At 57.6% G+C, this 227832-nt stretch carries 200 protein-coding genes and 31 pseudogenes; 116 read left to right on the top strand and 115 right to left on the bottom strand.

Annotation, left to right across the window (positions count from 1 at the left end):
- The 3 genes from AB6803_RS27140 to AB6803_RS27130 all read right to left on the bottom strand — a co-directional run.
- On the bottom strand, window positions 1-638 hold a 638-nt coding region (locus AB6803_RS27140; RefSeq protein ID WP_371111784.1), incomplete at its 3' end, for an IS701 family transposase.
- A 116-nt stretch (window positions 639-754) separates the two neighbouring features.
- Entirely contained in the window at window positions 755-1081 is a 327-nt protein-coding gene (locus AB6803_RS27135; RefSeq protein WP_080830938.1) for an XRE family transcriptional regulator, read from the bottom strand.
- On the bottom strand, window positions 1078-1437 hold the full coding sequence (locus AB6803_RS27130; RefSeq protein ID WP_371111783.1) for a type II toxin-antitoxin system RelE/ParE family toxin: 360 nt from the start codon (window positions 1435-1437) through the stop codon (window positions 1078-1080). The genes AB6803_RS27135 and AB6803_RS27130 overlap by 4 nt, the downstream gene beginning before the upstream one ends.
- Before the next feature lie 984 nt (window positions 1438-2421).
- Between AB6803_RS27130 and AB6803_RS27125 the strand changes: the two genes are divergently transcribed.
- The 5 genes from AB6803_RS27125 to AB6803_RS27105 all read left to right on the top strand — a co-directional run bounded on the left by AB6803_RS27125 (window position 2422) and on the right by AB6803_RS27105 (window position 5026).
- A complete protein-coding gene (locus AB6803_RS27125; protein WP_371111782.1) occupies window positions 2422-2808 on the top strand; it encodes a hypothetical protein in 387 nt (128 codons plus the stop codon).
- Complete coding sequence (locus AB6803_RS27120; RefSeq protein ID WP_371111781.1) at window positions 2805-4022, top strand: Nramp family divalent metal transporter; 1218 nt, start codon at window positions 2805-2807, stop codon at window positions 4020-4022. The genes AB6803_RS27125 and AB6803_RS27120 overlap by 4 nt, the downstream gene beginning before the upstream one ends.
- Before the next feature lie 2 nt (window positions 4023-4024).
- Window positions 4025-4345, top strand: a complete 321-nt coding sequence (locus AB6803_RS27115) for a hypothetical protein (protein WP_371111780.1) — start codon at window positions 4025-4027, stop codon at window positions 4343-4345.
- Window positions 4342-4671 carry a PRC-barrel domain containing protein gene (locus AB6803_RS27110; RefSeq protein WP_371111779.1) on the top strand — a complete coding sequence of 110 codons (330 nt, stop codon included), beginning with the start codon at window positions 4342-4344 and terminating at the stop codon, window positions 4669-4671. The genes AB6803_RS27115 and AB6803_RS27110 overlap by 4 nt, the downstream gene beginning before the upstream one ends.
- 163 nt (window positions 4672-4834) lie before the next feature.
- On the top strand, window positions 4835-5026 hold the full coding sequence (locus AB6803_RS27105) for a hypothetical protein (RefSeq protein ID WP_371111778.1): 192 nt from the start codon (window positions 4835-4837) through the stop codon (window positions 5024-5026).
- Between the two features lie 65 nt (window positions 5027-5091).
- Here the strand turns inward: AB6803_RS27105 and AB6803_RS27100 are convergent, their stop codons facing one another.
- From AB6803_RS27100 to AB6803_RS27090, 3 genes are all read right to left on the bottom strand, one after another.
- The gene (locus AB6803_RS27100) at window positions 5092-5385 is read right to left on the bottom strand and encodes a DUF982 domain-containing protein (protein WP_371111777.1); all 294 of its coding nucleotides are present in this window, start codon (window positions 5383-5385) and stop codon (window positions 5092-5094) included.
- A 267-nt stretch (window positions 5386-5652) separates the two neighbouring features.
- Window positions 5653-5856, bottom strand: a complete 204-nt coding sequence (locus AB6803_RS27095) for a hypothetical protein (protein ID WP_371111776.1) — start codon at window positions 5854-5856, stop codon at window positions 5653-5655.
- Window positions 5853-6566 (bottom strand): Crp/Fnr family transcriptional regulator, encoded by a 714-nt coding sequence (locus AB6803_RS27090; protein WP_371111775.1) that lies wholly within the window; start codon window positions 6564-6566, stop codon window positions 5853-5855. The genes AB6803_RS27095 and AB6803_RS27090 overlap by 4 nt, the downstream gene beginning before the upstream one ends.
- Window positions 6567-6729: 163 nt before the next feature.
- Between AB6803_RS27090 and AB6803_RS27085 the strand changes: the two genes are divergently transcribed.
- A complete protein-coding gene (locus tag AB6803_RS27085) occupies window positions 6730-7005 on the top strand; it encodes a hypothetical protein (RefSeq protein ID WP_371111774.1) in 276 nt (91 codons plus the stop codon).
- Window positions 7006-7040: 35 nt separating this feature from the next.
- Here the strand turns inward: AB6803_RS27085 and AB6803_RS27080 are convergent, their stop codons facing one another.
- From AB6803_RS27080 to AB6803_RS27065, 4 genes and pseudogenes are all read right to left on the bottom strand, one after another.
- Window positions 7041-7766 carry a Crp/Fnr family transcriptional regulator gene (locus AB6803_RS27080; RefSeq protein WP_371111773.1) on the bottom strand — a complete coding sequence of 242 codons (726 nt, stop codon included), beginning with the start codon at window positions 7764-7766 and terminating at the stop codon, window positions 7041-7043.
- 131 nt (window positions 7767-7897) lie between these two features.
- Window positions 7898-8170: a hypothetical protein gene (locus AB6803_RS27075; RefSeq protein WP_371111772.1), complete on the bottom strand. Its 273-nt coding sequence runs from the start codon at window positions 8168-8170 to the stop codon at window positions 7898-7900.
- 216 nt (window positions 8171-8386) lie between these two features.
- Window positions 8387-9116: pseudogene (locus AB6803_RS27070) on the bottom strand (Crp/Fnr family transcriptional regulator).
- Window positions 9117-9717: 601 nt separating this feature from the next.
- Window positions 9718-10416, bottom strand: a complete 699-nt coding sequence (locus AB6803_RS27065) for a Ku protein (RefSeq protein WP_371111771.1) — start codon at window positions 10414-10416, stop codon at window positions 9718-9720.
- A gap of 252 nt (window positions 10417-10668) precedes the next feature.
- Here AB6803_RS27065 and AB6803_RS27060 point away from each other — a divergent pair.
- The 5 genes and pseudogenes from AB6803_RS27060 to AB6803_RS27040 form a co-directional block, all read left to right on the top strand.
- Window positions 10669-12481 (top strand): annotated as a pseudogene (locus AB6803_RS27060) (putative bifunctional diguanylate cyclase/phosphodiesterase).
- A gap of 310 nt (window positions 12482-12791) precedes the next feature.
- Window positions 12792-13841, top strand: a complete 1050-nt coding sequence (locus tag AB6803_RS27055; protein ID WP_371111770.1) for a PAS domain-containing protein — start codon at window positions 12792-12794, stop codon at window positions 13839-13841.
- A 112-nt stretch (window positions 13842-13953) separates the two neighbouring features.
- Complete coding sequence (locus AB6803_RS27050) at window positions 13954-15507, top strand: ISL3 family transposase (RefSeq protein ID WP_371111769.1); 1554 nt, start codon at window positions 13954-13956, stop codon at window positions 15505-15507.
- 39 nt (window positions 15508-15546) lie between these two features.
- Window positions 15547-15935: pseudogene (locus tag AB6803_RS27045) on the top strand (SDR family oxidoreductase); the annotation flags it as partial.
- A gap of 94 nt (window positions 15936-16029) precedes the next feature.
- Window positions 16030-16755: pseudogene (locus tag AB6803_RS27040) on the top strand (IS3 family transposase); the annotation flags it as partial.
- A gap of 264 nt (window positions 16756-17019) precedes the next feature.
- Here the strand turns inward: AB6803_RS27040 and AB6803_RS27035 are convergent.
- Window positions 17020-18477, bottom strand: a pseudogene (locus tag AB6803_RS27035) (hypothetical protein); the annotation flags it as partial.
- Window positions 18478-18540: 63 nt separating this feature from the next.
- Between AB6803_RS27035 and AB6803_RS27030 the strand changes: the two are divergent.
- A pseudogene (locus AB6803_RS27030) lies at window positions 18541-18793 on the top strand (hypothetical protein); the annotation flags it as partial.
- Here the strand turns inward: AB6803_RS27030 and AB6803_RS27025 are convergent.
- Window positions 18777-19229, bottom strand: a complete 453-nt coding sequence (locus AB6803_RS27025) for a hypothetical protein (RefSeq protein WP_371111768.1) — start codon at window positions 19227-19229, stop codon at window positions 18777-18779. The pseudogene AB6803_RS27030 and the gene AB6803_RS27025 overlap by 17 nt on opposite strands.
- Before the next feature lie 205 nt (window positions 19230-19434).
- Between AB6803_RS27025 and AB6803_RS27020 the strand changes: the two genes are divergently transcribed.
- The 4 genes from AB6803_RS27020 (at window position 19435) to AB6803_RS27005 (ending at window position 21448) form a co-directional block, all read left to right on the top strand.
- Window positions 19435-19743 carry a type II toxin-antitoxin system RelB/DinJ family antitoxin gene (locus AB6803_RS27020; RefSeq protein WP_371111802.1) on the top strand — a complete coding sequence of 103 codons (309 nt, stop codon included), beginning with the start codon at window positions 19435-19437 and terminating at the stop codon, window positions 19741-19743.
- Entirely contained in the window at window positions 19740-20048 is a 309-nt protein-coding gene (locus AB6803_RS27015; protein ID WP_371111767.1) for a type II toxin-antitoxin system RelE/ParE family toxin, read from the top strand. The genes AB6803_RS27020 and AB6803_RS27015 overlap by 4 nt, the downstream gene beginning before the upstream one ends.
- Before the next feature lie 46 nt (window positions 20049-20094).
- Window positions 20095-20415, top strand: a complete 321-nt coding sequence (locus tag AB6803_RS27010; RefSeq protein WP_371111766.1) for a low affinity iron permease family protein — start codon at window positions 20095-20097, stop codon at window positions 20413-20415.
- 160 nt (window positions 20416-20575) lie between these two features.
- A complete protein-coding gene (locus AB6803_RS27005; RefSeq protein WP_371111801.1) occupies window positions 20576-21448 on the top strand; it encodes a cytochrome c in 873 nt (290 codons plus the stop codon).
- Here AB6803_RS27005 and AB6803_RS27000 read toward each other — a convergent pair whose 3' ends face one another.
- The 13 genes from AB6803_RS27000 to AB6803_RS26940 all read right to left on the bottom strand — a co-directional run bounded on the left by AB6803_RS27000 (window position 21449) and on the right by AB6803_RS26940 (window position 34052).
- Complete coding sequence (locus AB6803_RS27000; RefSeq protein WP_371111765.1) at window positions 21449-21859, bottom strand: cytochrome c family protein; 411 nt, start codon at window positions 21857-21859, stop codon at window positions 21449-21451. It abuts the gene before it with no gap.
- 333 nt (window positions 21860-22192) lie between these two features.
- Complete coding sequence (locus AB6803_RS26995) at window positions 22193-22795, bottom strand: heme-copper oxidase subunit III (protein WP_371111764.1); 603 nt, start codon at window positions 22793-22795, stop codon at window positions 22193-22195.
- The gene (ctaD, locus tag AB6803_RS26990; RefSeq protein WP_371111763.1) at window positions 22792-24699 is read right to left on the bottom strand and encodes a cytochrome c oxidase subunit I; all 1908 of its coding nucleotides are present in this window, start codon (window positions 24697-24699) and stop codon (window positions 22792-22794) included. The genes AB6803_RS26995 and ctaD overlap by 4 nt, the downstream gene beginning before the upstream one ends.
- Window positions 24696-25682, bottom strand: a complete 987-nt coding sequence (coxB, locus tag AB6803_RS26985) for a cytochrome c oxidase subunit II (RefSeq protein WP_371111762.1) — start codon at window positions 25680-25682, stop codon at window positions 24696-24698. Before coxB ends, ctaD begins: the two co-directional genes overlap by 4 nt.
- Window positions 25679-26281, bottom strand: a complete 603-nt coding sequence (locus AB6803_RS26980; RefSeq protein ID WP_371111761.1) for a cytochrome c — start codon at window positions 26279-26281, stop codon at window positions 25679-25681. Before AB6803_RS26980 ends, coxB begins: the two co-directional genes overlap by 4 nt.
- 20 nt (window positions 26282-26301) lie before the next feature.
- Window positions 26302-28704, bottom strand: coding sequence for an FdhF/YdeP family oxidoreductase (locus AB6803_RS26975; RefSeq protein WP_371111800.1), 2403 nt, complete (start codon window positions 28702-28704; stop codon window positions 26302-26304).
- 109 nt (window positions 28705-28813) lie between these two features.
- The gene (locus AB6803_RS26970) at window positions 28814-29776 is read right to left on the bottom strand and encodes an alpha/beta hydrolase (RefSeq protein WP_371111760.1); all 963 of its coding nucleotides are present in this window, start codon (window positions 29774-29776) and stop codon (window positions 28814-28816) included.
- Complete coding sequence (locus AB6803_RS26965) at window positions 29773-29997, bottom strand: permease (RefSeq protein WP_371111759.1); 225 nt, start codon at window positions 29995-29997, stop codon at window positions 29773-29775. The genes AB6803_RS26970 and AB6803_RS26965 overlap by 4 nt, the downstream gene beginning before the upstream one ends.
- Before the next feature lie 4 nt (window positions 29998-30001).
- The gene (locus tag AB6803_RS26960; RefSeq protein ID WP_371111758.1) at window positions 30002-31177 is read right to left on the bottom strand and encodes a zinc-dependent alcohol dehydrogenase; all 1176 of its coding nucleotides are present in this window, start codon (window positions 31175-31177) and stop codon (window positions 30002-30004) included.
- A 19-nt stretch (window positions 31178-31196) separates the two neighbouring features.
- Window positions 31197-31556: a hypothetical protein gene (locus tag AB6803_RS26955; RefSeq protein WP_371111757.1), complete on the bottom strand. Its 360-nt coding sequence runs from the start codon at window positions 31554-31556 to the stop codon at window positions 31197-31199.
- 123 nt (window positions 31557-31679) lie between these two features.
- A complete protein-coding gene (locus AB6803_RS26950) occupies window positions 31680-32207 on the bottom strand; it encodes a sigma-70 family RNA polymerase sigma factor (RefSeq protein ID WP_371111756.1) in 528 nt (175 codons plus the stop codon).
- Window positions 32208-32389: 182 nt separating this feature from the next.
- Complete coding sequence (sdhD, locus tag AB6803_RS26945; protein WP_371111755.1) at window positions 32390-32773, bottom strand: succinate dehydrogenase, hydrophobic membrane anchor protein; 384 nt, start codon at window positions 32771-32773, stop codon at window positions 32390-32392.
- A 379-nt stretch (window positions 32774-33152) separates the two neighbouring features.
- Window positions 33153-34052: an MBL fold metallo-hydrolase gene (locus AB6803_RS26940; RefSeq protein WP_371111799.1), complete on the bottom strand. Its 900-nt coding sequence runs from the start codon at window positions 34050-34052 to the stop codon at window positions 33153-33155.
- Between the two features lie 137 nt (window positions 34053-34189).
- On the opposite strand from AB6803_RS26940, the gene AB6803_RS26935 reads away from it, so the two are divergent.
- The 3 genes from AB6803_RS26935 to AB6803_RS26925 all read left to right on the top strand — a co-directional run bounded on the left by AB6803_RS26935 (window position 34190) and on the right by AB6803_RS26925 (window position 36115).
- On the top strand, window positions 34190-35017 hold the full coding sequence (locus tag AB6803_RS26935; protein WP_371111754.1) for a manganese catalase family protein: 828 nt from the start codon (window positions 34190-34192) through the stop codon (window positions 35015-35017).
- 365 nt (window positions 35018-35382) lie between these two features.
- Complete coding sequence (locus AB6803_RS26930; protein WP_371111753.1) at window positions 35383-35622, top strand: DUF982 domain-containing protein; 240 nt, start codon at window positions 35383-35385, stop codon at window positions 35620-35622.
- A 232-nt stretch (window positions 35623-35854) separates the two neighbouring features.
- A complete protein-coding gene (locus AB6803_RS26925; RefSeq protein WP_371111752.1) occupies window positions 35855-36115 on the top strand; it encodes a DUF982 domain-containing protein in 261 nt (86 codons plus the stop codon).
- A 181-nt stretch (window positions 36116-36296) separates the two neighbouring features.
- Here AB6803_RS26925 and AB6803_RS26920 read toward each other — a convergent pair.
- A pseudogene (locus tag AB6803_RS26920) lies at window positions 36297-36911 on the bottom strand (TCP-1/cpn60 chaperonin family protein); the annotation flags it as partial.
- A 217-nt stretch (window positions 36912-37128) separates the two neighbouring features.
- Between AB6803_RS26920 and AB6803_RS26915 the strand changes: the two are divergent.
- Window positions 37129-37459: pseudogene (locus tag AB6803_RS26915) on the top strand (IS21 family transposase); the annotation flags it as partial.
- Window positions 37460-39101: 1642 nt separating this feature from the next.
- Here the strand turns inward: AB6803_RS26915 and AB6803_RS26910 are convergent.
- Window positions 39102-39971, bottom strand: a pseudogene (locus AB6803_RS26910) (IS5 family transposase); the annotation flags it as partial.
- Between the two features lie 210 nt (window positions 39972-40181).
- Here AB6803_RS26910 and AB6803_RS26905 point away from each other — a divergent pair.
- The gene (locus AB6803_RS26905) at window positions 40182-41009 is read left to right on the top strand and encodes a manganese catalase family protein (RefSeq protein WP_371111751.1); all 828 of its coding nucleotides are present in this window, start codon (window positions 40182-40184) and stop codon (window positions 41007-41009) included.
- A gap of 143 nt (window positions 41010-41152) precedes the next feature.
- On the opposite strand, the gene AB6803_RS26900 is transcribed toward AB6803_RS26905, so the two are convergent.
- Both AB6803_RS26900 and malQ read right to left on the bottom strand, forming a co-directional pair.
- Window positions 41153-41371, bottom strand: a complete 219-nt coding sequence (locus AB6803_RS26900) for a hypothetical protein (RefSeq protein WP_371111803.1) — start codon at window positions 41369-41371, stop codon at window positions 41153-41155.
- 105 nt (window positions 41372-41476) lie between these two features.
- On the bottom strand, window positions 41477-43576 hold the full coding sequence (gene malQ / locus AB6803_RS26895) for a 4-alpha-glucanotransferase (protein WP_371111750.1): 2100 nt from the start codon (window positions 43574-43576) through the stop codon (window positions 41477-41479).
- A 1253-nt stretch (window positions 43577-44829) separates the two neighbouring features.
- Between malQ and AB6803_RS26890 the strand changes: the two genes are divergently transcribed.
- Complete coding sequence (locus AB6803_RS26890; RefSeq protein ID WP_371111798.1) at window positions 44830-45105, top strand: hypothetical protein; 276 nt, start codon at window positions 44830-44832, stop codon at window positions 45103-45105.
- A gap of 212 nt (window positions 45106-45317) precedes the next feature.
- Here AB6803_RS26890 and AB6803_RS26885 read toward each other — a convergent pair whose 3' ends face one another.
- From AB6803_RS26885 to AB6803_RS26860, 6 genes are all read right to left on the bottom strand, one after another.
- Window positions 45318-45845 carry a sigma-70 family RNA polymerase sigma factor gene (locus AB6803_RS26885; protein ID WP_371111749.1) on the bottom strand — a complete coding sequence of 176 codons (528 nt, stop codon included), beginning with the start codon at window positions 45843-45845 and terminating at the stop codon, window positions 45318-45320.
- Window positions 45846-47654: 1809 nt separating this feature from the next.
- Window positions 47655-48068 (bottom strand): cytochrome o ubiquinol oxidase subunit IV, encoded by a 414-nt coding sequence (gene cyoD, locus AB6803_RS26880; protein WP_371111748.1) that lies wholly within the window; start codon window positions 48066-48068, stop codon window positions 47655-47657.
- Window positions 48065-48760: a cytochrome c oxidase subunit 3 gene (locus AB6803_RS26875; RefSeq protein ID WP_371111747.1), complete on the bottom strand. Its 696-nt coding sequence runs from the start codon at window positions 48758-48760 to the stop codon at window positions 48065-48067. The genes cyoD and AB6803_RS26875 overlap by 4 nt, the downstream gene beginning before the upstream one ends.
- Window positions 48757-50769: a cbb3-type cytochrome c oxidase subunit I gene (locus tag AB6803_RS26870; protein ID WP_371111746.1), complete on the bottom strand. Its 2013-nt coding sequence runs from the start codon at window positions 50767-50769 to the stop codon at window positions 48757-48759. Before AB6803_RS26870 ends, AB6803_RS26875 begins: the two co-directional genes overlap by 4 nt.
- 2 nt (window positions 50770-50771) lie before the next feature.
- The gene (gene cyoA / locus AB6803_RS26865; RefSeq protein ID WP_371111745.1) at window positions 50772-51701 is read right to left on the bottom strand and encodes a ubiquinol oxidase subunit II; all 930 of its coding nucleotides are present in this window, start codon (window positions 51699-51701) and stop codon (window positions 50772-50774) included.
- Between the two features lie 380 nt (window positions 51702-52081).
- The gene (locus AB6803_RS26860) at window positions 52082-52354 is read right to left on the bottom strand and encodes a hypothetical protein (protein ID WP_371111744.1); all 273 of its coding nucleotides are present in this window, start codon (window positions 52352-52354) and stop codon (window positions 52082-52084) included.
- 369 nt (window positions 52355-52723) lie between these two features.
- Between AB6803_RS26860 and AB6803_RS26855 the strand changes: the two genes are divergently transcribed.
- The 8 genes from AB6803_RS26855 to AB6803_RS26820 all read left to right on the top strand — a co-directional run bounded on the left by AB6803_RS26855 (window position 52724) and on the right by AB6803_RS26820 (window position 63624).
- The gene (locus AB6803_RS26855) at window positions 52724-55927 is read left to right on the top strand and encodes a maltotransferase domain-containing protein (protein ID WP_371111743.1); all 3204 of its coding nucleotides are present in this window, start codon (window positions 52724-52726) and stop codon (window positions 55925-55927) included.
- Window position 55928: 1 nt separating this feature from the next.
- Window positions 55929-59222 carry a maltose alpha-D-glucosyltransferase gene (gene treS, locus AB6803_RS26850; protein ID WP_371111742.1) on the top strand — a complete coding sequence of 1098 codons (3294 nt, stop codon included), beginning with the start codon at window positions 55929-55931 and terminating at the stop codon, window positions 59220-59222.
- Window positions 59219-61438 carry a 1,4-alpha-glucan branching protein GlgB gene (gene glgB, locus AB6803_RS26845; RefSeq protein ID WP_371111741.1) on the top strand — a complete coding sequence of 740 codons (2220 nt, stop codon included), beginning with the start codon at window positions 59219-59221 and terminating at the stop codon, window positions 61436-61438. Before treS ends, glgB begins: the two co-directional genes overlap by 4 nt.
- A 45-nt stretch (window positions 61439-61483) precedes the next feature.
- Window positions 61484-61669, top strand: coding sequence for a hypothetical protein (locus AB6803_RS26840; RefSeq protein ID WP_371111740.1), 186 nt, complete (start codon window positions 61484-61486; stop codon window positions 61667-61669).
- 142 nt (window positions 61670-61811) lie between these two features.
- A complete protein-coding gene (locus AB6803_RS26835; protein WP_371111739.1) occupies window positions 61812-62105 on the top strand; it encodes a DUF982 domain-containing protein in 294 nt (97 codons plus the stop codon).
- Between the two features lie 531 nt (window positions 62106-62636).
- Window positions 62637-62846, top strand: coding sequence for a cold-shock protein (locus tag AB6803_RS26830; protein WP_003504088.1), 210 nt, complete (start codon window positions 62637-62639; stop codon window positions 62844-62846).
- A gap of 133 nt (window positions 62847-62979) precedes the next feature.
- Window positions 62980-63204 (top strand): hypothetical protein, encoded by a 225-nt coding sequence (locus tag AB6803_RS26825; protein WP_371111738.1) that lies wholly within the window; start codon window positions 62980-62982, stop codon window positions 63202-63204.
- A gap of 144 nt (window positions 63205-63348) precedes the next feature.
- Window positions 63349-63624, top strand: a complete 276-nt coding sequence (locus AB6803_RS26820; RefSeq protein WP_371111737.1) for a hypothetical protein — start codon at window positions 63349-63351, stop codon at window positions 63622-63624.
- Window positions 63625-64353: 729 nt separating this feature from the next.
- Here the strand turns inward: AB6803_RS26820 and AB6803_RS26815 are convergent.
- Window positions 64354-65463: an IS5 family transposase gene (locus AB6803_RS26815; protein WP_371111736.1), complete on the bottom strand. Its 1110-nt coding sequence runs from the start codon at window positions 65461-65463 to the stop codon at window positions 64354-64356.
- Between the two features lie 142 nt (window positions 65464-65605).
- Here AB6803_RS26815 and AB6803_RS26810 point away from each other — a divergent pair, with 142 nt between their 5' ends.
- From AB6803_RS26810 to AB6803_RS26800, 3 genes are read left to right on the top strand one after another with little or no spacing between them, the layout of a single operon-like run.
- Window positions 65606-66706, top strand: a complete 1101-nt coding sequence (locus tag AB6803_RS26810; protein ID WP_371111735.1) for a DNA topoisomerase IB — start codon at window positions 65606-65608, stop codon at window positions 66704-66706.
- Window positions 66703-66984 (top strand): hypothetical protein, encoded by a 282-nt coding sequence (locus AB6803_RS26805; RefSeq protein WP_371111734.1) that lies wholly within the window; start codon window positions 66703-66705, stop codon window positions 66982-66984. Before AB6803_RS26810 ends, AB6803_RS26805 begins: the two co-directional genes overlap by 4 nt.
- Window positions 66968-67576 carry a MarR family winged helix-turn-helix transcriptional regulator gene (locus tag AB6803_RS26800; RefSeq protein ID WP_371111733.1) on the top strand — a complete coding sequence of 203 codons (609 nt, stop codon included), beginning with the start codon at window positions 66968-66970 and terminating at the stop codon, window positions 67574-67576. Before AB6803_RS26805 ends, AB6803_RS26800 begins: the two co-directional genes overlap by 17 nt.
- 300 nt (window positions 67577-67876) lie before the next feature.
- On the opposite strand, the gene AB6803_RS26795 is transcribed toward AB6803_RS26800, so the two are convergent.
- On the bottom strand, window positions 67877-68773 hold the full coding sequence (locus tag AB6803_RS26795) for a hypothetical protein (RefSeq protein ID WP_371111732.1): 897 nt from the start codon (window positions 68771-68773) through the stop codon (window positions 67877-67879).
- Window positions 68774-69193: 420 nt separating this feature from the next.
- Window positions 69194-69390, bottom strand: a pseudogene (locus AB6803_RS26790) (hypothetical protein); the annotation flags it as partial.
- A 327-nt stretch (window positions 69391-69717) separates the two neighbouring features.
- Here AB6803_RS26790 and AB6803_RS26785 point away from each other — a divergent pair.
- Complete coding sequence (locus AB6803_RS26785) at window positions 69718-70170, top strand: hypothetical protein (RefSeq protein ID WP_371111731.1); 453 nt, start codon at window positions 69718-69720, stop codon at window positions 70168-70170.
- A gap of 182 nt (window positions 70171-70352) precedes the next feature.
- Here AB6803_RS26785 and AB6803_RS26780 read toward each other — a convergent pair whose 3' ends face one another.
- Window positions 70353-71693, bottom strand: a complete 1341-nt coding sequence (locus AB6803_RS26780; protein ID WP_371111730.1) for an Nramp family divalent metal transporter — start codon at window positions 71691-71693, stop codon at window positions 70353-70355.
- 373 nt (window positions 71694-72066) lie between these two features.
- Here AB6803_RS26780 and AB6803_RS26775 point away from each other — a divergent pair, with 373 nt between their 5' ends.
- Entirely contained in the window at window positions 72067-72285 is a 219-nt protein-coding gene (locus AB6803_RS26775) for a hypothetical protein (RefSeq protein WP_371111729.1), read from the top strand.
- Between the two features lie 281 nt (window positions 72286-72566).
- Here the strand turns inward: AB6803_RS26775 and AB6803_RS26770 are convergent, their stop codons facing one another.
- Both AB6803_RS26770 and AB6803_RS26765 read right to left on the bottom strand, forming a co-directional pair.
- Complete coding sequence (locus AB6803_RS26770) at window positions 72567-73394, bottom strand: DUF4142 domain-containing protein (protein ID WP_371111797.1); 828 nt, start codon at window positions 73392-73394, stop codon at window positions 72567-72569.
- 116 nt (window positions 73395-73510) lie between these two features.
- Window positions 73511-73669: pseudogene (locus tag AB6803_RS26765) on the bottom strand (cytochrome B6); the annotation flags it as partial.
- A 333-nt stretch (window positions 73670-74002) separates the two neighbouring features.
- Between AB6803_RS26765 and glgA the strand changes: the two are divergent.
- From glgA to AB6803_RS26730, 7 genes and pseudogenes are all read left to right on the top strand, one after another.
- The gene (gene glgA, locus AB6803_RS26760; protein ID WP_371111796.1) at window positions 74003-75475 is read left to right on the top strand and encodes a glycogen synthase GlgA; all 1473 of its coding nucleotides are present in this window, start codon (window positions 74003-74005) and stop codon (window positions 75473-75475) included.
- Between the two features lie 204 nt (window positions 75476-75679).
- Window positions 75680-75922, top strand: a complete 243-nt coding sequence (locus tag AB6803_RS26755) for a DUF982 domain-containing protein (protein WP_371111728.1) — start codon at window positions 75680-75682, stop codon at window positions 75920-75922.
- A gap of 170 nt (window positions 75923-76092) precedes the next feature.
- Window positions 76093-78771, top strand: a complete 2679-nt coding sequence (locus AB6803_RS26750; protein WP_371111727.1) for a PAS domain S-box protein — start codon at window positions 76093-76095, stop codon at window positions 78769-78771.
- A gap of 468 nt (window positions 78772-79239) precedes the next feature.
- Window positions 79240-79665 carry a response regulator gene (locus AB6803_RS26745; RefSeq protein WP_371111726.1) on the top strand — a complete coding sequence of 142 codons (426 nt, stop codon included), beginning with the start codon at window positions 79240-79242 and terminating at the stop codon, window positions 79663-79665.
- 236 nt (window positions 79666-79901) lie between these two features.
- Window positions 79902-80932 (top strand): annotated as a pseudogene (locus AB6803_RS26740) (zinc-dependent alcohol dehydrogenase); the annotation flags it as partial.
- Between the two features lie 572 nt (window positions 80933-81504).
- On the top strand, window positions 81505-81741 hold the full coding sequence (rpsU, locus tag AB6803_RS26735) for a 30S ribosomal protein S21 (RefSeq protein WP_371111725.1): 237 nt from the start codon (window positions 81505-81507) through the stop codon (window positions 81739-81741).
- Window positions 81742-81804: 63 nt separating this feature from the next.
- The gene (locus tag AB6803_RS26730) at window positions 81805-81999 is read left to right on the top strand and encodes a hypothetical protein (protein WP_371111724.1); all 195 of its coding nucleotides are present in this window, start codon (window positions 81805-81807) and stop codon (window positions 81997-81999) included.
- A 282-nt stretch (window positions 82000-82281) separates the two neighbouring features.
- On the opposite strand, the gene AB6803_RS26725 is transcribed toward AB6803_RS26730, so the two are convergent.
- On the bottom strand, window positions 82282-82812 hold the full coding sequence (locus AB6803_RS26725) for a DUF4142 domain-containing protein (protein WP_371111723.1): 531 nt from the start codon (window positions 82810-82812) through the stop codon (window positions 82282-82284).
- A gap of 110 nt (window positions 82813-82922) precedes the next feature.
- Between AB6803_RS26725 and AB6803_RS26720 the strand changes: the two genes are divergently transcribed.
- The 3 genes from AB6803_RS26720 to AB6803_RS26710 all read left to right on the top strand — a co-directional run bounded on the left by AB6803_RS26720 (window position 82923) and on the right by AB6803_RS26710 (window position 84105).
- A complete protein-coding gene (locus AB6803_RS26720) occupies window positions 82923-83168 on the top strand; it encodes a hypothetical protein (RefSeq protein ID WP_371111722.1) in 246 nt (81 codons plus the stop codon).
- Between the two features lie 43 nt (window positions 83169-83211).
- Window positions 83212-83478: a hypothetical protein gene (locus AB6803_RS26715; protein WP_371111721.1), complete on the top strand. Its 267-nt coding sequence runs from the start codon at window positions 83212-83214 to the stop codon at window positions 83476-83478.
- A gap of 195 nt (window positions 83479-83673) precedes the next feature.
- Window positions 83674-84105, top strand: a complete 432-nt coding sequence (locus AB6803_RS26710; protein ID WP_371111720.1) for a response regulator transcription factor — start codon at window positions 83674-83676, stop codon at window positions 84103-84105.
- On the opposite strand, the pseudogene AB6803_RS26705 reads toward AB6803_RS26710, so the two are convergent.
- Window positions 84084-85074 (bottom strand): annotated as a pseudogene (locus AB6803_RS26705) (IS630 family transposase). The gene AB6803_RS26710 and the pseudogene AB6803_RS26705 sit on opposite strands and share 22 nt — an antisense overlap.
- 134 nt (window positions 85075-85208) lie before the next feature.
- The gene (locus tag AB6803_RS26700; protein ID WP_371111795.1) at window positions 85209-85937 is read right to left on the bottom strand and encodes a Crp/Fnr family transcriptional regulator; all 729 of its coding nucleotides are present in this window, start codon (window positions 85935-85937) and stop codon (window positions 85209-85211) included.
- Between the two features lie 331 nt (window positions 85938-86268).
- Here AB6803_RS26700 and AB6803_RS26695 point away from each other — a divergent pair, with 331 nt between their 5' ends.
- Window positions 86269-86580: a DUF982 domain-containing protein gene (locus AB6803_RS26695; RefSeq protein WP_371111719.1), complete on the top strand. Its 312-nt coding sequence runs from the start codon at window positions 86269-86271 to the stop codon at window positions 86578-86580.
- Window positions 86581-86805: 225 nt separating this feature from the next.
- Here the strand turns inward: AB6803_RS26695 and AB6803_RS26690 are convergent, their stop codons facing one another.
- The 4 genes from AB6803_RS26690 to AB6803_RS26675 all read right to left on the bottom strand — a co-directional run bounded on the left by AB6803_RS26690 (window position 86806) and on the right by AB6803_RS26675 (window position 90000).
- Window positions 86806-88092, bottom strand: a complete 1287-nt coding sequence (locus AB6803_RS26690; protein WP_371111718.1) for a cation:proton antiporter — start codon at window positions 88090-88092, stop codon at window positions 86806-86808.
- 104 nt (window positions 88093-88196) lie between these two features.
- A complete protein-coding gene (locus tag AB6803_RS26685; RefSeq protein ID WP_371111717.1) occupies window positions 88197-88766 on the bottom strand; it encodes a type 1 glutamine amidotransferase domain-containing protein in 570 nt (189 codons plus the stop codon).
- 128 nt (window positions 88767-88894) lie between these two features.
- Window positions 88895-89758, bottom strand: a complete 864-nt coding sequence (locus AB6803_RS26680) for an alpha/beta fold hydrolase (protein ID WP_371111716.1) — start codon at window positions 89756-89758, stop codon at window positions 88895-88897.
- Window positions 89759-89859: 101 nt separating this feature from the next.
- The gene (locus AB6803_RS26675; protein WP_371111715.1) at window positions 89860-90000 is read right to left on the bottom strand and encodes a hypothetical protein; all 141 of its coding nucleotides are present in this window, start codon (window positions 89998-90000) and stop codon (window positions 89860-89862) included.
- Between the two features lie 517 nt (window positions 90001-90517).
- On the opposite strand from AB6803_RS26675, the gene AB6803_RS26670 reads away from it, so the two are divergent.
- Both AB6803_RS26670 and AB6803_RS26665 read left to right on the top strand, forming a co-directional pair.
- Window positions 90518-90715: a hypothetical protein gene (locus AB6803_RS26670; RefSeq protein ID WP_371111714.1), complete on the top strand. Its 198-nt coding sequence runs from the start codon at window positions 90518-90520 to the stop codon at window positions 90713-90715.
- 618 nt (window positions 90716-91333) lie between these two features.
- Complete coding sequence (locus tag AB6803_RS26665) at window positions 91334-91660, top strand: hypothetical protein (protein WP_371111713.1); 327 nt, start codon at window positions 91334-91336, stop codon at window positions 91658-91660.
- 601 nt (window positions 91661-92261) lie between these two features.
- Here AB6803_RS26665 and AB6803_RS26660 read toward each other — a convergent pair.
- From AB6803_RS26660 to AB6803_RS26630, 7 genes are all read right to left on the bottom strand, one after another.
- Window positions 92262-92750, bottom strand: coding sequence for a hypothetical protein (locus AB6803_RS26660; RefSeq protein WP_371111794.1), 489 nt, complete (start codon window positions 92748-92750; stop codon window positions 92262-92264).
- A 78-nt stretch (window positions 92751-92828) separates the two neighbouring features.
- The gene (locus AB6803_RS26655) at window positions 92829-93758 is read right to left on the bottom strand and encodes an NADP-dependent oxidoreductase (RefSeq protein ID WP_371111712.1); all 930 of its coding nucleotides are present in this window, start codon (window positions 93756-93758) and stop codon (window positions 92829-92831) included.
- Window positions 93759-94017: 259 nt separating this feature from the next.
- Window positions 94018-94698, bottom strand: a complete 681-nt coding sequence (locus tag AB6803_RS26650) for a BON domain-containing protein (protein WP_371111711.1) — start codon at window positions 94696-94698, stop codon at window positions 94018-94020.
- 347 nt (window positions 94699-95045) lie between these two features.
- Window positions 95046-95219: a hypothetical protein gene (locus AB6803_RS26645; protein WP_174042346.1), complete on the bottom strand. Its 174-nt coding sequence runs from the start codon at window positions 95217-95219 to the stop codon at window positions 95046-95048.
- A gap of 255 nt (window positions 95220-95474) precedes the next feature.
- Window positions 95475-96050, bottom strand: coding sequence for a cysteine hydrolase (locus AB6803_RS26640; protein ID WP_371111710.1), 576 nt, complete (start codon window positions 96048-96050; stop codon window positions 95475-95477).
- A 343-nt stretch (window positions 96051-96393) separates the two neighbouring features.
- Window positions 96394-96570, bottom strand: coding sequence for a hypothetical protein (locus AB6803_RS26635; RefSeq protein WP_371111709.1), 177 nt, complete (start codon window positions 96568-96570; stop codon window positions 96394-96396).
- Window positions 96571-96580: 10 nt separating this feature from the next.
- Window positions 96581-97477, bottom strand: a complete 897-nt coding sequence (locus tag AB6803_RS26630) for an NAD(P)/FAD-dependent oxidoreductase (protein WP_371111708.1) — start codon at window positions 97475-97477, stop codon at window positions 96581-96583.
- On the opposite strand from AB6803_RS26630, the gene AB6803_RS26625 reads away from it, so the two are divergent.
- From AB6803_RS26625 to AB6803_RS26610, 4 genes and pseudogenes are all read left to right on the top strand, one after another.
- On the top strand, window positions 97476-97664 hold the full coding sequence (locus AB6803_RS26625) for a hypothetical protein (RefSeq protein WP_371111707.1): 189 nt from the start codon (window positions 97476-97478) through the stop codon (window positions 97662-97664). The genes AB6803_RS26630 and AB6803_RS26625 overlap by 2 nt on opposite strands.
- Before the next feature lie 102 nt (window positions 97665-97766).
- Window positions 97767-98450, top strand: a complete 684-nt coding sequence (locus AB6803_RS26620; protein WP_371111706.1) for a TetR/AcrR family transcriptional regulator — start codon at window positions 97767-97769, stop codon at window positions 98448-98450.
- Window positions 98447-99310 (top strand): annotated as a pseudogene (locus tag AB6803_RS26615) (class I SAM-dependent methyltransferase). Before AB6803_RS26620 ends, AB6803_RS26615 begins: the two are co-directional and overlap by 4 nt.
- 92 nt (window positions 99311-99402) lie before the next feature.
- A pseudogene (locus AB6803_RS26610) lies at window positions 99403-99588 on the top strand (IS630 family transposase); the annotation flags it as partial.
- Between the two features lie 16 nt (window positions 99589-99604).
- On the opposite strand, the gene AB6803_RS26605 reads toward AB6803_RS26610, so the two are convergent.
- A complete protein-coding gene (locus AB6803_RS26605) occupies window positions 99605-100114 on the bottom strand; it encodes a metallophosphoesterase family protein (RefSeq protein WP_371111705.1) in 510 nt (169 codons plus the stop codon).
- A 696-nt stretch (window positions 100115-100810) separates the two neighbouring features.
- On the opposite strand from AB6803_RS26605, the gene AB6803_RS26600 reads away from it, so the two are divergent.
- The gene (locus tag AB6803_RS26600) at window positions 100811-101269 is read left to right on the top strand and encodes a helix-turn-helix domain-containing protein (protein ID WP_371111704.1); all 459 of its coding nucleotides are present in this window, start codon (window positions 100811-100813) and stop codon (window positions 101267-101269) included.
- Window positions 101270-101346: 77 nt separating this feature from the next.
- On the opposite strand, the gene AB6803_RS26595 is transcribed toward AB6803_RS26600, so the two are convergent.
- The 4 genes from AB6803_RS26595 to AB6803_RS26580 all read right to left on the bottom strand — a co-directional run bounded on the left by AB6803_RS26595 (window position 101347) and on the right by AB6803_RS26580 (window position 106233).
- Complete coding sequence (locus AB6803_RS26595; RefSeq protein ID WP_371111703.1) at window positions 101347-102351, bottom strand: DUF72 domain-containing protein; 1005 nt, start codon at window positions 102349-102351, stop codon at window positions 101347-101349.
- An 88-nt stretch (window positions 102352-102439) separates the two neighbouring features.
- Window positions 102440-104692, bottom strand: a complete 2253-nt coding sequence (locus tag AB6803_RS26590) for a xanthine dehydrogenase family protein molybdopterin-binding subunit (protein ID WP_371111702.1) — start codon at window positions 104690-104692, stop codon at window positions 102440-102442.
- Between the two features lie 12 nt (window positions 104693-104704).
- Entirely contained in the window at window positions 104705-105721 is a 1017-nt protein-coding gene (locus AB6803_RS26585) for a xanthine dehydrogenase family protein subunit M (RefSeq protein WP_371111700.1), read from the bottom strand.
- Entirely contained in the window at window positions 105718-106233 is a 516-nt protein-coding gene (locus tag AB6803_RS26580; RefSeq protein ID WP_371111793.1) for a (2Fe-2S)-binding protein, read from the bottom strand. The genes AB6803_RS26585 and AB6803_RS26580 overlap by 4 nt, the downstream gene beginning before the upstream one ends.
- A 256-nt stretch (window positions 106234-106489) precedes the next feature.
- Here AB6803_RS26580 and AB6803_RS26575 point away from each other — a divergent pair, with 256 nt between their 5' ends.
- The 4 genes and pseudogenes from AB6803_RS26575 to AB6803_RS26560 all read left to right on the top strand — a co-directional run bounded on the left by AB6803_RS26575 (window position 106490) and on the right by AB6803_RS26560 (window position 108837).
- Window positions 106490-106819 carry a four-helix bundle copper-binding protein gene (locus tag AB6803_RS26575; protein WP_371111699.1) on the top strand — a complete coding sequence of 110 codons (330 nt, stop codon included), beginning with the start codon at window positions 106490-106492 and terminating at the stop codon, window positions 106817-106819.
- A 55-nt stretch (window positions 106820-106874) separates the two neighbouring features.
- Window positions 106875-107165, top strand: coding sequence for a DUF2934 domain-containing protein (locus AB6803_RS26570; RefSeq protein ID WP_371111698.1), 291 nt, complete (start codon window positions 106875-106877; stop codon window positions 107163-107165).
- A 126-nt stretch (window positions 107166-107291) separates the two neighbouring features.
- Window positions 107292-108109: pseudogene (locus AB6803_RS26565) on the top strand (hypothetical protein).
- Window positions 108110-108111: 2 nt separating this feature from the next.
- A complete protein-coding gene (locus AB6803_RS26560; RefSeq protein WP_371111697.1) occupies window positions 108112-108837 on the top strand; it encodes a metallophosphoesterase in 726 nt (241 codons plus the stop codon).
- Window positions 108838-108856: 19 nt separating this feature from the next.
- On the opposite strand, the gene AB6803_RS26555 is transcribed toward AB6803_RS26560, so the two are convergent.
- From AB6803_RS26555 to AB6803_RS26525, 7 genes and pseudogenes are all read right to left on the bottom strand, one after another.
- The gene (locus tag AB6803_RS26555; RefSeq protein WP_371111696.1) at window positions 108857-109051 is read right to left on the bottom strand and encodes a hypothetical protein; all 195 of its coding nucleotides are present in this window, start codon (window positions 109049-109051) and stop codon (window positions 108857-108859) included.
- A gap of 47 nt (window positions 109052-109098) precedes the next feature.
- Window positions 109099-109328 (bottom strand): annotated as a pseudogene (gene rpsU, locus AB6803_RS26550) (30S ribosomal protein S21).
- 408 nt (window positions 109329-109736) lie between these two features.
- Complete coding sequence (locus AB6803_RS26545) at window positions 109737-110234, bottom strand: BON domain-containing protein (RefSeq protein ID WP_371111695.1); 498 nt, start codon at window positions 110232-110234, stop codon at window positions 109737-109739.
- 50 nt (window positions 110235-110284) lie between these two features.
- Complete coding sequence (locus AB6803_RS26540) at window positions 110285-110659, bottom strand: hypothetical protein (protein ID WP_371111792.1); 375 nt, start codon at window positions 110657-110659, stop codon at window positions 110285-110287.
- Window positions 110660-110806: 147 nt separating this feature from the next.
- Window positions 110807-111307, bottom strand: a complete 501-nt coding sequence (locus AB6803_RS26535; RefSeq protein ID WP_371111694.1) for a ferritin-like domain-containing protein — start codon at window positions 111305-111307, stop codon at window positions 110807-110809.
- Window positions 111308-111442: 135 nt separating this feature from the next.
- A complete protein-coding gene (locus tag AB6803_RS26530) occupies window positions 111443-112048 on the bottom strand; it encodes a hypothetical protein (RefSeq protein WP_371111693.1) in 606 nt (201 codons plus the stop codon).
- 58 nt (window positions 112049-112106) lie between these two features.
- Window positions 112107-112418 (bottom strand): hypothetical protein, encoded by a 312-nt coding sequence (locus tag AB6803_RS26525; RefSeq protein WP_371111692.1) that lies wholly within the window; start codon window positions 112416-112418, stop codon window positions 112107-112109.
- Window positions 112419-112617: 199 nt separating this feature from the next.
- Between AB6803_RS26525 and AB6803_RS26520 the strand changes: the two genes are divergently transcribed.
- Together AB6803_RS26520 and AB6803_RS26515 are read left to right on the top strand one after the other, a co-directional pair.
- Window positions 112618-113067, top strand: a complete 450-nt coding sequence (locus AB6803_RS26520) for a DUF2231 domain-containing protein (RefSeq protein WP_371111691.1) — start codon at window positions 112618-112620, stop codon at window positions 113065-113067.
- Window positions 113064-114410 (top strand): sorbosone dehydrogenase family protein, encoded by a 1347-nt coding sequence (locus AB6803_RS26515; RefSeq protein WP_371111690.1) that lies wholly within the window; start codon window positions 113064-113066, stop codon window positions 114408-114410. Before AB6803_RS26520 ends, AB6803_RS26515 begins: the two co-directional genes overlap by 4 nt.
- Window positions 114411-114482: 72 nt before the next feature.
- Here AB6803_RS26515 and AB6803_RS26510 read toward each other — a convergent pair whose 3' ends face one another.
- From AB6803_RS26510 to AB6803_RS26495, 4 genes are all read right to left on the bottom strand, one after another.
- Window positions 114483-115352 carry a DNA topoisomerase IB gene (locus AB6803_RS26510; RefSeq protein ID WP_371111791.1) on the bottom strand — a complete coding sequence of 290 codons (870 nt, stop codon included), beginning with the start codon at window positions 115350-115352 and terminating at the stop codon, window positions 114483-114485.
- Between the two features lie 309 nt (window positions 115353-115661).
- The gene (locus AB6803_RS26505; RefSeq protein ID WP_371111689.1) at window positions 115662-117755 is read right to left on the bottom strand and encodes a catalase; all 2094 of its coding nucleotides are present in this window, start codon (window positions 117753-117755) and stop codon (window positions 115662-115664) included.
- 87 nt (window positions 117756-117842) lie between these two features.
- The gene (locus tag AB6803_RS26500; protein WP_371111688.1) at window positions 117843-118280 is read right to left on the bottom strand and encodes a PPC domain-containing DNA-binding protein; all 438 of its coding nucleotides are present in this window, start codon (window positions 118278-118280) and stop codon (window positions 117843-117845) included.
- Window positions 118281-118359: 79 nt separating this feature from the next.
- Window positions 118360-118968 carry an SDR family NAD(P)-dependent oxidoreductase gene (locus AB6803_RS26495; protein WP_371111687.1) on the bottom strand — a complete coding sequence of 203 codons (609 nt, stop codon included), beginning with the start codon at window positions 118966-118968 and terminating at the stop codon, window positions 118360-118362.
- A 200-nt stretch (window positions 118969-119168) separates the two neighbouring features.
- Here AB6803_RS26495 and AB6803_RS26490 point away from each other — a divergent pair, with 200 nt between their 5' ends.
- Together AB6803_RS26490 and AB6803_RS26485 are read left to right on the top strand one after the other, a co-directional pair.
- Window positions 119169-120026 (top strand): SDR family oxidoreductase, encoded by an 858-nt coding sequence (locus AB6803_RS26490; RefSeq protein ID WP_371111686.1) that lies wholly within the window; start codon window positions 119169-119171, stop codon window positions 120024-120026.
- A 30-nt stretch (window positions 120027-120056) separates the two neighbouring features.
- Window positions 120057-120287: a hypothetical protein gene (locus tag AB6803_RS26485; RefSeq protein ID WP_371111685.1), complete on the top strand. Its 231-nt coding sequence runs from the start codon at window positions 120057-120059 to the stop codon at window positions 120285-120287.
- A gap of 130 nt (window positions 120288-120417) precedes the next feature.
- Here the strand turns inward: AB6803_RS26485 and AB6803_RS26480 are convergent, their stop codons facing one another.
- From AB6803_RS26480 to treY, 6 genes and pseudogenes are all read right to left on the bottom strand, one after another.
- Complete coding sequence (locus tag AB6803_RS26480) at window positions 120418-120582, bottom strand: DUF1328 domain-containing protein (protein WP_371111790.1); 165 nt, start codon at window positions 120580-120582, stop codon at window positions 120418-120420.
- Between the two features lie 122 nt (window positions 120583-120704).
- Window positions 120705-121229: a hypothetical protein gene (locus AB6803_RS26475; RefSeq protein ID WP_371111684.1), complete on the bottom strand. Its 525-nt coding sequence runs from the start codon at window positions 121227-121229 to the stop codon at window positions 120705-120707.
- 239 nt (window positions 121230-121468) lie between these two features.
- Window positions 121469-121939, bottom strand: a pseudogene (locus tag AB6803_RS26470) (helix-turn-helix domain-containing protein); the annotation flags it as partial.
- Window positions 121940-122401: 462 nt separating this feature from the next.
- A pseudogene (gene groEL, locus AB6803_RS26465) lies at window positions 122402-122575 on the bottom strand (chaperonin GroEL); the annotation flags it as partial.
- Between the two features lie 228 nt (window positions 122576-122803).
- Window positions 122804-124882 carry a glycogen debranching protein GlgX gene (gene glgX, locus AB6803_RS26460; protein ID WP_371111683.1) on the bottom strand — a complete coding sequence of 693 codons (2079 nt, stop codon included), beginning with the start codon at window positions 124880-124882 and terminating at the stop codon, window positions 122804-122806.
- Window positions 124883-124974: 92 nt separating this feature from the next.
- Entirely contained in the window at window positions 124975-127482 is a 2508-nt protein-coding gene (gene treY, locus AB6803_RS26455; protein WP_371111682.1) for a malto-oligosyltrehalose synthase, read from the bottom strand.
- Between the two features lie 129 nt (window positions 127483-127611).
- Here treY and treZ point away from each other — a divergent pair, with 129 nt between their 5' ends.
- A complete protein-coding gene (gene treZ, locus AB6803_RS26450) occupies window positions 127612-129381 on the top strand; it encodes a malto-oligosyltrehalose trehalohydrolase (RefSeq protein ID WP_371111681.1) in 1770 nt (589 codons plus the stop codon).
- A gap of 46 nt (window positions 129382-129427) precedes the next feature.
- On the opposite strand, the gene AB6803_RS26445 is transcribed toward treZ, so the two are convergent.
- Window positions 129428-129817 (bottom strand): response regulator, encoded by a 390-nt coding sequence (locus tag AB6803_RS26445; RefSeq protein ID WP_371111680.1) that lies wholly within the window; start codon window positions 129815-129817, stop codon window positions 129428-129430.
- 700 nt (window positions 129818-130517) lie between these two features.
- Here AB6803_RS26445 and AB6803_RS26440 point away from each other — a divergent pair.
- The 3 genes from AB6803_RS26440 to AB6803_RS26430 are packed head-to-tail and all read left to right on the top strand — an operon-like array spanning window position 130518 to window position 133405.
- Window positions 130518-131957 (top strand): ATPase domain-containing protein, encoded by a 1440-nt coding sequence (locus AB6803_RS26440; RefSeq protein WP_371111789.1) that lies wholly within the window; start codon window positions 130518-130520, stop codon window positions 131955-131957.
- A gap of 6 nt (window positions 131958-131963) precedes the next feature.
- Entirely contained in the window at window positions 131964-133004 is a 1041-nt protein-coding gene (locus AB6803_RS26435; RefSeq protein ID WP_371111679.1) for a sensor histidine kinase, read from the top strand.
- A gap of 14 nt (window positions 133005-133018) precedes the next feature.
- On the top strand, window positions 133019-133405 hold the full coding sequence (locus AB6803_RS26430) for a response regulator (protein WP_371111788.1): 387 nt from the start codon (window positions 133019-133021) through the stop codon (window positions 133403-133405).
- 301 nt (window positions 133406-133706) lie between these two features.
- On the opposite strand, the gene AB6803_RS26425 is transcribed toward AB6803_RS26430, so the two are convergent.
- Window positions 133707-134105: a DUF1236 domain-containing protein gene (locus tag AB6803_RS26425; RefSeq protein ID WP_371111678.1), complete on the bottom strand. Its 399-nt coding sequence runs from the start codon at window positions 134103-134105 to the stop codon at window positions 133707-133709.
- A gap of 403 nt (window positions 134106-134508) precedes the next feature.
- Between AB6803_RS26425 and AB6803_RS26420 the strand changes: the two genes are divergently transcribed.
- The gene (locus AB6803_RS26420) at window positions 134509-134991 is read left to right on the top strand and encodes an NUDIX hydrolase (protein ID WP_371111677.1); all 483 of its coding nucleotides are present in this window, start codon (window positions 134509-134511) and stop codon (window positions 134989-134991) included.
- Here the strand turns inward: AB6803_RS26420 and AB6803_RS26415 are convergent.
- Window positions 134894-135262 carry a hypothetical protein gene (locus AB6803_RS26415; RefSeq protein WP_371111676.1) on the bottom strand — a complete coding sequence of 123 codons (369 nt, stop codon included), beginning with the start codon at window positions 135260-135262 and terminating at the stop codon, window positions 134894-134896. The two genes, AB6803_RS26420 and AB6803_RS26415, sit on opposite strands and share 98 nt — an antisense overlap.
- A gap of 140 nt (window positions 135263-135402) precedes the next feature.
- On the opposite strand from AB6803_RS26415, the gene AB6803_RS26410 reads away from it, so the two are divergent.
- The 4 genes from AB6803_RS26410 to AB6803_RS26395 all read left to right on the top strand — a co-directional run bounded on the left by AB6803_RS26410 (window position 135403) and on the right by AB6803_RS26395 (window position 139774).
- Window positions 135403-136053 carry a UdgX family uracil-DNA binding protein gene (locus AB6803_RS26410; protein ID WP_371111787.1) on the top strand — a complete coding sequence of 217 codons (651 nt, stop codon included), beginning with the start codon at window positions 135403-135405 and terminating at the stop codon, window positions 136051-136053.
- A 111-nt stretch (window positions 136054-136164) separates the two neighbouring features.
- A complete protein-coding gene (locus AB6803_RS26405) occupies window positions 136165-137310 on the top strand; it encodes an HlyD family secretion protein (RefSeq protein ID WP_371111675.1) in 1146 nt (381 codons plus the stop codon).
- Window position 137311: 1 nt separating this feature from the next.
- Window positions 137312-138913, top strand: coding sequence for a DHA2 family efflux MFS transporter permease subunit (locus AB6803_RS26400; RefSeq protein ID WP_371111674.1), 1602 nt, complete (start codon window positions 137312-137314; stop codon window positions 138911-138913).
- A 57-nt stretch (window positions 138914-138970) separates the two neighbouring features.
- The gene (locus AB6803_RS26395; RefSeq protein ID WP_371111673.1) at window positions 138971-139774 is read left to right on the top strand and encodes a Ku protein; all 804 of its coding nucleotides are present in this window, start codon (window positions 138971-138973) and stop codon (window positions 139772-139774) included.
- 19 nt (window positions 139775-139793) lie between these two features.
- On the opposite strand, the gene ligD is transcribed toward AB6803_RS26395, so the two are convergent.
- The 3 genes from ligD to AB6803_RS26380 form a co-directional block, all read right to left on the bottom strand.
- The gene (gene ligD, locus AB6803_RS26390) at window positions 139794-142343 is read right to left on the bottom strand and encodes a DNA ligase D (RefSeq protein WP_371111672.1); all 2550 of its coding nucleotides are present in this window, start codon (window positions 142341-142343) and stop codon (window positions 139794-139796) included.
- A gap of 3 nt (window positions 142344-142346) precedes the next feature.
- Window positions 142347-143231 (bottom strand): Ku protein, encoded by an 885-nt coding sequence (locus AB6803_RS26385; protein ID WP_371111671.1) that lies wholly within the window; start codon window positions 143229-143231, stop codon window positions 142347-142349.
- Between the two features lie 83 nt (window positions 143232-143314).
- A complete protein-coding gene (locus tag AB6803_RS26380; protein WP_371111670.1) occupies window positions 143315-143542 on the bottom strand; it encodes a hypothetical protein in 228 nt (75 codons plus the stop codon).
- 129 nt (window positions 143543-143671) lie between these two features.
- On the opposite strand from AB6803_RS26380, the gene AB6803_RS26375 reads away from it, so the two are divergent.
- Entirely contained in the window at window positions 143672-144397 is a 726-nt protein-coding gene (locus tag AB6803_RS26375) for an MgtC/SapB family protein (protein WP_371111669.1), read from the top strand.
- 70 nt (window positions 144398-144467) lie between these two features.
- The gene (locus AB6803_RS26370; RefSeq protein ID WP_371111668.1) at window positions 144468-144815 is read left to right on the top strand and encodes a hypothetical protein; all 348 of its coding nucleotides are present in this window, start codon (window positions 144468-144470) and stop codon (window positions 144813-144815) included.
- Window positions 144816-144977: 162 nt separating this feature from the next.
- Here AB6803_RS26370 and AB6803_RS26365 read toward each other — a convergent pair whose 3' ends face one another.
- Entirely contained in the window at window positions 144978-145124 is a 147-nt protein-coding gene (locus AB6803_RS26365; RefSeq protein WP_371111667.1) for a hypothetical protein, read from the bottom strand.
- Between the two features lie 47 nt (window positions 145125-145171).
- On the opposite strand from AB6803_RS26365, the gene AB6803_RS26360 reads away from it, so the two are divergent.
- Complete coding sequence (locus AB6803_RS26360; RefSeq protein WP_371111666.1) at window positions 145172-145315, top strand: hypothetical protein; 144 nt, start codon at window positions 145172-145174, stop codon at window positions 145313-145315.
- Window positions 145316-145327: 12 nt separating this feature from the next.
- Here the strand turns inward: AB6803_RS26360 and AB6803_RS26355 are convergent, their stop codons facing one another.
- The 4 genes from AB6803_RS26355 to AB6803_RS26340 all read right to left on the bottom strand — a co-directional run bounded on the left by AB6803_RS26355 (window position 145328) and on the right by AB6803_RS26340 (window position 149786).
- The gene (locus tag AB6803_RS26355) at window positions 145328-145681 is read right to left on the bottom strand and encodes a hypothetical protein (protein ID WP_371111665.1); all 354 of its coding nucleotides are present in this window, start codon (window positions 145679-145681) and stop codon (window positions 145328-145330) included.
- A gap of 347 nt (window positions 145682-146028) precedes the next feature.
- Entirely contained in the window at window positions 146029-147075 is a 1047-nt protein-coding gene (locus AB6803_RS26350) for a glutathione synthase (RefSeq protein ID WP_371111664.1), read from the bottom strand.
- Window positions 147076-148971 carry a flavohemoglobin expression-modulating QEGLA motif protein gene (locus AB6803_RS26345; RefSeq protein ID WP_371111663.1) on the bottom strand — a complete coding sequence of 632 codons (1896 nt, stop codon included), beginning with the start codon at window positions 148969-148971 and terminating at the stop codon, window positions 147076-147078.
- A complete protein-coding gene (locus AB6803_RS26340) occupies window positions 148968-149786 on the bottom strand; it encodes an N-formylglutamate amidohydrolase (protein WP_371111662.1) in 819 nt (272 codons plus the stop codon). Before AB6803_RS26340 ends, AB6803_RS26345 begins: the two co-directional genes overlap by 4 nt.
- 496 nt (window positions 149787-150282) lie before the next feature.
- On the opposite strand from AB6803_RS26340, the pseudogene AB6803_RS26335 reads away from it, so the two are divergent.
- The 3 genes and pseudogenes from AB6803_RS26335 to AB6803_RS26325 form a co-directional block, all read left to right on the top strand.
- A pseudogene (locus AB6803_RS26335) lies at window positions 150283-150987 on the top strand (transposase); the annotation flags it as partial.
- 223 nt (window positions 150988-151210) lie between these two features.
- On the top strand, window positions 151211-151759 hold the full coding sequence (locus AB6803_RS26330) for an SDR family NAD(P)-dependent oxidoreductase (RefSeq protein ID WP_371111786.1): 549 nt from the start codon (window positions 151211-151213) through the stop codon (window positions 151757-151759).
- Window positions 151760-151767: 8 nt separating this feature from the next.
- Window positions 151768-151974 (top strand): annotated as a pseudogene (locus AB6803_RS26325) (DUF736 domain-containing protein); the annotation flags it as partial.
- Window positions 151975-152040: 66 nt separating this feature from the next.
- Here the strand turns inward: AB6803_RS26325 and AB6803_RS26320 are convergent.
- From AB6803_RS26320 to traC, 5 genes and pseudogenes are all read right to left on the bottom strand, one after another.
- A pseudogene (locus tag AB6803_RS26320) lies at window positions 152041-152227 on the bottom strand (HU family DNA-binding protein).
- Between the two features lie 38 nt (window positions 152228-152265).
- Window positions 152266-152577, bottom strand: coding sequence for a WGR domain-containing protein (locus AB6803_RS26315; protein WP_371111661.1), 312 nt, complete (start codon window positions 152575-152577; stop codon window positions 152266-152268).
- Between the two features lie 510 nt (window positions 152578-153087).
- Window positions 153088-155049: a Ti-type conjugative transfer system protein TraG gene (gene traG / locus AB6803_RS26310; RefSeq protein WP_371111660.1), complete on the bottom strand. Its 1962-nt coding sequence runs from the start codon at window positions 155047-155049 to the stop codon at window positions 153088-153090.
- Window positions 155036-155251 (bottom strand): type IV conjugative transfer system coupling protein TraD, encoded by a 216-nt coding sequence (gene traD / locus AB6803_RS26305; protein ID WP_371111659.1) that lies wholly within the window; start codon window positions 155249-155251, stop codon window positions 155036-155038. The genes traG and traD overlap by 14 nt, the downstream gene beginning before the upstream one ends.
- Window positions 155252-155255: 4 nt before the next feature.
- Window positions 155256-155552 (bottom strand): conjugal transfer protein TraC, encoded by a 297-nt coding sequence (gene traC / locus AB6803_RS26300; RefSeq protein WP_371111658.1) that lies wholly within the window; start codon window positions 155550-155552, stop codon window positions 155256-155258.
- A gap of 243 nt (window positions 155553-155795) precedes the next feature.
- On the opposite strand from traC, the gene traA reads away from it, so the two are divergent.
- The 10 genes from traA to AB6803_RS26250 all read left to right on the top strand — a co-directional run bounded on the left by traA (window position 155796) and on the right by AB6803_RS26250 (window position 167030).
- Window positions 155796-159098, top strand: a complete 3303-nt coding sequence (traA, locus tag AB6803_RS26295; protein WP_371111657.1) for a Ti-type conjugative transfer relaxase TraA — start codon at window positions 155796-155798, stop codon at window positions 159096-159098.
- Window positions 159095-159625: a conjugative transfer signal peptidase TraF gene (traF, locus tag AB6803_RS26290; RefSeq protein WP_371111656.1), complete on the top strand. Its 531-nt coding sequence runs from the start codon at window positions 159095-159097 to the stop codon at window positions 159623-159625. The genes traA and traF overlap by 4 nt, the downstream gene beginning before the upstream one ends.
- 4 nt (window positions 159626-159629) lie before the next feature.
- Window positions 159630-160769: a conjugal transfer protein TraB gene (locus AB6803_RS26285; protein WP_371111655.1), complete on the top strand. Its 1140-nt coding sequence runs from the start codon at window positions 159630-159632 to the stop codon at window positions 160767-160769.
- Window positions 160770-160774: 5 nt separating this feature from the next.
- Window positions 160775-161392, top strand: coding sequence for a TraH family protein (locus tag AB6803_RS26280; protein WP_371111654.1), 618 nt, complete (start codon window positions 160775-160777; stop codon window positions 161390-161392).
- 200 nt (window positions 161393-161592) lie between these two features.
- Window positions 161593-162258 carry a LuxR family transcriptional regulator gene (locus AB6803_RS26275; RefSeq protein ID WP_371111653.1) on the top strand — a complete coding sequence of 222 codons (666 nt, stop codon included), beginning with the start codon at window positions 161593-161595 and terminating at the stop codon, window positions 162256-162258.
- A 235-nt stretch (window positions 162259-162493) separates the two neighbouring features.
- Window positions 162494-163549, top strand: a complete 1056-nt coding sequence (locus AB6803_RS26270; protein WP_371111652.1) for a class I SAM-dependent methyltransferase — start codon at window positions 162494-162496, stop codon at window positions 163547-163549.
- A gap of 23 nt (window positions 163550-163572) precedes the next feature.
- Window positions 163573-164976 carry a hypothetical protein gene (locus tag AB6803_RS26265; RefSeq protein WP_371111651.1) on the top strand — a complete coding sequence of 468 codons (1404 nt, stop codon included), beginning with the start codon at window positions 163573-163575 and terminating at the stop codon, window positions 164974-164976.
- A 128-nt stretch (window positions 164977-165104) separates the two neighbouring features.
- Window positions 165105-165611, top strand: a complete 507-nt coding sequence (locus AB6803_RS26260; RefSeq protein ID WP_371111650.1) for an N-acetyltransferase family protein — start codon at window positions 165105-165107, stop codon at window positions 165609-165611.
- 136 nt (window positions 165612-165747) lie between these two features.
- Window positions 165748-166446 carry a hypothetical protein gene (locus AB6803_RS26255; protein ID WP_371111649.1) on the top strand — a complete coding sequence of 233 codons (699 nt, stop codon included), beginning with the start codon at window positions 165748-165750 and terminating at the stop codon, window positions 166444-166446.
- Window positions 166443-167030 (top strand): RES family NAD+ phosphorylase, encoded by a 588-nt coding sequence (locus AB6803_RS26250; RefSeq protein WP_371111648.1) that lies wholly within the window; start codon window positions 166443-166445, stop codon window positions 167028-167030. The genes AB6803_RS26255 and AB6803_RS26250 overlap by 4 nt, the downstream gene beginning before the upstream one ends.
- A 422-nt stretch (window positions 167031-167452) precedes the next feature.
- Here the strand turns inward: AB6803_RS26250 and AB6803_RS26245 are convergent, their stop codons facing one another.
- The 3 genes from AB6803_RS26245 to AB6803_RS26235 form a co-directional block, all read right to left on the bottom strand.
- The gene (locus AB6803_RS26245) at window positions 167453-167761 is read right to left on the bottom strand and encodes a helix-turn-helix transcriptional regulator (protein ID WP_371111647.1); all 309 of its coding nucleotides are present in this window, start codon (window positions 167759-167761) and stop codon (window positions 167453-167455) included.
- Window positions 167762-167782: 21 nt separating this feature from the next.
- Window positions 167783-169105: a type II toxin-antitoxin system HipA family toxin gene (locus tag AB6803_RS26240; RefSeq protein WP_371111646.1), complete on the bottom strand. Its 1323-nt coding sequence runs from the start codon at window positions 169103-169105 to the stop codon at window positions 167783-167785.
- Between the two features lie 544 nt (window positions 169106-169649).
- On the bottom strand, window positions 169650-170201 hold the full coding sequence (locus tag AB6803_RS26235; protein ID WP_371111645.1) for a hypothetical protein: 552 nt from the start codon (window positions 170199-170201) through the stop codon (window positions 169650-169652).
- Between the two features lie 341 nt (window positions 170202-170542).
- Here AB6803_RS26235 and AB6803_RS26230 point away from each other — a divergent pair, with 341 nt between their 5' ends.
- Complete coding sequence (locus tag AB6803_RS26230) at window positions 170543-171070, top strand: oxidoreductase (RefSeq protein WP_371111644.1); 528 nt, start codon at window positions 170543-170545, stop codon at window positions 171068-171070.
- Window positions 171071-171168: 98 nt separating this feature from the next.
- Window positions 171169-172764 (top strand): ATP-binding protein, encoded by a 1596-nt coding sequence (locus AB6803_RS26225; protein ID WP_371111643.1) that lies wholly within the window; start codon window positions 171169-171171, stop codon window positions 172762-172764.
- Here the strand turns inward: AB6803_RS26225 and AB6803_RS26220 are convergent.
- Window positions 172751-173617 (bottom strand): helix-turn-helix domain-containing protein, encoded by an 867-nt coding sequence (locus tag AB6803_RS26220; protein WP_371111642.1) that lies wholly within the window; start codon window positions 173615-173617, stop codon window positions 172751-172753. The genes AB6803_RS26225 and AB6803_RS26220 overlap by 14 nt on opposite strands.
- 283 nt (window positions 173618-173900) lie before the next feature.
- Here AB6803_RS26220 and AB6803_RS26215 point away from each other — a divergent pair, with 283 nt between their 5' ends.
- The 6 genes from AB6803_RS26215 to AB6803_RS26190 all read left to right on the top strand — a co-directional run bounded on the left by AB6803_RS26215 (window position 173901) and on the right by AB6803_RS26190 (window position 186831).
- Window positions 173901-174137, top strand: a complete 237-nt coding sequence (locus tag AB6803_RS26215) for a hypothetical protein (protein ID WP_371111641.1) — start codon at window positions 173901-173903, stop codon at window positions 174135-174137.
- A gap of 1119 nt (window positions 174138-175256) precedes the next feature.
- Window positions 175257-182093, top strand: a complete 6837-nt coding sequence (locus AB6803_RS26210; protein ID WP_371111640.1) for a DUF4214 domain-containing protein — start codon at window positions 175257-175259, stop codon at window positions 182091-182093.
- A 70-nt stretch (window positions 182094-182163) separates the two neighbouring features.
- Window positions 182164-182595: an Ig-like domain-containing protein gene (locus AB6803_RS26205; RefSeq protein ID WP_371111639.1), complete on the top strand. Its 432-nt coding sequence runs from the start codon at window positions 182164-182166 to the stop codon at window positions 182593-182595.
- Window positions 182596-182642: 47 nt separating this feature from the next.
- Window positions 182643-184820: a type I secretion system permease/ATPase gene (locus AB6803_RS26200; RefSeq protein ID WP_371111638.1), complete on the top strand. Its 2178-nt coding sequence runs from the start codon at window positions 182643-182645 to the stop codon at window positions 184818-184820.
- The gene (locus tag AB6803_RS26195; protein WP_371111637.1) at window positions 184817-186301 is read left to right on the top strand and encodes an HlyD family type I secretion periplasmic adaptor subunit; all 1485 of its coding nucleotides are present in this window, start codon (window positions 184817-184819) and stop codon (window positions 186299-186301) included. The genes AB6803_RS26200 and AB6803_RS26195 overlap by 4 nt, the downstream gene beginning before the upstream one ends.
- A 110-nt stretch (window positions 186302-186411) precedes the next feature.
- Window positions 186412-186831, top strand: coding sequence for a hypothetical protein (locus AB6803_RS26190; protein ID WP_371111636.1), 420 nt, complete (start codon window positions 186412-186414; stop codon window positions 186829-186831).
- A 1002-nt stretch (window positions 186832-187833) separates the two neighbouring features.
- Here the strand turns inward: AB6803_RS26190 and AB6803_RS26185 are convergent.
- Window positions 187834-188061, bottom strand: coding sequence for a helix-turn-helix transcriptional regulator (locus tag AB6803_RS26185; RefSeq protein ID WP_371111785.1), 228 nt, complete (start codon window positions 188059-188061; stop codon window positions 187834-187836).
- Window positions 188062-188199: 138 nt separating this feature from the next.
- On the opposite strand from AB6803_RS26185, the gene AB6803_RS26180 reads away from it, so the two are divergent.
- The 7 genes and pseudogenes from AB6803_RS26180 (at window position 188200) to AB6803_RS26150 (ending at window position 195379) form a co-directional block, all read left to right on the top strand.
- Window positions 188200-188739: a hypothetical protein gene (locus AB6803_RS26180; RefSeq protein ID WP_371111635.1), complete on the top strand. Its 540-nt coding sequence runs from the start codon at window positions 188200-188202 to the stop codon at window positions 188737-188739.
- Between the two features lie 160 nt (window positions 188740-188899).
- Window positions 188900-190492 (top strand): ABC transporter substrate-binding protein, encoded by a 1593-nt coding sequence (locus tag AB6803_RS26175; RefSeq protein ID WP_371111634.1) that lies wholly within the window; start codon window positions 188900-188902, stop codon window positions 190490-190492.
- A gap of 6 nt (window positions 190493-190498) precedes the next feature.
- A complete protein-coding gene (locus tag AB6803_RS26170; protein ID WP_371111633.1) occupies window positions 190499-191476 on the top strand; it encodes an ABC transporter permease in 978 nt (325 codons plus the stop codon).
- Window positions 191477-191488: 12 nt separating this feature from the next.
- Window positions 191489-192364, top strand: a complete 876-nt coding sequence (locus AB6803_RS26165) for an ABC transporter permease (RefSeq protein WP_371111632.1) — start codon at window positions 191489-191491, stop codon at window positions 192362-192364.
- A pseudogene (locus tag AB6803_RS26160) lies at window positions 192361-193068 on the top strand (ABC transporter ATP-binding protein); the annotation flags it as partial. The gene AB6803_RS26165 and the pseudogene AB6803_RS26160, both read left to right, overlap by 4 nt.
- A gap of 492 nt (window positions 193069-193560) precedes the next feature.
- Window positions 193561-194778, top strand: a pseudogene (gene pepT / locus AB6803_RS26155) (peptidase T); the annotation flags it as partial.
- Window positions 194779-195070: 292 nt separating this feature from the next.
- A complete protein-coding gene (locus AB6803_RS26150; protein WP_371111631.1) occupies window positions 195071-195379 on the top strand; it encodes a transcriptional repressor TraM in 309 nt (102 codons plus the stop codon).
- A gap of 9 nt (window positions 195380-195388) precedes the next feature.
- Here AB6803_RS26150 and traR read toward each other — a convergent pair whose 3' ends face one another.
- Both traR and AB6803_RS26140 read right to left on the bottom strand, forming a co-directional pair.
- Window positions 195389-196093 carry a transcriptional regulator TraR gene (gene traR, locus AB6803_RS26145; RefSeq protein WP_371111630.1) on the bottom strand — a complete coding sequence of 235 codons (705 nt, stop codon included), beginning with the start codon at window positions 196091-196093 and terminating at the stop codon, window positions 195389-195391.
- Window positions 196094-196205: 112 nt separating this feature from the next.
- Window positions 196206-197068 (bottom strand): annotated as a pseudogene (locus AB6803_RS26140) (IS30 family transposase).
- 152 nt (window positions 197069-197220) lie between these two features.
- Here AB6803_RS26140 and AB6803_RS26135 point away from each other — a divergent pair.
- On the top strand, window positions 197221-198129 hold the full coding sequence (locus AB6803_RS26135) for an IS5 family transposase (protein ID WP_371111629.1): 909 nt from the start codon (window positions 197221-197223) through the stop codon (window positions 198127-198129).
- Between the two features lie 80 nt (window positions 198130-198209).
- Window positions 198210-199086 (top strand): annotated as a pseudogene (locus AB6803_RS26130) (GyrI-like domain-containing protein).
- Between the two features lie 559 nt (window positions 199087-199645).
- Here AB6803_RS26130 and surE read toward each other — a convergent pair.
- Complete coding sequence (gene surE, locus AB6803_RS26125; RefSeq protein WP_371111628.1) at window positions 199646-200422, bottom strand: 5'/3'-nucleotidase SurE; 777 nt, start codon at window positions 200420-200422, stop codon at window positions 199646-199648.
- Window positions 200423-200681: 259 nt separating this feature from the next.
- On the opposite strand from surE, the gene AB6803_RS26120 reads away from it, so the two are divergent.
- Entirely contained in the window at window positions 200682-201008 is a 327-nt protein-coding gene (locus AB6803_RS26120; RefSeq protein ID WP_371111627.1) for a MarR family winged helix-turn-helix transcriptional regulator, read from the top strand.
- Window positions 201009-201139: 131 nt separating this feature from the next.
- Here the strand turns inward: AB6803_RS26120 and AB6803_RS26115 are convergent, their stop codons facing one another.
- A complete protein-coding gene (locus tag AB6803_RS26115) occupies window positions 201140-202453 on the bottom strand; it encodes an ATP-binding protein (protein WP_371111626.1) in 1314 nt (437 codons plus the stop codon).
- Complete coding sequence (locus AB6803_RS26110; RefSeq protein WP_371111625.1) at window positions 202446-203171, bottom strand: response regulator transcription factor; 726 nt, start codon at window positions 203169-203171, stop codon at window positions 202446-202448. The genes AB6803_RS26115 and AB6803_RS26110 overlap by 8 nt, the downstream gene beginning before the upstream one ends.
- Before the next feature lie 287 nt (window positions 203172-203458).
- On the opposite strand from AB6803_RS26110, the gene AB6803_RS26105 reads away from it, so the two are divergent.
- The 6 genes and pseudogenes from AB6803_RS26105 to AB6803_RS26080 all read left to right on the top strand — a co-directional run.
- Window positions 203459-204493 carry an efflux RND transporter periplasmic adaptor subunit gene (locus AB6803_RS26105; protein WP_371111624.1) on the top strand — a complete coding sequence of 345 codons (1035 nt, stop codon included), beginning with the start codon at window positions 203459-203461 and terminating at the stop codon, window positions 204491-204493.
- Entirely contained in the window at window positions 204490-207591 is a 3102-nt protein-coding gene (locus AB6803_RS26100; RefSeq protein WP_371111623.1) for an efflux RND transporter permease subunit, read from the top strand. Before AB6803_RS26105 ends, AB6803_RS26100 begins: the two co-directional genes overlap by 4 nt.
- A gap of 79 nt (window positions 207592-207670) precedes the next feature.
- Window positions 207671-208543: a DUF3313 domain-containing protein gene (locus tag AB6803_RS26095; RefSeq protein ID WP_371111622.1), complete on the top strand. Its 873-nt coding sequence runs from the start codon at window positions 207671-207673 to the stop codon at window positions 208541-208543.
- Window positions 208544-209387: 844 nt separating this feature from the next.
- Window positions 209388-210110: a haloacid dehalogenase type II gene (locus AB6803_RS26090; protein WP_371111621.1), complete on the top strand. Its 723-nt coding sequence runs from the start codon at window positions 209388-209390 to the stop codon at window positions 210108-210110.
- 20 nt (window positions 210111-210130) lie between these two features.
- Window positions 210131-210625: a winged helix-turn-helix transcriptional regulator gene (locus AB6803_RS26085; protein WP_371111620.1), complete on the top strand. Its 495-nt coding sequence runs from the start codon at window positions 210131-210133 to the stop codon at window positions 210623-210625.
- Window positions 210626-210898: 273 nt separating this feature from the next.
- Window positions 210899-211225, top strand: a pseudogene (locus tag AB6803_RS26080) (FAD-binding oxidoreductase); the annotation flags it as partial.
- A gap of 325 nt (window positions 211226-211550) precedes the next feature.
- Here the strand turns inward: AB6803_RS26080 and AB6803_RS26075 are convergent.
- The 5 genes and pseudogenes from AB6803_RS26075 to AB6803_RS26055 form a co-directional block, all read right to left on the bottom strand.
- Window positions 211551-211859, bottom strand: a pseudogene (locus tag AB6803_RS26075) (electron transfer flavoprotein subunit beta/FixA family protein); the annotation flags it as partial.
- A 50-nt stretch (window positions 211860-211909) separates the two neighbouring features.
- Complete coding sequence (locus AB6803_RS26070; RefSeq protein ID WP_371111619.1) at window positions 211910-212824, bottom strand: NAD(P)-dependent oxidoreductase; 915 nt, start codon at window positions 212822-212824, stop codon at window positions 211910-211912.
- 95 nt (window positions 212825-212919) lie between these two features.
- Window positions 212920-214218, bottom strand: a complete 1299-nt coding sequence (gene gabT / locus AB6803_RS26065; RefSeq protein ID WP_371111618.1) for a 4-aminobutyrate--2-oxoglutarate transaminase — start codon at window positions 214216-214218, stop codon at window positions 212920-212922.
- Window positions 214219-214321: 103 nt separating this feature from the next.
- Window positions 214322-215500 (bottom strand): NAD(P)/FAD-dependent oxidoreductase, encoded by a 1179-nt coding sequence (locus tag AB6803_RS26060; RefSeq protein ID WP_371111617.1) that lies wholly within the window; start codon window positions 215498-215500, stop codon window positions 214322-214324.
- A gap of 40 nt (window positions 215501-215540) precedes the next feature.
- On the bottom strand, window positions 215541-215879 hold the full coding sequence (locus AB6803_RS26055) for a tRNA-binding protein (RefSeq protein ID WP_371111616.1): 339 nt from the start codon (window positions 215877-215879) through the stop codon (window positions 215541-215543).
- 164 nt (window positions 215880-216043) lie between these two features.
- Here AB6803_RS26055 and AB6803_RS26050 point away from each other — a divergent pair, with 164 nt between their 5' ends.
- Window positions 216044-217501: an NAD-dependent succinate-semialdehyde dehydrogenase gene (locus AB6803_RS26050; protein ID WP_371111615.1), complete on the top strand. Its 1458-nt coding sequence runs from the start codon at window positions 216044-216046 to the stop codon at window positions 217499-217501.
- Window positions 217502-218278: 777 nt separating this feature from the next.
- Here AB6803_RS26050 and AB6803_RS26045 read toward each other — a convergent pair.
- The 3 genes and pseudogenes from AB6803_RS26045 to AB6803_RS26035 all read right to left on the bottom strand — a co-directional run.
- Window positions 218279-218857 (bottom strand): HD-GYP domain-containing protein, encoded by a 579-nt coding sequence (locus tag AB6803_RS26045; RefSeq protein WP_371111614.1) that lies wholly within the window; start codon window positions 218855-218857, stop codon window positions 218279-218281.
- Window positions 218858-219029: 172 nt separating this feature from the next.
- Window positions 219030-219824: an IS21-like element helper ATPase IstB gene (istB, locus tag AB6803_RS26040; protein WP_371111613.1), complete on the bottom strand. Its 795-nt coding sequence runs from the start codon at window positions 219822-219824 to the stop codon at window positions 219030-219032.
- A pseudogene (locus AB6803_RS26035) lies at window positions 219814-220755 on the bottom strand (IS21 family transposase); the annotation flags it as partial. The gene istB and the pseudogene AB6803_RS26035, both read right to left, overlap by 11 nt.
- A 134-nt stretch (window positions 220756-220889) precedes the next feature.
- Here AB6803_RS26035 and AB6803_RS26030 point away from each other — a divergent pair.
- Window positions 220890-221871 (top strand): annotated as a pseudogene (locus tag AB6803_RS26030) (IS110 family transposase).
- A gap of 175 nt (window positions 221872-222046) precedes the next feature.
- Here AB6803_RS26030 and istA read toward each other — a convergent pair.
- The 3 genes and pseudogenes from istA to AB6803_RS26015 all read right to left on the bottom strand — a co-directional run.
- Window positions 222047-222649 (bottom strand): annotated as a pseudogene (istA, locus tag AB6803_RS26025) (IS21 family transposase); the annotation flags it as partial.
- 134 nt (window positions 222650-222783) lie between these two features.
- Entirely contained in the window at window positions 222784-223131 is a 348-nt protein-coding gene (locus AB6803_RS26020) for a hypothetical protein (protein WP_371111612.1), read from the bottom strand.
- Complete coding sequence (locus AB6803_RS26015; protein WP_371111611.1) at window positions 223103-224332, bottom strand: acyltransferase family protein; 1230 nt, start codon at window positions 224330-224332, stop codon at window positions 223103-223105. The genes AB6803_RS26020 and AB6803_RS26015 overlap by 29 nt, the downstream gene beginning before the upstream one ends.
- Window positions 224333-224688: 356 nt before the next feature.
- Here AB6803_RS26015 and AB6803_RS26010 point away from each other — a divergent pair, with 356 nt between their 5' ends.
- Window positions 224689-224874 (top strand): hypothetical protein, encoded by a 186-nt coding sequence (locus AB6803_RS26010; RefSeq protein WP_371111610.1) that lies wholly within the window; start codon window positions 224689-224691, stop codon window positions 224872-224874.
- Between the two features lie 137 nt (window positions 224875-225011).
- On the opposite strand, the gene AB6803_RS26005 is transcribed toward AB6803_RS26010, so the two are convergent.
- The gene (locus tag AB6803_RS26005) at window positions 225012-225251 is read right to left on the bottom strand and encodes a helix-turn-helix domain-containing protein (protein ID WP_371111609.1); all 240 of its coding nucleotides are present in this window, start codon (window positions 225249-225251) and stop codon (window positions 225012-225014) included.
- 148 nt (window positions 225252-225399) lie between these two features.
- On the opposite strand from AB6803_RS26005, the gene AB6803_RS26000 reads away from it, so the two are divergent.
- From AB6803_RS26000 to AB6803_RS25990, 3 genes are all read left to right on the top strand, one after another.
- Window positions 225400-225651, top strand: a complete 252-nt coding sequence (locus AB6803_RS26000; protein WP_371111608.1) for a hypothetical protein — start codon at window positions 225400-225402, stop codon at window positions 225649-225651.
- A 428-nt stretch (window positions 225652-226079) separates the two neighbouring features.
- The gene (locus tag AB6803_RS25995) at window positions 226080-226421 is read left to right on the top strand and encodes a hypothetical protein (RefSeq protein ID WP_371111607.1); all 342 of its coding nucleotides are present in this window, start codon (window positions 226080-226082) and stop codon (window positions 226419-226421) included.
- A gap of 303 nt (window positions 226422-226724) precedes the next feature.
- Window positions 226725-227051, top strand: coding sequence for a metallophosphoesterase (locus tag AB6803_RS25990; protein ID WP_371111606.1), 327 nt, complete (start codon window positions 226725-226727; stop codon window positions 227049-227051).
- Window positions 227052-227832 lie beyond the last annotated feature (781 nt).

Genomic DNA, 227832 nt, shown 5'->3' with positions numbered 1-227832 from the left:
CCACCTGCGCTCAATCCCTGTCGAAACGCAGCCGATAGACCGTAACCGGCGTCGGCAAGCACAGTGCCAAACCGCACACCTGCGGCAATCAACCGATCGATCTCATCGAGCGCAATCTCCGGTTTGGTGCGGGATATGCGCATTGGCTCGGGAACGCCGGCCTTTACCATCCGATCCTGATCACTGGTCCAGCTTTCGGGCAGAAACAGCCGCAAGCCCACCGGGACGGGAACCTCGTCGCGTGCCAGCGTCAACGACACCAACGTCTGGCAATTGGCGCGTTTGCCCAGCATCGAGGCATATTGCGGCGCGACCCCAACCGAGTGATCACCCTTCTTGGGTAGGCCTGTGTCATCGATCACCAGAAAGGCATCCGAGGCTCCAACAATCTTGTCGGCCTGCACCGCTAATTCCGCCTCGAGCGGACCAGCGTCCCAAATGCCATCCGATATGAAATGATGCAGGCGGTCGTAGTGATCAGGCGCAAGCCGTTCCGCCATCGGCTCAATGCTCTTGCGATCGCCCGGCCCGATGAGCCCCGAAATATACACCGGGCACATCTGCCGCCGCTTCTTGTGACCAAGCTTCTCAACAAATGGCTTCAGCCAATCCGCCAGGACAACGTCCTGCTCCGCCATCTCGCGCACCCCTGTGAACGCACACAAGATGGCCCATCATCGTAAATGGCCGGTTAATCTGCCAAAGTAGTGCTAGGTAAGTGTACAGTCGGAGGCTCTATTGGTTCAAAGCGATGTTACTTCTCAGTGGCCAATTCGCTGAAATTCTTGATGTTGACCGAGGCGTCGGGAAACCTCGCCGTAATCTCCAACGTGCCACCTAATGCTTCGATATAGCGTCGCAGATTGCTGACATAAATATCGGCGCGCTGCTCCAGCTTTGCGACAGCCGGCTGCTTCACATGGAGCGCGCGTGCCACATCCTGCTGAGTTTTTTCACGGGCCACGCGCAGCTCGTGTAACGCCATGTCTTCGAGAATTGCCTTGGTCGCTTCATCGTTGCGGGCACGGCGTTCTGGCGACATTCTGTTGCGCAAGTCGTTAAAGGAGCGATGTCCAGTCATATCAACCCTTCCTTCCCGATCTCGATCAGGTAATTGTCATATAGTCGATCAGCGACCGGAATCATGATTTCATAAAAGCGGTCGTCGCCGGTTTTATTTCCACCGACGAGCAAAATAGCAGTGCGACGCGGATCGAAAGCGTAGAATACCCGGTAGGGTTCGCCGCCGCTCTGAATCCGCAGTTCCCGCATATGTTCGTGCTTTGAACCTTCGACGCCGGATGAGTAAGGGAAGGGAAGTTGCGGTCCTTTGGCTTCTAGAAGCCCGACTACCCTCACAATATCGTCCTGAACGGCCTCGATCAGCGTCGTGTACCACTCACCAAACTCATCGGTATATTCAACGCTCCAACTCATCGGTGCTCCAAATGTATTCCATCTGTGGAATATTTCAAGCGATATTCCACAGACGGAATAACTTGACCCCTCAAAGTTGACAAGTGGAGATGGCGCCGAGCTGTTGGTGCCCCATGACGATCGTTCCATCGAACTTGTGATCTGGAGCCTGCGTGAGAACGACGTCGGACCTCGATGCGGCTTCCGCAACCGTCCGGAATAATCCGCTTCCCGCTGCATGCGAGCCGTCTCCAGCAGTTATGCCCATCGACGCCGACCCGACGTCGGAGCGAGGGAACAACCGGCAAGGCAATCGGGGAAGGCGATAGATCCGTATCAGCACGATTATTGTGGATCTAAGGCAGGTCTATGGGGCATCCCAATCCCGCTCTTGATGGATGGTTTCCTGGTCCAGCCCCGGATCTCCGTCGATCAACCCGCTGACGGGGTCCGTTCACATGGGATGTTCGCTGTCAATGCTCCATGGCAATCTCCTAGGCTTCAGCTTGGGGTAGTTTGTCATCGGGAAATTCTTTCGTTTGCTGAGCTGACCGCAGCTGTACGCCGTGCGTCGGAGACCGTTGCCGCCGCAAGCACCACCTTTCGCGCCGCTTGATGTCGCTACGCTGACTGCGTGGCGGCTGGGCGTATCGCGGTCGACTCCGATAAGCGGCACAATGAACCTGAGGAGCCATCAAAAGTTCCACAGGATGCTTCCTCGTTCCCGTTTTTTTTGCGCAGCTGCATTTTTGGTAAGGGTTCAAAACGGATAGGTCCGTCGACCTCCGTCTTCGTTCTGGCAGCGCCAGTTCATCAATTTCGACTTGTCTCGCCGTGATCATCAGATATTCTTTCGGCTTCCGACGCGGGTGAAGCAGGTCGCTCAGTCCTTGCCGACCGGAATGGCCGCTTCGCTGGGGCAGACTGTCCCCGGGTTAGCAGCGTCATTGAAAGCGGCCAACTGCCCGCTAACTCTTGATTGGAAACCCGAGGACTGATCATCGCATGACTCACCGAACCATCAGCAGTTCTGCTATGTTTTTACTTTTTGCCCTTCTTTCTTCATGCACCAGCGAGCAGGACAAGCAGCAAAAGACACTGCAGAACATTCTGTCATGGACGGCCAGCGCGGAAATGATCGTTGACGCTCGTACGTCTGGGGTGGTTCCAGACACTTACAGCCGGTTGGCGATCGAACGTTGCCAGGACGAAGTCACGTCTCTTGTCAACGAATTGGGCGATGGAGCGTCAGAGACCGTAAGAGTCATTCAGCCACTGCTGCAGGAAGCAGCCGACGCGGCCGCGAAAAGGGACCGGCCCGCGGCTGAACGCGTAGTTGAAGCGCTTCGTCATGCGCGGTTCGAGATCAACCGCGAGATGACCGAGGCATGAAGAAGCTCTTCCAGATCTCGCTCGGCATCGTCACCAGCGTCGGCGGCTTTCTTGAGACGGGGCTGATCGCGACTTCGACCCAGGCCGGTGCAGCCTTCGGTTATCAGCTCATTTGGGCCGTCGTCCTCGGCACGATCTGCCTTATCTTCCTTGTCGAGATGTCCGGCCGCTTCGCCATCGCCAGCCACTACACCATCGCCGACGGCATCCGCGACCGCTTCGGATCCAACATGTTCATTGTCATGTTGGCAGTCACCTTCATTGTCAACCTCCTGGTGCTGGCGGCCGAGATCGGAGGCGTTTCGCTCGCCCTGCAGTTCCTGACCGGCTGGAGTTTCCAGTGGTGGGCAGTTCCAGTCGCATTCGCGGTATGGCTTCTGCTCTGGCGGGGCACGTTCGGGATGATCGAGAACGGTGTTTCCTTCCTCGGCCTGCTGGCGCTGAGTTTTGTCGTCGCCATGGTGACGATGGGTCCGCCATGGACGGAGGTCGCCAAAGGCGCTCTGCCAACTCTCCCCGAAAAGGATGTGCTGCACTATGCGTTCATTGCCGTCGGCATCCTTGGCGCGGTTATCTCGCCATATCTCTTCTTCTTCTATTCGTCAGGTGCGATCGAGGAGAAGTGGGACAAGTCCTATTTCGGGATCAACAGGGTCATCGCCGCGCTCGGGATGACATTCGGAGCGGTGATCTCAGTCGCGATCATTGTCCTGGCTGCTATGGTCTATCCATCACATGGAATAGAAGCTGTCGACGGATACGAACAGATCGCCATGATCTTGACGCCGGCCTTTGGCGGCTGGGGACTTTATCTATTCTGCGGATCGCTGATGATCACCTGCTTCGGGGCGGCGCTGGAGGTATCGCTGGCCCAGTCGTATCTCGCAGCCCAAGGTTTTGGATGGAACTGGTCAGAATCTGCCAAGCCGAAGAGCGATCCTGCATTCAGTCTGGTCTATACCGTGTCAATCGCGGTCGCCGTTATTCCGATCGCTCTTGGCCTCGACCCTCTGCAAGTGACGATCTTTTCGATGGCCGTTACAGCCATCAGCCTGCCGTTCGGCGTAGCCCCCTTCATCTTCCTTATGAACGACCGCAAATATGTCGGCGAGCACACCAATGGCTGGATCGGCAACATGGTGGTGCTCTTCGTTATTGGACTGGCATTCCTCTTTGCAGTCGTCACCATACCGCTTCAGATCTGGGGAGGATAACTGTGCATCTCGTAAGAGACCTACTCGACAAACAGCTTCTTGATCCTGATCAACACAAGATCGGCAAAGTCGATGGTGTTGTCATGGAATACCGGGACGATCAGCAGCCGCGCATCGCCGCGCTCGAAACAGGATCCGGCGTCGTGCTCGATAGGCTGGGCTGGCGTACCAAAAGCCGACGGTTCCGTGTCAATTTCGCGAAGGTGTGCGACGTGGGAGTCGCGGTAACCGTCCGTGTATCGCGTGAGGAGATGCCCGTGACGCAGTGGCAGGAGTGGCTCCGGCGCCATATTCTTCGCTGGATACCTGGAGGCCTTTCGTGACAGAAATCATGCTTCAGCATCTCATTGGAAAGCGGGTGTTCGATTTGGACGGAAAACCTGTCGGCCGCATCGAGGAGGTGGTCGCGGAAGCTTTTGGAGCGGAACTCCTCGTAAAGGAATACCACGTCGGTGCATTCGCGTTAATTGAGCGGCTCTCGGCGGGCGAAATCGGGAGGACCCTCTTGCGCCTGTTAGGTGCGGTGCGCGGGCAGGGACTTGCGGTTCCTTGGGACCGTATGGATCTGAGCTCGATGAAGAGGCCGCAGATTACCTGTCCGATCGAAGAATTGCGACCGCCGCGATCGGACGTTCCACACCAGTTCTAGGCGGCTCGGTTTGCTGGTGCCGTATTTATATCGCTCGTGAGGCTATCGTGCGTTCGACCCGTCCTATCGCCAGCGCAGGCCGCGGCTCGACCGTCCCGGCGATTGAACAAAATGCTGACTGAGACGTTTGGTCTGCATCTCGGGCGTCGTCGGAGTTCATGACATGAGCATCTCGGATCAGATTTCAAGATTAGCTTTAGATCCATCAGTACGTCGCGCCGTTCAGAGGCTTCCTCAGCACCAGCTTCCGAACATTGATGATCGCTTCAACCATCTGCTCGCTCGCCTCTCTTTGGCCGAATCCGTCATTCCCGCGCCCATGACAACCGGGCAAGAGCGTGTCACCCTGGCGTAAGGACACGTGTGCAGTCCTGCTTCAAATGTTTCGTTATTGGGAGGCCAAGGCCGTATGTTTAGTCCTTATGAGTTAATCCCGCAGTCGTTTGTGTGCTTGGAAACCAAGGTGGCTTCTTCAATGTTCGCGAGAATTCGTTCTTTAATCAGAAAGCGACGGATGTTTTCGCGAAGGGACGTCAGAGGGAAAACTCCCTGCGCGGCCATCCGGCAGGCTTTAGAGATCACATTGTAGGTCACGCCGCGCTTCTCCATCGGCCATTCCTCAAGAAGATCCAAAACATCTTCCAGGCTTGCGAGCTGTTCAATGTAGCGGTCCTTTTTCACGAACAGCGGTCTCTCAAACAATTTGCTTGTCATCAATACCTCCTTGCCTTCACACGCATGACGGGGAAAGATTTGGTTGGGTCGCCGTTTTCGTTCAAGGCTCTCCCTGGCTTTTTTCGCATAGACGTGGTGGATCACAGAAACTCGGGACATCAGATGCGCATCAGTGTTTGCGGTCGGTGGTCCAAATAATCGTCGGGCATCCGAACCCACTAAGGAAGTTACGCGCTATCTGAGTGTACATGTTTAACTGCGAATCGCCCGGCTTTGTCAAAAACCGCACGGAGCGGCTGGCCTATGCTACGCACTGAGGTAGGTTTTGCCGGCTGCAGTTAGGCGATACAATCTTGCTCTGAGATCCGTGCCTTTCGACTCGACCAAGCCAAGATCCTCGGCAATGAGTGCTGTTTTCAGGCCGACCTGGTTCGGCAGTTTGCGCCATCGGCCTTTTTGCAGATGATCAAGGAGCAGGTTGAGGCGGATCTGCTTCGCCCCTTTCGTCACTTGCTCCCGATCAGTCGGTCATATTCCCGTTCAGGCGCTCCGTAGCATCCCCCGGCAATCTCCTCCAGCTTTGCTCGATCCCGGATACGGATGCGACCTCGCGTGGCTTTGATCGCATGCATCCCTTCCAGGATATGTAAGTGATCGGTCACTCCAGAGCGGCGCACGCCGAGCATGAGGGAAAGAAATTCGTGCGTCAGCGCCATATCGTCGTCACGAATACGGTCGTGGCACATCAGCAGCCAGCGCGACAGTCGCTCCGCCATATTGTACCGGCCATTCGCAAGTGCCGAATGGGCGAGCTGCAACTCGCAGGTATGGATGTAGTGTAAAAGGAGATCTCGCGAAGCAGTATCTTCGTCGATCAGGCGATACACAAGTTCCACTGGGACCTTGATCGCGCTGCCGTCGATCTGCACGAAGGTCCGATTGGGAGTGGTGTCAAGCCTAAGAACGCGATGCGTTCCGCACAATCCTTCCCAACCGATATGCCCAACCTCGATGGCTTCGTCATCGGCTGTTCTTGCGACGATCGATGCCAGTCCGTTTTCGAGGAAGAAGATATGACTGCTTGGCTGATCGCTTTCCACCAGCACCGTTCGGATCGGAAGATCGACCCGTTCCATGCCGGCTTGCAGAACGTCGAAGGCCGCCGTACTCAACGCACGCAGCAGCCGGTTCTGCACATCGGTTCTTTGGATTTCAGCCATTTTCTTGGCTCCTTCCGGGGAGGAGCCCGTACTCGAACCCATCAAGTGACGAGAGAGGTGTGAGAAGGTTATGGCGTACAATCGTCGAATACTCTAGCTTAACAGACGCACTGTACGGTTTTGACAATCACTCACGCAATCTCGACGGGATTGCAGCACGGTCTTGACTGACGCCGACTGTTTCCGCGAAAGGCGGTTGATGCCGATATTCCACCTTAACATTGCCACCAGAACAACGGTGATCCAGGATGAGGAAGGCGCCGAGCTCGTGGATCTTGCCGAAGCGCGGCGCGAAGCGATCAAGGATGCCAGGGGATTGATGAGCGCCGCAATTCTGCAGGGGCGTGACATCTCCCACCGTCATATTGAAATCTGCGATGCAGGTGGCAACCTGCTGTTGAAGGTACCCTTTTCTGCGGCCTACGAGGGTGGCGATTGAGCTCGTGGCGAGTTGGAAAGATATCCGGGGCTCGTCTACCCTCTGCGGATCGGAAGCCCGATATATTGTTCGTATTCGCGTTCCGGTATGCCGTATGATCCGCCGGCGATGTCCTCTAGCTTCCGGCGGTCCGTTATCCTGACGTTGCCACGGGTCGCTTTGATCGCATGTAAACCTTCAAGAATATGGATTTCGTTGGTGACGCCTGAGCGGCGGACGCCCAGCATGATCGACAGAAACTCATGGGTGAGCGGCAGATCGTCGGATAGCAGCCGATCATGGCACATCAACAACCAGCGGGCCAACCTTTCCGGCATATTATAACGCGCATTGGCAAGAGCGGAATGCGCCAGCTGTAGCTCGCAACAGTGGACATATCGAAGGAGCAGGTCATGCGCCTCGGGTACCTGTTTCACCATAGCCAGAAAAACCGACGTGGGTACGGAAATGCCATTCCCTTCGGCCTGCATGAAAGCTCGATGAGGTGTCTTCGCTACCTTCAACAGGACATGCGTTCCCGCCATGCCCTCATAGCCGATATGGCCGACTTCGACACTTTCGTCATCGCGGCTTATGGCAACGAGCGATCCAAGGCCACGCTCCAGGAAATAAACACGATCATTCGCTACATCTGGCGTCACCAGCTCGTGTCGCAACGGCAGATCGATGCGCTGCATAGCGGGCTTCAAGATGTCGAACGCCTGAGGCGACAATGCGCGCAGCAACAAGTTGGAAACCGTCGATTGCGAAAAGTCGGACATAGTCCAGCCTCCGGCGGGAATGAGCCCGAACTCATGCCGACGTATGGCAAGGCGTCGGCAATGGATAGCTTATGCGTCAAACTGCTGTTCCGCGCCAAGAGCCTGAGCCGCTTTGTGCGGTTTTGACATTTCTATCCCGTGACCGAACTCATCGCGGCAACATCAGGTCGATCAATGATTTTGACGGCGGCCGTGAAAGACAGAACAATGACCGTGAAGCCACTCTCATCGACGACGTTCATTAGCCACGCGGAAACGTCAGCATTCGCCAGCATGGTTCCCCGGAGGCGCTCGGCAATTGTTTCGACTGCTTCGCTTCGCGCGCTGTCGACATCTGGATGTTCCGAGCCTACCGTGTCCGCTATGGAAACGCCGTCGTGAACGTTGAAGAAATAGCGGGGCATTGATATTGATGCTCCTGAACAGGCAAGAGCATAGAAACGATCTCTCAGCCACTCGCGCCTGCCACGCACGGCGAGTGATGACCTTTTATTTCAGATAATGGAGTTCTAAAGAAGGTGGGACCCGGTGCCCATGCAGCCTTCTCGCAGGACGTGGCCGCGCTGCCCTCGCTCGGAAGTAGAAACGTGATCGCGAACCGGCGTAATTAAACAAAAGGGCTAGCCTCTCGTCCTGAAAGGCAGACCAATCAGACGCTCATATTCCCTCTCTGCCACGCCATAACTTCCGCCAGCGATCTCTTCCAGTTTGTTTCGATCAAGAATGCGGATGTTGCCCCGGGTTGCTTTGATCGCACCGATACCTTCCAGAAGATGCAACTGGTCCGTTATGCCTGACCTGCGAACACCGAGCATGATGGACAGAAATTCATGTGTGAGGCCAAGGTCACTTCCCAGGCGATCGTGGCACATCAGCAACCAGCGCGCGAGACGCATCGTAGATGCTGAACCGGGCATTCGCGAGCGCCGTGTAGGAAACCTGTGTTTTGAACGAATGAATGCACATCAAAATCAGCGCACGGAATTCTGGCAAGTTGTCCAGTGCAGCACGAATGACCGGCACAGGAACCAGATACCCATGGCCCTCACCTTGCATAAATGTCTTTGTGGGTCCTTGATCAGCATATAGCGCTACATGCAGTCCTCTGGCCTCCTCCGATCCTATATGCCCGACCTCTACCATCTCTTCGTCGCCCTCTGTTATCGCTACAACCGATGCTAAACCCCTCTCGAGGAAGCAGACGAAGTGCGTTGGCTTGTCTTGTGCGACGAACGTAAAGTTCAGGGGAAGTTCGATGGTCCGCATATGTGGTGCGATCATTGCGAAAGCATCTGGACGCGCGGCACGGAGCAAAAGGTTTCGTACGTCATCCTGAATAGGAAGGTTCATCTGTCGTCCGTGCGTAAGGCGGTTTTTTCCAAAACATGATCAACGGCTTATGCTGCAACCGGGCTGGTTTTTCCATATGCTGCTGTGGTTCGTACGATTTCCGACAGAACCGCACCGGTTATTGTTGGTTGGCTGCCGTAGGACACTCAGTCTATTGTCGTAGGGTGCCTCGAGCTTCCGGCGCATGTGTTCCACTGGCGAGTCAGCTGGCGTAGCGAAGTGAGCCTACCGCTTAAGGCACCGTCGGTGGTTGGTGCAAAGAAGCGGGAGATGCCGCAGTTGCACCGGTAGCTAGAGCTCCTTCTGACTAGCCCCTAGCCAACGTCCGGCCTTCATCCTTCGATCTCAGGGGCCACTGCACGTGAATGGATGAAAGAAGCCGCGCTAACCTCTTGAGGGGAATCACTTGCTGATCTCGCGGAAGCGATAGCTGAGGCCATGCCGGCATCGAGGATGATGGCCCAGGGACAGCCTGAACCGGTCTTCGACTTCGTTCTGGGAGACGCGTAGATATCTGCGGGTGCTGATCGAGATTGTAGGCGCTCAGCAGAAGCCACTTAACGCTGCGATGGTGATCGTGGCACGGCCAAAGGCCAAGAGATCATCCAGCTTTGCGGGATTTCAGCTCCTTTGCAACCGACTTCTTCAACGCGTCCATAATGTTCACGACGTTGCTCCTTTTCTCGTCATCATTCTTCGTGGATTTCGAGGTCGTGGCCTTCGACGGCTTCATGGCTTTCTTCTTATCTGCTATCAGTTTCAGCAAGCTTTCCTGGATTGGGTCGGGCACCATATCCGGCGACCAGTCCGTCAGCCGTTTTTTGAAAACTGCCTCAAGTGCTGAAACGCCTTCAGCATCCGACTTCTTATCTATGTCTTTGAAGTATTCGCTTTCTGGCCGCACTTCATCTCCGAAGCGAAGGGTCCACACCACGATTCCTTCGCTGCGTGCCTCCAGCACAACCGCCCGTTCCCGACGGCCGAGGACCACGCGAGATATGCCGACGACATTCTCCGCCTCCATTGCTTGCCGGATGACTGCGAAGGCTTCGTCGCCGATCTTGTCGTTTGTGGTGAGGTAGTACGGGGTTTCGAGATAGACCCACTCGATGCTGCCACGCGGTACGAATTTTTCGATGTCAATTCTGCGGACCGTCTCCAGCTCGACGGACCGAGGAGCTTTCGTCTCTGTCTCATTCTCGCTCCGACCTCGACATCGATGAGTTGAGCCTCTTTGGATAGTGCCATTTCTGCCCCTCGATTGCGTGGAATTAAAACTTTGGGCAGGGTCGATACTCATCAAGCAACGAAGGTCGGAAAGAAGCTCCCCCGTCGCTGCGGCCGGCCAGTAAAGCGACTACTTTCTTAACGATGTGCCCGACTATCCTCAGCCATACGGAACATTTTCCCTTACCGGCCTGTTGAAGCCGACGGTTTGGGGTGCCGCTATGACACTGACTTTGTGTCGTCTAGATCGAATTGTAACGAGTTGAGCAATTTCACTTGAAAGCTATTTTGTTAGAGATGGCTTCCGCCCAGAGAAATGTCGCTAATGATCCTTGAGTTACAGAACGCCATTCTTGAAATGATCGCCAAAGCCGAACCGCTGGCGGCCACCGTCGAGCGGCTTTGCGTCGGTGTCGAGGCGGCCGTTCCTGGGATTTCCGCATCGGTCCTTTTGGTGCAGGGAAGTACACTTCATACGCTCGCGGCACCTTCGCTCGCCGCTCACTATTCGGCGGCAATTAATAATATGGAAATCGGCCCGCTCGCCGGGTCCTGCGGTACCGCTGCTCACTGCGGACATGAGATAGTCGTCACAGACATCGAAACTGATGCCCGATGGAACGACTTTAAGGCTTTGGTTCTCCCGCTCGGCTTCAAGGCATGCTGGTCGACGCCGATTAAGAGCGGCGAGCGCGTGGTCGGCACATTCACCTTTATTATCGCGAACACCGGGGTCCAAACCCCATTGAAAAGCAGATCGTCGAGGCGTGCGTCCATCTCTGCTCGATCGCCATCGAGAGAAACGAGCGTGTGCAGGAACGTCACCGCCTCACCTACACTGATGCTCTGACGGGATTGCCCAATCGTGCCCACTTCAGTCGGGCCCTGGCTTTGGAACTTGTGAATTCCGCTGAACCCTGGGGCATTCTGCTGGCGGACATCGACAATCTCAAGCTGGTCAACGACACTTTCGGACATGCCGCCGGCGACACTCTCATTCAGGTCGTAGCAAGCCGCATATCGGCTATCGTGTCGCCGCAAAGCGCTTATCGTCTGGGCGGAGATGAGTTCGCTGTAATCGTCCACGGAGAGAACACCACGGATCTTGGCGGAGTCGCTGAGCAAATTCGCGCGGCACTTTCGTCCTCTTCTCAATGCGATGGTCACGTCGTCTCCCCAGCTGCGACGATCGACGGCGCTCTTGCCGGCACCAATAGCAACCCGGAACAGATCCGACAGAACGCGGATCTCGCATTGTATCATGCAAAGGAACACAACCGCGGCCATTATGTCGAGTACCGTCCAAGCCTCGGCACGGCGATTACGAGACGCTTCCGGGCGATCCGTGACGTCAGCGTCGCCTTGGCTGAAGACCGGCTTGACGCCCATTATCACCGATTGTCCGCCTCGATATCCGCGAGGTCGTCGGGTTCGAGGCCCTTTGCCGCATGACGACAAGGTTTGGAGACATCATTGCAGCCGCCAACTTCCACGAAGCGACAAAGGACGCGCATGTCGCCGCAGAGTTGACGCAGCGGATGCTGTTACCCGTAGCGAGTAATATTCGTGTCTGGCTCGACATGGGCCTGCCGCTTCAGCACGTCGGCATCAACCTGTCAGCGGCAGACTTTCATTCCGGCGATCTGCGCAGTCGGCTTTGCGAGCTGTTCGGCAATGCGGGCGTCCCACTGGAGCATATCATTCTGGAAGTGACTGAATCGGTCTATCTCGGCCAGCGCGACCATGTCGTGGCCGACCAGATAAAAGCGCTGAGGTCTGAAGGCCTGAAGGTGGCTTTGGACGATTTCGGCACCGGTTTCGCGTCACTGACCCACCTCCTGACCGTACTGGTCGACATTATCAAAATTGATAAACCCTTCGCCGATCGCCTGGTGCCGGGAGACGCCGCAAAATTCATCGACGAAGGTCTAATCGGCATCGCCCGAAACCTTGGGATGCGCGTCGTCGCAGAAGGTATCGAAACGGAACCCCAGGCGGCGCAGCTGGTGGAACCTGGCTGTACGCTCGGCCAGGGATATCTGTTCTCCAAGGCAGTCGGCCGTGGTGCCGCTACCGATCTTCTGAAGCGGCGGGGCCAGCGAAAAGCTGGTGACAATCGTCTCTCGAAAGCCTCGTAGGCTCGGTCGCGTTCGCTGATTTAGACCGCCGCTACGATCTGTAAAGGCCGTTGTCCGGGGCCGCATGCCTCATATCGCGGGCCACCAATGTCGTTTTTTCGTCAGGCGCATGACTTTAGAAGTCCGCTGGTTGACACAGCAGCCGCTTCACAAGCTAACTCTATCGTTCGTCGCCAGTCGGTGGCAATGACTCAGACCGCAGAGGCCTCTTCGGTTCACCGCCTGATAACTTGGCATGTGTGGGTCGGAAATGCCGGGAAACTATTCGTCGCTGTATGCGTTTTAAACCTCTTCCAATACGGAGGTGAATGTGGTCGATCCAGTACAATCCGACATCCACGGAGATCTTCCCGCTGCCGCGACGAAACAAGGGATGGTTGACCGAAAAGAGCTTTCTGCTTTCGCGTTCCAGCGGACCAGAATGCCCATAGTCGTATCGGACGCGCGACAGCCTGATTTCCCGATCGTGCTTGCCAACGATGCCTTCCTTCATCTGACCGGCTACACCGCAGAGGAGGTTCTGGGCAGGAACTGCCGCTTCCTGCAGGGTGAAGCAACATCGAAAACGGCGATCGCCCAAATTCGAGCAGCCGTTGCTCAGGAGAGCGAGACGACAATCGAAATTCTGAACTACAAGAAGGATGGCACCCCGTTCTGGAACCAACTGCACATAAGCCCTATCGTCGACGAGCAGGGCGAGCTCGCATACTATTTCGCATCCCAGATCGACATGACCGAGTATCGACGTGTGCAGACGCTTGAAGAAGCCGAACATCGCCTGCTACTTGAAGTCGATCACAGGACCAAGAATGTGCTGGCCATCGTTGACAGCATCGTCCGCCTATCAAAGTCCGACAATGCCGCCAGCTATGCTGCTTCTGTCCAGCAGCGTGTCCAGGCACTGTCGCGCACGCATATGCTTCTGGCGGAACATGGCTGGCAGGAGGTCGAACTGGCCGACATCATTCGAGCGCAGGTTCAGATTTTCAACAGCGGCGGAATTGAGATTGAGGGCCCCCGCGTGATGATCTCCGCGCCCTCCGCCCAACCCATTGGGTTGGCGCTGCATGAGCTTGCCGCCAATGCCGCCGTCCACGGATCGCTTTCACAAAGAAAAGGTAGCTTGCGTATCAGCTGGATACAAACCGGATCCGGCCTGACGCTCACTTGGGAGGAGCGCAACGGTCCGCCTCCGAAACAGGAATTGGGCGGCGGTTTCGGGAAAGTACTCCTAGCGGCCGTGGTGGAAAAGCAGCTCGGAGGTAAAATTTCCCGCGACTGGCGCGAACACGGCCTGTCTTTGGTGATCGAACTGCCGTCGCTGGATCGGGTAGGGCATCGGTTGCAGGAGCGGCCTTAGGGGGACGTTTGGACGCCGATCACCCCAAATGCGGGTCCTTATTCGGCTCTGACTCACTTTTGATGAATTCTGGGCGTCGGCTGGCGTTGGTTTTGCAAAAGGAATCAGCGTCATGGTTCATTCGCTTCGCCCCTCCGCACTCGTGCCCCGAGGCTTTGTCATCGACGAGACAGCTTCTGCTGACGACCCGATAATACTCGCTGTCCGATCGGCGGATATGTTCAGCAGTTGTCCAGGCTGCGGAACAAGATCGGAGCGGATACACAGCCGTTATCATCGATGCCTGACGGATCTGCCCATCGCGGGAAAATCCCTGCGATTGGTTATTGCCGCGCGCCGGTTCTATTGCGATGCAGTGCTGTGTGGCAGAAGGATTTTTACCGAGCGCTTCGAGACAGATGTCCTGGCGCCGTGGGCGCGGCGTACGGCGCGGCTTGATCATATTGTCCATCATCTCGGGCTTGCTTTGGGTAGCCGGCCGGCGGCGGCTTTCGCCCGCAGACTGATGGTGCCGGTCAGCAACGACACCTTGCTGCGTGTCGTCCGACGGCGCGGCACGCCGCATTTCGTTCCGCCGCCGATGATTGGCATCGACGACTGGGCGTGGCGGCGCAACCAGCGCTATGGTGCGATCATCTGCGATCTCGAACGGCGCAAAACCATTGCACTTTTGCCGGACCGAGAGCCAGCAACCGCTCAGGCCTGGCTTTCGGATCAGCAGCAGATCAATATTGTCGCCCGCGACCGCAGCGGCGCCTACGTCCTTGCTGCGGCAAAGGCGCTGCCAGAGGCAACCCAAGTGGCCGATCGATGGCACTTGATGGAGAACGCCAGTCGGGCATTTCTCGACGCCATCCGCAAATCCATGCGACAGATCAGAACAGCGATCGGGTCAGCCACGATCAATCCGGACCTGCTGACGGCCGCTGAGCGGATCCAATATCAGGGCTATCTGCATCGAGAAGAAACTAATTCCGCCATTCTGGACTTGGCCAAGTCCGGTGTTGCAATCAAAGAGATTGTTCGTCGCACCGGGCACAGTCGTGGCCTCGTCAGACGGGTGCTACGTGGTCAACGATCCGACGTGCTCCGCGTGCGGGAGAACTCGCTCGAAGTTTATCTGCCATGGCTCGACGCCCAGTGGAGTGCCGGTCACCGCAATGGCACACAGTTGTGGCGCGAGTTAACGCGCCAGGGATTCCGGGGCTGCCTTCGTGTCGTGACCGAATGGGCGACGCGTCGGAGAATGGCGGAAAAGATGGATTGCGGGGCGCTGAGCCGTACGCCGTCGGCACGGGCTGTCGCACGCCTCATGACCATCGGGCGCGATGATCTTTCCAAGTCTCAGACCGTTACGGTTGCCGCGATTGAAGGCGGCGTGCCGCAACTCGTGGAAGCGCGGGAAGTCGTCGCCGCTTTCCAAGCCATGATCCGCAAGAAATCTCTCGCCGATCTCGAACCATGGCTGGAACGCGCCCGATCAAGCTTGGTCGCGGCCTTCGCCAATGGTGTCGCCAAAGACCGGGCAGCCGTGAGTGCCGCGATCAGTTCGCCCTGGTCAAATGGACAGACAGAGGGGCAGATTACCAAGCTCAAGCTTGTAAAACGCCAGATGTACGGCCGAGGGAAAATCGACCTCCTTCAGGCGCGCGTCATCGGTGGATAGGCCTCAGACCACCAAAATTGCGTCAGAGCCCTTATTCTCTGGTTGACCAAGGCAGCGCTCAAGCATCTGAAGCCCGGCTCGGCGATCATCCAGACGACGCCCGAGCAGGCTTATGACCCATCGGAGAACCTGGTGGACTATGCGATGACGAAGGCAGCGGCGACGAACTTCACCAAGTCGATGGCAAAGCAACTTGGCCCGAAGGGGATCCGGGTCAATGGCGTGGCGGCCGGTCCCATCTGGACACCGCTCCAGGTCAGTGGAGGTGCGACCATGGAGAAGCTCGTGAAGTTCGGCGACGACACGCCGCTTGGCCGCCCTGGCCAGCCGGCTGAACTGGCTTCCATCTACGTTCAGCTCGCCGACCGCAGGCTAGCTATGCCACCGGGCAAGTCTATGGCGCTGCCGGCGGTAGCGGCCAGCCATGACGCCGGATTTTCCAGTAAACTCTTCTCGACGACTCACCGATGATGTAGGGGCGACTACGAGTTAAGGTGTTCCTCCTGAAACCGGAGAGCATGAATGCAAAGACGAATATTCAGCCGCGAGTACAAGCTTGAGGCGGTGAAGCTGGTCAGGGAGCGTGGAATTGCCGTCGCGCAGGCTGCCTGTGATCTTGATGTCCACGAGAATGTGTTGCGCAAATGGGTTCGGGAATACGGCGACGATCCCAGCCAGACCTTTCCTGAAAAAGGGCAAATGAAGCGGAGCAGCTTGAGATCGAGCGGCTCCGTCGTGAAGTCGCAAAGCTGAAGGCAGAGCGCGATATCCTAAAAAAGGCTGCAGCCTACTTTGCCAGGGACGCGTTATGAAGTTCGCGTTCGTTGCAAAGCACCGCTCGATCTGGGGCCTTTCGTCGTTGCTTTGCAACGACTGCCGGGCAGAGGGTGGGCATGGCTCTGTGAAGCGCTGAGAGTTTCTCGCTCAGGTTTCCACGCCTGGTTCAAGCTTTCTCCGAGCGAACATGCACGCCATGACGAGGTCCTGCTGGAAAGGATCAAGCAGAGTTTCCAGTCCAGCGACCGCACCTATGGTGCCCGACGGGTCTGGCACGATGTGCTGGAGGAAGGGTTATCCTGCGGCCTCCATCGTACTGAGCGGCTGATGCGCTTGAATGCGCTCAGGGCAAGACCCAGGCGGCGTGGCTTGCCAAAGGACGCCGGTGACCGTGCCGTCATCATGCCTAACGTGCTGGACCGCCAGTTCGTGGCAGAGCGTCCGAACCAGAAATTGGTGGCTGACTTTACGCCACTTTCCTTTGGGGGCAGGCTGGTTTCTATTGCGTATTCAACGTGCTGCAAGCGGTTCCGTTACACGATTGTTAGAGGACACGATGTGTGAGCAGTGACGAAGGATAAGATCTTGAAAACATTGGTGGGCGATGCAGGAACTGAATCCGCTGCCCTAATTTCGATTCCCTTCAAGGCGAAGACGACTGACATCGTCCATGCAGATGCGGAGATTGTTTCCGCACCTGCATGGGCGGTTTGGATCAGCTATTCATCCAACCGGCTATGCAGCTTCCCAAACCTGATTGAGGATTTTCGCCGCAAGCGCCGCCTTATCCTGCGGCAGGAAACGGCCATAGTGCTGCTGAACGACATCCGGTGTATCCCGGATGGCATAACTGGCCTGCTCGTATGACCCGGTCTGCTTGAGGATATGCGTAGCCAGAATATCCCGAAGATTATGTGGTCCGTGCGGCAGTAATCCCTTGATGGCGCCGCGGCCGGTATAAGGGTTGTAGATGCCATAGCGTTGGATCACTGTTCGCCAAGCCTCATAAAATTTCGTCGAGTCGTATGCTGCGTCAAGGCTGGTCGTCTTCACTGTCTTGACGAATAGGGTGCCAGGATCCTTTGCCGGGCCGAGCAGCACTCCGCGATGGTGATCGATATAGGCCTCGAGGTAATTGTAGAGGTCGAGCAGGTCCGGCAGGATCAGCCGGAACGGCTTTGTCCGAAGAAGGATGATCCTGAGTTTTTGAAGGCAACCGACGGGATAAGGACCTCCCATCCGTTCTCTCGATCGCTCCAGCGCAGTTCGCCGCATTTCATGTCTTCCAGCCGTCGCTCTGATGTCGGAAAATGCCCGCGCGGGCACAAGCGAAGCTGTCGAAGGTTCTTTCGCCGGAGTCCCAGATGCAGGCCGAGGCGAAGCAGCAGAAACGAACGGACGGCCTCTGCGGCCGGCCGGGGATAACGGTATTCGTCCGGCATGTGCTTCAGGATCTCGTCTGTAATCTTGCGATATTCCGCGAGTGGGCTATCGGCTTCGAGGATCACCATTATCGGTTCGAACGGGTCGCGATGGACACGCATGACCCGTTGGATTTCCTTCGAGCGATTGGCGGCACGGCGGTGGAATGCATCGCATGCGCCGTGCCAGTCTCGCGTCGCAAACTCTATCTCCTCCGGCGCGATCAGCCCTTCGATCGGCTGAACCTTCTTCAATAGTTTCGGATGCTGACGGATCCAGCCGACTTCGGCACGGTTCAGCGCCATTGCCACCATCAGCATGTCTTCTTCCCACTTGGTATAGAAGCCACGCCGCTGCTCGCGCCATTGCAGCTACCAATCCTCCACATCTGGGAAGATTAGCAGGCCGAAGGTCAGTTGGCTGAGCGGCACGCCGCGCCCTTTGACAATGCCGGCGGGCGAGGCGGCGAGCGCCCCGAACATCAGCCCGAGATGCTCGGCCTTCTGCGATGCCGCTTCCTCGCCCCACACCCCGTTGCGTTGAAATCCGATCGCCGTCAGCGTCTTGAAGCGGATCAGATCCATTGCCAGCCGTGGCGGCGCATCGACGACGCCTGACAGGAGATCAGGATCTTCAAAGGTTTCCGTGTTGTGGCTGGTGCTGCCTGAAAGGCTTTGCGCCTGGGAACCGAATTGCATAGCGCTGTTTGATCGCCGCCGCCTGGTAGCGGCGATAGTCGGTCGAGCCCGAGATGATGACCCTGCGCCCTTTCCTGAGCCATTGTTCGAGGCGACCGATGATCCGGTCGGCTTTCAGGATGCGCTGGCTTATCAAATGCGCCGGTTCGGCGAGAGCTAACTGGCAACTGTATCGCGCCGTTATTCGCTTGGGCGAGACTTTCGATGAAAAAACTCTGCTGTCATGGGTTCAGGGCGAGCGGGTACCGCGATCTCTGACGAGCTTCGAGATCCTGTCCCGCATCGAACGGCGTTATCGACTGGTGCAGGGCTATTTCAAGGCGAAGTTGCCGCACCAATCCCGCTCCCTTTACGGCCATGATATGGGTGACATCAGTGCTGCGGAACGGGACTGATCGGTTTCGGTTGTAGTCCTCTGGGTACTGATGAAGATGGAGCCGGGGTCTTGTCGGGGATGATTTCCCGCGGCCTGGACCGCGTCGCAGTTTCCGACCTGCGCGGAACGGCTTTGTTCGATTTCGTCGACCGTATGTCTTCGGCGGCAGGCGGCTCTCCAAGCCAGCGGATAATCGCATCCAAACCTGGACGCAGCTGCTTCTTCAACTCTGCCGTCAATTCGCCTTCAATCCCACATGCCTGGCCAATGGCTGTCCAGTCCATTCGACCGTTTACGATCGGTGGTGCCTGGCGGTGGATGACGAGACCCATGAGATAGGGCCGAATGCTTTCCAGCATTCGCTTTGAGGCGATTGGCGCAATGCGCACTTCGCAGAAGTCCGAGATTTTTCGTTGGAAGTGATGAGTTGAAAGGTCGCGTTTTGCCATGTTCTTATTCCATTTTTCTCGGCACCAGTGCCGGGGGCGGGCCGGAATAGGAGCGGACATTTAACAAATGGTTTTGCGGCAGCTGCGATCATTCGGGCCAGGTGTCGAAAAGAAATCACAGGAGACGAAAACCGGCGAAGGCAGCCACAAGCTATGGCGTTTGTCATTCATTTGCATTATGATACCAGCCAAAGTGGAGATCGATGTGGCTGCAAATGCACTGGTACAAACTCGTATTGATGCCGAAGTTCGGGATCGTGCCTCGGTAGTGCTTGGAAATATGGGGCTGACCGTATCGGACGCGGTTCGTATCTTACTCACCCGGACCGCCAACGAGGGCGCGCTGCCGCTGGAGCTTCTTTCAGGCAGCGAGGCTCATGACGCTTGGTTTCGTGCCAAGGTACTCGAAGCGTTGAACGATACTCGACCGGACGTTTCAGACGAGGAAGTCGAGGTGCACTTCGCTGAACGCCGAGCGGCAGCCCGTATCAAAGCGGGTGAGCGCAAATCGTGAAGCTTACCTGGTCTGCGTTCGCGTTATCTGATCGCGACGCCATCTTTACGTATATAGAACTAGAAAATCCGTCAGTAGCCATTCTGGTCGATGAGCGGATCGTTGCTGCAGTCCGCCGGTTGATAGATTTCCCTGCGAGCGGTCGTGTTGGCAGAATTGCCGGCACCCGCGAATTGGTCATTAACGGCACGCCGTACGTCGCTTTAATGCCCGTTGACATCGTCACGTCCCGCCGTGGGGAACGTTATCTCGTTCTGAGGTCGAGGGCGAGGTTTCCAATGAATGTCCCGCCCGCAGGGAACTGACTGCCTGAAACATGGTTTTCGGACCTGTGATGTGGAGGTATCGGCTATGCGATGGCGTTCCTGGTTGACGGATTTGGGCGCGTGGACGGCCAGCCCCGCCGCTTTTGCCATCGTCGCTCTGTATGGAGTCTCCTGGCTCATCTTCAGCCCCGAGACGCTGGAATGGCACGGTCTTGCCACACTTATCACCTGGATGATGACACTGTTCATCCAGCGCGCAGAACATCGGGATACCCAAGCCATCCATGCCAAGCTCGACGAACTGTTGCATGTGCATGGCGATGCGAAAAACGAAATCACGCAGATCGACGAGAAGGAGCCGGAGCAGATCGAACGGTTTCGGGCATCGCAGACCGGATCGGATTAGCTGGCTCTAGCTGGAAGCGGGTTTCTCTGTGGCATGAGTTGACGGTCTGTCAATCCGAAGATGGCAAGGGCGGCAGGATGCGGCGTAATTCAGGAGCGAAGGACCAGCGGTGAAGACGCGAGTTCGGACAATTTTATTGGGGGCGGCTCTTACTGTTGCAATGTTCGCAGCCGCCGCTGCCTGGCTTATCACCAAACCAAATATCGCTTTCGAAGAGAATGATCCGGCGTTCATGAAGCCGGGCGATCCTGCTCGTGGCGAATTGATATTCGCCGCAGGAGATTGCTCATCGTGCCATGCGACCCCTGGGCAAAAGAATCGGTTGCAACTCGGCGGCGGCCTTGCGCTCGCCTCGCCGTTCGGCACGTTCCGGCCTCCCAATATCTCGCAAGATGCGAAGGACGGAATTGGTTCGTGGACCGCCGCTGATCTCGGCAACGCGCTGATCGGAGGCGTCTCTCCCAACGGGCAGCATTATTATCCGGTCTTTCCCTATCCAAGCTACACCGGAATGACCGTGGATGATGTTCGGGACCTGTTTGCCTATCTGAAGACGCTACCAGCAGTATCGGGCCGCGCGCCGCCCCACGACCTCGTCGCACTCTTCCGCATCCGGCGGTTCGTCGGCTTCTGGAAGCTGCTGTTTTTCGACGAGGGAAAGTCCGAAGCCGTGCTGAATGGCGATCCGGTTCACGATCGCGGCGCCTATCTCGCCGAGAGCGTTGCGCACTGCGCCGAGTGCCACTCGTCGCGCAATGTCTTTGGAGCGATCAAGCAGGCAATGCGATATGCCGGTGGTGAGAATCCTGAAGGAACAGGCTTCGTTCCGAACATTACGCCCGCCCGTATTGGCGATTGGTCTCAGGCCGACATTGTCGAGGTTTTGACCAGCGGCAATACCCCTGACCACGGGCGCGTCGGATCATCCATGGCCGACGTTGTCACCAACACCGCCAAACTCCCCGCAGGTGATCGAGATGCCATTGCGGCCTATATCAAATCTCTTCCGGCTCGGGCCACGCCCAAGCCGTAGTCACTGCTGGTAAAGGAAGGCAGCCAGATTCCGGGCCTCCGCCTCGGAAATGCCAGTGTCAGGCATCGCTGTTTTGGGATCGAACGCGCTTGGCGACACAATCCAGTGGACGAGTGTCTCCGCATCATTATTCGCGACACCGGCGATATAGACGCGCTCGCGCATGTTGATCAGTGGACCGCCGACCTGGCCGTCGGCCCCGGGGATTCCAGGGATAGTATGGCATCCCGTGCAGCCGTATCGCCGGAAAATATCAGGCGCCCGGGCTGGATCGCCGCGAGCAAGTAAACTTGCGACTTCTGTCCTCTGATTGCGATCTCTAGCCTGGTAGGTGAGGACCCCCGCCGCGAGCCCGAGCATCGTGACCAGTAACAGAACTACGATCTTGATGGGAAACCCTCCGCCGCTCATTTTCTATCTCCGGCACTGACTAGGATCAGTGTTGACAAGGGTTTATTAAAAGCGTGCCCGCAGCCTGCATCGCCAAGGCAAACGCAAATGCTGATCTCGCGAGAGCGCTGATCATTCTGATGAACGCATCTGTTCTTGATTGCGGGTTTCCACGCACCGTCAAAGGCGCCAGAGCACCGACAACCGCCAACAGTGCCAGAACCACCGTGGCCAGAACCGACCATGGCCTGCCCATCCGGCAGTCTGCGTAAGGCATGAACTGGCCAATCTGTGTACTGATGGCCCAAGCTAGCGGCGCGAAAACCAGTCCCCCAGCGACTGCGATCGAATATTTCATAGACGCGGCATCCAATAGAGACAAAGATAGAGCGGAACCCACGTTATGACGACGAAGTTCCAATACATGGCGTTGTCCTCGACGTCGCCATAGCGCCTGGGATTGTCGGCGTGCCGCGTGAACATCAGACACATCAGTACCAGGGTGTCGATCAGGTCGGTCAGGATGTGCGTGGTATGTAGTCCCAGCAAAACCCATGTGATCGAACCATAGGCATTAGTGTCCCACATCACGTGCATGGCCGGGAATTCGAAAATCCGCAGTAACAAAGGCGCAATGCCGAACAACGCCATCACGATCAGGCCGATCCGCACCTTTTTTAGCTCTCTGCGTTTAGCCCAGCCCGCCACCAGCACGTTTGGTATGACACTGACAGCGAGCAAAGCGGTCAGAAGAGTGCCAGGCAGCAGATCAGGCGCCGGCGCGTTGATCGGCCAGGCGCCGGCGATGCTCATCAGGTAAAGGTAGACGACAATTCCGAGAGCAAAGCCAGTCCCTTCGATCAACATGAACGCCAGTGTTCCCCACCAGGTCGGGCTGGCGGTGCCGGAGCCGTGCAATGGCAGGTGCGAGACATCGAGGACCAGTCGCTCTTTCATGACTCATCCTCCGGGTCGCCCTTGGGCCAAAACCAACCGGTCAGGGCGATGGCGATCGGTATTGAACCCCAAACGACCGCCCATGGCGAGAACATCGACCATATCAGCATAACCGACGTCGCGGTCGCTGCAATCAGTGGCCAGATCGAATTGGTCGGCGAAGACTCGCGCGCCTCGGGCTGCGCCTCAACGACGCTGCTAACGATCAGCTCCCGTCGGTCGAGCCGCATTCCACCCACCACAGGAAGATCTGACAATCCGGACCACAACGGTTCGCGGTCGCTGACGACCGGGATACGCCGAAAATTGTACGGGGGGGGAGGGGAGGTGGTTGCCCATTCCAGCGTGGATGCGTTCCAAGGGTTCTCTCCGGAAATAGCGCCGGAGCGGGCGCTGCGGATAACATCGATGAAAAACAGGAGAAAACCCGCGGCGAGAATAAGAGAGCTGATGCTGACGAACAGATTTAGGCCAGCCCAGGGCACCTCCGGCTGATACGTGTAAATTCTTCGCGGCATTCCGACGAGACCGAGAATATGCATGGGGAAGAACGTCAAGTGGAAACCGGTGAAAATCAGTCCGAATACCCAGCGCCCGACCCTCTCGCTCATCATCCGTCCAGAGAACTTTGGGAACCAGTAATAGATCGCCGCCAGCAGCGGAAACACTGCACCGCCGACGAGAACATAATGGAAGTGGGCGACGACGAAGTAGGTGTCGTGCACCTGCGTATCGAATGGCACCGATGCCACCATCACACCGGTCAGACCACCCAGAACGAAAGTAATGATGAAGCCGATGATAAAGAGCATTGGCGTTTTGAGGACCGGTTTTCCGTCCCAGAGTGTCGCAAGCCAGCAGAAAATCTGAATGCCGGCCGGCACCGCAATCGCCATGCTGGAAGCAGTAAAAAAGCTCTCGCCCAGTCGTGGTAAGCCGACGACGAACATGTGATGCACCCAGAGGCCAAAAGCGAGAACGCCGGTCGATATCAGTGCCATCACCAGAGCCAGGTAACCGAAGACAGGCCTGCGGGCAAAAGTCGAAATCATCGTCGACACCATTCCCACAGCCGGAAGGAAGATGATGTAAACCTCCGGATGGCCGAAAAACCAGAACAGGTGCTGCCACAAGAGGACATCACCCCCTTCGGCGGGATTGAAGAAGTGGGTGCCGACGAGGCGGTCAAGGATGAGGGTGCTGCTGGCAAACATGATTGCTGGCATCGCCATGATCACGAGAAAGGAGGTCACCAGCATCGACCAGACGAACAGCGGAATGCGATCGAGCGACATCCCGGGCGCACGCTGCTTAAAAACCGTCACCACGATCTCGACGGAGACAGCGAGAGCCGAAACCTCGGTGAACGTAATCATCTGCGCCCATATGTCGGCCCGCTTGCCCGCACCGTATTGGGGTCCGGCCAGCGGGACATAAGCAAACCAACCAACATCCGGGCCGACATCGAGCGCAAACGCAATCCATAACAGCAGGCCCCCAGCCAGAAACATCCAGTACGAAAACGCATTCAAGCGTGGAAAGGCGATGTTGCGCGTGCCGAGCATCAACGGCACCAGATAGACGCCCATCGCCTCCATGACCGGGACGGCGAACAGAAACATCATGTTTGTGCCGTGCATCGTGAAGATCTGGTTGTAGCGATCGGGGCTGATATAGCGCGCTTCGGGCGTCGCCAGCTGGAGGCGCATCGCCAAAGCCAGCACGCCCCCCAGGAGAAGAAAAACAAAAGCGGTTGCGATGTAACGCCGGCCGATGATCTTATGATCGACCGTTGAAAGCGCACCCCACAGGCCAGCCGGCGTTTTCCAGATGTGATCGAGCTTGAGGTCGATCGTCTCATCGCTCAAATTAAGATCGGTTTGTGAACGAGGACTGGCGCTCATTTGAGGCTTTCTAGATAGGCGGAGACCTGTTTCAGCTCTTCGGCGGAAAGCGGGACGACCGGCATGTTATTGCCCGGCTTGAGGGTCTGCGGGTCGGCTATCCAGGCAGCGAGGGACCCACGAGTGTTCGGCAACAGCCCTGCTCCGGTGGTTTCCCTACTGCCGACATGTGTTATGTCCGGCCCGGTTGTCCCGGCCGCCGATGTGCCGCGGACTGTATGATAGGCCGCACAGGGCTTGCTCAAGAACACCGCTTCGCCGGCTGCGATCTCCGTATCCGGCGGCGGCAACCGCTCGCGTTGCTGGCCCTGCAACCAACGCTTATAATTTTCTTCATCTTCGGCAACGACCAGCAGGGCCATATGGCTATGCTGCAGTCCGCAATATTCGGCGCACTGGCCCCGATAGACACCCGGGCGGTCAGCATGCAACGTCAGTTCATTCGTTCGACCCGGGATCAGATCCAGCTTTCCCGCCAGGCTGGGGACCCAGAAAGAATGATTGACGTCCACGCTTTCCAGCCGCAGCGTCACGTCTTTTCCGACAGGGATGTGGAGCTCGTTGGCCGTCTGGAACCCAGCCTCGGACCCACTGGCTGGATAGACGAACTGCCACCACCATTGCTGCCCACGGACAGTCACAGTCAGTGGCGCCTTGGAGGATGGACCGATCTGGCGCGTCGTATAAAAACTTGCGATCGTCAGACCAGCGATGATGAAAACGGTGGCCGCCACGGCTGCTGCGACAACCTTGCGCGCTTTCCGATCGTTGCCAGCAGTTCCGCGTCCGTCACGCGATCGTAGCAGGGACCATGCCAGCACCAGCATCACCAGAAGCCAGACAGCAGCGCACACAATGACAATGATGAGCTGTTTCAGGGCGGACGCCGATGCGCCGGCCGCGTCAAGCGCAGGCTGCGAGCCCATACAGCCTGAGAGGCAGATGGACACAAGAGACAGGCCGATGATCGGAGGGCGCGTCAAGGCGATGGCCCCTGATCAGGGTGCGCGCCGGCCGGTCCCTCGTCGAAGAGAGCAGCGGCCGGTGCGCGGTTCTCCGCCGGCCGGGTGTTTTTGTCGTCATTGCGACTGGGTGCAGTCGTTTTTGCCGAATAGGCGCCGATCGTTCTCACATAGCCGGCGAGTTGCCAAATCTCATCGATCGTCATCTTCTCGCGAAAGGCAGGCATTCCGTGGGGCCTGCCATCGCGGATGGATGCTACGACCGAGACCATCTCGGGACCGTAAAGCCACCATCCGTCCAGGAAAGACGGGCCGGCCGCACCCCGGCCGTCGCCGTGGCATGCCGAACAGCCAAACCAAGAATAGAGCCGCTTTCCCTGACTGAGATCGTAAGCGGTGCTTTCGTACGGCTTTCCGAGCTTGAAATAAATTTCTGGCGGCGCTCCGCTGATGTCATTCGGCATCAAGCGGATCTTTTCGAATTCGGCCGAAAGCGGTGGATCAAGGCGATAGGTACGGCCCGCCCTAGCCCAGCCGACGAAGGCGCTTGCGCCGACGACTACGGCGCCACCAAGTGCGATGGCTATAACTGACCGGAGGCTACCTTGAACACTGCCCATACAAAGCTTCCCGCGCCGGTTCAGTCCTTCGGCTTGTGCTGTGACCTGGTGATGAAGACCGGGAGTAGCTTGTAGGACGGCGTCTTTGACTTGGCATCGTGATGACCCAGTGGGAACAGCGGATTGGTTTCGGGATAGTATCCCGCACAGCAGCCTTTCGGAATGTCGTATTCGATGATCCTGAGCGCGCCGATCTGACGCTCTGTGGAGTGATCGATGGCTGTTCGCAGATCGACGCTGTCGCCGTTGGCAAAGCCGAGGCGAGCGATGTCTTCGCGGTTCATGAAGACGACTTTGCGAGTCCCGTTGATGCCGCGAAAGCGATCGCTGTAGCCGTAGATGGTGGTGTTGAACTGGTCGTTCGACCGTAGCGTTGCCAGATGCAGGACGTCTCCCCGCGTGCCATCGATCGCAAATTCCGGAAACAGCCGATCCGGCGTCAGGAAGTTTGCTTTACCTGTCTGCGTGACCCACTTCCGCTCTCGTGCCGGCAGGGGGCGAGCGAATCCCCCCGGCTGGAAGAGGCGCTTGTTGAAGTCGCTGAACGTCTCCGGATAGGTGCGCTCGATCGCGTCTCTGATTCGGCTATAGTCGTCTACCCACCCGTCCCATGGGACGTCACCCCGGTTCAAGGTGGCTTTCGCCAATCCGGCAATGATCGCAGGCTCGGATCTTAGATGGGTGCTCGCTGGCGTGGCTTTGCCGCGCGAGCCATGAAAATGTGCGACTGAGCTTTCGATCGATACAGCCTGTGGACCGGTAGCCTGGCTATCAATCTCCAGTCTTCCCAGGCAGGGAAGGAGATAGGCGATCTCCCCGTGGAGCACATGGCTGCGGTTCGGTTTAGTGGCGATCTGCACCGTCAGCCGCAATTTGCGCCACGCAGCCTCCATTGCCTCTGTCTCGGGCACGGCACGAAGAAAATTGCCGCCAAGGCCGATGAAGGCGCGCGCTTCGCCTTCGAGTACTGCCTTGCAGGTGTCAACCGTTGATCGGCCCGTCCACCGCGGCGGTTCGAACTTGTAAAGTTCCGAAAGCTTGTCGAGAGGTACCAGACCAGGCTTTTCGGTTATTCCGACCGTTCGCTGGCCTTGCACGTTGGAATGCCCTCGGATCGAACAGATGTTGGCGCCGGGTTTGCCAATATTTCCACGAAGCAGCGCCAGGTTGGCGATCATGTGGATGTTATCGACACCCATTACATGCTGTGTGACGCCCATGCCGTAGGCAATCAGAACAGCCTTCGCCTTCGCATAGGTTTCTGCCGCCTGCTTCATCTGCTCGCGTGTGAGACCGGAAACCCGCTCAAGCTCATCCCAGCTATAGGACCGGGCCGCATCGGCAAATTGTTGGAAACCAGTGGTATGCTCCTCGATGAAATCGTGGTCGAGGACATGCTTCTCGTCGGCCGCCGCAATCGATGCGGCAAAAGCAATCGTTCCGGCCTCCGATGGGTCATCCGGAATCCCGTCGTCTCCCGCGACTTTGCTCGCTCCCGACGCTTTGAGCGCATCGTCCGCCTCGATCAACGCCTTACACACGCCAAAGAGCGCTGCGATATCGCCGCCATTCTTCACCTGGTAGTATTCCGACGAGATCAGTGTTTCCTTCGAGGACAACATTTCCGTCGGTGCCTGGGGGTTCTTGAACCGTTCAAGGCCCCGTTCGCGCAGGAGATTGAATGTGACGATCGCAACTCCGCGGTGTACGGCATCCTGCAAGTCGTGCAGCAGCCGAGGCGAAGAGGTCCCGACATTCTGGGCGATATAAAATATGCAGTCGGTATTCTGAAAGTCCGAAAGCACGGCCGTTCCCACCGATGCACCGATGCTTTCCGGTAGAGCCACCGACGTGCTTTCGTGACACATGTTCGAGCAGTCGGGCAGGTTGTTAGTGCCGTACAGTCTTGCAAAGAGCTGATACATGTAGGCTGCCTCGAGCGAGGCGCGACCCGATGTATAAAAATCAACTTGATTTGGCGTAAGGGCCTGAAGTTCTTTACCGATCTCGGCGAAAGCAGCGTCCCACTCGACCGGCTCGTACTTGTCCGTTTGCGCGTTCCATAGCATCGGCTGGGTCAACCGACCCTGTTCCTCAATGTCATGATCGCGCCACGCTTCGAGTTCCGTCAGCGTGTGTGAGGCAAAGAATTCAGCATCCGCCCTGCGGTTTGTCACTTCCCAGGCCGTGGCCTTGGCGCCGTTCTCACAGAATTCGAGGGGATGCGTCTTGGCGGGCTTCGCCCACGCGCAGCTTACGCACATATAACCTTCTGGCTTGTTTTGCTTGTCCAGCAAGGCGGCGCCCCTCGCCGGGATGTGCTCCCGGAGCAGGATCCCGGCGACCGATTTCGTCGAACCCCACCCACCGGCCGGGCCAGTGTATGGTTTGATCGAGGGTTTTTCTTCCGGATGTGCCGTCATGATCGCTCCAACCTCCTCAAAGTTTCCTGAAAGCAGAAGTTCCTTCATTTAAGTTTTTCCGCTTGCGTTGGCGTCCGAACGTTTCGAACGAAAGCCGAACTCGGCGACGTCAATGCAAGGCCGAAAGTCTGCCGATGAGCCATTCTCTTGCGTAAGCATTAGTGATGTTAGCGATAGCGATCGGAAGCCGATTGAAGCCATGCGGCCCGGCGGGAACGATGCTTAGCGACGCGTTTCCGTTTGCATCTTCCCATCTGCGAAACATCTGGATGCTGTCATCGACTATAGGATCAAGCTCGCCCGCAATAAACAGAGCTGGCGGAAGGCCCTCCAACTGCGCGTACAATGGCCCATCGCGTTCGTTCCAGGGCAAACTCGGACGCAGCCTTTGAAGATTTCGAAGCGCGGCAGGAGCGTCGAGGATGAGGGAGCGACTATCAGCGCTCCTGAGGCTGTGCGACCCGCGGAAATCAAACGCACCGCATGTCGAGATAAATCCCGCAAACGCATCCACCAGCCCCCGGTCGCGCAGGCGCAACAAGGCCTGGGCAGCAAGGTGAGCCCCAGATGACTCGCCGCCTAAAACGATCCGTTCGACACCCAGATCTGGCAGGTTTCGGACTACCCAGTTCAGAGCAATCTCGCAGTGGGCTATGGCAAGATCGACGCGATCATCGAGGGCGTTGTGAAAGTCGACGGCAATAGCCATAACCTGGCATTCTCTAGCGACACTTGAGGTGATTCCGTCATCGAGGCGGGCATTGCCGAGCACCCATGCGCCGCCATGGAAATGCACATAAACACCTCTAGGCGCTCCATTGGGCAGGAGAAGCCGCAAGCCAACGCTACGTTCGCCGGACGCAATGCTTCTGCTGAAAACGCGGCAGTTATGAAAGAGGCGGGAGGGAACGATGGACTGCATCCCCCGTAACACGCCGTTGGCGACTTTCGCGTTCCACCTGCGATCGGTGTGGTAGCGTGGAAGCAATCGCAGAAGCGCGTTCAGCCGCTGAGCGCGGGTGACGTATTTTCCTTCAATTCGGTGGATCAAGTCGCAGTTGCCAGAGCTCATCCTGCTGCGCCTTCATTAGGCATCGGCGACCCCACTTCGTCGATGTCCAGCGGTTGGAGAGGTTGCGCGCCTTCGTCACTGCCATCGAACTGGATAGCGAGGCCGTGGTCGCCGAGACGGTCCTGCATTATGCCGGCCATCACGTCGAGAAAAGCCTCGATGCCAAACCGGGCCTCGAAGTCGCGACAAGCTTCCTTGAGTGCTCTGGCATCAGCGTCCATGATCTTATGCCGTCATCACGACCTTGATGCAATTATTCTTCTTGTCCCTGAAGATCTCGTAGAGAGCCGGGCCATCTTCGAGCTTCGCCCGATGCGTAATAATGAAGCTCGGATCGATCTCGCCTTCCTCGATTCGGCGAAGCAGATCGAGTGAGTAGCGGTTGACATGGGTCTGGCCGGTGCGGATCGTCAGTCCCTTGTTCATTGCGGCGCCAAAAGGGATTTTGTCGAGGAAGCCGCCGTAGACGCCTGGGACCGAGACGATGCCGCCGGGACGGCAGGCCATGATGGCTGCGCGCAGGGCATGCGGGCGATCCGTTCCCAACAAAGTAGCGGCCTTGACCTTGTCAACGACGGCGTCAAAAGATGCTGTAGCATGCGACTCCGCACCGACGGCGTCGATGCACTTGTCGGCGCCATGGCCCCCGGTCATCTCCTTGATGCGGTCCGGGATTGTGCCGTCCACCTCGTCGAAATTGATGATCTCTGCTCCAGTCGATTGCGCCAGGGCCAGACGCTCCGGAATATTGTCGATGGCAATGATCCGCGCGGCACCCTGCATCAGCGCGCTTTTGATGCAAAACTGACCGACCGGGCCGCAGCCCCAGACGGCGACGATATCCGTGGGTTCGATCTCGCAATTGGCTGCGGCCATCCACCCCGTCGGAAAAATGTCGCCTAAAAACAGCGCCTGCTCATCGCTCATTCCATCCGGAATGACGATCGGCGAAACGTCGGCATAGGGAACGCGCACATACTCCGCCTGGCCGCCGGCATAGGCGCCGGTCAGATGCGAGTATCCGAACAGACCGGCGGTCGGATAACCAAAAGCCCTGGTCGCGTTCTCGGCATTGCGGTTGGTGCGCTCGCAGACCGACCAGTTGCCTTTGAGGCATTGCTGACAATCCCCGCAGCAGATGGTGAACGGCACCACCACCCTGTCACCGACCTTCAGCTTCTTGTTGTCGCGTCCGACCTCGACGACCTCGCCCATGAACTCGTGGCCGAGCACGTCGCCCTTTTCCATAAAGGGAATGTAGCCATCCATCAGGTGCAGATCTGAGCCGCAGATGGCGCAAGCGGTCATCTTGATAATGACGTCGCGCCCATCTTCGATCTTTGGATCCGGAACGCTGTCGCAGCGGATGTCGCCCTTGCCATGCCAGCACAGTGCTTTCATCGATAAGCTCCTTGTAAGTTCAATTGGTCGCGGCTGTTCCGTCAGCACGGATTTGCGTGGTGACAGCCAGAATGAGCGCAAGAATGCCGATGGCGTAGACCGGCCAGCGCGGATCCATGGGAAAGTCAAACAGCCAGGGTGAAAGCAGCATTGCTACCCCGAAGATGGCATCAAGCAATAGGTGAAAACGGATCCGTAGGAACCGCACTGCGCCAAGCTCGTAGTCGGTCAGAAGGCTGTAGAGGATTACAATGATGCCGAGCGCGATAAGCACCATTCGAGGAGTGCGACTGAGTTCGAGAATAAACGGCAGGCCGATCACAATGAACCCGACGACATAGTCGGCAATTCCATGAAGCATGGTCGGTACGAAGCGCATGTGTTCCCCTTCTATCCTTTCTGACCTTCAAACTTTTCAAATAAGGCGTGGTTCCCGTTTCTCGGCTGGCGGGAAGTGCTCGGGCAGTTTTTATAGGATTACAATGTCCACCATGAGCGTAGATCACCTTGCAGCGACAGCTCCTGACGCGGTAGTTTCACCGAGCGCCGAGATCACTGCGCCCCTTGCAGGCGCGATACGGCTCTTGACCGTGCCGAGTTCGCAGCCGCACACTCCGGCGATATCCTCGTAGCTGTCACCACTTATAGCCATCAGCAACACTTGGCGTTTGTCGGGGTCGAGAGCTGAAATGGCTTTATCGACTTCTGCCGTCCGTAAGGACCATTCCTGGGTAGATTGTACCGCCTGTTCAGATGTAGCGACCTCCATGTCCGCACAGAGGGTAAACCTCTGGCGGATCTTGTATTTCGTGCAATAGGTGTTTCGGGCAATGGTGAACAGCCAGGATTTTACGTTGGTCCCAGGCCGAAATTGATCAATGTGTGCAAGCGCCTTAAGCATTGTATCCTGCGTGAGGTCATCTGCATCTGCCGCAGATCGTTCAAATCGCATCGCGAACCGGCGCACCGCCGGCACCAACGCGACGATGTCGTTTTCGATCTCCGCACCCGTTCCACCCAGTCCGCTCATTTGCTCTCTCCTCGTGATCGACGAAGAATGAGCATGAAAGCTACGCGCTCCGGCCTGTTCGGGAACAGTGCGGAACCGTACAAACAAACATCAGGACGGGAACGGCTAACGTTTCACCAAAGCCGGTGTCATTCTCGCTTCGGATGCCTCCTCTCCGATCTCGGACCTGCGGCGAAAAGTACCTATTGCTGGGCTGCTTCGAACATCATCCGAAGGATGGCGAAGACGCAGAGTAGACAGACCAGCCAGGTGAAGGCCAAGTTCAGAAACAAAAGTGCGAGCTTTCTCATGTGGCCGTGAACGTAGTCTTCGATGATCGTCCGCATGCCGACATCCATGTGGACGGCGCTGAGAAAGATGAAGGCAAGGAGGGCGGGGCCAATCCAGAAGCTGCCGATCGAAGCAACGACAAAGTCGCGATCTCGTCCAAACAGGTAGACACCGATCCCAATAAGATAGGGGGTCAAGAGGCCTAGCGCCAATCCCGAAGCTTGTTTGAGAACGTAGGGCCGTGTGCCTCCCTTTGCGGATCCCAGACCTCGGACGCGTCGGAGCGGTGTGGTCATCGTTGTCCTCCCTCACCGAGGCGCCTCTTGCGTCGGCTAATCTTGCTTAGATCTTTTGCCTTCAGTTCGTCCAGACTTCGTTGGTGCCTTGCTGACGAAGGTCGCGGCTCCTGTTTTAACGACCTGAAGGTCGGGCCGATCTTCAGGATGAGCAATGGCATTCTCATCAAACTCCAGCCCACGTTGGCTATCACCATGCTCAGAAATGACCGAGGGCGCAGCTAACGGTTCAGAGGGTCCCGCACCGGGCCGTTCCTCCGCCTCCCGCCGGTGCTCAGACTGCTTTCCCGCCGGTCGGCACTCTGCTCCACGGCTCCGATTGGTGCGTCGGTGGATGACATCATCCTGGCTTGCCATTCTTTCTTCTCCATAGGTCGATCTACGTGAGACTGTCGGTCCGATAGGCGTCGTTTCCGCTCTTGCCAGGCTTTGCGGGGTCGAGCACGTACGGTCGGCCCTCAGGTACAGCAATCGTTGAAAAATTTGCGGCTAGCTCGTAAAGACGAGCCCTCATGTGTTCGCCCCGTACCGGCTGGCCGTGCCCGGTAATGACCAGTTCCGGTTCCAGAGCAGCCAGCTTGGCAACTGATCGCTCAGCGTCATCCCAATCGGGCGTCAGATAGCGGGGCGGCCCGTGCATCTCAGGTTTTTGCGTGATGATCTCGTAGATCGATTCCTGACCTGTGGTGACGATTGCGTCGCCCGCGATCAGGGTGCGGTCACTTTCACGCCACAACGAGACGTGACCCGGCGAGTGACCCGGCGTATGCAGCCACTTCCATTCTGGCATTCCCGGCACATGCTGATCCACAGGCAGCATCTTTAGCCAGGCACGGACATCGACAGGGGACCGGGGAAACAGAGGCGACAATAGCGCCATCACGCCACCGCCGGCCAAGGCATCCGCTGGCGGATAGGAAGCTTGGCCGTTCAGGTACGGAAACTCAAGAGGATGTGCGTAGACTGGAACGCCCCAATGCTTCGCAAGCGCCTCCAGCGAGCCGGCGTGGTCGAAATGGGCATGCGTCATGATGATCGCCGACGGGCGTGTATTACGCCCGAACCGGGCTTCCGCCGTCTCGACGATCGTATTCTTTGACGTCGGCAGACCGGTATCGATCAGCACCCAGTTATTGCCCTTTGCAGGGTCGCCGTAGAAGATCACATTGACGATCGACATCAGGCGATATGCCAGATCAGGTGCGAAGACCCGTGCTCCAGACGCGCTTTCCTCAGTCGGCGCAATATCGTCAGTCTCAAGTGAAAGCTGAACCACCATCAAAATCTCCATCGTCAGCGCAACGAACTTCGCGATGAGGGCGAAGTTCCCTGCTGATTCTTTGAAAATATGCAAACAGGAGGGAACCTGATCGGCTGCCGCTTGTTCGCGGGGCTTCACAACAGAGGAGAGGTTCCATGTTTTATACTGACGGCAAGCTGCAATATCCTGTCCGGGTCGAGACCCCAGATCCCCTGTTCGCGCGAGCCCTGCAGCAGGCGATCGGTGGCGTCGAGGGCGAAATTCGCGTGGCAATGCAATATTTCTTTCAAGCGTGCGGTGCCCGTGGCAACCCGAAGTTCCGTGATCTGTTGATGAACACAGCTGCAGAAGAACTCGGTCATATCGAAATGCTGGCCACGGCGGTTGCCCTGAACCTCGAAGGCGCGCCGCTTAAACTCAAGGAAGAGATCGCCGCCGATCCGGTCGGGGGAGCGGTTCTCGGCGGTATCAATCTGAAGAATCTTCTTTCCGCCGGACTTTCGGCGATGCCCGTTGATTCCGACGGCGTGCCGTTCGACATGTCGCATATCTATGCCAGTGGAAACATCGCTGCGGACATGACGGCTAACGTGACCGCCGAATCGACCGGGCGGGTGCTGGCCGTGCGCCTATTCAACCTGACGAGCGACCCTGGCATGAAGGACATGCTATCATTTCTGATTGCCCGCGATACCATGCACCAAAACCAGTGGCTTGCCGCCCTGGAAGAGTTGGGAGGAGCGGCGAATGTATTTCCGATCCCGAACAGTTTTCCGCAGGAGCAGGAGAAGCAGGAATTCAGCTACGCTTTCCTGGGCTTTCAGGTCGATGGCAGCGATCCGGTCGCCGGCCGGTGGTCACAGGGTTCCTCCGCTGATGGAAAGGGTGAATTCACATCCCTGCCCATGACGGCCGCGCTTGGACAGAAGCCGGTGCTGGGTCCGGCAAAGCCGAACAGCGGTGCGCAGACGGAGCAGCTCTGAGCAATGTGTAGCGCAGGCTAACGAGAACCATGCTTAGATTCGGCTGGCGGCGGTGCCGTTTGAAAGGCGCCGGTGATGGGTAGATCATGGGAATAGCAGACGAGCCTTGTCGAAAGCTCGGATCCGTTCAGCACAGAAACCGCTGGGCGGGCGCGCGAGGCAATGCTCGCCTCGACCCGTTGAAAAGACTGCGAACGGACACCCGGCGAAGCATTCCGCAAGCTTGTCCCGCAGAAGGGAGGTCGCCTTCGCGGCACGCAGCCACCGTAGGTACGCTTCCTGACCGAAGTCTTTACCCTGCAGATCCCTGAGCCATCTTGAGTCCAAGGCCCCGTGGAGAGCGGTCTTTTTTTAGGGAGGAATACATGTCTGAAAAATGGAGTAAGCCGATTGAGGTCGGCTTCGGTATCTCTGGATATAGAACCATCACCGGTCCATTCGACGCTATGATTGTCTTAACGGACCTATGGCCAAGGAGATCCGGCCTGCGTTTCATCAGGGCTCGCAATGCCTGTAGCGCAGCGATTGCCGGTCGCATCGGTGCCGAGGATGCTCGGACGGAATTTCTTGCCGCAGCAGAAGAGGCTGAACTCAGCACCCACTGAGGTCAAGGTGTTTGGGTTCTCCGACATTGAATTGGGCGCCACGCTGTGCTGGCCAACGACGCGGTGTGTGCGAGCGCGAGGAATGACTTAGATTCAATGCACCGGGCCGCCCACGAAGCGAGAAACTGCGGCTCACGGAGCATCCACCGCTGCGCTGGTTCGGTTGCGCACGAAGCGCGGGAACTCGCAAGACCGACAGTGGTTCGTCGGGAAGATATAAATGAGGTCTCCCATGAATAAGGTTATCGACGTCGATTTCTGCGTCACCTGGCAATCGCCTGTCTTCGTCCGGATCGGCAACGGCATGCGGGAACGTCTCGACGGCCCTGATGCGGCATTGGCGGCGCTTCTCCATCGCTGGCCATCGCGCTTTGGTCCCGAATACGGCGTTGCCAAGCGCCGGTGTGTCGATGCGATCGCAAGTCACGGCAGCCCGGAGCTTGCCCGCAGAGCATTCGTAGATGCGGCGGTCGCTGCCAAGGTGCTCGCGTGACGGGCTCGGAGAAGCGGTCCACGCGAAGCTTTCCTCTGTCCCCAATTCATGGATCTCGAACGCGCCGCCATCATGGTGGCCAATGCCCGCGATCAACTCAAAGCCGACCACGCCGTGCTCGTCATAAGCCTCCGCCGGGAAACCACCGAAGCGCATGAGGCGATTTCAAAGACATTACCCGGTCCTCGAACTTGACACGCATTTTATCGGCATTGGTGACGAAGTAAGGACTGAGATAGCCGCGGTCGAACTGCATGCCTTCGACGACTTCGAGTTCGGTTTCGGCGGCCTTGGCTTCTTCCACCGTGATCACACCTTCATTGCCGACCTTTTCCATGGCCTCCGCCAGGTAGCGGCCGATTTCCTCATCACCGTTTGCTGAGATTGTACCGACCTGGGCGATCTCGGAATTAATGGAGATCTTGCGCGCGTTGGTCTTCAGTTGCTTGACAACGGCGTCTACGGCAAGATCGATGCCGCGCTCGAGGTCCATCGGATTCATGCCGGAGGCAACTGCCTTGGCACCTTCCTTGACGATCGCCTGGGCAAGAACGGTCGCGGTCGTCGTGCCGTCGCCGGCAAGATCATTGGTCTTCGACGCAACTTCGCGAAGCATCTGGCCGCCCATGTTCTCGAACTTGTCTTCCAGTTCGATTTCCTTGGCGACGGTGACGCCGTCCTTTGTAATGCGTGGTGCGCCGAAGGACTTGTCGATAACGACATTGCGGCCCTTTGGACCAAGGGTCACCTGGACGGCGTTGGCCAGGACATCGACCCCACGCAGCCGATGACGCAACGTCGCTAATCCATGTTGTCCTTGCGGGAAGTCGAACAGGTGCTACCGATGCCGTCAGTACCTCCCCTGCCATGCCCGCCTTCGACTGGAACATGTCTGACGATCAGGTTGCAAGTGTCCTGACATCTGTTCGCAACAGCTGGGGAAATGCTGCTCCGGTGGTGAAGCCGGCTGACGTCGCAAAGCTACGCGGTTATTTGAAGGACCAGTGAAACGCCTGATCACCTTCGAGAGGAACCGCTATAGCGTGCCTGCATCGTCTGCGAAACGGCTGTCAGCTTTCGAATCTATCCCGAGCGACCGGTCGTTGTGGCCGAGGACAATATCCTATGCGAACATCCGCGGAACATTGAGCGCAGCCACGACAAACCGCAGCGGGTGATTTATGACTGGCGACATTACCTTGCCGTCCTCCGGCGCAAGCCCGGCGCCCTGCGCAATGGTGCGCCTTCCTGGAATTGCCGTTGGTCTTTCGGCAACTGCAGGACCAGATGCTTCGCCGCCCCGGCGGTGATCGTGATATGGCCGATATTCTTGCCATCGCCCTCATAGCCCTGCGGAAGCTGACGGACGAAACGGTCGCAATGAGCAGCCCTCGCAGCCCGGAAAATCTCTTCATCCGTTGCATCCGGACGAGCAAAGCGGATATTGTCCATAACCGTCCTATGAAGAAGGGTGATTTCCTGCGGCACTACTACCATCGACCGGCGAAGGCTGTCTTGCGTGACATCAGCAATGTTCTAGCCATCAATGGCTATGCTGACGTCGTAGAGCCGTTGTAGCAGGTGAATTAGTGTCGACTTGCCCGCCCCGGAGGCCGACCACCCCCAACCTTGGCCAGCGGGAATGGAGATGTCGATCTCATGCAACGCTTCGCCAGCGCCATCATAGGAAAACCCACTCCGCGGAACTCAACCGAACCACCGCGTTAGATCAAGACCGGTGCTCCTCGATGTCTCGAACCGTCAAAGGCTGCCCAACCACCCGCAGCGTATCATCTATAATTCCGTAATATTGCACGAGATCACGAGCGACAGCGCCACGTCGGTGAGCCGCAAGATTCTGAAAGTCAAAGCACCACGTGGCTCAGCCAAGTCGCGAGCATATTGCTCTCGAAGTACGAGCCCCTTCGTCGTCCTGTCCTCCTTGGCAAATCCAGTTAAGCGACGCGCTCCACCACTCTTGCCGTTTGTCCGAGGCGTGTCCGGCGCCGATCCATGGCGCGTGCTAAGCGGCCTATTCGGGCTGCGTGAACGTAGCCTAGCGTGACCTGCCAAAACACCATAGACCGCGCACCATGTAGCCGCTTCAGTTGCCAAGAGACGCTATTAGAACGTAACCTTTATTTTACTGGGCGCCTCTGGGCGGCGAGGCGCAGCTTGCGCAGCCGCTCCGTCTTCTCTTCCCGACGCCGTCGTTCTTCCTCCGCCGTCTCTACGGCGATCTTATTGGTACGTTCGAATGCGGCCGTGCGCTGTTGCACGGTCAGAGTTCTTCTGATTCGGCTGACCATGATTACGATCTTTTGTTAGCATTTCCATATATATGGTAGCCGCTGCTCGCCGATCAACATCTAGTGATGGTACGCAAGCGGACACTACGGCCGCGGACGGAACAATCATTGCGCCCGCTTCGTTCCACATTCTTAAATGATTAACACGGAGAACCGGTACCGCATACGAGCGGGCGGAGCGCCACGAGGATGCGGCGCCTGAATCCAAGGCTTTTTTTCATGAGGCGCACCAAGATGAAGAGCGTGATCGCGCCTGGATGAGGACGGCTGCGGAGGCGCCGTCTTATTCGATACCGTTGACCTGGTCTTCGGAGTTTGTTTTTCAGGCCGTTGTATTTTGGTCAGGGATTGCCACCCGAAAAGCGACGAATGGAACAGAGGAAGTCGCTGTAAGTTCCAGAAGCGGGGGAGAGCGTGCCGCCACCTCCTCCGTCTCCCTGGGGGTGCGCCGCGGTTTCCTATGCCGGCTCCTCGTCCGGCACCGCGGCGCACCTTAGAGGCAATGGCTACCATGATTGGGAACGCTACGCTGCGGCCATCGTTGCATTTTGGCGTACATCATCCTTTCGACTAAATCACCGTCGTGGTCGCCTAGGCCAGATGTTGCGAAGTTGAGCGGGACGCGGCTTTGGTGCATCGATCATGGAGTAAGGGGATTTCGCTCTTTGATGTTTCGGCTATGCCGTGGCTGCTTTGCACCGTACGGATTTCGGGCGTGCGCATGCCAGCATGCGATTGAGCACGGCGTAGCCGAGGGCGACTTCAGTCTTCTGAGCTTGCAACGAACGAGCCCGCAGACGCCGCCCGATTATGGACTTGTAACGGCCGATGGCGGTCTCGACCAGCGACCGTTTGCCGTAGCCGGCTTGCCATTTCATCCGGCCGTCTGTGTTGATCGCGACGATGTGCCGGTCGCGCTGGTCGGTAGTCTCGATATCGGATCGGTCGACTGCATTGATCCGTGGCGGAATGACAACAGCCGCATTGGCGCTGTGCCCGGCGACGGCGTCGTACGTGGGCTTTCCATCATAGGCGCCATCGGCAGTGAGCCGTCCGATTGGAGCGTCGATCTGATTGAGAAGTGGAGCCACCTGCGAAGCATCGCCCGTGTCCTGGTCGGTCATCGTGTGGGCGATGATCTCGCCGCTATCGGCATCCAGCGCCAGATGTAACTTGCGCCAACCGCGACGGGATTTGGCGCCATGTTTCTCCTCCAGCCATTGGCCTGCGCCGTAGATTTGAAGGCCGGTGCTGTCGACAAGAACATGCACCGGCCCGTCCGGTGGTCCCTGCCGATCAACCCGTCTGTGGGGCGACTGCCACGTCTGAGCTCGTCGGCTGATCGTGGTATGATCGGGGACAGCGGGCGCTAGCCCCATCATTCGTAGCACCGATGCCAGAAATCCTTCGGCCTGGCGCAGTCGTAGACCGAACATCAGGCCTAGCGTCAAGGTGGTCTCAATCGCGATATCGGAATAACGGGGCTGACCACCGCGTGTCTTGCGTCGTGGGGCAGCCCAACCAACAAGTGCTTCCGGCGTCAACCACTCCGGAGCCGCTTTCTTCAGTGGGCGCAATGTCGTCGGTGTCGAGCGAAAGCTGAACAACCATGAAATTCTCCTTCTAGCCCCAACAAACTTCGACGCGAGGACGAAGTTCCCTGGCGTTGAGTCATGTGAGTTCCCGAAAAGTCGCGAGCTTGTGGAACTGGAAGGGCTATCAGTTGTTCGTATGGCTCCCAAACAAAGGAGTGTTCCATGTTCTACACTGACGGCAAGCTTCAATATCCTGTCCGGGTCGAGGCCCCAGATCCCCTGTTCGCCCGAGCCCTGCAGCAGGCGATCGGTGGCGTCGAGGGCGAAATTCGCGTGGCAATGCAATATTTCTTTCAAGCGTGCGGTGCGCGCGGCAATGCCAAATTCCGTGACCTGTTGATGAACACAGCTGCAGAAGAACTCGGTCATATCGAAATGCTTGCGACAGCGGTTGCCATGAACCTGGAAGACGCGCCTCTTAAACTCAAGGAAGAGGTCGCGACTGATCCTATAGGCGGAGCGGTCCTTGGGGGTATCAATCTCAAGAACCTGCTGTCAGCGGGACTTTCCGCCATGCCCGTTGATTCCGATGGGGTGCCCTTCGACATGTCGCATATCTATGCCAGTGGGAACATCGCTGCAGACATGACTGCCAACGTTGCGGCCGAATCGACCGGCCGGGTGTTGGCCGTGCGCCTCTTCAACATGACGGATGATCCTGGCATGAAGGACATGTTATCCTTTCTGATCGCTCGAGATAGCATGCATCAGAACCAGTGGTTGGCCGCCCTTGAAGAGCTGGGCGGAACGGCTGGAGCGTTCCCGATCCCGAACAGCTTTCCACAGGAGCAGGAGAAGCAGGAGTTCAGCTATGCCTTCCTCGGCTTTCAGGCCGATGGTAGCGATCCTGTCCTCGGCCGCTGGTCACAGGGGGCTTCCATTGATGGAAAGGGAGAGTTCACTTCGACGCCGATGACGGCGGCGCTCGGACAGAAGCCGGTACTTGGCCCGGCAAAGCCGAATAGCGGTGCGCAGACGGAGCAGCTCTGACACCAACCGGTGCCGGCAAGGTTGTCGGCCTCATTGCATTGGAGAGTGAGCGACGCACTGGTCACTGGAAGTATTGAGTGGCTGTTTCCCCGACCAGGATTCGGTCGGAACGGGCGGGCAAGCCTGAGCGCGGCCGTCGTCGCTCAAGTCATAGCCGTGGATGGAGCCGGTGGTGGCACCAAAGTTGGCAAGGCATAGAAATGGCTGGTGCCGAGGCGTTTTTGATAGGGCACATGTTTCGCCGCGCGGTCAAAGGTCATGCTATTGCGGAACTGGATGCGAAATTTAACGGTCGGAACCGTCATCTTAGATTCGCAGTTGGTATGGAAAACGGTGGCATCAAGAACTTGAAAGCCAGCCATGCTCCACCGAAGAGCTAAAAGGCAGCTGCCAACACTCCAGAAGTATCAGATGTTCCCGTTACCCTAAACGGGCGTCGGATGACTTTGAATAGGCCCGTACGCCGTTTAGTGGCGTCTGCCGAAGCGGTAACCAATAAAGGAAGCTATATAAACCGCAGCGTAAGGATGAGAATGGACCAGCCCCTCGAATGCTTTAATCATACCCGCTGTAAAGCTCCGAGGCGTGCGCGACTGCCGCTCGGTAAAGGCTCGGCGCAATCGAGCAACATCCGCGCGAAGTGCTGAGACTTTAGCTTGCAAAGATTCGGCGGAGCGGTCGAGCGGCTGCGTTCGTCCGTCCAGCATTGCCTGCGTGATCGCGCTCACCAGCGGAAGCGCGGCAATCTCTTCGATCTGTAGAGAAAGCTTCGGTCGCCAATTCGGATAACTGCTGGTCGTGCCCGGAATGTTGGTCGGCCTCTTTTCGTCGGTGAGATCGGCGAGGCGAACCGCTGCGAGGAGGCATGGTGTTTTAGCGATGAACCGGTGGGCGTCGATGGTAAGCTGAGAAACGTCGGTTCTTTCAAGGGCAAGGGTCGGCCGTCCGAAGAGGGTTTGATCTATTGCCTCCCTAAGATAGCGGCGCTCCCGTTCCCGTTCAGTTTCATGTCGTTGGGTCAGTTCCGGAGATACGATGCCATGCTCTGCTCGCGCGGCGATATCGGCGCCCTGCCACCAGCCCGCAAGCGTCTGATGGTCGTGTGTCGAAATACAAGCGAGAGCGAGGGACGGATAGGCGGACGCAGGCTTGAAGCTGGCGTCGTCGCGTTCGTAGGATAATATCCGGTAGGATAGGATTCGAGCGGCAGCGAGTTCATCTTGAAGACCGTCCGGTAGAAGTCCAAGATCTTCGCCGATTACCAGGCAACGGTAGTGATGCGAGATCTCTGCCAAAATGCGCAACAGTGCCTCTTGCGGGTAGGCGACATAGGCACCGTCTGCTGGATTGGAATCGACGGGGACTAGGAACAAGCGACGAAGCGCAGCGGCGTGATCGATGCGAATCGCTCCCGCATAGCGCATCGCCGTTGCCACCATACGCTTGAACGGCGGGTTGTCGCCTGACGCGATGCGGCTTGTCTGGAATCCTGCCAGATGCCAGTCTTGGCCATTTGGTGCGAAGGGGTCAGGGGGGCTGCCGACTGTCGCACCGCTGAGATAGATGTCAGGCTCGCTCCATGTGGCGGATCCGTCCAGCGCTTCGCCCACTGCAAGGTCGAGATAGAGGCCTATGCGCAGGACGGACCGGGCATGAGCCACAACCTCCAGCATTTGTTGATGAGCGACCCATTGCAGCCAGATATGAAACTGTACGTCTTCCTGGAAATCATTGGCAAAGGCCACGACGGCGGGTGCATGAACGTCTTGATACTGCTGCGGCCATCCATGCCAACCTGCCGTAAAACCGCGCCGTACCATTTCAGCCGAAAGTGCTTCAAAAATGGCGTGCTTTTTCAGGCTCTCGCCTTTCTCGAAAACGAAGTTTTCAAACTCCCTTCCGGTTAGCGACTCACCAGGATCTCCACCTTCTCTGTTCGACCACAGCGATCGCAAAGCGCCGAGCTTTGCCGCGCTAACACGATTGTAGTCAACCAAGTTGCCTTTGCGCAGCGCCGCCCGGGCTTTTTGCGATTGCTCGCTGTCCTGGAAACCAGGCAGACGGTCCACCGCAATATAGAGCGGGTTCAAGAAGAGCCGGTTCGATGGCTCATAAGGGCTGCACCGCCGGGCATCTGCCAGAAAGGGTGCGTGCAGTGGGTTTAGGCCAACGAAATCTCCACCTTGTGACGCGACCATGTCAATCATGGTCTTCAGGTCTTCAAAGTCGCCGATGCCCCAGTTGCGCCCGGAGCGCAACTCGTAAAGCTGAAGGCTGAGGCCCCAGACGCGTTCCTGGGATAGGAATTCGGGCAAGAAACATCGCGCGGCGCAATCGGGACATGGCGATGGCGCATCTGAACCGAACTTTACGTCTGGCTCTTCCTCCTCACCTTTCACATTGACGTTGAGAGCAGAAAGCAGTCTCTGAATGCTTTCATCGGAGACCGGCACTGGCTGCCCATCCGGCGATCGTAGCATCGGATCTATCCCATGTTGCAAAGCAAGGCGATGAAGTTTGCCTTCCGCCGGCGAAAACCGGGTATTCGATAGGGTTTGCTTATCCATCTAGACTCGCCTTTCTGACGTGCTTTCCTAACCCGAGACCTCCGATATGGTTTCCGGCCGTCGCAAAGAACATCGCCACATGTGCCGGTTTACGGATTCACCCCCACCGGGTTGCCTCGAAACAAGTCGCCTGATGCTCTGCGTTATTGAATGGTGCTGCATCCGTTAAGGTTCGCCCTCCGTTTTCCGCTGCGAACGGCACGGTCGTCTCGCCAAAAACGTGATGAGATGAAGAGTTCAATGGTGGCGTGTTTGTTTCGTCGCGACGTTTGCATCGCCGGTCAAAAAGGTGGCCACGGCACGGTGGCGCCAGGAAACTGACGTTTCGCGCGCACAGGACATACCGATCATCATGCGTCGGCGGACGCTGCGCCCGCAAATGGAACCACGGCTGTTCATGGCCGCAGCGCCGCGGTCCTGAACACGACAACCATCCCCCGTAAGGTGCGCCGCGGTACCGGATGAGGAGCCGGAAACCGCGACGCACCCCAGGAGACGGAGGGAGATGGTACGCTCCCACCCGCTTTCAGAACTCATGGCGGTCGTCGGTGTTCCCTTGGCGAGGGCGTTTTGGTCTGCTTCGCGGATGCGAGCCTCGTGAAGCATTTTCCAATGCTCCTCGCTCGTAGCCCGTAATGAAATGCAATCCTCAATGCAGAGTAGCCGGCCATTCGAGTGCGGCGGAACCCGCCGGCTGTCGGCCTGGGCAATCGCGGAGAACTTCCGTCGCTTTCTCAAGAGGCATGGCAAAGCTTGCGAACCCCAAAGACGTCTCGTTAATTTGCGACGGGGTCAGTGACCGGAATTTCTCTGGCATGTGTGGCGGCAGGGTTGGAATGTTCATTTGTGCGCAATCGCGGCTGCCTTCTCTGGATCGGCCATCAACTGAGGCCTGCCCTGACCTCGCTCTGAATCCAAAGACCTATATTTCGGCCTTTACCATGTTTGCCATGAACGGGCTTCACCTCAACTGGCGGCCTATGCGGGGGCAGGATCGATACCATCGGCCTGAGAAGAGAGGAACGCTCCTGCCGTTCCTTCTCCTCTCAGCTTGGGGTGCCTTTATGCACTTTAGCGGGCGCGTGTGGGTGATGGACAATGCCGACCTTAATATGGAATCATGTCACGCCGAGCCAATATGCAGTCAGGCGTGGGCACGCTCGACCGATATAAGGCTGCGAAACGGAATGCCTTCTGGAACCGAGAGCGTGAATGCCAGTTTGGTCAGCATTCAGGTGAAGGTGGAGTGCTCAATGAAGAATTTCGCGACATTGCTGATCGCCGGAGCGGTTCTCGCATCTTGCCAAAGTGTTGGCACAAGTTCGGGTCCTGGCTTGCAGCCAATTCCCGGAAGCATAACTTATGGAGGACAGCCCAGGCAACGCCTACAGAAGTCTCCCGTCGGTAGCACTGTCCCCCACATCTTCACGGACCAATGGGGCGAGCGCGTCAGAGAAACCTACATCTTGCAGCCTGACCGGACCCTAAAGCTCGTTAATCGCGTCTATCTCGACAGCCCATTCGATTGAAAGCCGAAGAAGCCGGAGGCCTCTTTAGCTTTCATCGCCATTGGTCGCGACGGCCATCTTCTGTCAGTTACGAAAATCGGTCCCAAGGATTGGGATATCGCCTATCAGTGTTTCCGGCACCGCGGAATGGCTTCTATGATCGCGGCGTGTCTGCTCAAGAACGCGGTGGGCGATTAGCAGGTGTCGCCAGTCCGTTCAACCGCAAGATCAGGTCACGTTACCGCGACGGCGCTGGTCGCGGAAGTTTCACCCAAGGAGGCAATCACTGCAGCCCGAGCGCGCGCAATCCGGCTTTTGATGGTGCCCAGCTCGCAGCCGCACACACCCGCGATGTCCTCATAGCTGTCGCCACTTATCGCCATCACCAACGCCTGGCGTTTGTCGGCATCAAGGGCCGAAATTGCTTTGGTAACATCTAGCGCCCGTAACGACCATTCCTGCATAGACTGTACTGCCAGCCCGGACGTTGCCGCTTCCACGTCCGGATAAAGCGTGAATCGTCGGCTGATCTTGTATTTTGTGCAGTAGGTATTTCTAGTGATAGTGAACAGCCAGGATTTCATGCTCGTACCTGGCTTAAATTGATGCACATGGGCGAGCGCCTTTAGCATCGTGTCCTGTGTTAGATCATCCACATCCGCCGCAGATCGCTCGAACCGCATAGCAAACCGGCGCACCGCCGGCATCAACGCAACAATTTCTCGTTCTAGCTCGGCACCTGCTGGATACGCTTCTGTCATGTTCTCTCTCCCTTTGTGGTTGAAGAAGAATGAGCATAGCGCCTATGCGTTCCGGCGCTTTCTGGAACAGTGCGCTATCGTACAGACATTCCTTGGGCATGAATGCGGGAGCAGATCATCTCCGTCACAAGCGCACCGGCTTTGACCTGGAGGACAAAGTTCTCTGTCGATGCGCAATTCACATTTCTTCTCGGAAAGGTTCGACCCGTGGGAACCCGAACGGCTGTCGGTGGTTCGTGGATTTTCGCACCAAAGCCTAGAAACTAGGCCAAGGCGAGAAGTTCAGGATGACCCAACACGATTCGTGCAATCAACGGAGCTTTCACATGAGCATTTTCGCCGACGCGACACACGTGCCCGCCCTATTTGGAATCTTTAGCCTCTCATGCTGGATTGGGGCAAGCCTGAGCGCCGTCGTTGGTATGGGCCGGGAATTCAGAGGTGCACAATCGCGACGGATCCCCCAATTCGCTACCAGTGCGCTTATCGCAGCAGGTTTGACGTGCGCAGTTGCCACGGTCGCCGTTTTGGTCCTTAACTTATGAACAGACTGGCAAGTGAGCCCGGTCCGCGGTCGGCTCAGCCGATACGCGTGAAAGAGGCCGGGGCCTACCGTGGCCGCATCTCTACAAGCCGAACGGAATGGTCCGCATTCAGCTGAGCCTTGGAAGGTTGGAACAACGAACCTCATGCCTGGCTTCGCTGAAGCCCTGAGGAATGCGGGAACTTTCACAAAGCCGAAACCATGCCGTCGTATCGGAACCGGTCGCAAAACCCGACGCACACGACAAGGAGACCTGTCTCTGACGACTTGCTGAACATACAGACACGCTGTGTCGCGGATGGCGATCGAGCAGTATGCGACCTGCTAGATGCTACGGCCTGGTACGATGAGGATGCCGACCTGTTCCTGTACCGTGGCGGCACGAGTTTCGTCACCGCATTTGCACCGCTGACAAGAGCCGCTCAAAAAATTGCAGTTGCTCCATGCCAGTTACGCTTGCGTGCTCAAATACCAAGCGGTCGTCGCGCCGAATTGCTCCGGCCTTTTTAGCAAACGTTGCGATAACCTTCGCCGGTGTCTCTGCTGTGAGTTGTTGAATTCCGCCGCAATTTGACTCTTTTTCAATTCCACATGTCCCTACGTGAGCGAAAGAAAACGAAGTATTCCGACAAATTAGGGATATCTACATAGGTCAAGGCAAATGCGCAGTTGGCTCATTCTTTGACGGAAGTCAACAGAAACAACGGAATGGGAACTGTCTGCACGACGGTCCTGATTGAAATGTTCTGCCATGCCTCGTTGTGCCGTTCTGCCAAAAGATTACAACGCTAGCGGCCGGCATCTGCTCTCACCTGTCTGCGGACGGTCCCTGCGGCACCCCTCCTTGTTCCCCACTCCCTCGCCGGAGCGGCGATGCTGACGGCGGCGATCTGCTGAAGCAGAAATCCTGCAGCGTGCGGCTCTGCAACGGATCGCGGATTCCTTGGGCTAGGATTTTGTAGCAGAAAAATATACCAAACTGATAATATATCCGGTAGCGAGAGAAATGCATACGGCAAACAGAAGAGCAAAGAACCTTGATGACATCCTGGCGCTCCTTCGTGGCATTTATCGACTCGGGAGCGACGCGACGATACGGCCATCATCACATCCCAGGCTGCCGAACGCCGCAGAGGTACCAATGTTCCCTGCAGGACATTCTAAGCTCGCGGTCCTCGCTTTGATGCGGGCACCCCCAAAACGGCCGCACAGCGCCAAGCTTTATCCCGTCGCAGCCGACACTTCGTCCAGCACATGATCCGATGCTATGGCTGCATGTTCATCAATTGGTCCATGGGCATCATGTTTTGCTTCAGATGATCCATGATCCAGATGGAACCGAGAACAATCAGGGCAACTACCAAAATGCCGAACGCCAGCGCGAGTACATTGTTGGTGTTATCGGGACCCGTGGTGATGTGCAAAAAGAACACCAGGTGGACACCCATTTGCGCGATTGCGAGTACGATCAGCGCCACGGGGATCGCTGGTCCGTATACCACATTCGACCCGGCCAACAGGAAGGAAGCAAGCGTGAGAGCAATCGAAAACCCGAGACCGATATTCGCGTTCAGCACCCAATGACCGCTTTCTTCCGGTGGTTCGTCGCCGGGCGCGTGATCATGCTGCGAATGCCGCGAGCCATTGTAGGTCTCCGTATCAGTGTCGGAGGTACTCATGAGCGAACTCCCATCAGGTAGACAATCGTGAAAATTCCGATCCAGACGATATCAAGCGCATGCCAGAAGAGGTTGAAGCAGATCAATCGATGAATGATCTCGCGAGGAAACCCTTTTACGAAAACCTGGGCCATCATGGTGGCCAACCAGACGCCACCGAGTGTGACATGCAACCCATGTAGCCCGACCAACCCATAGAAGGAGGTGAGCATCGCGCTACGCTGTGGCGTGAAGCCGCGCTTGGCCAGTTCCACGAATTCCTGCAGCTCAAGAAGAACAAATATCAATCCCAACAATCCCGTGAGCAGCAGGAAAATAAGCGTCCAAGGCTTGTTCCGAGCATTTGTCGCCGCAAATGACAACATGCAGGTGTAACTCGAGAAAAGCAGCGCCGCGGTTTCGAACCCCACGCGCTGGACATCGACGATATCAGCAATCGTCGGCCCGCCGGCCGTCGCTCCCCTTTGCACGGCGAATGCGGCAAAGAAACATGAGAAAATGATGATATCGCTCAGCAGGTAAATCCAGAAACCGTAACCGACAAGAATCCGCTTGTCGGCAGGACCGGTAGCTCCCTGGCCAGTCCCCATCGCGGGCTTCTCGGAGCCGTGAGCACGGTGCCCCAGGCGATGCGGATCTTCACGAACACGCCGTATGGCTTCGACGCTCGCCGGGAGGCTGTTATTGGTCATGGTAATGCTCCCTGTTCGGACATTCGCGCGAGCAGTGCCTCGCGAGCGGAGCGTCGAGCGTGGTCAACGCGCGCTACCTCCTCGACCGAAACCTCAAATTCATGAACGTCGCGCCACGCGAAAACCACGAAGCCGACAAAGGCCGCCACCAGCGCCACGATGGCAAGCCACCAGATGTACCAGATCATCGCGAAACCAAAGACCGTCGCGAAGAAGGCGGTATAGATCCCGACAGGAGTGTTTACCGGCATCTCAATCGGCTCATAATCCGGTTCGGGCGATAGTTGCTGCGTTTCCACCGCACGCAGCTTGATGCCCCAATAGGCTTCTTCGCCCTCGACATTCGGCGTGACGGCAAAGTTGAAAAATGGCGGCGGCGACGGGGTTGCCCATTCAAGAGAGCGACCGTCCCACGGATCCCCGGTGATATCGCGCAGCTTTTTCCGGTCGCGAATGCTGACGACCAACTGGATGACTTGGGCGATGACACCCAGGATTAGAATGCCTACACCGACGACGGAGACATAAAGCCACGGCGCCCATTCGGGAAAGTTGATGTGCTGCAGGCGTCGCGTCATGCCGTCAAGTCCAAGGACATAAAGAGGCGTGAAGGTTACCCAGAATCCGGCAAAAGCCAGCCAGAAAGCCGCTTTGCCCCAACCCGCATGAAGCCGGAAGCCGAATGCTTTCGGAAACCAGAATTCCATCCCCGCAAAGACGCCGAACACCACACCACCGACGATGACATTATGGAAATGCGCCACCAGGAACATGGAATTATGCGTCAGGAAATCCGCGGGCGGTATGGCGAGAAGGACACCCGTCAGCCCGCCTATGATGAAGGTGAAGATGAACCCCATCGACCACAGCATCGGCACTTCGAAGCGGACTCTTCCGCCATACATCGTAAAGATCCAATTATAGATTTTGACGCCGGTACCAACGGCAATAATGCTGGATGAGATCCCAAAGAAGGTATTGACGGCGGCGCCGGCTCCCATCGTGAAGAAGTGGTGCAACCATACCAGCATAGAGACGATGCAAATGAACATGGTCGCCGCCACCATGGAACGATAGCCAAAAAGCGGCTTGCCGGAAAAAGTGGAAAAGACTTCGGAAAAGATGCCGAAGGCCGGCAAGACGAGAATGTATACTTCCGGATGTCCCCACGCCCATATCAGGTTCACAAACATCATCGGATTTCCGCCCGCCGTGTTTGTGAAATAATGCCACCCGACATAACGATCAAGAGTCAACATGGCGAGCGTAGCCGTCAGGATTGGGAAGGCCGCGACGATCAGCAGACAGGAGGCCAGCGCGGTCCAGCAGAAAACCGGCATTCTGAGGTAGCTCATGCCCCGACACCGCATTTTCAATATCGTCGTGACGATATTGATGCCCGTAATCAAGGTTCCAATGCCGGAAATCTGCACCGCCCATAGATAGTAGTCGACGCCGACACCTGGCGTATAGCTCGTCTCGCTGAGAGGCGGATAAGGCAGCCATCCGGTTCGCGCGAACTCGCCGATAAACAGTGACATATTGACCAGGAGGGCACCGCTGGCGGTCAACCAGAAACCCACCGAATTGAACGTCGGGAAGGCAACATCCCGGACGCCGAGCTGCAGCGGCACGAGAAAATTCATGAATCCCAGTACAAGCGGCATTGCGCCGAACAAAATCATGATCGTTCCGTGCGCGGTGAAGATCTGATTATAGTGTTCGGGCGGCAGATATCCGGGCGCATCGATCGCGACGGCCTGCTGGGTACGCATCATGATGGCGTCGGCAAAACCCCGAATGAGCATGACGACGCCAAGCAGGCAATACATGATGCCAATGCGCTTGTGATCGACGCTCGTGATCCATTCTCGCCATAGATATGGCCACCATCCCCTTAACGTGACCAGGATCAATACCGCAGCAGCGATGAGGATGACGGCAATGGACGTAATCAATGGGATCGGTTGGGATAAGGGAATTGCTGAAAGTCCGAGTTTTCCCAACATGTTCAATCCTTTCCGCCAGTGGTGACCTCGCGACCCGCATGTTCCGGGGACTCGGGCTGTGGACCGGGGCCCGGCGGAATCGCCTGTTGAACGATGGCATTGAAAAGCCCGGGGTACGCCAATCGATAGGTCGCAGGCCGAACGCGCTCGGTTTGCTGCACAAGCTTGCCATAGGCGTCGCGATCGAGGGTGAGATCGGTCCCTTGAGCGCGCTTCATCCAGGTTTCAAAGTCGGCATCCGGGAGGCTCTCGACCTCGAACTGCATGTCGGAGAAACCGTCACCGGAAAACTGAGCGGATATGCCCCGCAATCGAGTGGATTCATCGGACTGGAGGTGCAATTGCGAGATCATGCCGGGCATGGCGTAGATCATCGATCCAAGGCGCGGCACGAAGAATGCATTGAAGACGCTCGCCGATGTGATGGAAAAATGGACGGGCGTTCCTGTCGGGATCACGACTTGATTGACAGTAGCAACTCCATTTTGCGGATATATGAAGAGCCATTTCCAATCGAGTGAAACGACTTGCACCTCGAGAGGCGGTTTGCTCGATGACAGTGGCCTGAACGGGTCGAGCCTGTGCGAGCCGATCCAAATCAGACCGCCAATGAACATGATCGTCAGGATTGGAATCGACCAAACGACCGCTTCAATTCGTCCGGAATAGGACCAATAAGGGAGATATTCCGCGCTCGGATTGGAGGCCCGATAACGCCACGCCATCCAGAAGGCCAGCAAAATGGTGGGAACCACGATGGCGAGCATGATCACAGTTGCGTTGATCAGAATAGCGGCATCACCGGCGCCTACAGGGCCGGTTGGGTTGAGCACGGCCAGCGAACACGACGACAGGCCAGAGCACGATAGGCAAAAGACTATTCCGCGCCGCAGGCGAGCGGGTGCCGATTTCGGAATCTCCAAGCCGCGCATTCTGGATCGTCCTCTCCGTTGCGGCCTGTCGAACTTGCAATGTCCAGCATTGTTCCCTCCGAAGTGTGCCTGACGACATTCCACCGGGAGCACCTACAGCGAGTTTTTTACGCCGCTTATTCGGATGTCGCTGCCTTGCTGGCACGGACGTTTTCAGCAGTGCATCTAGGCTGGAGATCGGTTCCGTGTCCCTGTTGCGACAACGGATTCGCTCCGCGTTGCTGGGGGGCAATCACCGTTATGGCGCACTGTGGGGCCGGCCAAGTGATGGTGCGATACTTCCGCAGCTCTGTCGTAAACGGCTGCCGATATGCTGATCGTCCAGCAGCGGCCTCGCATTCAGGCCGGGCGAAGCATGGCGAGGCTTCGGCCTTTGAGTCTCAAGCGGTCCTGTCCGGCAAGACAAAGGAGATATCCACATCTTGCGGATTGAATAGGATCAGCACATCGTCCCATCCCTCTTCCGCCGGCTGCTTGCGCGACAGGCGCAGCCCTATGGTCATGTTGTCCTCATCCTGCCATTGCGTATCGGTCTGCTCGCCGCCGCCGGGGCTAAGCCACCTTATCTCCAATCCGTCGCGCCAGCTCTCCCGCCTCAGGATTGAATGCTCACGCCGCAGCGCAATCAGCCGTCCGGTGAAGGCGCGCAGCACGTCGGCGCTCTCCGAGCGGTCCTCCCATGCGACCCAGCTCAGCGCGTTATCCTAGCAGTAGCAATTGTTGTTTCCCATCTGGCCGCGGCCGAACTCATCTCCCGCAAGCAGCATCGGAGTGCCATGGGAGAGGAATAAGGTAGCGAGAAAATTTCGCTTCTGGCGATCGCGCACTGCATTGACGAGCGGATCGTCTGTCGGTCCTTCGACGCCATGATTGAAGCTGCGATTGTCGTCGTGGCCGTCTCGGTTGTCGCATCGACCCACCAAGAACATCTTCGCAGGGGAACAAGTAACGGGCTGAGAGGTTAGCGCGTTAATCGCCGAGACTCGAGATCCGTCGGCGCAACGCGTTGGAGATCCTCGGCGATGACGATTGCATCAAATTTCGACCCCTCGTGCAGTCGTCCTCGAATTTATTATGTCAATCCGTTGCTGCTATCCGGTCCGGAGCGATGGAACGAGGTGTTCCAGCACGCAAGCGAGCTGGGTTTTAACAGCGTATTATCTGCGCCGTTGTTTCGAAGATCCACCGACAGCGTCTTTTCGGCCGGAGATTTCGACACAATAGACCCAAAGCTTGGCCTTGATGGGAACGTCGATGAGGTCCTCTCCGCGTTGGCGCGCGATGCCCGGTCTTATGGTGTCGAGCTGATGCTTGATGTTGTCATCGGGTCATCAAGTCCCGCGATCGGCTCGCTCGATCCACGGTTGTCGCCCGTCGCTCCGTTCCACACGCCTGCATCCATTTCCCACGAGAGCACCGGCGCTTGGGAAGGTCGGCTTAGACGACTGGCTGCGTGCGGTATCGCTGGCTTCCGCATGCTCGGCCTCGATCAACTGTCCTCGGAAAGCTGGCGGCGTCTGGTTGCCGGCGCAAAAGCCACACGGCCAACGACCCGTTGCTTTGCCTATACACCGGGGACGGATTTTTTTCTACGGGTTCAATTGCGTGATTGCGGCTTTGACGGCGCGTTTTCGTCATTCACGTGGTGGGACATGCGTCAGAGCTGGTTTCTGGAAGAGTATCGATTACAGCTGCCTTTCAGAACACAGATCGTCTTTCCTGAGACACCGTTCGGCATGCGCATAGCGCATGGTCACGAGAGCAGAGAGGTGCGGGAGCAGCGCTCACGTCGCGCCCTTTATCTTGCCAGCGAGCTCGGTGACGGTCTTATGATCCCCATGGGCTTTGAATTCGGTGCCGAGCTGCCTCTCGATCCGACGCATGGCAACGGCGAGGGCGTGCGTCGGCTCAAAGCAGATGGTGCTTTCGACATCACTGCCGATATATGTCAGTTGAATTTGGCCGCGCATGATATTCTCTCCCGGCGCGTGACCCTCAAGTGCGAGGCTTCGCGTCAGATAACAATCATCGCCCAGGCGGATCAACCCGATCTTAGAACAGCCGGAGCGGCTCGCCTGATCGTCGTCAACCGCGATCTGCGGCAAACCGCAGTCATTCCCGATGATCTTCTTGCCGGTGCACTGCTGCCGTTCCTGCCTGACGAAGACGAGCACACGTCGCGGCTGAAACCCGGCGAAGTCCGGATCGTTTCCGTACGAAAGCGCCCTCCTGTGGATGCCCCCGCTGGGGGCCTGTCCCTGGCGGATGCGACTGTGTCGCCGCGCATCGCCATCGAAAAGGTGGCGCCTGCCGTTGACGACGGAAGGTTTCCGATCAAGCGTGTGGTCGGCGAGGCTATTACAGTTGAAGCCGATATTTTTGCTGACGGCCACGATCCACTGGCCGCGGCGTTGCTCTATAGGGCACAGGGCGAGAGCAATTGGCAGGAGACAAGGATGGATGTTGCCGAGAACGATCGTTGGCGCGGGACATTTCTTCTTGATCGTGTCGGCAAGTTCGAGTTTTGTGTTGGAGCCTGGAAAAACCCCTTCGCGATCTTTCGCCACGAGCTCTTCAAGAAGAGTGAAGCGCGTCTTGATCTCCATCTGGAATTGATCGAGGGCGAAAACCTGATACGCCAAGCAGCGGCCAATCCCGCCGTAACGATGACGGTAGAAGATCGTAGGGAGCTTGCAACGCTTCTAACCGATCTCGAAGGAAGCGATGGGTCGGCCAAGACCGACATGTTGCTTTCGCCGCGCGTCAGCATTCTGATGGCAAGGGCTGACCGGCGCCCTTTTCTCACCCGCTCGAAAGCATTTGGGGTGGAATCCGAACGACGCGAGGCGGGTTTTGCCAGCTGGTTTCAGGTCTTTCCCCGTTCGCAAAGTGGCGATCCCAACCGCCACGGCACTTTCGACGACGTGATTGCCCGCCTGCCGGGAATCCGGGACATGGGCTTCGACGTCGTCTACTTTCCGCCCATTCATCCGATCGGCCACACCAACAGAAAGGGCCGCAACAATTCGCTGGTTGCCGCACCGACCGATCCGGGAAGTCCTTATGCGATCGGTTCACAAGACGGCGGCCATGAAGCCATCCATCCTCTTCTCGGCGCGTTCGACGACTTCGAACGCCTCATCGCCGAGGCGAAACGTTTCGGACTGGAAATTGCGCTCGATTTGGCGATCCAGGCGTCTCCCGATCACCCGTGGCTGAGGAACCACCCCGGCTGGTTTGATTCGCGGCCGGACGGGACAATTCGCTATGCAGAAAATCCGCCGAAAAAATACGAAGACATCGTCAACGTGGATTTCTACGCCAAGGACGCGGTGCCGGCGCTTTGGGCCGAACTGCGCGATATCGTTGAAATGTGGGTTGGCGAGGGAGTGAAGCTCTTTCGCGTCGATAATCCGCACACCAAACCGTTTCCATTCTGGGAATGGATGATCGGCGACATTCGGGCGCGCCATCCAGAGGTCGTCTTTCTCTCGGAAGCCTTCACCCGTCCCAAGGTGATGTACAGGCTAGCGAAGATCGGCTTTTCACAATCCTACACCTATTTCACCTGGCGCAACTCGCGCTCGGAACTTGAACTTTATATGCACGAGCTGACGCAGGGCGAGGCACGGGAGTTCTTCCGACCACACTTCTTCGTCAATACTCACGACATTAATCCCGACTTCCTGCAGAACGCACCACGTTCGGCCTACCTGATCCGGGCGGCACTTGCCGCAACGCTGTCGGGCCTTTGGGGTGTCTATAACGGCTTCGAATTATGCGAGGGAAGGCCCGACGCCAAACGCAAGGAATATGCCGATAGCGAGAAATACCAAATCCGTGCCTGGGACTATGATCGGCCCGGCAACATCAAGGCGGAAATCGCGATGCTCAACCGGATCCGCCGGGACAATCCGGCGCTGCACTCGCATCTCGGTCTGACACTGCTTTCATCATCGAACCCGAACGTGATGTTCTTCGAAAAGGCAAGCCCCGGGCGCCACAACGTACTTCTCGTCGCCGTGACGCTCGACCCGCACGCAATCGAGGAAAGCACCGTCGAGTTCCCGCTCTGGCGGTTCGGCCTGAATGACGACGCGACGCTTGCCTTCGACGACCTGGTCAGCGGCGAGAGGTTTGCGCGAACGGGAAAATGGCAGGTCGTCAGGCTGGACCCGGTCCGAATGCCCTTTGCAATCTGGCGCGTCAGGGCTGAGGAGGTCTGAGATGGACACAACGATCATGGAAGACGGCAAAGAGATTGCGGATGATCTGCTCTGGTACAAGGATGCAATCATCTACCAGATGCATATCAAATCCTTCTATGATGCCAACGGCGACGGTATTGGCGATTTCGAGGGGCTGTACCAGAAGCTCGATTACATTGCCGCGCTCGGCGTCAACGCGATCTGGCTGCTGCCGTTTTTTCCATCGCCCAGGCGCGACGACGGCTATGACATTGCCGACTACCGCAACATCAGTTCAGACTATGGAACGCTGGATGACTTTCGAAAATTCGTTGCCGCGGCGCACGAGCGCGGCATCCGCGTCATTATCGAGCTTGTCATCAATCACACGTCCGACCAGCACCCATGGTTTCAGCGCGCCCGGCTCGCACCGGCGGGAAGTCCCGAGCGCGACTTTTACGTCTGGTCGGACAACGATCAGAAGTTCCCCGAGACGCGCATTATCTTCGTCGATACGGAGAAATCGAATTGGACGCTCGATCCCGTTGCCGGATCCTACTACTGGCATCGCTTCTATTCGCACCAGCCGGATCTGAATTTCGACAATCCGCTGGTGATGGATGAACTCATTGATATCATGCGGTTTTGGCTCGAAACGGGGATAGACGGCTTCAGGTTGGATGCTATTCCCTATCTTGTCGAGCGTGAGGGCACCAACAACGAGAACCTGCCGGAGACTCATCAGATCCTGAAGAAGATCCGCGCGGCACTCGATGCGACGCATCCCGGCGTGATGCTGCTGGCCGAGGCGAACCAATGGCCGGAAGACACGCGCGAGTATTTCGGCGATGGCGACGAGTGCCACATGGCGTTTCACTTCCCGCTGATGCCGCGCATGTACATGGCGATTGCAAAGGAAGACCGGTTTCCGATTACAGATATCATGCGCCAGACACCCGATATCCCGCAGACGTGCCAATGGGCGATATTTCTAAGGAACCATGACGAGCTAACCCTCGAAATGGTGACGGACGCTGAACGCGATTATCTTTGGGAGACGTATGCTTCCGACAAGCGTGCCCGCATTAACCTTGGCATCCGCCGGCGACTGGCGCCGCTCATGGAACGCGACCGCCGGCGCATTGAACTCATGAACGCCTTGCTTCTGTCGATGCCGGGAACGCCGGTGGTGTATTATGGGGACGAAATCGGCTTGGGCGATAACATTTATCTTGGCGACAGAGATGGCGTGCGAACGCCAATGCAATGGTCTCCCGACCGCAATGGCGGGTTTTCGCGGGCAGATCCGGCCCGCTTGGTATTGCCGCTCATTGCCGATCCTCTTTATGGCTATGAGGCTTTGAACGTTGAAGCGCAGGTGTCGGATGCGCATTCACTCTTGAACTGGACACGGCGCATGCTGGCGCTGCGTGGTCGCCACTCCGCCTTCGGCCGCGGTACGCTCCGCTTCCTGACGCCGAGCAATCGCCGCATCCTCGCTTATCTCAGAGAGCTCGGTGATGAGGTCATACTCTGTGTCGCTAGTCTCTCGCGCCTTCCGCAGGCTGTCGAACTCGATCTGTCGGAATTCGATGGGCGCGTTCCCGTCGAACTGACAGGCATGTCGCCGTTCCCACCGATCGGCCAACTGACTTATCTGCTCACGCTGCCGCCGTACGGGTTTTTCTGGTTTCAGCTAAACACCGAGGCTGATGGACCGGTATGGCGCACGGCACCACCCGAACAGCTTGCGGATTTCGTCACCTTAGTCGTAAGGCGCAGCCTCACCGAACTCGTTGACCTACCACAACATGCCGCAGCACTCAGCCGCGACATCCTGCCGGCCTATCTTGCCAAGCGCCGGTGGTTCGGTGCCAAGGACCAGCCGCTCAAGGAGGCGCGTCTCGTTTCGGCAACACCAATCCCATTTGCAGACGGCGTCGTGCTCGGCGAAATCGAAGCCGTTCTGCCCGATCATGTGGAGAGCTACCAGTTGCCGCTTGCCGCTGAATGGGACGATACGGCGCCCAACATGCTCGGCCACCAACTCGCGCTTGCCCGAATCCGACAGGGTCGGCGCGTCGGGTTTCTTACCGATGGCTTTGCCGCGGATGCAATGGCGCGAGGAATCATGCAGGGGCTCCGCGATCGCTCGACCGTCAGCGGCCGTACCGGCACGATCGAGTTTATCGGCACCGATCATCTTGATTGTCTGACCTTGACTGAGGACATGCCCATTCACTGGTTGTCCGCGGAGCAGTCCAACAGCTCGCTGATCGTCGGAGATGTGGCGATGATCAAGTTGATCCGACACGTCTTCGTCGGGATCCATCCGGAAGTCGAGATGACGCGCTACCTGACGGAGAAGGGATACGAGCACACGGCCCCTCTGTTGGGCGAGGTAGCCCGCACAGATGGAGAGGGACGACGCTCGACATTGGTCATCGTGCAAGGGGCGATCCGCAACCAGGGCGACGCCTGGAACTGGATGTCGGCCAATTTGCGTCGCGTCGCCGATGAAGTCGTCATGACGGAGGCAGGCGTCGAGGCAGCTGACGAGCAATTGCGACCGCTTCTGCACTTCGTAGCCATGGTCGGAGAGCGGCTCGGCGAGCTCCACGCATTGCTGGCTGAACCAACGGACGACGAAGCCTTTTCGCCGCGCCGCGCGGAGGCGGCCGATGTCGAAACCATACGCAAGGCGGTCACGGGCGAAATTGCCTATGCGTTCTCGAAGCTTGCCGATCTCGGAGAAGATGTCGATCAGGACGTGGCCGATCGCGTCGGCCTGCTCCTTGCCGATAAGGAGCGAATTTTGGCCCGAGCCGGCGTGCTGGTCGATGGAGCGGCAGGGACACTGCTGACACGGGCGCATGGAGATTTCCATCTCGGTCAGATTCTGGTGACGGAGGGAGATGCCGTGATTATCGACTTCGAGGGTGAGCCGGCCCGTAATCTTGCGGAACGCCGCGCAAAGACAAGTCCGCTGCGGGATGCCGCAGGGCTTCTGCGTTCACTCGATTATCTAACAGCAACCGCCATGCTCGAGAATGATGCAATTTCCGATCACCATGACAGGCGTTGGCGCGACGTCATCCAGCGCTTCGGCGATACTGCACAAAAGACCTTCCTCACCGCTTATCAAGAGGCTCTGAACCCATCCGCGGATCTGCTGCCGACCAATTCTGAAATTCCGAGAATTCTCAATATCTTTCTCCTGGAAAAGGCTGCCTATGAGATCGCCTATGAGGCACGAAATCGACCGAAGTGGCTGCCGATCCCGCTTGACGGTTTCATCAACATCGTCACCTCTCTTGCGGAGGGCCGCCGATGACGGCAGAGATTGCGGATATCCTGTTCGGCGTGAACGCGGACGCCTTGAACGCGCTTGTCGAAGGCCGTCACGGGGATCCATTCTCGTTGCTTGGGCTGCATCAGGACGCAGACGGCCGCTTTAGAGTGAGGTTTTTTCTTCCCGGCGCCCTCGGTGTCGAGGTGATACGCCGTGACAACGCCATGCTGCTGTCGCGGGCGGCGATCGTTCACGCGGCGGGCTTGTTCGGGGCTATTCTTTCCGAACCATGCGCCTACAGCGTGAGAATCCACTGGCCCGACGCAATCCAGCTGACGGACGATCCGTATGGTTTCGGGCCGCTGCTTGGCGATCTCGACCTACACCTGATCGCAGAGGGCACGCATTACGACCTGGCGCAAGCGCTCGGTGCGAATTTGATGGTGGTGGACGGCGTGCCAGGGGTGCGCTTCGCCGTCTGGGCGCCCAATGCAAGTCGCGTCTCGGCGGTTGGGGATTTCAATGCCTGGGATGGACGACGCCATCCGATGCGACTTCGTCCGCAGGCCGGCGTCTGGGAAATATTCATACCGCATCTGACCGCCGGTGAGCGCTACAAGTTTGAGATTCTCGATCGACATGGCCGGCTTCTTCCTCAGAAGGCCGATCCTGTCGCGAGGGCTTCCGAACCCTCGCCCTCGACTGCCTCAGTCATTGCCTCGCCTCGGCCTTTTCGCTGGACCGACGGCGAATGGATAGCCGCTCAAAGCAATGGCGGTCAGCGTAAGTGGCCGCTCTCGATTTATGAGGTTCACGCAGGCTCCTGGCTGCGCGACATGCAGGACGGAGCGCGCTCACTGAATTGGGTCGAGCTTTCCCAGCGCTTGATCCCCTATGTCAGGGAAATGGGCTTCACGCACATCGAACTGCTGCCGATTATGGAACATCCCTTCGGGGGCTCCTGGGGGTATCAGCCGCTTGGGCTTTTCGCGCCAACAGGGCGCTATGGAACGCCCGAAGATTTCAGCTACTTTGTCGACCGGTGCCATGGCGAGGGCGTCGGCGTCATTCTCGACTGGGTGCCGGCGCATTTCCCGACGGACGTTTGGGGTCTCGCATGCTTTGACGGCACCGCGCTTTACGAGCACGAGGATCCTCGAGAGGGGTTCCATCGTGACTGGAACACCCTGATCTACAATCTTGGGCGCAATGAGGTCAAAGGTTTCCTGATCGCCAGCGCGCTTGAATGGCTCGACCGTTATCATATCGATGGCTTGCGCGTCGATGCCGTGGCCTCGATGCTGTATCGCGACTACAGCCGGCCGGAAGGCGAGTGGATCCCGAACTGCTACGGCGGCCGCGAAAACTTCGAGGCGATCGAGTTTTTCAAGCACTTGAACAGCGTTGTCCACGAGCGTCATCCGCATGCATTCATGATTGCCGAGGAGTCGACGGCCTTTCCAAACATCACCAAGGCAATCGAGGCCGGTGGACTGGGTTTCGACATGAAATGGAACATGGGATGGATGCACGACACGCTCCATTACATGTCGGAGGATCCCGTCTATCGCAAGTACCACCATGGCTCGATGACCTTCGGCATGATCTATACTTACAGTGAGAATTTCATATTGCCGTTTTCGCACGACGAAGTCGTCCATGGAAAAGGCTCGCTCCTGAGCAAAATGCCAGGCGACGAATGGCAGAAGATGGCCAATCTGCGGGCGCTCTATGGTTTCATGTGGGGCCACCCAGGCAAGAAGCTTCTGTTCATGGGCTGCGAAATCGGCCAATCTCCGGAATGGAACCATGATGGGTCGGTTGAATGGAACGTGCTCGACGAGCCTTCCCACATTGGCTTGCAACGGCTTGTTCGCGATCTGAACCGCATTTACAGGCACTTCCCATCGCTTCAATTTGGAGACGTTGAGCCGACCGGCTTTGAATGGGTCGTCGCGGACGATGCCGAACAGTCAATCCTGGCAATGCTGCGTTTCGATGAGGAGCGGCGTTCTGGGATTTTGATTGTCTCTAACTTTACGCCCATTTTGCGAGGTGCATACAGGATAGGCGTCCCTCTTAAAGGTCGGTGGCGGCAGATCCTGAACAGCGACGCTGGCGTGTACGGCGGTGCCAACTATGGCAACGCGGACGGCATTACCGAGACAATTGCCGCGCATGGGCGCGATCAATCGATTGTTCTCGATCTTCCACCGCTTTCGACGATGATGTTCGTTTGCGAAGATAATCGCATCTGACGGAGGAGGAGGCGAAATGAACATCGCTCGGGCGCGCCGATCGACATGCCTCATTTCGGCCGCTCAGTGGAAAGCCATGCGCAGATCGCCGATGCGGCCCGCAAGGGAACGGATGATATGATGGGTTTCGAGGCTCTGAATGTCTACTGCCATTGGGTACTGCAATTCCGGCAACAGCTCTGCGGCGATTTGATTGTCGTTTCCGGCACGAAGACTCGCGGATGGGATTGACGGCATGTGCAGTGATGATGGAATCCCCACGGAGCGGCCACCGAGCTTTCACTCGAGATCGACTTACGCTAGCGGGCTTGAACCGTCAGGATCTGGCTCCTAAATCTCTGACCGTCAAACTTGCTGATGAAAGGAGGCCGCTATGGCGAATACGCTGTTTGACAAGCCGTTATTTCTGAAAAAGGGCCGCTATATCCAGGAGCTTGCGAGCCTGGAAGATGTTTTCGACTTACTGGATGATTGGCCGGTAGAAAAACAGGGCGCCACATATGAGGTCTTGGTGAGGGCATGTCGGTTAGCCGCTCAGGGAGTATTTCCTCTGCCGGCAATACGGGAGAACGTGCGCCGATTTCTAATGAGAGAGGGTGTTCTTGCGAACATTGAGGAGGTCCCCCTCGGCGCGAAGTACACGAACGATCGCAATTTGGGGTCCTGAGTGAATCCGCGAGCCGAGGGCGTACAACAGCGCTACGACTTTCTCGGGTGCGCTTTCGCGGCCGTTCCGTTTGCAGTCATTGCCATAATGGCCGGGCATAATGCAAATTCCCGCCTTGATAAAAGCCTTAAGGGCGGGAGATTGTTGCCCTTCCGCCAAGCGGGGTTTGCTGCCATTGTCGTCTAGTCGATCATACGCAAATCGTTGGGGCGTTCCGCGCAGAACCTTTCATCGCGAGTGAGTGCGCACTGAAGCGGAAAGCAGATCGCTAGAAGCTGGCGGACGGTTACTCTTTAGGTCGAGTGTTGACCCTTGTAGCGCAACCAGTTGCCGAGAACCGCTGGCGAGCAAAACTAAAAGTTGACAATATGGTGCGGGCCGCCTATATGCGGGACATCGATATTTGCTTGCTGAGCTTTGGTTACCGCGCGTTTAGCACCGCGCCCTGAACGAACCTTCCTTTCAAAAATCGCTATCCAATTCGCAGCGCTTTGGCGTTGTGGTTCCTCTATTGCTATGAAAGGGTTCATCATGACCACTGGCACAGTTAAATGGTTCAATTCCACAAAAGGCTTCGGCTTTATTCAGCCTGACAATGGCGGCGCTGACGCGTTCGTCCACATCTCTGCCGTCGAGCGCGCCGGAATGCGCGAACTCGTCGAAGGCCAGAAGATCGGCTTCGAACTCGAGCGCGACAACAAGTCGGGCAAGATGTCCGCCTGCAATCTGCAGGCTGCCTAAACCATCCGGTATCTGCTTTCCCTTGACCACGGATGTACTGGCACTGTGAGAGCATGATACCAACCAAGGTCAGGCAAATTGCCTGGCCTTTTTTGTTGCCGCGACCTTTTGCGGCCTCCAATCGGAAAAAACCATGACACAGACACACCGTAAATCTCGCCAGCAGGAGGAGATTGCCTTCGGCGATGCGCAATCGCAATTTTTCGCCCGAAACAGAGCCGTCGATGAACTCGATTCTATTGTTCGCTCCCGCGAGGAAAAGACCCTGCGCCTTCGTGAAGCGCGGCTGGCAAAAGAAACGCACGACCGCGCTGTAGCCACGGCCGCCCTCGTCGCTAAACGCGCCAGGACGCCGTGACAGGTTAGTTAGGGTTCTGGCCTAGCCGTTCTGTGACGGTGAATGCAGCGACGGAGTGACCGTCGCTTCCGGCTTCCAAGCAATCTCCCATTGGCAGCGTGCCGTAGATCGCTGCTTGAGGTCAGCAATTTATAGGATTTCCCCATGGCAGACGGTGCAAACGAGCTTCAGGCGATCAACACGGCCTGGCAAATCGCGATTCAGGAAATCCTGCGGATGGTCATCCGGGACATGTATCACTCAGGTGGCGAGGTGGCATTCCTGGGACATGTCAAGCGCATCGAAGAGGCGGCGGTCGACAACATCTATTCGGACCTGAGGCTGCGTGGCACGGACGAATGGACCGAGGTTCTTGTTAAAGAAAAGGCGAGCAATTTCGTCACCACCTTGCTCACATCATTCACGTTTGACCGCGCTTGAAAGCAGCCATTAAGCCCGGTGAAACGTTTTGATTGATGGGCGGCGGCTTTGACCTCCTGGTCAGCGACACTGCAACCTCGTGTGCAGTTGCCAAACCAAACGCGTCAAATACGCTGTTGCCGAGTGGGGCGGACAAAGCATGTGAAATCGGACGTCGGCCTCCTTAATCACCTGACTCCAGCACGGATAAGATCCTCCAACTTAGCGGGACATCAGTGGCACCGACGTTGGACGCATCCCTGGCAAAGGGCGCGACTGAGTGTCGCGGCGTCCTCGATAGCGGTTGGCAAGCCGGTCGTTTCCCTGAGCGCGGCATCACGGGGGCATGCGGAGTAGATTGGCGGGCGGGATTTTCGATTGATCTCTAACGTGAGGCTGGCATTTCACCCGAAAGTCACGCGCGTTCTTTCGACTTCATAAGTCTTCCATACTGCCTCAACAGCGACGTCGTAAAGCGCGGGCCATTCTCCCATACCACTCACATCTGAGGAGCAGGTTCGGGTGTGGACCGGGGATCGCTCCTTCCAAGAGAATGGGTCCGGCTTTATGCAACTCGCCCATCCAGACAACTACCTCCGACACCGCGGCTGAAGCCGTTTTTTTCCTCTAACAGGCTGCTGCAAAACAGGATGTTGAGGTGAGTTTTGATTGGTTTGGGGATCTTTGAGGTCGATCGGGATATTTTGGCAGTCGATAGATTGTCTTGGGGGGATTTCACCCCATGGCCTTTTAGCCGGCAGGCATGGCCGAGAGCAGTTTCGGCAGCCTGACGAGGTTGTAGGCGGCGACGGCGAATCCGAAGACCGCGGCAACTTTGGGCCTGCCTCGAACCTTGACCCTGGCAAAACCGGCCTGCGCCTTGATCCAGCCGAACACCTCCTCGATGCGCTTGCGGCAGCGTAGACTGATGCCGTAGCCGGGATGGTGGGTGGTGCGCCTGTCGATGGCGGTCTTGCGGACCTTGCCGGTCTTTGAAACGGTGCCGTTGATGGCAATATGCGGCGTGACCTTGCGCTCACGCAAGCTCCCGACAAACGCTTCGACATCATAGGCCTTGTCGGCAGCGAGCGTGATGCGCCGGCTCTTTGCGCTTCGCCGGTCGAGCATAACAAGGGTTGCCTCGCGCTCGGCCAGCCCGGTCGCCAGCGTCAGTTCGGCATCGACGACAAGCCCGTTGCGGTTCTCCATCAGCGCATGACCCATGTAGCACAGCCGGCTTTCCCGGCCATTGGCCTTGCGGTAGAGCCGCGCATCGGGATCGGTGGTCGAGGCGTGCGTCTCGTTTGAGCGTTTCTCGCCATGAAAGTCGCGCTCGCCATTGCGTCCCGGCTGCGGCGGATCGCCCGAACCGTCCTTTGGCCGGAAGCTCTTCATGCTCGCCCAGGCGTCGATCAGCGTGCCGTCGACCGAAAAATGCTCGCTCGACATCAGCCGCTTGACCTTCGGCAGCGATATCAGGCCCGCCAGGAAGTCCCGCGCCACATCCGCTTCCAGCAGCCGGTCGCGATTGTGCGTGAAGCCGGTGGGGTGCCAGACATCGGCGTCCATCGAAAGCCCGACAAACCAGCGAAACAAGAGATTGTAGCTAATCTGCTCCATCAGCATCCGCTCGGAGCGGATCGAGAAGAAGGCCTGCAACAGCGTTGCGCGAAGCAGCATCTCGGGCGGGATGGGCGGCCGGCCGACGCGTGCATAAAGCACCTCAAGCCGAGCGCTGAGTGACGTCAGGACCTCGTCCGTCAGCGCCCGGATCGCCCGAAGCGGATGATCAGCCGGAACACGCTCCTCCAGCCGCACGAAACTAAAAAGCGCATCACCATGATCTGATCGTCCGCGCATCAATCCACTCCCGCACGCAATACAAACAGTGAATCACAAACTCAGCCGAGTGACGAGGCGTTTTGCAGCAGCCTGCTAAGCCGGTGAGACGAACACCAGCAAAACAGCGGAACACCGAGCGCACCGTCGGAGTTATCGCGTCATGAACCAGATGATTTCAAAAAGCGATACTGCCGCGGCAACCGCTGAAGCCAAGCTTGCCTCCGGTCTCGTTTACATCGCAGGCCTTGAAACCGGGATTACGCGCAAGCGGGGCAAGAAGAGCTTCCTCTACTATATGCCCAACGGGCGCCGGATCACCGACGCGGCCGAAATAGCCCGACTAGATGCGTTGGCCATTCCGCCGGCTTATACGGACGTCATCATCTCGACGAACCCGCACACGCATCTACAGGCGACCGGCACCGATGCTCGCGGCCGCAGACAATATCGCTACCACGCAAATTGGCACAAGGAACGTGCGCGTGCGAAGTTCGAGCATCTGGTCGACTTCGCGCATCGTCTTCCCGATCTCCGCGAGCGCGTTAATGTCGATCTACGCGGCCGCGGTCTGACGATGGAAAGGGCTCTGGCGACAGTCGTATGGATGCTCGACAACCTCTACATCCGCATTGGAAACAACACCTATGCGGAAACGAACCGCTCCTATGGAGTGACCACGTTGCGTAACCGGCATGTAAAGGTAGAGGGTGGCGATGTGAAGTTCCGGTTCAAGGGCAAATCCGGCAAGGAATGGAACCTCGTCCATAGCGACAGGCGCATCGCCAAAGTCGTGCGCGACCTGCAGGAGCTGCCCGGCCAGCACTTATTTCAATATATCTGCGACGAAGGCGCTTGCCGTCAGATCTCTTCCCACGATGTCAACGCTTACATCCGGGAGGTCACTGGCGACGAGTTCACTTCGCGTCAGTTCCGCACCTGGGGCGCGACATGTATGGCGGTCGACGCGCTTGCACCGATGGAACCCGCGGCCTCGGAAAGAGCAGTCGCTCGTCAACTCAATGAAGCCGTCGACCGTGTTGCCGCCAAGCTGGTCAATACTCGGTCCGTCTGCAGGTCCGCTTACATCCATCCCGCCGTCTTCGAAGACTTTCGTGCGGGCAGCCTTAAAGATGTTTTCAAATTGAAGACAAAGAGCGAGCGGCTTTTACAGTGGATGGACGAGGAGGAAATCCGCGTTCTTCTATGGCTAAGGAAGCGTTCACCACCAGCGACAACGCCAACATCGGGAGGTCAATCTTGAATACAGCCAATCTACAGCTCGAAGGTCTCATCATGGCGTTAGCGGCGATCTCAGAGACTTTAGTAGGGAAGGGCATCCTTACTCACCAGGAGATGGCGGAGGCACTCAGGCAGGCGGAGAAGGCAGTCGGAGAGGATGACGATCACCAGCTCTCCGCCTCCAATCGGGCTGCGACCCTGTTTCCAATCCGGGTCCTCGCCCTCGCCAACGAGGCTTCCCAGCGCGGCCGCAAGTTCACTTTCTCCGACTATGCGGAACTCGTTGGGAAGCTCACCTGACGAAATCCAGCGGCTGCAAATTGACGATCGTGTCCGGCGACTCAGATTTAGTTTTGCCAAACTGCCTGTTCAAGAGGCGCTCGACAGGTATCGCAATAGTTTGAAGCGGGCTGGCCAATCGAACATAATACGCTATGCGTATTATGTGCAAATTGATCCCCGAGAGGAAGCCCCGCCGATCCGGAAAGCCGTGCCGGCACTCGGCCGTCGGCTTTGGGCTGAGCGCCCGGAGGGGACGGTCACTTTAGCCGCCCTCAGCATCCTCGGAACGCTCAGCCGGCTCGGTCCTATTCCAGCGACGCGCTTAGCGGCCGAGGAACGATTGCAGCCACAGTCGCTGACCCGCCTGGTCGGCAATCTGGAGCGTGTTGGCCTGGTTGAACGGCAACGGAACATCGTGGACCGTCGTGCCCTTCGGATTGGTCTTACGGAGAAAGGAAGAACAGCCTTGATCGAAGACCTGAATGCACGGCAGCGATGGTTGGAAAAGGCAATGGCAACAGTGTTGACAGACGAAGAGCGCGCCGGCCTGACGACAGCTGCTCAATCCATGCTGAAGCTTGCATTCCATGCAAAGGACCTTGCGGAATGACGGCCAGCCCGCGCGGCTGGATTGATCACGCCATCTTCTGGCACATCTATCCGTTGGGCTTTGTCGATGCAGAACGCAACGCGATTTCAGATAGCGGCGCCCATCACCGCCTCATCGGAACCCGGCGCGCCCAATCTGTTTTCAGTTCTTACCGTTACCGACATCGAGATCGCATCGAAATTTGCCCAATGGTGCATTTATCCAGGTTTGTGAGAAGGGTGGGCCATCAGGCATCCAGGTTAAAGCTACCACACATCAAGCCGCATCCGGCAGCGTGGCTGACGATTAAATGGCCGAATGTCACTCAGCTGTCAGAATGTCTTCCTCCTCATCGCGCTGCCTGCCGCCCACGGCCGCCGCCGCTGAGGCGATGAAAGCGCCTATCAGCAAAGACAGAGATCCGATCAACGCAGTTGTAGCTCCAGCCTTCCCCGCTTTGTCCGCAGCTGCCTTCGCGGCGGTTTTGGCATCATCGATTTGCTTGAGCATCGTCTCGACCCTCGTGCGTGCGTCCGCTTCCGAAAGTCCGCTTCGAGCCGAGACAATCCCGGCGATATAGGTCTTATCGCCGTCCGGGATCTGGCCGCTCGCTGCACCCTGCAACAGGATGCGAGAAACTTCCGCAGCGGCCGCTCCGTCGTCATTACGCGCGCGGTCGCTGGCCTGCGCTGGCCGAAGCAAGGCATCGGTAAAATAGGCGGTCGAAAGATCGAGGCCACCGTTCGATGCCGCGGTCGCGGAAGCCGCAGCGGCCGTCGCATTCGCAAGACTTCCTGTAGCGCTTGCGCCGGCCCCGGCGAGCGATGTTAGTGAGGATGCGAGAAATCCGGCGACGAACATTGTAGCCAACGCCCAGCTCAGAAAGCCATGTGCGGTATCGCGGAAAAATACCTCGTCGGTATGGACTGCGGCCCATTTTGTGCGCAGCCGTCCAGTCAAATATCCGCCGAGAGCCGACGACAGCCATTGCACCACGACCAGCCAGATCGCAGCGGTTACGCCAACTGTTACCGCTGAACTGCTCTCGCCGGACCACGGCGACACCCTGGTCAAACCGAAGCCCGATCCCAAGAGCAGAAGAATGAGTGACGTGCCTGTCGCTGCAACGGCGCCTCCGATGATCGGACCCCACGTTATGGCCGACTTCGGGGATTCGACAGGCGCTGCGCCGGCAAGTAGATTTTCGGCCGAGGGCATGAGCGCCTCCTAACGGGTAAACAGAACAAGAAGAATGACGATCGGCAACGGAATACCGAGAAACCAGAGCAGGATGCCACGACCCATTTTGTGATACCTCCGAACGTGAATTGATGAACATTGCAACGTCGAGCCCTACATTTTGTTCCGAGGCTCTTGCAGAGCATCGCCGCTGTGCGAAGGCCGTCGCCTTTGGCAACAATTCTGGTCGTGAGGGGCAGGGCGACTGGCTTCTGGCCGACATACCCAAGGCGCGCGAGGGTTGAATCCGTGTCAATACTTTTCGGACAGGACGGCGGCTGGGCTAACCGGCGGCGGGTGACTGTTTTCCCGCCATCCAAGCCATCTCGGGTCTCTGTGCCGGCAAGCCTTGGGTGGCAAAAATGACCGACGCCGATGGCTTATTCAAAGAGTGGCCATCTGGAGATAGCGGCTTTCCGTCCGATCGAGCGCAAAGGCATCTCTTCCCTTCGCCGGCGAAAGCCTCGGCCTCCGCTTCCATTTCAACGAACCAACGGCCTATGCGCCTCTCGGCGGTCCATCCCGGCACGAACCAGTCATTGAGACGAACACTCCATCGCGCGGGGACACGCGTCGCGAAAGTGCTGCACGGTGATGCGATCGTGAGGAAGCTCAGTCGTCGCGTGCGGAGGTGAGGATCGCTGTTCAGTTCCTTTTTGATGTCATAAAGCGAAGCTGCGAACTCATGCTCACTCCCATGCGGCGGCCAATCGTTCAGGCGGCCAGTCGGCGCTGGCGTTTTATCCAGATCCTTCAATAGTGGGTAACGATTCCGGCAGAGCAACGGCGCCAGCCCACCGCCCGAGCTTGCGGACTTGCGTCGTTGGAGCAGAGGGTCATTCGCGGGCGAAAACAAATCTTGTCTCCGCCCAAGCGGGAACGTCCACTGCTCTCGTTCGTTTCCCCTCAATATGGAGGAAATCATGTCCAATGTTGTAAAGACCGGCGGCGATGATCCGAACAACGCCACCAGCTCCACTACTTTCGGCCGCTCGGTGGAAAGCCAAGCGCAGATCGCCGATGCGGCTCGCAAGGGAACGGATGATTTGATGGGTTTCGAGGCTCTGAATGTCTACCGCCTTGAACCGCTCGCCGCGCCCGACGATCCTCGCTGGCAAAACGCGCCTAGCCAAGGTGTGCTGCTTGTCGCCGCGAGAACATCTGGAGACGCAAGAATTGTCGCTTCGGCCCGCGAACTCGATTTCATGGAAGTAGACGCCGCGCCGGCTGAGGATGGCACCACGTCGAACGCTAGCGCTTTCAGAGACGACAAACTCTACACCGTGATTGAAGTTGAACACGGGCGCCGTGACCTGCGCCGAGGTGTGCTCGAAGGAACCGTTTCGGTAAACACCATCTCGTCAGCCCAGAGATAAGGAAAGGCGAAGGATGTAGTGCCGCCATTGGGCACTGCAATTTCGGCAACGGCTCTGCGGCGATGCGATTGTCGTTTCCGGCCGGAAAACTTGCGGATGAGATTGACGGCATGCGCAGTGATGATGGAATCCCCACGGAGCGGCCACCGAGCCTTCAGCTATGCACGAGAAGAAGCAAGGAGCTAAGCTCCTGCGCACGTTAGGACAGGAGAATCAGTCATTACCTTCGGTGGCACGTCATAGAACCAACTGACGATGAGGCCGAAGCTCGCGGCAAAAATTGCTGCCGTCGTCACGCATGCCAGGACGTTGATGGCGCGCGAGTTGACTTGATCGCCCATGATCTCCCGGTTGTTGGTCATCAACACGATGAGCAGCAAAAGCGGTGGGGTCGAGAAGCCTTGCACGATGGCCGACCACACCAGCGCCTTCATCGGGTTGAACCCGAGAAAATTCATCACGACGGCAATGGCGGTCACAGCGGCGATGATGACATAGAAACTTGGTGTCTCGCGGGCGGTTGCATGCAGGCTTCCGTTCCAACCGAACGATTGTGCGAGATCGTAAGCAGCGCCGGTGGTCATGACGGGAACTGCGAGAAAACCGACGGATATCACGCCGGCCGCAAACAGGTAGCCGGCCGCGTCGCCGGCGACCGGTTTCAAGGCTTCTGCTGCCTGGGCGGCGGTGTCGATATCCATCTGTCCGTTGGCATGAAGCGTCGTGCCGGTGCAGAGAATGATGAAATACATGATCAGATTGGAGAAGAGCATTCCGATGAGGATCTCGCGACCCGAACTACGCAACTCGCCGTCGGTCGCGCCCTGGCGCTGCTTCAGGGTGGTCTCCCCATTGGCGATCTTCTCTTCGACCTCTTCATTGGACTGCCAGGTGTAAAGATAGGCGGAAAGCGTCGTGCCGATGATGGCGACGAGTATGGACAGGAATTCCTTGTCGAACTGGATCGAGATAACGAAGGTGCCCTTCAAAGTCGCCATCACATCCGGCTTGGCGAGAAGGGCTGCGGCCACATAGGATACCAGCGTCAAGGCGAGCCAGCGGAAGATCTTCCGGATCAGCAGATAGGAGCCGAAAACTTGCAAGGCGAAAATGGTTGCGGCGACGATCACCACGAGGAGCGGCACCGGCAGAGGTACGAAGAGGCCGATGGAGGCGGCGATGGCGCCGAGATCGGCGGCGGCTTCGATCGTATTGCCGAGCACAACACTTATGAGGACGATCCAAAGCAGCCAGCGAGGATAGAAATCGTGGATCGCCTGGAAGAGACCTCGGCCGGATACCTGCCCGAGCTTGGAAGAGAGATAGACGACGGTGAACATCATCGGCAGCGTGATCGGCGCGGTCCATAGGATGTCTGGTCCGAAGCGTGCGCCGGCGCTGGCATAGGTGCCGATCGCCGAAGGATCGTCGGCGGCGGCGCCGGAGACAATGCCGCGGCCCAGAGCACCGCCAAAGCCTGATGCGTACTTTTTTTGATTCTTGTCGGAAGAGTCTTGCGCCATTAGGCAAGCCGCCCGTGCAAGCGCAACGGGATGACCGTCGTCCGTTCGAACCGCTGGCCCGATACCGGTCCATATCGCATTGTGATTTTCATAGCGGCTCTCCAATTCGATAAGCCGAACTCTTCGGTAGGGTGGCGGTTCCGAAGCCGATGAAATCCGTCTGCAGGCTTCCGCTATGATCGATATCGTCAGCCTTTAACGACGTAGGCGATCTTCACGGTGGTTGGATCAACGATGACGATGATTCCGTCGTCGAGCACGAAAAAAGCGATCGGCTTCGTATTGCGGTACGACCTGGACGACCCGTGGTGGAAGCGGTTCCCGCTCTATCGAGCAAGGAATATTCGAGCCCCCGGATATCCGGACGTCGGTCTTGCTGATCGGCCTGATGAGCTTCCTTGATGACCTGCTGCACCTGCGTTTTCTGTTCGACGGTGATATTGGTGTTTGTAGCCGTGTTGCCGCCGGTGTCGCCTTGCGAAGCCTGCGAGGAACTTTGTTGAAAGCCGGTTTTGTTGGACGCGCCACTCTGCTCGCTGGCGTCCTTAGAAGACTTGGGCTGATCCGAACCGCTCTGCTTGCTTGCCGATGACATCTGGGACTGGAAGGCGGGGAAGCCGGGTTTTGGCTGTCGGACTGCGAACCGGAGCGTGGCTGTGTCGTCCAGGGGTGGATGTCTTGCCGTTCTTGTGGGGTTGAGTTCCCGTTGGTCCCGTAGCCGGCGAGCCTGCCGGTGCTATCAGGGCTTGCTTTCGGCGCAGCACCTTTGGAACCGCCCGCCGGCGCGTTCTGCGTTGTCCCGCCTTGCTCCCTGGAGCTTCGCCGCAACCGCCCTTGAACGCGCACTTTTCGGGGACACGGTTCCAATTTTGCTTAGACCGAAGGTTTGATGATCGCGGTTATCCGGGCAAGGGTGCTATTTGGGGATCTCTTCGACGATCGGCCTGATTTCGAAGATTGGTCTATGGTGTTCGTCGAACAGCTAGACCGAAATCTCGAGCGGCGGCGATGGCAAACCTCCGGTGGCCATCTGGGCGAGGATAGCCCTTGCTTCAGCCTTGGCGGCGTCGACATCGTCGAAGTCATAACTAACAGGTTGGGCGCTGCTTGCGCCGATCGCCTGAACATAAAACCGAGGCATGGGTTTCTCCAGCTGGCAATGCCTTGATCTTGAGGGTCTATGGTTTGCTTTCTTTGACCGCCACTGTCGGTAACAGGGGTGCGAACGGCCGAACCGGTCAAGCTCGCATTGATGTGTTGCGCCCACTGGAGATGATCGACCACGATGGGAAGCATTGCGGCGGCGAATTGCTGCAGCTTGACATCCTCGCCCATGGAAATTTCCCAGGCAAGCAGCTGCGCCGTCTTCTGATGCTCGACGATCTGCGCCTTGATATAGGCTTCGTCGAAGGCCGCGCCGCTTAATTTTGCCAGTTGATCGCGCACCGCCTGGTGATCGGGATCCAATGCCGTTGGGACGGGAATGCGGGCATCATCCACCAGGGTCTTGAGCTTGGCATTGGCGTCGTCGTGATCGCGGATCGTCATGCTGGCGAACTGCCTCACGACGTCGGTCTTCGCTTTGCCGGCGGCCATCTTGCCGAATTCCGTCTCGGCCAAACCGCCGGCGGTTGCGAGCTGCGCAAACAGCCTATCCTGATTGTTGGTCTGGTCCGGGGCCGGAACGCTAGGCTTGGACATTCTCGTGTCGACCCCCATGCCAGCGGGATTGCCGATCTGTGCGGCAGCTATGCCATGCAGCATCAGCAGTCCGCCGATCAACATGACGGGGCGATAGATCGGCTTCTCCTTCGCTCTCATAACGTCACCAGATATGCGACGAGATCCTTCTTTTCCTGCTCGGTCAGCTTGACGCTCAGAATGAGATTGAAGAATTCGACCGTCTCGGCCAGCGTCATCAGGCGCCCGTCATCCAGATAAGGCGGCGAGTCCTTGATGCCGCGCAGTGTAAAGCTGCCTCCATCGCATCTAGAGGTTGAAATGCTATGGCTGTAAAAATCGAAAGATGAATTTGCATTTGGTTATAAAAGATCGGGAACTTCCTTGACTTTCAGCGGTTGGAAGCACGTCGATACGGCAATGTATATCCGTCGAGATCGGCGCGACCCAAACGCCGTCAGCTTCAGTCATTACGCCGAAGGTGAGCGGTTAATCTCACAGCAGGTTCGTGGCAACGGCGAGGCTCAGGTCTCGGCGCGATAGGGGGTTTTGCTGCTGTAAGCCATTTCGACCTGGAGGAGAAAGCGGTCGCCGCATGATGCATGTGGAGCGGCCCTGTAGGAGGAAATATGCAGATATTGTCGGTCGCCTCGGAAGTATTTCCGCTGATCAAGACAGGGGGGCTGGCCGATGTTACTGGTTCTCTGCCGAAAGCGCTGCGATCATACGGTATCAGCACGCGCACACTCGTTCCGGGCTATCCAACGATCCTGGAAAGGGTGCAGACGGCGCGCAAGATCGCAACGTTTGAACTGCTCGGCGAGCAGGCAAATCTATTGGCGGCTCATATCGGCGATCTCGATGTCCTAGTGCTGCATGCGCCAACCCTTTACGAGCGCCCAGGCGGTCCCTATCTGGACCAGCACGGCAAGGATCACACAGACAATGATCGGCGTTTCGCGGCTCTTTCGCTTGCGGGGGCGGAAATAGCCACGGGGCTGATGGAAGATTGGCTGCCCGATCTCGTTCATACCCATGACTGGCCAACGGCATTGACCTCCGTCTACCTCCGCCATGTCAAGCGAAGCGAGATTCCAACCGTCCTGACGGTCCATAATCTGGCGTTCCAGGGTCAATTTCCCGCGGAACGGCTTGCTCCTCTCGGTTTGCCCGCCGATGTCTACTCGATCGACTGCCTGGAATATTACGGGGACATCAGCTTTCTCAAGGGCGGCATCGCCACCGCGAATGCCTTAACGACCGTGAGCCCGACCTATGCACGGGAGATCCTCTCCGAAGACCTTGGCATGGGGATGGAGGGAATTCTCAGAAGCCGCCGGCGGATACTGCGCGGAATCGTCAACGGCATCGACGATGAGATCTGGGATCCTGCGACCGATCCCTATATTGCGGCCAACTTCGAACCCGGAACAATTGCGCAGCGGCGTCTCAACCGCGAGCACCTCCTGAATTTCTTCGGCCTGACGGATGACGACGGCCCGATCTTTTCGGTCGTTAGCCGGCTCACTTGGCAGAAAGGCGCCGATCTTCTACCACAGATTATTCCCTTCATCGCCGAAAGCCAGGGTAAACTTGTCGTCTGCGGGCAGGGAGATGGGCACATTGAGGAGATGCTCTGTGACACTGCTGCGGCTTTTCCGCAGACGCTTTCAGTCCACATCGGCTATGATGAGGCGATTGCACATCTTAGCCATGCGGGGAGTGACTTCGTCATTCAGCCTTCTCGGTTTGAGCCCTGCGGATTAACGCAGCTTTATGCTCTACGCTATGGTTCGGTCCCGATTGTCACGCGGACGGGGGGGCTTGCTGAAACCACCATCGATGCAAATGATGCGGCAACGGCTGCGGATGCTGCGACAGGATTTCAGTTTTTTCCCCCAAATGCCCATGAGCTCGGTCATGCCATCGAACGAGCGGCCACTGCTTTCAGGGATCAGAGGCTGTTTCGGCGGCTTCAACTACAGGCAATGAAAGCGGATTTTTCCTGGGGGCGTAGTGCTCGCCTGTATGCAGCGCTGTATTGCGAATTCGCCAAGGGCAAGATTGCTCCTGACCATTGGCGGGACCGCAAGGCCGGCTGACAATGTCATACGCCGATTTGGCGCCTTTCGCAGCACATCGCCTCCGGCATGCCAGCGTCAAAGCAGCGCAATGGCTCTTGATCGGTCGATGGTCGGGAACAAAGTAGATGCTTCTTTGTTCGAGTTCGTTGTGAAGCGAGGACATGACATTGCTCCCTGATGGTCTTCCCTCCGGACATCCCACCGCCCTAACCGAGATTTGGAATGTATCAAACCGCATGGAGAAATCCGGTCGTCGTTCGCCTCGCTGGCGGCACTCAAGTCATCAGGAACGCTGCTGAGGCAACGGATTGCTTATCTCAAGATTGGCCTGGCTCCCGTGGGAGAGCCTACGAGCGCGCTTTACAGGTCTGCTTCCGATGCTTCGAAGGTCACGTCACAGCAGAACAGGTCCGCGGCATGTTCATTGCCGCCTGTGACGAGGCCGATGTGTTGATTTCCCAGTAAGGCCGATGCCATCGACGGTCCACGCGAGGCCTTCTGTCCCTGAACATATCGAGGGCTGACTGGAGCAGCCGACGAGGACCAGGCAAAAGGAAACACGCCGGAACATTCATCGTCCGGAGACGTTATTTGCGCTGCCGTGGTTTTCGGCATGCTCAAAGCGGGATGGGCTCATGGTTCGTGATGGTTTATTGGCTACAAATCTACGTTCGGGATATCAAGAAATTCTGTCGGGCGGTCAAGCGCCAGATATCATCGAAAAATTGCCTTTGGCGATCTGCGCATGTGATTCGCAAGGTCGCATTCTCTGGTTCAACCAGAAGGCCACGCTGCTTTGGGGTCGCACACCAGACATCGGTTCCGATAGCGAACGCTATTGCGGCTCATTCAGGTTGTATTTCAATGGCCGGCAGATTGCGCGCGAAGAAACGCCCATGGCCACTGTGTTGCGCACCGGCATTCCAATGCGCGGCGATGTCGCGAAAGTCGAGCGGCCGGATGGTTCCGCGATATGGGCGATGGTTCACATAGAGCCGGTCGAAGATGACGATGGCCAGATTGTCGGTGCCGTCAATTGCTTCCACGACATCAGCGAGCGCATCGACGTTGAGGAGAGGGGCCAGGAGCAGGCTCAACGCCTCGCTGCGATTTATGGCCATGCTGCGATCGGCATCGCCGAGGTAAGCGCGGATGGCAAGCTCCAGCGGGTAAACGGCCGCCTTGCGGATTTGCTAGGCTACCCGATTGACGAACTCGTCGGACGGTCGATCTTTGATCCAGCCTTGGCTGATAACGCAGAGGAGGACATGCGAGAATTCGAACGTCAAATCCGTGGCTACATTGATCGCTACGGTGTTGAGAAGCGTTTCGTGCGTAAAGATGGCACCAAGATATGGATCGCCGTCAACTCCGAAACTATAAAGGATTCATCGGGCCAGTTCCTATATGCGGTGCGCGTTCAACAAGATATCACTGCACGCAAGGTCGCGGAAGCAGCCCTTGTACGGCATGTCGAAGAACAAGCGGCCCTGTATGAGTTTACGGATGGCCTCCAACGTATGGGAAGTCTTACCGAAATCTTTCATCTTGCACTGGATACGATTGAACGGGCGCTTCATTTCCACCGTGCCGCCATCTTGCTGTTCAACGACACGGGAGCGCTGACATTTGTTGCATCACGCGGTCTATCGCAACGGTATCAATCGGCCGTCGAGAGTCACGGTCCCTGGTCTAAGGACACTCCCGCTCCCAAACCAATCACGATTGAAGATATCGACAAAGCAGATCTCACGGAGCCACTGAAAGATACAATACGCAGTGAAGGAATAGGCGCGCTTGCTTTCATTCCGATTGTCTCGAAAGACCGCCTTCTGGGTAAGGTCATGCTTTACCACCGCAGTCCTCATCCTTTCATGGATTCAGAGATTCAGTTGGCACTAACTGTCGCCCGACAGCTCGGATTTGCGGTGGAGCGCGTTCGGATCGAAGTTGCCCGTGAACGCGCCGAGCGCGCAGCAAATCAGCTCGTTGCCATTGTGGAATCCTCTCACGACGCAATTGTCAGCAAGGATCTCGACGGCATCATCACGTCGTGGAACGAAAGTGCCGAACGCCTGTTTGGTTACAGGGCCGAAGAGATTATAGGAAAGCCGATTACGATGATCATTCCGCCGGATCGCCTGGACGAGGAACCGCTCATCCTAGGGCGGATTCGTCTTGGCGAACGGGTTGACCATTTCGAGACCGTGCGCCGGAGAAAAGACGGTAGCTTTGTCGATATTTCATTGACGATTTCGCCAATTCTGGATGATCGTGGCCGGATTATCGGCGCCTCGAAAATCGCGCGGGATATTTCGGACCGCAGGGCTGCGGAGACTAAACTGAGAGCCAGCGAACAGCATATGAAGGACCTGCTCGCGGCGATACCCGCGGCGATCTACACAACGGATGCAGAAGGCAAGATCACCTATTTCAACGAAGCGGCGGCTGAACTTTCAGGTCGGCGGCCTCAAATTGGCGCGGATGAATGGTGTGTCAGCTGGAAACTATATTGGCCTGACGGTACGCCTCTATCCCATGATCAATGCCCAATGGCGATAGCGCTTAAGGAGAACCGTGCTGTACGCGGCGTGGAAGCGGTCGCTGAAAGGCCCGATGGAACGCGTGTACCATTTATTCCCTATCCCACGCCTTTGCACGATGAGTCTGGCGCTGTTATCGGCGGTATCAACATGCTCGTTGATGTCAGCGAGCGAAAAGAGGCTGAGACACAGCTGCATTTGCTGTTCAGCGAGCTGAACCATCGCGTTAAGAATAATATGCAGATGCTGCAGTCATTGGTAAGCTTGGCGAGCCGGAAGACCGACAACGCTGAAGCCCGCCAAATTCTCCGGGATGCCAGCGAGCGGATTGCTGCCATGGCTGCCGCGCAGCAGGTCCTTTATCGCACGACGAATGCGACGCATTTCGCAGCTGGAGAGCTGGTAAGAGCAGTCAGTGAGGCCCTCCGTCATACATTCCCGACAGCCATCAAAGTCGGCTACGAGATAGACAACACCGTGTCATTGGAAAACGATATGGCGATGCCTCTAGCTCTTATACTCAGCGAGCTGCTCACCAACGCCGTGAAGTATGGGGTTAGCGAGCAGCAGCGAGCCATTCATGCAGGGCTCATAACCGTTGGTGACAAAATCTGCCTTTATGTTGAGGACGATGGTCCCGGTTTCGATTGGGAAACTGTTCGACACCGCTCGTCCGGACTGAAGTTGGTTCAAGGACTCGCGCGCCAGGTACGCGGAAAATTTTCAGTCGCGACCGTGCCGAGAACGAGATGCAGTATCCATTTTTCTTGAAAGGCGCGCGCCATCCCTGACTGCGGTCAGGCACGTTGATTTCTGCGCGTGAACCCGCGTCCATCGGCTTGGATTTTGACATCCGGCTATGAGGCACTTGCGCCTATCGGCATCCGACGGCACGTCGATGCGACAGTCATGGCGCGGTAACGGTATCATGTTGATGCAACGAGAATGAATGGATTCGCGGCCCGCAGCGCAGCAGCCCGTAGACGAGGCGCTGCGAGCTGATCGCGCGCGCAAGTGGCTCGAATATGCTCGCGAAACATCCATCAGCGTCTCCTCTCTCGTCCACCCCGAACTACCCTCCGGGGCGGTTGTTCCCGCCGTAAACGAGAACCGCATTTGCGGAGATGCATGGAGATCTACATTGCCTAAGCGATTCCAGGGGCAGCAGAACGACTGCGTCATGAAAGCGTTGAAATTCGTTCCTATGGATTTTCTGTCGGAACTTCTGGAGGGAACAAGATGACAGAGCCATCGTCCGAGCAGTTGCTCCTATTGTTGGTCGAGGACGAACCTTTGATGCGTATCGCAAACGAGGATACGCTGACGGAACAAGGCTTCCATGTCATCGCTTCCGCGGATGGCCATCAGGGAATGAGAGAACTGGAGCACGATGCAAGCCGCTTCAGCGTTGTTGTGACTGACGTTCGGCTGGGAAGTGGCCCAAGCGGCTGGGATATCGGCCATCGGGCGCGGGCGTTATTACCGGCCATGCCGATCGTTTATACCACCGCCGAAAGCGCCGCGGAATGGGCCGCCAACGGAGTGCCTGGAAGTATATTGATCGAAAAACCGTTTGTTCCCGCGCAGCTGGTTACGGCAATCGCAACATTGTTGAACCAATCGAATAGCTTCAACCCACATGAACTCGGCCCCACCGATTCATGATATCGTAGTTGTTTGCGCATGCGTACGCATGTCCATGAGCCCGATTGCTTGCGTCGCGGCATGAGACCCAGATAGGCACCCACGGATGTTGCGCTTCAAAAGCGGAACGGATCGTCGACGGCGCGAGGGAAGATCAGGCCGCTTTTTTCAAGGGAACAACTTCCGTGCAGTACGGTTTTGGTTTGTCGCGCGCGGCAGTTTCAGCGCGGCGCGATACATCAACGGAGACAGAGGATATGAAGCCACTGACCTGGCACGGCAAGCTCGATATCCGGTGTGAAAGCGTTCCCGATCCGCAGATCCAAGAAGGCCGCGACGCGATCATCAAGGTGACTGCGTGTGCCATCTGTGGTTCCGACCTGCATTTGTATAACGGCATTATGCCCGGAATGCATAGCGGCGATATCGTGGGCCACGAGACCATGGGCGAGGTCGTCGAGGTCGGCAAGGACAACAAAAGCTCAAGGTCGGCGATCGCGTCGTCGTGCCCTTCACCATCTCATGCGGCGAATGCTTCTTTTGCAAGCGGGGTTTCTTCTCGGGCTGCAACCGCAGCAATCCTGATCCATCGAAAGCGAAGAAACTGTGGGGCAGTTCTCCCGCCGGTCTGTTTGGCTATACGCATCTTCTCGGCGGCTACAGCGGCGGACAAGCGGAATATCTGCGTGTTCCTTATGCCGACGTCGGACCGATCAAGATCCCGGAGGGACTGACCGACGAACAGGTGCTCTTTCTCTCTGACATCTTCCCGACCGGTTAAATGGCGGCAGATTTTTGCAACATCCAGCCCGGCGACACCATTGCCATCTGGGGTTGCGGCCCGGTTGGGCAGATGGCAATCAAGTCGGCGTTCATTCTCCGCGCCGAGCGTGTGATTGCCGTCGATACAGTGCCGGAGCGCCTGATGCTTGCCGAGAAGTCAGGGGCGCGGACGCTCGATTTCATGGACGAGGATATTTACGACAGGATAATGGAGCTGACCGATGGACGCGGGGCGGATGCCTGCATCGACGCCGTCGGCACCGAGGCCGACCCCTCGGCAAGCTGGAATTCCAGATTGGACCGCATCAAGGTCGCGACCTTCATGGGCACTGACCGGCCGCATGTCCTTCGCCAGGCGATCCACTGCTGCCGCAACTTCGGAACCGTTTCCATCGTCGGTGTTTATGGCGGCTTCCTCGACAAGATCCCGATGGGTTCGGCGATCAACCGCGGCCTGACCTTTCGCATGGCCCAGACGCCTGTGCAGCATTACCTGCCGCTGCTGAATTCGGTCGCATGTGCGCGAATGTCGACGCGCTCGTCACAGACCTCGCCTCTCAACATGCCAAGATGGCAGCACCGGGAACGGCGAAGAACTGGGCCGAAAGTGCGAACGAACACTAAACTTGCGATTTTCTCTTCCAAGTCGAATGAACTGCACCCGAGGTTCAAGCCCCCTTCGCCTTTTGCGCGGAGGCAGACGCCGGGAGAGATTGTAATTTTGTTCGCGAGTGCCCATATCAAGAATCTGCCAGACACCCCCTTGGGAATCATCCGCCGCGTTGCCGTGGACGGCAAGCGACTGCCCTCCGGATGTTTCGTCACGGGCAAATCCAACCAGAACTGATGACGCTTGCCGATTGGCCGCGAAGTAAACCCTTTGAACAAGACAAACACCACTGCCGCGCCCGCGGCTGTGAAACCGCGTGAGCGCGATGAGGCCGCAGCCCGGCCGACCAGAACTGGAAGTCTTATCCCTGCCTCCTGACACGTCGTGAGCTGCAGGAACCAATCCTCGATCAGCTCGGCTGAACGGTAGGGCCCTCAACAACAGAAACAACAAATAAGGAGAAGACGATGCAGGTACTCGTCAGAGACAACAATGTCGACCAAGCCCTTAGGGTCCTGAAGAAGAAGATGCAGCGCGAAGGACTATTTCGGGAAATGAAGGAACGGCGCGCCTACGAAAAGCCGTCCGAACGCCGTGTTCGGGAAAAGGCGCAGGCCATCAGCCGCCACCGTAAGGCCGCACACAAGAAGCTTCAGCGCGAAGGATTGATCGCTGCGCCCAAACGAAAGACCTCTGCTCGATAGAACCTAGAATGCCGCGTACGCCCGGCGTCGCCGGCGGCGACTTTCCCTGGAAAGGATGAACAGATGGAAGAACTCACCAGCATAACGATCTCCGAAGAGCGCCTGGAGGATTGCCGCGATCTGATGGAACCGGAGCTACAGGATCTGATCCGGAGTACGCTGCAGACAGGCTTCTCGCGCGAAGAGATCCTGATCGCCATCAGCGAATTGGTCGCGGAGGAGTTCGCGACCGTGATGAAAACGCCGAGCGTTCATTGAATGGATCGTTTCCAAGCTTAAGGCGCTCCGGCGGGAGCCTGGTCCCTACGATTTAAGTTCGAACTTCGACACGGCGCTCGAGAGGAGGCCTCCAGGCGGGTGGGGTGAACGGGGCGAGCCTTGATCGCTTCTCCAGCGACTGCCAATCGCAGCACGGGTGCGCCTTGCACGAAACTTTCTTCTACCACCAACCAGCCTTTGCCAACTTTTTTCCGCCGGCGGGAAACGCACGTCGAGGTCTGTCGAATTGGTAGGAGCGGCCCATTGGTGGGCCGCTCCTAATCACTTATTCAAATCGGTGGCCATCTGGAGATGATGCTCCAGGGCGGGGCGGGTCTTTGCGGCCCAAGCCTTCAGATCGGCATTCTCCCCTTCGTCACCATAACGCTTGAACAGGTCGACAGCGTCTTCATGAGCGTTCTGCTGATCTGAATGGTACTGTTTGGTGAAGTCGTCACCCTGAAGCTTTTTCAGATCGTCCAGCTTGCTCTGATGAGCAGACGACATGGCCGCCGGGATTGTCGCCTTCACCTTGCCTGCGCTGATCAGTCCTTTCAGTTCATCCGAGGTCTTTTGATGGTCGGTCAGCATCTGCTGGGCAAATGCCTTCGTCTTGTCGTCCGAACGCTGGAGCGCGAGCTTGCTGGACTCGATTTCGAACATGTCGCTGCTAGCAGCCTCTAAAACGAAATCTTCGGTCTTGGGCGCAACGCCGATCACCGAGTTCACACCGGTTTTCTCGGCGGCGGACTGAGCAAAAGCGGCAGAACCTGCTGTCGCAAGGATGATTGATGTATAGATAAGCGTTCGCATAATGACCTCCTTTTGTCGAAGCTCGAACATCTGACGGTCCTTCTTGTTCCCTCTGCCCAGGAACATCCACCGATGAATGAAGTTTCGTTGCGATAATTCCGGAGAAGCAGATGCCACAGAGTGATCTTTTGAGAGAACCAGCCGGAAATGCCGCCTCCTTGCTTGAGGCGATGACGGATGACGACGTCTTTGGAGCGATGAACGTCTTGGAAACGATCAGCGAAGACGCTGAAGAAGCCGAGCGGGATGAAATCCTGTCAAGGATCGTGTTGGTTGAGGAGGAAATCGAACGACGCTTTCCGGGGCAGGTCCTCGCACCCTATCGTGACTGGAAGAAAAACCAGCCGCTGCTGTGAGCTATGGCAATGCTGGAGCGGCGGAAAGACCATGGAGGAAATAATGAGCAGTTCTGAAACAACGACCGACCATAAGACGATCCAGAAATGGGCGGAAGCGCGAGACGGCCGACCATCCGTAGTCCGCACAAAGGGAAAAGGTGGTGTGCTTCGCATCGACTTCGGCGAAAAGGAGGAAGGTTTCGAAGAAGTCAGCTGGGACGAATTCTTCAAGATTTTCGATCAGAACAGGCTTGCCTTCCTTTATCAGGACAAAACCAAGGATGGCGATACCAGCCGCTTCAGCAAGTTCGTTGACCGGATAGCTTGATGTTCCTTTGAGCGCCTGCAACTGATGACGTCATCAGCGGTATGTAGTGCGAAGCGCCCTACGCGGGGAACAATTGACCGGACCTTCGGTTTGATGCCGGCTCGCGGAGATATGAGGAGCCTCGGTGGGCACCGCCGATGCTCGACCATTCAGCTCTGGCGATCAGAAATCCCGCCTTTGGAATCGTGAGAGAATATGTCCGACTTGATCCATTTTTCTCCTCGCCGGCATTCGCCAAACCATCTCGATGCAGGTGTCGCTTCGGGCAATCGCGGCCGCGATAAGGTGGGCGTGCTGACCTTTCACCGCTGCATAAATTATGGGTCCTACTGGCAAGCCCGGTGTCAGCCCAACGCGGATGAGGCTTTGGTGCTGCTCAAGAATAACAAGATTGATACCCTTTACACGGACATCAACATGCCAGGATCAATGAATGGCCTCGGTCTTGCAAACAGGGTCTTATCGTTGTGGCCGGAAAGGAAAGCGACCGTGGTATCGGGTCTTATTCGCACGACGGGAGCGCATCTTGCCAAAGGCGTGTCCTTCGTCGCAAAACCCATGCCACCGGATAGACTTTTAAGATTGCTCTCATCGCTTAGAGCATTTCATGTTTTGACGGAAGCATAGCCAGCGTTTGTGATATAGTTTGAGCATTCGTCGGGTTGGATTGTTTCGACCAGGCTGCCGATATGACGCCAGGTGTCGTCGATGGTCCGCTTTTGTGCCTGGCGCATCCAATGCTTGATCTTCGAAAAGGCCTGCTCGATTGGATTGAGGTCCGGCGAATAGGGCGGCAGGAACCAGAGCCGTGCTCCGGCTGCTTTGATTGTCTGCCGGATGGCCGCCGACTTGTGGCTGCCGAGATTGTCCATGATGACGATATCGCCTGGCTTGAGGATAGGAACCAACTGCTGCTCGACATAGGCGCGAAAGCACTGGCCGTTAATCGGCCCGTCGAAGACACAAGGCGCTGCCAGCCGATCGCTCCTCAACGCACCCAGGAATGTCAGCGTGCGCCAGTGGCCGTGCGGCGTAAACGCCCGCAGACGCTTGCCCTTTAGTCCCCAGCCCCTGATGGGTGTCATGTTGGTCTTGATCCTGTTCGGCGGGCAATCGATTCACTGGATCGATTGCTTATCCGCCTCACCATCAATGAAGACCAGCCGTTCAGGATCGAGATGATGTTGCAAGGTCTTCCACCGCTCTCTTCTGCGAGCAACGTCGGCACGAGCCTGTTCAAGGGCGAACAGCGTTTTTTTTGAAGCGCAGCCCTTCGCTGCGGATGAACTCCCAAATCGTATTGTGAGAGACGGTAATGCCTCGCGATGCCAGTTCGGCCTTCAGGCCATGCAGCGTCAGATGCGGGTTCTGATCAAGCCGCTCAGCAATGAAACGACGATGTGGCTCCAGAATGCGTTTGCGATGGCCCCCCATCTTGCCCGGACGAACCGATCCGGTCGCGCGATAACGCTGGGACCACTTCACCACCGAAGAGACGGCGACCTCGAAACGAGCCGCCACTGCACGGCTGCTCTCGCCGCTCAACACGGCGGCAACAACACGCTCACGAAGATCATTCGATAAAGGTGCCGTCATGAGATGCTGGCCTCCACCCAGCCAGCATCATTGAATCAGAACAAAGTCGATTCGGGAATCCGGCCCGATTCAGAAAAATGCGGAAACGCTCTAGAAACGCCGTCTCAACCGCATGAGGGCCTGCGCACGAGCCGCTATTCCGTTCCCGTCCGATTGGTCAACCGATGCGGCGCTTGGCGATCTGGAATTTGCCGGCCTCCGATCAGCCGTTGGTATTCCTCTTCCGGGATGCCGTAGGAGCCGCCCGCAATCTCAACCAGCAAGTCTCGGTTCAGAATTCGAATGTTGCCACGTGTCGATTTGATAGCGTGCATACCCTCCAGAATATGCAGCTCATTGGTAACCCCAGACCGCCTGACGCCCAACATCAATCCCAAGAATTCGTGGGTCAATGGAAGACTGTTTCCCTCTATGCGGTCGTGACACATTAACAGCCAACGCGCCAAACGCTGATGCATGGTGAATTTCGCCGCTGCCAACGCGGTGTGAGCAAGCTGCATTTCGCAGGTGTGTACATAGTTCAACATCAAGATACGGGTCTCCTGATGGTCGAGGATCGGAAGAAAATCCTCGGTGCTAATCTGAAAGCCTCTGCCTGGCACCTGCATAAACGTCTTATTCGGAGTTTGGTCCACACCAAGGATCACCGGATATCCGGCGACGCCCTCAAAGCCGATGTGACGAATTTCCACACTCCTGCCGTCCACGCTTTCCGCCACCATCGAAGCGATCCCGCTTTCGAGAAAACAAACATGCTCGATCGGCTCTCGCGATCGCACAAGCGGGCGTCTCACCGGAAGATCAACTAATTTCAAATGTCGGGCCACATAGTCGAAAGTTTCCTCCGGAAGTCGCCGCAACAAGATGTTCTTTACGTTCTGCTGGATAGCTCTTGTCGACAATTTCGTCCCACCGTTGAACTAGGATCACGAGACTAAACCAATGATGCGGGCGCTTCTCGGTTAGTGCGTTTTTGACCATTGGAGCCGAGAAGCCATAGCTCTGTCTAAACCCTAACGCTGTTTCGTCATAGCATGATATCCAGCGCTAATGGCCGCGTGACGCTGGTTCCCTCCGCTTGCCACAAGGCCGGGAACACTTTTCAAGGTACTCGATGGCCTCCGGGCTTGAACGACCGGTGACTGTTTACAATATCATTTGACGGTACCATTGGTGGCTTGAAAGGAGGAAAACATGCCGCTGAACGATGTTCTATGGACCCTGCCGGTGAGAATCCGGCTGCAATGCGGTTTGGAGCGCACTTTCAGAGGCGCCTACGAGGCCTTGGATTTTCTCGAAAATGAATGGCCCCTGCGTCGCGGAGAGCGCCATAGACGAGCAATGGAAACCTGCCTCGGCACTCTCACGGGGACCGTCCCCGCTTCAATCGGACGCGATGCATTCATCGCAGCCTGTCTCGAAGCTGGTATGCCTGCCATGGTGACCTCATCCAAGCAAAAACCGGCCATTGATTCGGCCCCGTCAGCGCGCGTCGCTGTTAACTAGCACATCGGCGACGGCCTCGCCTCCGACGCGGCGATGCCTGGAGTCCGATCCGCATGGCTCCCGCAGATCTTGCTTTTGAAACACGGCTACCAGGAGCTGGAGGAAATGATGTAAAGGTCGGCGAAGGTGATCCAAACAATTGCCATCAGTTCCACCAATTTCGGCCGCTCGATGCCAGGCGCAGCCCGCGACAGTCGGATGATATGGGGATTTGCAACGTTGGGCTCACATTTCCCTCTCCGCACGTTGCAGAGTCTGCTTCTTCGATCGCATGCTGTCGACGTCACGTGCGCAGTCGATCCAGCGCATGACTGGTGTGACCGCAACCCCATGAATGAAGACGGAAATCAGAATAATCATGAAGACCGTCGCCCATAGGGTTTCAATTCGATCGAACTTTGCCTTTCCGGTCGCAAAGGCAAGATAATAGATCGATCCGAGACCACGGATTCCGAAGACCGCGATGATCAGCTTCTCAGCGCGAGCCTGTCGGCAGCCAATGAGGCTGATCCAGCCAGCGAGCGGCCGGATAACGGCAAGCGTAACGACAGCAACGATGATGCTCCGCCAGTCTACATGGGAAAGCAGCGAGCCTTCGGCAAGAACGGATCCGAAGCACACCAGCAGAACCATCATCAGCAGGCGCTCGATCTGCTCACCGAAATCATGCAGCTCACCGTGAAAGCTGCTGTCCCTTTCCGTGCCGCGCAGGGTGAGCGCGGTCACAAATACCGCTACGAAGCCATAGCCGCCGACGAGTTCAGTCGCACCATAAGAGAGACAGGTAAAGCCGAGAGCGGCTAGGCCGTCGCCGGTTTTGGCAATGCGACCCGACTTTGGGACCTTGAAGGTCAGATAACCGAGAACCCGGCCAACGAGCCAACCCATCGCCGTGCCGGAAGTCAGCTTCCACAGAACGTCGACCGCAAGCCAATGTCCGATCCAGTTCGTGGTGAAATCGCTATTGCCCGCAATCGCAATCGCTGCCATGACAAAGGGGAAGCTCAGGCCGTCGTTCAGCCCCGCTTCGGAGGTGAGAGCGAACCTGATATCGTCTTCTTCTCCTGTCTGTGGCGGGCCGACCTGGATATCCGCGGCTAGGACAGGATCGGTGGGAGCAAGGGTAGCGCCGAGAAGGAGAGCCGACGCCGGTCCAAGGCCAAGAAGCCCCCAGCCGAGCGCCGCGATGGCGGCAATGGAAACAGGCATCGCAAACACAAGCAGCCGCCAAGTGATCATCCACCGCCTCCATCCGAGCGGACGATCGATTTTCAATCCGGCGCCCATCAGTGCAACGATAACGACCAGCTCCGTCAGATGCTCGGCCAAACCGATGTTCTGAAGCGGGTTCCTCTGCGGAAGAGGCGTGAACGGTGACAGCGAGAGCACGACGCCGATGACGATACAGCAGATTGGAAGCGAGAGAGGCATCCTCCGCAACACAAGGGGCAGCCATGTCGTCAGAAGCACGACCGCGCCGAAAATGAACAGCGTGACGACATAGGCGTTCATGGAGCTATTCCCTCGCAGCGACCTGGTCCGGGCGACGTGCCGCCCGGCGACAAGTTGCGTCGTTAGGAACGTCCTGAAGGGCGCCGGGCCTCGCAGCAAATCGATCAGGCAGTGCGCGCCTGCTGCGGATGTTTGCCTTCCTCGAACTCCTCGACGATCTTGGCGCAGAAGCCGGGCAGATCGTTCGGATTGCGGCTGGTGACCAATCCCTTGTCGACGACCACCTCCTTATCGATCCACGACCCACCGGCGTTGATGATATCCGTCTTGACCGTCGGATAGGATGTGACCGTGCGTCCTTTCAGGACGTCGGCCTCCACGAGCAGCCATGGCCCATGGCAGATGACGCCAACCGGCTTGGCCTGCTCGAAGAAGGAACGAACGAAGGCGACTGTGGCCGGATTAGCGCGCAGCTTGTCAGCGCCGACACAGCCACCTGGGATGATGAGGCCGTCGAAATCGTTCGCTGAAACCTCCTTTATGGCCTTGTCGACCCAATAGCTGCCACCGGGGTCAAGGTCGTGGTTGTTGGTCTTGGCTTCGCCCATTTCGAGGCCGACAACTGTCACTGCGGCTCCCGCCGCCTCGACGGCTTCTTTCGGTTTTCTGAATTCCGGCTCCTCGGTGCCGCGCGGCGCGATCAGAATCGCGATCTTCTTCCCTGAAAGGGTCACTGGTTTCTCCATTCGTATAGTGAAGGCTGCGATGAAGTCATCGCAAAGAACCAAACCCTGGAAGGCTTTCTAAGTTCCAGATTGCGTCGCGCGCCGAACAGCCACCTCGACCACATGCAACCTGGGGCTTAGCAATCGCTAAAAAAACGGTGGAGTGATCGTGCAAGATCAGTAGGGTTTTCTTCCGCAACATGATGTCCGCTCGCGATACGATGCCCGCTTACCTCGGTTGCCCAATTTTTCCAGATTTCCATGGGGTCGCCGAGGAGACGCTCGAGATCGTCATATGTTGACCATAGGCAAAGCAGGGGGCAGACGACCCGCCGGCCTTCCGCCCGATCCCGCAGTTCATCGTCCCGATCCACGGTCAGCCCCGCTCTGTAATCCTCGACCATTCCATGAACGACTGCGGGATCATGGATTGCCGCCAGGAGGTCTTCATAGGCTTCCCGATTCATCAGCTCTGATTTGATCCCGTCGTACCAAGCGTCTGGATCAGCATTGATCGCCTGTTCCGGTTTGTGCCGTTGGGCGAAGAAGAACCAATGATACCAGTCGCGCGCGAAACGCCAATCCAACCGTTCGAGGTGCTCAACGATTGGAATACTGTCAATCACGGCTAATTTCGTGACGAGTTCCGGATAATCCATCGCGAGCCGAAATGCCACGTAGCTTCCCCGATCATGTCCTGCGACACCGAACCTTTGATGCCCCAACATCCGCATCAGCTTGACGCAGTCCAGCGCTTTTGCGCGCTTTGAGGAATGACGGCTATCATCCGTGTCCAATGGCTGGAAAGATTTGCCGAAGCCCCTCAGATCGGGACATACGACGGTAAAATGTGGGGAGAGCAAATCTGCGACGTAGCCCCATGTCATATGGGTTCTAGGGTGTCCGTGGAGCAGCAATAACGGAGGTCCGCTGCCCCCATGGCGAACCCGCAGCCTGCCAGGCCCGATATCGATGTTGTCGAGAACCATTCCATTGAACACATGAACCTCCGAACACGCCTTCCAAAGGCCTACGTTTTTCCGCCTGAGACGATGCTGGTCGACGATTCTTCTTGCCAGGCGGTCTCTTGTTCACCGTCGCGTCATCCGATCCCGTAAGCACCTTCGGCTTGGCGCTGATGACCGCTGTTGTGGCTCTTCTTGAGCAGCTTGCGATATTGACCCTTCGCGCCCTTATGGATGTTAGACGCATCGTTTCCGCCAGGATTGTCCGATTTTGCCATTTGCCTGCCTCCTATTACACGGCTCCGTCGTGACGAGGTGTGTCCCTGTCCAACATCAAGCATTCGATTCCGCGCCTTTTGAACAAAGCGTTTGATGACGATTGGTTCCGAAGTCTTGAGGATTTCGCCAGCATGCCAGGACCGTTTGAAGGGTAACGAGTATCGGAACACTGGATCGATTTGGAGAGATTTCGGGGTTGGAGACGTCCATGTCACGTTGAGGAGTGTATTGCCCGGTCAGCCGAGCGAGGCGCTCAACAACGGTGTTGAAGGGCTGGCATCCCAGGCAAGAATACGGACGATCGGCTTGATCTGAGGTTTTGACTGTATCCATGTGTACGCAACCGCACCGAGCGGTTTGGCGAATTGTTTTCGAAGCTAGTTTGAATATATTTCTCGCTGCACACGCACCAAACACCATGAATTGCCAGATCAACGGTCGCCAAGCCCGGCACCGAGGAGGTTCGCAATGATGCTCTGCAGACCAATATATCCTCAGGATTTCAAGGTTCTCTCGATGGCTGTTCAAAGCTGGTATCACCATTTCGACGTGAGGGCTTGCCATTACAATACGGAAAGACTTTGCGTTGCCGCCATCGCGCTGTTCAACGATGGGAGGACCGGCGTCGAGGAGATCGCCAGCGGCTTAATCGAGATGTTTCCTGCCCCTTATCTATTGAAGATCAAAGCTCCAACCTCAATGGCGGTGTACTAGTGGCGGCCATCATCGCACCTGAACGCTTCTGCGCGCCATGCTTTTGCAAGCCTTCTATTCGATCCGTCCGAGCGGCTTTTGATGGAGCGGCTTGAATACAATTGGCGGCTTACCGCCGCATAGTTACTTCAGCGACCGTTGATGGCAGCGAGCGCCGTGGCGGCATCCATCAAACTTTCCCGATCCGGATTGTGGGTTTCACCGCAAGCAAGCCGTGTCGCCCGCTCGGCAGCCGCGCGGCCGCCCATTCAATCCGGCGATGAAATCATAAAAAGAGATCCGTTGACGTCGCATAGTGTCGCTCCCTTGGCATTTCCATAGAATCCGGCGCTGATGATGGCATAGCAACCCGCATTCAGGCGCCAAGGAGCATGTCAGCGCACGGTGGCGCCGGTCGATAGGCTGACGCTGGCAGCGGCAATGTTTTCAACATCGTTGCCCTCCCATCATATGTGGAACGAGGACGGATGGCGGATGATTGGACGCCATGAGCTTGTCGTTGGTCATCGACATCAAGTGATTGGGAGGTCGGATCCGTCGCCTGCATTCGTCCAATGCGGGAACCTCCGCCAAGCTTTGCGGTTGGGTTTGGGTTGATCATACCCAAGGAGAAAGATTATGTTTATAAAAATGCTCTCGGTTTCCGTGCTTTCGCTGTCGCTTGGTCTTGCAACCGCAACCGTCGCCCAGCAGAGCGGCAACGATAACGGCTCCGGCTCGTCCTCCGGTTCCAACTCCTCGAGCGGTTCGAACACCAATAGCAATAAAGGTGGCACCAGCAACAACGGCGTCAGCGGTGCTTCCAATAATGGTGGTAGCCGCAGCGACACGTCAAAAGATGGCGGCAAAGCCAGTGACTGCAATGGACAGTCCACTTCGAAAAATACCACCAACATGAAACAGAATCAGGCCGCCAATCCGGCCGCGACGGCAAGCTGCCAATAACCAATAAGAAGATGCAGAGGCAGCAACCTTTCGGCTGCCGCCTCGCTTCCGGCCGCCTTCCTCAAAAGTTTAACGGCTACCACGCTCATGTGGCGAGGATCGCTATGCCGTCCATACCCACTTATTTTCACCAGATATCTGCGGTCCGTGAAGCTCGTTAGCGCGGGTGTTTGTGTACGCGAACGAGACGTCATACATGTGATAACGAAGAGCTTGGGCGAAATGAATCCGGGAACGCTCGAAACTGAGGTCGGCTGTTGCAAACGCGCTGCAGATAGCCGCGGAAAAAGCAGAGGAGCCTGGCGAGGCGCTTGCTGCCGCCAACTCCAGGTTTTTCGCATGCAGTCTTCGGGACTGCTCGTCCGAGCTTGGCACAGGCAACTTGAAAATAGGCGAGCTCCTACTGGAGCAGGGCATCATCTTCGTAAGTCTGTTGAACATCCGCGCGAAGGACCTTCCCACAGTGCATTGAGCGCAAATCATCACCTACCTTTGTGAAGCAGAATGCCGCGACCTATTTTGAGATGCCTCCGGCATGCTGGTCCCCGTCCATTCCTGTGCTCCCGCCGTTCACAATCTGACCGGGTTGAAGGGGAACGGTTCAGCGCGTCGCGCCGAAAACATAGGCGATGGCCGCTGCGACCGCTATCGCCGTCAAAGGTTGCGCCCGGATACCGGCTTTGATGTCGTGAACCACGCTCCGCGCGCCCGTCTCGGGAGCGTGGATTGGCGAGGCAAGATCCGACGTCGAGTCCGTTGTTCTGGAAGCCTCTTGCCCGATCGCTGGCATTTTTTTGTAATTTGAGCCTTGTGCTGACGGGGTATCTTCGTTGGCAGAAGGCAGAGCATCATCGCCGGGCGGTAGGTCCTCGCTAAAAGCGTCGAAATTCGGCTGCTGTTTCACACGATCCGCCGCTTCGGCATCTGCCCGGCCGATCGGAACCGCGCTGTGGGTGGCTGAAACCGGATCGGACGCCGGAAAGCTATCCTGAAGTCCGGTGTCGAGGTCGCCTCTTCGCAGGCGATTCCGCTGCTCTTTCTGCTCTTTTCGCATGGACTGGACTGCTGGGGAGTTGTTAGGCATCGATATTTCCTCCACTGCGCTTTTCATGATCGTGCCAGCGATTGCTGAGTGCTGAGGCTGGCCGGCGCTTTCCTAGGTGCATGACTAACCCAATACTTTTAGAACGATCTTGCCGCGCACATGTTTGTTTTTCAGTGTTTCCTGCGCTTTCGCGGCCTGCGTCAGGTCAAAGGTGCTGTCGACCACCACCTTGATTTTTCCAGCGTCAATCAACTCCGCGATCTTTTGCAACTGAGCGCCGTTTGGTTGTGCCGTATAGCGGCCGACGCGAATGTTTTGCTTTGCCGCTCTATCGCCGTCAGGCTCTGAAAGCGTCGAAATCAACGCACCACCCGATTTCACGATTTGGAAGCTGCGGTCCTGAGTATCGCCGCCGATAAGATCATATACCACATCGACCGGATCCACGATGTCTTCGAACCGTTCCGTCTTGTAATCAATGACCTGATCGGCGCCCAGACTTGTTGCAAACTCTTTGTCGGCACCCGAGACCGTGGTTGCGACCCAAGCTCCGCTTGCTTTGGCGAGCTGGATCGCGAAATGTCCCACGCCGCCGGCGCCACCGTGGATGATGAGGCGCTGGCCAGCCCGTAGGCGGCCATGATCGAACAGACCCTGCCACGCGGTAATGCCGACAAGAGGTACGGCGGCAGCATCGATAGGATCGAGAGATTTTGGCTTCATGGTGATTTCACTGGATTTCGCGACGACGAATTCCTCGTAACCTCCGTTTTCTGGAGAAAGAAAAGCAAATACCTCGTCGCCCATCAGGAAGCTCGAGACCTCGTCTCCAATATTCGCAATCTCGCCGCAGACATCGCGTCCAAGCACATACGGAAGCTCACTATCGGTAACTGCCGGATATTTGCCCTCGCGCATTTTCGCATCGGCGGGATTGACGCTGGCGGCAAGGACCCGGATGACAACTTCATTGCCAGTCGGAATTGGTTCCTCGATCGTTTCGACCTTCAAGACTTCGGGACCGCCGAAGCGGTGGATACGAACGGCTTGCATCGTTTTTCCTTCCGAAAGCTGAAATCAGTCCGGCATGTGAACGATCAGCGATCGGGTGGCTGCTCATGATTGGCGGCCGGAAAATTGGACATAGATCGTATCTTCGTCACGCGGACTGCCCACGATCTCCCATCGTATGTTGCCGCAAGGCCTTTCGCTCTTTAACGCCGCCGCTGGCTTGCGGCGACGCCCGGATTGACTTGGGAGGCAGGGATAGTTTTCAGGCCGAACTGTTTTGCCGTTGGCTGGCGAATTCGCATCAGGTATTGAGGCCGCCGACAGTCTCGTCGCCGGTCTTGACCCGAAGATTGTTTTGTACATGCGAAACGCCAAAGACGTCATCGACTATGTCTTCGGCCCGCCGCTTGTCCTGGCGGCTGAAAACGAATCCGCCCAGTGTCACTTCGCCGCCCGTAACCGAGACCTCTATGTCGGATGCGTCAAGAAACGGAGCATCCGTCAGTCGATCATTGACGTCTTCCAGGATCCGTTCGTCAGTGCGCTTGTAGCCCTTTGGGCCCTTGCCACGGAACTTGTCCATTTCGCGGCGGTGAGCGGCTTGGTCATCGCCGAACCAGGATGCAACTTCGTCACCCGCGCGATCCATGAAATCGCGCTGCGGAGGCTGGTCACCGCGCGAACGTTCGAAATTATATTGACGTGCATATCCACGTTCCGGATCGTCAAATGAACTGTCGCGGGAGGTGCGTCGCCCGGTGCGATCGGAGTAGCCGTAATCCGAATAGCCGAGATCATCGGTTGTCCAATTGTCTCGATCGCCTGCGAAATAACGATCCTGATTATTCGAAAAGCGCGGGCTTCCACTGTCGCGATCGGCGCCGTTCCGGTCCCAGTTCCGAGAACCGCGCTCGCGAGGCCGATAATCCCGATCCATGCCTCGGCCGTAGCGATCATTGCGAGTTTCGTAGCCGTCTGCCATGGATATTCCTCCTTGATTTTCTGTGTTTCCCGCTTTCAGTCGGTCTTGCCGTTCAGCAGGAGATTTCTTCAGGTCGAAATTCGCATCGAAGGTGTCGTCCACTTCGATAGTGTTTGTTCGTCGATTGCGCGGAGTGGCCGCTCATGCGTCTCGCGCCCGTCCTGGCCGCGCCTCGTCGCCGCCTCGAACAATCATCGAACAGCAATCGAATATGAAAGTTCCCGTTTTCAGGCGGATTCTGGAAATTTTTGGTTTTCGGGCTGGAGCGCATCGCAGGCGAAGGACCAATCTCCTTGCGAAAGTAAGCTCAGGCGTACCAAGCCTTAAAACCATCGACCGTCAGCATCTCAGCTGTTTGAAAACATGATAGTGCCGTTGACGAGCCATTCTATCAACACGAGCAAGGCGACAATGACGAGACCCAGCACCAACAGGTAGCCGGCGCGTCGTCTCTTGGCGCGCTGCGGCGCATTGTCGGTCGGCGACACGATCGGATCCTTCTTGCTCGGAACGTCGTCCATTTTGTTCGATCCCTTTATATTCGGACGGAATCTTCCCGCCGCTTCTGAAGCCCGGCAACACCAGACTTGTAACTTCGATGAAACTAAAATGTTCCCGTTCGAGCGAACACCGCCGGTGCAATGACGAGATGCTCGGTAAATCGGTGAAAGTGAGGGATAGTGCCAGTGTTCCAAAGATGGATCGAAGGCGCTGTCGGACCATTCAGGTCCGGCTCGCTTTGACCCTGCGATGAAGCGATCCATGGCGGCGGAATCTTAGAGGTTGCTTAGAAATTTCTCTGTCGTGACGAGATCCAATTGCACTGAAAAGCGATCGCTGAGAAGCTCGAGCGAAGCGTCATGCGTTTCGTCGGCGGCGCTGCAGACCGCATCCCTCAGAACAACGACACGATAGCCGAGATCGATAGCTCCAAGAGCGGCAGCCAAAACGCAGATATCAGTCTCTCCTCCGCTCAGCACGACGGTATCGACTGCTTCTTTCGAAAGCACGCCGTGCAGTTCTCCGGTTATCCATGGCGAGTAGGTCCTCTTGTCGAAGATGCGCGCGGGGGGGGCGAGAGCCTTCAGCGACGGCACGAGATCAAGGAGAGCGGGGTCGAGACGCTCTCTGGTCATCATCCACCATTTTTCATAGTAGGGCCGCCACATGCCGCGCACGTCTTCCGGCCGCGACGGCGTCATGAACCTCGTGAAAATCGTTCTATCGCTATGCCGCTTGGCCAGCTCTTCGATATGCGGCGACACTTTTCGCATCCACGGAACGTGCCATGGGGTCTCCTCCGCAAACACCCGCTGCATGTCGATGCAAAGATGAATCCAGTTATCGCGCATTCCCATCCTCCATACATGGTCTCAACTCCTGTCGAGACCTGGAGGTTCCCGCAATCAGCGCGGTCGGCCGGAGATCGCCAGGATTGCGTCGGCAAAGGCTCCCGGCGCTTCGCGTGGCACGAATTGTCCCACGCCATCGAGCAAGCGACGCTCGTGTGCGCCGCATTCGATCCGCTGCGGCGCGGTGACGCGGGCATCATATGTGATCAGGGCGCCCCAATCGTGGCCAAATCAACTCAACGGGTGGCCCCGAAGACCAGCGGTCGATCAGGGCGAGGACGTCGCTGGTGAGGGATGCGAAGTCGAACGGCCCCGCGGTCGGGCACGGCGCGTAACCGCGAAGCTAGGGTGCAACGACGTGACGTCCACGGCGGCCGAGCTCGGCAAGGAACGGCTTGGCGGTCGGCGGATGATCCGGGAAGCCGTGCAAGACGATCGTTGGTTGGCCATCGGGATCACCACCCTGCAACGCGTGAAAGGTGCCGTGTGGCAGGTCGAAAGTGACGAGTTCGAACTCCATCTGTGTCATCTCAAACCAGCATCGACTGCTGGGCGAAGATACCCGCCATCGCGCCGTGCGACGATGCCAGGGTGACCGATGGCGGCGTGATGGGGTTGGCGAGGTCGCCGGCGGCGTAGATGCCGGGCATGCTGGTTTCGCGGCGCTCGTCGACCTTGAGGATGATGCCGAGAGGTGTTTTGACCGTGGCGAGCCCCAGTGATTCATGCAGGCTTGCGGACGGCTTGTTGCGCGGATGCGCGAACAGGATGTCGACCGCGACATCGGGGCCGGTATCGAGCTTGACGGTGGCGTTATGGGCCCCGCGTCGGGCGATCCCAGTGATCCGGCCATCGACGACAGGGACGTCGCGGCGAGCCAGATCGGCCCGGATATCGGGCGGAATATCGTGACCATCGGCGAAGACCGTCAACCTGTCGGTCCAATCGTGGAACAGCCTGACCTGATTCATCGACTGCGGGCCGGACCAGACGAGACCCCAATGCTGGCCGGCGACTTCAAAGCCGTCACAATAGGGGCAGGGCACAATGGATGTGCCCCAGCTTTCGGCGAACCCCGGAACATTGGGCATCTGGTCGACAACGCCATAGCTCAGGATCAGGCGGCGCGCGCCAAGGCTTTCGCCATCGCCAGTGAGGACGGAGAAATTGTCGATGGCGCCGGAGATGCTGTCGGCCCGGGCATTGACCAGCCTGATCGTGGGATAGCGCGCCAGCTGCTGCCGCGCCTCGGCCAGAATGTCCAGCGGTGGCTTGTGATCGTGGCCGAGCAGACCATGCGAGTGGCCGGCGAAGCGGTTGCGCGGCAGGCCGGTATCGAGAACGGTGACCTTGCGGCGGGCACGGCCGAGCTGCAGGGCGGCGGCGAGGCCGGCAAAGCTGCCGCCGATGATGATGACGTCATCCATGGTGATGGGCTCCGTGTTGAGGATGGAGGGGAGTGGGTTTGGTCTGGCGCGAAATAGCGTCCAGCGATACGCGCCCGAGACGGGCAGCGAGCAGGGCTCCGGCATCGCCGAGACTGTCGCCGATCACTGTATTTACCGGCCGGACGATGCCGCATTCGATATCGCCGAGCGGCCTGGGGAAACTTGATTTGGAGGACATTGTTAAAACCCACCCATTGGCTTGCACATTTTAGATACTATATGGTATCGTAATACAAGCATTTGGATACTGTCAAGGACTGTAATTATCGTGACCCAAAACAGCCAGGCCCGGCGCGGCCGCCCCGCCAACGAGGCGCTTAGCCAAACGATAGTCGACGCCGCATGCGAACTCTTTGTGGAATTGGGTTTTCAAGCGACGACATTGGACAAGGTCGCCCAGCGAGCGAGGATATCCAAGCTCAGCATCTATCGGCACTTCGCGAACAAGGAGGCGCTGTTCAGCGCAGCCATCGCAGCCCACTGCCAACAGTTTGCACCACAGGCTCTTATTGAAAGCGTCGGCGGTTCGGCAGAACATCAACTCATGGCGGTTGGAACATACCTGCTTCGCACGCTGTTGAGCCCGGACGTCCGCAGTGTCGAAGCCATGATCATGGCCGACAAAACGAATCAAAATTCATTAAGCAAGCTCCATTATGAAGCAGGCCCTGCCTATGTCATCGCTCAAATCGAGGCCCTATTGCGTCAGTTGCACGCGAAGGCGGCTCTGAACGTGCCCGATCCTCTCCGGTCGGCCCGCTTGTTTGCCGCGCTTATCAAAGGATCCGATCTCCTGATTATCGCACGCTTCGATCAGGCGAGAGCAGAGGACGACAACGAAATCGAATCCTATTGCCGGTCGGCTGTCGCCATGTTCATCGCCGCGCACGGTGGCAACAACGCCGGGGCGGATAGCCTGGTCAGAACGGATCAGAAAAGGGATATGGTATGACGCAGAAAAATGTTTATCAGGTAGCCGACTGGAAAGGCCACAGCGGGGAGCGCTGGGTCGCCTACCATGCCCGGCTCGATGCCATGATGGCGGTGTTCGGCCAGGCTGCGATCGAAGCCGCCGCGCCCGCCAGGGGCGAACGCGTGCTCGACGTTGGCTGCGGCGCAGGGCGTCTAGTCTGGATCTCGCCGCCCGGGTCGGCGCGGGGGGCCATGTGCTTGGAGTGGCATATCCGAACCTTTGATCGGCAGAGCGCGCGCTCTAGCGCCGCAGGATACGCCGGCCCTGTTCCAGGTGGCCGACGCCAGCAGCGCCGAGCTGCCCGAGGGCGCGTTCGACATCCTGTTCTCGCGCTTTGGAGTGATGTTCTTTGACGATCCTACAGCGGCATTTGTTCACATGCGCCGTGCGCTCAAGCCGGGCGCGCGGGTCGCTTTCGTCTGCTGGCGCGGCATGGTCGAGAACGATTGGGTGCGCTTGCCGATGGGCGCGATGAAAGGCATCCTCCCACCGATGATGCCGCCCGGTCCCGAAGCGCCCGGCCCGTTCTCGTTTGGCGACCAGGGGCGCGTGGAGCGTATTCTATCGGCAGCTGGCTTCACCGATGTAGCTATCGCGCCGTTCAATGCCTCCATCACGTTTGGCGAGGGGGAGACGCGGGACGCGGCGCTCGACAACGCGGTGAAGATGACACTCGAGGTCGGCCCGCTGTCGCGCGCGCTCGCTGATCAGCCCGACGACATCCGCGCCCGCGCCTCGGCCGCGGTGTTCGTGCCGCCTTCGCGGGATGCCCCGGCGAGCGGTCGGTGATGATCAACGGCGCGGCGTGGATCGTCACGGCGCGCAATCCGGCAAGCTGACAAGGATTAATACGGCCCTCTTGCTGAGTTAGACACTTGAGCTTCCCAAATGACGATGAATCAGAATCTCTCTTGCAAACGGGAGGTTTGCGATGGGAGCAGCGATTTCATTACGGGCGGATTCTGACGCGGAAGGTCTTCGTCGTCTGGCCCGGAGCAAGCATGCGGCGCAGGCGCGTCGTCTTTTGGCGCTTGCCTTGATCTATGGCGGAGGCTCGCGCTCGGATGCAGCGCGTCTTGGCAATGTCACCCTTCAGATCGTGCGTGACTGGGTATTGCCGTTGCGGGGCATGCTTAGCCCGTTGGCGCCGCTCTGCCGCGCGAGGCCAAGATCTCGGCAAGCCGGACCGGTCGCAGACCACGGACATCGACACCGACGTCGTATTGTCGCGGGAATGGTGCCAGTTTGCCATGCGAGTGGCCATGAAGGTTGATCGCCTTCTTGCCCATCTTGTTCCAGGTCCTGAACGGATAATGACAGAGGACCAACAACTGATCGTCGATCGTAAGTTCGGAATAGTGTTGTGTGCTCGACCAACCTCGGGCCTCGGTCACCGCAGGCGGATCATTGTTGCCGATAATCAGATGCTTCTTGCCGTTGAGCATCGATAGCAGCTGATCGGGATCGCCTGCCCGTGACGACATCAGATCGCCAAGGTGCCAAACCTCGTCGTCGGGCTCGACGGTCTCATTCCAGTAGCGGATCAAGGTGACGTCGTGGTCGGTCATATCGGGAAACGGGCGATTGTCGATCCGCAGAACGCGAGAATCGCCAAAGTGAGTGTCGCTGGTAAAATAGATCATCTGCCACACCTGAATTTCTGCATTAGGATTCTTCAGTTCGCAGAGGAATCGCCAAGAGTGAAACCGACGGCCGCCGCTTGAAATCGGCGGCGGCGTTTCGGCTATCGTATGTGCAGTCAATCGCTGGCGGGCCGCAAAGGTTCCGGCGCAAGTGCGTATCGGCGCATTTCATGACCATCCAACGCCTCCGGACGTTGTCGAGCCCGCTATCGCGACAAAGCTGTCTCAAAGCAAATCGCTGCGGAGACGGAGAAGATCGGTAGGCGTCAAGGTTAAAAATTGGAGATCTGCTTGAGGATTGGTTTGCACCTGGGACCGGCATGAACCCGGTCAGCAAGATCGCTCTCGACAATGCCGAGGGTTATGGTCGGCACTTCGAGTGCGAATTCAAATATTATCCGGAGCGCTACGAGGGCGTGTTTTGGAAATTAGTGCCGGCGATTTAGGTTTTGGATCGCTCTATGCTCGCAGCGCAGGTGCCGTGGCATTGCCAGCACCGGGCACCATTGTTTTGTACGGTTTCGGACAAAGCGCCAGCTGCCGTTGATTTCATATGCAATTCGCTCAATTTTGACAGGTCTTGATCGCTGCTGAGGACAAAGCGAGTGGGCAAATCCAGAACTTTCATGATTGTGGCGGAGCACCGCATCGCGGATGACCTCTCTTCTCCAGGAATAGGGTCGGTCGGATTCCGGCATGAGTAGCGTTCCCTCCGGAAGACGGCACGATGTTGCGTCGTCAGATGGACCGGATCGTCATCCCGTGGATATTTATGTTGGGCAGCAAATTCAGCTTGCGCGAAAAAAACGTGGAATGCCCCAGAAGTCCGTCGCCAAATGCCTCGGTTTGACATTTCAGCAGGTGCAGAAATATGAATACGGCGCCAATCGGGTCAGTGCGTCCATGCTGTTTGGAATAGCGATGGCCCTTGAGACACCCGTTGCCTATTTCTTTGAAGGCCTGGCCGATACGGACGAGGGCGAGCCGGTTTCGGAAGAAGAAAGAAAAATGATCGCGGCGTTCCTGAATACGGTGGAGGGCCGACGGCTGGCAAAGGCGTTCGTGTCGGCAAGACTGCGAATCCGCCAGGCCGTTGCAGCGCTTCTCGAGGCTGAGGTAAGGCTCGGACAGGCAGCGTCGGAATCGACGGATTGATCCGTCTGACCTGCTGTTGAACGTTCAACCGTAACCAAACGGCCGTGGCGATCAATGTGGAATTGTCGCAGATGCCACTAGAATCCGGCATGGGCGGGTTTGACCGCCTTGGGCGCTACGGGGCCGGCCAATGCCGGCAAGCCTCTTCGACAACCAGGTCGCGGCCGCGTTTTATCTCTTTTTGGAAGCGCTTCCGTGGTGGGGACCGCGACGCCGAGCCGATCGGCCAGCGCGCGTGCATCCGCCGGCGCGCGGACCTTCACATCATTGTCGAAATAGACGTAGACGTCACGGCCGTGGTTCGATCGCTTCAAGGGGGAGAGGACGCGGTTGGCGTTTTCAGGCTCGCGCCCATCTGCCCAGGCGGCGATCCTCTCTGCCCATACGTCCAACGCCTTATTATCATAGCCACTGACATAGAGTTCTTCCGAACCATGCAGGCGGCAATAGACGAAGTCGGCGGTCACATCCATCAGCAGCGGCCACTCGACCGTGTCGGCACAGACAAGCCCGATCTTGTGCTCGCGCAGCAAATTGATGAAGTCCGCATCGACGAAGCTTTCGTTGCGGATCTCGAAAGCATGCCGGATTGGCTGCTTTTTCTCCGTCTCAAGCCAATCACGACCGTCCAGCCGCTCATCGTGTCGGCGGGCAAGCTCTGCCGCGTCCTTGGTATCTTTCGGCAGCAGTGTCATGAAGTGCGAAAACAGGTCGGCGTCGAAACGCATCCGCGGCGGAAACTGCCAGAGGATTGGTCCAAGCTTTGGCCCCAGGCGCAACAGGCCGGAGGCGATGAAATTGGCAAGCGGAGTTTCGACATTATGGAGCCTGCGCAGATGTGTGATATAGCGCGAGCCTTTCACCGCGAAGACGAAATCATCCGGCGTTTCGTCGCGCCATTTGGCGAAGACCTCGGGGCATTGCAGTCCGTAGAACGTGCCGTTAATTTCAATGGACGAAAATTGGCGCGAGGCATAGCCGAGTTCGCGCTTCTGTGTGAGGCCCTGCGGATAAAAAACGCCGCGCCAGGGGGCATAGGTCCAGCCTGATATGCCGATGCGGATCGTGCCTTTGTTTTTCATGTGGTAGGAACTGCGAGATTGACGACATGTTCCAAGTTCGGCGACCTGATGTCGTCGCCTAAACGGCCACTTGGCGAGATGTTCACTCTCAATCGCTTTCTCGCACATCAGAAATCTTGTCGATCGTGATCGGAAAATGGCGGATGCGTTTTCCCGTCGCATGGAAGATGGCATTGGATATGGCCGCGGCGACACCAATTATGCCGATTTCCCCGAGACCCTTGACCCCGATCGGGCTTGCTATGGTGTCAGTCTCGTCGACGAAGATCACCTCGATATCCTCGACGTCTGCGTGGGTGGGAATATGATATTCCGCGAGATTATGGTTCATGATCCGGCCGGTCGCATGGTCGATCATGCCCTCCTCGTGAAGTGCCATGCCGATACCCATGACTACGCCGCCGAGAATCTGGCTGCGGGCCGTCTTCGGATTGAGGATACGTCCGGCGGCGATTGCGCTGACCACGCGCATGACCCGCGCAACGCCAAGCTCCTCATCCACCCTGACTTCGGCGAACACCGCCGAATGGGTATAGCTTGAGAATTTCCCGGCCACGCTTTCGTCAGGGCTCACCTGTCCCTCCTCTTCAATGGAGGATATTCCGCGCGCATCGAAAATGTCACTGATCGCCACGCCGACCTGATGGTTCCCCGCAAGAACCAGGCGGCCATCCTCGACCGACACCTCATCGGTGGAGGCGTTGGCCAGCGGCGATGCATCCATTGCCTGCGCGTGAGCGAGCAAGGTTTTCCGGACGGCGAGCGAGGCTGCCTGCACGGCGGAGCCGGAGGATGCGGCGGTCCATGAACCGCCTTCGACGCCAGTTTTCGGCAGGGTGGAATCGCCGATCGATACGATGACTTTTTCGGTCGAGATATCAAAGACCTCGGCAGCGATCTGGCCGAGGATGGTGTATGTGCCGGTGCCGATATCCGAGGCGGCGGCCTCAATCACGACCTGGCCGTCAGCAAGCAACCGGACCTTGGCGGCTGCAGGCATAAGGCTCGCCTCCCAGATGCCCGTCGCCATGCCCCAGCCGATGAGATCATCTCCCTCCTTCATCGATCGGGGTTGCATCGGTCGGTTCGACCAGCCGAACAGGGCGGCGCCCTGTTTGTAACAGACGTCGAGCGCCTTGGAGGTGAGTTCCTTTCCTTGGTTCTGATCACGATCCGCAAAATTGCGCCACCGCAGGTCCAATGGATCGATTCCGATCTCGTAGGCGAGTTCGTCCATCGCGATCTCCAGCGAGGCAAAGCCCGTGGCTGCCCCCGGCGCGCGCATGTCGCCCGGCGTGGAGACATCCAGTTCGACGATCTCATAGCCGAGATGGACATTGTCGCATTTGTAGGCGAGGCCCGACCAGTTAACGATGACTTCCTGGTAATCCTCGTAACGAGAGGTAGCCTGCACCGCATTATGCATGATCGATTGGAGCCGGCCTTCTCCGTCGGCAGCCAGGGACACTGTCTGTATCGTCGCTGGCCGCCAGGTGAGATAGAACATCTCGCGCCGCGACATCTCGACCTTCACGGATCGCTGAAGGTCGAGCGCCGCCATCACCGCGAAAAACAGCTGATGTTTGGGCCTGAGGGCGGCACCGAAGGCCCCACCGACAAAGGCGTTCCTGACGATGACTTTCCGTGGATCGAGATCGAACACGTTGCAGATATAGTCGTGCGTATTCTGCGATCCCTGGGTCTTGTCATGAATGGTAAGCTCGCCATCGCGCTCCCACAATACGGTGGAGCCGAAAAGTTCCATCGGATTGTGATATTCGCCTTCGAGACTGTAATCGGCGGATATCTTGAAGGCGGCGCGCTCGAAAGCACCATCGGGATCGCCGCGCGGCTCCGGCGGTGGTGGCAGTCCCTTTCTCGGTTTTGCCGGAATGTAGCTTTCGCGCGCCTCGCGCGCGATATCGGTATGTGGCTCGGCGTCGACATAGCGAATGCGGACGAGGGCTGCGGCGTCGCGGGCAGCTTCATAGGTTTCGGCGATGACAAGCGCGACCGGCTGGCCGTCGAACAGTATGCGGTCGTTTTCGAGTGGCCGGAATGGATGGCCGGGAAGAGCGACTGCATCCTTCCATTTGCTGTCTCGCCAAGCTGCTTTCGGGCGATTCTTGAAGGTATAAATCTTCTCGACGCCAGGAAAATCCTCGGCCTCCTTGAGGTCGAAATCGGCAATCCGGCCGGTCGAGATCGTTGCGGGAACCGCCACTCCATGCAGCATTCCGGGTTCGTGATGCTCGGCGGCGTATTTTGCCTGGCCCGTCACCTTAAACGGGCCATCGATACGGGGAAGCGAAACCCCGATGATCTTTGTTTCGCTCAGCATGTCAGCGCCTCCTCATTGCGGCATCCTATCGGGCCCATCCGCCGGTCGACGTGTTGCTGCTTGTCTCAACGCGCGAACGACGGCTTTGCGGGCGAGCGGGATCTTGAAGTCGTTGCCACCTCGGCCTTGCGCCCCGGCGAGCAATCGTTCCGCGATGCTCCCAAAGGTCGCTTCATCGGCCGGCGCGCCCGCAAACTCCGCTTCCACCAAAATGTCACGCCACGGTTTATGTGCGACGCCGCCGAGCGCGACTCTAAGCTCGATGATGCGATCATCGATGAGCTGCATCGCTACGGCCACCGAGACCAGCGCAAAAGCATAGGAAAGCCGGTCGCGAAGCTTCAGATAGCTGCCACGGTTGACGAGGTGGCCCCCCTCGAGCCGGATGGCGATGACGATCTCGCGTTGACTTAACGTATTATCCTTTTCGGGATGATCGCCGGGCAGGCGATGGAATTCGCTGAAGGGAATGTCGCGCCGGCCTTGTGGTCCTTCCACTTCGACAACGGCGGCGAGTGCTGCCAGCGCCACGCACATGTCGGAGGGATGCACGGCAATGCATTTGTCGCTGGCGCCTAGAACGGCGTGGATGCGGTTGATGCCGCCGATTGCCGGGCATCCGGTGCCGGGTTCGCGCTTGTTGCAGGGCGATGCGGGATCGTAGAAATAATAGCAGCGCGTCCGTTGCAGGAGATTGCCGCCGGTCGTCGCGACATTGCGAAGCTGCGGCGAGGCGCCGGCCAGAATGGCGCTCGTCAGGAGGGGGTAGTCCCTCCTGACGCGAGGATCGTAGGCAACAGCCGAATTGCTGACGAGCGCGCCGATCCTCAATCCACCATCCGGCAACTCCTCGATCTGGTTCAACGGAAGACGGCTGATATCGACGATCGCCGAGGGGTGCACGACATCGTACTTCATCAGATCGACCAGGTTCGTGCCGCCTGCGAGAAGCTTTGCTTGTGGATCGGACATCAACGCCGTTATCGCGTCGTGAACGGTGTCGGCGCGGCTATAGGAGAAGGGGTTCATTCGGCAGTCTCCCGCGCTGGTTTCGCCGCCTGCCGGCCCATCACCTCCTCGATCGCATCGACGATATTGGTATAAGCACCGCAGCGGCAGAGATTGCCGCTCATCAGCTCCCGGATCTCCGCGCGATCATGCGCATTGTTTTCCGCTATCAGGCCGACGGCGGAACAGATCTGACCCGGCGTGCAATAGCCGCATTGATAGGCATCATGCTCGACGAAGGCTCTTTGCAGGGGATGCATTGTATCTGGCCTGCCCAGGCCCTCGATCGTGGTGACCCTGGAACCATCGAGGCAAGCCGCGAGCTTGAGGCATGAATTCACCCGTTCGCCGTCCACAAGAACAGTACATGCGCCGCATTGGCCGTGGTCACAGCCCTTCTTCGTGCCGGTAAGCTCAAGATCGCCACGCAACAGATCCAGCAGGGTAATCCAGGGATGGGCATCGAGTTGCAGACGATCGCCGTTCACGATGATCGTGATGGAACAGGTTGGGTGCGGAATGCTGATGTCCATGGGAACGCGCCTTTCGCCGTCAATAGAGGGAGATCGTTGCGGTCTAACTGCAGGACATAGCGATTGTTCCGTCTGAGGAGCGAGGCGCGATGTCGATGCGCTGCGCTCGGGCAGATCAGGGAGCTTGCCGATCACATGCGGCCATTCGAGATGCGTGCGTCTTCGCTCCTCTTCGGGTTTGAGGAACATTCGACAGTTCCCGTAGTTCGAAGATTGGATCGACGCATTTCGTCTGACGAGCTCAAGGGATATTACAATGCACCTGGATAACAAGGTACAGCAATGTATCGACAATTGCCTGCGCTGCCACAGTGTTTGCTTGTCTACGGCAATGAACCATTGCCTGGAAGCTGGCGGCAAGCATACCGAGCCGCGACATTTCAAAGTGATGATGGCCTGCGCGGAAATCTGCCGGACCGCGGCGCATTTCATGCTGATCGGATCGAGGCATCATCCACATGTATGCCGTGAGTGTGCGGAAATCTGCAGCGAATGTGCTGTGGATTGCGAGCGTATCGGCGATATGGACGAATGTGTCGAGATCTGCCGCGTATGTGCTGAAAGCTGCCGCCAGATGGCGGCGTGAACTGACCCCGTGCCAACAGCCGATCTCTCAGCAAAAAACTTTGATGGAGAAGAAGATGGAAAGCTCAAGAGAAGACAAGGTTCGCCTGCGCGCCTATCAGATATGGGAGGACGAAGGACGGCCAGAAGGCGAGGCCATCGCCCATTGGTATCGCGCCGACAGCGAAATCGAGCCGGAAGAGCATGCGGGCCAACGGCAAATGGACTCGAAACCCTCCGAGGGAGAAGAGACGGAATCGGCGACCCATGCGATCGAGGCACCTCAGATGCCGCCGAATAGAAGGCGCGGGCGCACACCGCTTTCAGGTGTTGCCGATAGCTGGAAGGCGCCGGATTCAAATCCCTGATGTGGTTGTGCTCGCTTTGACCTGAATTGCCGTGCAATGGCGATAGCTTGAACTCCCAGCCGTCCGCTTGGAACGACGGTTTGTCGGAGGTGTTGCCCTTTTATGTTTTCGCAAAAAGGTGGTCAGATGAGTACGCCGATGGATATGGATCCACACGACACGCACCATTTGCTGATGGAAGCGAAGGCGATACCGTATCTGATCGATCCGGACGCCGAGCCCTTTGTTGCCGCCGTCGTCAATGACCTCGCGGGATCACAGATCCCATTCCTGGTCGCGGGTACCTATGCCGTCAGCGCCTACACTGGAATTTGTCGGCCAACGAAGGATTTCGACGTCTTTTGCAAAGCGGGCGACTATGCGCGCATTCTCGCGCATTTCCAGGAGAATGGCTACTCGGTGGAGGTGAAGGACGAGCGTTGGCTGGGGAAGGTTTCGAAAGGCAAACATTTCTTCGATGTGATCTTTGCATCCCCGAACGGCACGATGCCAGTCGGCGATGATTGGTTGAGGATGTACGGCAGATCGAGATGGGCGGTCGTTCCGTCCGCATCATCAGCCCCACCGAACTGATATGGTCGAAATGTTTCATCCAGCTTCGTCACCGTTATGACGGCGCTGATATCGCCCATGTGATCCTCAAGGCGCACGATAGGATCGACTGGCGAAAACTGCTGGGATATCTGGAAGTGAACTGGGAGGTTCTTTTGATCCATCTGCTCAATTTCCGCTGGATCTACCCTTCCGAGCGCGACAAGATTCCGGATTGGCTGATGGATGAACTGCTCGGTCGCCTCGAAGCCCAGCGCGACCTGCCTCTGCCACGGACGAAGATATGCCGCGGCCGTATGTACTCGCGGATCGATTTCGAGATCGATGTGAAGGAATGGGGCTTTGCCGATGTGGGTGGCGATGGCGAGTTGCGTGGCGAGAAGGAGAATTGACAATGGCCCGAAGCCAACCGCGGAAATTGAGAATTGCCGCTGTTGCCGATCTTCATGTCAAGGAAGATCGTGAACAATCATACAAGGAATTGTTTGCCGAAATTTGTTCGAGAGCCGACGTGCTGGTGATCGCTGGCGATCTGACCGACCTTGGCAAGGCGAAAGAGGCTGAATTGCTGGCCGCCGACCTGCGGAACTGTACCGTACCGGTGGTAGCGGTGCTCGGCAATCATGATTACGAAAGCGGTTCTGTGGATGAGGTGACGACTATTCTGACGGATGCTGGCGTAAAGCTCCTGAACGGGCGGGCTATCGAGATCGAGGGGGTTGGGTTCGTGGGCGTGAAGGGTTTCGCCGGAGGATTCGGGCGCCACATGCTAAGTTCCTTTGGAGAACCCGCTATCAAGGCGATGGTTGCCGAAAGCGTCGACGAGACCATGAGGTTAGAGAATGCGATGCGTCAGGTTCGAGCCAGCCGCTCCATGGTGGTGCTTCATTATGCGCCGATAACCGAAACGGTCGTCGGCGAGCCGCCGGAAATTTTCCCTTTCCTGGGCTCGTCACGACTTGCCGAAACGATCGACCGGTTCAAGGTGGATGCGGTTGTTCACGGACATGCCCATCGAGGAAGCTATGAGGGGCGGACGCCGGCCGGCGCGCCAGTATTCAACGTTGCTGCCCACATCGAAAAGCCAACGGGAAAGCCCTACGCGCTTATCGATCTTTAACGAGCGGGCGAGCCCCGGCCTAGTGAACGCTGGGTGAGTTCACGGCCGTCGCAAAATCCTCCGCCGTCAATTCGCTGATCGCGATCAAGACTTCCTCGCGGGAAAAGCCCGACCTGATCGCCCGTTCGATCAGGTCCAACAGTTCCGGCTCTATGACATCGCGGCAGTCCTCGAGACGTTCTTCCGAGATTGTCAGATTATCCAATTCATACATTTCTTTTCCTTTTCGTCCTCTTTGGCGCCGGGTTGAAGCTGTGTCCGTCAGCGCGCGGACGATCTTCGCCGAGGAGTGGCGATCAAGCCCTCGCCCATTCCGCGTGGCTTTACGGCGCCGCCTGACAGCCTGCGCCTTTCCCCGATTGCGGCGTTCGGACGGTTTCTCATAGGCGCGCCGTTCCTTCATCTCCCGGAACAACCCTTTCGCGCTGCATTTTCCTTTTCAGTGCTCTTAGCGCCTGATCGATATTATTGTCTCTTACCAGAGCTTGCATATGGTTCTTCTTATTGTTGCCGTTGGTAAAAATGATAGCCGTCAGCCGAGTTGTTCGGCGACCAGCTTTTGAAGCTCCCTGCGCGTCAGCAGGCAGGTATAGGGCTATCGTCAGGCCGCTTGTCGGCCTCATCGCGCTCACGCGGCTTTGCCGCCGCGAGCGCAGTGGCGATGTTCGATTCGTTCAAGAGAATTTCCTGCGCCGGCCATCATCATCAGGCCAGCGTTCGTGATAGAGAAAGCGCCCGTCACGTTATGGAACGGAGGGCAGAAGCGAGGCAATCAATGCCCTCGTAGCCTTGGAGCGATACGATAGTCAAATCAGTGTCGCAGTCCTCACAGCATGAAATGGATATCCGATGGCGATATTGCAAGTGCGGAGCCATTCGCGCTGGGTCCTGACGCTGTCCTATGCATCCGGCGGAATATGCGAGTCTACGCCGATGGTTCGCAGATTATTATGAACTTCGGCGACGCCGGGTATGGACAGGGCGAACACTTCAATATCTCGCAACAGCGAATGCGTTTCGACGCTACCTTCCAATGTCACGATGCCGTTGTCGGCATGCACATCGATACTGTCGGCATCGATCTCATCGCTCTGATCGAGCCAATCGGTAATCGTCGCCTCCAACGCATCGCTATCGATGCGATCCGCGGGCAGAGGCCCGGCGGTGCGAGCCGTGTCTTCCTCAAGGCCGCTCGCATCGGCTGCGTCGACGATGACACCGGTGTCGGGCTCTTCGTCAAAATTTGCCGGGGTGGCGCCATATTCCCGATTTTCCGGGTCGGCTGACCCTAACCCGCTATCGTCCGAATACGGCCAGCCATCACGGCTGTCGCGGTCCTGATAATCGCGATAATCCTCTTCCCGTGAGAGGTTCCTTGGTTTTCGAGGCTGCGTCATGTCGACCTCCTTGTTGTTCGTTCCGCACCGCGAGCCGCTGGCGCGGGAATTCATTTGTTGGTGCGATCGAGCAGGATGCGCATTTCGTCGAAGCGCCGCTTCCGATCGGCGTCCGCATCGCCTGCGGAATAGCAGACTTCGGAAACGCAGAATCGCGTGAGATGATTTGGTGAGTCGGTCTTATCGAATTCGCATTCGAAGCTGTCGCTCATATCGGACTTACTGGCTCCCGGCCGGGTCGAATAGGTCAAGCGGGCTCCGGGCGGTTTCAATTCGGGAAAGGATTGGACGATGCCGACATTGAGATGGTCGGTGAGAAGGAAATTTTTGGCAACGGTTTGGCATGTGTTTTCGAGCTGGGGCGATTGAGCCACTGCCACAACCGGGATCATCAGGATGGCGTTCGCCACGATCAACGTCTTCATCGCTGCTCCAATCATTAAACCATATCGCTCCGGGAGTTCTGCTGACGAATTACGAAACGATCCAGCGCTTTTATGGTTCCGACAGAGCCGCGCGAGGGCAGGCGAAGAATAGCCGCCCGATGGCGGCCATTCCAAAAGACATGTCGATCAAGCCGCTTTCTGTGCCTTGGCATTGGCTGCGGTCTCGGCAAGCTGGGTCAACTTCTTGTCGGTTGCCACCTCTTCCTTCAGGGTCTGTTCGAGAAGCGGCACGGCTTCTTTCAAACCAAGTTGTTTGGCCCAGGCAATCAATGTGCCATAGCGCGCAATTTCATAATGTTCGACAGCCTGCGCCGATGAAATCAACCCGGCATCGAGCGCGGCCGAACCCTTGAATTCATCTGTAATTTCGTCCGCCTCGGCGATGATCCCCTGGATGGCCTCACAGGTCTTGCCACGCGCTGGTTTGCCGAGAATTTCGAACACCTGCTCCAAACGCTCAACCTGCCCTTGAGTTTCGTCGCGGTGGTGCAGGAACCCTGCCTTGCCTTCTTCCGACTGGGCGGCCCGCGCCATCTTCGGCAATGCTCTGAGAATCTGCTTTTCAGCGTAGTAAATATCCTTCAGCGTCTCGACGAAAAGATCGTTCAGCGTTTTCGGATTTGCCATGATTTCCTCCTATGGCGTTGTAACTGCGAGCACCGAACATGCCTGCTGTCGATTTGTTCCACGACAGCCATCGGTGATCCGCCAAAAACGTTCCATCCGGTTGCTATGGGGCCTTAGCAGCGCTTGCGACCCGCATCACACACGCGGTGGTGGCGCGTAATGTACCGGATCGGTGTCAAACGGAGCATAGGGATCGAGTGTGTCATCAAAACGCCTCCATCCCTGCTCGGCATAGAAGGCTCGCCGGTTGCTGATATCGACACGCGCTGCAAGATCGAGGATTTGGTTCGCTATGGCGACTTCCTCACCTTCGACGCGCGCGATCACAAGCGTCCCGCCGCGACGAACACTCTCGGCATAGACATTGGCATCCTCCTCCGGCACTCCAGATTTTATCAGCGCGCCGACGATACCACCGGCAGCACCGCCGGCGAGGGCGCCGCCCGCCGCTCCCGCCAGAACAGCAATCAACCACCCTGCAGCCACAACGGGACCGATGCCGGGGATCGAAATCACGCCCAATCCCGCGAGCAATCCACCCGCGCCGCCGGCAACCGCGCCAAGGCCGGCACCGGCGCCCGCGCCTTCCATGGCCTTGCCGCCTTGCTCCTGAACCTCACGACCGCCTTCAGTCCTGGAAACGCCACTGATCTCATCGGATGAAATTCCAGCATCCTCAAGTTGTTCCACGGCGAGCTTTGCATCGCGATAGGTGTCAAAAAGTCCAGTCACCATTGTCATAGAAGGTTCCTTCCTTGTTGTGCTTTTGCCTTGATCTATTTTTGATTGTCGGCTTTGTTCACTTGCCAACGATATTGCCCTGGTAATCGAGCGACACCTGAACCGGTTTGGCGTCCTTCACGGCCAATGCTTGCCCAACACCTTGCGCGTCGATTTGCAGAAAGGTGCTGTCGCTACAGCCGGCGTTTTCTGGCTGCTGGTCGGCGTCTGGCTCTATGCCAATCCTGCCGAAACCGTCATCATCAGCGCGGTCAAAGACAACAGAACTTTCCTCATTGGCTTCCTCGCTATCGTTTCTTTTGAGCTGATCTTTTGAGCTGAAGTTCCTGATGCCCAACCCATGGGAAGAGGCCATGTTCCACGCTTGCATGAAGAAAATTCCCCAGCCCAGATCTCCTGCTCAGCGCTTGATATTACCGATCGGCATCCGTCCTTCGATTCCGGGCCGTGGTCAATCAAGCTATAATGGAACAATCCTATTATTTGCGGATCGATGAAGCTGCTTGGGAACAACAGGTTTCCGCGAATGTTTGGGGATGCTCCTGTCGCTCAGCATGGAAAACCTCGTCATGACCGATCAAGATCTCCATTCGACGGCCCGGATTGGGAAGCACCCTGTTCATCCCATGCTCGTTCCTTTTCCGATCGTCTGTTTCGTCGGCACCCTTCTGACGGATGTTACCTACTGGCGAACGGCGGAAATGATGTGGGCAAATTTTTCCGCCTGGCTGCTGACGGCAGGTCTGTTGCTGGGTGTGCTTTCGGCGATCGCTGGCCTGATCGACTTCCTGAGAAATCGACTTGTTCGAGCGCAACGACCTGCCTGGCCACATGTAATCGGCAATGCCCTCGTTCTGATCCTGTCATTCTTCAATGCCCTGGTGCACAGCCGCGACGCCTGGGCCTCCGTCGTTCCCACGGGCCTGATCCTCTCCGCTGTCGTGGTTGCCATCATCCTATTCACTGCGTGGACGGGGAGGTCGCTGGTCTATCGTCATCATGTTGGAGCCGACCAATGATCAATAATTCGACCTATTGGAGGGCGCATTTTCTCGGATTGGCTCTTGTGTGTATTCCACTATTGGCCCTTTTTGGTTGCGACCGTAACGAGCCGGACCCGAATGGCCAGATAGGACCCAATCCGACACTGCCCGCGCAAACCCAGTACTTGATCCCTCCCATGCATGTTGCCTCGGTGGTTGGCTGGAAGAACGGTGAGAAGCCGACCGTTGCGCAGGGTCTGCAAGTACAGGCGCTCGCAACGGAGTTGAAGCATCCCCGCTCCGTCTATGTATTGCCAAACGGCGATGTACTCGCCGTCGAGTCAATCGCTCCGCCCGCTGCATCGGTCAAGCGTCCGAAGGATCTCATCATGGGGTGGGTTGAATCTCTTGCGACGTCGGGGGGCAGCGGCAATGAGGGAAGCAATCGCATAACTCTATTGCGTGATGCCGACGGCGACGGTGTCGCCGAGACCAAGAGCGTCTTTCTCGATCATCTCAACTCGCCCTTCGGCGTAGCCTTGGTCGGCAGCGATTTCTATGTCGCCGAGACCGACGCCATCATGCGCTATCCCTATAGGCCGGGAGAGACGAGCATCGCCGAGCCTGGCACCAAACTCACCGATTTGCCTGGCGGTCCCATTGACCATCATTGGACCAAAAGCCTTCTCGCCAGCCCTGACGGATCACTGCTTTATGTCGGCGTTGGATCCAATAGCAACATTACCGAAAATGGTATCCAGGCGGAAAAGGACCGTGCCTCGATATGGGAGGTGGATCGGGCGACCGGTCGTTCGCGCATTTTTGCGGATGGACTTAGGAATCCGAACGGCCTGAGCTGGGAGCCACAGACGCATGCGCTATGGACTGTTGTCAACGAACGGGATGAATTGGGTCCCAATCTCGTGCCGGATTATATGACCTCCGTGAAGGAGGGCGGGTTCTATGGATGGCCATACAGCTATTATGGCCAGAATGTCGATCCGCGCGTGATGCCGCAGCGTCCCGATCTTGTTGCCAGGGCCATTGTGCCCGACTATGCGCTGAGCTCGCATGTGGCGCCCTTGGGCATGGCTTTCTATACGGGCACTAACCTGCCGGAAACCTATCGAGGCGGCGCCTTCGTCGGCGAGCACGGAAGCTGGAATCGTCACGAGTTCAACGGTTACAAAGTAATCTTCGTACCCTTCCGTGATGGTCGCCCGAACGGCATGCCGCAAGACGTTGTCAGCGGTTTCTTGAATGCGCATAACGAAGCGCGTGGGCGGCCTGTCGGCCTGGCAGTCGACAAGGCCGGCGCGCTGTTGATTGCCGATGATGTCGGCAATACGGTGTGGCGCGTCGCCGCGGCAAACCGGTAATTGAACTTCGGTCATCTGAAAATGACCCCAACACAATGGCGTAAACTGACAAAGGGTAGTGCGGGAGGCGGCTTATGTGGCGGGCAAGTCAGTGCCTGCCGCCTGTTTCTCCAACCAGCGCAGCACCACAACTTCATCTTCATCCAGCCATTTCAGAGCGCTGGACCACTTCCTCACCTTCGCCCGCGCGATCGTGGTCAATTCGCCGTTCTCGAAGTCTTCGAGCACGCGCGGGTGGATGTAGAATCCTCGGCAGACGGCGCGCGTGTTCACCAGTTTCGCTGCAACGGCGTCGACGACTTCGTTGACTTGCCTTGCCCGGGCTTTTGGCGCTGTCAGCGGGCTGGACGGTCGCCAGTGCCGAGGCCGCCATGCGGGTGGCGCCCCAGATGCGAAATTGCCGCGAGCTGAAGTCCCCAGCCGCCGCGTCGCGAATAAGGCATTGACGTCCTGCGAGCGTATCGGGTGACGAGTACCATCCTCGTCCACATACTGAAACAGCTGCTGGCCGGGCAACTCTTGCAGCATGCGTATCGCGCGTATGATACGGCGGTCACTGTAGCTCAGCCGCCATTCCTTGCCGGATTTTCCCTTGAAGCGAAACTGGACGCGTGACCCAACCACTTTGACATGGCGATTGCGCAAGGTTGTCAAGCCGTAGGACCCGTTTTCCGCCGCATAGGCTTCGTTGCCGATGCGGATGAAAAGCTTGTCCATCAGCCAGACGACGGTGGCGAGCGCCTTCGGCAATCCAGGCTTCCTGCGTCGAAGATCGATATCGATCCGCTTGCGGATCCTGGGTAAGGCTCGAGCGAACTCCGCCAGTTGCGCGAATTTTTCTCGGTCGCGCTCTGCGATCCAGTCGGGATGATAGCGATATTGTTTCCGGCCCCTGGCATCGCGGCCGACGGCCTGCAGGTGCGAACGCGGATCTGGGGAAATGATGACGTCGGTATAAGCGGGGGAATGGCCAGTGCGGAAAACCGGTCAAGCTCGGCCTTGTCGATGATGCGTTTTCCACTTTGGTCGTAATAGAGAAAGTCTTTTCGGCCCTTCTTACGAGTAATGCCGCTCTCCAGCGTGGCGAGATAGATGCATCCGGAATCATCATCAGCCTTCCCCGCCGTCGGTTCAGCGGCTACGCGACCGCTTCCACCTCCGCGTCCGTGCTTGGTTGTGGCACGCCTGCCAACAACACCCGGTTCCGATCCCAAGCGCGTGTTGTCTTTCGTCACTGGCATTGCGAGCTGCCTACGCAAGCATGCGGATATGGGGCTCGCGATCCCAGTAACGTTTGGCGGCTGCACCAATAAAGGAAGAAAGATCGACAACGCCGGCGTCCGGTTGAATGCCTGCCTTGTCCAGCAAAGGCTTGGCTCGTTCGTTGTGGCCGATGGCCTTCAAGTGGCCGAAGGCATCCATTACCCATTGTACCGCGGCGCCTTCCTTGATGAGCATTGCCGCGCCCTCGTTTGACAGGATGACCGCCACGGCATCGAACAGCTGGGATGGCGAGCCGAGGAGTTGTCCGTCGGCGCGGATCGTATTGCCGTCTGAAAGTTTCGTTTCCCCCACCTTCGGCGCGACGACGAAGGGTGTGGCGCCGGCAGCGGTGATGGCACCGACGAGATCGTCGGTTGTTTTGGCGTCGCTGCCTCCAGCGATCAGGATGCCTACCGTGCGCCCCTCCAGCGTTTCTCTCATGTTCTTTTGGATCGAAAGAGCCGGGGAAGGGTCGAGGTCTATCGGCTTACGGGCGGGTGGGTTTTTTATGGGCAAAACGATGCCGAGACCGGCGGCAACGCGCTTTGCCAGATCGGCATCGACATTCAGCAGGTTGCCCACCATGCGTGGCGGCACCTGCTCGAGCTGCACCTTCGACAGCTCGAACACGAAGGCGGAGGCGATGTGGGCCTGTTCCGACGGTGTTTGCGATTTCCAGAACAGGCCTGCCTGGCTATAATGATCGGCAAAGATTTCGCCGCGTGCCCGCAACTTGTCCCCTTGCTCTCCTTCCCCAGCCTGATGGGCAAAGGTCTGAAAACCAGTGACGGGACACTCACGCGGACCGCTAGGCTCGCCGCTTGCGGCAAGGCTATTGGGTTCGTAATTGGCGCGGCCCTTGGGGACGTTCATCTGCATCTGACCGTCGCGCTGGAAGTTCATCACCGGACATTTCGGCGCGTTGATTGGCAATTGATGGAAGTTTGCGGTGCCGAGGCGCGATTTCTGTGTGTCGAGATAGCTGAAGAGACGTCCCTGCAGCAGCGGATCGTTGGTGAAATCGACACCCGGCACGATATTGGCCGGACAGAAGGCGACCTGCTCTGTCTCGGCAAAGAAATTGTCCGGGTTTCGGTCGAGCACCATCCGGCCGACGATCTTGAGCGGCAGGATCTCTTCCGGAATGAGCTTAGTAGGATCGAGGACATCATAGGGAAGGCTCTCGGCGAACTTGTCGTCGAAGAGCTGCAGCCCCAGCTCCCATTCTGGAAAATGGCCGGAGGCGATCGTCTCAAACAGGTCGCGGCGATGATAGTCGTTGTCGGCCGCCTGCAGCTTCAATGCTTCGTCCCAGACCAGCGACTGCGTGCCGAGCTTTGGCCGCCAATGGAATTTCACGAAGGTGGACTTGCCGGCCTCATTGACGAAACGGAACGTGTGGATGCCGAAGCCCTGCATCATGCGGAAGGAGCGGGGAATGGCGCGATCCGACATCGCCCACATCAGCATATGGGTCGATTCAGGCATCAAGGATGCCCAGTCCCAGAAGGTGTCGTGCGCGCTCGCCGCTTGCGGATAGGCCCTGTCCGCCTCCATTTTGACGGCGTGGACGAGATCCGGAAACTTGATCGCATCCTGGATAAAGAAGACCGGGATATTGTTGCCGACGAGATCCCAATTGCCTTGCTTGGTGTAGAATTTCACCGCGAAGCCGCGTACGTCGCGCGGCGTATCGACAGAGCCGGCGCCACCGGCAACGGTTGAGAAGCGGACGAAAACCGGTGTTTTTTCGCCCTTGCGCTGGAACAGATCCGCCTTGGTGATGTCGGAGAGCGGCTCATAGAGTTCGAAAAACCCATGCGCACCCGACCCCCGCGCATGTACGATGCGCTCGGGAATGCGCTCGTGATCGAAATGAAAGATCTTTTCGCGCAGCACGAAATCTTCAAGAAGAGTCGGCCCGCGCACACCGGATTTCAGGCTGTTCTGATTGTCCGAGACAGGAATGCCCTGGTCTGTCGTCAAATGATCGACGCCTCCATGCGGCCCCTTGGCCGGTACCTGCTGATGTGTCTCACCGCCTTTGCCTCGCGAAGTTTCGAAATTCGTATCCGTCGCCATAGGGTCTCCTTCAGGTAGGAAATTTCGGGCCGAATCACCGGTTGTCGCCCCTGTTTCGAGCGATCGACGATCGTCACACCTCGGGTTTCAAATCTCGATCAGAGCGATGCCGAGATCCTGTCGATGACGGCGGTGGAGATGGGTTGGCGTCTCGCTGATCGTCGCCTCCAACGTTGGGTTGACGATACCGCTCAAGAAATGGCCGCCGCGTGTAGAGCCGTCCTTAAGACCCAAAACCGCATGGAGATGCAGGCTTGCCTTGCCATCCTCCCCGATCGCGATATCGCCGAGTAGGCTCAGAACTTCACACTGTTCATCGACTGGAATTTTGCGGTAACTGCGGCTGGCAAAATTAAACCAGCCGACGGTCGCCTTTTCGAAGGCGCCGATGGCAGTTACCGACGCCGCCGTCAGCCCTTGCGCATTGGCAAAGTCGCCGAGCGCGGTGAAGGCTTCCTCTTCGGCATCGAGGATGACGACATAGGTCCGGTGGCCGTTCGTTTCGTTAATCTGTTTGAAATTCATAGGTATTTCCTCGCTTATTCCTGCGCGGGTTGTCCGTTCGAAGCGGACACGCCTTCACCGACGGGGATGTCGGCACCGGTCACGAAACTGGCGCCCTCGCTCGCCGAAAAGGTGATGACGGCAGCCACTCTCTGCGGTTCGTAGACCAGGCCGAACCGGATGCGCTCCTTGAACTTCGCAACCGCTTCTCGTCCTTAAGCATGTCCTCGATCATACCGGTGCGTGTCAGGCTCGGGCAGACGGAATTGACACGGATACCCCTTTTTGACGAGATCGAGCGGCAAGGCCCAGTGAGATTGACGACTGCACCCTTTGCGGCGTTGTAAGGGCTCATGCCCCAGTCGCCGCCCGTACCCGAGACTGAGGCATTGATGATCACCCCCCGGGTCTTTTCTAGATATGAAATGGCGGCGCGGCACCCGAGGAATACGCCGTTGGCATCCGCGAACGCCTGCCAGCGTTCGTCCGAGATATCGGCCGGTTCGCCCGCCTCGTACACGCTGGCATTGTTGACGATGACATCGAGGCGGGCGAACTTCGCGATTGCCACAGCAATCATGGGGTTGACGGCAAAGGACTGCGAGACATCGACCACCTGCACCATAATCCGTTCGGCCGGACGTGCCGCCGCGACCGTCTTAACGCTGTCGGCGTCGCGATTAGCGGTCTTCTGCTTGAAACGATGCATCGCATGTCCTTTCGAGTGCATGGAGGAATGATCTCTTGGATGCGGACCTCGGCTAAAAACGGTCACTAGGCGGGAAAGGTTCCTTGAAAAAGGCAGCGTCATTTCTGGTCCCCCGCCAGCTGTTTTTTCCTTCCGCGCGGGAACCAAGCGCGGGCGTGGCGGTTGAGAATAGGAATTCAGCCAGCATCAAGGAGCAAACCATGCCTACGCATCCCACACCCTCGTTTTCGCCGCAGCAGCAACCGATGCCCGGTCATACCGCCGCCATGCGACCGGTGCCGGACCATGGCGAGGAATCCTATCGGGGATCCGGCCGGCTTCTCGGCAAGAAAGCGATTATCACGGGTGGCGACAGCGGCATCGGCCGCGCGGTTGCCATCGCTTTTGCACGCGAGGGCGCTGATGTCCTCATTGCCTATCTCGATGAAGACGACGACGCGGAAGAGACAAGGCATTGGGTTGAACAGGCCGGTTGCAAGGCCGTTCTCGTTTCTGGCGATATCCAGGATCCGCAGCATTGCCGTTCCATCGTCGAAAAGGCTGTGGCGGAGTTCGGCGCCGTCGATATCCTCGTCAATAATGCCGCCCACCAGGCGAGCTTTCAGGATATTGGCGATATCAGTGACCAGGAATGGGAACTCACCTTCAAGGTTAATATTCATGCGATGTTCTACCTGACCAAAGCTGCCGTTCCGCACATGAAGCCGGGCAGCGCCATCATCAACACGGCGTCGATCAATTCGGACAATCCTAATCCGACATTGCTCGCGTATGCCACAACCAAGGGCGCCATCCAGAATTTCACGGCCGGCCTCGCGCAATTGCTTGCGGAGAAAGGTATCCGCGCGAATGCAGTTGCGCCGGGGCCAATCTGGACGCCGCTCATCCCCTCAACCTTGCCCGCGGAGGCCGTCGAAAATTTCGGGAAGCAGGTGCCGATGAAGCGTCCAGGCCAACCGGCCGAGCTTGCGACATCCTATGTCATGCTCGCTGATCCGCTTTCGAGCTACGTCTCTGGCACCACGGTCGCCGTGACCGGAGGCAAGCCGCTCCTGTAGAGCGATGTTCCAGGCGACCTGAGGAGGCACATGGAAATCTACCGGCGCTATCGCCATGGGGCAGCCCCACCCGGCTCCATCATCGCCAAGTTCTATCATTCCGGCGATCAGATCAGGGGGTTCATACGCAAGGCCGCGCCAGCTGGCGAGGAGATGGAGCCGGACGATGCCTTTCGGGCTACCCGAAAGAAGATGGTCGGCGAACTGGCCCGGCCGATCTATGTCGAGTTGTCCCAAGGCGTTCAATGGAACTCAGCGTAGGGCGGGCTTAAGTAATGCCGTTAATCGTCCTGTTTGGTCGCTACAGTACCACCAAATGCCCCAGCGTGTCTTAAAAATTGCATGCATAACCCGGCTCTTCGCCGAGTTATGTTAGAGGCGTTGCTTATTTTTACGGTCGCCGCGCGACCCGCATGACTAGCGAGACAACGAATAGAATCAAGAATATAAAGAATAGAACTTGCGCGATCGAAGCAGAGGCGCCTGCGATTCCTCCGAATCCAAGAACTCCTGCGATGAGTGCCACAACAAAAAACACAAGAGCATAATAAAGCATCGTGATCTCCTTTTCGATTTGTATGGAGATAACGGAATTCATCGCAGTTGGTTCCAGGACGTTTAACCGGGCTGCGTCTGGTCTGTTGAGCTTTCCTGTAAAGGATGTTGGCACTGAATGCATCACCCAAGCACGATGGTGTTTTGAAATGATCTATCGCCTTCATCGGGTTCTGGTGGTTCGGCTGCCTGAAGAAAGAATTTTACGGGGATGGTCAGCACGAACCAAAGACTTGCTCCCAGTAAGAAAAACCTCCCGGCAGAGTCGACTATCCAAGCAAGAAATGGAAGGCTGGCGGAGACGAACAGAACCGCCATTCTCACGGACCATTCTGTCTGCCGTTTTATGAGCGCGCGCTTCTTGTGCAGTACATATTCCCGTCGGGCGTAGGTGTTGACCGCTTTCCAAATGAAAACCAACTTGTAAACGGAAGGAAGCGCGAGTATGGCAACAGCTGACGCGCAGAGAACAAGCTCGGAGCCGCGAAGATAATGTGCGGCAACAATCAAAAGAAGCGAGAGCATGCAAAGATGCCACGTCGGCTCCCACTGCTCGGGATCCTTCCCGCAACGAATGTGCCACGTCCGCAACCCGCTAGCTGCGCCATCGAGCAACGGACGATCGATGTAGCGATTAATCCATTCCAAGGCATAAAATCCTCACTCGTCGGACTGCACCGGAACATCATTCAATTTGTTCATCATCATGGCAACCCCGTCAACACGCGCCGAATCGACGTGACAATGAACGAAGTCATCGGCGTCACATCGAACGATTAGGACGGTTGTATCATAGTCATCCCGCGAAGGCCGCTACGATTTCGCCTGATAAAATGCCCACGTTTAGCGAACGCGCTGTTTAGGAGAGAGATTTGGGTTGAAAGTAGATGTTTCATGATCGTGACAGGGGTCGGAGACACCTGGCGGATTTCGATGTCATTGGCTGCAAATGTCCTTTGCATAAGCTTACCCCTTGCTTGGTTGAGAGGCCCGAGGGCGGCAAGCCACGGCTCCCAATCGGGAGATTTCCTGAACTGCGAAGGCGACTGGCTGAACCGTTGCCGAAATGCGCTGGCAAAGGCGTCAGGAGCTTCGTAGCCGGCATCCATCGCTATCTCGGTCACGCTGTCTACGTCCCTGTAGGCCAGCCTGTAGGATGCCCGTTTCATGCGGACGAGTTGGATATAGCGATGCACAGACAGCCCAAAGGCCGCCGCGAACCGCCGATGGAAATGAAACTTGGAGAAGGCGGCCACGCAGCTCAACTCGTCCAGGTCCAGATTGCGCTCGAGATGCTGATCAATGTGATCTAGGACCCGTTGCATCCGGGCATGGTAGTTTCGAAGCGTCGTCGTCATTATCCTGTCCTTGCCGTGACAGAACCAAATAGCCCCGCACAAGTGCTGTGCGCTCGACCGATCTTGCGGATTATCAGGCTTGGCTGCTCAGCAATAGCGTCGGCCTATGAGATAGCCACGCTCCGCCGCCAAGGCTGCAAGTGCGCTGGCACTCCTTTCCAGTTTCTCTTTCGATTGTAAGCGTCGGTTGTGTCTAGTTTGTCTGACTAGGCAGTTCTTCTGAGTACGTGGCTGCAGAAAGCAGGTCGTCGCGTTCTCGCAGCCCGCTCGCAAACAGCCTCGCCACTAAATAGGTCAGCCTTGAGACAGCAGCTGGGTCTTTGGAGATTCCCCTGGCATTCGCAACTTCCTTCACGACGCTCGCGCATAGATGCGACTCTTCTCTCGTTGGCAAAGACATCCGTTTCTCTCATTCGACAAAAGTGGCCCGCCCTTTTTGCAGGGCGGACCGAGTGCTTCAACCTAAAAGTCCATGCCGGCGTCAGCGGGTACCGCCGGGGCGGCGTCCTTCTTCGGCTTCTCGGCGATCATGGCTTCGGTTGTCACAAGCAGACCGGCATCAGAGGGGGCATCCTGAAGCGCGGTCCGGACGACCTTTGCCGGGTCGATGACGCCTTGAGCATAAAGATCGCCATAATGATGGGACCCCAGACAATAGCGGGCTTGGAAGATTCCATAGGGGCAGTTCCTGCGGGCACATCATCGACACGGGACATTAACACCTTCCTATCGCGCGAAGAGAACGAGAAGAATGACAATCGGCAATGGATCTTGTTGAGGCTTATCTCCTTTCGCAGAAAAGTTGTGGCGATGACCTAGAGGCGGACTGTTCAAGCGCGAGACCTCTGCGTGCGACGGCTGCTTTCAGGCTGTGCGGAGCATGGCGAGGCTTCGGCCTTCGAGTTCCAAACTCTTCTTGCCGGTTAGCTCGGCGGACGGCGCTGTTGGTTTTGATGTCGTGAACTCCAATATCCAAGCGGTCCTGTCCGGCAAGACAAAGGAGATATCCACATCTTGCGGATTGAATAGGATCAGCACATCGTCCCATCCCTCTTCCGCCGGCTGCTTGCGCGACAGGCGCAGCCCTATGGTCATGTTGTCCTCATCCTGCCATTGCGTATCGGTCTGCTCGCCGCCGCCGGGGCTAAGCCACCTTATCTCCAATCCGTCGCGCCAGCTCTCCCGCCTCAGGATTGAATGCTCACGCCGCAGCGCAATCAGCCGTCCGGTGAAGGCGCGCAGCACGTCGGCGCTCTCCGAGCGGTCCTCCCATGCGACCCAGCTCAGCGCGTTATCCTGGCAGTAGCAATTGTTGTTTCCCATCTGGCCGCGGCCGAACTCATCTCCCGCAAGCAGCATCGGAGTGCCATGGGAGAGGAATAAGGTAGCGAGAAAATTTCGCTTCTGGCGATCGCGCACTGCATTGACGAGCGGATCGTCTGTCGGTCCTTCGACGCCATGATTGAAGCTGCGATTGTCGTCGTGGCCGTCTCGGTTGTCCTCGCCGTTAGCCTCGTTATGCTTGTCATTGTAAGAGACGAGGTCATTTAACGTAAAGCCGTCATGCGCGGCGACGAAGTTGACACCAGCCCAAGGCCGGCGGCCGCGAAAGTCGTAAACGTCGCCCGAGCCTAGAATGCGCGCGGCGAAATCGCTGGTGATGCCCTTGGTGCCTCTCCAATAATCCCGCACCGTATCGCGATACTTGTCGTTCCACTCCGCCCAGCCGGCCGGGAATCCACCGACCTGGTAGCCGCCGGGGCCGATGTCCCATGGCTCGCCGATGAGCTTGACTCTGGAAAGTACGGGGTCCTGCCCCACGGCATCGAAGAAGCCGCTGCGCTGATCGAACCCTTGCGGCTCGCGGCCGAGAATGGTCCCGAGATCAAAGCGGAACCCATCGACATGCATCTCCTCTGCCCAATAGCGAAGCGAGTCCGTCACCATCTGCAGGACGCGCGGATGCGATGTATTAATGGTGTTTCCGGTGCCGGTATCGTTGATGTAGTAACGCGGCTGATCGGGCATCGTGCGGTAATACGAGAAATTGTCGATGCCCTTGAACGACAGTGTCGGGCCAAGTTCATTGCCTTCGGCGGTATGATTGTAGACGACGTCCAGGATCACCTCGATACCGGCATCATGGAAGCTGCGTATCATATCGCGCAAGCCCGCAAGCCCCTTTGGACCATAGTAGCGCGAAGCCGGCGCGAAGAAGGCGAGGGTATTATAGCCCCAATAGTTGCGAAGCCCCTTATCGAGCAGATGGGTGTCGTCCGGGAAAAAGTGGATCGGCAGCAGCTCGATGGAGGTAATGCCGAGGCTTTTGACGTAGTCGACGATTTCCTTGCAGGCGAGGCCTTCGAAGGTACCGCGCAAGCCCTCCGGAATGGCGGGGTGGAGTTTGGTCAGGCCCTTGACGTGCGCCTCGTAAAAGATCGTCTTCGACCAGCCGATCGACGGGTTCCGATCCGCGCGCCAGTCTTGATCGTCATGAGGTCCGACGACACGGCACTTCGGCATGACTGGCGCGCTGTCGGTCTCGTCGAAGGAGAGATCCGCGTTCTCGTGGTTCAGCGAATAGGCGAAATGCGCTTGCGACCACTCGACATCGCCGACAAGTTCCCGTGCATAGGGATCGGTAAGCAGCTTGTTGGGATTGTAGCGATGCCCGTTCTCCGGATCATACGGTCCATGGACACGATAGCCGTAAAGGGCGCCAGGCTTCATACCGGGAATGTAGCCATGCCAGATCTCATTGGTATATTCCGGCAAGGCGATCCGCTCGATTTCCCGGTTTCCATTCTCGTCGAAGAGGCAGAGCTCGACTTTTTCGGCATAGGCGCTGAACAGTGCGAAATTGACGCCATCGCCGTCATAACTTGCCCCCAGGCGTGAGAATTCGCCGGGTTTTATCTCGTGCGGCCCGGTTTTTTCCGTCATCGACATCCTCCTTGCAGCTGCGCGGCAGAAACCCGGTATGAGCGGATTTGTTCCGATGAGAGCCAGCCTCGCGTCGGCCGCAGTGTCGTTGCTCAGGAAACCGGAACGAGAACGGAGACCGGATAATCTGCGAGGATCGACGCTGCCGCGATATCGCCGGCATCGACGGGTTTTCCCGTCAGGAGATCCCGCTTCGGTCCGCGAAGCCATGGCGGAGCCAATACCGTCGTGTCCTGCCAGAAATCGGGTCCTCCATTGTCCATGCCGGAGGCGGCATAATCACCAAGCAAGCGCGGGGCGATCGTTATTGCCGTCTGATCTTCATAGTGGCGCGCAAATGCGACCAAATTGTCCTGCCGCCGGCCGATGACATCGAGCGGTTGGTACAGTCCATCAAGAAAGAGCTGCGGTCGCTCGTTGCGATACTGCAGCACGGTTCTTATGATGTGGCGTTTGCGCGACGCCGCCTGCCGGGCTTTGGAAGAGGTGTCGCTCGCGCCGGGTTCGCTGAAGGATGAATATTCAACGATCCTGCGGTTATCCGGGTCGACCAGATTGAAATCCAGACCTTCGCATCCCTGGTAGATATCAGGAATACCGGGTGCGGTAAGCTTGATCAGAGTTTGAGACAGGCTGTTCAAATAGCCGAGCTCGGCAAAGAGGCGCATAGCCTTGTCGAAGTCCGTTGCGAAGGCGTGATTGTCGGGAGAAAGCAACGCTGCGGCATACCCCAACACGGCCTCTTCATAATCGGCGTTTCGCGCCATCCAGTCCGTCCGCAGCTTCGCCTCCCTTATGGCCTTTTCGACATAGGCGACGAAGCGGGTCTGCAGCTCCTCGTTTCCATTGCATCGGAAATCGTCGGGCCAGATTCCCGCCAGGGCCTGGTAGAGCATCCATTCGACATTGGGTTCCGGCGCCGGGCCGTTCGAAAGGTTGCGGCGAAAAGCCTTGTTCAAGTCGCGCCACCGTCCGACGCCTTCAATCCAGACGTCGGGACACTCAGAGACAGCGTAAAGGCGCGCGCGGGCGTCTTCGCCGCGCTTGGTGTCGTGCGTCGATGTCGCCGACAGCCCATGTCTTTGATGCCGCGTGCGATCTACCATCATCCGGTGAAACATCGAGACGCCACCCGGCGACTGGCTCGGGTCGCCCCCGACTTCATTGGCGGCAATGAGGCGGTTGTATCGATAGAATAGCGTATCCTCCACCGCCTTGGCCATGATAGGTCCGCTAAGCTGCTGAAATTGTGTCTGAAATTCGACGGCATGCGCGCCATCGACATCTCCTCCCAATATTCGTCCGATCATCGCCAGCGCGGTCATCGACCGCGCATGCGGCTGGGCGTGAGCGACCGCAGCGGCGAGAATTTCTTCGTCACGAGCCTCCAGTGGCCCCCGGTCGCCGTAGATGCGATAGACCGGAAAAGCAATCAGCAATTCCTCGAGCGCAGACGAGATGTCGTCCGGATCAAGCTCGGGATAAATCGCCTGGGCAAGTTGGATAAGGCGCCTGACCTCGCCGGCAAAATTGCGGCGAATCATCAGCAGCTTTGCTTCGCGCAAACTTTCTTGAAAGTCAGCCTGTTTACCGGCTGTGGCCGCGTATGCCGTGTCGATTTTGCTCAAGCCGTCGCCGGCAATGAAAAGCTGCGCCATCGCCGAGATGAACTCGTAACCGGTCGTGCCAGACACAGGCCAGTCGGAGGGCAAGGTTTCGTTGCTGCCAAGGATCTTCTCGACCACGATGAAAGTATCCGCGCCGACGGCTTGGCGCAGGCGCGTGAGATAGGCTTTGGGATCGGCCAATCCGTCAATATGGTCGATGCGAAGACCCTGCACCTTACCGGATCGAACCAGCTCAATGCTCAGTCGGTGGACATTGTCGAAAACCTCGGGATCTTCAATCCGGATGCCGGCGAGCCCGCTGACCTCGAAAAAGCGACGGTAGTTGAGATGACTGGCCGCGTCATTCCAGTAGAGCAGCCGCCAGTGCTGCTCGGCAAGCAGCTGCTTCATCCCGGGCGCATTTTGGGAAAAAGCTCTCAGCTTTTCGTCGTCTCCGTCCGTCTGTGCCAATACGTGGCGGCTGCTGTCATCGCTCAGCGGAAAGCGATTATCGAAATAGGCAAGCATCACCAGATGTTCGGTTTGATCGTAAAAAAGCTCCAGCTCTCCAGCTGTCAAAACCTCGTCGAGCGGATTGCCGAGCTGCGGCAAGGTCAGTTTCTCGCTCCAGTCGATGTCGAAATGGCGAGCGTAGGGACTATGCCCTCCATGTCGCAAAACGTCACGCCACCACGCATTTTCAATCGATGCCGCCATATGGTTGGGAACAATATCGATGATGAGACCGAGACCGGCCCGCCGCAAGGCGCCGGCGAGACGCTCAAAGCCTTCTCGCCCGCCTATCGCCGGATCAATCTCGTTAGGGTCGATGACATCGTACCCATGCGCCGAGCCCTCGGCGGCGCTGAAAATCGGTGATGCATAAAGATGGCTGATGCCGAGGTCTTTGAGATGAGGGATGAGCCTGATCGCCTTATCGAAGGTAATGCCGCTGCGAAACTGTAGGCGGTAGGTGGAGGTGGGAACGATCATCGTGGCCTCTTTTTCATTCGGCCACCTAACGAAGCAGAGTGACATCTGTTCCAATCCGCAGGAACACCAATGCAACAGCCGCGTTGGGGAGCGGCAATCATTGGAACAGGTTTGAGCGCGAGGTCGAAAATGCAGCTGAGCAACATCGCACATGGTCCGGAAATCAGGGACGAAGCGGTCGCATTCTGCCTCTGGGCACCGCTCCATCAGCGCGTGACACTAAAAATCGAAAAGCGCGGACAATGGCAGATGAAGCGGCTGGCGGATGGATGGCATCGTGTTGAGATACCGGGTGCCCGTCCGGGTGACCTTTATACATTCATTCTCCCGAACGGCCTTGAAGTGCCGGACCCGGCATCGCGTTTCCAGCCGAATGACGTTCATGGGCCCAGTGAGATCATCGATCCAACCTTCGCATGGCGCACCGAGCCCTGGAACGGCCGTCCCTGGGAGGAGATGGTGATATATGAAATGCATCTCGGAGCCTTTACCGAGGCCGGCACCTTCCTGGCGGCGATCGAAAAGCTGGAGCATCTGCGGCGCCTCGGCATCACCGCGATCCAGCTCATGCCACTTTCCGATTTTCCCGGACGATACGGCTGGGGTTATGATGGCGTCCTGTCCTATGCGCCAGATAGCAGCTATGGTCGGCCCGAGGATTTGCGGTCACTCGTGGACGCAGCGCATGGATGTGGAATCAGCGTGTTTCTAGATGTGGTTTATAATCACTTTGGCCCAGACGGGAACTATCTGCCGCATTATGCGCCAATCTTCAGCGACACACACAAGACGCCCTGGGGCCGCGGTCTCAACTTCGACGGCGCCGGCAGTCGTTTCGTCCGGGATTTTATCATTGAGAATGCAATCTATTGGATAAGGGAATTTCGAATGGATGGCCTCCGGCTTGACGCGGTTCATGCCATCAGGGATGACAGCCATCCGCACATATTATGCGAACTCGCCGAGCGCGTGAGGGAAGCGGTTTCCGAACGGCCTATCCATCTGATCGCCGAGAATGAAGACAATAATGCCGATCTTCTGGCGCGGGACGCGCAGGGAAGAGCGCGACAATTCACGGCCCAGTGGAATGACGATATCCATCACGTCCTGCATATTGCCGCGACGGGCGAGACATTCGGCTACTATCGGGATTATGCCGGCGATGGCGCAAAGATCGGTCGCGCCTTGGCGGAAGGATTTGTATTTCAGGGTGAGCACATGCCCTATCGGGGAAAAACGAGGGGAAGGCCCAGCACCGGCTTGCCGCCAACCGCGTTCGTTTCATTCATCCAGAACCACGATCAGATCGGCAACCGGGCAATGGGCGATCGGATGAACGCGTCCCATCCGATCGAAGCCATAAAGGCAATTGCCGCCATCTATCTGCTGGCGCCGCAAATTCCAATGCTGTTCATGGGCGAGGAATGGGGATCGACGGATCCCTTTCCGTTCTTCTGCGATCTCGCTGATGAGCTGAACGAGACGATCCGGGCAGGAAGGAAAGAAGAGCTATCGCGGCTGCCTGGCTTCGATGTGAACGACGCGCTCGATCCGATCTGCGAAAGCACCTTTCGTCAGGCAAAATTGCAGTGGCGCGGAGCAATCCATAACGAGCCGTTCGTCGAATATTATCGTCTGCTGCTGTCGCTGAGGAGAAAATGGATCGTGCCATGTCTCGCGGACGCACGGGGCCATTCAGCCAAGTATGATAGTGATGGACGGTTGGTTTGCGTGACGTGGAAAATGGGCCGCTCCATCCTCCATCTTATGGCCAACCTCTCAGGCGAGGCCGTCGATACGACGGTGCCAAACAGGAAAGATATTATTCTAAGCCAGGGTGATATCGCGCCCGACAGGCTCGGTCCCTGGGCGGTGCTGTGGAGCCTGGCGCAAGAGTAGCGCGACACATGATGAACGAGGCTGCCCCGAATAGGCAACTCGGCGTCTAGATCGAAACGCGATAAGAAGAGACTGGACTTTTCATCTCGGTCCGCATGTCACGGGCTTGATGTAGGGCGTCCACGACTTGTTTGTCGGTAAATGGTTTGCCGATCACCGCGAAAGCATCGCCGAATTCCCGCCTGGCAGCTTCAGGCGTTCCGGTGACAAAAATGACCGTCGTATTGAAGCGGTCGATCAGGCGGCGGGCGAGCTGTAGGCCGCTTTTTCCATCCAGAAGGCCGAGATCGACCAAGGCAATGTCGGCTCGTGTGGCATAGGCTAAAGCCTGCTCAATGCCGGATGCCGGTCCAAGGACCGATAGACCCGCGTTGATGGCTATGTCCTTGAGTACCAAGGCGACGAGTCCCTCGTCTTCAACGATAAGCACGTTCATTATCATATCCTGCCAATTCGTGGAGCATCACCAAGATCGGTTCTTGGGAAATTTCGACGTCAACCATTTCGAACCGTAATGATGGACGATTGTTCCAGAGCCATCTGGCCGAACGATCCGGACGATCTAGTTCAGCATGGGCGCGAACCGGGATTGCGGGAGAGATCACGAAATATCCTAAACCAGCATTGGCATCCCGCCGGCCGTTTGTGGCGGTCGCACCGTAGGCACACGACTGCTCCGGGATCACGTGTGGCGATGCGGGCGCGGCATCAAGCGCGGGCAAGGCCAGAGACTGCTTCATTGCTCAGGAGAGTTACCAAGCTTCCCGTTTCTGCCTCCGGTCAGGCCACGAAAGGCAGATGGTGTACGAGTTCCGAACCTACTTTCTGACGGAGGGAGGTCTCCGGCCAACGCTCACGGGCTGGAAGGCACCGATCGAACCCGCCAAGACTATATCGACCACCTCGTCATCAACATGTTCGCACTTGATGGCCGCTCTCGTATTCTCCGCATCCGGGGATTCGAGAGCCTTAGCAGAGGGGCAAGCTGCGCGAGCGTCAATATGCCGCCAATCTGGCGGCTTTCCGTCAATTTGTGCTTGGAAGGCTGTACGCAGACGGCTCCCTTGTTCCTCGGGCTGGGAACTTGAAATCCCGATCCGGCGTTGTACGTATTCAATTTTTGTGATCGAGAGGTTATTGTGGTTGAGCGCAGGCAGACAACGGTGAGTTCCGGCATCTCCGGGCTAGATGAAATCCTCCGAGGCGGTTTACCCGAATCAAATCTCTACATCGTTCAAGGTGCGCCAGGCTCGGGCAAGACGACTGCGGCCCTACAATTTCTCCGGGCGGGCGTAGCGAACGGCGAGCGGTGCATTTACGTCAGCCTTTCTCAAACAAGAGCCGAATTAGAGGCGATTGCGTCGTCGCATAGCTGGACGATCGATGGCATCCGAGTAGAAGAGCTGTCGGCTTCCGATTCGATCAACCGCGCGGCCGACCAGACGATCTTTCAGACGGCTGAGCTCCGGCTGGACGAGACACGAAAGATGATCGAAAGCGCGATCGAGGAACATAAACCCAGCCGCCTGGTTTATGATTCACTACTGGAAATACGGCTGATTACCGGCGATTCGCCGCGTTTCCGTCGCGAGCTGATTGCCTTCAAGGCATTTCTTGCCAAGCGCAATATCGTGGCTCTGTTGCTTGACACCCAAACACAGGAGATCGATCGAACAGGCGAGGAAGTCGACGGTATCGCTCATGGCGTCATTCGTCTGGACAAGTCGCTCGAGGAATACGGCGCAGTCCGTCGCCGTATCGAAGTCAGCAAAATGCGCGGCGTGCCCGTCGCCGATGGCTATCACGATATGGCGATCCGTGAGGGCGAAGGCGTCGTCGTATTCCCGCGGATCATACCTGGCGCGGTGGTGAGAACCGTAGAGCCGCAGCTAATTAAATCAGGCGTCGACACGCTCGACGAAATGTTCGGCGGCGGGCAGGAAGCGGGAACGACCACGCTCGTCATTGGTCAGGCCGGCACCGGCAAATCGACTATGGCCTCCCTTTATGCGACCGCGGCTCTCGCACGTGGCGAGAGCGTTGGGCTGTTCCTGTTCGAGGAGCGAATCGAAACATTCTTCCGACGCTCGGAAGGACTTGGCATGGATCTGCGCCAGTTCTATGAGGATGGCCAGTTGATCATCCGCGATTTCAACCCCAATGAGATCTCGCCGGGTGAGTTCGGCCAGATCGTGCAACAAGCGGTGAGCAGTGAAAAGGTGAAGGTCGTCGTAATCGACAGCTTTACCGGATATTTGAATTCGTTGCCGCATCGCGAAAAGGCGGTTCGCGACATCCAGTCGCTCCTGAAATATCTCGCCCGAGCTGGTGTACTTACCATGCTTATTGTCGCGCAACACGGCCTGCTCGGCCAAGATGTCGGTATCGATGTCGACGTAAGCTTTCTGGGTGACACTGTGCTCCTGCTGCGCATTGCTGAGCACGATGGCAGGCTGCGACGCAGTGTCACCGTCGTGAAGAAGCGGCACGGCCCGCACGATCTCGCTGTACGCGAACTGTTTATTCAAAGTTCCGGCGTCGCGGTGATCCCATATAATCCGATTCCGGAGGCGTGATCACTCGTGGCCGCGAATGACAGCCATCTCGACTGGGTGTTGGCAATTGCGCCTTATCGGCGCGACGCCGAACACTTGAACACATTCCTCGCTCAGAATGGCGTGGACGTCCGGCGGGCGGACGGCTTGGATGAGCTGACAGCACTGCTGGAACAGGCGCCTGGGGTTCTTGTTGCAACCCAGGAGGCGCTCAATCCGGAGGTGTTGAAGGCGATTGGTCGCCATCTGGTCGATCAACCTGAATGGTCCGAAATGCCCGTGGTCATCCTGTTGGACCGTATGATGCCGCAGGCGCGCGTCCGATCAGAGTTGTCGTCAGTTTGGCCCCGATCGCGCCAGCTCTACTACCAGCGTCCCGTGACGGCACTCGAATTGCTCAGTGGCATTCAGTCGAGCCTCTTGGCGCGCCTACGCCAACGAGACGTTCGGGATCATATCGAGCGCGAGATTGAGCTCCGGCGCGAGCTCAATCATCGGGTGAAGAACATCCTTTCAAGCATCTCCTCAATCTTCCAAATGACTCGGCGGCGCGCCGTCTCGCTCAATGAGTTCGCAGACGATTTCGCCGGTCGGCTTGCCGCCCTTGCCAATGTGCATTCCGCGGTATTCCAGGCGAACGGTGAATCGGTCGAATTCTCCCGCATCGCCGAATTGACCCTCAGCCCATACAGAGCGAACGGCGCGAATCGCGTTAGGTTCGGGGGGCCTGCGGTTTTGTTGAGCCCCGAAGCCGCAACGACGCTTGCGTTGTGCTTCCATGAGCTTGCGACAAACGCGCTCAAATATGGCGCGCTTTCAAAACCAGAAGGTCGTGTCACCCTGAACTGGTCCGTTTCACAAGATGAGGATCTGACTATTCAATGGATCGAGAGCGGAGGTCCCCCGGCTTCGGAACCAGAACGGAGCGGATATGGAACACGGTATATCCGCTCGGCGTTATATAGTCTCTTTGGCACGCCGCCGAGCATCCTGTTTCGTCCACAGGGATTGCGCTGTGCCCTCGCCGGTCCACTTACGCGCGTGTCACCGAAGGATCCTGAGGTGTAGGAGGCTTGTTGGGCATGGAAGCGTCCGGATTTCCGTTAAAGATATTCTATCTCGAAGATAATCCGCTGATCATCTTTCAAATCGAGACCATGATTGAAGATTTGGGGCATATCTTCGTAGGGGCCGCAACAAGCTTTGCCGACCTTGTCGAAAAGCTGGATATTCTTGGTGTGGACGGGGTGTTGGTAGATATCGATCTTGCCGACGGGCGTACTGGTCCAGCTGCCGCCAAGTGGCTTCGTCAGCGAGGGATTCCGAGTATTTTCGTCACAGGGCAAGAAGCGATCGCGGCCGAGTATCCCCAAGTGGCGCTTGCAACTATAGGGAAACCAGTGTCAGATCTGGAACTCGCCGAGAAACTAGAGTTGTTCCGGTACTTTGATAGCGGCGGACCGAGCTGACAAGCCATTGGCCGTCAATAGCAATAATGGTTTCTGTCGACAGCTTCTTCGGCTCATCCCTACAAAGATTTGCTCACATTGCGGGCTCATTCGGAAAGGAGTCGGGAGCAGTTCTCGATAGGGAGGAGGAACCATGGTACTCGGTCATAAATGAAGATGGCTGCCGCATCTACGAGGAATGCTTCGTGTTTCGGTTTTATCGTTTGTCCTGAGTTCGAGGTTGAGTGCACGCATTTCGAGTGTTATAATTGTGACGCATACACGGCCCGGATTGGAGAGCCGAGTGGCCCTCCAATGTCGATTAGTCGAGAACTCTGATCACTTTTCGCGAGGAGGGCTCGACGATAACGCGCTCGTGGTTGAAGACCGCGTAGCCGTATCTTGGGTTTTCTGGAACCGTTCTGACGAGGACTGCTTCCGGCAATGGTTGGCCAACTACCACTCTTTCTCCGACGACAACCGAATCGTCGGGCAACGGCTGTTCACGCACATAGGTGACAACCTCCTGTGGTGGTGGATCGATGGCGGTACCGATAATCGCCCCCGCAACACCGCCGACTGCGGCCCCGACTGGACCGCCAACGACAGCGCCCGTCGCGGCTCCACCTGCCGCACCGGTGACGGTCGATGATTGTGCAAAAGCAACCCCGCTTGCCAGGGTAAACGAGAATGCCGCTATGCTAAGTACCTTCGTTTTCATGATATTCTCCTTTTTTGCTAACTGTCCGTGCGTAACGGAACTATAGGCAAAACAATCTTGGCTCCTATCGGTTCCTGTTCTGGGGCCTCAGTCGGAGCGGAAAAGACTTCAGTCCTGCTCGATCTGGGACCAAAGTCGCAGCGGTTTGCAGCTGCGACCGAGCGGCTGATTTCAGCCTCTTCTTACATCGTCATATCGGGAACAAATGCCGTGGACTGGGGTTTAAACGTCGGCAAGGATGTCATGCTTGCCTAGGTGCGCATTCCTATTGCGGCCTGAAAGCCTGCCGTTGGCCATTGTCACCCCCCTGCCAACGGCAGGTTTCGTTTTGATTGGGCTACTTTTGCTGGACGTTCCTGCCAAGAATAGATCGATAGTCCGATTTCCAACTCCGTGAGGTCCAATGCATAGGAACGAATCCCATCTGGCCCGCCTGGCGGCCCATGCAGAGACGATGCTGCACGGCGAGCTGGCCGAACAAACTGGGGCGATCTGCACTCGCGTCAGTGCCGACGAAACGATAGAAGTCCTTCTCATCACCACAAGCGAAACGCATCACTGGACCATTCCGAAGGGACGGGCGATCGACGGGTTGAAACCATATGAGGTAGCCGAACGCAAAGCTTGGGAGAAGGCTGGTGTAAGAGGCAAGGCAAGGGAGAATCCCTTTGGCTACTACACCTATCTGAAGGTCCTCGACGCCGACAATACAATGCCGTCGATGGTGGCAGTCCATGTCCTGGAGGTCGAAAACATATCCGCCACGTTTCCAAAATCCGGGCAGCATATCACGCAATGGCTGACGCCTTCGGAGGCCGCCATTCACGTAGAGGAGCCGGAATTGAAAGGACTGATTTCCCGATTGATAGGCCCTCCAACTGACTGAGATCCGTGCTCTCTGGCTCTGTCAGCTGTACCAGTTGGAGCGCCTCGGCATAGGCTGCGCGCTGCTCTTCATGAAAGAAAATTCCCGTCAGGGCATCGAGGAAGCCAAGATGATCGATTGGCGGGACGTCGGGCCGGTTGCCCGGTGTCATGGTGATGACATCCTTGGGTATGCCGACGTCCATTAGCGCCTTGGTGGCATCCTCGGCATCATTCTCGTCCGCGAAAAAGGCACTGAGGGTATAGGTTGTGGTTTTGCTTTCGGTGTTCATGACGTTCCTCCGGCGTTGACCTTATATCTTAACGATGGTTGGAGGCAGGGGTTCCCTCAATGCTTTGCTCAAGGCAATGGGAACAAACAGAGCGGCGATTAGTTGACATGAAATCGCTTTTAAATCGCAGCGAGCCGCCCATGCTCGATAAACATTCTCTGTCAGACACCGGTCCTTCTCTCGAGCGCAATCATGCCAATACGGCGACACTCGAGGAACTTCGGAACGACGCCGAATCCTGTACGCGTTGCGATCTCTACCGCAACGCCACTCATCTCGTCTTCGGTGAAGGTCCCGAAAATGCTGAGATTGTGCTTGTCGGCGAACAACCTGGCGATAAGGAGGATCTGGCGGGCAAGCCGTTTGTTGGTCCCGCAGGTCGCCTTCTTGACCAGTGTCTGGAAGAGGCTAGCATAGATCGTGACCGCTGCTACGTCACCAATGCGGTCAAACACTTCAAATATCAGATGCGCGGCAAGAAACGGCTGCATGCAAGGCCCAATGCCGGCGAAGTGCAGCGTTGCTCCTGGTGGCTTGGCGCCGAGCTTGAACTTTTGCAGCCGAAACTAGTCGTGGCGCTCGGTGCGACCGCAGTCTCATCGCTGCTCGGATCGAAGGTCAGGGTTACGCGTGATCGCGGCCGTATCCTTCGTCCAAGCGGACAAATCGAGATTCTCGTTACCATTCACCCCTCGGCGCTGTTGCGGATCAGGGAGCCGGGCGAGAAGGAAAAGAGCCGCTTGGCCTTCATCCGGGATTTGAAGAAAATCCGGGGCTTTCTGCGGCATTGAAACGTGCTTGGGCGTATCTGCCACCGGATGTCGAACCAACGTCGGCAGACGAAGCAGATGATGGATCGAAATGTCAAAGGGCATGTTACCAACAATCATGCGAGTGATGTCATGGCCGACAATCAACCCACCATCATGGAAAGCAAGCAGGGTCGCGCGCCCGAACGAGTTGCCAACAGGGCCGATGATCAAGCCAACACCGGGTCCAAGACGAAGCGGCCATCCTTCATGCGCCGTCATCCATTCGGGGTCTTTTTCGGCATCGCCGCTTTGGTGATCCTGATTATTGCGGCATGGTTCGGCTGGCGGATCTATTTCTATCCTTACGAATCGACCGATGATGCCTTCATCGACGCACGTAGCTTTTCGCTGGCCGCCAAGGTCTCCGGCTATGTCTCCGATGTTCCGGTAACCGACAACCAGCATGTACAGGCCGGCGGCGTCATCTTGAAGATAGATCCGCGCGACTATCAGATCGCCCTCGACCAGGCGAATGGACAGGTGGAGGTTGCCAACGCCTCGGTCGAAAGCACTAGCGCGCAAATCGATGCCGCCAACGCCGCTGTCGATGTGGCAAGAGCGCAGCAGAATTCGGCATCGGCCGCCCTGCAATATGCACAACAGGAATCCAACCGTCAGCAACAATTGGTCAAGAATGGATCCGGCAGCGTGCAAGCCGTGCAGCAGGCGACATCGACATTGCAGCAGGATCAGGCGAGCCTCGCGCAAATGCAAGCGAACGTCACCTCGGCATTGAAGAACGAGGCCGTTGCCGAAGCGCAAAAAGCCAGTGCTCTCGCCAGCCTCAAGCAGGCCCAAGCCCAGGTCGAGGAAGCACAGCAGAACCTTAAATATACGACGATCACCGCCGCCCAGCCCGGCCGCGTCGTCCGCCTTGCGGGCGCTAAGGGCCAATATGTAGAGGCCGGGCAGGCGGTTTCGATGTTCGTGCCGGACGAGATCTGGATCACCGCCAACTTCAAGGAGACGCAATTGACGGATATGCGGCCCGGCCAGCCGGTAGATGTGACGATCGATGCCTATCCGGACCATATGCTGCACGGCAAGGTCGCCTCGGTCCAACCGGGCTCCGGCACGGCCTTTTCCCTGCTCCCGGCCGAAAATGCGACAGGCAACTATGTGAAGGTCACGCAGCGCGTGCCGGTGAAAATCATCATCGACAGGTGGCCGGCGGATGTCGCCATCGGTCCTGGCATGTCCGTAGTTCCAACGGTTACCGTTCATCCGAGGCGCTGAGATGAGCGGCGCTGGCACAACCGCCAGCGGGGCGAAAGCATCCGCACAGGCCACAAATCCATGGCTGATCGCGGTCGTCGTGTCGCTGGCAACCTTCATGGAGGTGCTGGATACCACCATCGCCAATGTGGCCCTGCGTTATATCTCCGGCGGCCTTGCGGTCAGCTCCGACGAAGCATCATGGGTGGTGACGACCTATCTTGTCTCCAACGCCATCGTGCTGGTTGCAAGCAGCTATTTTTCCGAGCGGTTCGGGCGGCGCCGGTTTTATCTCCTTTGCCTGGCGACCTTCACCATCGCCTCGATGCTTTGCGGCTTGGCGTGGAATCTCCAGACATTGCTCCTCTGCCGCGTTATCCAAGGATTCGCGGGCGGCGGCATGGTGCCAATCTCGCAGGCGATCCTAGCCGATGCCTTTCCACCGTCAAAACGCGGCCAGGCATTCGCTCTGTTCGGCGTCGCCGTGGTCGTTGCGCCGGTCGTCGGTCCGACGCTCGGCGGCTATCTCTCCGATAATTTTTCCTGGCACTGGTGTTTCCTCATCAACGGGCCGGTCGGTGTCTTCGCCTTCACGCTGGTCTATGTGCTGCTGCGGAAATCGGCAGAAACGGAGCGCAAACGTCAGCAACTTCGCCAGAAGGGCATTCGTTTCGATCTCGTCGGTTTCCTGCTGGTCGCGACATTTCTCGGTTCGCTCGAACTTATTCTCGATCGTGGGCAGACAGAGGATTGGTTCGGTTCGAATTTCATCGTCGTCACGACGGTACTCTGCGTCCTGGCGTTCGCGATAGCGATCCCTTGGGTGCTAACGAAGGCAAATCCGATCATAGACGGATGGTTGCTGGGAAGCAGGCAATTCGGCTCCTGCTTCATCGTCATGATGGCAACCGGCGCGATCCTGATCGCCACCACGCAGTTCATTCCACAGGTCGTGCAGCAGAACTACGGATACACGGCGACCTGGGCTGGCCTTGCGCTATCTCCGGGAGGCCTTGTCACCATGCTCATGATGTTCGTCGCCGGCCGTCTCAACTCGGTGATCCAGCCGAAATACATGATCGTCACAGGTGCTGCGATCATTGCCGCATCCATGTGGCAGTTGACACGGCTCTATCCCGGCCTCAACTTCGGTTTTTTCGTATGGTCTCGCCTCTATATCGGCGTCGGCCTGCCGCTAATCTTCATCGCGATTACCTCGGCTTCCTATTTCGGCCTGCGGCCGGACCAGACCAATCAGGCTTCCGCGATGATCAATGCTGCTCGTAATATCGGTGGCTCGATCGGCGTCTGCATCGCTTCCAACGTGCTGGCGCATCGCGAACAATGGCATCAGAGCCGGCTTATCGAGCATGTGGTTCCGTCCTCGCCTGCTTACTATGAGACCCTCCGGACCATGACGCGCTATTTTGCCCAGAAGGGAGCTACGATGGCCGATGCCCAGGCGCAGGCAACGGCCTGGATCGGGCAGCAGGTGCAAACGCAGGCAAATTACCTGGCGTACATCGATGTTTTCCATGTGCTGATGCTGGTGGCGCTTTCCGCGATCCCGCTCGCACTGATCCTCAGCAATGTCGATCTGAAAGGAGGCGGCGGAATGCATTGAGGCTGGCGGAACCAAGCCCCCCGAAGTCCGTTCCACTTTCGCGACGGAGGAAAATCCATGGCAGTTCGTTCGTTCTGGAAAGGCTATCTGAAACTATCGCTCGTGACCTGTCCGGTGGCGATGGCGCCCGCGACCACTGAAAACGAGAAGGTTCGATTCCATACCCTCAACAGAAAGACCCAGAACCGCATCGTCAGCCGCTACGTCGATTCCGTGAACGGCAAGCCAGTGGACGAGGATGATGAGGTCAAGGGATATGAGCGCGGCGAGAATGAATATGTCATGCTTGAAGATGAGGAGCTCGATGCGGTGGCGCTGGACAGCACCCGCATGATCGATATCGAGATGTTCGTACCGCGCGACAGTATCGAATGGATCTGGTTCGATACGCCGCATTATCTGACGCCGGACGCCGCCGTTGGCGAGGAAGCTTACTGCGTCATTCGCGACGCCATGGTCGCCACCGGCATGGTCGGTGTCTCGCGACTGGTCATGTATCGCCGCGAGCGTGCCGTCATGCTCGAGCCGCGCGGACGGGGTATCGTTCTATGGACGTTGCGGTTTGGCGATGAAGTGCGCGATGAGCAGGATTACTTCGGTGATATCGGGACGCAATCCGTGGAACCCAAGCTGATGACGCTGGTGGAGAAGCTGATAGACAAGCGTAAGAAGCCGTGGGAGCCGAGCATGGTGGCCGACCCGGTCCAGCAAAAACTGCTCGACATCATCGCTTCCAAGAAGAAGGGCCGGAAGCGCCCCGCCAAGGCAAGGGCGGAAGAAGAGGCCGCGCCCGGCAACGTCATCAGCATCATGGATGCGCTCAGAAAAAGCATTTCGCAGGAGACGAAAACAAGGCGGTGATAGCGTTTGCCCGCGCGACTCAGGCGGCGCGTTTCCGTTTTGCCCGCGATGGGTGTAGCGTTTCGGCAGCGGCCTTGAAGTCCGCCCATGGATCCGATCGCAGCGCCGTCAGCCGAGTCGGCACGTTCAGCACCGTAAAATAGGCAGGCCCTATGGCGGGCGTGAGTTCCTCCCATGACAACGGCATGGAAACCGCGGCTCCCGGGCGGGCTCGGGTCGAGTAGGGCGCCACGGCCGTCATGCCCCGCTGATTACGCAGATAATCGATCAGGATCTTTCCTTGGCGCTTGGACTTGGTGGTGGTCGAGACGTAGCGATCGGGGCTGTCGGATGCCATGGCCTGTGCGATACCCTTCGTGAAGGCTTTGACATCGGGCCATTCGGTCTGCGGTTTCAGGGGGCAGACGATGTGCAGCCCCTTGCCTCCGGACGTCTTCACGAATGGGGTCAGGCCGGCCTGCTTCAGTCGGTCGCGTGTCTCTTCGGCGGCGATGATCACGTCGGTCCACACGACGCCGGGTCCGGGATCGAGATCCATGGTGATCGTATCGGGCCTTTCCCAATTGCCGACCGTCGATCCCCAGGGATGGATTTCCAGAACGGCCGCCTGCACCAGCCCGAGCAGCCCATCGAGATCATTGACGGCGACGAACGGCTCTTCGTCCATGGGGTCGCGTGCCAGCGCGATGTTTCGGTTCATTCCTTTCCAGGCGTGCTTCTGGAAGAAGTGCTGCCCGTCGATGCCGTTCGGGCAGCGCAGGAGGGCGAGGGGACGTCCGACGATGAACGGGCCAATATAGCGCCAGACCTCGGTGTAATAGTCCGCAAGCCCTTCCTTGGTGACGCCCTCGTCCGGCCAGTAGAGCCGGTCGCCATGGGTCAGCGTCACCGTTCGTTGCGCGGGCCGGGCCGGCTTGGTGGCGGCGGTCGTCTTCGGGGTTTCGCGCACGATCTCCTTCGGGTACTTGTCCTCCCGCAGCCCACGGAACGAGGCGTGACGTAGCAAACCATCGGCGGTCCATGCGCGGAGCTCGACCTCCGCCACCAGTTCAGGCCGCACGAACCTGACCCCGCGACGCTCCTCTGTTCCAAGCACCGTCGAAAACGGGTTCTCGTCTGCCTTGAGCCGTCCCATCCGTTTGAATAGCTGCTCGGCCACCGTATGGGTAAAACCGGTGCCGACACGCCCAACATGTTGAAGATCGCCGTCGTCGTAAACCCCGAGCACGAGCGAGCCGATCGCCTTGCGTGACGTGGTGGAAGGAACCCAGCCGGCGACGACGAACTCCTGGCGTGACGAGCATTTCGATTTCACCCATGTTTTGCCGCGTCCGGAGCGATAGGGATCGTCCGCCGTCTTGGAGATGATCCCTTCCAGGCTGAGACGGCAGGCATGCTTTAGCAACAGATCGGCATTGGCGTCGAAATGACTGCTGAATCGCAAGAGCCCGGTTTCGGAGGGAATGATCTGCTGCAGAAGCTCCTTGCGCTTGGTAAGCGGGCATGCCCTCAGGTCGTAGCCATCAAGGTAGATGAGGTCGAAGGCATAGAAGACGAAGCGGTCTCTGCGGCCTTCGCTGAGATCGGATTGGAGGGCCGAGAAATCCGAGGCGCCGGCCGCTAATTCCACCACCAGCTCGCCATCGACAAGGGCCGTGCCGATCGGAAGCTTCTTGAAAGCGGCAACGATCTCTTTGCCGAATTTTTCTGTCCAGTCGAGGCCGCTGCGGGTCAAAAGCTTCACCCGGCCGGCTTCGATGCACACTTCGAGCCGGTAGCCGTCGAACTTTATCTCGTGAATCCATCGGTCACTCGTCGGTGGCTTCGACACCAGCGTCGCCAGGACAGGCTCGACGAAAGAGGGCATCGCGGCTTTTTTCGCGCCCTTCACGGAGGCGGGCTCGATGAAGTAAGGAGCGACGGCATTCGGCGTCGCAGGTTTGGTTTCACCTTTCTTGCGATCGATCCTGCCGGTCTTGGACGACCAGCCGGGTTTTTCTCCCTCGACATCGGCAATCAGGCGTCCCGTTTTGACTGACTCGGGCCGTTCTTCCAGAATATCCGGTGCGCTCTCGGGGCGGGTGGTCTCGTCCTCGCCCTTGATCAACAGCCAGTTTTCCCGCTTCTCGCGCGGCTTTCCGGCCATGCGGATCAGGTGCCAGCGGCCGCCCAGTTTCTCGCCATGGAGCTCGAATTCAAGATGGTCCTTGGCATAGCCTTTGCGGGGATCGTCTAGGGGTGTCCACGTACCATGGTCCCAAATGATAACGGTTCCGCCGCCATATTCGCCTTTCGGAATGGTACCCTCAAAGCCTCCATATTCCAGCGGATGATCCTCGGTCTGCACGGCAAGCCGCTTGTTGCCAACAATCAAGCTTGGCCCCTTGGAAACGGCCCAACTCTTCAACACGCCGTCCATCTCCAGACGAAAATCATAGTGCAGGCGGCGCGCGGCATGTTTTTGAATGACGAAACTATTGCCGGTGTTCTTGCGCTTTCCGCCGCCTCTGCCTTTCGGCTCGGCGGTCTTCGAGAAGTCACGCTTGCGGTTATAGGTCTCAAGTGCCATGGGTCAGCCCGCCTTGCGCTGTTGCCGCGAAGATGCGCCGGTGGGCGATTTCCTTGTCTTGCGGCGAGTGGAGCCGGCTTTGTTCGCCGCCTGCTTCGGTCCTGCTTTATCGCCGCCCATGCCGGCGCTCTGGCGCAGTGCTTCCATGAGGTTGGTGACCTTCGTAACCTTGGGAGGCTTGCGTTTCGCTATGGCCTTGCCCTCGATCTTCGCCTTCACAAATTCGGTGAGGGCTGCCTCGTAGCGATCGTGGAATTCGCTGGCGTCGAACGCGCCCGGCTTGGTGTTGATGATATGTTCGGCAAGGTCGAGCATCTCGCCCTTGATCTTCATCTCCGGCACATCGTCGAAAGCCTCCTTCGCGGAGCGGACTTCATAATCGAAATTCAATGTCGTCGCGATCAGTCCCTTGCCGTGGGCGCGGATCAGGAGGGTGCGCAGGCGACGGAACAGGACCGCCTGCGCGATGGCCGCGACCTTTTTCCTGCGCATGCCTTCACGGATCAGCGCAAAGGCTTCTTCGCTGGCGCGAGCGGAAGGAGCAAGGTAATAGGGGCGGTCGAAATAGACGTCGTCGATATCGGCACAGCCGAGAAACGCCTCGACGCGCAGAACCTTGTCGCTCTCCGGCACTGTCGCGGCGACTTCTTCGGGCTCCAGCGCGATATAGTCATCCTTGTCGATCTCATAGCCCTTGATCTGGTCCTCGCGCGGCACGGGTTTGCCGGTTTCGCTATCGATGAATTCGCGCTTCACGCGATTGCCCGTTGCACGGTTGAGCGTGTGAAAGGAAATCCGATCGGAGGTGGAGGTCGCGGTGTAGAGTGCCACCGGGCAACTCACCTCGCCGACTTTGAGAAATCCCTTCCACTGCGCGCGCGGGGCCATGCTTCATGCTCCATTTCGACTTGTCAATTCAACGATGTCGGATCGGCATTGTTCCGTTCGGATTGCGTCTCCGGATTGCGGTGTCACATCTCGAATTCATCGTCTTCGCCGGCGGAGAGCAGTTCCACCAGTTCAGCCACCTTGCCGCTCGGCAAGGTTCTGCCTTCGCCGATCAGAGCTTCGTCGCTATTGACCCAGGCCCAGGCCTCCGCGAGCTCTTCGGGCGTTGCGCCCATCGCCGCAATATCGGCTATCAGGGTTTCATCGACCGGGCCAAGAACCGAGACGATATCTTTTGCCGTTATGGTCATGTGCTTTCTCCTCAGAATGCGGAGAGTCGGGCTATGGGCATGCCTCTCTCATCCAATGGGCGGAACGAAATCTCTCCGGCTTTGTTCCAGCATTTGAGATCTGTAACGAGCGGATGCGCGGAGGCAGCCATGCCGAGCACAATGATCGAGATCATGCCCCTGAACCCGACATGGATTGATATCGCCCTGCGCCTGTTGCTGGTTATTGCCGCCGGTGCAATGATCGGCATTAATCGCGAGGTCGGTGGACATGCAGCCGGATTCCGAACGACGATTCTTGTCGGGGTGGCGGCGTGCCTGACTATGATCCAGGCCAATCTACTGCTCTCCACGATCGGCAAGACATCGCAATCATTCGTCTCCATGGACATTCTGCGCTTTCCGCTCGGCGTGCTGACGGGCGTCGGCTTCATCGGTGGCGGCGCCATTCTCAAGCGCGGCGATCTCGTGACAGGCGTTACGACAGCGGCCACGCTGTGGATCATGACCGCGATCGGCCTATGCATCGGCGGCGGCCAATTGGTCGTAGGCTCGCTGGGAGCGGTTGCCGCCTTTGTCGTGCTATCACCCTTCAAATGGTTCGATGAGCTGATCTCGCGTCAGCAGAAGGCCCGCCTGGAGATCGAACTCGTAGGCGCTGCCGACCTCGCAAAGATCCAGGCGATGTTCGAGCCGCTCGGCTACACCTTCCTCTTCCTCGCAAAAACGGCGGTTGAGGCCGATGGCGTCGTCCATGTGACCTATCAGGTGCGTTGGAAACATTCAGGCGTCAGCGGCGGCGCGCTGGAACTACTTGCCACCGTCGAGGAGCATTACAAGGTCCTCTCTTTCGAGATGGTGACGACGGCCGCATGAGCTCCAATGCCTGTTTCGGAACATTCTTGATCGGCACTAGTTTGCCTCTCAGAGCAAAAGGGAGAAAGCTATGGCCAGATTGAAGAATGCTGCGACTAAAGACACGTCGTTGTCTTCGAGCGACGTTCGCACCCAACAGGCGCTTGATCAGGCTGCCGGCGGCTCCGGAGACATGGATGCGATCGTACCGGATTTAGTTTCCGGCGATGCGGAACCGGGCACTGACGATTCTCGATCGGTGGATTCGCCGGATAGCGACAGCCAACGTAGCCAAACCCTGGACAAGGCCAAGGGTCGGATCGCGGAGGCAGTGTTAGCCTCGCAGCCGCATAAACGCCATGCGCCGCGAAATGCGGCGTTGTTCGCGATCGGCGGCCTCGCCGGGTTCCTTTTGCACGGCGTTATCGCAAGCCGATAAGCCGATGTCGAAGACAACAAGCGAGGTTGGAACCCAATGTCATTCCTTGGTTGGATTTGTGAGTCCAAACCACTGGAGGGCGTCATGCAAAACAGGCCCAAGGAACATGGCGCCTCGCAGCAGCGACCGGATGCGGAGATATGCCAGGAAATCCATCAGAGACTAGACGAGGATCCGTTGCTGGATGCCGGTGGCATCTTCATTTCCGTCATCGGCGGCCGTGTCCCCGTCGAGAGCTCGGTCGAAAACGGCGAGGCCGGGTCCCGGGCCGAAACTCATTCCCGACAGGTAAGCGGCATCAGCGGTCACGATAGCAATCCTCGTATCCGCAAGCCGCAGCAGGATGGGAGTCCAACATGCGCGCTTTGTTGCTCGTCATTCTGGGAGTGATGGTGGCGTCGATCCTCAGCATCATCGTCATCAAACCGTTCGTGACCGGCACCCACGAGGATTCGACCGTCGACCAGAAGACCATCGAGCAGCCGGTACCAAAACCGTGATGCTTTCAGAAGTTATTGGTTCTTGGGCATGTCGTTTCCATGTTCTTCCGGCACATGGTTGGGCGGGATGACCGGCGTATCGCCGACCGGCGGCGCTGGCTTTTCCAACTCGCTGTCCCCGGTTGCCGGCGGCTTCAGCACGCCGCCACAATCCGAGAGCTTCGAAGTGTCGGTCTTCGAGTTTGGTGCGGTCTGTCGATCCGTTGTCCGGCCGTTCGTATCGGGGGCTTGGCAATGGTTTTTGTGGTCGTTGTTTGGCGCCTGTTGCGCGGAAATCTCTCCCGATATCGTTGCCGTCAGCGCGGCGGCGATAAGGAAGACCACTCCGTGATTGAACGGAAAACGCCCATTCCGTCGCTTATCCATGCATTTCTCCATCGTTGGAAGGACGGAGGTTGCAGGCCGGATGGATAGGAAGCTCGGCTGCCGTTTCGTTGGCCATGGAGAGAAAACGGAAAAATCTCCCTGTTCTTCAGCACCATCATGTCCGTTTGGCACGGCCTACAGCCTCAAATGGCTAACGCGTGGCCATGCACATGGTTCCGACCGGAATGATGGGGTCGCCACGGCAAACGAGCGGTCTTTTATGCGGTCACCGTCTTTGGCGACAGCAACGCCCTGCCAAATTTTCCTTCGTCACTGCACTTTTTTCCAGAGCGCCAAAGCCCTCGCCGGCGCGCTCGAAACGTCACGTATGTCTCAGGCCTGGCAAGTTACAAAGTTGCCAGCACTCGATTTGAAATCCGCCCGGCATAGTTCTTCCTCATCTCCACTTTCTGTTCCAGCGCGATGATGACATCGGTCGTCAGATCGACGCCGTGGAGTTTGGCAATATCGGGCAGGCCGCCGGGTGTGAAGACGTTGATCTCGAGGATTTTGTCGCCGACGATATCGAGGCCGACGAGGAACATGCCATCCCCGATGAGCTTGGGCCGGACCATTTCGGCGACCGCGAGAATTTCGGACGTGATTTCGGCGGCGGCGGCGGTGCCTGCGGCATGCATGTTGGAACGGACATCGCCTTTTGCCGGCACGCGCCGGAAGGCGGCATACACGCCATCCCGCTGCAACGGTCGGCCATTCATCAGGAACAGTCGGATATCGCCAGCCATCGCATCGGGAAGATAGGCCTGTGCGATCAGGTACCCTTCGCCGCTGATCGCCTCGAAAATCTGATTGAGGTTGCTCTCCTCGCTAGAGGCGATCTTGAAAACGTTCTTGCCACCTGATCCCTGCAGCGGCTTCAGGATGGTGCCCTGTTTCTGTTCATCGACGAAGGCGCGGATCTCCTCGATGCTTTTCGATATCAGGGTGGGCGGTCGCACCGCCTCGGGAAAGTCCTGAAAATAGAGCTTGTTCTGAGCGCGTGCCAACCCATCCGGATCGTTGACGGTGAGTACGCCGCGCTCGGCTGCAAGCCTTCCGAAGATCGCACCTGCATGCGCCGCCCACGGTCGATCGTCAGCATCTTCGGACGGGTCGTTGCGTAAGAAGAGCACGTCGATCTGGCTGATGTCGACGGTCTGGATTTTCGCCTGATCGCCCTGCAATGCGCTGATGAAGGTATCAGCTTTTCTCGGCTTTCCGTTCTTGAGGGCGGTTGTGCGGATCATCAGGCTGTCGTCCGGGCGAAATACGAAGTCACCTGGCGTCAAGTAACAAACGTCGTGGCCGCGGGCCATACCGGCAAGCGCGAGCGCGGTCGTCGTATAATCTTCGGTTTCCCCTTCGATGGAGTTCACAAAAAAAGCTATCCGCATTCACGGCTCCTGTCGCTGGATCATGTCGAGGGGACGCATGCCGCTTCTGGCCCGTTCCAGTCGCGTACGTCCCGCGTCAGTGTGAAGAAAGATAGGTTGGATCGCCGGCAAGCGGAGAAGTCCGCGCTCGGCAAGTTCCTGCATGACCTTGAAATGCGACGCGGCAATCTTGCCCATCCAGAATGGCTCCAGAGCACCGCCATTTTCGAGATGACCAAGAAGAGCGAGCAGGCCGCGCAGATAGATCGCATCCTTGGCAAGCCCGCCACCGCGATAGAGCCGCAGGGCAAGGTTGAAGGCTGCCGGTTCGGAGAAATTATAGTCCCTGACGAGTACGGAATAGGTTTCGGCAAATGTCGCGCCGTCAAGCATGGACGCGCATCCGACGACCCTTCCCGCAATCAGCTTGAGCCGCGCCGGCGTCATGCCGCCGGAGAGATATTCGGCAAAAACGGCCAGACCCTCCTGCATGCCCTCATATCCCGACAGTCCTGAGCGAAACAGCCGCAGGCCTTGCGCCGAACCGTTGAAATACGTCAGCAGATGAACGCCGATCTCATGTGACAGCAGGGGCTCGATGCGACGCAGATCCATCAGCGTGCTACGAGCGATTAGCAAACGATGTCCAGACACCATCAGGCCTGAGGGCAAATCGTCCCGAAGCTCGATCGATGCCTCGAAGTCGTTCCCCTGCCGTTGATATACCGCGATCATGGCCCTGGCTCGCCGCTCCACCTGGAAACAGTCGGCAATCTTGCCTCCCGTGCCCGCGTCGTCATCGACATTTGGCTCGGTTCCGTTCAAGGCGGTCAAGATCGTCGTCGCCTCGCGCAGCAAAGGCTGCTCGACCGGTTCGTAAAGCGCGCGGCCGAACTCGACAAATTTGGGGGTCTGTCGTGACGATAGTAGCGAAAGCTGCAGATCCAGCTCCCGCTGCTTTTCGCGATAGAGTTGGTAGAGCACCGGGTCTTCAAGATGTTCGAAGGAGATCGAGAACAGTCTTCGCTTGACCGCCTCTATCTGCAATCCGAGCGGGCGGTAGAGAAAGGCCGGCTGTGCCTGGTGGCCGCTGGCCTTGAAGGCTTCAAATGCGGCTTCCGCATTGATGGGCGTAACCGCCAGAAGGAAGTCGAACGTCGAAGCGATTTCATCGATGTTGCGGTCTACCCTGGAAACCGCGTCGATGAACGCCTTGCGTCCGAGCGCCCGGTGCGTGGTCAACTTGAAGAGTTGATGCATTGCGATGAAGGAGGCGAAAGCCTGCAGACCCGCATCGAAGAACATGGCCACAAGCTGTTCGCGGAGTTCCGGATAGATGTCTTCTGAGCCAGTTTGGCGGTAGACCGGCGCGAACCTTACCGCAATTGCCGAGCAGCCAAGTTCGCGCGCGATCTGCTTGTCGTCGCTCAAAGGAGCCGCCTCCGTCTTCTCCACGCGCGGTGTGCGAAACCGTGCTTCGCTATCGCTGACGGCCGTCGAGAATGCGTCGGCTGCTGCGATCGCATCAGCGCTCGACCAGATCGATACTTCGAATGGTGGCAGGAACGGCGCGTCATCGGTCAAAAACCTGTCCTGCGACAGTTCGCCAATGTCGAACAGGATGAAAGCGCCAAAGCGTTCTTCCAAAGTACTTGCGATAGCATCGATCACCGTTATGGCCGTCGCAGCATGCGGCGCTGTCAGGTAGGAGGCATTGGCTTGGGCAATATCCCGGGCCGTGGGCTCGGCGCCGTCCTCCGCTATATGGACGCATAGAAAGGGCAGGGGTCTGTCGATGTGCAGACGGCCGCCGCCGGGCAGATCGCGGCGGATCGACTTGCCTTCGCGGATACAGATCAGGATATCCTCAAGCCAATCCGATTCGTCCTGCCGTCTGAGCGGTGTCGCCTTGTTCATCGCCCGGACTCCAGTGCGTGCTCGAGTAGGGGAACGGCTGATGCGACGATGCCGCGGAGCTTTTCAAGGACATCGAGATCCGGTTCGCCTGTCCATTCATCCATGAAGAACTTCTTGAATTCGACGGCGATCGCGCAGCCGGTAAGAGGAAAATGCTCATGGATGAAGCGGGTCTGCTCGCCCTTTCCCTGGAAGGCGATATTTTCACGCACGTCGAGCCGGCAGCCGTTGATCTCGAAAGATTGGAAATAGTTTGTGAGGACATCGAGAACGTACGACCAACGGGCACGATCAAGGGAGGATGTGCCGATATTGATATGTGGCGCTTTTGCCTGTGCCGTCGGTGCAGTCGCGGATCCTGCTCGACGATGATTGTAGCTATGAATATCGAGAACCACGAACCGGCCATGCCAACGTTCGATACCCTTCAAAAAGGACAGCAGCATTTCGTAATAATCGTCATGGACCTGAAGAGACGTTTGGGCGTCATCAGATGAAAGCCTGTCTTTCCAGACCTTCAGTCCCCAGGCCTGTTCCGGCGTGAAATAGATCGCTCCATCGCGGCTCCGGTTGATGTCGACTTCAAAACGGGATCGATGGAAAACGATCCGGTTCGGGACGTCGAGGGCGATGAACTCCGTAAATGGGTCCTCCTCGCGAAGGCGCTCATCGGATGAAAGTGCATATAAGCCTTCCAGCTCCTTGCGAACGGCATGCCCATCGTGGATCGCCGTCGCCACGATCGGTGAGGCGCCGCGGTCGATTGTCCAAAGGGCGTCCGAATGAACCCGCGGGGTGATCAGCGACTGATCCATATCTATTTGTTGACACCTATCTGTGAGCGAAGAGCTGCGAGCAAGGCTGAACGCCCGCCGAGCGACTCAAGCGCTTCTTCTTCATCCGCAGGCTAAACGCATACGAGCGATAAAAGTTACGTGAGCCTCGATTGTCTCAAGATCTGGGAAAGCGCCTGCCGACGCACTCTGGCGCGCCGCCGCTTCCGTCGCATGGGAACCTATCCCTGACCTTGGGCGTTAACGGCTTGGAGGCTCCCAATGGCGTACGAGTCAGACATGGCGATATTTTTCGACGCGGCTACCAAAGCAACCACGGTGAGCTTTCGAGGGAAGTTGATTTATCTGCCGGGGCCATATCTTGACCGCAGGATTGGCGTCGCAGCCGGCGAACAGCGTTGTCGTGAGCTTGGTTGGCTGGACGTATAGCCATGGCCAATAGCGCCCCACAACTTATCATCAAACGGTCGGGCTGGAGCGTCTTGGGATAACTATTCGGTTAGGGCTTCGCGAGTATAGCGAGAGATCGCGAGATCGTCGTGTCGCGCTTCGTGAGCGGATGTTTTACGTGCGGCTACGCACGATGACGAAGAACCGGATCATCACGGTGTTTGATCGCTATCCGGAACAAACGGCACAGCTGAAGAAGCTCGGCGACCTGTTCGGCAGGGCCGGTCGCGTCCAGCTTGCGCAGGTGGAAATCTCAGAGATCGACCGTGGCCTCGACTTCATGGGCGACATCGACATCAGGATCAAGCAGTCGGAATCAACGATCCGGGCGATGACCAAGACCAAGGCAAATGTGAAGCTGTCGAAGACGGCCCTGAAGACGATGCCCGGCATCGGCGAGTTCTTCGTCCGGCTGATCGATGCGGAGATCGACGACATCAATCGCTTCCGGTCACCGAAGAAGTTGACCGCCTATGCCGGGTTGGTGCCATCGACCTATTCGCGCGGCGGCAAGACCTCCCACGGCAAGATCATCAAGGAAGGCAACAAGCATTGGGCTTTCGCCGAGGCGGTGACGCCAGCGATCGTCAGCGATGCGCAGCTTCGAGCCCGGTACGAGCATCTGAAGATCAGAGGAACCAACAAGGCGCGTGTTGCGATCGCGCGCAAGCTTTCGACGATCGCCTTCCAGATCCGGCGTGACCAGCGCGCTTACCAGCCGCGCGATACCAACCCAGCGGTAGGCGCGACGACGATATCCCAGCTGTCCTGATGTTGGTTTAGCGAGCCCGACAAGTCTGGGCTGCGCTCTTGAAGGAGAATGGGAAGCCGGGAGCCGAACGCCACTATGTGGCCGAAGCCACAGGCATCAGGATCACGCATTGGAGGATGGTTCAAGAACCGAACGGCAGATGGCTATCGCCCGTAAGGAAGAGATTTAGCCGGTCGGCAGGAACGCCAATCAAAAACCAAACGAACCCGAGGAAACGCCGCCAATCAAAGGCGTCCTGCCCCTTGCCTTCTTTCATTGGAGACAACATGACGGAACCAACGAGTGCACCCCTCTCGCTATCTTATCTGGCTTATCTGGTGCCGCCAAAGGCATCGGCAAGGCGTGCGTTGAAGCTTTCGTGAAGCGAGGCTGGCGTGTGGCTGCACTGGATCGCGATGAAGCAATACTTGCCACCTTCACATCCAAGAAGCAGGTGACATCACTGGTTGCGGATGTCGCGAACCCTGCCTCGATTGCCGTCGAACTAGGACGCTTCGATACGCCGGCTACAGCTTTAGTCAATGCAGCCGGCCTATTTCCTCCGACCTCGCTTGCTACCTTGGAGGTTGAGCGGTATCGGCACATCTTCGATGTGAACGTGCTGGGAACGTTGCTCCTAAGCCAGTTGGCGAGCCGCGATATGGTTGACGGCGGTGCCATCGTCAATTTTGCATCGACAAACGCGTTCGTTCCTCGGGCTGATCAAATTATCTACGCGGCGACGAAGGCCTCCGCCGTGAGCTTGACGCGCAGCATGGCGGTGGATCTATAGCACCAACCATCCGCGCCGTCGAGCGGCCTAGCGAGAAAGGCCCGGACTACCGCATCCTCGCGGGAGCTACGGTCGAATTCGGCGGAGCCTGGAAGAAGACCTCGAACGAAGGCCGCGACTACCTCTCGGTCAAGCTCGACGACCCGAGCTTCCCGGCCCCGATCTACGCAACGCTGATCGAGGTCGAAGGCGAGGAAGGACTCTCCCTCATCTGATCCCCGCCGAACCGGACTAATGGCAACGATGGCCCCGCCGAAAGGCGGGGCTCTCGCTTTTGGAGATTACTTGTTCAGTGCATCCTTGAGCGCCTTTGCAGGCGCAAAGGTCAGCTTCTTCGAAGCCGCGATTTTCACGGTCGCGCCGGTGGATGGGTTGCGGCCTTCGCGCTCCGGCGATGCCTTTGGCCTGGACCTTCGTAAGGCTGTTGTCGGCCGCGATCTTGTCGGCAATTTCATTGGTGGTGGTCATTGAATTCCCTCGTATCATCTAAGAACACACAATTCCTGTCAGTTTGCGTTGAGCTTGTCATTGAAGCGGTGCGGCGAGGAATACTGGATAGCCGGGATTTCCACAGCTGGTTTAGGCCTATAGCCTCGATTTTGCTTTTGGCGGAGAAGTTCGAGGAACAGACCGATGGCCTGCTTCTCTTCATTGAAGATGTGCACCTTCTGCCGGCCGTGTGTCCCAATCCTTCCCCAGCGACGCACCAGCGACACTTCCCCGAATAGTGTCGGCTGGACGGCGAGCACGTAGAACCGTGCCATGTTCTTCTCAGGCTCGATACGCTCGACATAGAGGTGATAGGGCTGAACAATCATCCAACGAGAATCGCGCGTTTAGATTCTGGCGTCCAATGAGAGTTTTGAATCGGATAGGCATCATCGATTCACAACAGTGATCCGTCCGTGCTCGGATCATTCGCACCAACTCCGACGCGGGGCAAATTCTCACTTGATCTGGTCGGGATTGCAGATCGCAGACATCAGGATTTACGAGAGGCCAAAAGGGCGGCAAGCGTTGCGGCGGCGATAATGACGCCGCCTGTAGCGGGATCCACAGCTCAGGCCCGGAAACAATGCACCACAATGCTGTCATGCAAAACACCAACGCACTGAAGATCAAGCACTTGACCTTGAAGGAAAGCCCTTTCCTCTCGGCGACAGTAAAATGTAAAACGCCACGGCGATTGCAACCAATCCAGCGAATGTAAAAGGCAAATCCATGAGCGTCGATTCCTCGCGATATTTCAATGTGATAAGAGCTGGAACTTTTCCCGATATAATAAACCGTCACGGCTTTATTTCGAGTGAACTGGCACATAAAGCGTCTTATGATGGCGGATCCGTTGCATTCGATTGGTGGGCTTTGGACGTCTTACCGACCTTGTGAAATCTGTTCTGCCCGACACAGGCGGTCATGTCCTCGCGCCGGAACCTGATGGCGCGCCCGCAACGCAGCGGCGCATTGCCTGCCGTAAAGACGATCTGCTCATCGCCGCGCATGCGCAGTACTTCGTGCGGCAGGATCAGCGGGCGGCGGGTGAGTTGCTTTGACCGCGAGCGCGATGATCCCTTCATTCCGGAAGATCGGGTTGTCTGGTCGACCTCGACCGTCGAGTCACCGCAGTGCTTCGAAATGTACTCTGCCGTTTCCGGGTCATTGATCGCAGCAAACGAGATCCGCGACGCGGACTCGCACCATTTGGAGCTGGCGTCACGGCCACCATAGGCCTCACGCATCTGACCGATCGACTGGAAGATCAGCGCCAGGCTGATCCCATATTTGCGCCCAGCGTCGCGGGCGGATTCGAGGATACGTAGATAGCCGAGGCGCGCGACCTCATCGAGCAGGAATAGGGTGCGGCCCGCAACTTCGCCATTGCGATTATAGATCGCATTGAGGACGGAGCCGATGACCACCCTTGCCAGTCCCGGAGGCGACTCCAGCACCTTCAGGTCGAGAGCGATGAAGATGTCGGTGTTGCCAGCGGCGAGATCGTCGGTCGAGAAACTGTCGCCCGAAACAAGGGCGGCATAATTTGGATAGGAGAGCCAGTGCGTCTCCTTCACGGCATTGGCGTAAACGCCGCTGAACGTCTCCCGCGTCATGTTGACGAAGACGGCGACGTTCTCGCGCACGAAGGTGGATTCCGACTGCTCGTAAATCCGCGTCAGCCGCTCGCGAAGTTTTGGCTCAGGCTCGGAGAGACTGGCTCGGACACGGCGTAGCGTCTGATCCTTTGCCTCCGTATGCCCGGACAGGCAAACGTCGGCGATCAGCGCGGTCAGAAGCTGCATGGCGGAAGCCCGGAAGAAGTCGTCGCGCGCCGAGGCGCCGCGTGCGTTGTCGGTCATGATCCATGAAGCGACAGCGACGATGTCATCTTCCCGGGTAGACCCGAAGCGGCCGATCCAGTCGAGTGCGTTAAATCCGGTGGCAGGGTTTGTGGGGTCGAGCACGATGACCTTGCGGCCAGCCTTTCGTCGATGCCCCACAACCATCGGCGCGACCTCGCTCGACGGATCGAGCACGACCAACCCGCCGCCCCATTTGAGCGCGGTCGGGATTGTCACCGGCGTCGTCTTGAAACCGTCGGAGCCGGCAAAGACGATGCCGTGGGATGAGCCGAAAGAACCATCGAAGCAAAGTAGCGGCGACTTGCCGCCTGCACCCCAGCTCTGCGGATTGTCAGTGCGGAACGCCACCGCCGCGACATTGCCGCGATCGACGCGGTATCGCTCGCCAATGATGATGCCGCCGGCGTCGGGAAAGAGCTTTGCCGCCTCCTGCATATTCATCGAGTTGGCGTTGCCATGCACTGCCCGTTTGCCACTGATGCAAATTGGCTCGGCCTGGGTAAAGGCGGCGTTGCCTTTGATGGCAACGCGCAAGGCAAACAATCCGCTGAACAATGCGGCGCTCGCGCCAACCATCGTCGCCGGATCTGCATATGCGAATACCGATTGTCCCGTCGGCACACTGTCGGCAATGCCGGCGAGGCGGATAGCTTCCCGGGCAACCGCGATAACGATGACAGCGCCGTTTCCGGCAATTGCGCTCAGCGCGGCTGCCCTGCTGTTCGCCGACCCGTTCGCGGCTAACAGCGCGATGACGCCGATTGCGGCAGCCGCGAGAAAGGGCAGGGCGAGACCGGCGCGGCCGAGGAAAAGCTCTGCCTGTGCGCTGGTCCCCAACGCCGCCAGCTTGTGCTCCATGCCTGTTGTCCCGACCATTGCGGCTAACATGATGAGCCCAGGAAGAAACCCGAGAAGCAGCCTATTTACTGTCATGACCGAACGCCTCCACGCCGATCGCAGTCAGGCGCGAGCGCTCAGCCTCGTCGCCTTTGACCCGGTGGCTGGCGTCGATCAGCAGCCCGAGCAGCAGTGCCCGCTTCTCATAGCGCAAGCCCGCCTTCACGATCAGGCCGCCGAGCTCGATTTTTTCGCGCGTGTCCTTTTTGCGCGCTTTCGTCGTCATCCCCTTTGCCATCCGCTCAAGCCTCACTAGGCCCGCCCGCATCCGAGCCAGACGTGAACGTCGAGGTGGCCTCGCTACCGGTCCTGCCGCCGCTCCCATTTTTTCTCGCCGTTGCTGTCTCCCTACCTCCGCGAAACCGTCCTGCAATCTCCTCGAACGCCACCTGAAGTGCGGTCTCGTCAATCTCAATGTCGCCAATGCCTGCCCTTAGCGCAATCCGGCCAATCCGCTCGGCTTCCCGGGTTTCGGCCTGCTTCAGTTGGTCCTGCAGCCGAGCGATTTCTTCACGGATTTTCGATGAGGATTTCTTCATTCCGGTTGCTCCCTTGGCGTCTGGGCGTTGCACTTGCGACGCCCAGAGTCTCCCGGATGTGCTGAAAAAGATATCTGCAGATCTGCAGATCGCCAAGGGCGATGCTTTTGTGAATGATCCCGCCGTTCCGGAGGAGCGGATCCAAGGGCGCAATTATACGTCGCTGATGCGACGCGTGCTCAGAGGCCTCAGACGGCCCGCCGCTCCCAACGAACGAGGTTCATATCCGGGAGTTTCACCGCCGTGGCCATCGCCCACTTCTCAGTCAGCATCGTCAGCCGCGGCGACGGCCGCAGCGCGGTGTTGTCGGCGGCTTACCGGCACTGCGCGAAGATGGACTACGAGCGTGAAGCGCGCACCATCGACTACACCCGCAAAGTCGGGCTCGTGCATGAGGAGTTCCTGCTCCCGCCCGACGCTCCGAACTGGGCGCGAACGTTGATCGCTGACCGTTCGGTGTCCGGAGCTTCGGAGGCCTTCTGGAACAGCGTCGAGGCCTTCGAGAAGCGGATAGATGCCCAGCTTGCCAAGGACGTGACAATTGCTCTGCCGCTGGAGCTATCTGCTGACCAGAACGTCGCGCTCTTCCGGGACTTTGTGGAAAAGCACATCCTGTCGCAAGGCATGATTGCTGACTGGGTCTATCACGACAATCTGGGCAACCCGCACATCCATCTGATGACGACGCTGCGGCCGCTGACCGAGGACGGTTTTGGGCCGAAGAAAGTTGCGGCCATCGGCGACGACGGACAGCCGCTTCGAAACACCGCCGGCAAAATCGTCTACGAGCTATGGGCTGGCGACAACAAGGACTTCAATGCGTTTCGCGACGCCTGGTTCGAACGTCAGAACCATCATCTGGCGCTGAACGGGGTCGCGCTGCAGGTCGACGGCCGGTCCTATGAGAAGCAGGGTATCGAGCTCCAGCCGACCATCCATCTCGGCGTCGGCGCCAAGGCGATCGAGCGGAAAGCGATGGTGGAAGGGGAGCGGCCTTCGCTTGAGCGGCTCGACCTGCAGGAGGAGCGCAAGGCCGACAACCTGCGGCGCATTCAGGCGCGCCCGAAGATCGTGCTCGATCTCGTCTCCCGTGAGAAGAGCGTCTTCGATGAACGCGATGTGGCCAAGGTGCTTCACCGCTATATCGACGACCCGGGCATCTTCCAGCAGCTTCTGGCGCGCATTCTCCAAAGCCCGGAAATCCTGCGTCTGCAGCGGGACACGATCGAGTTCGCGACCGGCCAGAGGCTTCCAGCGCGATACACGACGCGAGAGCTGATCCGGCTTGAAGCGGAGATGGCACGGCGCTCGCTCTGGCTCTGCGAGCGGAAAATGCACGGTGTATCTGAGCCGGTGCTGGAAGCGACGTTCGCCCGCCATGCCGGCCTGTCGGCTGAACAGCGAGTGGCAATTGAGCACGTCGCCGGTTCCGCGCAGATCGCAGTGGTCGTTGGTCGAGCCGGTGCGGGCAAGACCACCATGATGAAGGCGGCCCGTGAGGCTTGGGAACTTGCCGGATACCGGGTCGTCGGTGGCGCTCTTGCCGGTAAGGCGGCAGAGGGTCTGGAAAAGGATGCCAGCATTCATAGCCGAACGCTGGCATCCTGGGAGCTGCGCTGGAAAAAGGGCCGCGACGCACTCGATGCCCGGACGGTGTTTGTTATGGACGAGGCAGGCATGGTCGCGTCAAGGCAGATGGCCGGCTTCATCGAGGCCGTCGTCAGGGCAGGCGCCAAGCTCGTGCTTGTCGGCGATCCCGAGCAGCTCCAGCCGATCGAAGCGGGCGCCGCGTTTCGCGCCATTGCCGATCGTGTCGGTTATGCCGAACTCGAAACCATCTATCGCCAGCGAGAGGACTGGATGCGCAAAGCCTCGCTCGATCTGGCACGCGGGCGCGTTGGCGAAGCGCTCATCGCTTATCGTTCAAAGTGCAAGGTGCTGGGCTCGGAGCTGAAGGCTCAAGCCGTCGAACACCTGGTCGCCGACTGGAACCGCGACTACGATCCAGCAAAATCCATGCTGATGCTGGCGCATCTGCGCCGCGACGTTCGCATGCTCAATGTCATGGCGCGCGAGAAGCTCGTCGAGCGCGGCATTCTCCGTGAGGGGCATAGCTTCAGGACAGCCAACGGCATTCGCCATTTCGATGCCGGCGATCAGATCGTCTTCCTCAAAAACGAGGGCTCGCTCGGAGTCAAGAACGGCATGATCGGCCGTGTCGCCGAGGCAGCGACGAACCGCATTTCAGTCGTGATCGGCGAGGGCGATCAGCGACGCCAGGTGTCGGTCGAGCAGCGCTTCTACAACAACCTCGATTATGGCTATGCGACCACGGTCCACAAAAGCCAGGGCGCTACGGTCGACAGGGTGAAGGTGCTCGCGTCACTCTCGCTCGACCGCCATCTGACCTATGTCGCGATGACCCGCCATCGCGAGGACTTTGCACTCTATTATGGCCGTCGTTCCTTTGCCAAGGCAGGCGGTCTCACGGAAATCCTGTCGCGCAGGAATGCCAAGGAGACCACGCTCGACTACGAGCGCGGCAGCCTCTACCGCCCGGCGCTCGCCTTTGCCGAGAACCGTGGCCTGCACATCGTCCAGGTCGCCCGCACCCTGCTACGCGACCGGCTCGACTGGACGCTGCGCCAGGGCTCGAAACTTGCTGATCTTGCTGTTCGCCTGCGAGCAGCCGGGACACGTCTCGGCCTGTTGCAAACTCTAAAAACTCAAACGACAAAGGAGAGCCGCCCGATGGTGTCAGGTGTAAAACTGTTCCCAGTACCGTTGAGCGATGTCGTTGGTCGGAAGGTTGCGGACGATCCCGCCGTGAAGAAGCAATGGGACGAGGTCTCGACGCGGTTCCGCTATGTGTTTGCGGATCCCGAGACCGCCTTCCGTACCATGAACTTCGACGCGGTCCTTGCCGACAGCCAAGTTGCGTCGCAGACGCTCGACAAGCTTGCCGCGGATCCTTCGTCGATCGGCCCGCTGAAGGGAAAGACAGGGGTTCTTGCCAGCAAAGTGGATCGCGAGGCCCGTCGCGTCGCCGAGGTTAACGTGCCCGCTCTGAAACGCGACATCGAAACCTATCTGCGGATACGCGAGGTCGCTCTGCAGCGGATCGAGGGTGAGGAGAAGACACTGCGCCATCGGGTCTCGATCGATATCCCGGCGCTGTCGCCGGCCGCGCTAAGCGTGCTCGAGCGGGTGCGCGATGCGATCGACCGCAACAATCTTTCCCCCGCGATGGGATATGCACTCAGCAACCACGAAACCAAAGCCGAGATCGATGGTTTCGGCAAGGCAGTGTCCGAACGCTTCGGTGAGCGGACCCTACTGACCAACACCGCGCGCAGTCCGCAAGGTGAGCTGTTCGACAAGCTTGCCGACGGGCTCTCGCCACAGGAGAAGGAGCAGCTGAAAGAAGCCTGGCCGGTGATGCGGACCGCACAGCAGCTTGCCGCTCACGAGCGCACTGCCATGACCCTGAAGCAGGCCGAAGAATTGCAGCTTTCGCAAAAGCAAACCCCGGTGATGAAGCAATGATGGGGCGGTGCGTGACCGTGCTTTTGGGCGCGGTCCTGATTGTCGTCACCGGCACCGCGGCGGCCGGTGTAATCGGTGGCTGCAGGTTGAACCTCACGGCGAGCGAGCCGCTCGGGATCTGGCGCATCGAGCAGCTTGATCGTCCCGCCGCAGTTGGAGATCAGGTGTTCATCTGCCTGCCGGTCACTGCGCCCTTCGAGGAAGCACGCGAGCGCGGCTATCTTCGTCGGGGCCTCTGCGCCGACGGTTTCGCGCCGCTCATAAAGACTGTCGCAGCAGTTCCCGGCGATCACGTCGAGATCGCCGGCGAGGTGATTATAGACGGGCACCCGTTTCCTAATTCCCGAATCCGGACGACAGACGGAGAGGGCAGAGCGATCGAACCCTATTCCGGTGGCATCGTGCCGCCGGATCACCTGTTTCTCCACTCATCCTTTGCGAGTTCCTATGACTCCCGATATTTTGGACCGATCCCGATCAGCGGCCTCCTCGGCCTCGCCAAGCCGATCCTCACCTTCGATCCCTGACCGCTTGCACGGACCGATCCTGATCGCGCTGTCGGTTGCGGTGGGCACCGTCGGCTGGAGCGGAAACATGCTGGCTCTTCCGGTCGCCATGTTCTTTCCATTGCTCTGGGCGAAATCGCCAACGCGTATGGTCGCTGCTGGAGTTTCGGCTGGGTATTTTCTGGCGGCCTCGCGTGGGCTGCCGCAGGGCGTCGCCAATTTCTATGCTTCTGATCTGTGGCCGGGGCTCTTGCTCTGGATCGTCGCCTCTCTTGCCTTTGTGATCGTCCACACGACGCCCTGGACAGATCGTCCTGGAAGGGGAAAGGCACTGCGGTATGGGTTCGCAGCGGTGCTGATGGCAGTTCCTCCCTTCGGGATCGTCGGTTGGGCGCATCCGATCACGGCGGGAGGCATAGTGTTTCCGGGCTGGGGGTGGGCAGGTTTCGGCGTCGCTGCAGCCGGCCTCATTGTCATGACGACAAGATGGTGGCCGGCTGCCACCAGTGCCCTGTTGGGCTTCTGGCTCTGGTCCGCCGCAACGTGGACAGGTCCGGGTCTACCGGAAGGATGGAGAGGCGTCGATCTCGACACATCGCTCGAGCAGCAGCGTGATCTCTTGGCCACAGTGAAACGTGCCACAGGTGGTGGCGCCCGCGTTGTCGTTCTTCCCGAAAGCAGCCTTGGTTTCTGGACCCCGACCATTGATCAGCTCTGGCAGACGGAGCTTGCGAATAGCCACGTCACGGTGGTCGCGGGTGCAGCCGTCGTCGAGCGCGCCGGTTACGACAATGTCCTGGTCGCGATTTCCAGGGGCGGCGGCCGCATCCTCTATCACCAGCGCATGCCTGTCCCGGTGTCGATGTGGCAGCCATGGCTTGGCTGGAGCGGGCAGGGCGGCCGCGCGAGGGCTGGCTTTTTCGCCAATCCCGTCGTCGAGCTCGGTGGCCAGAGGATCGCGCCGCTGATCTGCTACGAGCAGCTGATCGTCTGGCCCGTGCTGCAGTTGATGCTGCAGAGGCCGGACATGATTGTCGCCGCCGGCAATGGCTGGTGGACATCGGGCACCTCGATCATCGCCATCCAGAGCGCCAGCACCGCCGCCTGGGCTCGGCTGTTCAACTTGCCCCTCGTCGCCGCCTTCAACTCCCAAGCAGAGGAATAGCAACTATGCTCGATGCCGCTCTTATCCGGCAATGCGCCGATCCGGACCTGAAACCTGCCATCGTCGAAAAGTTCATCGAACAGGCCGGGTCGCCCGATCCGCTCGCTGTTACGGTTCGCTCCGGAAACAGGGTCATTCTGGTGCCGCAGGCAAAAACGCGCGAGGAGGCGATGGCGCTGATCGGAGAGTATGTCGGGCAAGCCGTCGTGCGCGTGGGGATCACGCAATATCCGGCCGGTCTCGGGATCAAGGATGTCTCCCAGCTGAAACCGGACCTGGTCGATCCCTGCGAAAACATCCGCATGGGCACGGCGCTGTTCGGAAAGGTCTACCTTATCGTCACCAAGTGGTACGGCAATGCCGCCGACGAGGCTTTAGAGGACGCCATCATTTCCTGGCAAAGCGGGTATTTCGAGGGAAAGGCGGTGTTTACGGCGCCCGATCCTGGCAACGTAAAACTCGCTGAGCCAAGGCAAGACGACCCCGGCATCGAGCCGGATGCAAGCGCACTTGCGAAGCCGCAGGACGAAGAAGGTCTGGACACCCCAAAGGCCGACGGTGGAAGCGATCCGAACAGGGCAGGGACGCGTATCGATCTCTCCGGAATCGGAGGCTCGAGATAGGCTGGATTTACGTCACGTCACAAATGCAACGGCGATCGTTCGACGCTGAGTACGCACGCACCGGGTGGGATGAGAGATCGCCCGATATGCGGAACAGCAAACCCGTCGCGCTTCTCGAAAGGAAACTGATGGAAGATCGACAACCGTCGCCATTGTCATGGTCGTTGGCGATATTGCGAAGGGTAGGCAGCCGAGCGGATTTGAATGTCGCCATCGCCGATATTCGTGAACTGTACCATTTTGCTCATCTGGTCTTTTTGGTGGTCCGACCTGCAAATCGGGCAGACGCCTATCCCTTCTATTGCACGACATATCCGGAGGAATGGACATCCCTTTATCTTCGAAAAAACTATTTCGCGATCGACCCTGTCATCGAACTCAGCCGCACCGGCTTCCTGCCCGTCGATTGGTCAAGCCTCGATCGGAGATCTTCAGGGACGCGCGACTTTTTCAAGGAGGCGGCGTCATTCGACATTGGCCGGCACGGTCTGACAGTCCCGATCAGAGGCCCGGGCGGCGAACGCAGCCTGTTTTCGGTGACGTCGAACCTGCCGAGGCCTGAATGGCGAAAACTACGCATATCGAGGAACCACGACCTTCAGATTCTCTCCCATTATCTGCACGAGAAAGTGCTGTCTGTGTCGGGCCTACGCCAAAGTGGTGGCTACCGGACACTATCCCGGCGGGAACAGGAATGTCTTCAACTCCTGGCGCGCGGCCTCGTTACGAAGCGCATCGCCGCGAGACTGCAGATTTCGGAGAATGCCGTGCGCCTCTACCTCAAGCTAGCCAAACGCAAACTCGATGCTACGACGACCTATCAGGCCATCGCGAGAGCAAGCTTCCTTGAAATAATCCAGACCTGACAATGAGTGACGGTGCTTTTCGGCGCACTGATCATGCCGTTTGAGCAGGTCAGAGTTGCGAGTCAATCTCCCAATACCGGTAGATTGCAAGGAGGCTTCTTGGCAATCAACTCTGCGCAATCACGTTTAGTCGCGAAAAAACGCCCTTGGCAGGGGTGATTGGCGGATCGGTGATGCCTGTTCCGAAAGTCGGATCAGGCGGCACCGGCGTTTGGCTTGAAACGAGGATCGCACCATGGTGGACTCCAAGACAATAGATGCCTGGCGGAAGGCTCCGCGCCTCAATTCGTTTGCTAGCTTCTTTGAGCGGACCGCCAGCGGACTGGGAGGCGCGCCCGACCTGGGGAAGCCCGAGCCTGAGATGGAACTTTTGTCGTTTGATCTCGCTTGCATGACATTCTGGGATACGCACAAGCGTTTGTGGGGGCACTTCGATAGCCACTATTTTGCAAGCATTCCTTATCGACTGGAGGAGGAGTGTCGCCTCGGTGCTGCGATCCTCTCGTTTGCGGAGAAGGCGTGGGCGTGCCGAGGACGTCCTGCGACGATCTACACACTGGGAGCTGGCGCCGGCACCCTTGCGAGAACGCTGGCGAAACTCGGTGACGGGCGCCTGAAAACCCTCAATTGCAGTCCAACGGCCGGCAACCGTGTCTGTTTTTTCGCCCGCAGAGGCAGCGACGATGCGCACTTCTATCACGGGCCGTTTTTCGAGCTGGATGACGAACGGTATGAGACCGATGAAACTCTTCAACTTTTCCGGGACGGATATGATGTTCTCTTCGAAGATACGACTTTCCAGATGTATGGGCGTGACCGGGACAATCAAACCGGCTTCATAGCACCTCGAATCCGCTCCAATGGCTTGTTGGTTCAGGTGCAAAAGCTTGCCCACGGAAACGTCGATGCCTATCTTGAACGAGAGCGCCAAAAAGACGAGGGGTTCAAGTCGAGGTTTTTTACTACAAACCAAATTGTCGAGAAGAAGCGCGGTGTTCTGGATACGATGTTCGACTTCCAAGTCGATCTGAAGACGTCGCAATCGGCTCTCCGATCATACTTCCGATATGCCGTCGTCACGTGGAATAGCGGAAACTTCTATACCATCGTCTCATCCAATTCCCTCAATTCCTTGCGTGATTTTGTCGGTTCGATGGTGAAGCCGGCTATACCGTCAGCCTTCCACTACGAGCAGGTGCCAAGCATCCTCGTCAATGATGAGAAAAACCCGATCCAAGCAGACTGGGCGTGGCGGCCGCCGCAGTCGATCCGCCCAATGGCTGAACGCTAGCATCCCATCCGAGAGCAGCAAAAATGAGCAAAGAGCGGCCGAGCGCAAGTTCCGGAGATAGTGCGGCGGAGCAGGTGAAACAGGCTTTGAATCATCTTATGCCCGACCTTGCCCGGTTCTGGGCGTTGCCGCTCGAGGACTACGCATATTCAGTTTATGAAGACCGCGCCCGCGGTCGATGTTCCATCCGCGACGATGCGATGATCCGGTTTCGGACGTTTGTTTCTCGTGTTGCGTTGAGGGCAGGCGCCTCCGAGGACGATGCAGAGCAAGCAAGCCGGCAAATAGCGTCTTCGCCAGTTATGCAAACCGGGCCTCATTGTCATTTGCTGATCGAGCCCGATGCCTTCTATACACACCTGTTCAGCGTGCTCGGCCTCACCGCCAATGCCCACCGGTGGCACATCTGCTACGGCTCGTCGACGGTGAAGTTCATAGAAAAGTCGAAAAAGGGCCCCGGATGGCTTCGGCTAGACGGCGAGGCGGTGAACGTCTTCGGCCTTCCTCGAAGCCGGATGGATCCTTACAGTGTCTGCGGCTTCAATGGGCCTTATCGCTTCACGCTGGCGGGACAGAATGGCGGCGAACCCGCCAACGCCGCTGCTGCCCGGCTCAAGGCCATCTTGCCTGACACGGACTTCCCGTCGGCAGCCGAAGCGATCAAGGCTGCCAATCAGACCCTATGGCAAAGGTCATTTCCTCAGTCTCTCAGGCTGCTGCAATTTGACGATATCGATGTTGCCGATCTTGTGGCCGAGCATTTCGAGGATCCGGCATCGTGGCTGTCCGCCCGTTTTGCCGGCGATGGCCTCTTCGCGGAAAGTGTGTTGCGAGCGCTGGACCAGCTGAATACCGGGCCATGGGAAGGATGGGTACGCCAGACAACTAATTTTTTCTGGGGCTTGGAGGAGGGCAGGATTTTTCCCTTGCGTCTGCAGGCGGGCGTTCTTTCAGGTGGCTCGTCTTCGATCTGTATGAAGTTCGATCCCGCAAACATCGCGAGCCTATTGCGCCAACGCAAATTGGTGCCGAATCTACTTATGACGTTTCTGGTGACATCGATCCTGCCGGGCGTTCGTGTTCTCGGCGGATGTCGGCAGACCGTATATTATCCCCTTATGCGGCATCTTGTTGCCACCGCACTCGAATCCTTGGGCGATCGCGATCTCCTCGATGCCCTGCGCGCGGACGAGCGGCCCGGGATGTGGGGACACCGCGTCCTGCGCCCGAGGGAGAGTTCTCCGTTCATGGAGATCGAAGAGAACGGAGCTGCGTTGGAGGTGGCTGCCAGATATGGCGCCCACTCTCTCGAGGTTGCCGCCGGCGATCTTGCCAGTTTCACCGGCGATCCGACTTGGGCGGAGCTCTCAGCGCATATCAGGGCTGAAGCAATTCACCCTGCTTCGGCGGAGTGGCAGTGGGCATAGTCGTCGCAGCCTATGGCTCGGCCCCCGACTGGAAGGCCCGCGAAGAGAACTCCCTCCCTGCGGCGACCGGTTGTTTGGGTTCGAAACTCTCCCAGGTCGGAGCCCGTTGCGATTTTTAGGAGTCCGTCATGGGAGCCGAGCGAGCATTGATTAGACAACTGTCCCCCGACGAGATCGATATCTTCCGGCGCATTCGGCTGGAAGCGCTTCGTTGCGAGCCGGCTTCGTTCGCGAGCCGATTGGAGGATTGGATCATGTTTCCTGTTGAGGAATGGCGCCGAAGGCTAGCCGATCCCGTCTTTGTCGCGTTCAGTAATAGCGAGCCTATAGGCATCATGGGCTTGTTGCGGTTTCGGCCGAGAAAGATGGCGCATCGCGCCACGCTCGTCAGCGTCTACGTGCGAAAGAGCGAGCGCGGGACAGGAATTGCCGCAGATCTCCTGAGCGTCGTCTCGAATGTGGCGAGAAGCCTTGGCATTCTTCAAATGGAGCTTGCGGTCAACGCCGAGAATTCGGCGGCGTTGCGCTTCTATCAACGCCATGGATTTGTCGAAGTCGGCCGGATCCCTGGCGGACTGGTGGAGGGTGACAGGGAAATCGACGACGTCATCATGGTCCGGCGACTGAGTGGATAAGGATTTGTCGCGTTCTTTGGGTTTTGGAATTCGGTAGCAGCTTTCGTAACGCCGTGAGCGTACGAGCACGATTGCTAAAGTTGTCACAGTTGACAAAGTTGCTTCAAAAGACCATCTTCTTTACAGGAGAAAAGCGATGGCACCGAAGATCCAACCCAAAACGCGAAAAGACGGAAGTGACAACCTCACCGGTCTGATGACGATGTTTGTCCTTGATGCGAATCCGTTCGAAGGGTTCGCGGGTTTCAATCTGCCGGCCGGCGCGCGTGTCGCTGTCGTGACGTCACAGCCCGAGGCGGCAAGTTCCGTTGCCCGCACGGTCGCCAAGCGCTTTCGCGGCAACCGCCTAGTCGTTCAAAAGGCGCGTCAGCTCGTAAGAGCAAATGAGCGCGCTGAGAAGAGCGAGACGATCAACAAGGCGGCATTTGAGCCAGACGCACGTAGCCAAGCTGTCCTTCAGGGCATCCGTATCGCTCAGAACGATCTGAGGGAAGCGGGCGGCGCTTATGACATGGAAGAGGTAAGGACGCTCCTGCACGGTGTGTCTCGTCAAGCGGTCGATAAGCGGGTGCAGGAAGGAAGTCTGGTTGCCGTTCCTGGGCCGAGCAACCGGCGCTGCTATCCGACGCTCCAGTTCAACCGAGATGGCTCTGTCATTGCGGGCCTCAAGGATGTGCAGGATGCTCTTCCAGTCGATAGTCCCTGGGCTGTATTGAATTTCCTTGCGCGGCCGGATGATCGCCTGGACGGGCGAAGGCCGATTGACGTTCTGCGCGAAGGAAATGTGCAATTGGTTGTCGAGGCGGCCAACCGGTATGGTGAGCAGGGCGCGTGACCGTTCCACTACCGCCCTCAGATCTCCATAGCCGCAATCCCAAAATCGTCTCAATCCCCGTTGGGAGTGACCTGCATCGGTTCTACACTGCGACCTACGAACCGGTCTTCTTCGACCGATCGACAAGCGGACGCTTCAATGCTCCCGATGGTTCATTCGGCGTGCTCTACGTGGCACGGTTGGTCAATGGAGCGTTTGCCGAGACGTTCTTGCGATCGCCAGGAAACACATTGATCGACATTGGGTTCTTACGACGCAAGGGCTATGTCCATCTCAAGACCGTCTCGCCGCTAAAATTGATCGATTTAACCGGACCAGGCCTCGCGCTCGTTGGCGCGACGGCGGAAGTCCCACATTCAGGTCTGCCCTATGCCGCACCACAGGCGTGGTCAAAGGCGCTGTTCGACCATCCTGTGAGCGCTGATGGAATAGCCTATCATGCTCGCCACGACGATACCGAACTCTGCTACGCGATCTTTGATCGGGCCGAGTCCGCCATCGGAGAACTGTCTCGTGAACTCGATCTCGATCAGGACTGGTTCTGGCGAGTGGGTGCCCCCTATGGGGTCGGCTTGGCACCCTAGCAATCCAACACGCGGGTTTCCGTTGGCGATACCGGTAGCCAGTTTCAACCTCCTCCTGCCTAACGGCCTCCCGGTGTTTCACGACTTCGGCCTTTTCAAGCGAACGTAGGCACCGCCGCCATTCTCGCGGATGAATTCTATTATGAGGGTTGGGCCGTACTTCCTGACGAGGATTGGCGCCAAAGGCTGAATGATCCTGTCTTTATCGCGATCAGCAAAAGCGAGCCCATCGCCATCATGGGGTTGTTTGCGTTTTCGCCCGAGGAAAATTGCCCGTCGTGCCACGCTTGGCGGCGTCTATGTGCGAAGGAGCGCCCCCCGGCGGAGTGCTGGATGGTGTGAGGGAATTGACGACGTCATCATGGTGTAGCGACAAGATGGATGAGCAGATTCCGCGTCTCCATCCCTCAAGCGTCTTGTTGTCAGTCGAACGGAGATCTCGCGACGTCCTCACGGGGTGTCCGCGGTACAAAACCGACAGTAAACCCGAACAGTCGGCCGATCTTCTCCAGTGTCTCTAACGTTGGATTTGCCGTTCCGGCTTCAATTTCGGCGACTTGGCGGCGGGTAAGGCCAAGCATCTTGGCAAACTCATCTTGCGTCATCCCGACGCTCTTGCGGATTTCGACCACGGCGCCGGGCAGGCGCAGCGCACCCTGGCGCGCCCGCTCGGCCAGATTCCGGCGCTGCTCCAGAACTTCTTCTTTCGTGGGTTTTTTCCAGCGGGCCATTTGATCAGCTCCTTTCAAGTGTCACGCGCAGGCCACTGAAACGCTGTCCGCAATCTCGATGCAGCGGCTCATGGCCCGCTCGAGAATTTCGGGCGGCGCGCCAATGTCTTTCGCCATCCGCGGCGCTTCCCTCAGGTGCTCGGCAAATTGGCTGATCGCGGCCGTGAGGCGGGCCTGTTCAGCCGGGTCGGGCATAAGCTCGGCGCAGATCAGTTTCCAATCGGGAAGGTGATCGCGGCCGGCGTCGCGCATGGAGGTCCAGCGCGTGGAGCGAATAATTCCTTCTTTGGCGAGCCGCATAGGTGCGAAATCGAATAATGGCGACAGCCGGATCCTCCCGTCAGGATACTTGCTCAAGGCCGAGTTCCGGCCGTGATTGTCGGGATTGCCGAGTGCCAGGTTGGCAATATCGCGCTTCAAGTATTCAACTACGTCCGCGAACGGATCGGACGAATATCGTTTCAGAATGTCGATATAGGTTTCGTGCGCGCCGATATGGCCGAAATCGGCAACGCCGATGGCCGATACCAGGCTTTCCTGCCCGAGGCGTATTGTCTGGCCATTTTCCCTCTTCTGCCGATCGAAACGAGGAATAACCAGCACGCCTTCCGCGTAGGTTGAGACTTCGCTGACATTCAGGCCGATTTCGGCAGCAATGCGGGAATAGAGTGCTTCGCCTTCCAGAATCAGACGATCTACGGGTTCGGTGCTGCGAACCAGTTTGACGATAACATGACGCATCGCCTCGTCGTCGTCGACGAAGCTGTCCGGGTAATACAGCCCGTCACCTGCCTGGGTCATCGAAACTTTCGGCCACTCGCCTTGAAGGCCGCTTGAGCCGGAGGCGAGCATTCCGAAACGATCGGCGACTTCCATGAAGCGGTCCGAGCGCTCCAGAATCTCCGCCTCGGTAACGCCTTGGCGCTGCACGCCGTGCAAACGCTCCGCTTCCGCGTCCGCCGCTTGCCTGATCCGAATATTTCCTATTCCCCCCGTCGCCGATCGAAGAAGCAAGGGAAGGTCGGAGGCGCGCGCCGCTTCCATGATCCCAAGGTGTTCTGCGAGCTTCCGCCTTGCATGTCCTTGCGGCATCAGGTCCAGGGCAAAAGAAGGCCAATGATGGCTATATCGGTTTTCGAGATCCACTGGATAGCGGACCGACAGCGCGCGAACGTCGCAGACCGCTTTGCCTAGCGCGAATTCCTGAGATGCTGCTGCAACGAAATAGTCGAGGTCATAATCAACGATCGACGCGCCCTGATAGCCGGCGTTGTCGTCGTTTATCTCGAGCGTAGCAGCTTGATGCCACTCACTATCAAAATGGATTTGAAGCTCTAGTCGCATTAACTGACCCTTTTAATGGATCACTTAATACAAAGTGACGAAAAAATCAACCCAGTAAGATGGGTCAAAAAATTCGATTCCGGCAGTCACCTTCCCAATTGCGAAGCGACCTTTTGAGCCTTTTTCTGGACTTTTTCTGGTCCGAAACTGGCATGGGAAAATGCCAATTGAGGCAGTGGCTGAACGCCGATTGTTCTGGCTACACTTCAATTAGCATGTCAGCGAAATGTTAAATAGAGTTGTGCTGAACGCTATAGACCCTCTGAAACTAAGACGGTTTGGTTGCGGCCATGGAAGGTCGTGATGCTATGCATGCCCGCCATTTTTAGGTTGTGTTGGTGGGTGACTTCCATTCCCCTAGATGTCATCAGGAAATAGTCAAACATGGAATGGCGCAATCGGCTGGCGTCATTTGTTCGTCCACGAACCATGGACCTCTCCCATAAGGTCGGACATCGCCGCTAAGTAGTTGCGCGCTTTTGAGAGGGAAGGTTGAGAAGGCGCTTGGCATGTCCGCGCTACTCCTTCTTCGTCGGATACCCTGCTACCAGCCGATATCCCAAGGTCGCGGCTTGCCATGAAAGATCACCACCCGGGCGTCTGCTGGGATCGAGCCGTCCCCGCTTTCATCATCATGGAGCGCCTGTCGCACATGCGATTTCCAAGAGACGATCTGGCCAGGCAATCGATCCTGCCAGCGGCTGGCGCGATCGAGCCAGAAGCGCTCCAGAAACGCTTGGTCGCCGCCTTTTTGATAGAGATCCATCCAATGCCGCGGCCGATCGATCCATTCAGCCCAGACATGCTCACGAGCGGCTTCCGGCAGATACATGATCGATGACTGCAAGCCCTCCGGGCGATAGATGTCGCGCATCAGGGTGAGTTGGTTGACGGATGCGATATCGGCAAGGCTGCCAACGATTGAGGTGTCGAGGTCCATGAAGAGGATGTCCCCTGATATCCCCGGCCGAAAAAGCTCCATCTTCGACCACCAGCCCGGCCAGTCGTACATCAACGGCAGGGTCCGAACGCCCTCGATCTCAATATCGGAAAGACACTGGAATGCCGCATCGGGCAGATGATTCACCACTTGCATGCGCAAGCGCAAAACGTGGTCGGCCTTGTATTCACCACCGGATCGCAGCACACAAAAGACGGAAATCACGTTACTCTGGCCTCGCTCGATACATCTGCTTCGACGAACAAAAATCCGTCAGAAGATATGGACCATTGCCGAAAGTGTCATCGGGCGCATCGTAATTTTGGCGGTCTGTGGACGATAAGACGCAGCTATATCGGCCTTGATAAAGAAGAGCTTTGCGTCGCCGACACAAACCATGTCGTCTGTCCAAACGATCCATCACAACGGGGACGTGATACCCTTCGAAAATGATCGGAACTATGTCAGACTACAAAATGGTTGCAGGATTGGTAGGCATGTCCAAAAAGTTAGTAATTGCGCTCGGATCGTTGTTGGTTGGCATATGGTTGAGCGCGGACATCGCGAACGCGGCGATACATATTCCGAAGGGATGCACGCCGGATGTCTTTCTGACGATATCAGGCAAAATTGGTAGAACAACAAACAGCGCCAACAATGCTTACGAGATGTCCGAACGCGAATTTCTGGCTCTGCCGACATCGACAGTGGCGACATCGACGCCATGGACTCCCAAAAGCGACTTCGCCGGGCCCTTGCTGAGCAAGGTATTGAGCGAAGTCGGCGCGACGGGAAAGACACTGCGCCTTATCGCGCTCGATGACTTCAGCGTGGAGGTGGATGCTGACTATCTGGAGAAATACGGCACGATCCTTGCGACCAGCAAGGACGGGGCCCGGCTGACGATCAGAGATTTCGGACCGGTCTTCGTCATGTATCCTCGCGACAGTTTCGGGGAGGAACTGGATACGCCAGCTGCGTCGTCATACCTGGTCTGGCAGCTATGCGGGATAGAAGTGGAATGAGATTATTCCATCTGGCGTGGTTCAGCATTCCCGCAGCGATTGCAACCACATGTATTGGCGTCGTGGCGTATAATTGGAGCGCCATAAGAGCAGAATACGTGCTGTGGGATTCCGCCAGCGCCAGGAACCCGTTATATTTCTACAAGCCGACCGCTCAGGCCCTGAGGGAGCTTGAAACCGTAAGGCTGGATTTGAAGACGATTGCCGATGGATCTGCCGCTGAACCGGATGGGCTCTCATTTGACATCGATGTCCTTATATCCGGCATCGATATCATAGTGCGGCCTTCCGATCTGAACGACGGATATAGGAAGCTTCCCGGCTTTTCCGAGGATGGAGCCGCCCTGGCTGAATTCGCGGCAGATGTCCTGCCTGCGATTAAGCCCGGCCTATCATCGGCGGATGCTAAGGCGTTGTTGCCGAAGCTGGAAGATATATCCGATACTTTGAACAGAGTATCCAAAGCGGCCTGGGACCAGGATAGCGAACTGAAAGAAAGGTCTTTCGAGACCATCCAGGCAGGGCACACAATCATTCTCGTGATTGCGGGGTTATTGGTTTGCGCAATTCTGTCCTTTGTTATCATTTCGATATTTTACTGGTGGGCGATCATGGCGAAGACGCGCGCCTTGGCGGCTGCGGAAGCGGCTGTCGCAGACAAGATTGATTTCCTGGCAATGGTCAGCCACGAACTCAGAACCCCGCTTCAGGTCATCGTCTCGGCGTTGGATATTCTGGAGCGACCTCAAGACGTAAACACCCGAAGCGAGTTGACCGCGCGCATCCGCCGGGCGGCCAACAGCCTGGCCGTCCAGCTTCGCGACATGCTGACGCTGGCTCGTGCTCAAACCGGATATATCGAGCTGCAACCAGGCGTGTTCGAGGCGGGGGAACTCGTTCGGGAGGTGGTGGAAAATTATCAGGCCGCGGCGAAGGCCAAGCATCTGGAACTGCGGCAAACAGGCCCCGATGAGGCCGTTTTCGTGGTCGCGGATAGCGAGCGCATTGCGCAGTTGCTGCATAACCTCGTTTCAAATGCGGTCAAATATACGCCCACCGGTTATGTTCAGGTCGATCTCGCAGCATTCGATGAGGCGGCGGGCGAATTGGCGTTGCGCGTGACGGATACCGGGCCTGGATTGCCGCCACAGATCATCGAGAACAGCATCGGTAAGGGGCTGTTCAGTCTTGGCAGCGGGCGCGGCATTGGCTTGTCGGTTGTCCAGACTTTGTTGCGACAGCTTGGTGCGCGCATGGCAATCAGCAGCCCGTCAGAAGGTGGGAGCATATTCGAGCTTGCAATACCCGCGGTCCCCGCGGCGGAGCGGTCATACGAGACGTCCGATGCTCACAAGCGCGTGCTCGTCGTTGACGATCATCCTGACCTTTTGAAAGGCCTTTCGAGTGTGCTTGAAGAGCTTGGATTTGTGGTCGACATGGCTCCTTCCGGCATGACGGCGCTGAATTTTCTGGCCGCACACATCTATTCGGTCATCTTCATTGATCTCGACATGCCGATCATGACCGGATCGGCGCTGGCGGCGCAAATCCGCAAGACGGATTTGCGCCATAAGACCAAGCTTGTCGCAATGTCAGCCGCACATCATGGTTCCAAGCACGATCTGTCTCTCTTTGATGCGGTCTTGAACAAGCCGATACGCCGACAGCAATTGCTGACGATCATGCAGTTTTGAAGCTCGAGTTCAAAGCGGCGAGGAGGATCGGCATGCTCGCCGGTTTGGTGAAGAATTTCAAATTGTGCCGCGCCAAAGCCGCGGCGATATTCTCTTCGTCGACATTGCCCGTCCTGATCTGCCCGGTCAGGATAACGATCGGGCAAAGGGCATTGCGCGCGCGAATGGTCTCGACCAGCTCCAGCGCGGTCTGGCGGCGTGCGTCTCGTTCGATGATCCAGTCGAGCACATAGGCATCGAAATCGGCATGGTCCTGCAAGGCTTGCGGATCGTTAAAGGCGACCGCATCGAGGCCCGCCATTTCCATGTAATGCACGATGGTTTCCGCGGTATCGGCGTGGTCGTCGAGAATCGCGACCCGACGGCGAGAGACAGTCGGTTCGATCAACAGACGGGTGACGGCGTGTGCCGGTATGATCGATCTGGCGTCAGTTGGCATCACGCGCCACGCACCATCGATCTCGGCGGCAACCAGTGTTCCCGGAGGCACCTGCCCGACGACATCTCCCAGCCGGATCCGGCAGGGCACGATATGGTTGTCAATGACAATGGAGGCATCCAGCAGTGCATCCGCACTATTGAGCGTTATGAGCTCTTCCAGCGTTTCGTTAAAATGCTCCGCGACACGCTTCAATTCTTCGAGCGACCACGAGGCATTCGCCGTCAGACGGCGATTTGCGGAAGAATAGGAAAGTCCGAGGATTTCGGAAACGGTGACCGCAAAGCGATATTTTGGAATGCCATGTCGGGTTAGGAGGGCTGCGATGCATTGTGCGGCAAGGCCTGCTTCGCCTTCAGGATGATCTGAGCGTATTTCGGATACACTTGTGCCGTTTTTGCTTAAATCGCTCATCAATTTAAATTCCATTATTGCCAATGTGCTAAATACGCGTATACGTAGAGTTAAGGCGCGCGTTGCGATCGCATCATAGTGTCCTGGTGCAGCTTTGGCTGCAATTCGTGGCGATTATATGTGGGAATCGCAAGATAACAAGAAGGCTAGAGCGGCTAGGTCTGCTGGAAATGGATATCTTCGCGCAAATGCGGCGTGGTCGATCAAGAGGGATCGCGAGTTTCGTGTCAATGTCGGAGCAATTGTATTTTGCTGAGATCAAAGTAAAGGGCGGAGAAATTGCTTGCCTGAACCGCAGAAAGACAAAATTCGTCGTCGTTTGTCGAGAGTTGAGAAGATAAAGCGTTTTTTTTATTTCGCAATATTTTATGCGATCTGCTTTATTCTTGTCGCGATATTCGACACTGAATGGGTAACCATTGCGCTAGGATGTCTTGTCGTTGGCATCGGTATCGGCGAGCTTAACGGATTAAGCGTCCTATCACTCTTTTCTCGACATCGTAATGAAAAAGACCAATGAGCCTTGGGGGCAAATGACATGGCAGATCCCATATCAACCAGAGCATCTGTAGATTCGGACGATAGTTCTAGTCCTTCTCATGGCTTTAATGATCCAGATACATTAGGGAGTGTGGGTAATTTTTCGTCCGGTATCTCTTCAGCCTTAACTGGTTTGGGAAAGCATTTTGACAAGCTTGCTGAATATATACCCAGTCTTGAGACAGAACTCATCTCGTATTCAACAGTTATGGGAAGATCCGCGACAGCTATCGGGGTCGTCGGGATGTATTTTGACATTCGATCTTTCAAGGCCGTTGGATATGGCGATAAAGCCAGCTTTGCCTTAGCTTCAGGGTCTTTTTTGGCGAGTGCGGGCGCCGGCTACGTAGTAGGCGAGGTTGTCGCGGGCTTTGTCGCAGGAACCGTCGCGGGATCGCTACTTGCGGGGCCAGTGGTAGTCGGAGCTGCGTCATTCGCAGTCGGCTATGGTATTAGTAGTTTAGTTCATAGCTGGTTTCCCGGAACGCCGCTCGCGGCTGCGGTTCAATCTCCAGTATCGGTCGTCGCGCCAACACCGGTTGCCGCTAATGGTGTGACGGGCACGCCTTTTGTCCCCACCATCACTTCACCTCCTGTGCCCGGCAGAATTTTGACCCCGGATGACCTTACTCCTGGTGCATTTGGAAGAACAGGTTACGGCGGCTCGCAGTCAATTGGTGGCACTAGTGGCGGCGGCACTAACGGGGGCGGTCATTATGATGACGACCCTGACGCTGGGGGCGATGCAATTGGCGGCGGTTCGTCCGACAGCGGTGGCGGGCAGTCTGGAGCAAATGGCTCGCGTTCGAGTAGTGGTAGTACACGTTCTGGCGGAAAGAGCTATAACCGGGGCGTGAACGGTGGTTCGCCAACCGGCAACGGCTCGTCGCAGAGCGGAGGTCGTATTTATACTGACATCATAGATGGTAAAGACTATGATCTTAATAAGGAGACACCTCCCGATTGGAGTACATATGATGGGTATTTCTCAGCCCCTAGTTCCGACGCAGATAATACCGGTGAACCTGGCGAACCCGTTCTCCTCGACGTTTCTGGCAATGGCCTTAACGTCAATACACTTTCCAGCTCATCCCAGTTTGTGAATGTCAACGGCGATGGCTACCAACACCGTACGGCCTGGGCCGGCAACGGTACTGGCGTCCTGGTGTTCGACGCCGACGGCGATGGCAAGATCAGCAGCTCGAAAGAATTCGCCTTCACGCAATGGGATCCGACCGCGTCGGGCGACCTCGAGGCGATCAGGCAAGTCTTCGACACCAATGGCAACGGCCAGCTCGATGCCGGCGATGCGCAGTGGTCGAAGTTCAAGGTCAGCGTCAACGGCCAGCTCGTGTCGCTGGCCTCGCTCGGGATCACCTCGATCGACCTGACGCCGAAGGGCAGCGGCCAGACGTTTAGCGACGGTTCGGCAATCACCGGGACCACGACCTATACCAAGTCTGATGGCACCACCGGGGCGGTCGGCGACGCGGTTCTTGCCAGCGATTCCGACGGCTATATCGTCAAGTCGACGGTCGTCACCAATGCCGATCAATCGAAGACGAACACCATCCAGGCCTATAATGCCGACGGCAGCCTGGCCTTCCAGGATCTGGTGACCACCAGCGCCGACGGCAACAGCGTCACGACAAAGTTTGATGATGACGGCAATGGCACCTACGACCGCTCGCAGACCGATGTGACGACGGTTGACTCGACGGGCGTCGGCAGCCGTGTCGTCTCGAACTTTAATGCCGATGGCTCGCTTCTCAACAGCACGACGACGGTGACGAGCGCCGATCATCTTACTATCACGACGACCGTCGATCAGGACGGCGATGGTAAGGTGGACCAGAGCCAGATCTTTATGACGAATGCCGATGGTTCGACGGCCACCACGACGAAGACACTGAGCGCATCCGGCGCCGTGCTGAGGCAGCTGCTGGTGCAGGCGGGTGCCGACGGTTTGACGAAGACGACCAGCACCGATGTCAATGGCGACGGCACCTATGATGATGTCGTTTCCGACGTCACCGTTGTTGCCGGCGATGGTTCGCGTACGAGGACAGTGAAGGATAGCAGCGCCAACGGTACGCTTCTGTCGAACATTACGACCGCTACCAGCGCCGACCGCCACACCAGGACAGTCACCAGCGATCTCGATGGCAACGGCACGGTGGACAAGCGCGACCAGACGCTAACCACGATTGCGACCAACGGCGATGTGACCACCGTGGTCACGACGACCAACGGCGATAATTCGGCGCGCGGAAAGGTCACGACCGTCGCCGCGGCAAGCGGTTTGTCGACCACGGTATCGACAGATCTGACCGGGGACGGCGTCACCGATCGCGTTCAATCCGATGTCACGACGGTCGCATCCGATGGTTCGCGCACGGAAACGGTGCAGCGGACGAGCGCCAGCGGCGTGCTGTTGTCGAAGAGCGTCACGACGACCAGCGCCGATGGCAAGACGAAAAACATCTCGGTTGACGCCAATGGCGATGGCGCGGCGGATACGCTGACGACCATTACGGTGGCGACTGACGGGACGATCACCGAGACCGACAGCGCTCTCAATCCCAACGGAACGCTGATCGGAAAGGTGTTGACGACGACGGGCGCTGATGGCTTGTCGAAGACCGTCAGCACCGACGCCAATGGTGATGGCATCTATGACACCGTCACCACGGATGTGATCACGGCAGGCACGAGTGGTGCGCGCGTCGAGACAGTGACGACGAAGAGCGCAAGCGGTGCGGTCATCAGTAAGACGGTGGCGACAACATCGGCCGACAGCCTGACGCAGACCGTGCAGACGGATGTCAATGGCGACGGTACGTTCGATCAGACTGTTTCCGACGTCATTGTGCTTGGCTCCACGGGTACGCGTCAGGAAACCGTCGCCACGAAGAGCAGCAATGGCACGCTGGAAAGCCAGACCGTTACGCTCGTCAGTGCCGACCGCAAGACCACTACAGTCAGCACCGACAGCAATGGGGATGGGCACACAGATAGCACAGGCGTGCAGGTCGTTGCTGCCAGTGGCATTCAGACCACCACGACGACCGCAACAAGTGCCGATGGCGTGCTGCATACGAAGACGGTTGCGACGGTCAGCGCCGACGGCCTGACCACGACCACGGCCAGCGATGTCAATGGTGATGGCGTCAACGACGTGACCACCGTCGATCAGACGGTCATCAACGCCGATGGCAGCCGCACTGAGACGGTGACCGACAAGAGCAATACCGGTGTCCTGCTCGACAAGGTGACGACGGCGACCTCCGGCAATGGTCTGTCGACGACGGTCCAGAAGGATGTCAACGGCGACGGCGTCTTCGATACCAAGACGACAAAGGTCACGACGCTTAACAGCGATGGCTCGACCTTGGTCACCACGACCGATTACGCGGGGACAACCGCGATCGATCAGACCAAGGTCACCACGGTTGCCACCGGCCTCGTCACCAAGACGGAATATAATTACGACGGCAACACCACACGCGACCGGGTCGCGACATCGACCAAGACGCTCAATGCCGATGGTTCGACGTCCGAGGTCGACACGGTGACCACCAGCGCCGGTGCATTGCTGTCGAAGACGTCGAACACCGCGACCGCCGATGGCAAGACCGTTACCAGCCAGGTTGATATCGATGGTGATGGTATACTCGATATCAAGGCCACAACGGCCATCGATGCGACAGGCCAGACGACGAAGACTGTGGCGATCTACAAAGCCGGTACGACGACGCTGAGCAACCGCGCCGTCACGGTGACGTCTGCCAACGGCCTATCGACGACCACAAGTTCGGATCTCAATGGCGATGGAGTTTATGAACAGGTCGTTTCAGATGCCACGACGCTCTTGGCCAATGGCGACCGCAAGGAAGCTGTCACCCGATTGAGCAACACGGCACCGATTGAACAGACAAGTGTGACGACATCCGGGAATGGACTGGCGAAGACGACGGTCGTTTCCAACGATCTGGTCGGTGCGACTGCCCGCAATGAGATCTATCGCCTCTATCGTGCGATTTTGGGCCGCGATCCCGACGCCACAGGATTTGCCACGTTTACGACGCAATTCAATTCCGGCACAACGGCAGTTCAGATTGCCGCCACTCTGCTTGGCTCTCCCGAATTCGCGCAGAAATACGGCACGCTCACTGACCTTCAGTTCGCCAATCTGATGTATCAGAATGCACTTGGACGAGCACCGGAAGCAGGTGCGGCTGAAGGATGGGTGAGCGCGATAGCGGCCGGGACCACTCGCGCCGCGCTGGCTCAGCAGGCCGCTGATTCACCGGAAGGGCTAGCACATACAGCGAGCGGTGCTCAGACCTGGGCACTTAACAATCCAGACGTCGTTCTCTCCGAGGTTAGGAGGACCAGGGACGTCATGACGCTCAATGCGGATGGTTCGACGACCGAGGTCGTGACCAATACGGGGCTCGTTGCGAACACGACGACGACAACGACAAGCGCGGATAAAAAAACCACCACTGTGACCTTCGATATCGACGGCAACGGCGTGCTGGATCAGAAGTCTGTTACGACCAAGAACGCCGATGGCAGCGTCACGCAAACCCTATCGGATCTGTCGTCGACAGGTGCGACGACGCATGTAACGACGACCATCACCAGCGCCGATGGCCTCACCAGAACGGTGAACTATGATACCGACGGCAACGGGGTGACCAACAAAAGCATTGCAGACGTCACCACTCTCAATGCCAACGGCAGCAAGACGACTGTGGAGCGAACCTCCGTCGCCAATAGTAGCGGCACGCTGGTGCTGAGTGCTGTGACACAGACGGATACCTCTGCCGACGGCCTCACGGTCACCACGAAGTGGGATCAGACCGGTTCCGGCACCTTCACCAAAAGCCGTACCGATGTAACGGTTTTGAATGCGGACGGTTCGCGTACGGAGACCGTCAGTTATCTGATGGGGACAACGCTCACCAGCCGGTACCTCACCACGACCAGCGCCAATGGTCTCTCGATCACCACCCAGTCGGATCTGACAGGTTCCGGCACCTACGGTGAGACCTCGACCGATGTGACCGTGATCAATGCCGATGGCACCAAGACACGAACCGTCTCCAGCACCAAGGCGGACGGTACGGTGATCTCTACCTTCGTAGCCACGACGAACGCCGATGGGGAGATCGTCTCGACAAGCGAACAACGCAAGGGGCTCGCCACCCAGACCGTCAGCGATACGATCGAAGTTCTTGCCGACGGAGCGAAGCGTGAGACTGTCGCCACGATGGACGCTTCCGGCAAGTTGATAGACAAGACGATCACGCTGACCAGCGCCGACAAGCAGACGGTGACGATCGACCGCGATGCCAATGGCGATGGCGTTGTCGACCAGCACCAGCAGTCGGTAACAGCGGATTCCGGCGTCGTGACGCTGACTGTCACCGACTACAAGGCCGCCGGCGTCAAGGCGGACAGCTCGACTACCACGACGACAGCCAACGGCCTGCAGACCACCACGGATTGGGATCTCGACGGCAATGGGACGCTCGATCGCCACCGCGTCGAGGTCGATACCAACAACGCCGACGGCAGCCGGACGAGCGTCATCTCCGACACGGATCTGACCACCAGCAAACTGGCGACGAAGACCACGATCCAGCAATCGTCTGATGGTATGGTGCGTACCACCTCCAAGGATGTCGATGGCGACGGCACGGTCGATCAGGTGGAAACGCTGACGGCGGATACGACCGGCGCAACGGTGTCGATTGTGACGAACAACGCCACGGCACAGAAAGCGACTTATCTGCTCGCTGGCAAGGTCTATTGGAGGCAGGCGATCGCTGCCAAGGTCGAGACCGACAGTTCCGCCGACGGCCATACCAAGACGGTCAAATACGACTATGACGGTAACGGCACGTTTGAAGTGGTCATGCAGTCGCAGCTTCAGGTCGATGGTTCGACCGTAACAGCTGTCACGGAGACGAATGCCAGCGGTGGTGTCATTGCCAAGGGTACGATCACCACCAGTTCGGATGGTCTGATCACGGTGCTGAGCAAAGACTCGAACAATGATGGTGTCATCGATCACACGGAGACTTCCGTCACGCATGCGGACGGCTCGGTCACGCTGACGAAGGTTGACCTCAACGCTAGCAGCGCCGTCACGAAGACGGTTGTCGATACGGTCTCGGCCATGGGCAGCCTGACGTTGCGGGTCACCAGCGACGGGCAGGGACGAAAGACGTCGCAGGTCGCGATCGCCAGTGACGGGACCTCCGTCACCACGACCTATGACGCTGCTAGCAGCAAAACGCTCAGTGTCGCCAATGCCAACAAGGCAGGCATCCTGACGACCGTTGTCCTTTACGATCCGCTCAATGCCAATGCCTGGACACGGGTTGAGCAGTCCTATGATGCCTCTGGCAAGAAGACGCTGGAAAAGCAATTCAATGACGATGGCACGCGAACGGAGATCACGTTCTACACGCCAACCGGTGACCAGCAGCATATCGATTTCTACAATGCCGCCGGGCAGAAAACAGCCACACGCGATTTCGATGTCACCAACGCCACCGATTGGAGCCAGCTCGACAAGAGCTTCAATGCTAGCGGCCAGCTTGTCTCGCAGGCGGCGCAGTTCCATGATGGCCACAAGGCTAACTGGTTCTGGGACCCGACCAATGCCCAATCCTGGTCTCAGATCACCCAGAACTACGATACTGTAGGCCGGATGATCTGGCAGATCGTCCAGAACGACGACGGCTCGAAGACCGAAACCGATTATGATGTCACGAACGTTCAGGGGTGGAGTCGGCTTGAGAAGAATTCCAACGCCGCCGGTCAATTGGTTTCCCAGGTTGCCTACTATGATGACAGTACCAAGGGCATCTGGTTCTGGGACCCGACGAACGCTCAGACTTGGTCCGAGATCGACCAGTCCTTCAACACCGCAGGCCAGATGACGAACCAGAACGTCAATTACGATGATGGCAGCAAGATTTTGTACGCCTACGACGTGACGAACGCACAGCCTTGGTCTTCTCTTGCCAATGACTATACGCCGGCTGGTCAACTCATCGAGGAGAACGTTTACAGCGATACAGCCGGAACATTTACGAGGACCGATCACGATGTGAACAATAATCAAGGGTGGACAACACTCGTTCAGAACTTCGTGAACAACGTCATCCACGATGCTGTGTCTTATAACGACGACGGTGGCCACACGAACTACCAGTATAACAGTTCGGGCAACAACACCGGCTGGCAGCGTTATGATAAAAACGGCGGTTCGATCGATCAGTGGCCAAGTACGGCACACGAGCCCGGTGGTCACGCGCCGGTGCTGCTCGACCTCAATGGCGACGGCCACATCGATCTGCGACCATTGGATTTGACGGCTGCGGCGACCGGCTCATCAGTCACTTTCGATTGGAACGGTGATGGTGCCCGTGATGCTACCGCGTGGGTGGGGCCTCAGGACGGCTTCCTGGCGATCGATCTCGGTACCGATGGTCAGGCAGGTCCCGACGGGGCGATTGATCAATCGGAGGAACTGGCATTCTCCGAATGGGCTACGCCGGATCAAGTGGCAGCCAACGGCGGTTCGGTCTCTGACCTCGATGGTCTGCGGCTAGTGTTCGACACCAACCACGACAATGTGCTCGACGCCAACGACGCACGCTGGAACGAATTCCGTGTCTGGAACGACGCCAACCAGAACGGCATCACCGATGCCGGTGAACTCGAGACCATGTCGGAAGCGGGCATCAAGCTCATCAACCTGTTGCCCTCGACGGATGGGAGCCAATCCTTCTCCGACGGCTCGTCGATCACCGGAACGAGCACCTACCAGACGACCGACGGCACCGCCAAATATCTCGCAGCGGATGCTACGCTCGCGTCGCTACCGGCGACCCCGATATCCCATGCTGCGTAACCGACCTTGGAGATAAGGGCATGTCGTTTCTTCGGCCTGCCCGCAGCCTCAGATCTCAAAAGAGAACCCTATGAACGCCAAATCATTGATTTCCCTGGGCCTGTTCCTTGGTATCGGCGTGGCGGTGTCAAGCTGTGTCAGTGCTCCATTGGGAGGCACAAAACAAGTCGAGACAACGCTCAGTATCCGTGCCGGTAAGCGAACCGAAGCTGTGACAGCCTGGTTCCTGCATCCCGATTGCACGTTTTCATCCTACCCCTATGTGGGACTTATTGAGCCGAGCAGCCACGGCAAAGTCGATATTGTGCATGGAACCGTTACGCCTCACTTCTTGAACAATACGCAAATGTATATGTGCAATCGCAAGCAGGTTGGGGGCGCCATTATCTATTACACGCCCGATGCTGGCTTTACAGGCAATGATCAATTTACAGTTCGGATCACCGGCCTTCGTGACGGAAATGGTGTTCGCGATCATAGCGTAAAAATTCGAGTCAACTAGGCGGGATCAGGCCACATCTGCACATGTTTACCGGCCAACAAGACGACATGACCATTGCCGATCACGGACAGGTACCGCCCGTTTCGGCGGATACGGAAAAGCGTGCCGACAGTGGACTGGCGGCTTTGGTCGCCATCGCCGGCTATTTTCGTATTGGGTCGAAGCCGGAGACGCTGTCGAGAGAACTTGCTCTCAAACAGCATGCCGAACCGGACGACATTCTGCGTGCCGCCAAGAGCATCGGCCTCAAGGCTCGTGTCGCCAGTATCGCCGGCGAGGCGCGTCTTGTTACACTTCCCGCTCCGGCGGTGGCTATTCTGTCAGACGGAACCTTCGCGGTCTTTGGCGGTGCCAATCCGGACGGGACCTACCGACTGATCAATGCCGTCGATTTTTCCGCCCGCAGTCTGTCGGCGCGCGAAGTCCTGGATGCAACAAACGGATCCTTCATCCTCGTTCAACGCCGATTTGCCGGTCCTGGCGCATCGCGGCAGAATTTCGGGTTCCAATGGTTCCTGCCGTCCATCTGGCGCTATCGTCGAGCTCTTGGTCACGTGCTGCTGGCGTCTCTGTTCGTTCAGCTGTTTGCGTTGGTGACGCCCCTGTTCTTTCAGGTGGTCGTCGACAAGGTGCTGGCACACAGAAGCTATTCGACCCTGATCGTGCTGGTGATCGGTCTTGCGGCCGTTGGCCTGTTCGACGTCATCCTGCAGTATTTGCGGACCTACGCGCTGTCGCATACCACCAACCGCATCGATGTCGAGCTCGGCCGGCGCCTCTTTCGCCATCTGCTGAACCTGCCTCTGAGCTACTTCGAGACCCGCGCGACCGGCCAGACGATTGCCAGGGTGAGAGAGCTGGAGACGATCCGCAACTTCCTGACAGGCCAGGGACTGTTCTCCGGCCTCGACCTGATCTTCACCATCATCTTCATCTTCGTGCTGTTTTCCTATTCAGCCAAACTCGCCTGGATCGTTGTCGCCTCCATTCCGTTCTATCTGGCAATCGGCTTTCTGATCCGCCCGCTGCTCAAGGTCCAGATCGACGAGAAGTTCGAGCGCGGCGCCTATAGCCAGCAATTGCTGGTCGAGACTGTGGTGGGCGTGCAGACGCTTAAGGCGGCCGCGGTAGAGCCTGTCGTCGCATCGCAATGGGAAGAGCGTCTGGCCGCCTATGTCGGCTCGTCGTTTACGACCACCATGCTGGCCGCCAAGGGCCAGAACGCGATCCAATACGTCAACAAGATCGTCTCCGCCGCCTTGCTTCTGTTCGGCGCGCAAGCCGTCATCAATGGCGAGTTGAGCGTCGGAGCGTTGGTGGCGTTCAACATGATTGCGGGCCAGGTATCGCAACCGATTCTTCGGTTGTCGCAACTGTGGCAGGATTTTCAGCAGGTGCAGGTCTCTGTGGCCCGTCTTGCCGACATCCTGAACGCGCCACCGGAGCCGCGCCCGGCGGTCGCCGTCAGTCTGCCGACGCCCAGGGGCGCCATCACCTTCAAATCGGTAAACTTCCGGTACTCACAGGATGGTCAGGATGTCTTGAAGGACATTTCCCTGTCGGTGCGACCGGGGGAAGTGATCGGGATCGTCGGTCCCTCCGGTTCCGGCAAGTCGACGCTCACCAAACTCGTGCAGCGCTTCTACATTCCGAATAGCGGTCAGGTGTTCGTTGACGGCCAGGATATCGCTCAAGTCGATCCCGCCTGGTTGCGATCGAACATCGGCGTCGTCCTGCAGGAGAACATGCTGTTCAACCGGTCGATCCACGAGAACATCTGTCTCGTCAATCCCTCGATGTCGCGTGCCGCCGCCATGCAGATGGCTCGATTGTCGGGAGCAGACGAGTTTATTTCCAAGCTGCCTCGCGGCTACGACACGCTGATCGAGGAGCGCGGCGCTAACCTCTCCGGTGGACAGCGACAGCGCCTTGCCATTGCACGCGCCTTGGCAACCAATCCGCCCATGCTGATCCTCGACGAGGCGACCAGTGCGCTCGATTACGAAAGCGAACGGATCATCCTCAACAATATGCGGGAAATCGTCCGGGGAAGGACGGTGCTGGTCATCGCCCATCGGCTGGCAACCGTGCGACACTGCAACCGCATCATCGGCATGAAGGACGGCCGGATTGTCGAGGAGGGGACGCACGAGACGTTGCTCGCCCGTCCCAACGGTCTTTATGCGCATCTATGGCAATTGCAGAACGGTCTCAATCAGCCATGAACCAGATCGTTCGCCCTCAAAACCTCCCGCGCAAACCAGCCCCGCCAAAGCGACAGCGCATCGATAACGAGTTCCTGCCGGCAGCCCTTGAGATTCTCGAGACGCCCGCGTCACCGATCCGTACAGCCTTCATCTGGTTCATTTGCGCGCTGGCGTTCGGAACGCTTCTGTGGAGCTACCTCGGCACGTTTGACATCGTTTCGGCAGCGCAAGGTAAGATCCAGCCGGCCGGCCGCGTCAAGGTCGTGCAATCTATCGAAGTTGGCAAAACCAAAGCCGTCCCCGTCGTCAACGGCTCGCGCGTCAAGGCTGGTGATGTCTTGGTCGAGCTGGATGACACAGAACTTAAGGCCGACGAGGATGGTCTTGCCGTCAACCTGCAAGCCTTCCGAGGCGAGATTGTTCGGCGAGAAGCTGTGCTGGCGGCGGTAGCGCAATGGAAGAGGCAGGGAATATGGGATAGCTCGCGTCCGATTCCCGACGCCGTACTGACGTTCGCTGATGGAACGCCTGCCAGCGTTCGCAATCGAGAGCAATCGATTTACACCGCCGATCTTTCTCAACTCAGCGCCAACCTCAATAATCTTGGCGCCCAGCGTGCCCAGCAGCAGGCGACTATCGACAGGCTTGGTGCGACGATAGCAGCTCAAAAGGCACTCGTTACGACGCTCAAGGAAAGGGTGACGATGCGCTCTTCACTTGTTGATGAGGATGCCGGCTCGCGATCCGGTGTTATCGATGCCCTCGAAACGAGCCTCAAGGAAGAGGCGACCCTTGCGGAGAATATAGGCCAGCTTGCCGAAGCCCAGGCGTCTTTTGTCGTCGCGACCAGCGATGGAGAAAAGACCGTCGAGGCGTTTATAGCCGACAATGTCGAGAAAGCAGGGGATGCCTCGCGGCAAGCCGACGGACTGGAGCAGCAGCTTCTGAAAGCCCGCAAGAGACGGGAATCGATGACCATTGCCAGTCCGATCGATGGCACCGTTCAGGCCTCTGCCATCACCACCGTCGGGCAAGTCGTGAACGAAGGCGCGGAGCTCATGCGTGTCGTTCCGGATAATTCGTCGCTGGAGATCGAGGCGTATCTTCCAAACAGCGATATCGGCTTCGTCTCTGTCGGCCAGCGGGCCGTCATCAAGATGGAGGCGTTTCCGTTCACGCGCTATGGCGTGATCAACGGACATTTGACGGAGGTTGCGACCGACGCAATACCCGAGCCGGATGCAAGCCAGCTGGAGTCCGATCCCGCCAAGGAACTGCAAGGCATCATTCCGACGACAAATGCGCAGCGTGTCCAGAACCTGGTCTTTCCGGTGACCATCAAGCTCGATAGCGGCACCATAAACGTCGACGGCAAGGATGTTCCGCTTTCTCCAGGCATGGCGGCCACGGTCGAAATCAGGACGGGCAAGAGACGAATATTGGAATATCTCTTCTCTCCGCTGGCGGAGGTGACATCCCAGGCTATGCACGAGCGGTGAGGCATTGGGATTGTCTTGGATGGACAAGGAAATCGGGTGCACATGACGGGCATCGCAGAAAATCAGAAATGCATCGTTTATGAATAATGCCCTAGTTGAGAGGAATGATTATGACAAAACTGCCTTTTTCCGTACTGGCCGTGTTGTTCGTCGGTGTCGGGGTGTCGAGCTGTGTCACGACGAATGCCGAGGGTATCAAGCAGATTCAATTCCATGGGCTTGCGGTGAGCGGCGAGCGGACAAGAATCGGCCGCGATTGGAGCTTGAATCCCGACTGCAGCATGCTGTCTTTACCCAAGGTGCGGGTGCTCGAGGCGCCGAAACACGGCAGGCTTGAGGTCAACTCTGAAGCCGTCTTCCCCACTGCAAGTGGGTTCTACAAGAAATGCAATGTGACCAGGGTTCGTGGTACGGCCGAGTACTACACATCCGACAAGGGATTCGTCGGCAAAGACAGGATCGTCACGCGATCCTCCTACGGCGATGGACTTGTCCAGGACGTGACTACCAATATCAACGTCGTCAAATAAATTGCCCCTCCCGCGGACCGATGCTTTCCCGTTTGAGCGGGAGGGCCTCCTTGTTTCAGCTTCGATGTCCCCAATTTAATCGGAAGAGTATGCGAACGATGACGCGATTTTTGCTGAGTTTTGTTTCCGCCATTGCAGCCATATCCTTGTCCGGGTGCGTAACCACCTCTGCAGACGGTGTGAGGCAAATACCACACGATCACGTCGTCAAGAGCGGTAAGCGAGAGCAAATTAGGCAGTCATGGCATCTAAATCCTGATTGCACCGTATCTCACGTTCCAACGGTGCGTGTCATCGAACTGCCGCGGCATGGGACAACAACGATCTCTGATGAAAAGGGATTGATCTCCAAGGCCAAAGGCCAGTTTGCCAGATGCAATTCCCTCAAGCTGCCTGTGGCTGGGATCTATTATCAATCGGCTCCCGGATATATCGGCAACGACAAGTTTGTTGCTCGCGTTTCATATGGGGATGGCCACGTTGTCGACAGGATGGAGAGTATCCGGGTGCAAAAATAGCTGGGCAGGGCTTGCTTCAATCAGGATCGGCAACCGGGGATAACCGCGGCGCCTAGCCCAAGCTCAAGGCAGACTTCTCGGTTCTGTTTGCCTTGAGAGGCTGGGAGGCCGACGGGCGCCAATTCGACGCTCAAAAAGCACAGGGTGATCCGGTGGGTTGCGGATCACTTGCAGAACGAATCCAACAAATGACCCTTTTGATGGGCCGATAAAAGCCATACCGCGAAAAAAAGCGACCCACTAAAGTGGGTCAATAATTTTATACCGACTGTCAGCTTCCAATTCCCGAAGCGACCTTGGGCGCCCATTGCCGGGCTTGTGTGCTGCCAAATTGGCATAGGAAACATGCTGATTAAGGCGGCGGCGGACCGCCAATCCGTTAATTACCATGTCGGCGAAATGTTAGATTGAGTTCTGCTGAGATGTCGCAGCCAAAGTCTGATGGTGTTGCTACCTCAGGATAGGTTTCATATCCGCCGTACCCTCACGACATCGGCTTCATGAAGCGAACGCCGACGCCACTTCCATTTTCCCGGATGAATTCGATCCCGGCCTCTTGAAAGGCTGCAATGATACTCGCGAGATTGTTGCTTATGGGCAGATGCGCCCCACGTTCAAAATCAGCGATAGTTTGTCGAGAGACATTAGCTGCCTTCGCAAGCTCTGCTTGGCTCCAGCCCAACATAGCTCGTGCTCCACGGCATTGCTCCACTGTGAGAAGGTTGTTACTCAAGGCAAACTTTCTGATTGACTTCTATCATTTTGTAGGAAAAACTGCAACTCAACGATCGAGTAGGTGCGCGAACACCTACCCGATCTAGCCACAACCAAGCTTACGGGAGCTCGGATCATGACTGATTCCGACAATAGCAGAACTTTGCCTCCGGTCACCCGGAGAGACTTCCATTCCTTCGTAGCAGCGTCTTTACCCACATATCCGGAGCTTGCCGCGTCGCTCACTGCGCCGCTGGAGGCTTGCAATGAGGATCTCGCCTTCACGATCTGGCAGGAATGGCGCGCGGCCCGGCAACATGTGATCGAATCATGCCTGCGTCAGCAGGGGCTCGAAACCTGGCTTATTTTGATGGCCGGGTCACCGCTGCACGCACCCGAAGCCTGGCAGGCCGCCGACAAGGACGTCGGATACAGCGAGGCCCTCGAAGAAGAACGGCGTGCGTCAGCCGTAGAGGACGAGGCGGCGGAAACCTTGTGGGATACGCCGGCGGAATCGATCATCGGCGTAACCGCGAAGCTCCATGCCATCGCCACCAAGTGGCAACCTTCGCTCATCAGCGATGAGTATCCCTGGCCGCAAATCCGCTCCGTCATTGCCGATCTGCTGAAGATCGATGTGGAAATGTCCTTCTCGCATTCCGACGCAGCGACGTAGGAGCGATCAACACCAGCCTTCCGTCCGCGTTGGGCTTGGGTCAACTGGCGTCTGCGATACCGGATCTCTGAGGACTTCGTTCCAGTGATGAATGCGTGGTGGAACGCCTTCCGCGGCGGCGGCCGGCTGCGCCAAAAATCAAAAAAATGGGAACTCGATAATGAAACAAGGAAATTCATTTTGTTCGCTTCTTCTGTCGGCCTTGCTGATCTCGCTTGCGTTCTGGAGCGCCCCTTCGGGGCCGGCACAGGCGCAGGAGCTTCGCATCGCGACGTCATACAAATTGATGACGCTCGATCCGCATTACGCCAATCTCAACGAAAATACCTCGCTGCTCTCCCATATCTATGAGCGGCTCGTCTATCAGGATGAGCGTCTCGACCTGAAGCCCGGCCTTGCCGTCTCCTGGCGTGCGACGTCCAACACGCAATGGGAATTCAAACTGCGGGAGAATGTCCGTTTTCATGACGGTTCACCTTTCACTGCGGATGACGTCGTCTACACGATCGAGCGCATCCGGGATTTCGTCAAATCGCCAAGCGGCGGCTTTCGCTCCTATGTCAGCGAGATCAAAGCAGTTTCGGCGCCCGATCCTCTCACTGTCGTCATCGATACGAACGGCAATGTCCCCAACCTGCCGCTGTCGTTTTCCTCGATCTTCGTCATGCATCGGCCGGGGCAGGGGTTCCAGACCACCGAGGAACTCAATGGTGGCAGCCCGCCCGACGGCACAGGACCTTACAAGTTCGAGAGCTGGAGTTCCGGCGAGGTACTGAAGCTTACTCGGAATGACGACTATTGGGGCCGCAGGCCCGCTTGGTCGGCGGTGACGTTCCGGATCATCGAGAACTCTGCGGCGCGCGTGGCGGCATTGACCACCGGGGATGTCGACATAGCGGACGCCATTCCGGCACGCGACGTCGCCTCGCTCAAACAGCGGGGTGCCAGGATCGAGAGCGTCAGTGCGGCGCGTGTCAATTTCCTGCAGTTCGACGTGGAAAGAGAGACACTTCCCGGCGTGACGAGCAAATCGGGCGAGCAGATTCCCAATCCCTTCAAGAACCCCTTGGTGCGGCGGGCGCTTGCGATGGCAACAGATCGCGGCATTCTCGTCGACAAAATCCTTGCTGGCTACGGCACAGCCGCGGCGCAGGTTTTCCCGGGCGGTCTGCCGGGCACTTCGGCAAACCTGAAGCCGGAGGCCCCCAACTACGATGAGGCGAAAGCGCTTCTCGCAAAGGCTGGCTTTCCGAACGGCTTCAATGTCGTTCTCGCCGGACCTACCGGCCGCTATCCCGGCGACGGCGAGAGTCTCCAGGCGATCGCGCAAAGCTGGGCACGTATCGGGGTCAGCGTCCAGCCCGCCGCCTTTCCGTTTTCGGTGTTCAACACCAAGCGTGCTAGCGGCGACTATGCCGTCTGGTACGGTGGGACATCCGGCGAGGCGGTCGATATCATTCTCCATGCTCTCCTGGCGTCGCCTGATCGCGAACGTGGAACCGGAGCCTTGAACTTCGGTCACTATCGCAACGCGGCTTTTGACGCGATGCTGGCAAAGGCGGAAAGCATCCAGGAAGGGCCGGAGCGGAACAAGGCGCTTGCCGACGCGACGGATTTCGTGATGGCCGACCAGCCGATCATTCCCCTCTACCACTTCCATCATATCGTCGGTTACGGCCCGCGGGTTGGCTCCTATGTGATGCATCCCCGCGGCTGGACGACCGCGATGCAGACGCTTCTAGTGACGGAGTGAACGATCATGGTCTTGATTTCAGCTGCATTGGGAAGACTGGGCCAAGCCTTCCTTCTTCTCCTTGCGATGTCGTTGATCGGTTTCATCGGCATCCACAGCATCGGCAATCCGGTCTTCAACATCGTCAATATCGAAACCGCCACGCCAGAGGATATCGGACGCGCAACGATCGCGTTGGGACTGGATCAGCCTATCTGGCGCCAGTACCTCCTCTTCATTGGCAACGTCGTCCACGGAAACTTCGGAACGTCGTATATCTACCATCTGCCGGCCCTCAAGCTCGTCATGAGCAAGCTTCCCGCGACGCTCGAGCTCGCATGTGTCGCGATGCTCATCGCGGCTCCGGTCGGAACAGGAGTGGGGCTCTTGGCCGGCCGGAGGAGGGGCACGCCGCTCGATCGGAGCGTCCTAAGATCAAGCGTGTTCGCACTGAGTGTCCCGTCATTCTGGCTGAGCATGATGCTGATCCTCACCGGCGCCATCCTGACAGGCTGGTTTCCATCCGGGGGCAGGGGCGCGACGGCAAGTTTCCTCGGGCAGGAATGGAGCGTCCTGACCGGGGACGGGTTCTGGCACATGGTTCTTCCTGTGCTTGCGCTGGCGATACCGAACATCGCGCTCATCGCGCGGCTTTCGCGATCGGGCACGATCGAGGTCGAGAGTCTGGATTTTACGAGGTTTTGCCGTGCCAAAGGGCTTTCCTCGCGACGGATCCTGCTCCGCCATACCCTGCCGAACATCAGTGTGCCAATCGTGACGATCATCGGCCTGCAATTCGGCGGCATGCTCGCCTTTGCGGTGGTCGTGGAATCGATTTTCTCGTGGCCGGGCGTCGGCAAGCTGCTGATCGACTCGATCCAGCTCCTCGACCGGCCAGTGGTGATGGCGACGCTGACCTTTATCTCGGTCGCCTTCGTCGCCTTGAACGCGCTTGTCGACCTCTTCCACGCCGTGCTCGACCCGCGCGTGCGCCTGCCCTCATAAAGGTAAACCGCCATGAAAGCTCATATTCTCCGGGCGTTGAACCGGCGTCCTCAATGGCCGATGCTGACCCCGTCCAAAATCCTGCTTATGGCCTACATCCTGCTTGCCCTTGCCGCGCCGGCGATCGCGCCGCAAAACCCGTACGACCCCCTGCAAATCTACGGATGGGAGGCGTCCTCTCCTCCCGGCACGTGGGGCAGCGGTGGCTATCTTTACCTGCTTGGAACGGACGGGCTCGGAAGGGATATCGTCAGTTGTATCCTCTACGGCTTGCGGATCAGCCTGGTGGTGTCTGTCACAAGTGCGGCTATCGCCGCCCTCATCGGACTGACGGCCGGTGTCAGCGCTGCCTATTTCGGCAAGTGGATCGACATCGCGATCATGCGGCTGGTCGACCTTCAGCTCAGCCTTCCGACGATCCTCGTCGCCTTGATCGCGATCGTCACGCTCGGGCCCGGAATCGACCGGATCATTCTGGCGCTGATCATTGCCCAGTGGGCAAGCTATGCCCGGTTGGCGCGCAGCGTGGCGCTCAGCGAGACGAACAAGTCCTACATGGACGCAGCCCGGCTGATGAGGTTGCCGACGTCTCGGATTATCTTTCGTCACATTCTTCCGAACAGCATCGCACCGGCCGTCACCTTGATACCGATCGAAGTCGGCCATGCGGTCGCGCTGGAAGCGACCCTGTCTTTTCTGGGCCTCGGCGTACCGATCGACAAGCCGTCGCTCGGCTCCACGGTCGCAAACGGATTCCAGTACCTTTTGACCGGCCAGTACTGGATCAGCCTTTTTCCTGGCCTCGCCCTCTTCGGCCTGATCGCAAGCATCAACTTCGTCGGTGAAAGTGTTCGACACCGTCTCGATCCAAGGAGCCGTTCGGTATGACTGACGTAACTGGAAAAATGCCTCTGCTTCGGGTGAAGAACCTCGGTCTTCGCCATCTCTCCGCATCCGGACCGGTTATGATCCTGTCTGACGTCAGTTTCGAGCTTGGGCGCGGCGAGATCCTCGGCATCATCGGTGAATCGGGGGCCGGGAAATCGACCTTGGGCAATGCTGTCCTTGGCTTGCTTGCGCCTGAGTTTCAGCGGACGTCCGGCACGATCGAGTTTGACGGCAAATCGATCGATGCTTTGGGAGGCGGGGAGGGCGCCATCCGCGGACGCAGGATCTCCGCCATCTTCCAGGATCACACCGCCTCGCTGGATCCTCTGATGAGCATCGGCGCACAGGTGGAGGAAACGATCCTGGCAATCGACAGCTCTGTCTCGAGACGCGAGGCTCGCATACGTGCTGTCGAGCTCCTGGCCCGCGTTGGAATTCCGGAGCCGCAGCGTCGATACGGCAATTATCCGCATCAGTTCTCCGGAGGGCAACGGCAACGGGTGGTCATCGCTATCGCGCTGGCGGGATCTCCCGACATCATCATCGCTGACGAGCCGACCTCAGCGCTGGATGCCACGGTGCAGAAGCAGATTCTTAGACTCCTTCGAACCCTCGTTGATGAGACTCGCGTCTCCATCATCCTGGTCACCCACGATATGGGGGTGGTGTCCGAGATTACCGACCGGGTTCTCGTCTATCGTCGTCGTCCGATTTTCTACAGCCTGGGGAATTTCATCTTCAATGTCAGGTCGGAAAAATCGACGTGGTTGGCGCCTGAAGTGTGGGAGAGCGTTGTCGGCCTGTGCTCTTACGGGCAGGATAACGATCTGATCGACATCAGATTCTATCCCATCGTGATCGGCGGGGAGGACGGTTTGAAGGATCGCTTGCTTGAAAGCCGGCTGGTTCCACATCTTGCGACGGGAGGAAGCGCGGAAAGAATCCTGCAACGATTCAAGCAGCAGTCCGCAAATCTGGGCGTGCAAATCGAACTGGAAAATGGGATCGGTGTTCTCCGCCTCTAAGAGGCAGGCTCGACCGCGCGCCGCCTCCGGAGATCGGGAGGTTGCCACGATCGGGTGGGGGAAGGGGCGGATGAGAGCCGTCAGGCGGCCACAGGATGAGGGCCTCTGAAAAACACCACTACCATTCATCGCTGTTGAGGGAATTGGATGTATTCGACTGAAGAAGAAACGATGGGCGTTCGCGATGAACTTGTCGCCCGGTTTTTCCGCTACGTTGCCATAGAAAGCCAGAGCAACGCCGCTTCAGCGCATCTGCCCTCTTCTCCGGGACAGCTTGAACTCGCCAAGCTACTGGCGCAGGAGATGCGCGGCCTCGGCGTTGGTGACGTCGTAGTCGACGAGCACGCGATCGTGACCGGTGTAAAGCGCGGCAATAGCCCGGGCGCTCCGCGTATCGGTTTCATCGCGCATCTCGATACGGTCGATGTCGGCCTCTCCCCGATCATCCGGCCGCAGATCAAACGCTTCGAGGGGCTGGATCTGTGCCTCAACCCGGAGAAAGACATCTGGGTGCGGATCGCGGAACATCCGGAAATTCTTCCCTGGCAGGGCGAGGACATCATTGTCGGTGATGGAACGAGCGTCCTTGGCGCGGATAATAAGGCAGCCATCGCGGTCATCATGACGCTGCTTGCCCGGCTTCAGCCGTCGCAGGCTCGCGGCGACATTGTCGTCGCCTTCGTTCCGGATGAGGAAATAGGGCTGAGGGGCGCCAAGGCGCTCGATCTCAACCGCTTCCAGTGTGATTTCGCCTACACCATCGACTGCTGCGAGCTTGGCGAAGTTGTCGTCGAGAATTTCAACGCCGCATCCGGCGAGATCGTCTTTACGGGCGTCAGTGCCCACCCGATGTCGGCAAAGGGCGTGCTGGTCAACCCGCTGCTGATGGCGCTCGACTTCATTTCCCACTTCGACCGCAGCGATACACCTGAATGCACCGAGAAACGCGAAGGTTATTTCTGGTTCAGGGACCTTGTTGCGAATGACAGCGAAGCCCGACTCAAGGTCATGATCCGCGATTTCGACAAGGCCGTCTTCGAACAACGGAAACAGCGTATTGGCGAAGTTGCGGCACAGATCGCGTCGCAACACCCTTCAGGGTCGGTGCAGTACAGCGTGACCGAGACCTATCATAATATCGGGGATTACCTCCAGGACGACAGCCGCTCGGCCGAGTTGCTGTTCAACGCCCTGGATCGGCTTAGGATCGAAAAGAAGCTCACACCAATGCGGGGAGGGACCGACGGGGCGGCGCTGTCGGCGCGGGGTCTGCCCACCCCGAATTTCTTCACCGGCGCTTACAATTTCCATTCGCGCTTCGAATTCCTGCCCGTTCCCGCATTCGAAAAGTCCTATGAAACCGCTCTCATGCTCTGCACTCTTGCTGCAGAGGGGGCAATGATCCCCAGACGTCAAAGGATGATTCATGAGTTGGCGTGCCCCCGTAAGTTCATGCGGCAGAATGATCGAAATTTATCTGAACCAGGTGTTTGCTTCACATGAAGGAGTGGATAGGAGAGGGGCATCTGTGAGAAATGTCACATCGTTTTGATTTGATGTATGTCGGAGCGCTTCGGTGCCAAAGGTTACAGGGCTCCGGGTGGAGGCGTCAACCCATGGTTGATTAACAGGATAAACACTTGCGGGGCGCACCGCAGACAAGACTTTGGGAGGATCGGCAATGAATTTAAGTGACGCGACAGTATCGGATACGAGTGAACTGCGCCCGGTGATCGGGCTTACACGGGGCCTGGATAACGCAGCAATCGAGACTTTAACGATCAATGCCATCCGGCTCCACAGACAACTCGTGGACACGGCCGATCAGTTATTCCAGGCATTGCCAGCAGACCATAAAACGGGAAAAGCTGTTGGAGGCGAGCAGCATCTCGAATACGTGGAAGCAATGATCGCGATGCACGCGCAGATGAACGCCCTCAATACGCTCGTTGGAGTTCTGGGTTATATCCCAAACGTATCCGTCAATTGATGCGTTCGTTCAGATGAGCCCTGCCCGGATGGCCAGTGCAACCAGGTGCGGCATGGTGTGAATCTGAAGCCGCTTCCTCGCTTCTTCGAGCTTGCTTTTGACGGAGTTGTATTTGACACCCTCCAGATCGGCGGCTTCGTCCATCGTTTTACCGACAGAAATCCAATGAAGATAGGCGGCTTCCTTGGGATCCAGCCAGGCTGGGTGCTGTTCACTCGGCGTCAAGGGCAGGAAAGACATGCGGGCATGGAGCTGCCCCACAGCTGCGGCGGCGGCCACAGCATCGATATCACGTTCAAGCTCGATCATGGTTTTTTCGGAGGCAAGCGTGAACATTGACGTAGATCCGTTTGCTGCCTTGACGGGAATGGTGATGCCGGAGCGAATGCCGAAGTCGGCGGCCTCGGCATAAAACGCACGCTCAGCTTTGGACAGGCGGTGTCTGTTCTGTTCGCCGCTCCAGGTGAAGAGCTGTTTGAAGGACTTAGCGCGTCTAACGACCGGATCGATGGTCGCTAAATTCCGTTCGAAATAAGTCTCTCGCCATTCGGGATGATAGTTGGACGCAGCAATCGTGTGACCGGGCTGGATGTGTAGATAGGCGTAGCCTTGGAAGCCGGCTTGTCTCGTAAGGTGTGCTAAAGCTTGCTTGAGAATATTCTCGTCACCCCTGAGCGCTGAGAGATCGGTCAGTCTATCCAGCCAATGCTGCATATGGTCACTCCGTTCGGTAGTCGGTTGGGACAGGTCCTTGCGCACCAATAGAAATTGTCATTGCAAACAGATGTGAGTTCATGGCGAACTGCGATTCGCGAGGCGTATAAAGCTAACCGGCATGTCTCATCTGAGCGAGCAGTTTCTTGCGGAAGACTTCGGCTCGCGTTCGATAGCTAAGACATTTGCGCGGTGTCGCGTTAAGGTGGTTGCAGATTTCGATCAGATCTACGTCTGTGACCGACAGCGGATCGACCTCTCTCGAAAGCCATTTCCGTACCCGACCGTTGGTGTTCGCAACCGTGCCCTTCTGCCAGGGTGATTGCGGATCGCAGAACCACGTTTGGGTGCCGATGCTGGCCTGGAGATACAACCAGTCGGTGAACTCCGTCCCGCGGTCGAAGGTGATCGAACGGCGGGCAAGATGGGGTCCCAGTGGCCGAATTCGCTGCGGGAATTGATGGAATCAGGTCTGTTTCGAATGGCGCATTCGATTGGAAAGACGAGACTTCTGGGTTTGCGCGCATATCTCGGGCGTCGTCTCCTGCGGCGTTCCGGCAAGTGTCGAGCCAGCTGCTGATCCCGGCCTTCCTGAGAATAGACATACTGATAGATCGTCTCATGACTCAATTTTGCAGACGAGCCACTGACAACTCTCAGACGTCCGGAAATCTGTTCCGGCGACCAGCCGTCCTTCAAGCGATCGATCACCGCAGCGCACAGATGTGGATCGCGCAATAGCTTGCGATACCGCCTGCGGCGATCGTCAGCCATCTGTTGCGCCGTCACATGCCAGTAGCCCTGCGCGATTGGAACTTCGCGATCGTGCCAGAAATTCCGACGCAGCTCGCGGCAGATCGTCGAGCGATCCCGACGAAGGGTGCGGGCGATCTCCGCCTGGCTGATCTTCTTCTCATGCATCCGCGCGATGACGCGACGTTCATCCATGCTCAACTGTACAAAAGAGCGGGCCATTCCATCCTCCTGAAATCATGGCCAATATTGTCTCTGTTGCATTTGAAAATGGAATCTGCCCCCCCTACATACGAAAGTCACATAATCAAGCTTATGGAACTACAATCTATTCTCTTATCTTCGCACTTTACCTCGTGGATACTGCCGGGAGCATGTATGCCCAATACGCACTCGGCATGGCGCTCATGTGCGGCGTCAAAATCGCCAATGGCGACCTGATCATTCTGCTCGCATTGATCGGCAATTCGTTTGCGGCTTTGCTCGGTATCGGCCCTTTCACACTGATGATCTTGCTGATCCCCTTGGCTGCGGCGCGGGACTTCCTGGCGGGCCTGATATCGCTGCCGAAGGTCAAGCGGCTGATGTCGAGCGAGCATTTTTCGGTCGACGGCACGCTGATCGACGCCTGGGCGAGCATGAAGAGCTTCCGGCCAAAGGACGGTTCGGGCGATCCGCCGCAGCCGGGACGCAATGGCGAGCGCGACTTTCATGGCGAGAAACGCTCAAACGAGACGCACGCCTCGACCACCGATCCCGATGCGCGGCTCTACCGCAAGGCCAATGGCCGGGAAAGCCGGCTGTGCTACATGGGTCATGCGCTGACGGAGAACCGCAACGGGCTTGTCGTCGATGCCGAACTGACGCTGGCGACCGGGCTGGCCGAGCGCGAGGCAACCCTTGTTATGCTCGACCGGCGAAGCGCAAAGAGCCGGCGCATCACGCTCGCTGCCGACAAGGCCTATGATGTCGAAGCGTTTGTCGGGAGCTTGCGTGAGCGCAAGGTCACGCCGCATATTGCCATCAACGGCACCGTTTCAAAGACCGGCAAGGTCCGCAAGACCGCCATCGACAGGCGCACCACCCACCATCCCGGCTACGGCATCAGTCTACGCTGCCGCAAGCGCATCGAGGAGGTGTTCGGCTGGATCAAGGCGCAGGCCGGTTTTGCCAGGGTCAAGGTCCGAGGCAGGCCCAAAGTTGCCGCGGTCTTCGGATTCGCCATCGCCGCCTACAATCTCGTCAGGCTGCCGAAACTGCTCTCGGCCAGGCCGGCCGGCTAAAAGGCCGTGGGGTGAAATCCCCCCAAGACAATCTATCGACTGCCAAAATATCCCGATCGACCTCAAAAATCCGCAAACCAATCAAAACTCACCTCAACATCCTGTTTTGCAGCAGCCTGCTAGATCACATTGATCAGCATCTCGACCGCAATCTGGACCTGGACGAGTTGAGCTGCGTGGCCGCCTTCTCCAAGTTTCATTTCCATCGGCAGTTCGCGGCGGCCTTGGGGCTGTCTGTGCATCGCTATATCCAACTCGTCCGCATGAAACGGGCATCCTACAGGCTGGCCTACAGGGACGTAGACAAGCGTGACCGAGATAGCGATGGATGCCGGCTACGAAGCTCCTGACGCCTTTGCCCGCGCATTTCGGCAACGGTTCAGCCAGTCGCCTTCGCAGTTCAGGAAATCGCCCGATTGGGAACCGGGGTTTGCCGCCCTCGGGCCTCTCAACCAAGCAGGGAGTAAGCTTATGCAAAGGACATTTGCAGCCAATGACATCGAAATCCGCGAGGTGTCTCCGACCCCTGTCACGATCATGAAACATCGAGGTGATCCGGCAAGGATCGGCGACACGATCAAACGCTTCATAGCATGGCGCAAAGCCACTGGCCTGAATCCGAAGACCAGTTTGACTTTCAACATCTTCCATTCCGATCCGCGGGTGACGTCTCCGGACGAGTATCGGCTGGACCTTTGTGTCAGCACGGATCAGCCGATCAAGACGAAAGGAGAGCACATTGAGGCGGGCATTATCCCCGGCGGCCGTTGCGCCGTGCTGAAAGTCGTCGGCAATACTGATGATCTGGAGCCTGCCGCGCTTTACCTCTATCGCGATTGGCTGCCGGCCAGTGGCGAGGAAGCGAGGGATTTCCCCCTGTATTGCCAACGTCTCAGCTTCTTTCCCGAAGCACCTGAACATGCGGCGGTGGCAGAGCTCTTCCTGCCCCTGAAATAGCGAACCTTTGTGGCGGCTTGTCCGTTTCTGTCCACGGCGGCGGACAAGCAGTTTTCAACCCAAATCTCTCTATCCTGCTAAACAGCGCGTTCGCTAAACGTGGGCATTTCATCAGGCGAAATCGTAGCGGCCTTCACCGGATGACTACCGCTTGAGCGGAACAACTTGACCAAGGCTCACGGGCGCGGGAAGCTTGATCTGCTCGAGGCACGTATTCGGGGCATTCTGATGTCATCGAGATGGCGTCAGACCCCGTTTGGAGGCCGGTCACCCCATTCGCGGGGCCCTAATCACAGCAGATCGTGTGAAAGTTGTGCCAGGCATCACCACGTGGCCTTTTCACGTCGAGTCAAGTCGTTCTGCCTCTCGGCGAACCAATGCTTCAACGCGGTCCGCTACCTGATGGCGTAATCGTCGGTGTACTCGGCGACGGCTGGTGACAGTCTCCCGATGGAAAGGCAAATCTTGACACCATAAAGTACGCGGAAAGTTATAAGACCCGTTTCTCTAATCGGGCATTTGGGTCAAGCTCTTTTTGTTTTGATCGTTGATGTGCTTTTTAGAGCCGGAAGTGTATGTCCAGCGCCCTGACATCTCGCCGATTTGTGCGCTCGAAGCTAAGCGGCGTCACAGAGATCGCTCCGCTTCGAAGCACCGCGGCTTCGGATCCTTCACTGTCATTGTCGGTGCTTCGGGCCAACTTCAGCCAAAAGTATGGGAGATCGCGCGGATCCTTCCCCTGCACAATGTGGATGTCATTCAGATATCCTATTCCCTGGGTCGTCGTTCTGATCTCCTGAACGTTATCAGCAACAGCATCAGGTATATTCACATTCAGACAGACGTCCCTGGCCCACCCTTTCGACACCAGTGCTTTGATGATTTTTGGTGCGAGCCGTTTCGACGTATCCCAAGGAACCTTGTTCCTGTCAGAGAACGCCTGGCTCATGGCGATCGCGGGAATACCCAGGAGCATCGCCGTCATTGCCGCACCGACTGTCCCGGAAAAAACTGTCTCGTTGCCTAAATTGGCGCCGCGATTTATCCCGGAGATAACAAGATCCGGCGGCGACAAGAGCATCAGATGGCGTATGGCCAACGCCGCGCAATCACCTGGGGTGCCTGACACGCTGTAGATATGATCCCCTAGGTCATTGATCCGTAGCGGCTCGTGGAGACTCAATGAATGGGACGTTCCACTTTTGTCGTGATCAGGCGCTACCACCCAGACTTCATCAGCTATTTCCTCACAGGCACGCCTCAGCGCGGCCAGCCCTGGAGCAGCCACTCCATCATCATTCGTCAGGAGGACACGTTTCAGTCGGTTGAATGCCATATTGTTCTCTCGTCATGCTGCTGCAGTCCAAAGCGCATTTTTGCTGTTAGAAATTAGCTAATTTAGCTTAGATACATTGTTGATCACGAGCAAGTAAATTCGTATCTTCCTTCGGACGTGGACCGCGTGTGCGCGGAAAAGAAGCAAAGGACCAGCAGTGCTCCCCGACAATGACGTCGCTCGTTTGCGGCAACAACTGACAGCATTGGTTCGACGCCTTCGCCGAGAGTCGCAGAACGATGCGGCATCATGGACGCGAATGCTCATCATCGGCGCCATAGACCGCATGGGAGGACGGGTTACCCCCTCCGCGCTTGCAGCCTCGGAGGGTATGTCATCAGCGGGTATGGCAGCCCTGCTGCGTGATCTGGAATCGAGCGAACTTGTCCTTCGGACTCCCGACACCAATGATCGGCGAAAGATATGGGTCACGTTATCGCCCGCGGGTCAGCAGGTTCTGGAACAAAGCCGGAGCCGCAGGGAGGCTTGGCTTAAAAGTGCGATGAGCTCGGTTCTCACGCCTGATGAACAAGCCCAGCTACTGGCGGCAGGCGCGTTGATAGAAAAAATCGCTTCCCATCCTTAATTGCGGTAGAGGCGGGCATGATCCCAAGGGGCGAGATTCTGCGGAATCTGGGCCAGTTTCATCGGAAGCGGCGCAGGCTGCTGCAACACGTACGGGCAAGCTCTTGTGCAGGCCCATATCACTTCCCCACTTCAATTGGGAATATCCACCCGCGCGATAAGACCGCGCGGGTGATGGGATAGAAACTTCACCGTTCCCCTATGGGAATGAGCGATATCGGCGACTATGGAAAGGCCAAGTCCAAATCCTGCCGGCCCTGTTCGCGACGCATCGGCCTTGAAGAAGGGTTCAAAGACCTTCTCTCTCAGAGCTTCGGGAATACCGGGTCCGTCATCAATAACCGAGATTGAAAATCCCGTGTCATTTTCATCCAACCGAACGCTCGCTTTTGAAGCGAATTTCATGGCGTTGTCGCAGAGGTTCGTTACCGCTCGGGTAATCGAAAGAGGACGGCAGTTTGCGATGAACTTGTTCGGGCCTTCATACGTCACGTCGAAGCCCACGTCGGAAAAGTCGCTGCAGACAGTTTGGAGGATGCTCGCCACGTCGACGCGCTCTACCTCTTCGGTGGCGTATTCGTCGCGGAGATAGTTCAGGCTTTCGGCAAGGAGGCCGTCGATATGGTCGATATCGACAAGCAACGCCTCCCGCAAGGCCCCACCCTCCATTCGCTCTGCGCGCAATCTCAGTCTGGTCAAAGGCGTTCTAACATCGTGGCTGATACCCCTGAGCATCCGTGTCCGGCCATCAACCATGAGACGGATCCGATGCCGCATGCCGTTGAGTGCGCGCGCAAGTGATACGATCTCGATCGTGCCGCGCTCTTCGAAGATCTGCGAGCTGCTGTTAATATCGGATTCTATCGCCGCCTCGGAGATCTTCTTTATAGGCTCCGTCACCGTTCTGATCGCGAAGATGAAGAAGAAGACAAGCAAAACGATAACCGCGACGAAATAATATGAGCTCTGGCTCAGAAACGCGCTCGTTAAAATAGTGTCCGGAACACCAAAGAACATGAGCATTGTTTGATCGTCGACCCTTTCGGCAATAACGCGGCGGTCATCTAGAAAGGCGCGCCAACCACCGAGAGGAGGCTCACCGTCCGGCGGAAACAGAAAGTCGATGCCCCTCCCCGCCATGTCTTGCATTTCGGGAGACACTCTGAACTTCGTCGCCAAGGATATGGGTGCGAGTGAGACGTCCAGTCCGGAGCGCTGAGCGTTCGCCAGGATAGACGCGCGTTCCGCCGGAGAAGCTTGCGCCAAAATACGAGCGATCGTCCTGGCTTGTTCCGCTGCGTTTTCCAGATTTGGGACAGCGTAGGCGTTCTTTGTATAATTCTCCAAAGCGCGGCCGGAGACAATAACAGTCACAAGAGCGAGAAGAATGATCACGGTGATCTGTCCACGAAGGGTTCTCGGAACGACGCTGACTTTCCTAGCCATCAATCTCTTCCACAGCGGCGGTGAAGATGTAGCCACCCAGGCGCACCGTTTTCAAAAGCATGGGATCTCGGGGATCGGCCTCGAGCTTCTGCCTCAAGCGGCTGATGTGAACGTCGATGCTGCGTTCTATCGGACCCGCCAATCCTGCATGCGTGACGGCCAGCAGTTGCTCCCTGGTGAGCACACGACCGGCATTCTGACAGAATGCCAGCAACAGGTCGAACTCGTGGGTCGTCATCGCGACGCGGGCGTGGCTGGGATCGTGAACCTGACGGCGAATCGGATCGACCCGCCATCCATCGAAACGGAACAGGCGCTTTCGCTGGCTCTCCATCGGAGGAGAGGCAAGTCTGGAGCGTCGAAGAAGGCCCTTGATGCGAGCCGTCAGCTCTCTGAGCACGAACGGCTTCGTGACGTAATCATCGGCACCGATCTCCAATCCGACGACGCGGTCGATATCGCTGCTCACCGAGGTCAACATCAGGATCGGGATGTCGCCGCCGCGACGAAGTCGTCGGCAGATGCTGAATCCATCTTCCCCCGGCAGCATCACGTCCAGCACGACGAGGTCGAAGTCGAGAGCGCGCATTTTCACGTCCATGGCAACGCCATCGGCCGCGACTTCGACGAACATTCCCTGCTCGCCGAGACTCTCGCCTATCATAGCTGCAATTTGCGCATCGTCTTCTACGATCAGGATCTTCGGCGCGTCTGACATCGTTCGTCCATTGTGGTCCCTAGGTCGGTCACCTCCCGCCTTTTAATTCCCTCCTATCATAACCGGGCATGGCTACGGGCGGCATATTATTAAGTTTTGTTGCTGCCAAAGCGAATTGGCGACGCGGCTGAAACAAATCTTAACACGATGCAACACACGCCCGGCAAACGACGTGGGAGAGAACGGCGGTCCAATCCGCTTGCCTCTCTCATCCAAGAGGCACGCCAGCCGATACCGGAGTGCTTATGTTTAGCCGAATGCTCGTCTGCACAGCAGGCGCGTCTGCAATGCTTTTAACCGCCTGTTCTGACGAAACCTCGCCGGAAAAGACGCCACGCGCCATCCGGGCGGTGACAGTCAAGTCGGAGGTTGTCGGCGAAACCTTCAGCCAGACCGGAGCGATCCAGCCGCGTTATGAAACGCCGATGAGCTTCAGGCTTGACGGGCTGCTCGTCTTTCGCGTCGACAACGGATCGACCGTCAGGAAGGGCGACATCCTGGCAACGGTGGAAAAGACGCCGTCCCTGATCAACCTCTCGTCGGCGTCCGCGCAGGCGGATGCCGCAAAATCGGACGTGGCGCTCGCGGATATCACCGCGGCACGCAACTGGGAACTCCTTGCAAAAAACGCTGTATCGCGAGCGCAGGTACAGCAAAGCGACGCCAATCTTCAGGCTGCAAAATCGAAGCTTGAGGTCGCCACCTCAGCGCTTGCAAGCGCCGAACAGACCCTGTCCTATACGGATCTGAAGGCGGGACGAGACGGCATCGTTTCAGGAGTATCCGTCAATGTGGGGCAGGTCGTGACCACGGGACAAACGATCCTGACGCTCAGTTCGAATACCGAACTCGACGCCGTCTTCGACGTCCCGGAACAGATGCTAAGCGAGAAGCTGGATGACACCGACGTCGAGGTCAGCCTGATCTCCAATCCAGCCCTTGTTACCAAGGGAAAAGTTCGCGAACTCACGCCTTCGGCCGACACGGCGACGCGAACTTACCGTGTAAAGGTCACCCTCGAGGGTGAGATGGAAGGCGCTCCCATGGGAGCTGCGGTTAATGGCAAGGTGGTCCTCTCGCCAAAGCGGGTCTTCAAGGTCCCCGCTTCCGCGCTGACCAGCCGGGGTCAGGACCAGGCCGTTTTCGTCTACGCACCTGAAACGAAAACGCTACAGGTTCGCATCGTCAAGATCGAACGATATGCCGAGAACAACATGTTCATTTCCGAAGGTCTGGCCGATGGCGACATTATCGCCACGGCAGGCGTCAGCAAACTGCGCGACGGCGAGGCCGTTACCGTCGAGAAGGATGAACGCTCGTGAGCGAACAGCCGCACCATCGCCATGCCCGCTTCAATTTGTCGAAGTGGGCTCTCGATCACCAGCCCCTGGTTATCTTCCTGATGCTTGCGACAGTCGTCGCCGGCATCCTCAGCTGTCAGAAGCTTTCGCGCAACGAAGATCCACCATTCACGATCAAGACCATGGTCGTCGGCGCGCGTTGGCCGGGGGCCAGTGCTGCGGACACCGTCAATTTGCTGACCGACAAGCTGGAGAAGAAGCTCTCCGAAACCCCGCACCTCGACTACACGCAAAGCTACACCAGACCTGGCCAGTCGGTGATCATGGTCAACCTGCGGGACGACACACCACCCACCGAAGTCGATGGCACCTGGTACACGGTTCGCAAGAAAATGTCGGACATCGCCTCGACATTGCCGGACGGCGTCCAGGGTCCCTTCTTCGACGATGAATTCGGCGACACCTATGGCAGCATCTACGCCTTCCGTGCCGAGGGCTTTACCCAGCGTGAGCTGCGGGATCGGGTAGAGGCTATCCGCGAGGAAATTCTGTCGCTGCCCGACATCGGTAAGGTCAACATCCTCGGTGCCCAGGAAGAGCAGATCGTTGTCGAATTCTCGCCGGGCAAGCTTGCGAGCCTCGGCATCGATCCGTCCGCCGCCATCGAAGCCATCCGGGCGCAGAACGCCGTCAATCCGGTTGGGATGGTTCAGACGACAGAAGAAAAGATCTCCGTGCGGGTCAGCGGAGCTTTGGCCTCCGAAGACAATCTGAAAGATATGACCTTGAAGCTCGGCAGCCGGTATTTCAGGCTCGACTCCATCGCGACGATCTCAAGAACCATCGTTGATCCGCCCGCAGCTTCAGTGCGCGTCAACGGCAAAGAGGTGATCGCTCTTGCCGTGTCGATGGCGAAGGATGGAAACCTCCTTGCCTTCGGCGAGGCGCTGAAGGAGCGCATGCACGCAATCGCATCCAAGCTTCCCAACGGGATCGACATGATCCAGGTCGCGGATCAGTCGACGGTTGTCGAGGATGCCGTCGACGGCTTCACGCAAGTGCTGGTCGAAGCGATTGTCATCGTGCTTGCCGTTTCTTTTGTGTCATTGGGAATGAGGGCCGGCCTGGTCATCACGGCATCCATTCCTCTTGTCCTCGCACTGACATTTTTGGGCATGGAGCTGACAGGCATCGGGCTTCAGCGCATTTCGCTCGGTGCTTTGATCATCGCTTTGGGCCTTCTGGTCGACGACGCCATGATCACCGTCGAAAGCATGATCTCCTGCCTCGAAAAGGGTAAGTCGCGCGTGATCGCGGCAACCCATGCCTATGAGACCACTGCGTTCCCAATGCTCACAGGCACGCTGGTGATGATCGCCGGTTTTATTCCCGTCGGCTTTGCCGCCTCGAGTGCAGGAGAGTACACATTCTCCCTTTTCATGGTGGTCCTCATCGCGCTTTCGGCGTCGTGGATGGTCGCAGTGCTGTTTTCACCGATCCTTGGCACATGGATACTGCCGCAGAGCCTCGCTCACGCCCATAAAAGACGAGGCGCTGTCATCTCCGTCTATCGCAAAGTCCTTGGCTGGAACCTCCGGCATCGCTGGGTAACAATCCTTTGTGCGATCGCGGCATTTTCCTTGTCTGTCTTCGGTCTCGGCCAATTGAAGGAGCAATTCTTTCCAGCCTCCGACCGACCGGAGCTTTTGGTCAGCCTTACGCTCCCTCAAAATGCCTCGCGTGCCGCCACCGACATCCGCGCCCGCGAACTGGAAGCAATCCTGCGGACCGATCGCAACATAGATCATTTCACTACCTATGTCGGCTCGGGATCCGTTCGCTTCTACCTGCCGATGGACCTGCAGCTCGACAATGACAATGTCACGGAAACTGTTGTCGTCGCGAAAAGCGTTGCCAAACGCGAGACTGTTCGCCGCAGAATTGAAGCAGTCCTCAATGAGCGATTTTCGGATCTGGTCACACGCGTTTCGCCGCTGGAGCTCGGCCCCCCTGTTGGCTGGCCGCTGAAGTTCCGTGTTTCCGGCCCCGACTATCAGCAGGTACGGACCCTCTCCGCGAAAGTCGCCTCCGTTGTTGGTGAAAATGCCGAGACCCGTGATGTCAATCTCACCGCCGGAGAACCGCAAAAGAGCGTGACGGTCATGGTCAACCAGATCGAGGCTCGCACCTTGGGCATGAGCTCGGAGTCCATCGCCAGCGAAATCGCCTCGATCTTCTCCGGGTCGAAAGTGACAACGGTGCGCGACCAGGACAAGCTCGTCGACGTGATGGTCAAGGGCACGGAAACCGACCGCACATCGGTAGCGGCGATCGGCAATCTCGAACTGCGAACTGGCGACGGAAACTACGTGCCGCTTCGCCAGGTCGCGACGATTGCCTACGGCATGGAAGATCCGATCATCTGGCGGCGGCAAGGAAAGCCGATGATCATCGTCCAGGCGGACGTCCAGAAAGGCGCCCTGGCCGCGACGGTCGCGGGGCAAGTCAACGAACAGCTCAACGCTTTGCGGGCAGAGCTTCCCATGGGCTACTCCATCATTGCGGGCGGCATCACCGAAGAAGCGGAAAAAGGCAACTCCTCGATCTTCGCCGTCATCCCCGTAATGCTCTTCGTTATTGCAATTCTCCTGATGATCCAGCTGCAGAGCTTTTCCAGAATGGCATTGGCTTTGCTGATGGCCCCCTTTGGTCTCATCGGCGTGATCGGGGCGATGTTGCCGACCGGCACACCCATGGGTTTCGTCGCCCAGCTCGGGGTCATCGCTCTGTCCGGGATGATCATCCGCAATGCGGTCATCCTCATTCAGGAGATCGATCAGAACGTCGCGCTGGGTCAATCGCCAAAGGAAGCCATCACTGCCGCCTCGATACATCGGGCCCGCCCCATCGTTCTGACGGCCTGCGCCGCAATTCTCGGGATGATTCCGATTGCCTCCGAGATCTTTTGGGGACCCATGGCCTTCGCCATCATCGGCGGGCTTGCTGTGGCAACCGTGCTCACCCTGACCCTCCTGCCCTGCGCGATGTCATTGCTGCTTGCAACCGAAGGCAGACGGCCCGATCTCGCGGTTTCGTTCGAAACACAAGAACAGGTGTGAATGCGGAGCGCCTATGGGCGCTCCGCACCGCCGACAATTTTCCAGACAGCCACAGATCATTACAAAAGGCAGACATTTAATGAGACATTTCCCTGCATTATCCAGCTTTAACGATTGGATGAGGTCCGTATCCAGCCACCCGGCCTTAGTAATCGCTCCCCTTGTCCTGGCCCTTGGCTTAGGCAGCTGCAGTTCAGTGCCGCTGACGCAATCAGGATCCTTGAAGTCCTATGGCGATCTCGGTCCGGTCGAAGGGCGCATGAGTAAGTCGCGGATCTTTCTTGATACGTCCGCTTTGTCAAACGCGACCTCCGTCGCCATCACTCCCACCAGATTGTCACCACTCGCATATTCGAGGATACATGATGCGGGAAATGACAGACTGGTCTCGAATGCCCTAGACCGCGCATTGTGCATCGATCTCAGCGACAAATATCGTGTCGTTAATCCTGGAGAGCCAGCTGACATCACCGTCCAGGCCGTGATCACGGACATCGTACCCACGAGCAAAGCTGCAGCAGGTCTATCGACTGTTGTAACCCTAGGAACATCCGTTGTTCTTCCTGTCGGGGCGCCACGGCTTCCGATCGGCCTTGGCGGCCTTGCTGTCGAGGCGGAAGCGCTGGACGCAAACGGCGTGCAGAGAGCAGCCATCGTCTGGTCGCGCGGCGCAAATTCGATCACCAACGGAGCGCGCGTCTCGGAAGTCGGGGACGCTTATGGGCTTGCGTCATCATTTGCAGCGCAGTTCTCGGAGATGCTGGTGAAAGGCCGCAAGCCATCGGGTTTAGATCTATCGCTGCCATCCGGACAAAAGCTGAAATCGCAATTAGGGGGCAAACCAAAGAACGCTGCCTGCGAAGTGTTCGGAAGAGCGCCGGGGCTTGGCGGGGCGTTGGCTGGTATCGTTGGGGCTCCGCCGTCATGGACTGATCATGCAACGCAGCATTAGCCAGGCACTGGATATGCGCCGATAAGAGCGATCGTCGAACGAGCAACGCGGAGTTTCAGTTTTGCGCAACGCAATGCTGTTTCACGCTCCGTTGGGGACCGGCCCGCTTTCGCCTCACCCAAAGCGTATGGGATCAATGCTGCCCACAGGGCAGCGAAGTGGCCCGGTTCCAAACAGGGCTTGGTCTCTACTCGATCCAAGTCCGGCATGTCTCCTCACCAATGAGGGGGGCGGCCCGGATGAGGATTAGCCAAGCGCGAATAGCCGGTGACGCGGGTGGAGAACGCCCTGGCGCGGCAATAGCGACGACTGGCGCCGCCTGGCCGTCCGATTGCCGTCCGATTGCCGTCCGACATCGCGAACGCACAGCACCGAAGGACCGAAGCAGGCAGTCCGAACGGCGACCTATGGCTCCGTCGCGCGCATCGCAGCAGCATAAACTGCTGTTGCGGCGCTGCTCGACCAGCGGAATTCAGTGCCATGGCTTGCATCTTAGGCTGGAACTCGCTGTTTTGACGAAGGAAATGCCAATTTGGACAAGAAGACTAACTTTCGACGACGCAGCATGGTATGCCAATTCGACAGTCTTCTTTGATAGGTTATGCTTTTTCGGCCTGTGGTTCTGTCCGCAACTGTTCTCGGTCCATGGCAAAATCGAAGCGCTCGGAGGGGGTAAAGGCAAAATGAGCCGTCGAGTTGATGTTGGCGGAGCGCCCGCGCTGTAATTTGCCATCTTCGATCTAACGCAATTGCGAGTGCCTAAGGGTGACCAGCTCAAATATGCTCACAAGCTCAGGATCCCTTCAACGCAAGCCGTCCCATTTGACAACAAGGACCCACGCCAATGAAACTGACCGACTTCAAAGCCCTGACCTTCGACTGCTACGGCACGCTCATCGACTGGGAATCAGGCATGTTCGAAGGCCTCAAGCCCCTGACCAGCCGGTTGGCGACCCCGCTAACAAAGGACCAGGTGCTCGAAGCGCACGCACGCCATGAATCCTCGCAGCAGCTTCAGACGCCGGCAAAGAACTATCGCGACTTGCTGCCCATCGTCTACAAGCGCCTCGCCGAAGAATGGGGGCTTTCGGTAACCTGGGCGGAGTGCGTTACTTATGGGAAGTTCGTCAAGAATTGGCCGGCCTTTACCGACTCCGCTGGCGCTCTTCAGTATCTCAAGCGGCACTACAAGCTCGTCATCCTCTCCAACGTCGACAACGAGAGCTTCGCTTCCAGCAACGAGAAGCTGCAGGTAGAATTCGATGCCATCTATACCGCCGAGGATGTTGGATCCTACAAGCCGTCTGACCGAAACTTCGAGTACATGATCAAGAAGCTCGAGACACTGGGCATTCAAAAGCATGAGATCCTGCACACGGCAGAGAGCATGTTCCACGACCACGGTCCCGCTAATCGCCATGGTCTTGCGTCCTGCTGGATCTATCGTCGCTACGACCAGGACGGTTTCGGCGCCACGATGCATCCCGGTGACATGCCGAAATACGACTTCCGTTTTAACAGCATGGCTGACCTTGCCAAGGCGCATCAGGAAGCTCTTCGGGGCTGAAGTCGGAAAGGAGCGCGAGAATGGCGGCGTTACCAAAACTAGACCGGATCGATATCAATATTCTCGCGAAGCTTCAGCAAAATGGCCGGCTCTCAAATGTCGATCTTGCCGAGGCAGTAGGCTTGTCGCCAAGCCCCTGCCTTGCCCGCGTAAGGCGATTGGAGGAAGCCGGGTATATCGCCGGTTATAATGCTCGGCTCCAGCTGTCGAAACTTGTCGAACACATCACTGTCTTCACAGAAGTGACTTTGAACGACCATAAGCGAGAAGACTTCATCAAGTTCGAGGCCGATATCCGTCGAAATGAGGCACTTCAGGAATGCCATCTTGTCAGCGGTGGCTATGACTATCTCCTGAAATTCGTCGTCAAGAGCGTGGCGCGATACCAAGAACTGATGGAATCAATCCTTGACCGCAATATCGGCGTGGAAAAGTACTTCAGCTACATTGTTATCAAGACAGTGTTCGACCGGGGAGCAGTACCGTTCAAGTCGCTGTCCGAGGACCCCCATTGAGGCTCCCACAGCACGGCGAGCCGATCGCATTAGGGGACAGGGCCGACCAGGTCGCCACCTGCTGCCAAGCTGCGCCCAGCGGGCGGGCCGGCCCGGCAAGCTGAACAACAGACACATCAGACGAAAGACCACAAGATGGACCGTATCGAAGACGTGCTTACGCGACTTCCGGGAGAGATCGTTACGCGCGATTAGGATATCATATCCGCCTATACAACGGACTTCCGCCGGCAATACGTAGGACGAACAAGGGCTCTGCTGCGCCCGCGAACGGTGGCCGAAGTCCAGAAGATCGTTCGCGCTTGCGTCGAGTTCGCTGTCCCGCTCGTCCCGCAAGGCGGCAACACGAGCTATTGCACGGCGGCAACTCCGAATGAAGACAACAGCGAACTGGTTATAAGCCTTGAGCGGATGAATAGTGTTCGTGACATTGATGCGGCGAACCTTTCCGTGACTGCGGAAGCCGGAATGATCCTGAGCGATCTTCAGCAGGCTGCGCTTGACGTCGACCTACTACTACCGCTGGCGCTCGGCTCGCAACAATCCTGCCGTATCGGTGGAAATATCGCGACGAATGCGGGCGGAATTAACGTCGTTCGGTATGGAATGGCAAGGGAGCTGGTGCTCGGTCTCGAGGTCGTTCTCCCGGATGGTACGCTCTATAGCGAACTGAGCCCTTTGCGGAAGAACAATGCAGGCTATGACGTGAAGCAGCTCTTTATTGGTGCCGAAGACGGCACGCTCGGTGTTATCACGGCTGTCTCCCTAAAGCTCGTCCGCAGACCTCGCCAGACGGTCATGGCGTTTTTGGCGATAGACGACATTATCAGCCTATCGCCGATCCTGGACGCGGCCCAGATCCACACGGGTGAGGCGATCTCGTCGTTCGAGCATATGTCTGATTCGTCGCTCCAACTGCTTCTCCAGCCTTCAAGATCTTGGCGACGGCCAGCGGTTCGACGGCATCATCGGTCTCGACCAGGATCGCCCGGTCGGCGCCCATGGCGAGTGCGGTGCGCAGCGTCTCTTCAGCCTTGGCAGGCCCGATCGAGACGACCACGACTTCCTCAGCCTTGCCGGCTTCCTTCAGCCGCAGCGCTTCCTCGACCGAGATCTCGTCGAACGGGTTCATCGACATCTTGACGTTGGCAAGTTCGGCACCCGTGCCATCCGGCTTCACACGGATCTTCACGTTGTAGTCGACAACACGTTTGACCGGGACGAGTATCTTCATTTGTGGCTCCCCACCTTGGTTCGATCTTGGAAATGGGCGCGATCGACTGTCTACAGTCTCGACCGATCCGCTAGCCGATTATATGCCTTGAGTGTCCTGTTCCAGAGCTCTGCGTATGCGGCGTCCGTCATGTAGGCCGCATGGGCTGTGACCGTCGCGTTCGCGAGCTTCGTATAGGGATTTGTTGCCCGAAGCGGCTCTTCGGGGAATACGTCCAGAGCAGCGTGACCGATCTGCCCCCCGGATAGCCCTTCCAGGAGCGCATGCTCATCCACGAGCGCGGCGCGCGCCGTGTTTACGAGAATAAAGCCCCTGGCCGGAAGCATGATCCGACGCAAATCGATGATCCCACACGTCTCGGCACTTAGGGAAAGATGGAGTGAGACGACGGTCGCGCCATCCAGCGCCTCGTCAATGTCTGCGACAAAGTTCGGGTTGTCCTTGCGGGTCCGGTTCCATGCCGACACCCGCATACCGACAGAGCTCGCCAAATCGGCCATCGTCGCGCCGATCCCGCCAAGCCCGATCACGGCAATCTTCTGGTTTTCGAGCTGCAGCCCGCCTAGGGGCTTCCATTCGCCAGCGCGCAGATCACGATCCATCGTCGCGATGTTTCGAGCGGCTGCAAACATAAGCGCGAAGGTATGTTCCGCAACAGCTCTATCGCCATAGCCGGGTGTCGTCATCACCTCGACGCCCCGCTGGGTGGCGTCATCGAGATCGAGATAGGTTCCGGCTCCGGTTCCCATGAAGATCACGGCACGGATTGACGGGCATGCCGCGAAGACTGAAGCGGGGACCGACGTGTGTTCGACGAAAAGCACGTCTCTGTCCGAGCACAGTTCGATCAGTTCGGCTTCCGTCGGTGTGCCGTGATTGATCCGTACCGAACTTGGGACCTGAAGCCCTAGCGTCTCGATGACGCGCCGAAGTTCCTCAGTGCAATCAGCAAAGACTGCTCGCATCGCACAACTCCTCCTCTGGCACCCAGGGTGTCCCCCGGCGCGCTCATTCAAAACTCCGCCCGGCAGGTGCACTGCCGGGCGATCAGATACCGACTTTACGCTGCCGACGAGAGGCGCTCGCCGTCGATCGCATCCCCCAAGATCCGCAACGCCTCATCGAGATCTGTATCGGACAGGACGATCGGAGCCAGGAACCGGACAATATTGCGGTACACGCCGCACTTGATGACGAGCAGGCCGCCCTCACGAGCCCGTTCCACGACCCGCTGCGCGCGCTCCGGATCCGGTCGCTTCGAGGCTGAATCCGTCACGAATTCGATTGCCTGCATGAAGCCGCGTCCGCGAACCACGCCGATGAAGTCATGTGTGGACTGAAGTTCTTCCAACGCGGCATTGAGCTTGTTGCCGAGCGCCTTGGAGCGTTCCAGCAGTCCGTCCTGTTCGAAGGCATCGAGAACGGCAAGTGCCGCTGCACAGGCGATGGCGTTACCGCCATATGTGCCGCCGAGCCCGCCCGGCGTCGGCGCATCCATGATCTCGGCCTTGCCCAGCACACCGGAGATAGGGAAGCCGCCGGCGAGGCTTTTTGCCACCGTGACGAGATCCGGCTGAATGCCCGAGTGTTCGAAGCCGAACATCGTGCCGGTCCGTCCGAAGCCCGTCTGAATTTCGTCCGCGATTAGAACGATACCGTGGCGTTCGGTAATCGCTCGAAGCTGTTGGAGGAACTCGACAGGAGCGGCCAGGAACCCGCCATCGCCCTGTACAGGTTCGATAATGATGGCAGCAACGCGATCCGCAGCAATTTCGGTGGCAAACACTTCTTCGAGCGCTGCGATCGCGCCTTCAGTCGTCACACCACGATAAGCGTCTGGATAGGCCGTGTGAAACACTTCGCCCGCGAACGGGCCGAAGTTCTGCTTGTAGGGCTGGCCGAAGCCGGTGAGCGTGACACCGAGCAGGGTGCGGCCGTGGAACCCGCCACGGAAAGAAATGATCCCGGGACGATTGGTATAGCCGCGAGCAATCTTGACGGCATTTTCGACTGCTTCGGCACCCGTGGTCAAAAAAACGCTCTTGTAGGCCGCACCCTTGCCAACCAGCTTGTTGAGGCGCTCGGCAAGCTTGATGTAGGGCTCGTACGCAGCAACCTGGAAAGCCGCGTGGGTGACGCGCTTCAGCTGCTCTTCGACCGCCGCCACGACACGCGGGTGGTTGTGCCCAACGTTCAGCACGCCGATGCCGCCAACGAAGTCGAGATAGCGATGACCTTCCGTATCCCAGATATAGGCGCCTTCAGCACGTTCCACGAAAATCGGGTGGGCAGTTAAGAGACCTCTCGGGATATTGTTCTGGCGGGCGGCGAGAAGCTCTTCTTTGCTGCGCTTTGTCATGATATTTTCCTTTCCGAGTGATTATTTCGGGTAGACAGCGCCATTTGGGTTTGTGCAGGAACCGCCTGCCGATCGGCGATCCCTTGTTCAGATGAATGAAGGGTCAGGCGAATGCGTCGAGCGTACCGACCACGGGCTTGTCCCCACTTGCATCGACGACGCACGACCGGGCCGGCGATACGTTCTCCTCGGTGATGCCCAAGGCGGCTATGTCGGAAGGGATCTCGGCGCCGACGGCAAAGCTTGCCGCAAGCCGGGCCGCGGCGGCCCCGCCCATCACGCCATTGCCACCCTGACCCGCCAACCAGATGAAGCTATCTTCCTCGAGATCGCGGCCGATGACCGGCTCATGGTCTAGTGCGAAAGTCCTGAGGCCGCCCCACTTATGCTTGACGCTCTTCACCTCCATCGTTGTGAACGTGTGGATGCGGTCGATCGCGATTGCGACCTCAAGCTCGTCGGCCTGTGCATCGCAGGGTTCGGAAGGTGCCATGTCGACCGGCGAAACCATGATGCGCCCGGCTTCCGGCTTGAAGTAGAAGGTTTCAGCCACATCGAAAGTCATCGGCCAGGTTTGGATCGAGCTGCCCGCCGGCGGGTCGAATACAACCGCGGTACGGCGGAACGGGATGACGTTGCGATAGGACAGGCCCGCAAGTGTCGCTACTTCCTGGACCCAGCCGCCTGCCGCGTTGATCACGACCGGCGCTTCGAACGAGCCAGCAGGCGTGGATATGCGCCAAACACCATCCGCTCGCTTCAACGCCTCGACTCTCGCATTCGTAACCACCCGCCCACCACGAACGCGGAGCATTTTCAGATAGCCGGTTAACAGCGCGTCCGTGTCGATGTCCATGCAATCCGGCTCATAGAGGGCCGATACGAACTCGCTCGACTTTATGACCGGGCAGAACCGCAAGGCTTCGTCAGATGACGTTAGTTCGATCGTCGCCCCTCGACGAAGAAGCTCGTCTGCCTGGGCTTTCAATTTCGCTTGCTCGCCGTCGCGGGCCAAAAACAACGCACCACGGGGCGTGACGAGCGGGACGTCCGTGAAGCCGTCAGGAGGCGTCTCAAGGAACGACCGCGATGCCGTAACCAGCCGGCTCCACAGCGCCGGTCCATAGTTCTCTGACATCACAGCCGCAGAGCGTCCGGTCGAATGATATCCGGGAGCGGATTCGGCTTCGAGAACGATAACCTTCCCGTTCTCGCTCAGTTCATAAGCGGCGGAAGCTCCCGCGATCCCCGCACCAATAACAATAAAGTCAGCCGTTTCCATTCCCATTCCCCTTTGTGAGCGTTCGTTGCGACGCATCCGTTTAGAAGACAGCTTCGCCGATCGCGATATCATGCGTTGGCCGCAGGAGCTTGACGTTGCCGTTCGTGTCCTTGGCGCCCAGGATCAGGATTTCCGACTGGAAGCCTGCGATGTTGCGCGGCGGCATGTTCACCACGCAGGTCACGATCTGCCCGATCAGCTCTTCGGGGCTATAGCTGGTGATCTGGGCACTCGACCATTTGCGGCCGAGATCCCCGAAATCCACTTCAACCTTATAGGCCGGATGACGTGCTCGCTCGAAAGGCTGGACCGTCAGGACACGCCCGATACGGATATCCACCTTCGCAAAGTCGTCATATAAAATCTGAGCCTTTTCCATTGCCAACCTCACTTTCGAATTTGAGCCATTGTGCACCTGATCCGGCAGTGGCTTACGATGATTGGAGGGGGCAAATTTGATCGTTGCTATCAACGTTGCAGTTCGTTTCGGCAGATTGTGCCGCATGACCTGGAGAATGATGTCTCAAACATCTGGAGAACATCATGACCATAGCCCAGCAGCTGAAAGATCCGGCCCTTTTCACCGAACTCTGCTACATCGGCGGGGACTGGGTGGGTGCCGCGGGCAAAGCCACGTTTGCGGTCGACAACCCTGCAACGGGTGAGATCATCGGGCATGTACCCGAACTGGGCGCAGCCGAAACCGACAGCGCTATTGCTGCGGCGGATGCAGCATTCAAATCCTGGCGCAAGAAAACAGCCGGCGAGCGCGGCGCGCTCCTCGAACGTTGGTTCGAACTCATGATCGAGCATGCAGACGACCTTGCGCGGATCATGACGCTGGAACAAGGAAAGCCGCTTTTCGAAGCGCGCGGTGAAATCACTTATGGAGCGTCCTTCGTCAAGTGGTTCGCCGAAGAGGCGCGCAGGATCTACGGCGAAACCATTCCCGCTGCTTCGGCTGACGGACGGATCATCGTTCAGAAGCACCCAATCGGCGTCGTCGCTGCGATCACCCCGTGGAATTTTCCGAACGCCATGATCACGCGCAAGGCTGCCCCGGCTCTCGCCGCGGGCTGCACGATTGTGATCAAGCCGGCCGAAGCGACGCCGTTTTCCGCGCTTGCTCTTGGCGTTCTCGCCGAACGTGCGGGAATCCCTAAGGGCGTCATCAACATCGTAACTGGGAGACCCGCCGAGATAGGCGGCGCCTTGACCCGCAGCCCGATCGTCAGGAAGTTGACGTTCACTGGTTCTACACGGGTCGGAAAACTGTTGATGGAACAATGCGCTGCGACCGTTAAGCGGGTCGGATTGGAGCTCGGCGGCAATGCGCCATTCATCATCTTCGATGACGCCGATCTCGATGCCGCGGTGACCGGTGTGATGGCAAGCAAGTTCCGCAATGGCGGCCAGACTTGCGTTTGCGCCAACCGCATCTTTGTCCAGGAAGGCGTCTACGAGGCGTTCGCCGGTAAATTGGCTGCGGCGACCAACAATCTCGTTGTTGGCGACGGTCTGGTGGAGGGAACGACAATCGGCCCGATGATCAATCGCGCTGCAATCACCAAGATCCAGGAGCATGTCGACGACGCGACCGCGCATGGCGCATTCGTAGTCACCGGCGGCAAGCTTAGATCGGGGCTGTTCTACGAGCCGACTGTCTTGATTAACACGACGGTTGAAATGAGGATCGCTCGGGAAGAAACTTTCGGCCCGGTAGCGCCTCTCTTCCGCTTCAATACCGAAGACGAGGCCATCAATTGGTCGAACGATACGCCGTTTGGTCTCGCTTCCTATCTTTACACACGCGATATCTCGCGGGCGTTCCGCGTCGCCGAGGCGCTTGAATTCGGCATGGTTGGAATCAATGCTGGATCGGTATCGACGACGGCAGCTCCCTTCGGCGGCATCAAGGAATCGGGCCTGGGTCGTGAAGGTTCGCATCACGGGCTTGAGGAATTCCTTGAACTGAAAACCCTTCATCTCGGCGGCATCTAAAGGGTTCAATGCCATGGAACAGCGGATCTTGCCTCCCGATCTCGAAGATCCCCCAAGTCCAAATCCACATCGACAACGGGTGGCGGCGCTCACATTCGCGGCCTTCGTTCTCGCCTGCGTCGCAATTGTCGTCTGGGTCCAGGCCTGAACCATCGGTACTAGACAACGGAGCCTGGCGATTGACGAGCTTTCTTTTTTCCAATTGGAGCAGGCTAGCCGAAGCCTGAATTCTTTCTGCGGACCTGTAAGCGGCATCGACTGTCGCGCCGCGTTCGCCCGAAAAATATTGGGGCGCTTCTCCATATGTCGAAGCTGCACTTTGGCAAAGGCCGCCAAGCCGCAAGATCTGGACGATATAAAAAATTCCGAGTGGTCGCCCCTAGCCTTTGTATGGCGCGTCTTGGGAGCGGTGCTCCGTGGGACGCGAGGATCCCACGAAATGGGTTTGCGCGTGACGTCTCCGACAGAGTTGCCTTCTTTCACCAAGAGCTGATGGGGGAGATCGGACCGGTGAGGGACGTCATGACAAGCCCTACGTGCGAGCACCTGCAGCATTCCTTTGCCAAGTTGCGATAGCTATCTTTCCAAAAAACCGACTCCCAACGATATCGAATTCGATCGACCGATCCGCATGCGCCGCGCACCTTAGCCTGACCACACTGGCCGGTGCGCTCGGCATTACGCTCCAATAAGTATGGTGTGCTGCGGTCTTTTGCCGTTGCGTTTTCCCGCCAAAGCCAATGATGAAGTGTGGCACAATGGCATCTGATGCCCGATCTAATGCAGAGTGCCGTTGATGACCATCTTCGACATAAACGCTGACAGCAAGTTGGGGTCAAAATGTCCCGGCGAACGCATCATCATATTGACCGCCTCTCCCTGCGACCACGCAGGCTTGTATGGCCTGACTGTTGTCAACGCGTCGTAGACATCGCAAATGGCTGCAAGGCGCGCCTCGTAGGGTATTTCCTTCCCGGCAAGACCGCAGGGATAACCTGAGCCGTCGAATTTTTCGTGATGATAGAGGCAGATATCAAGCACCTCCTGCCGCGAATTTTCAAGGTGGGAGATCATCTCGTATCCTTGTCGAGGATGCGTTCGGACAAGGTCCATCTCGCCGGCGGTTAACTTGCCCGTATTCGCCAATATTGCGTCCGGCAGTGCCATTTTTCCAAGATCATGGACCAGCCCTCCGAGCCCGAATAGCCGCACATCCTCTTCATCATGCCCTAGGGCGCGACCGAACGCGACCATCAGCGCACTGACGGCCAACGAATGAAGAAACGTAACCTCATCTTTCTGCTTTAGCTTCGCAACCGCAATAAGTGCGCCCGCATTATTCACCGTCGAGGCCATAATCTTCTCGACCGCTGCCGTTGCGGCGTGCGCCTCAAACGTTCCGCCGATCCTTGCCGCAGACAGAACACCAAGGATGTGGGGCTTTGTGTCTGCTATGTGTTGGTTTTCACGCGGAACTGAGCCGGTTTTTCCACCGAGAAGTGAGCCACCTCTGAGTATGGTTTTCTGATCAGGGTTTGGTCAAGGGGTTGGGCTTTTCTCCTCTTTTTTGTGCTGCTGCGGCCGAGCTGGCTTTGAAGCGGAAGCTGTCGTTACCGGTTTCCAGGATATGACAACGGTGGGTCAGGCGGTCGAGCAGAGCTGTCGTCATCTTGGCGTCGCCGAAGACGGTTGCCCATTCGCTGAAGCTGAGGTTGGTGGTGATGACGACGCTGGTGCGCTCGTACAGCTTGCTCAACAGGTGGAAGAGCAGCGCTCCGCCTGAAGCACTGAACGGAAGGTATCCGAGCTCATCGAGGATCAGCAGATCGAGACGGACCAGCGCCTCGGCGATCTGGCCTGCCTTGCCCTTTGCCTTCTCCTGCTCGAGCGCATTGACCAATTCGATGGTCGAGAAGAAGCGGACTTTTCGGCGGTGATGCTCGATAGCCTGGACGCCGAGGGCGGTCGCGACGTGTGTTTTGCCTGTGCCCGGCCCGCCGACGAGGACAATGTTATGCGCTCCGTCCATGAACTCGCATCGATGCAGTTGGCGCACCGTCGCCTCGTTGATTTCGCTGGCGGCGAAGTCGTAGCCGGAGATGTCCTTGTAGGCAGGGAAGCGCGCAGCCTTCATATGATAGGCAATCGAGCGGACCTCGCGCTCAGCCATCTCGGCTTTTAGCAACTGGGACAGGATCGGCACGGCCGCATCAAAGGCTGGTGCTCCTTGCTCGATCAGGTCCGTGACCGCTTGGGCCATGCCATACATCTTCAGGCTACGCAGCATGATGACGACGGCGGCGCTGGCAGGATCATGACGCATGACGACCTCCCACAATCCGAACCCGCAAACCATCGTAGCGTTCTACATTGGCCTTGGGTTCAAGCAGCAAGGTCAGCGCCTGTGGCGTGTCGATGTCAGGACCGTCAGTCGTCTTCCCATCGATCAGACGATGCAGCAGGTTCAGCACATGCGTCTTGGTCGCGACGCCTTGATCCAGAGCCAGTTCCACAGCCCTGACGACAACCTGTTCGTCGTGATGAAGCACCAGAGCGAGGATGTCGGCCATCTCTCGATCACCACCGGGGCGGCGAAGCATCTGGTCCTGCAGTTGTCGAAAGCCCAGCGGCAATTCCAGGAAGGGTGCACCATTGCGCAGGGCACCGGGTTTGCGCTGGATGACGGCAAGGTAATGTCGCCAGTCGTAAATCGTCCTCGGCGGTTTGTCGTGGCTGCGTTCTATGATCCGCGGATGTTCGCAGAGGATATTGCCCTCGGCTGCAACGACCAGCCGCTCGGGATAAATCCGCAGGCTGACGGGCCGGTTCGCAAATGATGCAGGCACACTGTAACGATTACGCTCGAAGGTGATCAGGCATGTCGGTGAGACGCGCTTGCTCTGCTCGACGAAGCCGTCAAACATTGCGGGCAATGCCATTAAGGCAGGCTGCTCATCAGCCCAAACATCCGCGATCGAACCGGACAAGGTGCCATGCGGTGTCTCGCGCCACAGGTCCTGGCAATGCTGCTCCAGCCATGCGTTCAACGCCGCTAGATCTGGAAAGTCCGGCATCTGTTGCCACAGCCGTGGTCGGGCATCCTGGACGTTCTTCTCGACCTGACCCTTCTCCCAGCCTGCCGCTGGATTGCAGAACTCGGGCTCGAACACGTAGTGGCTGGCCATTGCCATGAAGCGGACGTTGACGTCTCGCTCCTTGCCACGGCCGACCTTATCGATCGCCGTGCGCATGTTATGGGATGGACGCCTCCCTCCGAACCTTCACAATGAAGGGCCAACAAAAGGAGGAAGTCATGACATTCGAACTGCTAGCCATCGATCTTGGAAAATCGTCATTCCATCTGCACAGTATCGCTTCGGATGGCACTATTCTTTCGCGTAAGGTCAGCCGATCGAAGTTGGCTGAGATGGTGAAAGCGATCGCTCCAAAGACGATCGCGATGGAAGCCTGTGCCAGCGCTCATCATTGGGGGCGGCAATTCAAGGCTGATGGGCGAGAGATCCTGCTTATCAATCCTCGCTTCGTAAAGCCCTTTGTACGCGGCTCCAAGAACGATGCGGTCGATGCCGCGGCGATCTATGAAGCTGCAACACGCCCGACTATGCGGTTTGTACCCGTCAAATCGACCGCGCAACAAGACCTTCAGTCGCTTCATAGAATAAGAGAACGCCTGATTGTTCAGCGTACCTCCCTGATCAATCACGCACGAGGCCTTCTCGCTGAATATGGAATCGTTTTACCGCAAGGACCGTGGCGCTTTGCTGCCCAAGCTCCGTTAGCCGTTAAGAATGGAGCTCTTTCCGATCTCGGGCGCGAGTTATTCCTCGAACTCCTCGACCAGCTCACCGATCTAAATGGGAGGGTCGCCAAACTCGACACGAAGATTAGCGAGATCTGCCGTGAACGAGAAGATTGCCGTCGTCTGTCCGAACTGCCAGGCGTCGGTCCGATCATTGCAACGGCACTCGTTGCTAGCGTTGAGGACGGACGTCACTTTAAATCCGGGCGAGAGCTGGCGGCTTGGATCGGGCTGGTCCCGCGACAATACTCGACTGGCGGCAAACCACGGCTTGGCGGAATTGGCCGCCGAGCGAACCATTATCTACGTCGCCAGATGATTCATGGTGCACGCGCAGTTATCAGCCGACTTGCCAGTCACGACGATCGCCGATCTCAATGGCTGAAAGAACTCGTCGCTCGCCGGGGATTTAATAAAGCGATCGTGGCGCTTGCCAACAAGACCGCGCGGGTAGCATGGGCCTTGCTCACGCGACAGGAGCGCTATGCCGCACAATAGTCATTTGCCAATCGTTGCCTATGAGGCAATGATGAATGCGAGTAAGAACTGATGGCGTAACGGCACGGACCGCAGCTTCGGATCCTGATTTACGACAAGGCCACAAAGGTCGATCATGTTATGAGGACAGAGGTAGCGGACTCCCATCAAGGCCAGGAGCGTGATCGCTCCAGCGATAGGCCGGATAGATTCACGCATCCAATGCCGAGTGCCGCCAAATGTTCATCTCGCCCGGGAGGCGTCCATAGATTATCGTAGATGCCGCGACCAGGCACACCGCCGAACACGCGGAACCCGTGCCAGTGGGCGTCGAAGAGCATCTCGTGCGTTTGCAGCAGGTAGGCTCGGACCAGAAAAGCTCGGCTGTGCGATAGCTTGATATGCGCCACCTGAAGCTTCGTGCGCTCACCGCCGATCACGGCATAGTCCTCACTCCAATCGAACTGGAATGCTTCGCCTGGGCGGAAAGATAGCGGAACGAATATGCCGCGGCCCGCCGTCTGCTGCTCAACCCGCCACTCACGGGCGAAGGCGGCGACCCGACCATAGGAGCCGGTAAAGCCGAGAGATACCAGATCGGCATGAAGCTGCTTCAGCGTGCGGCGCTGCTTGCGCGACCTTCCGGCCTCGGTCTTCAGCCAGGCCGCAAGCTTGTCGGCAAAGGGACCAAGCTTGCTCGGCCGCTCCGGTACCGTGAACGTCGGTTCGATCGTACCAGCGTTCAAATACTTCGCGATCGTGTTGCGCGACAAACCAGTATGCCGGCTGATCTCGCGGATCGACTGCTTCTCGCGCAGCTTCATCCGACGGATGATGTTTAAAAGTCCCATGTGGATCACTCCGTTGCCCCCGCCGCTCACCGCGTTGGGGGGAAGGTTCACATGGCTCAATTCTCAATGGAAATTATGCGCCTAACCGGCTCAGTTCCGCGTGAAAACCAACACGCTACGTCGACAAGTACGTGTTATGCGGCGGTATTTGCATCGGATTCCCAATCGAGCGGTATTTCGAATTTCAGAATATCACCATTACGGACGACAACAGTGGCGCCGGTGTCACCACGGCGGCGGTCGATTTCAACAACTGCCTCGTCAAAAACACTCAAGATATCACCATCCGTCCGACCTTTCTCAGGTTCATCCCCTTTCGATCCACTATCCCGTTTAAAGTGAACCTCAGCCGCTACGAAAAAAGAAAGGCGCGCTACGGTTCTCGGTGACTTTGATGGATCACCGCGAAATGAAAATCGAAGTGACAATAACGTGGAACTGAACAGAGCAAGCTTATTGGGCTTGAGAATTTCGGCGATCATCAGGAAGTTCGCCGATCGGCAAAAACTGATGCGCGTGCGAGAAGGGAGTTTCAGTACCGTTCGGCTTTAGCGCGGGCGCCGTTTCTGCTCTGGATGCTGCCCGACCCTCACGCGCTATCGTCCTGCCCGCCAACGAATAGCGCTTCCTGAGTGACAGAATGGGCTTCTCAATCAAGTGCCAGGAAGCAGCAGCAACGCAGAGGACGATGGTGCCCGTGATCAAAGTCAGCATGACAATGCCGACTACCGTGCTGACGAGGATCGGCGGCCCGAGCAGAATAGCGAGCTGGATGAAGGGAACGTGGTAGAGATAGACACCATAGGAATAATCGCCGCCCTCCAAAATCTTCGGTAGCGGCAGGCGCGACAGACCGGCATAGATGGTGATGTAGGTGAGGACCGGCATCAGCATCAGGCGGTTTGCGACACTTTCAGTTGCACTCACGTCGAGCAGGAGCATGGCCGCGAGTGCAACGGCAACGCAGGCAGCAAACAGCATTCTGCTCATCGCGATCCAGTCCCGCAACTGATAGGCAAGGATGCCGCACAGGAAGGCGGTGATCAGCTGGGAGCCGCGACCAACGAAGAGCGTATGTAAGCCCCAGAAGTCCCCTGCCTCGGCAGATGTGAAATGCTCGACCGCAAGGCCTGCGACCACAAAGATCGCTAGCAGCAGGACGGTTGCCAACGCCCGCCGCACCACACCTGTGACCATCATGACCGACATGATGATGTAGCAGTTGATCTCCCAGGGAATGGTCCACAGCGCCCCGTTGACCTGCCGCACCGGGTGGCCTGTGAAGACTCCTGGCAGTTCAAAATGCGCCCAGCCGATAATGTTCAGCATATAGGCGAAGAATCTCGCATCGGTGAAATAGTCGCCGAGCGGCAGCGTGGTGACGGCCGGGCCGATGATGAAGGCGCACACCAGAATGTCGACCGCAAGCGCCGGAACGATGCGCAAGGCGCGATTGAGGAGGAAATTTTCGAGACTAAGACGCTGCGCGCTGCCGGTGATCAGAAAGCCGCTCAGGGCGAAAAACATCGGCACCAGGCTGTATTCAAAGAACCATAACACCGGGCCGTGCGCCAGCGCCGAGTGACCGGAGTTGGTGAGAACGTGATAGAAGACAATGGAGAACGCCAGCGCAATGCGCAGAAAATTGAAGCCCGGCCCAAAGCCGCCATAGCCCGCCAGCATCGCTCCAAAGCTCTTCATCACACTCTCCGCAAGCCCGAAGCCGCCACGATGATACGGCGACGTATCTTTCGGATGCACCTTACGATGTCTTGTTCAATGAAAGGTTGAATATGCAACACTTACGTTTATTAAAATTGTCGCCTTGAGCTATTTGAACCGGCTGTTCCGTTGCTCCGAAGCATCAACTGGATTTCCGCACGAAGACCGTAAACCGTGGTCTTGAACGGAAACGAACCGCAGGCCCGGCAATAGAACATTAGGCCTTTGTCCAAGCACCTGATAAACTGGTAAGTATGGGCTGTCCGTTATCACCTACCCGGGCAGGAAATGCCGGCCCTTAAGAAGGAGAGCTCCTAGTGGGTTGGAAAACGCCAAAGATTGAATACGTGAACGGTTACAGGATTGTTGAAGTCGATGGCCCCATCTTCAAAGTCTACGAGGGCGACCGTCAACTCGGGGAAGACTTCCCCTATTCCGGTGAAGCGGCAGCCCACGCGAAATCTCTGCCGAGGCGGGACGCGTCACAGGAGTTGGCATGTTGAATATCAGTACGATTTGACCCTTTTTGCCACTTTCGCGTGCCCCTACCCGAGCGAAGAAAAGCGAAGTATCCCAACAAATTAGTAGTATCTACATGGGTCACCGCAAAATGCGCAATTGGATCACTCCCTGGCGGAAGTCAACAGGCTGGCTTCTCAGTGCGTCTCACGCGCACACCAAACCAATCGTCACCTTCAACAATAAATTCAATGCCAGCCTCTTCCAATACCGTACGCAGATGATCAAGGGTTGATTGCTTGAGCTCTTCGCCCCGTTCGAGTCGAACAAGCGTATTGGTCGAAACCCCTGCCCGCTCGGCAAACTCGACAATACCCCAATCTAGAGCCGCTCGCGCCATACGGAATTGAACCGCCAACATTTAAAATCGCCATTTTTTGGCGAAACGCATTGCTCCGCCAAGTTTTCAGGTTACAATCGAAAATTTGCCGAATTGGCAGACGGCCAAGCCGGGCGTTCGTACCGCCCTGCCTGACCTAACCACAACCTAGCTATCTGGAGCTTGGATCATGGCTGATTCTGAGAATAGCAGAACTTTGCCCGTAATTACCCGTAGAAAAGAAAACCCGGAACGCGGCACGGCAGAAAACCTGCCACACATCATCGACTGTGAAACGGCTCCGAAAATTCACCCCTTTCGGACGACATCTAATCTATTGAGTTCAAATAGCAATTTTTCAGGATTGCGGGGTCAGCGCCAGCAATTAGTTGACCCTAGCCAATGTCTCAATTTTCTAAGCGCTTCCAAATGGTTGTGGTAAACACTCATGGGGTGAATGCTCGGAGCCGTTTCACAGGCTGGTGTGGGAACTGCCGCAAACGCTCCGCCGATCGAGATGACGTCAAGTCCCATCGCTATGATCTAACGCTGTTCGACAGGTTCGTCGGCCAGATGCCCCGGGCCTGAGCAGAGGCCGTGGGCCGTCCTACGTCATCGGCGCCTTGCAGGTCATCCTATATATGATAATGCATGTCGTCCTACGCGTGGCGTAGAAAACGTCTACATATCAATATGTTATATGTGAGATGGCAAACGATCCTATGTCGACGTTCGGGAGTTTCCGGACACGCCATCAAAGGCTCGCGGATTTTTCCCTGAGCCCTCTCGCCACAGTATCAAAGAAACGAGCAGAGCAGGTGAGATTCGGGTATAGGTAACTGCACCTATTCCTGTCTGGAAGCGCCCAATATGACTGACGTGACTGACATCGCTGCATCGGAGGCACTGCTGATTGCCGTTTCCGACCAGATCGCTGAGATCGGTATCCTTCTGAACGAAGCAATAAGTGAGATAGTGACCACTTCAATCAATTGGCATGAGACGATAGCCGCGATGCGCGGCGAGATTTGCCAAAAGACTGCAGATCTCGCATGCAAAATTGACGTTGGACCCGAGCGGGACTTTGTTCATGCCGAGGTGCACAGACAGGTTCAAACTCTGTTTGACGAAATATTGACAGTGATCGACAACTGGGCGCTCCGGGTTATGTCTCCCGAGTCGTCGAAATCCGGCGCGCGCAACCTGCACTGAGCGGCCAAGCACGTCCGTTTCAATCCTGACACAGGCTTTTCCGCCGATCCTCAAGGACTGACATACCGTGTCGATCAGCTTGATTCAGCGGAATCAATTCTCATGTAGAGATACGGTTTATTACCTGCCAGTATCAGTGGAATCTTTCAGATTGACCGGAATGCGCCTTCTGTGCGGTCATAGTCTGACTTGTCGCGAGCGGTTGTGTCTCGAGCCCATCGAGCATTATTGCTAGGCTCTACAGCGTCTTCCGAAGACCGACATTCGACCCTATGGTGGAACAACGAGTTTAGGAGGTGCAAAATGATCGTCGCGCAGGTTTCCGATATTCACGCTGCGCCGGGCAACGACAACATGTCGCGTCTCGCTCGCGCTGTGTCATGGCTTGCCGAAGTCAAGCCTGATGCTGTCGTGGCTTCCGGAGACCTTATCGATGAGGGATGGATCGAGGGATATGCTGAGATCGGGAGTCGCCTTAATGAGCTGAATTGTCCTGTTTTGGTGGTGCCAGGAAATTCAGACAATCGGCATGCGCTTAGCTCGGCGTTCACCAACCGTCACGGTCAGGTCGACAACTGCGAAGCTGTTCATTTCAGAGCCGAGTTTGGCACAATTCGGTTGTGGGATTAGACACCAGCCTGTCTGGATCGGCGGCTGGTGACGTCGCCCAACATCTGGACTGGCTGAAACAAGCTCTGGATTTGCCAGGAGCACAATCAACGCTCATCTTTACGCACCACCACGTCGTGCCATGCGGGATTCCACCGATGGACGCGGTGATCGCGCAGGGACGAGAGGAGCTAAGTGCACTGTTGACCCAGCGCTCCCTCAGACCACTAGCAATCTCGTCCGGTCACGTACACCGACCTATGAGCGCGGCATTGGCGGCAATTCCTACTCACATTTGCGGGTCGATCTGCGCCGCAAACCCACTTTGGTTTGGAGGCCCTAGCGTTCCTGCCGTGAATGATCCACCGATGATTATGGTTCATCGGTTCGCAGCTGATGGACTGGTCAGCAGTCACGTAGGCGTCTGAACCCGCTTAGGGCCGAACTCGGACCACATTGCGAGACGTTTGGATGTCGGCTCTCGCCCTACGGCACCCCAACATCGGACAGTCCCCTCACGGCCACAAGCAGCCGTTCTTTGTAGAATGCCTTTCAATTCCTGGCGTCGTCCAACTGTCATTTTTGGGGAGCATTCTAAGATCAGCAGCGATTGATCGAGCTGGACCGGGTGCGCGGCCAGGAGGTCTCAATGGCGCAGACGCCTGACAGGATGCTCATCAGCGAGACAGCTTGGAAAAGGCTTTGGCCCGCGAAGCCGTCATTCGGGGCGTTGGTGCAGCGATCGCCGTGTAAGCGGACGTCTGTCTTTGATGCCTTTGCTACTCGGTAGCTTGTCTGTACC

Source organism: Rhizobium sp. RCC_161_2 (genome assembly GCF_041355235.1).
GTDB lineage: Bacteria > Pseudomonadota > Alphaproteobacteria > Rhizobiales > Rhizobiaceae > Rhizobium.
The sequence above is the reverse complement of the archived record's forward strand: the minus strand, read 5'-3'. Positions and strand labels throughout refer to the sequence as shown.

Coding starts and splice junctions, on each gene's coding strand:
- AB6803_RS26640 (WP_371111710.1), bottom strand. CDS start 96,050: ATGCGCGATAACTGGATTCATCTTTGCATCGACATGCAGCGGGTGTTT.
- AB6803_RS26110 (WP_371111625.1), bottom strand. CDS start 203,171: ATGTCAGACGCGCCGAAGATCCTGATCGTAGAAGACGATGCGCAAATT.
- AB6803_RS26855 (WP_371111743.1), top strand. CDS start 52,724: ATGACGATTGCATCAAATTTCGACCCCTCGTGCAGTCGTCCTCGAATT.
- AB6803_RS26255 (WP_371111649.1), top strand. CDS start 165,748: ATGGCACCGAAGATCCAACCCAAAACGCGAAAAGACGGAAGTGACAAC.
- AB6803_RS26120 (WP_371111627.1), top strand. CDS start 200,682: ATGCTCATCATCGGCGCCATAGACCGCATGGGAGGACGGGTTACCCCC.
- AB6803_RS26995 (WP_371111764.1), bottom strand. CDS start 22,795: ATGAAAGAGCGACTGGTCCTCGATGTCTCGCACCTGCCATTGCACGGC.
- AB6803_RS26625 (WP_371111707.1), top strand. CDS start 97,476: ATGGTGATGGGCTCCGTGTTGAGGATGGAGGGGAGTGGGTTTGGTCTG.
- AB6803_RS26350 (WP_371111664.1), bottom strand. CDS start 147,075: ATGCGGATAGCTTTTTTTGTGAACTCCATCGAAGGGGAAACCGAAGAT.
- AB6803_RS26170 (WP_371111633.1), top strand. CDS start 190,499: ATGGTCTTGATTTCAGCTGCATTGGGAAGACTGGGCCAAGCCTTCCTT.
- AB6803_RS26090 (WP_371111621.1), top strand. CDS start 209,388: ATGAAACTGACCGACTTCAAAGCCCTGACCTTCGACTGCTACGGCACG.
- AB6803_RS26425 (WP_371111678.1), bottom strand. CDS start 134,105: ATGAAAACGAAGGTACTTAGCATAGCGGCATTCTCGTTTACCCTGGCA.
- cyoD (WP_371111748.1), bottom strand. CDS start 48,068: ATGAGTACCTCCGACACTGATACGGAGACCTACAATGGCTCGCGGCAT.
- AB6803_RS26095 (WP_371111622.1), top strand. CDS start 207,671: ATGAGACATTTCCCTGCATTATCCAGCTTTAACGATTGGATGAGGTCC.
- AB6803_RS26005 (WP_371111609.1), bottom strand. CDS start 225,251: ATGTTGGCGGTTCAATTCCGTATGGCGCGAGCGGCTCTAGATTGGGGT.
- AB6803_RS27105 (WP_371111778.1), top strand. CDS start 4,835: ATGAGCATCTCGGATCAGATTTCAAGATTAGCTTTAGATCCATCAGTA.
- AB6803_RS26890 (WP_371111798.1), top strand. CDS start 44,830: ATGAAGAATTTCGCGACATTGCTGATCGCCGGAGCGGTTCTCGCATCT.
- AB6803_RS26925 (WP_371111752.1), top strand. CDS start 35,855: ATGAATAAGGTTATCGACGTCGATTTCTGCGTCACCTGGCAATCGCCT.
- AB6803_RS26785 (WP_371111731.1), top strand. CDS start 69,718: ATGTCCAATGTTGTAAAGACCGGCGGCGATGATCCGAACAACGCCACC.
- AB6803_RS26695 (WP_371111719.1), top strand. CDS start 86,269: ATGCCGCTGAACGATGTTCTATGGACCCTGCCGGTGAGAATCCGGCTG.
- AB6803_RS26150 (WP_371111631.1), top strand. CDS start 195,071: ATGAATTTAAGTGACGCGACAGTATCGGATACGAGTGAACTGCGCCCG.
- AB6803_RS26725 (WP_371111723.1), bottom strand. CDS start 82,812: ATGCGAACGCTTATCTATACATCAATCATCCTTGCGACAGCAGGTTCT.
- AB6803_RS27090 (WP_371111775.1), bottom strand. CDS start 6,566: ATGGCTGAAATCCAAAGAACCGATGTGCAGAACCGGCTGCTGCGTGCG.
- AB6803_RS26655 (WP_371111712.1), bottom strand. CDS start 93,758: ATGCAAGCCGTTCGTATCCACCGCTTCGGCGGTCCCGAAGTCTTGAAG.
- AB6803_RS26930 (WP_371111753.1), top strand. CDS start 35,383: ATGTCTGAAAAATGGAGTAAGCCGATTGAGGTCGGCTTCGGTATCTCT.
- AB6803_RS26960 (WP_371111758.1), bottom strand. CDS start 31,177: ATGAAAGCACTGTGCTGGCATGGCAAGGGCGACATCCGCTGCGACAGC.
- AB6803_RS26900 (WP_371111803.1), bottom strand. CDS start 41,371: ATGGCTGGCTTTCAAGTTCTTGATGCCACCGTTTTCCATACCAACTGC.
- AB6803_RS26445 (WP_371111680.1), bottom strand. CDS start 129,817: ATGAACGTGCTTATCGTTGAAGACGAGGGACTCGTCGCCTTGGTACTC.
- AB6803_RS27025 (WP_371111768.1), bottom strand. CDS start 19,229: ATGGCAAAACGCGACCTTTCAACTCATCACTTCCAACGAAAAATCTCG.
- AB6803_RS26085 (WP_371111620.1), top strand. CDS start 210,131: ATGGCGGCGTTACCAAAACTAGACCGGATCGATATCAATATTCTCGCG.
- rpsU (WP_371111725.1), top strand. CDS start 81,505: ATGCAGGTACTCGTCAGAGACAACAATGTCGACCAAGCCCTTAGGGTC.
- AB6803_RS26830 (WP_003504088.1), top strand. CDS start 62,637: ATGACCACTGGCACAGTTAAATGGTTCAATTCCACAAAAGGCTTCGGC.
- AB6803_RS26835 (WP_371111739.1), top strand. CDS start 61,812: ATGGCGAATACGCTGTTTGACAAGCCGTTATTTCTGAAAAAGGGCCGC.
- AB6803_RS26950 (WP_371111756.1), bottom strand. CDS start 32,207: ATGAGCGGACTGGGTGGAACGGGTGCGGAGATCGAAAACGACATCGTC.
- AB6803_RS27100 (WP_371111777.1), bottom strand. CDS start 5,385: ATGACAAGCAAATTGTTTGAGAGACCGCTGTTCGTGAAAAAGGACCGC.
- traD (WP_371111659.1), bottom strand. CDS start 155,251: ATGGCAAAGGGGATGACGACGAAAGCGCGCAAAAAGGACACGCGCGAA.
- AB6803_RS26265 (WP_371111651.1), top strand. CDS start 163,573: ATGAGCAAAGAGCGGCCGAGCGCAAGTTCCGGAGATAGTGCGGCGGAG.
- AB6803_RS26770 (WP_371111797.1), bottom strand. CDS start 73,394: ATGTCCAAGCCTAGCGTTCCGGCCCCGGACCAGACCAACAATCAGGAT.
- AB6803_RS26750 (WP_371111727.1), top strand. CDS start 76,093: ATGGTTCGTGATGGTTTATTGGCTACAAATCTACGTTCGGGATATCAA.
- AB6803_RS26595 (WP_371111703.1), bottom strand. CDS start 102,351: ATGAAAAACAAAGGCACGATCCGCATCGGCATATCAGGCTGGACCTAT.
- AB6803_RS26280 (WP_371111654.1), top strand. CDS start 160,775: ATGCTCGATGCCGCTCTTATCCGGCAATGCGCCGATCCGGACCTGAAA.
- AB6803_RS26720 (WP_371111722.1), top strand. CDS start 82,923: ATGCCACAGAGTGATCTTTTGAGAGAACCAGCCGGAAATGCCGCCTCC.
- AB6803_RS26580 (WP_371111793.1), bottom strand. CDS start 106,233: ATGGACATCAGCATTCCGCACCCAACCTGTTCCATCACGATCATCGTG.
- AB6803_RS26975 (WP_371111800.1), bottom strand. CDS start 28,704: ATGACGGCACATCCGGAAGAAAAACCCTCGATCAAACCATACACTGGC.
- AB6803_RS26715 (WP_371111721.1), top strand. CDS start 83,212: ATGAGCAGTTCTGAAACAACGACCGACCATAAGACGATCCAGAAATGG.
- AB6803_RS26220 (WP_371111642.1), bottom strand. CDS start 173,617: ATGAGCGATTTAAGCAAAAACGGCACAAGTGTATCCGAAATACGCTCA.
- AB6803_RS26385 (WP_371111671.1), bottom strand. CDS start 143,231: ATGGCCCCGCGCGCGCAGTGGAAGGGATTTCTCAAAGTCGGCGAGGTG.
- AB6803_RS26270 (WP_371111652.1), top strand. CDS start 162,494: ATGGTGGACTCCAAGACAATAGATGCCTGGCGGAAGGCTCCGCGCCTC.
- AB6803_RS26405 (WP_371111675.1), top strand. CDS start 136,165: ATGGCCGACAATCAACCCACCATCATGGAAAGCAAGCAGGGTCGCGCG.
- AB6803_RS26490 (WP_371111686.1), top strand. CDS start 119,169: ATGCCTACGCATCCCACACCCTCGTTTTCGCCGCAGCAGCAACCGATG.
- AB6803_RS27080 (WP_371111773.1), bottom strand. CDS start 7,766: ATGTCCGACTTTTCGCAATCGACGGTTTCCAACTTGTTGCTGCGCGCA.
- AB6803_RS26745 (WP_371111726.1), top strand. CDS start 79,240: ATGACAGAGCCATCGTCCGAGCAGTTGCTCCTATTGTTGGTCGAGGAC.
- glgB (WP_371111741.1), top strand. CDS start 59,219: ATGACGGCAGAGATTGCGGATATCCTGTTCGGCGTGAACGCGGACGCC.
- AB6803_RS26370 (WP_371111668.1), top strand. CDS start 144,468: ATGGCCAGATTGAAGAATGCTGCGACTAAAGACACGTCGTTGTCTTCG.
- AB6803_RS26195 (WP_371111637.1), top strand. CDS start 184,817: ATGAACCAGATCGTTCGCCCTCAAAACCTCCCGCGCAAACCAGCCCCG.
- istB (WP_371111613.1), bottom strand. CDS start 219,824: ATGCGTCATGATCCTGCCAGCGCCGCCGTCGTCATCATGCTGCGTAGC.
- AB6803_RS26935 (WP_371111754.1), top strand. CDS start 34,190: ATGTTTTATACTGACGGCAAGCTGCAATATCCTGTCCGGGTCGAGACC.
- AB6803_RS26000 (WP_371111608.1), top strand. CDS start 225,400: ATGGCTGATTCTGAGAATAGCAGAACTTTGCCCGTAATTACCCGTAGA.
- AB6803_RS26585 (WP_371111700.1), bottom strand. CDS start 105,721: ATGAACCCCTTCTCCTATAGCCGCGCCGACACCGTTCACGACGCGATA.
- AB6803_RS26875 (WP_371111747.1), bottom strand. CDS start 48,760: ATGACCAATAACAGCCTCCCGGCGAGCGTCGAAGCCATACGGCGTGTT.
- AB6803_RS26180 (WP_371111635.1), top strand. CDS start 188,200: ATGACTGATTCCGACAATAGCAGAACTTTGCCTCCGGTCACCCGGAGA.
- AB6803_RS26710 (WP_371111720.1), top strand. CDS start 83,674: ATGTCCGACTTGATCCATTTTTCTCCTCGCCGGCATTCGCCAAACCAT.
- AB6803_RS26400 (WP_371111674.1), top strand. CDS start 137,312: ATGAGCGGCGCTGGCACAACCGCCAGCGGGGCGAAAGCATCCGCACAG.
- AB6803_RS26730 (WP_371111724.1), top strand. CDS start 81,805: ATGGAAGAACTCACCAGCATAACGATCTCCGAAGAGCGCCTGGAGGAT.
- AB6803_RS26060 (WP_371111617.1), bottom strand. CDS start 215,500: ATGGAAACGGCTGACTTTATTGTTATTGGTGCGGGGATCGCGGGAGCT.
- AB6803_RS26360 (WP_371111666.1), top strand. CDS start 145,172: ATGCGCGCTTTGTTGCTCGTCATTCTGGGAGTGATGGTGGCGTCGATC.
- AB6803_RS26235 (WP_371111645.1), bottom strand. CDS start 170,201: ATGCAAGTGGTGAATCATCTGCCCGATGCGGCATTCCAGTGTCTTTCC.
- AB6803_RS26070 (WP_371111619.1), bottom strand. CDS start 212,824: ATGCGAGCAGTCTTTGCTGATTGCACTGAGGAACTTCGGCGCGTCATC.
- AB6803_RS26045 (WP_371111614.1), bottom strand. CDS start 218,857: ATGGCCTCGACGGTGAATAATGCGGGCGCACTTATTGCGGTTGCGAAG.
- AB6803_RS26245 (WP_371111647.1), bottom strand. CDS start 167,761: ATGGCCCGCTGGAAAAAACCCACGAAAGAAGAAGTTCTGGAGCAGCGC.
- AB6803_RS25995 (WP_371111607.1), top strand. CDS start 226,080: ATGACTGACGTGACTGACATCGCTGCATCGGAGGCACTGCTGATTGCC.
- AB6803_RS26420 (WP_371111677.1), top strand. CDS start 134,509: ATGCATAGGAACGAATCCCATCTGGCCCGCCTGGCGGCCCATGCAGAG.
- AB6803_RS26230 (WP_371111644.1), top strand. CDS start 170,543: ATGTCCAAAAAGTTAGTAATTGCGCTCGGATCGTTGTTGGTTGGCATA.
- AB6803_RS26905 (WP_371111751.1), top strand. CDS start 40,182: ATGTTCTACACTGACGGCAAGCTTCAATATCCTGTCCGGGTCGAGGCC.
- glgX (WP_371111683.1), bottom strand. CDS start 124,882: ATGACGGAAAAAACCGGGCCGCACGAGATAAAACCCGGCGAATTCTCA.
- treZ (WP_371111681.1), top strand. CDS start 127,612: ATGCAGCTGAGCAACATCGCACATGGTCCGGAAATCAGGGACGAAGCG.
- AB6803_RS26970 (WP_371111760.1), bottom strand. CDS start 29,776: ATGAGCTCTGGCAACTGCGACTTGATCCACCGAATTGAAGGAAAATAC.
- AB6803_RS26675 (WP_371111715.1), bottom strand. CDS start 90,000: ATGGCAAAATCGGACAATCCTGGCGGAAACGATGCGTCTAACATCCAT.
- AB6803_RS26525 (WP_371111692.1), bottom strand. CDS start 112,418: ATGCAAGCGTGGAACATGGCCTCTTCCCATGGGTTGGGCATCAGGAAC.
- AB6803_RS26600 (WP_371111704.1), top strand. CDS start 100,811: ATGAGTAGCGTTCCCTCCGGAAGACGGCACGATGTTGCGTCGTCAGAT.
- AB6803_RS26505 (WP_371111689.1), bottom strand. CDS start 117,755: ATGGCGACGGATACGAATTTCGAAACTTCGCGAGGCAAAGGCGGTGAG.
- AB6803_RS26165 (WP_371111632.1), top strand. CDS start 191,489: ATGAAAGCTCATATTCTCCGGGCGTTGAACCGGCGTCCTCAATGGCCG.
- AB6803_RS27065 (WP_371111771.1), bottom strand. CDS start 10,416: ATGAGTATCGACCCTGCCCAAAGTTTTAATTCCACGCAATCGAGGGGC.
- AB6803_RS26690 (WP_371111718.1), bottom strand. CDS start 88,092: ATGAACGCCTATGTCGTCACGCTGTTCATTTTCGGCGCGGTCGTGCTT.
- AB6803_RS26650 (WP_371111711.1), bottom strand. CDS start 94,698: ATGGCAGACGGCTACGAAACTCGCAATGATCGCTACGGCCGAGGCATG.
- AB6803_RS26530 (WP_371111693.1), bottom strand. CDS start 112,048: ATGACAATGGTGACTGGACTTTTTGACACCTATCGCGATGCAAAGCTC.
- AB6803_RS26590 (WP_371111702.1), bottom strand. CDS start 104,692: ATGCTGAGCGAAACAAAGATCATCGGGGTTTCGCTTCCCCGTATCGAT.
- AB6803_RS26175 (WP_371111634.1), top strand. CDS start 188,900: ATGAAACAAGGAAATTCATTTTGTTCGCTTCTTCTGTCGGCCTTGCTG.
- malQ (WP_371111750.1), bottom strand. CDS start 43,576: ATGGATAAGCAAACCCTATCGAATACCCGGTTTTCGCCGGCGGAAGGC.
- AB6803_RS27075 (WP_371111772.1), bottom strand. CDS start 8,170: ATGCCCCGCTATTTCTTCAACGTTCACGACGGCGTTTCCATAGCGGAC.
- AB6803_RS27130 (WP_371111783.1), bottom strand. CDS start 1,437: ATGAGTTGGAGCGTTGAATATACCGATGAGTTTGGTGAGTGGTACACG.
- AB6803_RS26375 (WP_371111669.1), top strand. CDS start 143,672: ATGCCGAGCACAATGATCGAGATCATGCCCCTGAACCCGACATGGATT.
- sdhD (WP_371111755.1), bottom strand. CDS start 32,773: ATGACCACACCGCTCCGACGCGTCCGAGGTCTGGGATCCGCAAAGGGA.
- AB6803_RS27120 (WP_371111781.1), top strand. CDS start 2,805: ATGAAGAAGCTCTTCCAGATCTCGCTCGGCATCGTCACCAGCGTCGGC.
- glgA (WP_371111796.1), top strand. CDS start 74,003: ATGCAGATATTGTCGGTCGCCTCGGAAGTATTTCCGCTGATCAAGACA.
- AB6803_RS26105 (WP_371111624.1), top strand. CDS start 203,459: ATGCTTTTAACCGCCTGTTCTGACGAAACCTCGCCGGAAAAGACGCCA.
- AB6803_RS27135 (WP_080830938.1), bottom strand. CDS start 1,081: ATGACTGGACATCGCTCCTTTAACGACTTGCGCAACAGAATGTCGCCA.
- ligD (WP_371111672.1), bottom strand. CDS start 142,343: ATGGCACTTGAGACCTATAACCGCAAGCGTGACTTCTCGAAGACCGCC.
- AB6803_RS26940 (WP_371111799.1), bottom strand. CDS start 34,052: ATGGTGGTTCAGCTTTCACTTGAGACTGACGATATTGCGCCGACTGAG.
- treY (WP_371111682.1), bottom strand. CDS start 127,482: ATGATCGTTCCCACCTCCACCTACCGCCTACAGTTTCGCAGCGGCATT.
- AB6803_RS27005 (WP_371111801.1), top strand. CDS start 20,576: ATGTTCGCAGCCGCCGCTGCCTGGCTTATCACCAAACCAAATATCGCT.
- AB6803_RS26315 (WP_371111661.1), bottom strand. CDS start 152,577: ATGATTGTTCAGCCCTATCACCTCTATGTCGAGCGTATCGAGCCTGAG.
- AB6803_RS27050 (WP_371111769.1), top strand. CDS start 13,954: ATGGTTCATTCGCTTCGCCCCTCCGCACTCGTGCCCCGAGGCTTTGTC.
- AB6803_RS26815 (WP_371111736.1), bottom strand. CDS start 65,463: ATGCGCGGACGATCAGATCATGGTGATGCGCTTTTTAGTTTCGTGCGG.
- AB6803_RS26545 (WP_371111695.1), bottom strand. CDS start 110,234: ATGACGCAGCCTCGAAAACCAAGGAACCTCTCACGGGAAGAGGATTAT.
- AB6803_RS27125 (WP_371111782.1), top strand. CDS start 2,422: ATGACTCACCGAACCATCAGCAGTTCTGCTATGTTTTTACTTTTTGCC.
- AB6803_RS26020 (WP_371111612.1), bottom strand. CDS start 223,131: ATGATCGCCGAAATTCTCAAGCCCAATAAGCTTGCTCTGTTCAGTTCC.
- AB6803_RS26540 (WP_371111792.1), bottom strand. CDS start 110,659: ATGAAGACGTTGATCGTGGCGAACGCCATCCTGATGATCCCGGTTGTG.
- AB6803_RS26955 (WP_371111757.1), bottom strand. CDS start 31,556: ATGCGCTTCGTACCGACCATGCTTCATGGAATTGCCGACTATGTCGTC.
- ctaD (WP_371111763.1), bottom strand. CDS start 24,699: ATGAGCGCCAGTCCTCGTTCACAAACCGATCTTAATTTGAGCGATGAG.
- AB6803_RS26500 (WP_371111688.1), bottom strand. CDS start 118,280: ATGAATTTCAAACAGATTAACGAAACGAACGGCCACCGGACCTATGTC.
- AB6803_RS26015 (WP_371111611.1), bottom strand. CDS start 224,332: ATGCTGGCGGGCTATGGCGGCTTTGGGCCGGGCTTCAATTTTCTGCGC.
- AB6803_RS26570 (WP_371111698.1), top strand. CDS start 106,875: ATGGAAAGCTCAAGAGAAGACAAGGTTCGCCTGCGCGCCTATCAGATA.
- traG (WP_371111660.1), bottom strand. CDS start 155,049: ATGACAGTAAATAGGCTGCTTCTCGGGTTTCTTCCTGGGCTCATCATG.
- AB6803_RS26965 (WP_371111759.1), bottom strand. CDS start 29,997: ATGGACGCTGATGCCAGAGCACTCAAGGAAGCTTGTCGCGACTTCGAG.
- AB6803_RS26810 (WP_371111735.1), top strand. CDS start 65,606: ATGAACCAGATGATTTCAAAAAGCGATACTGCCGCGGCAACCGCTGAA.
- AB6803_RS26575 (WP_371111699.1), top strand. CDS start 106,490: ATGCACCTGGATAACAAGGTACAGCAATGTATCGACAATTGCCTGCGC.
- AB6803_RS26780 (WP_371111730.1), bottom strand. CDS start 71,693: ATGGCGCAAGACTCTTCCGACAAGAATCAAAAAAAGTACGCATCAGGC.
- AB6803_RS27000 (WP_371111765.1), bottom strand. CDS start 21,859: ATGAGCGGCGGAGGGTTTCCCATCAAGATCGTAGTTCTGTTACTGGTC.
- AB6803_RS26495 (WP_371111687.1), bottom strand. CDS start 118,968: ATGCATCGTTTCAAGCAGAAGACCGCTAATCGCGACGCCGACAGCGTT.
- AB6803_RS26555 (WP_371111696.1), bottom strand. CDS start 109,051: ATGTATGAATTGGATAATCTGACAATCTCGGAAGAACGTCTCGAGGAC.
- traF (WP_371111656.1), top strand. CDS start 159,095: ATGATGGGGCGGTGCGTGACCGTGCTTTTGGGCGCGGTCCTGATTGTC.
- cyoA (WP_371111745.1), bottom strand. CDS start 51,701: ATGCGCGGCTTGGAGATTCCGAAATCGGCACCCGCTCGCCTGCGGCGC.
- AB6803_RS26380 (WP_371111670.1), bottom strand. CDS start 143,542: ATGACCATAACGGCAAAAGATATCGTCTCGGTTCTTGGCCCGGTCGAT.
- AB6803_RS26670 (WP_371111714.1), top strand. CDS start 90,518: ATGGCTGTTCAAAGCTGGTATCACCATTTCGACGTGAGGGCTTGCCAT.
- AB6803_RS26050 (WP_371111615.1), top strand. CDS start 216,044: ATGACCATAGCCCAGCAGCTGAAAGATCCGGCCCTTTTCACCGAACTC.
- AB6803_RS26190 (WP_371111636.1), top strand. CDS start 186,412: ATGACAAAACTGCCTTTTTCCGTACTGGCCGTGTTGTTCGTCGGTGTC.
- AB6803_RS26260 (WP_371111650.1), top strand. CDS start 165,105: ATGGGAGCCGAGCGAGCATTGATTAGACAACTGTCCCCCGACGAGATC.
- AB6803_RS26345 (WP_371111663.1), bottom strand. CDS start 148,971: ATGAACAAGGCGACACCGCTCAGACGGCAGGACGAATCGGATTGGCTT.
- AB6803_RS27010 (WP_371111766.1), top strand. CDS start 20,095: ATGCGATGGCGTTCCTGGTTGACGGATTTGGGCGCGTGGACGGCCAGC.
- AB6803_RS26560 (WP_371111697.1), top strand. CDS start 108,112: ATGGCCCGAAGCCAACCGCGGAAATTGAGAATTGCCGCTGTTGCCGAT.
- AB6803_RS26480 (WP_371111790.1), bottom strand. CDS start 120,582: ATGCTTTATTATGCTCTTGTGTTTTTTGTTGTGGCACTCATCGCAGGA.
- AB6803_RS26870 (WP_371111746.1), bottom strand. CDS start 50,769: ATGTTGGGAAAACTCGGACTTTCAGCAATTCCCTTATCCCAACCGATC.
- AB6803_RS26635 (WP_371111709.1), bottom strand. CDS start 96,570: ATGGAGTTCGAACTCGTCACTTTCGACCTGCCACACGGCACCTTTCAC.
- AB6803_RS25990 (WP_371111606.1), top strand. CDS start 226,725: ATGATCGTCGCGCAGGTTTCCGATATTCACGCTGCGCCGGGCAACGAC.
- AB6803_RS26520 (WP_371111691.1), top strand. CDS start 112,618: ATGACCGATCAAGATCTCCATTCGACGGCCCGGATTGGGAAGCACCCT.
- AB6803_RS26205 (WP_371111639.1), top strand. CDS start 182,164: ATGAACGCCAAATCATTGATTTCCCTGGGCCTGTTCCTTGGTATCGGC.
- AB6803_RS26415 (WP_371111676.1), bottom strand. CDS start 135,262: ATGAACACCGAAAGCAAAACCACAACCTATACCCTCAGTGCCTTTTTC.
- AB6803_RS26645 (WP_174042346.1), bottom strand. CDS start 95,219: ATGGACGACGTTCCGAGCAAGAAGGATCCGATCGTGTCGCCGACCGAC.
- AB6803_RS26240 (WP_371111646.1), bottom strand. CDS start 169,105: ATGCGACTAGAGCTTCAAATCCATTTTGATAGTGAGTGGCATCAAGCT.
- AB6803_RS26515 (WP_371111690.1), top strand. CDS start 113,064: ATGATCAATAATTCGACCTATTGGAGGGCGCATTTTCTCGGATTGGCT.
- AB6803_RS26825 (WP_371111738.1), top strand. CDS start 62,980: ATGACACAGACACACCGTAAATCTCGCCAGCAGGAGGAGATTGCCTTC.
- treS (WP_371111742.1), top strand. CDS start 55,929: ATGGACACAACGATCATGGAAGACGGCAAAGAGATTGCGGATGATCTG.
- traR (WP_371111630.1), bottom strand. CDS start 196,093: ATGCAGCATTGGCTGGATAGACTGACCGATCTCTCAGCGCTCAGGGGT.
- AB6803_RS26340 (WP_371111662.1), bottom strand. CDS start 149,786: ATGGATCAGTCGCTGATCACCCCGCGGGTTCATTCGGACGCCCTTTGG.
- AB6803_RS26605 (WP_371111705.1), bottom strand. CDS start 100,114: ATGATCTATTTTACCAGCGACACTCACTTTGGCGATTCTCGCGTTCTG.
- surE (WP_371111628.1), bottom strand. CDS start 200,422: ATGGCATTCAACCGACTGAAACGTGTCCTCCTGACGAATGATGATGGA.
- AB6803_RS26395 (WP_371111673.1), top strand. CDS start 138,971: ATGGCAGTTCGTTCGTTCTGGAAAGGCTATCTGAAACTATCGCTCGTG.
- AB6803_RS26135 (WP_371111629.1), top strand. CDS start 197,221: ATGTATGCCCAATACGCACTCGGCATGGCGCTCATGTGCGGCGTCAAA.
- AB6803_RS26535 (WP_371111694.1), bottom strand. CDS start 111,307: ATGGCAAATCCGAAAACGCTGAACGATCTTTTCGTCGAGACGCTGAAG.
- AB6803_RS26980 (WP_371111761.1), bottom strand. CDS start 26,281: ATGGGCAGTGTTCAAGGTAGCCTCCGGTCAGTTATAGCCATCGCACTT.
- AB6803_RS26430 (WP_371111788.1), top strand. CDS start 133,019: ATGGAAGCGTCCGGATTTCCGTTAAAGATATTCTATCTCGAAGATAAT.
- AB6803_RS26795 (WP_371111732.1), bottom strand. CDS start 68,773: ATGCCCTCGGCCGAAAATCTACTTGCCGGCGCAGCGCCTGTCGAATCC.
- AB6803_RS26200 (WP_371111638.1), top strand. CDS start 182,643: ATGACCATTGCCGATCACGGACAGGTACCGCCCGTTTCGGCGGATACG.
- AB6803_RS26840 (WP_371111740.1), top strand. CDS start 61,484: ATGCCTCATTTCGGCCGCTCAGTGGAAAGCCATGCGCAGATCGCCGAT.
- AB6803_RS26820 (WP_371111737.1), top strand. CDS start 63,349: ATGGCAGACGGTGCAAACGAGCTTCAGGCGATCAACACGGCCTGGCAA.
- AB6803_RS26355 (WP_371111665.1), bottom strand. CDS start 145,681: ATGGATAAGCGACGGAATGGGCGTTTTCCGTTCAATCACGGAGTGGTC.
- AB6803_RS26755 (WP_371111728.1), top strand. CDS start 75,680: ATGTATCAAACCGCATGGAGAAATCCGGTCGTCGTTCGCCTCGCTGGC.
- traC (WP_371111658.1), bottom strand. CDS start 155,552: ATGAAGAAATCCTCATCGAAAATCCGTGAAGAAATCGCTCGGCTGCAG.
- AB6803_RS26630 (WP_371111708.1), bottom strand. CDS start 97,477: ATGGATGACGTCATCATCATCGGCGGCAGCTTTGCCGGCCTCGCCGCC.
- AB6803_RS26115 (WP_371111626.1), bottom strand. CDS start 202,453: ATGGCTAGGAAAGTCAGCGTCGTTCCGAGAACCCTTCGTGGACAGATC.
- gabT (WP_371111618.1), bottom strand. CDS start 214,218: ATGACAAAGCGCAGCAAAGAAGAGCTTCTCGCCGCCCGCCAGAACAAT.
- AB6803_RS26055 (WP_371111616.1), bottom strand. CDS start 215,879: ATGGAAAAGGCTCAGATTTTATATGACGACTTTGCGAAGGTGGATATC.
- AB6803_RS26485 (WP_371111685.1), top strand. CDS start 120,057: ATGGAAATCTACCGGCGCTATCGCCATGGGGCAGCCCCACCCGGCTCC.
- AB6803_RS26410 (WP_371111787.1), top strand. CDS start 135,403: ATGCTCGATAAACATTCTCTGTCAGACACCGGTCCTTCTCTCGAGCGC.
- AB6803_RS26885 (WP_371111749.1), bottom strand. CDS start 45,845: ATGACAGAAGCGTATCCAGCAGGTGCCGAGCTAGAACGAGAAATTGTT.
- AB6803_RS26665 (WP_371111713.1), top strand. CDS start 91,334: ATGTTTATAAAAATGCTCTCGGTTTCCGTGCTTTCGCTGTCGCTTGGT.